200 protein-coding genes, 3 tRNA genes, 4 rRNA genes and 2 pseudogenes (1 of these 209 cut by a window edge) are annotated in these 230,686 nt (G+C 59.6%); 85 read left to right on the top strand and 124 right to left on the bottom strand.

Features of this window, described 5'->3' with window-relative positions; translation table 11 throughout:
• Positions 1-209, bottom strand: partial view of an efflux RND transporter periplasmic adaptor subunit gene (locus PF1751_RS01050; protein ID WP_010214134.1) — the beginning only. It extends 874 nt beyond the left edge of the window; 209 of the gene's 1,083 nt are visible here — the first part of the coding sequence; it begins with the start codon at positions 207-209; its stop codon lies beyond the left edge, outside the window.
• A 208-nt stretch (positions 210-417) separates the two neighbouring features.
• Between PF1751_RS01050 and PF1751_RS01045 the strand changes: the two are divergent.
• Positions 418-618: pseudogene (locus PF1751_RS01045) on the top strand (AAA family ATPase); the annotation flags it as partial.
• A gap of 99 nt (positions 619-717) precedes the next feature.
• Here PF1751_RS01045 and PF1751_RS01040 read toward each other — a convergent pair.
• The 8 genes from PF1751_RS01040 to PF1751_RS01005 all read right to left on the bottom strand — a co-directional run bounded on the left by PF1751_RS01040 (position 718) and on the right by PF1751_RS01005 (position 7,678).
• The gene (locus PF1751_RS01040; protein WP_044286463.1) at positions 718-1,572 is read right to left on the bottom strand and encodes a transporter substrate-binding domain-containing protein; all 855 of its coding nucleotides are present in this window, start codon (positions 1,570-1,572) and stop codon (positions 718-720) included.
• Positions 1,569-2,345 carry an amino acid ABC transporter ATP-binding protein gene (locus tag PF1751_RS01035; RefSeq protein ID WP_044286462.1) on the bottom strand — a complete coding sequence of 259 codons (777 nt, stop codon included), beginning with the start codon at positions 2,343-2,345 and terminating at the stop codon, positions 1,569-1,571. The genes PF1751_RS01040 and PF1751_RS01035 overlap by 4 nt, the downstream gene beginning before the upstream one ends.
• Positions 2,342-3,001 (bottom strand): amino acid ABC transporter permease, encoded by a 660-nt coding sequence (locus PF1751_RS01030; RefSeq protein WP_010214141.1) that lies wholly within the window; start codon positions 2,999-3,001, stop codon positions 2,342-2,344. Before PF1751_RS01030 ends, PF1751_RS01035 begins: the two co-directional genes overlap by 4 nt.
• The gene (locus PF1751_RS01025; protein WP_010214144.1) at positions 2,982-3,647 is read right to left on the bottom strand and encodes an amino acid ABC transporter permease; all 666 of its coding nucleotides are present in this window, start codon (positions 3,645-3,647) and stop codon (positions 2,982-2,984) included. Before PF1751_RS01025 ends, PF1751_RS01030 begins: the two co-directional genes overlap by 20 nt.
• A 485-nt stretch (positions 3,648-4,132) precedes the next feature.
• On the bottom strand, positions 4,133-4,915 hold the full coding sequence (locus tag PF1751_RS01020) for a MetQ/NlpA family ABC transporter substrate-binding protein (protein WP_010214145.1): 783 nt from the start codon (positions 4,913-4,915) through the stop codon (positions 4,133-4,135).
• A 126-nt stretch (positions 4,916-5,041) separates the two neighbouring features.
• On the bottom strand, positions 5,042-5,968 hold the full coding sequence (locus PF1751_RS01015; RefSeq protein ID WP_038452520.1) for a sigma 54-interacting transcriptional regulator: 927 nt from the start codon (positions 5,966-5,968) through the stop codon (positions 5,042-5,044).
• A 50-nt stretch (positions 5,969-6,018) separates the two neighbouring features.
• Positions 6,019-6,600, bottom strand: coding sequence for an alpha/beta hydrolase (locus PF1751_RS01010; RefSeq protein WP_010214150.1), 582 nt, complete (start codon positions 6,598-6,600; stop codon positions 6,019-6,021).
• Positions 6,601-6,826: 226 nt separating this feature from the next.
• A complete protein-coding gene (locus PF1751_RS01005; protein WP_010214153.1) occupies positions 6,827-7,678 on the bottom strand; it encodes a LysR family transcriptional regulator in 852 nt (283 codons plus the stop codon).
• Positions 7,679-7,854: 176 nt separating this feature from the next.
• On the opposite strand from PF1751_RS01005, the gene PF1751_RS01000 reads away from it, so the two are divergent.
• Complete coding sequence (locus PF1751_RS01000) at positions 7,855-9,024, top strand: CynX/NimT family MFS transporter (protein WP_044286460.1); 1,170 nt, start codon at positions 7,855-7,857, stop codon at positions 9,022-9,024.
• 149 nt (positions 9,025-9,173) lie between these two features.
• Here PF1751_RS01000 and PF1751_RS00995 read toward each other — a convergent pair whose 3' ends face one another.
• On the bottom strand, positions 9,174-10,268 hold the full coding sequence (locus tag PF1751_RS00995) for a fatty acid desaturase (RefSeq protein ID WP_010214159.1): 1,095 nt from the start codon (positions 10,266-10,268) through the stop codon (positions 9,174-9,176).
• 100 nt (positions 10,269-10,368) lie between these two features.
• Between PF1751_RS00995 and PF1751_RS00990 the strand changes: the two genes are divergently transcribed.
• A complete protein-coding gene (locus PF1751_RS00990) occupies positions 10,369-11,373 on the top strand; it encodes an AraC family transcriptional regulator (RefSeq protein ID WP_021491630.1) in 1,005 nt (334 codons plus the stop codon).
• 123 nt (positions 11,374-11,496) lie between these two features.
• Here PF1751_RS00990 and PF1751_RS00985 read toward each other — a convergent pair whose 3' ends face one another.
• Positions 11,497-11,862, bottom strand: a complete 366-nt coding sequence (locus tag PF1751_RS00985) for a response regulator (RefSeq protein WP_010214162.1) — start codon at positions 11,860-11,862, stop codon at positions 11,497-11,499.
• Between the two features lie 37 nt (positions 11,863-11,899).
• Complete coding sequence (locus PF1751_RS00980) at positions 11,900-12,586, bottom strand: Crp/Fnr family transcriptional regulator (RefSeq protein ID WP_044286458.1); 687 nt, start codon at positions 12,584-12,586, stop codon at positions 11,900-11,902.
• 83 nt (positions 12,587-12,669) lie between these two features.
• Between PF1751_RS00980 and PF1751_RS00975 the strand changes: the two genes are divergently transcribed.
• Positions 12,670-13,194: an Mpo1 family 2-hydroxy fatty acid dioxygenase gene (locus PF1751_RS00975; RefSeq protein ID WP_021491631.1), complete on the top strand. Its 525-nt coding sequence runs from the start codon at positions 12,670-12,672 to the stop codon at positions 13,192-13,194.
• 70 nt (positions 13,195-13,264) lie between these two features.
• Here PF1751_RS00975 and PF1751_RS00970 read toward each other — a convergent pair whose 3' ends face one another.
• The 6 genes from PF1751_RS00970 to dibA all read right to left on the bottom strand — a co-directional run bounded on the left by PF1751_RS00970 (position 13,265) and on the right by dibA (position 19,503).
• Positions 13,265-14,245 carry a sulfate/molybdate ABC transporter ATP-binding protein gene (locus PF1751_RS00970; RefSeq protein ID WP_034101869.1) on the bottom strand — a complete coding sequence of 327 codons (981 nt, stop codon included), beginning with the start codon at positions 14,243-14,245 and terminating at the stop codon, positions 13,265-13,267.
• 3 nt (positions 14,246-14,248) lie between these two features.
• Positions 14,249-15,121 carry a sulfate ABC transporter permease subunit CysW gene (gene cysW / locus PF1751_RS00965; RefSeq protein ID WP_010214166.1) on the bottom strand — a complete coding sequence of 291 codons (873 nt, stop codon included), beginning with the start codon at positions 15,119-15,121 and terminating at the stop codon, positions 14,249-14,251.
• Between the two features lie 13 nt (positions 15,122-15,134).
• A complete protein-coding gene (gene cysT, locus PF1751_RS00960) occupies positions 15,135-15,953 on the bottom strand; it encodes a sulfate ABC transporter permease subunit CysT (RefSeq protein ID WP_010214167.1) in 819 nt (272 codons plus the stop codon).
• Between the two features lie 158 nt (positions 15,954-16,111).
• On the bottom strand, positions 16,112-17,122 hold the full coding sequence (locus PF1751_RS00955; protein WP_021491633.1) for a sulfate ABC transporter substrate-binding protein: 1,011 nt from the start codon (positions 17,120-17,122) through the stop codon (positions 16,112-16,114).
• Positions 17,123-17,195: 73 nt separating this feature from the next.
• Positions 17,196-17,378 (bottom strand): sulfur starvation response protein OscA, encoded by a 183-nt coding sequence (oscA, locus tag PF1751_RS00950; protein ID WP_003170956.1) that lies wholly within the window; start codon positions 17,376-17,378, stop codon positions 17,196-17,198.
• 211 nt (positions 17,379-17,589) lie between these two features.
• Complete coding sequence (gene dibA / locus PF1751_RS00945) at positions 17,590-19,503, bottom strand: phosphodiesterase DibA (protein WP_010214169.1); 1,914 nt, start codon at positions 19,501-19,503, stop codon at positions 17,590-17,592.
• 166 nt (positions 19,504-19,669) lie between these two features.
• Here dibA and desA point away from each other — a divergent pair, with 166 nt between their 5' ends.
• Entirely contained in the window at positions 19,670-20,854 is a 1,185-nt protein-coding gene (gene desA / locus PF1751_RS00940; protein ID WP_010214171.1) for a delta-9 fatty acid desaturase DesA, read from the top strand.
• 188 nt (positions 20,855-21,042) lie between these two features.
• A complete protein-coding gene (locus tag PF1751_RS00935) occupies positions 21,043-22,044 on the top strand; it encodes a GGDEF domain-containing protein (RefSeq protein WP_010214174.1) in 1,002 nt (333 codons plus the stop codon).
• 2 nt (positions 22,045-22,046) lie between these two features.
• Here PF1751_RS00935 and PF1751_RS00930 read toward each other — a convergent pair whose 3' ends face one another.
• From PF1751_RS00930 to gabD, 3 genes are all read right to left on the bottom strand, one after another.
• Complete coding sequence (locus PF1751_RS00930) at positions 22,047-23,255, bottom strand: HDOD domain-containing protein (protein WP_010214176.1); 1,209 nt, start codon at positions 23,253-23,255, stop codon at positions 22,047-22,049.
• Positions 23,256-23,394: 139 nt separating this feature from the next.
• Positions 23,395-24,672: a 4-aminobutyrate--2-oxoglutarate transaminase gene (gabT, locus tag PF1751_RS00925; protein WP_021491636.1), complete on the bottom strand. Its 1,278-nt coding sequence runs from the start codon at positions 24,670-24,672 to the stop codon at positions 23,395-23,397.
• 180 nt (positions 24,673-24,852) lie between these two features.
• On the bottom strand, positions 24,853-26,295 hold the full coding sequence (gene gabD / locus PF1751_RS00920) for an NADP-dependent succinate-semialdehyde dehydrogenase (RefSeq protein ID WP_044286457.1): 1,443 nt from the start codon (positions 26,293-26,295) through the stop codon (positions 24,853-24,855).
• Between the two features lie 370 nt (positions 26,296-26,665).
• Between gabD and PF1751_RS00915 the strand changes: the two genes are divergently transcribed.
• The 10 genes from PF1751_RS00915 to PF1751_RS00870 all read left to right on the top strand — a co-directional run bounded on the left by PF1751_RS00915 (position 26,666) and on the right by PF1751_RS00870 (position 35,178).
• Positions 26,666-26,742: transfer RNA gene (locus PF1751_RS00915), tRNA-Arg, on the top strand.
• 167 nt (positions 26,743-26,909) lie between these two features.
• Complete coding sequence (locus PF1751_RS00910) at positions 26,910-28,145, top strand: tyrosine-type recombinase/integrase (protein ID WP_044286456.1); 1,236 nt, start codon at positions 26,910-26,912, stop codon at positions 28,143-28,145.
• A 246-nt stretch (positions 28,146-28,391) separates the two neighbouring features.
• Positions 28,392-29,336, top strand: coding sequence for a hypothetical protein (locus tag PF1751_RS00905; protein WP_044286455.1), 945 nt, complete (start codon positions 28,392-28,394; stop codon positions 29,334-29,336).
• 82 nt (positions 29,337-29,418) lie between these two features.
• Positions 29,419-29,673 (top strand): helix-turn-helix transcriptional regulator, encoded by a 255-nt coding sequence (locus PF1751_RS28115; RefSeq protein WP_080923172.1) that lies wholly within the window; start codon positions 29,419-29,421, stop codon positions 29,671-29,673.
• A complete protein-coding gene (locus PF1751_RS00900; RefSeq protein ID WP_044286454.1) occupies positions 29,670-30,008 on the top strand; it encodes a hypothetical protein in 339 nt (112 codons plus the stop codon). The genes PF1751_RS28115 and PF1751_RS00900 overlap by 4 nt, the downstream gene beginning before the upstream one ends.
• Before the next feature lie 527 nt (positions 30,009-30,535).
• Positions 30,536-30,820: a hypothetical protein gene (locus PF1751_RS00890; protein WP_044286452.1), complete on the top strand. Its 285-nt coding sequence runs from the start codon at positions 30,536-30,538 to the stop codon at positions 30,818-30,820.
• Positions 30,817-31,089, top strand: coding sequence for a DUF3077 domain-containing protein (locus PF1751_RS00885; RefSeq protein ID WP_044286451.1), 273 nt, complete (start codon positions 30,817-30,819; stop codon positions 31,087-31,089). Before PF1751_RS00890 ends, PF1751_RS00885 begins: the two co-directional genes overlap by 4 nt.
• On the top strand, positions 31,086-33,965 hold the full coding sequence (locus PF1751_RS00880; RefSeq protein ID WP_044286450.1) for a DUF927 domain-containing protein: 2,880 nt from the start codon (positions 31,086-31,088) through the stop codon (positions 33,963-33,965). The genes PF1751_RS00885 and PF1751_RS00880 overlap by 4 nt, the downstream gene beginning before the upstream one ends.
• Before the next feature lie 98 nt (positions 33,966-34,063).
• Positions 34,064-34,906 (top strand): hypothetical protein, encoded by an 843-nt coding sequence (locus PF1751_RS00875; RefSeq protein WP_044286448.1) that lies wholly within the window; start codon positions 34,064-34,066, stop codon positions 34,904-34,906.
• 62 nt (positions 34,907-34,968) lie between these two features.
• Positions 34,969-35,178 (top strand): hypothetical protein, encoded by a 210-nt coding sequence (locus tag PF1751_RS00870; protein ID WP_226994536.1) that lies wholly within the window; start codon positions 34,969-34,971, stop codon positions 35,176-35,178.
• A gap of 293 nt (positions 35,179-35,471) precedes the next feature.
• Here the strand turns inward: PF1751_RS00870 and PF1751_RS00865 are convergent, their stop codons facing one another.
• On the bottom strand, positions 35,472-36,407 hold the full coding sequence (locus PF1751_RS00865; protein ID WP_044286446.1) for a DUF4435 domain-containing protein: 936 nt from the start codon (positions 36,405-36,407) through the stop codon (positions 35,472-35,474).
• The gene (locus PF1751_RS00860; protein WP_158497706.1) at positions 36,404-37,750 is read right to left on the bottom strand and encodes an AAA family ATPase; all 1,347 of its coding nucleotides are present in this window, start codon (positions 37,748-37,750) and stop codon (positions 36,404-36,406) included. Before PF1751_RS00860 ends, PF1751_RS00865 begins: the two co-directional genes overlap by 4 nt.
• Positions 37,751-38,183: 433 nt before the next feature.
• Between PF1751_RS00860 and PF1751_RS28110 the strand changes: the two genes are divergently transcribed.
• On the top strand, positions 38,184-38,465 hold the full coding sequence (locus PF1751_RS28110) for a hypothetical protein (RefSeq protein ID WP_044286444.1): 282 nt from the start codon (positions 38,184-38,186) through the stop codon (positions 38,463-38,465).
• A gap of 255 nt (positions 38,466-38,720) precedes the next feature.
• Here the strand turns inward: PF1751_RS28110 and PF1751_RS00850 are convergent, their stop codons facing one another.
• The gene (locus tag PF1751_RS00850) at positions 38,721-42,503 is read right to left on the bottom strand and encodes a hypothetical protein (protein ID WP_044286443.1); all 3,783 of its coding nucleotides are present in this window, start codon (positions 42,501-42,503) and stop codon (positions 38,721-38,723) included.
• 1,011 nt (positions 42,504-43,514) lie between these two features.
• Between PF1751_RS00850 and PF1751_RS29375 the strand changes: the two genes are divergently transcribed.
• Entirely contained in the window at positions 43,515-44,309 is a 795-nt protein-coding gene (locus PF1751_RS29375) for a hypothetical protein (protein WP_226994535.1), read from the top strand.
• Positions 44,310-44,472: 163 nt separating this feature from the next.
• On the opposite strand, the gene PF1751_RS00840 is transcribed toward PF1751_RS29375, so the two are convergent.
• The 7 genes from PF1751_RS00840 to PF1751_RS00810 all read right to left on the bottom strand — a co-directional run bounded on the left by PF1751_RS00840 (position 44,473) and on the right by PF1751_RS00810 (position 49,894).
• Complete coding sequence (locus PF1751_RS00840) at positions 44,473-45,066, bottom strand: hypothetical protein (protein ID WP_044286442.1); 594 nt, start codon at positions 45,064-45,066, stop codon at positions 44,473-44,475.
• Positions 45,063-45,635 (bottom strand): RNA polymerase sigma factor, encoded by a 573-nt coding sequence (locus PF1751_RS00835; RefSeq protein ID WP_010214223.1) that lies wholly within the window; start codon positions 45,633-45,635, stop codon positions 45,063-45,065. Before PF1751_RS00835 ends, PF1751_RS00840 begins: the two co-directional genes overlap by 4 nt.
• A gap of 152 nt (positions 45,636-45,787) precedes the next feature.
• A complete protein-coding gene (locus tag PF1751_RS00830) occupies positions 45,788-47,428 on the bottom strand; it encodes a vWA domain-containing protein (RefSeq protein WP_044286441.1) in 1,641 nt (546 codons plus the stop codon).
• Between the two features lie 112 nt (positions 47,429-47,540).
• Complete coding sequence (locus PF1751_RS00825) at positions 47,541-48,191, bottom strand: DUF799 domain-containing protein (protein ID WP_044286439.1); 651 nt, start codon at positions 48,189-48,191, stop codon at positions 47,541-47,543.
• Complete coding sequence (locus tag PF1751_RS00820; RefSeq protein ID WP_010214227.1) at positions 48,188-48,550, bottom strand: DUF4810 domain-containing protein; 363 nt, start codon at positions 48,548-48,550, stop codon at positions 48,188-48,190. The genes PF1751_RS00825 and PF1751_RS00820 overlap by 4 nt, the downstream gene beginning before the upstream one ends.
• 41 nt (positions 48,551-48,591) lie before the next feature.
• On the bottom strand, positions 48,592-49,272 hold the full coding sequence (locus tag PF1751_RS00815) for a CsgG/HfaB family protein (RefSeq protein ID WP_010214228.1): 681 nt from the start codon (positions 49,270-49,272) through the stop codon (positions 48,592-48,594).
• 40 nt (positions 49,273-49,312) lie between these two features.
• The gene (locus PF1751_RS00810) at positions 49,313-49,894 is read right to left on the bottom strand and encodes a hypothetical protein (protein ID WP_042571284.1); all 582 of its coding nucleotides are present in this window, start codon (positions 49,892-49,894) and stop codon (positions 49,313-49,315) included.
• 272 nt (positions 49,895-50,166) lie between these two features.
• Between PF1751_RS00810 and PF1751_RS00805 the strand changes: the two genes are divergently transcribed.
• On the top strand, positions 50,167-50,778 hold the full coding sequence (locus PF1751_RS00805; RefSeq protein ID WP_044286438.1) for a hypothetical protein: 612 nt from the start codon (positions 50,167-50,169) through the stop codon (positions 50,776-50,778).
• A gap of 15 nt (positions 50,779-50,793) precedes the next feature.
• Positions 50,794-51,381, top strand: coding sequence for a hypothetical protein (locus PF1751_RS00800; RefSeq protein ID WP_044286437.1), 588 nt, complete (start codon positions 50,794-50,796; stop codon positions 51,379-51,381).
• A 63-nt stretch (positions 51,382-51,444) separates the two neighbouring features.
• Here the strand turns inward: PF1751_RS00800 and PF1751_RS00795 are convergent, their stop codons facing one another.
• The 16 genes from PF1751_RS00795 to PF1751_RS00720 all read right to left on the bottom strand — a co-directional run bounded on the left by PF1751_RS00795 (position 51,445) and on the right by PF1751_RS00720 (position 80,440).
• Positions 51,445-54,033 (bottom strand): autotransporter family protein, encoded by a 2,589-nt coding sequence (locus PF1751_RS00795; RefSeq protein WP_044286436.1) that lies wholly within the window; start codon positions 54,031-54,033, stop codon positions 51,445-51,447.
• 903 nt (positions 54,034-54,936) lie between these two features.
• Positions 54,937-62,205 carry a two-partner secretion domain-containing protein gene (locus PF1751_RS00790; RefSeq protein ID WP_044286435.1) on the bottom strand — a complete coding sequence of 2,423 codons (7,269 nt, stop codon included), beginning with the start codon at positions 62,203-62,205 and terminating at the stop codon, positions 54,937-54,939.
• A 31-nt stretch (positions 62,206-62,236) separates the two neighbouring features.
• On the bottom strand, positions 62,237-63,958 hold the full coding sequence (locus PF1751_RS00785) for a ShlB/FhaC/HecB family hemolysin secretion/activation protein (protein WP_044286434.1): 1,722 nt from the start codon (positions 63,956-63,958) through the stop codon (positions 62,237-62,239).
• A gap of 366 nt (positions 63,959-64,324) precedes the next feature.
• Positions 64,325-64,807, bottom strand: coding sequence for a poly-beta-1,6-N-acetyl-D-glucosamine biosynthesis protein PgaD (gene pgaD / locus PF1751_RS00780; RefSeq protein ID WP_010214236.1), 483 nt, complete (start codon positions 64,805-64,807; stop codon positions 64,325-64,327).
• A gap of 2 nt (positions 64,808-64,809) precedes the next feature.
• Positions 64,810-66,150 (bottom strand): poly-beta-1,6-N-acetyl-D-glucosamine synthase, encoded by a 1,341-nt coding sequence (gene pgaC, locus PF1751_RS00775; RefSeq protein WP_010214237.1) that lies wholly within the window; start codon positions 66,148-66,150, stop codon positions 64,810-64,812.
• Between the two features lie 2 nt (positions 66,151-66,152).
• On the bottom strand, positions 66,153-68,150 hold the full coding sequence (pgaB, locus tag PF1751_RS00770; RefSeq protein ID WP_042571281.1) for a poly-beta-1,6-N-acetyl-D-glucosamine N-deacetylase PgaB: 1,998 nt from the start codon (positions 68,148-68,150) through the stop codon (positions 66,153-66,155).
• 12 nt (positions 68,151-68,162) lie between these two features.
• Positions 68,163-70,643, bottom strand: a complete 2,481-nt coding sequence (pgaA, locus tag PF1751_RS00765) for a poly-beta-1,6 N-acetyl-D-glucosamine export porin PgaA (protein WP_044286433.1) — start codon at positions 70,641-70,643, stop codon at positions 68,163-68,165.
• Positions 70,644-70,943: 300 nt separating this feature from the next.
• Positions 70,944-72,440: a YdgA family protein gene (locus PF1751_RS00760; RefSeq protein WP_044286432.1), complete on the bottom strand. Its 1,497-nt coding sequence runs from the start codon at positions 72,438-72,440 to the stop codon at positions 70,944-70,946.
• Between the two features lie 147 nt (positions 72,441-72,587).
• Positions 72,588-73,220, bottom strand: coding sequence for a hypothetical protein (locus tag PF1751_RS00755; protein ID WP_010214242.1), 633 nt, complete (start codon positions 73,218-73,220; stop codon positions 72,588-72,590).
• An 81-nt stretch (positions 73,221-73,301) separates the two neighbouring features.
• Entirely contained in the window at positions 73,302-74,744 is a 1,443-nt protein-coding gene (locus tag PF1751_RS00750) for an efflux transporter outer membrane subunit (RefSeq protein WP_010214243.1), read from the bottom strand.
• A complete protein-coding gene (locus PF1751_RS00745) occupies positions 74,741-75,631 on the bottom strand; it encodes an efflux RND transporter periplasmic adaptor subunit (protein WP_010214245.1) in 891 nt (296 codons plus the stop codon). Before PF1751_RS00745 ends, PF1751_RS00750 begins: the two co-directional genes overlap by 4 nt.
• A complete protein-coding gene (locus tag PF1751_RS00740) occupies positions 75,628-75,837 on the bottom strand; it encodes a DUF1656 domain-containing protein (protein ID WP_010214247.1) in 210 nt (69 codons plus the stop codon). The genes PF1751_RS00745 and PF1751_RS00740 overlap by 4 nt, the downstream gene beginning before the upstream one ends.
• A complete protein-coding gene (locus PF1751_RS00735; RefSeq protein WP_010214248.1) occupies positions 75,834-77,912 on the bottom strand; it encodes an FUSC family protein in 2,079 nt (692 codons plus the stop codon). The genes PF1751_RS00740 and PF1751_RS00735 overlap by 4 nt, the downstream gene beginning before the upstream one ends.
• Entirely contained in the window at positions 77,909-78,319 is a 411-nt protein-coding gene (locus PF1751_RS00730) for a MarR family winged helix-turn-helix transcriptional regulator (protein ID WP_010214249.1), read from the bottom strand. The genes PF1751_RS00735 and PF1751_RS00730 overlap by 4 nt, the downstream gene beginning before the upstream one ends.
• A 237-nt stretch (positions 78,320-78,556) precedes the next feature.
• Positions 78,557-78,802 (bottom strand): DUF2789 domain-containing protein, encoded by a 246-nt coding sequence (locus PF1751_RS00725; protein ID WP_044286431.1) that lies wholly within the window; start codon positions 78,800-78,802, stop codon positions 78,557-78,559.
• 33 nt (positions 78,803-78,835) lie between these two features.
• Positions 78,836-80,440 carry a glycosyltransferase family 39 protein gene (locus PF1751_RS00720; protein WP_044286430.1) on the bottom strand — a complete coding sequence of 535 codons (1,605 nt, stop codon included), beginning with the start codon at positions 80,438-80,440 and terminating at the stop codon, positions 78,836-78,838.
• Between the two features lie 168 nt (positions 80,441-80,608).
• Between PF1751_RS00720 and PF1751_RS00715 the strand changes: the two genes are divergently transcribed.
• Complete coding sequence (locus PF1751_RS00715) at positions 80,609-82,777, top strand: PA5441 family protein (RefSeq protein ID WP_044286429.1); 2,169 nt, start codon at positions 80,609-80,611, stop codon at positions 82,775-82,777.
• Complete coding sequence (locus PF1751_RS00710; RefSeq protein WP_044286428.1) at positions 82,774-83,478, top strand: DUF3142 domain-containing protein; 705 nt, start codon at positions 82,774-82,776, stop codon at positions 83,476-83,478. The genes PF1751_RS00715 and PF1751_RS00710 overlap by 4 nt, the downstream gene beginning before the upstream one ends.
• A gap of 130 nt (positions 83,479-83,608) precedes the next feature.
• On the opposite strand, the gene PF1751_RS00705 is transcribed toward PF1751_RS00710, so the two are convergent.
• The 12 genes from PF1751_RS00705 to PF1751_RS00650 form a co-directional block, all read right to left on the bottom strand.
• Entirely contained in the window at positions 83,609-86,062 is a 2,454-nt protein-coding gene (locus PF1751_RS00705) for a TonB-dependent siderophore receptor (RefSeq protein ID WP_044286427.1), read from the bottom strand.
• A gap of 92 nt (positions 86,063-86,154) precedes the next feature.
• Positions 86,155-87,105, bottom strand: coding sequence for a FecR domain-containing protein (locus PF1751_RS00700; RefSeq protein WP_044286426.1), 951 nt, complete (start codon positions 87,103-87,105; stop codon positions 86,155-86,157).
• Positions 87,102-87,611 (bottom strand): sigma-70 family RNA polymerase sigma factor, encoded by a 510-nt coding sequence (locus PF1751_RS00695; RefSeq protein WP_044286425.1) that lies wholly within the window; start codon positions 87,609-87,611, stop codon positions 87,102-87,104. Before PF1751_RS00695 ends, PF1751_RS00700 begins: the two co-directional genes overlap by 4 nt.
• 74 nt (positions 87,612-87,685) lie before the next feature.
• Complete coding sequence (locus PF1751_RS00690; RefSeq protein ID WP_010214260.1) at positions 87,686-89,131, bottom strand: efflux transporter outer membrane subunit; 1,446 nt, start codon at positions 89,129-89,131, stop codon at positions 87,686-87,688.
• Positions 89,128-90,186, bottom strand: a complete 1,059-nt coding sequence (locus PF1751_RS00685) for an HlyD family secretion protein (RefSeq protein WP_010214261.1) — start codon at positions 90,184-90,186, stop codon at positions 89,128-89,130. The genes PF1751_RS00690 and PF1751_RS00685 overlap by 4 nt, the downstream gene beginning before the upstream one ends.
• A 15-nt stretch (positions 90,187-90,201) precedes the next feature.
• Positions 90,202-91,737, bottom strand: a complete 1,536-nt coding sequence (locus tag PF1751_RS00680; RefSeq protein WP_010214262.1) for an MFS transporter — start codon at positions 91,735-91,737, stop codon at positions 90,202-90,204.
• 102 nt (positions 91,738-91,839) lie between these two features.
• On the bottom strand, positions 91,840-92,760 hold the full coding sequence (locus PF1751_RS00675) for a LysR family transcriptional regulator (RefSeq protein WP_010214263.1): 921 nt from the start codon (positions 92,758-92,760) through the stop codon (positions 91,840-91,842).
• Between the two features lie 52 nt (positions 92,761-92,812).
• Positions 92,813-93,439 carry an energy transducer TonB gene (locus tag PF1751_RS00670; protein WP_010214265.1) on the bottom strand — a complete coding sequence of 209 codons (627 nt, stop codon included), beginning with the start codon at positions 93,437-93,439 and terminating at the stop codon, positions 92,813-92,815.
• A 99-nt stretch (positions 93,440-93,538) separates the two neighbouring features.
• Positions 93,539-94,387: an ABC transporter permease gene (locus PF1751_RS00665; protein WP_010214267.1), complete on the bottom strand. Its 849-nt coding sequence runs from the start codon at positions 94,385-94,387 to the stop codon at positions 93,539-93,541.
• 11 nt (positions 94,388-94,398) lie between these two features.
• Positions 94,399-95,250, bottom strand: coding sequence for an ABC transporter ATP-binding protein (locus PF1751_RS00660; RefSeq protein ID WP_044286424.1), 852 nt, complete (start codon positions 95,248-95,250; stop codon positions 94,399-94,401).
• A gap of 1 nt (position 95,251) precedes the next feature.
• Positions 95,252-96,277: an ABC transporter substrate-binding protein gene (locus PF1751_RS00655; protein ID WP_010214269.1), complete on the bottom strand. Its 1,026-nt coding sequence runs from the start codon at positions 96,275-96,277 to the stop codon at positions 95,252-95,254.
• A gap of 14 nt (positions 96,278-96,291) precedes the next feature.
• Positions 96,292-97,185 carry a TauD/TfdA dioxygenase family protein gene (locus PF1751_RS00650; protein ID WP_021491675.1) on the bottom strand — a complete coding sequence of 298 codons (894 nt, stop codon included), beginning with the start codon at positions 97,183-97,185 and terminating at the stop codon, positions 96,292-96,294.
• Positions 97,186-97,551: 366 nt separating this feature from the next.
• Between PF1751_RS00650 and PF1751_RS00645 the strand changes: the two genes are divergently transcribed.
• The 5 genes from PF1751_RS00645 (at position 97,552) to PF1751_RS00625 (ending at position 104,146) form a co-directional block, all read left to right on the top strand.
• A complete protein-coding gene (locus PF1751_RS00645) occupies positions 97,552-98,262 on the top strand; it encodes a GntR family transcriptional regulator (RefSeq protein ID WP_010214271.1) in 711 nt (236 codons plus the stop codon).
• 330 nt (positions 98,263-98,592) lie between these two features.
• On the top strand, positions 98,593-99,351 hold the full coding sequence (locus tag PF1751_RS00640; protein WP_042571274.1) for a DUF3050 domain-containing protein: 759 nt from the start codon (positions 98,593-98,595) through the stop codon (positions 99,349-99,351).
• Complete coding sequence (locus PF1751_RS00635) at positions 99,348-100,295, top strand: diiron oxygenase (RefSeq protein ID WP_042571273.1); 948 nt, start codon at positions 99,348-99,350, stop codon at positions 100,293-100,295. The genes PF1751_RS00640 and PF1751_RS00635 overlap by 4 nt, the downstream gene beginning before the upstream one ends.
• Positions 100,292-103,669 (top strand): amino acid adenylation domain-containing protein, encoded by a 3,378-nt coding sequence (locus tag PF1751_RS00630; RefSeq protein WP_042571272.1) that lies wholly within the window; start codon positions 100,292-100,294, stop codon positions 103,667-103,669. The genes PF1751_RS00635 and PF1751_RS00630 overlap by 4 nt, the downstream gene beginning before the upstream one ends.
• An 18-nt stretch (positions 103,670-103,687) precedes the next feature.
• Positions 103,688-104,146 (top strand): SRPBCC family protein, encoded by a 459-nt coding sequence (locus PF1751_RS00625; RefSeq protein ID WP_042571271.1) that lies wholly within the window; start codon positions 103,688-103,690, stop codon positions 104,144-104,146.
• A 45-nt stretch (positions 104,147-104,191) separates the two neighbouring features.
• Here the strand turns inward: PF1751_RS00625 and PF1751_RS00620 are convergent, their stop codons facing one another.
• The 9 genes from PF1751_RS00620 to PF1751_RS00580 form a co-directional block, all read right to left on the bottom strand.
• Positions 104,192-106,072, bottom strand: a complete 1,881-nt coding sequence (locus PF1751_RS00620) for a methyl-accepting chemotaxis protein (RefSeq protein ID WP_010214278.1) — start codon at positions 106,070-106,072, stop codon at positions 104,192-104,194.
• A gap of 284 nt (positions 106,073-106,356) precedes the next feature.
• Positions 106,357-106,472 (bottom strand): 5S ribosomal RNA (gene rrf, locus PF1751_RS00615).
• 109 nt (positions 106,473-106,581) lie between these two features.
• Positions 106,582-106,697 (bottom strand): 5S ribosomal RNA (gene rrf, locus PF1751_RS00610).
• A gap of 156 nt (positions 106,698-106,853) precedes the next feature.
• Positions 106,854-109,745 (bottom strand): 23S ribosomal RNA (locus tag PF1751_RS00605).
• 238 nt (positions 109,746-109,983) lie between these two features.
• A tRNA-Ala gene (locus PF1751_RS00600) sits at positions 109,984-110,059 on the bottom strand.
• A gap of 10 nt (positions 110,060-110,069) precedes the next feature.
• Positions 110,070-110,146, bottom strand: a tRNA-Ile gene (locus tag PF1751_RS00595).
• Between the two features lie 122 nt (positions 110,147-110,268).
• Positions 110,269-111,805, bottom strand: a 16S ribosomal RNA gene (locus PF1751_RS00590).
• Together the 16S, 23S and 5S rRNA genes with 2 tRNA genes alongside form the textbook arrangement of a ribosomal RNA operon.
• 572 nt (positions 111,806-112,377) lie before the next feature.
• Complete coding sequence (locus PF1751_RS00585; protein WP_044286423.1) at positions 112,378-113,598, bottom strand: CaiB/BaiF CoA transferase family protein; 1,221 nt, start codon at positions 113,596-113,598, stop codon at positions 112,378-112,380.
• A gap of 12 nt (positions 113,599-113,610) precedes the next feature.
• Entirely contained in the window at positions 113,611-114,792 is a 1,182-nt protein-coding gene (locus PF1751_RS00580; protein ID WP_010207882.1) for an acyl-CoA dehydrogenase, read from the bottom strand.
• A 157-nt stretch (positions 114,793-114,949) separates the two neighbouring features.
• Here PF1751_RS00580 and PF1751_RS00575 point away from each other — a divergent pair, with 157 nt between their 5' ends.
• The 20 genes from PF1751_RS00575 (at position 114,950) to PF1751_RS00480 (ending at position 135,485) form a co-directional block, all read left to right on the top strand.
• On the top strand, positions 114,950-115,849 hold the full coding sequence (locus PF1751_RS00575) for a LysR family transcriptional regulator (RefSeq protein WP_038452478.1): 900 nt from the start codon (positions 114,950-114,952) through the stop codon (positions 115,847-115,849).
• A 452-nt stretch (positions 115,850-116,301) separates the two neighbouring features.
• On the top strand, positions 116,302-117,423 hold the full coding sequence (locus tag PF1751_RS00570; protein WP_010207879.1) for a Re/Si-specific NAD(P)(+) transhydrogenase subunit alpha: 1,122 nt from the start codon (positions 116,302-116,304) through the stop codon (positions 117,421-117,423).
• A gap of 15 nt (positions 117,424-117,438) precedes the next feature.
• On the top strand, positions 117,439-117,759 hold the full coding sequence (locus PF1751_RS00565; RefSeq protein WP_003220416.1) for an NAD(P) transhydrogenase subunit alpha part 2: 321 nt from the start codon (positions 117,439-117,441) through the stop codon (positions 117,757-117,759).
• Positions 117,759-119,195 (top strand): NAD(P)(+) transhydrogenase (Re/Si-specific) subunit beta, encoded by a 1,437-nt coding sequence (locus tag PF1751_RS00560; RefSeq protein ID WP_021491387.1) that lies wholly within the window; start codon positions 117,759-117,761, stop codon positions 119,193-119,195. The genes PF1751_RS00565 and PF1751_RS00560 overlap by 1 nt, the downstream gene beginning before the upstream one ends.
• Positions 119,196-119,374: 179 nt before the next feature.
• Positions 119,375-120,868 (top strand): acetyl-CoA hydrolase/transferase family protein, encoded by a 1,494-nt coding sequence (locus PF1751_RS00555; protein ID WP_021491388.1) that lies wholly within the window; start codon positions 119,375-119,377, stop codon positions 120,866-120,868.
• A gap of 317 nt (positions 120,869-121,185) precedes the next feature.
• Complete coding sequence (locus PF1751_RS00550; RefSeq protein WP_010168694.1) at positions 121,186-121,401, top strand: DUF1127 domain-containing protein; 216 nt, start codon at positions 121,186-121,188, stop codon at positions 121,399-121,401.
• 262 nt (positions 121,402-121,663) lie between these two features.
• Positions 121,664-121,849 carry a DUF1127 domain-containing protein gene (locus tag PF1751_RS00545; protein WP_010207870.1) on the top strand — a complete coding sequence of 62 codons (186 nt, stop codon included), beginning with the start codon at positions 121,664-121,666 and terminating at the stop codon, positions 121,847-121,849.
• 136 nt (positions 121,850-121,985) lie between these two features.
• The gene (locus PF1751_RS00540; protein ID WP_042571129.1) at positions 121,986-122,306 is read left to right on the top strand and encodes a DUF2388 domain-containing protein; all 321 of its coding nucleotides are present in this window, start codon (positions 121,986-121,988) and stop codon (positions 122,304-122,306) included.
• 80 nt (positions 122,307-122,386) lie between these two features.
• Positions 122,387-122,695: a DUF2388 domain-containing protein gene (locus PF1751_RS00535; RefSeq protein ID WP_029529044.1), complete on the top strand. Its 309-nt coding sequence runs from the start codon at positions 122,387-122,389 to the stop codon at positions 122,693-122,695.
• A 26-nt stretch (positions 122,696-122,721) separates the two neighbouring features.
• Positions 122,722-123,042 carry a DUF2388 domain-containing protein gene (locus PF1751_RS00530; RefSeq protein WP_044286421.1) on the top strand — a complete coding sequence of 107 codons (321 nt, stop codon included), beginning with the start codon at positions 122,722-122,724 and terminating at the stop codon, positions 123,040-123,042.
• A complete protein-coding gene (locus tag PF1751_RS00525; protein WP_044286419.1) occupies positions 123,039-125,000 on the top strand; it encodes a DUF7844 domain-containing protein in 1,962 nt (653 codons plus the stop codon). Before PF1751_RS00530 ends, PF1751_RS00525 begins: the two co-directional genes overlap by 4 nt.
• A 376-nt stretch (positions 125,001-125,376) precedes the next feature.
• Positions 125,377-126,684: a CitMHS family transporter gene (locus PF1751_RS00520; protein WP_010207864.1), complete on the top strand. Its 1,308-nt coding sequence runs from the start codon at positions 125,377-125,379 to the stop codon at positions 126,682-126,684.
• A 68-nt stretch (positions 126,685-126,752) separates the two neighbouring features.
• Positions 126,753-127,520 (top strand): TerC family protein, encoded by a 768-nt coding sequence (locus PF1751_RS00515; RefSeq protein WP_010207863.1) that lies wholly within the window; start codon positions 126,753-126,755, stop codon positions 127,518-127,520.
• Positions 127,521-127,731: 211 nt separating this feature from the next.
• Positions 127,732-129,390 (top strand): Na/Pi cotransporter family protein, encoded by a 1,659-nt coding sequence (locus PF1751_RS00510; protein WP_021491392.1) that lies wholly within the window; start codon positions 127,732-127,734, stop codon positions 129,388-129,390.
• 57 nt (positions 129,391-129,447) lie between these two features.
• Positions 129,448-130,830: a M16 family metallopeptidase gene (locus PF1751_RS00505; protein ID WP_044286417.1), complete on the top strand. Its 1,383-nt coding sequence runs from the start codon at positions 129,448-129,450 to the stop codon at positions 130,828-130,830.
• A gap of 72 nt (positions 130,831-130,902) precedes the next feature.
• Positions 130,903-131,934 carry a DUF5924 family protein gene (locus PF1751_RS00500; RefSeq protein ID WP_044286415.1) on the top strand — a complete coding sequence of 344 codons (1,032 nt, stop codon included), beginning with the start codon at positions 130,903-130,905 and terminating at the stop codon, positions 131,932-131,934.
• 54 nt (positions 131,935-131,988) lie between these two features.
• A complete protein-coding gene (locus PF1751_RS00495; protein ID WP_042571124.1) occupies positions 131,989-133,137 on the top strand; it encodes an ABC transporter permease in 1,149 nt (382 codons plus the stop codon).
• Entirely contained in the window at positions 133,134-133,937 is an 804-nt protein-coding gene (locus PF1751_RS00490) for an ABC transporter ATP-binding protein (RefSeq protein WP_044286413.1), read from the top strand. The genes PF1751_RS00495 and PF1751_RS00490 overlap by 4 nt, the downstream gene beginning before the upstream one ends.
• Before the next feature lies 1 nt (position 133,938).
• Entirely contained in the window at positions 133,939-134,877 is a 939-nt protein-coding gene (locus PF1751_RS00485) for an MlaD family protein (protein WP_010207852.1), read from the top strand.
• Positions 134,874-135,485, top strand: a complete 612-nt coding sequence (locus PF1751_RS00480; protein ID WP_044286411.1) for an ABC-type transport auxiliary lipoprotein family protein — start codon at positions 134,874-134,876, stop codon at positions 135,483-135,485. The genes PF1751_RS00485 and PF1751_RS00480 overlap by 4 nt, the downstream gene beginning before the upstream one ends.
• A gap of 103 nt (positions 135,486-135,588) precedes the next feature.
• Here PF1751_RS00480 and PF1751_RS00475 read toward each other — a convergent pair whose 3' ends face one another.
• The 5 genes from PF1751_RS00475 to PF1751_RS00455 all read right to left on the bottom strand — a co-directional run bounded on the left by PF1751_RS00475 (position 135,589) and on the right by PF1751_RS00455 (position 139,975).
• Positions 135,589-136,818 (bottom strand): nucleoside recognition domain-containing protein, encoded by a 1,230-nt coding sequence (locus PF1751_RS00475; RefSeq protein ID WP_010207849.1) that lies wholly within the window; start codon positions 136,816-136,818, stop codon positions 135,589-135,591.
• Positions 136,819-136,916: 98 nt separating this feature from the next.
• On the bottom strand, positions 136,917-138,248 hold the full coding sequence (gene gltP / locus PF1751_RS00470) for a glutamate/aspartate:proton symporter GltP (protein WP_010207848.1): 1,332 nt from the start codon (positions 138,246-138,248) through the stop codon (positions 136,917-136,919).
• Between the two features lie 728 nt (positions 138,249-138,976).
• Entirely contained in the window at positions 138,977-139,444 is a 468-nt protein-coding gene (locus PF1751_RS00465; RefSeq protein ID WP_010207846.1) for an inhibitor of vertebrate lysozyme family protein, read from the bottom strand.
• Between the two features lie 2 nt (positions 139,445-139,446).
• Positions 139,447-139,611 carry a DUF1328 domain-containing protein gene (locus tag PF1751_RS28090; RefSeq protein ID WP_003170804.1) on the bottom strand — a complete coding sequence of 55 codons (165 nt, stop codon included), beginning with the start codon at positions 139,609-139,611 and terminating at the stop codon, positions 139,447-139,449.
• A 79-nt stretch (positions 139,612-139,690) separates the two neighbouring features.
• Positions 139,691-139,975, bottom strand: coding sequence for a hypothetical protein (locus PF1751_RS00455; RefSeq protein WP_029529043.1), 285 nt, complete (start codon positions 139,973-139,975; stop codon positions 139,691-139,693).
• 376 nt (positions 139,976-140,351) lie between these two features.
• Between PF1751_RS00455 and algB the strand changes: the two genes are divergently transcribed.
• Positions 140,352-141,698 carry a sigma-54-dependent response regulator transcription factor AlgB gene (algB, locus tag PF1751_RS00450; protein WP_010207843.1) on the top strand — a complete coding sequence of 449 codons (1,347 nt, stop codon included), beginning with the start codon at positions 140,352-140,354 and terminating at the stop codon, positions 141,696-141,698.
• A 10-nt stretch (positions 141,699-141,708) separates the two neighbouring features.
• Entirely contained in the window at positions 141,709-143,496 is a 1,788-nt protein-coding gene (locus PF1751_RS00445) for an ATP-binding protein (protein WP_010207841.1), read from the top strand.
• Here the strand turns inward: PF1751_RS00445 and PF1751_RS00440 are convergent.
• The 6 genes from PF1751_RS00440 to PF1751_RS00415 all read right to left on the bottom strand — a co-directional run bounded on the left by PF1751_RS00440 (position 143,493) and on the right by PF1751_RS00415 (position 149,065).
• Entirely contained in the window at positions 143,493-144,269 is a 777-nt protein-coding gene (locus PF1751_RS00440; RefSeq protein WP_010207840.1) for an N-acetylmuramoyl-L-alanine amidase, read from the bottom strand. The genes PF1751_RS00445 and PF1751_RS00440 overlap by 4 nt on opposite strands.
• A gap of 88 nt (positions 144,270-144,357) precedes the next feature.
• Positions 144,358-146,412: a GGDEF domain-containing protein gene (locus tag PF1751_RS00435; protein ID WP_021491397.1), complete on the bottom strand. Its 2,055-nt coding sequence runs from the start codon at positions 146,410-146,412 to the stop codon at positions 144,358-144,360.
• Entirely contained in the window at positions 146,409-147,287 is an 879-nt protein-coding gene (locus PF1751_RS00430) for an endonuclease/exonuclease/phosphatase family protein (RefSeq protein ID WP_010207836.1), read from the bottom strand. The genes PF1751_RS00435 and PF1751_RS00430 overlap by 4 nt, the downstream gene beginning before the upstream one ends.
• Before the next feature lie 10 nt (positions 147,288-147,297).
• Complete coding sequence (dsbA, locus tag PF1751_RS00425; RefSeq protein WP_010207835.1) at positions 147,298-147,933, bottom strand: thiol:disulfide interchange protein DsbA; 636 nt, start codon at positions 147,931-147,933, stop codon at positions 147,298-147,300.
• Between the two features lie 168 nt (positions 147,934-148,101).
• Positions 148,102-148,728 (bottom strand): c-type cytochrome, encoded by a 627-nt coding sequence (locus PF1751_RS00420; RefSeq protein WP_044286408.1) that lies wholly within the window; start codon positions 148,726-148,728, stop codon positions 148,102-148,104.
• A gap of 34 nt (positions 148,729-148,762) precedes the next feature.
• Entirely contained in the window at positions 148,763-149,065 is a 303-nt protein-coding gene (locus tag PF1751_RS00415; RefSeq protein ID WP_021491398.1) for a c-type cytochrome, read from the bottom strand.
• 192 nt (positions 149,066-149,257) lie between these two features.
• Here PF1751_RS00415 and yihA point away from each other — a divergent pair, with 192 nt between their 5' ends.
• Positions 149,258-149,899, top strand: coding sequence for a ribosome biogenesis GTP-binding protein YihA/YsxC (yihA, locus tag PF1751_RS00410; protein ID WP_010207832.1), 642 nt, complete (start codon positions 149,258-149,260; stop codon positions 149,897-149,899).
• A gap of 269 nt (positions 149,900-150,168) precedes the next feature.
• Here the strand turns inward: yihA and polA are convergent, their stop codons facing one another.
• Positions 150,169-152,946 carry a DNA polymerase I gene (gene polA, locus PF1751_RS00405; RefSeq protein ID WP_010207831.1) on the bottom strand — a complete coding sequence of 926 codons (2,778 nt, stop codon included), beginning with the start codon at positions 152,944-152,946 and terminating at the stop codon, positions 150,169-150,171.
• Positions 152,947-153,020: 74 nt separating this feature from the next.
• Between polA and PF1751_RS00400 the strand changes: the two genes are divergently transcribed.
• Together PF1751_RS00400 and PF1751_RS00395 are read left to right on the top strand one after the other, a co-directional pair.
• The gene (locus PF1751_RS00400; RefSeq protein WP_010207830.1) at positions 153,021-153,311 is read left to right on the top strand and encodes a DUF2782 domain-containing protein; all 291 of its coding nucleotides are present in this window, start codon (positions 153,021-153,023) and stop codon (positions 153,309-153,311) included.
• Between the two features lie 56 nt (positions 153,312-153,367).
• Positions 153,368-154,321, top strand: a complete 954-nt coding sequence (locus PF1751_RS00395) for a homoserine kinase (RefSeq protein ID WP_010207829.1) — start codon at positions 153,368-153,370, stop codon at positions 154,319-154,321.
• Positions 154,322-154,423: 102 nt separating this feature from the next.
• On the opposite strand, the gene PF1751_RS00390 is transcribed toward PF1751_RS00395, so the two are convergent.
• Positions 154,424-155,353 carry a zinc ABC transporter substrate-binding protein ZnuA gene (locus tag PF1751_RS00390; RefSeq protein WP_021491401.1) on the bottom strand — a complete coding sequence of 310 codons (930 nt, stop codon included), beginning with the start codon at positions 155,351-155,353 and terminating at the stop codon, positions 154,424-154,426.
• Between the two features lie 58 nt (positions 155,354-155,411).
• Here PF1751_RS00390 and PF1751_RS00385 point away from each other — a divergent pair, with 58 nt between their 5' ends.
• Genes PF1751_RS00385 through PF1751_RS00370 form a run of 4 tightly spaced genes read left to right on the top strand, consistent with a single transcriptional unit; the run spans position 155,412 to position 158,217 of the window.
• Complete coding sequence (locus tag PF1751_RS00385) at positions 155,412-155,894, top strand: Fur family transcriptional regulator (protein WP_010207825.1); 483 nt, start codon at positions 155,412-155,414, stop codon at positions 155,892-155,894.
• Entirely contained in the window at positions 155,894-156,679 is a 786-nt protein-coding gene (znuC, locus tag PF1751_RS00380; RefSeq protein WP_010207823.1) for a zinc ABC transporter ATP-binding protein ZnuC, read from the top strand. Before PF1751_RS00385 ends, znuC begins: the two co-directional genes overlap by 1 nt.
• Entirely contained in the window at positions 156,672-157,460 is a 789-nt protein-coding gene (znuB, locus tag PF1751_RS00375) for a zinc ABC transporter permease subunit ZnuB (RefSeq protein ID WP_010207821.1), read from the top strand. The genes znuC and znuB overlap by 8 nt, the downstream gene beginning before the upstream one ends.
• A 37-nt stretch (positions 157,461-157,497) precedes the next feature.
• Complete coding sequence (locus PF1751_RS00370) at positions 157,498-158,217, top strand: PA5502 family lipoprotein (RefSeq protein WP_038452470.1); 720 nt, start codon at positions 157,498-157,500, stop codon at positions 158,215-158,217.
• Between the two features lie 98 nt (positions 158,218-158,315).
• Here PF1751_RS00370 and katE read toward each other — a convergent pair whose 3' ends face one another.
• A complete protein-coding gene (gene katE / locus PF1751_RS00365; RefSeq protein ID WP_226994534.1) occupies positions 158,316-160,529 on the bottom strand; it encodes a catalase HPII in 2,214 nt (737 codons plus the stop codon).
• 193 nt (positions 160,530-160,722) lie between these two features.
• Here katE and PF1751_RS00360 point away from each other — a divergent pair, with 193 nt between their 5' ends.
• The 3 genes from PF1751_RS00360 to PF1751_RS00350 are packed head-to-tail and all read left to right on the top strand — an operon-like array spanning position 160,723 to position 163,226.
• The gene (locus PF1751_RS00360; RefSeq protein ID WP_010207815.1) at positions 160,723-161,730 is read left to right on the top strand and encodes a methionine ABC transporter ATP-binding protein; all 1,008 of its coding nucleotides are present in this window, start codon (positions 160,723-160,725) and stop codon (positions 161,728-161,730) included.
• Positions 161,730-162,404, top strand: coding sequence for a methionine ABC transporter permease (locus PF1751_RS00355; protein ID WP_010207814.1), 675 nt, complete (start codon positions 161,730-161,732; stop codon positions 162,402-162,404). Before PF1751_RS00360 ends, PF1751_RS00355 begins: the two co-directional genes overlap by 1 nt.
• A gap of 51 nt (positions 162,405-162,455) precedes the next feature.
• Positions 162,456-163,226, top strand: a complete 771-nt coding sequence (locus PF1751_RS00350) for a MetQ/NlpA family ABC transporter substrate-binding protein (protein WP_042571120.1) — start codon at positions 162,456-162,458, stop codon at positions 163,224-163,226.
• 161 nt (positions 163,227-163,387) lie between these two features.
• Here the strand turns inward: PF1751_RS00350 and PF1751_RS00345 are convergent, their stop codons facing one another.
• Genes PF1751_RS00345 through PF1751_RS00325 form a run of 5 tightly spaced genes read right to left on the bottom strand, consistent with a single transcriptional unit; the run spans position 163,388 to position 167,311 of the window.
• Positions 163,388-164,023 carry an SCO family protein gene (locus PF1751_RS00345; RefSeq protein WP_010207811.1) on the bottom strand — a complete coding sequence of 212 codons (636 nt, stop codon included), beginning with the start codon at positions 164,021-164,023 and terminating at the stop codon, positions 163,388-163,390.
• A complete protein-coding gene (gene cyoE / locus PF1751_RS00340) occupies positions 164,020-164,919 on the bottom strand; it encodes a heme o synthase (protein WP_021491404.1) in 900 nt (299 codons plus the stop codon). Before cyoE ends, PF1751_RS00345 begins: the two co-directional genes overlap by 4 nt.
• On the bottom strand, positions 164,907-165,986 hold the full coding sequence (locus PF1751_RS00335; RefSeq protein WP_010207809.1) for a COX15/CtaA family protein: 1,080 nt from the start codon (positions 165,984-165,986) through the stop codon (positions 164,907-164,909). Before PF1751_RS00335 ends, cyoE begins: the two co-directional genes overlap by 13 nt.
• A 10-nt stretch (positions 165,987-165,996) precedes the next feature.
• Positions 165,997-166,581, bottom strand: coding sequence for a hypothetical protein (locus PF1751_RS00330; RefSeq protein WP_021491405.1), 585 nt, complete (start codon positions 166,579-166,581; stop codon positions 165,997-165,999).
• Positions 166,547-167,311 (bottom strand): SURF1 family protein, encoded by a 765-nt coding sequence (locus PF1751_RS00325; protein ID WP_029529042.1) that lies wholly within the window; start codon positions 167,309-167,311, stop codon positions 166,547-166,549. Before PF1751_RS00325 ends, PF1751_RS00330 begins: the two co-directional genes overlap by 35 nt.
• Before the next feature lie 28 nt (positions 167,312-167,339).
• Between PF1751_RS00325 and PF1751_RS00320 the strand changes: the two genes are divergently transcribed.
• On the top strand, positions 167,340-167,543 hold the full coding sequence (locus PF1751_RS00320; protein ID WP_010207805.1) for a twin transmembrane helix small protein: 204 nt from the start codon (positions 167,340-167,342) through the stop codon (positions 167,541-167,543).
• Positions 167,544-167,549: 6 nt separating this feature from the next.
• Here the strand turns inward: PF1751_RS00320 and PF1751_RS00315 are convergent, their stop codons facing one another.
• From PF1751_RS00315 to coxB, 4 genes are read right to left on the bottom strand one after another with little or no spacing between them, the layout of a single operon-like run.
• Positions 167,550-168,437 carry a cytochrome c oxidase subunit 3 gene (locus PF1751_RS00315; protein ID WP_010207803.1) on the bottom strand — a complete coding sequence of 296 codons (888 nt, stop codon included), beginning with the start codon at positions 168,435-168,437 and terminating at the stop codon, positions 167,550-167,552.
• A gap of 35 nt (positions 168,438-168,472) precedes the next feature.
• Positions 168,473-169,024: a cytochrome c oxidase assembly protein gene (locus PF1751_RS00310; protein ID WP_010207802.1), complete on the bottom strand. Its 552-nt coding sequence runs from the start codon at positions 169,022-169,024 to the stop codon at positions 168,473-168,475.
• 21 nt (positions 169,025-169,045) lie between these two features.
• Entirely contained in the window at positions 169,046-170,632 is a 1,587-nt protein-coding gene (gene ctaD / locus PF1751_RS00305) for a cytochrome c oxidase subunit I (protein WP_010207801.1), read from the bottom strand.
• Positions 170,633-170,690: 58 nt separating this feature from the next.
• Positions 170,691-171,818, bottom strand: a complete 1,128-nt coding sequence (coxB, locus tag PF1751_RS00300) for a cytochrome c oxidase subunit II (RefSeq protein WP_010207796.1) — start codon at positions 171,816-171,818, stop codon at positions 170,691-170,693.
• Between the two features lie 367 nt (positions 171,819-172,185).
• Here coxB and PF1751_RS00295 point away from each other — a divergent pair, with 367 nt between their 5' ends.
• Entirely contained in the window at positions 172,186-172,833 is a 648-nt protein-coding gene (locus PF1751_RS00295) for a hypothetical protein (RefSeq protein ID WP_010207795.1), read from the top strand.
• Between the two features lie 131 nt (positions 172,834-172,964).
• On the opposite strand, the gene PF1751_RS00290 is transcribed toward PF1751_RS00295, so the two are convergent.
• The 3 genes from PF1751_RS00290 to PF1751_RS00280 all read right to left on the bottom strand — a co-directional run bounded on the left by PF1751_RS00290 (position 172,965) and on the right by PF1751_RS00280 (position 176,615).
• Positions 172,965-174,512, bottom strand: coding sequence for a SulP family inorganic anion transporter (locus PF1751_RS00290; RefSeq protein ID WP_010207793.1), 1,548 nt, complete (start codon positions 174,510-174,512; stop codon positions 172,965-172,967).
• 85 nt (positions 174,513-174,597) lie between these two features.
• Complete coding sequence (locus tag PF1751_RS00285; RefSeq protein WP_010207792.1) at positions 174,598-175,329, bottom strand: carbonic anhydrase; 732 nt, start codon at positions 175,327-175,329, stop codon at positions 174,598-174,600.
• Positions 175,330-175,556: 227 nt separating this feature from the next.
• On the bottom strand, positions 175,557-176,615 hold the full coding sequence (locus PF1751_RS00280; protein WP_010207791.1) for a PA0069 family radical SAM protein: 1,059 nt from the start codon (positions 176,613-176,615) through the stop codon (positions 175,557-175,559).
• A 223-nt stretch (positions 176,616-176,838) separates the two neighbouring features.
• Between PF1751_RS00280 and PF1751_RS00275 the strand changes: the two genes are divergently transcribed.
• Positions 176,839-177,096, top strand: coding sequence for a hypothetical protein (locus PF1751_RS00275; RefSeq protein WP_021491408.1), 258 nt, complete (start codon positions 176,839-176,841; stop codon positions 177,094-177,096).
• Between the two features lie 77 nt (positions 177,097-177,173).
• Here PF1751_RS00275 and PF1751_RS00270 read toward each other — a convergent pair whose 3' ends face one another.
• From PF1751_RS00270 to PF1751_RS00260, 3 genes are read right to left on the bottom strand one after another with little or no spacing between them, the layout of a single operon-like run.
• The gene (locus tag PF1751_RS00270; RefSeq protein ID WP_044286402.1) at positions 177,174-178,436 is read right to left on the bottom strand and encodes a cytochrome c; all 1,263 of its coding nucleotides are present in this window, start codon (positions 178,434-178,436) and stop codon (positions 177,174-177,176) included.
• 12 nt (positions 178,437-178,448) lie between these two features.
• A complete protein-coding gene (locus tag PF1751_RS00265) occupies positions 178,449-180,233 on the bottom strand; it encodes a GMC family oxidoreductase (RefSeq protein ID WP_010207781.1) in 1,785 nt (594 codons plus the stop codon).
• A 2-nt stretch (positions 180,234-180,235) separates the two neighbouring features.
• A complete protein-coding gene (locus PF1751_RS00260) occupies positions 180,236-180,988 on the bottom strand; it encodes a gluconate 2-dehydrogenase subunit 3 family protein (protein ID WP_021491411.1) in 753 nt (250 codons plus the stop codon).
• Positions 180,989-181,209: 221 nt separating this feature from the next.
• Here PF1751_RS00260 and PF1751_RS00255 point away from each other — a divergent pair.
• Positions 181,210-181,386 (top strand): annotated as a pseudogene (locus tag PF1751_RS00255) (protein tyrosine phosphatase); the annotation flags it as partial.
• A gap of 35 nt (positions 181,387-181,421) precedes the next feature.
• Here PF1751_RS00255 and PF1751_RS00250 read toward each other — a convergent pair.
• Together PF1751_RS00250 and prlC are read right to left on the bottom strand one after the other, a co-directional pair.
• Positions 181,422-181,697 (bottom strand): YheV family putative zinc ribbon protein, encoded by a 276-nt coding sequence (locus PF1751_RS00250; protein WP_010207776.1) that lies wholly within the window; start codon positions 181,695-181,697, stop codon positions 181,422-181,424.
• Entirely contained in the window at positions 181,694-183,793 is a 2,100-nt protein-coding gene (gene prlC / locus PF1751_RS00245) for an oligopeptidase A (protein WP_191629923.1), read from the bottom strand. Before prlC ends, PF1751_RS00250 begins: the two co-directional genes overlap by 4 nt.
• A gap of 54 nt (positions 183,794-183,847) precedes the next feature.
• On the opposite strand from prlC, the gene PF1751_RS00240 reads away from it, so the two are divergent.
• Together PF1751_RS00240 and PF1751_RS00235 are read left to right on the top strand one after the other, a co-directional pair.
• Positions 183,848-184,390, top strand: a complete 543-nt coding sequence (locus PF1751_RS00240) for a gamma carbonic anhydrase family protein (RefSeq protein ID WP_010207773.1) — start codon at positions 183,848-183,850, stop codon at positions 184,388-184,390.
• Positions 184,387-185,046 carry an HAD family hydrolase gene (locus PF1751_RS00235; protein WP_044286397.1) on the top strand — a complete coding sequence of 220 codons (660 nt, stop codon included), beginning with the start codon at positions 184,387-184,389 and terminating at the stop codon, positions 185,044-185,046. The genes PF1751_RS00240 and PF1751_RS00235 overlap by 4 nt, the downstream gene beginning before the upstream one ends.
• An 86-nt stretch (positions 185,047-185,132) precedes the next feature.
• On the opposite strand, the gene PF1751_RS00230 is transcribed toward PF1751_RS00235, so the two are convergent.
• On the bottom strand, positions 185,133-186,176 hold the full coding sequence (locus tag PF1751_RS00230; RefSeq protein WP_010207771.1) for an aminopeptidase: 1,044 nt from the start codon (positions 186,174-186,176) through the stop codon (positions 185,133-185,135).
• A gap of 142 nt (positions 186,177-186,318) precedes the next feature.
• Between PF1751_RS00230 and PF1751_RS00225 the strand changes: the two genes are divergently transcribed.
• Positions 186,319-186,741, top strand: a complete 423-nt coding sequence (locus PF1751_RS00225; RefSeq protein WP_010207770.1) for a PA0061/PA0062 family lipoprotein — start codon at positions 186,319-186,321, stop codon at positions 186,739-186,741.
• Here the strand turns inward: PF1751_RS00225 and PF1751_RS00220 are convergent, their stop codons facing one another.
• Both PF1751_RS00220 and PF1751_RS00215 read right to left on the bottom strand, forming a co-directional pair.
• Entirely contained in the window at positions 186,742-186,981 is a 240-nt protein-coding gene (locus PF1751_RS00220) for a DUF1161 domain-containing protein (protein WP_010207769.1), read from the bottom strand. It abuts the gene before it with no gap.
• 235 nt (positions 186,982-187,216) lie between these two features.
• Positions 187,217-187,648, bottom strand: a complete 432-nt coding sequence (locus PF1751_RS00215; protein ID WP_010207768.1) for an OsmC family protein — start codon at positions 187,646-187,648, stop codon at positions 187,217-187,219.
• 217 nt (positions 187,649-187,865) lie between these two features.
• Here PF1751_RS00215 and PF1751_RS00210 point away from each other — a divergent pair, with 217 nt between their 5' ends.
• Positions 187,866-188,867 (top strand): LLM class flavin-dependent oxidoreductase, encoded by a 1,002-nt coding sequence (locus PF1751_RS00210; RefSeq protein WP_021491416.1) that lies wholly within the window; start codon positions 187,866-187,868, stop codon positions 188,865-188,867.
• A gap of 59 nt (positions 188,868-188,926) precedes the next feature.
• Here PF1751_RS00210 and PF1751_RS00205 read toward each other — a convergent pair whose 3' ends face one another.
• Positions 188,927-189,154 (bottom strand): DUF1161 domain-containing protein, encoded by a 228-nt coding sequence (locus PF1751_RS00205; protein ID WP_010207766.1) that lies wholly within the window; start codon positions 189,152-189,154, stop codon positions 188,927-188,929.
• Between the two features lie 115 nt (positions 189,155-189,269).
• Positions 189,270-189,485 (bottom strand): dodecin, encoded by a 216-nt coding sequence (locus PF1751_RS00200; RefSeq protein WP_007953919.1) that lies wholly within the window; start codon positions 189,483-189,485, stop codon positions 189,270-189,272.
• 156 nt (positions 189,486-189,641) lie between these two features.
• On the opposite strand from PF1751_RS00200, the gene PF1751_RS00195 reads away from it, so the two are divergent.
• Positions 189,642-189,968, top strand: a complete 327-nt coding sequence (locus PF1751_RS00195; RefSeq protein ID WP_003170746.1) for an ElaB/YgaM/YqjD family protein — start codon at positions 189,642-189,644, stop codon at positions 189,966-189,968.
• On the opposite strand, the gene PF1751_RS00190 is transcribed toward PF1751_RS00195, so the two are convergent.
• Entirely contained in the window at positions 189,965-190,861 is an 897-nt protein-coding gene (locus tag PF1751_RS00190; protein ID WP_044286393.1) for a LysR family transcriptional regulator, read from the bottom strand. The genes PF1751_RS00195 and PF1751_RS00190 overlap by 4 nt on opposite strands.
• Before the next feature lie 110 nt (positions 190,862-190,971).
• Here PF1751_RS00190 and trpB point away from each other — a divergent pair, with 110 nt between their 5' ends.
• The 3 genes from trpB to PF1751_RS00175 all read left to right on the top strand — a co-directional run bounded on the left by trpB (position 190,972) and on the right by PF1751_RS00175 (position 193,599).
• Positions 190,972-192,213 (top strand): tryptophan synthase subunit beta, encoded by a 1,242-nt coding sequence (gene trpB / locus PF1751_RS00185; RefSeq protein WP_010207764.1) that lies wholly within the window; start codon positions 190,972-190,974, stop codon positions 192,211-192,213.
• A complete protein-coding gene (gene trpA, locus PF1751_RS00180) occupies positions 192,213-193,022 on the top strand; it encodes a tryptophan synthase subunit alpha (protein ID WP_010207762.1) in 810 nt (269 codons plus the stop codon). Before trpB ends, trpA begins: the two co-directional genes overlap by 1 nt.
• 136 nt (positions 193,023-193,158) lie before the next feature.
• Complete coding sequence (locus tag PF1751_RS00175) at positions 193,159-193,599, top strand: anti-virulence regulator CigR family protein (protein ID WP_010207760.1); 441 nt, start codon at positions 193,159-193,161, stop codon at positions 193,597-193,599.
• A 65-nt stretch (positions 193,600-193,664) separates the two neighbouring features.
• Here the strand turns inward: PF1751_RS00175 and PF1751_RS00170 are convergent, their stop codons facing one another.
• From PF1751_RS00170 to PF1751_RS00145, 6 genes are all read right to left on the bottom strand, one after another.
• Positions 193,665-194,972: an MFS transporter gene (locus PF1751_RS00170; protein WP_010207758.1), complete on the bottom strand. Its 1,308-nt coding sequence runs from the start codon at positions 194,970-194,972 to the stop codon at positions 193,665-193,667.
• 183 nt (positions 194,973-195,155) lie between these two features.
• Positions 195,156-196,304, bottom strand: a complete 1,149-nt coding sequence (gene dgoD, locus PF1751_RS00165) for a galactonate dehydratase (RefSeq protein WP_044286392.1) — start codon at positions 196,302-196,304, stop codon at positions 195,156-195,158.
• A 48-nt stretch (positions 196,305-196,352) separates the two neighbouring features.
• Entirely contained in the window at positions 196,353-196,973 is a 621-nt protein-coding gene (locus PF1751_RS00160) for a 2-dehydro-3-deoxy-6-phosphogalactonate aldolase (RefSeq protein WP_010207755.1), read from the bottom strand.
• 1 nt (position 196,974) lies between these two features.
• A complete protein-coding gene (locus PF1751_RS00155) occupies positions 196,975-197,934 on the bottom strand; it encodes a 2-dehydro-3-deoxygalactonokinase (RefSeq protein WP_010207753.1) in 960 nt (319 codons plus the stop codon).
• Positions 197,935-198,030: 96 nt separating this feature from the next.
• Entirely contained in the window at positions 198,031-198,360 is a 330-nt protein-coding gene (locus tag PF1751_RS00150; protein WP_010207752.1) for a DOPA 4,5-dioxygenase family protein, read from the bottom strand.
• A 31-nt stretch (positions 198,361-198,391) separates the two neighbouring features.
• The gene (locus PF1751_RS00145; protein WP_010207751.1) at positions 198,392-199,342 is read right to left on the bottom strand and encodes a choline sulfate utilization transcriptional regulator; all 951 of its coding nucleotides are present in this window, start codon (positions 199,340-199,342) and stop codon (positions 198,392-198,394) included.
• A gap of 103 nt (positions 199,343-199,445) precedes the next feature.
• Between PF1751_RS00145 and betC the strand changes: the two genes are divergently transcribed.
• The 3 genes from betC (at position 199,446) to PF1751_RS00130 (ending at position 203,616) form a co-directional block, all read left to right on the top strand.
• Complete coding sequence (gene betC, locus PF1751_RS00140) at positions 199,446-200,960, top strand: choline-sulfatase (protein WP_010207750.1); 1,515 nt, start codon at positions 199,446-199,448, stop codon at positions 200,958-200,960.
• 15 nt (positions 200,961-200,975) lie between these two features.
• Positions 200,976-201,890: a choline ABC transporter substrate-binding protein gene (gene choX / locus PF1751_RS00135; protein ID WP_010207749.1), complete on the top strand. Its 915-nt coding sequence runs from the start codon at positions 200,976-200,978 to the stop codon at positions 201,888-201,890.
• A 133-nt stretch (positions 201,891-202,023) separates the two neighbouring features.
• Positions 202,024-203,616, top strand: a complete 1,593-nt coding sequence (locus tag PF1751_RS00130) for a SulP family inorganic anion transporter (RefSeq protein ID WP_010207748.1) — start codon at positions 202,024-202,026, stop codon at positions 203,614-203,616.
• Positions 203,617-203,652: 36 nt separating this feature from the next.
• Here the strand turns inward: PF1751_RS00130 and aroE are convergent, their stop codons facing one another.
• Positions 203,653-204,471, bottom strand: a complete 819-nt coding sequence (gene aroE / locus PF1751_RS00125; RefSeq protein ID WP_010207747.1) for a shikimate dehydrogenase — start codon at positions 204,469-204,471, stop codon at positions 203,653-203,655.
• Entirely contained in the window at positions 204,471-205,403 is a 933-nt protein-coding gene (gene hemF, locus PF1751_RS00120; RefSeq protein WP_010207746.1) for an oxygen-dependent coproporphyrinogen oxidase, read from the bottom strand. Before hemF ends, aroE begins: the two co-directional genes overlap by 1 nt.
• 159 nt (positions 205,404-205,562) lie before the next feature.
• On the opposite strand from hemF, the gene PF1751_RS00115 reads away from it, so the two are divergent.
• Positions 205,563-206,540 carry a quinone oxidoreductase family protein gene (locus tag PF1751_RS00115; protein WP_044286389.1) on the top strand — a complete coding sequence of 326 codons (978 nt, stop codon included), beginning with the start codon at positions 205,563-205,565 and terminating at the stop codon, positions 206,538-206,540.
• A gap of 130 nt (positions 206,541-206,670) precedes the next feature.
• Here PF1751_RS00115 and tsaC read toward each other — a convergent pair whose 3' ends face one another.
• The 3 genes from tsaC to PF1751_RS00100 all read right to left on the bottom strand — a co-directional run bounded on the left by tsaC (position 206,671) and on the right by PF1751_RS00100 (position 209,217).
• The gene (tsaC, locus tag PF1751_RS00110; protein WP_010207742.1) at positions 206,671-207,228 is read right to left on the bottom strand and encodes an L-threonylcarbamoyladenylate synthase type 1 TsaC; all 558 of its coding nucleotides are present in this window, start codon (positions 207,226-207,228) and stop codon (positions 206,671-206,673) included.
• Positions 207,229-207,282: 54 nt separating this feature from the next.
• A complete protein-coding gene (dprA, locus tag PF1751_RS00105; protein ID WP_021491424.1) occupies positions 207,283-208,377 on the bottom strand; it encodes a DNA-processing protein DprA in 1,095 nt (364 codons plus the stop codon).
• Between the two features lie 63 nt (positions 208,378-208,440).
• Positions 208,441-209,217 (bottom strand): hypothetical protein, encoded by a 777-nt coding sequence (locus PF1751_RS00100; RefSeq protein ID WP_044286388.1) that lies wholly within the window; start codon positions 209,215-209,217, stop codon positions 208,441-208,443.
• A 135-nt stretch (positions 209,218-209,352) separates the two neighbouring features.
• On the opposite strand from PF1751_RS00100, the gene def reads away from it, so the two are divergent.
• From def to PF1751_RS00075, 5 genes are all read left to right on the top strand, one after another.
• A complete protein-coding gene (gene def / locus PF1751_RS00095; protein WP_010207739.1) occupies positions 209,353-209,859 on the top strand; it encodes a peptide deformylase in 507 nt (168 codons plus the stop codon).
• A 69-nt stretch (positions 209,860-209,928) separates the two neighbouring features.
• On the top strand, positions 209,929-210,882 hold the full coding sequence (gene fmt, locus PF1751_RS00090; RefSeq protein ID WP_010207737.1) for a methionyl-tRNA formyltransferase: 954 nt from the start codon (positions 209,929-209,931) through the stop codon (positions 210,880-210,882).
• Positions 210,879-212,189, top strand: coding sequence for a 16S rRNA (cytosine(967)-C(5))-methyltransferase RsmB (rsmB, locus tag PF1751_RS00085; RefSeq protein WP_044286387.1), 1,311 nt, complete (start codon positions 210,879-210,881; stop codon positions 212,187-212,189). Before fmt ends, rsmB begins: the two co-directional genes overlap by 4 nt.
• A gap of 21 nt (positions 212,190-212,210) precedes the next feature.
• Positions 212,211-213,584, top strand: a complete 1,374-nt coding sequence (gene trkA, locus PF1751_RS00080; protein WP_010207735.1) for a Trk system potassium transporter TrkA — start codon at positions 212,211-212,213, stop codon at positions 213,582-213,584.
• 17 nt (positions 213,585-213,601) lie between these two features.
• Entirely contained in the window at positions 213,602-213,913 is a 312-nt protein-coding gene (locus PF1751_RS00075) for a hypothetical protein (RefSeq protein ID WP_010207734.1), read from the top strand.
• A 136-nt stretch (positions 213,914-214,049) separates the two neighbouring features.
• On the opposite strand, the gene PF1751_RS00070 is transcribed toward PF1751_RS00075, so the two are convergent.
• Positions 214,050-214,937 carry a lysophospholipid acyltransferase gene (locus tag PF1751_RS00070; protein ID WP_010207733.1) on the bottom strand — a complete coding sequence of 296 codons (888 nt, stop codon included), beginning with the start codon at positions 214,935-214,937 and terminating at the stop codon, positions 214,050-214,052.
• A gap of 40 nt (positions 214,938-214,977) precedes the next feature.
• Positions 214,978-215,535: a DNA-3-methyladenine glycosylase I gene (locus PF1751_RS00065; RefSeq protein WP_010207732.1), complete on the bottom strand. Its 558-nt coding sequence runs from the start codon at positions 215,533-215,535 to the stop codon at positions 214,978-214,980.
• 81 nt (positions 215,536-215,616) lie between these two features.
• Here PF1751_RS00065 and glyQ point away from each other — a divergent pair, with 81 nt between their 5' ends.
• From glyQ to PF1751_RS00045, 4 genes are all read left to right on the top strand, one after another.
• Positions 215,617-216,570, top strand: coding sequence for a glycine--tRNA ligase subunit alpha (gene glyQ / locus PF1751_RS00060; RefSeq protein WP_003187265.1), 954 nt, complete (start codon positions 215,617-215,619; stop codon positions 216,568-216,570).
• Positions 216,567-218,621, top strand: coding sequence for a glycine--tRNA ligase subunit beta (gene glyS / locus PF1751_RS00055; RefSeq protein ID WP_044286386.1), 2,055 nt, complete (start codon positions 216,567-216,569; stop codon positions 218,619-218,621). The genes glyQ and glyS overlap by 4 nt, the downstream gene beginning before the upstream one ends.
• 2 nt (positions 218,622-218,623) lie before the next feature.
• Positions 218,624-219,160 carry a D-glycero-beta-D-manno-heptose 1,7-bisphosphate 7-phosphatase gene (gmhB, locus tag PF1751_RS00050; protein WP_021491428.1) on the top strand — a complete coding sequence of 179 codons (537 nt, stop codon included), beginning with the start codon at positions 218,624-218,626 and terminating at the stop codon, positions 219,158-219,160.
• Between the two features lie 82 nt (positions 219,161-219,242).
• Positions 219,243-220,013 carry a lysophospholipid acyltransferase family protein gene (locus PF1751_RS00045; RefSeq protein ID WP_010207729.1) on the top strand — a complete coding sequence of 257 codons (771 nt, stop codon included), beginning with the start codon at positions 219,243-219,245 and terminating at the stop codon, positions 220,011-220,013.
• 182 nt (positions 220,014-220,195) lie between these two features.
• Here PF1751_RS00045 and PF1751_RS00040 read toward each other — a convergent pair whose 3' ends face one another.
• Entirely contained in the window at positions 220,196-222,475 is a 2,280-nt protein-coding gene (locus PF1751_RS00040; protein ID WP_044286385.1) for a CHASE2 domain-containing protein, read from the bottom strand.
• Between the two features lie 3 nt (positions 222,476-222,478).
• On the bottom strand, positions 222,479-223,336 hold the full coding sequence (locus tag PF1751_RS00035) for a FecR family protein (RefSeq protein WP_226994566.1): 858 nt from the start codon (positions 223,334-223,336) through the stop codon (positions 222,479-222,481).
• 315 nt (positions 223,337-223,651) lie between these two features.
• On the opposite strand from PF1751_RS00035, the gene PF1751_RS00025 reads away from it, so the two are divergent.
• Complete coding sequence (locus PF1751_RS00025) at positions 223,652-224,374, top strand: response regulator transcription factor (RefSeq protein WP_010207724.1); 723 nt, start codon at positions 223,652-223,654, stop codon at positions 224,372-224,374.
• 106 nt (positions 224,375-224,480) lie between these two features.
• Here PF1751_RS00025 and gyrB read toward each other — a convergent pair whose 3' ends face one another.
• From gyrB to dnaA, 4 genes are read right to left on the bottom strand one after another with little or no spacing between them, the layout of a single operon-like run.
• Complete coding sequence (gene gyrB, locus PF1751_RS00020; RefSeq protein WP_010207722.1) at positions 224,481-226,898, bottom strand: DNA topoisomerase (ATP-hydrolyzing) subunit B; 2,418 nt, start codon at positions 226,896-226,898, stop codon at positions 224,481-224,483.
• 4 nt (positions 226,899-226,902) lie between these two features.
• Positions 226,903-228,006, bottom strand: a complete 1,104-nt coding sequence (gene recF / locus PF1751_RS00015) for a DNA replication/repair protein RecF (protein WP_021491432.1) — start codon at positions 228,004-228,006, stop codon at positions 226,903-226,905.
• A gap of 20 nt (positions 228,007-228,026) precedes the next feature.
• Positions 228,027-229,130 (bottom strand): DNA polymerase III subunit beta, encoded by a 1,104-nt coding sequence (dnaN, locus tag PF1751_RS00010; protein ID WP_010207719.1) that lies wholly within the window; start codon positions 229,128-229,130, stop codon positions 228,027-228,029.
• A 38-nt stretch (positions 229,131-229,168) separates the two neighbouring features.
• Positions 229,169-230,686, bottom strand: coding sequence for a chromosomal replication initiator protein DnaA (gene dnaA / locus PF1751_RS00005; protein ID WP_010207718.1), 1,518 nt, complete (start codon positions 230,684-230,686; stop codon positions 229,169-229,171).

Here is a 230,686-nt window from a genome sequence, read left to right as displayed (position 1 = left end):
ATCTTGCCACCCACGCGAAAGGACAGATCGGTTTGCACCCGGGCCTGAATATCGCCGGTGAGCGTGACCGCCGCAGCAAAGTCCGCTGACTGCACGGTTTGCACAAATACCCGCGAATGCTGTTTGGGTTCAGCCTTCTCCTCGCCACAGCCACTCAGTAGCGTCAGCAGGCCAAGTCCGAAAATACAGGTGAAAATGCGACCGCCCATGCAGGCTCCTTGTGCGTGATGCCGACGTGCCAGTGTGTATGCGACTGTGAGCTTAGTTCAGGGTTCCTTATCTGCATGGAGGCTCCCATACTCCAATGGTTCCCACGCCGACTGAATGCCCATGCTCAAGACCCTCGCGAGGGACCTGGGCTTTGCTGGCTACGCCATCTACCTGGGGCTGCCGGAAAAGACCCTGTCCTGTTTCGCCCTGGAGCCGGCATTGGCGCGCTTGATCATCCAGGCGTCCCAGCAGTGCCAGGTGTGGGTGGTGTCCCATGCCAGCCGCTTGATTGCGGCGTTGCAGCAGGATGAGGGGTGCAATTCGATTGTGCTGGAGAAGGTGTTGGGGGAAACGCGGATCGTGGGGCAAGGGATTCTGGATGGGCCGGCCTGGCATTGGCCGGAGTAGGTGGTGACTGTACCGGCCTCATCGGGGGCAAGCCCCCTCCCACATTTTGACCTGTGAATACATTCAAATGTGGGAGCTGGCTTGCCTGCGATAGCTCTATCAGCCCTGCCACTTCCCACCTTCGACAATCACACTTTCAGGCTTGGTGTCATCGCTCAGTTCTTTGCGCACATATTGGTCATAGAGCTTGAGCAGGAACTTCTCCTCGCCCAGCTTTGCCAGCTCGGCATTCACCCAGTCGCGCAGTTCGGTATTGCCCTTCTTCACCGCCGGAGCAATCGGTGCTTCATCACCCAGCTTTTCTTCCAGCACACGGTAGCCCGGGTTCTGCTTGGCCCAGCTGAACAGCACCAGGTTGTCCTGGGCATAGGCATCGCCACGGCCGGCGGACAGCGCCTGCAGCGATTCGGAGTTTTTCTCGAACTTGAGCAGCTTCCAGTCCGGGTGGTTCTTGGTCAACCAGATATCAGCGGTGGTGCCGGTGGTGACGATGGTGGTGCGGGTGGCCAGGTCATTCAGGCTTTTTACCGCGCTGTCGTTTGGCACCAGGGCTTGCACCGCGACCTTCAGGTTGGGGTTGGTAAAGTCGACTGCTTCCTTGCGCTCAGGCGTCACGGTCATGTTGGCGAGGATCAGGTCGACCTTGTCGCTTTGCAGGAATGGAATGCGGCTAGCCGGTTCGACAGCCACGAACTCGACCTTGTTTTCATCGCCCAGCAGATCTTTGGCGAATTGGCGGCCGATGTCGGTATCGAAACCGACATAGCGCCCCGCTTCGTTGACGAAACCGAACGGCGGTTTGTCGGTGAAGACGCCAACGATCAACTTGTCCCGCGCCTTGATCCTATCGATAGCGCTGACGGCGGCAGCCGCAGGTTTGGTGGGCTCTTCGGCCTTCTTATCGCAGCCGGCCAGTAACGCAACAGCAAACAGTGGCAGCAGTAACTTTTTCATATCAGCTCCAGTTCCTTGGTTTTTTTGGGCAGTGTTGAAACAAAGGAGAACTTCTCCAGGAACTGCTGCGCGCGTGCGGTTTGCGGGTTCGTAAAGAATGCCTCGGGGGTGTTCTGTTCGAGGATGCGACCGGCCTCCATAAACACCACGCGGTCGGCGACGACACGGGCGAAGGCCATTTCGTGGGTGACGATCAGCAGGGTCATGCCATCGCGGGCCAGGCCCTGGATCACTTCCAGCACTTCCTTGACCATTTCCGGGTCGAGGGCGGCGGTGACTTCATCAAACAGCATGACCTGGGGGTTCATGCACAACGAGCGGACGATGGCGATGCGTTGCTGCTGCCCACCGGAGAGCTGGCGCGGGAAGGCGTCGCGTTTCTCGGCCAGGCCTACGCGCTCCAGCAGTTTCTCCGCTTGCTCACGGGCTTCGCGCGGATCGCGTTGCTGTACTTTCAGCGGGCCGAGCAGGATGTTGTCGAGCACGCTCATGTGCGGGAACAGGTGATAACTCTGGAACACCATGCCGATGTCCTGGCGCACCTGGCGCCAGTCGGTTTGCTTGTCCAACAGCTCATTGCCGGCAAACCGCAGGCTGCCGCTGTGGGCCACTTCCAGGCCGTTGAGGCAACGCAGCAAGGTGCTTTTTCCACAGCCACTGGGGCCGAGGATCACCACCACTTCGCCGCGTTGCACGCTCAGGTCGATGCCCTTGAGCACCTGCGCTTCGCCGAAGAATTTGTTGAAACCCTGAAACTCGATCAATGCGCTCATGCTTGCGTCCAGCGCCGTTCCAGCACCTTGGAGGCGGCCGACAACGGGTAGCAGATAAAGAAGAAAAACAGGAACAGCACGCCGTAGATCAACACCGACTCATAGGTGCGCTCGATGATTTGCTGGCCGACCTTGATCACATCCACGACACCGATCAGCACCGCCAGGGAGCTGGTCTTGATGATGCGCGTGTAGACGTTGAGGGTCGGCGGGGTCATGCGTTTCAGGGCTTGAGGCAGCAGCACATAGCCGTAGAGTTGCGGGTCGGAAAGGCCAATCGACAACCCCGCTTCGCGCTGGCCACGGGGCAGCGAATGCAAGGCGCCGCGCACCACCTCGCCCACTTCGCTGGCGCCCCACAGCGACAGCACCAGCACCGCGCACCAGAAGCTCGGAAGGCTCAGACCGAAGAAAATCGGCAGGCCGAAAAACAGCAGGTACAGCCACACCAGCACCGGGATCGCACGGAACAGCTCCAGGTACACCCGCAGCACCGCGTTGATCAGCCGGTTGTTCAAGGTGCGAAGCACGCCGTACAGCACGCCGCCGACGGTGCTGAAAGCGATGCTCAAGAATGAAATAGACAGGGTTTGCGCAGCGCCCTTGCCCAGTTGCGGCAACGACACCCACAACAACTCAAGACCCGAACTGGCCATGCTGGAGCCTCCTTTCCAGGCGGCTGAGCAGCAGCGACAGCGGCAAGAACAGCAGCACGCAGATCAGTGTCAGCACGGCGAGCATTTCATAGGTCTTGTAGTAGAGGGCGATGTAGCTCTTGGTGGTGTAGAGGATCTCCGGCACCGCCACGGCGGAGACCACGGTGGTCTCCTTGAGCAGGAAGATGAAATTGGCGAACAGCGCCGGCAGGCTGAGGATGCCGGCCTGGGGCAGGATCACATGACGCAGCAGCTGCCAGTCCGACAGGCCGATGGACTTGCCCGACTCGACCTGCGCCAACGGCACCGCTTCCACCCCCGCGCGCAGCACTTCGGTGAGGTAGGCGCCGCCGAGGAAAGTCAGGGTGATGATCGCCGCCCAGAACCCGGAGATATTGAAGCCCAGGGCCGGCAGCGCGAAGTACACGAAGAACAGTTGGATCAGCAGCGGCGTGTTTCGCGCCAGCTCCACATAGAGCGCCACCAGGCGCGACAGGTAGGGCGTTCGAAACACCAGCAGCGCCGCGTTGATCAGCGCCACCAACAACGAGGTGGCAATGGCGATCAAGCCCACTTGCAGCGTCACGCCCACCGCTTTAAGAAAGGCCGGCAGGGTGCTGAGGATAAATGCGAAATCGAAGGTCATTTCCAGTCCATGAGCCGCACGGGTAATGCAGCGAGCGCAATCCGATCCGGCGTGGGTAACGCCGGGTAGCGCGAACTTTAAAGGTATAAAAAAGAAAATTTAAATACCCAAATAGCATATTGATATCACCCAAAAAGATAACCCCCGGATTCGCGGGTTTGGCGGGTGGCAGCTATGGTTGGGGGGTCTGAGATTCGAGGGATTGAACCATGAAGGAAGTGAAACCGATGGATCCGCAGGAGTTGATGAAGTGGTTGGTGGCGTTGCGCAGGGCGCTCAATAGCCGCGTTCTGTAATCCAATGGAGATCCAAATGTGGGAGCGGGCTTGCTCGCGAAGGCGGTGGATCAGTCAAACATATCCGTTACTGACAGACCGCTTTCGCGAGCAAGCCCGCTCCCACCGTTTTGATGGGGTTCCAACCATAAAAAACGCCGACGCTAAATAAGCCGTCGGCGTCAAACCTTGAAGGGGGTTTGGGTTACATCAGAACGCAGGCACTACCGCGCCGTTGTACTTCTTCTCGATGAACGCTTTGACTTCCGGGCTGGTCAGGGCCTTGGACAGTTTCTGGATAGCGTCGCTGTCCTTGTTGTCCGGGCGAGCCACCAGGAAGTTCACGTACGGCGACTTGGCATCTTCGATGATCAGCGCGTCTTTGGCGGGGTTGAGGCCCGCTTCCAGGGCGTAGTTGGTGTTGATCACGTCAAGGTCAACCTGATCCAGCACGCGTGGCAGCAGCGCCGATTCCAGCTCTTTGAATTTGAGGTTTTTCGGGTTGCTGGCAATGTCTTTCGGCGTGGACAGGGCATTGTTCGGGTCTTTGAGCGTGATCAGACCATTCTTTTGCAGCAGCAAGAGCGCACGGCCACTGTTGGAGCCTTCGTTCGGGATGGCCACGGTGGCGCCATCTTTGAGCTCGGAAATGTTCTTGATCTTTTTCGAGTAACCGCCGATGGGTTCAACGTGCACACCGACCACAGTCACCAGGTTGGTGCCCTTGCCCTTGTTGAAGTTTTCCAGGTACGGCAGGGTCTGGAAGTAGTTGGCGTCCAGGCGCTTCTCGGCAACCTGCGTGTTGGGTTGCACGTAGTCGGTGAAGACTTTGATCTGCAGGTCCACGCCTTCTTTGGCGAGGGTCGGCTTGATCAGCTCCAGAATCTCGGCGTGCGGGATCGGGGTCGCGGCAACCACCAGTTTCTCGTTGGCTTGGGCGAAGCTTGCAGTCAGGGCAGCCGCCAGTGCGGTAAACAACAGAACCTTTTTCATGCAGTGTCCTTATCGGAATTCCGGGGCGTCTCTGACGACCGTTTTTATGAGCAGTACCAGCGAAGTGCTATCGCGGCGTGAACGGGACAATACCTAGATTTTTTATTCCCGAACAATATCTTTTATTCACGTTGATATTCCATTTTGTTCATGCAGGAATTTACGCAGCGTTTCCTGCTCGGCGGGGCTGGCACTGTGGAAAATCCGCTGCACCTGTTCCAACGGCGAACCCGCGACCGGCAAGTTCAAATGCTCGGGCAAGATTTCATCGCCGCTGCTCACCAGCAACGCAAAGTGAATGACGTTTTCCAGCTCACGGGTATTACCCGGCCAACTGTGGTGTTCAAGCACCCGCTGGGCGGCGTCGCTGATCAGCGGCACCGGCAGGTCCAGGCGCTGGCTGTAGATACCCAGGAAGTACTCGGCCAGTGACAGGATATCCCCCACGCGCTCGCGCAGTGCGGGCAAGTCCAGCCGCCCTTCGCTCAAGTAATGGAACAAGCGCTCATGGAACTTGCCGGCCGCCACCGCCTGGGCAAGGTCGATGCTGGTGGCGGCGACAAGGCGCACATCCACCGGGCTGGGCTGATGGGCGCCGACGCGGGTGACTTCGTGGTTTTCCAGGGCAGCCAGCAGTTTTACCTGGATCGGCAATGGCAAGTCGCCGATCTCGTCCAGGTACAAGGTGCCGCCATTCGCCGAACCGAACCAACCGGCCCGGCTGCTGGCCGTACCACTGTGGCTACCGGCTGCGTAGCCGAACAATTCGGCATCGGCGTAGGTCGGGCTGATGGCACCGCAATTGACCGAAACAAACAAGCCGGTGCGGTCGCTGCCGCGGTGGATGTGCCGCGCCAGCAGTTCCTTGCCGCTGCCGGTCTCGCCGCGAATCAACACGGGCAAGGCGCGCGGCGCGAGGCTTTCGAGCTCTTCGCGCAGTTGCCGCGAACGGGGATCGACAAATACCAGCGCCTTGGCGCGGATGCTCAGCGGGCTTTTTTCCGCGTCGGGAAAGGTCAGCAACGGCTGGCCGTAGGTTTCATGCAGACTCATGGCAGGCTCCCGCCCCCAATCCACTTAAGGGACGGGGCGTTGAAAAATGTTCAGGCAGTGCGCCGGGCGTGATGCTCAAGGCGGCTTTGCAGACGATAGAGGTAGGCGAAACCCTGCTCCCAACGCCGGTGGCCGGACTTCACATTGATATGCCCGGCACCGGACAGAATCCCGGCTTCGGCGCCCCAATGGCGTGCCAGCTCCAGAGCCCGAGGCGCGCTGACGGCACTGTCGTTGTCGGAACTGACCACCTGGCTCGGGAACGGCAACAGGTCGGTAGGGATGGGCGCGAAATTACGCAAGGCGGGGGCACACGCCGGGCGTTCGACATCGGCCGGGGCCACCAGCAAAGCGCCGCGTACCTGGCGCAGGAAGTGCACCGGCGCGGTGGCCGCCCAATGCGCCACGGTGATGCAGCCCAGGCTATGGGCGATCAGGATCACTGGCGTGCTGTCGGCGGCGATGGCCTCGGCCAGCGCGGCGACCCAGTCTTCACGGCGTGGGGTCAGCCAGTCGGCCTGCTCCACGCGGGAGCTGTTGGGCAGGCTGTTCTGCCAATGACTTTGCCAATGATCTTCTGGCGATCCTTGCCAGCCCGGCACGATCAGATAACGAATCGACTCGCTGTGCATGGGTGTGCCCTCCTGCAGCGTTTAACGTTGCTGAACAGTATAGGGACGGGAGTTACATTCCTTAAGGAATAAGAAGCTATTTATTAATAACCAAAATCTCATTAACACCAAAGTCCGCTCCAGCGCTTCACCGTTGCCAGGGCGGAAACAACACAACCGATACGCCTGCATGGGAGGCCGTTTTTGAATGCCTTTCCGGCGTAAAAAATTCAGAAAAAGCCATCGCTCAGACAGGGCTGTTCGCACACAAATCAAGCAGCTGGCGTTGCAGGCTCTGCCCCGCCGCACCTAAGCCACTACGGCCATACAGCGCCAGCCGCACGCCTTGCACCCTGGGCAAACCGCTGTCCGGGCCCAGTACGCTATGCCCAGCCTGTACGACCCGACGGGGCAGCAAACTAATACCCAACCCCGCCGCCACCGCTGAACACACACTCGCCAGGCTCGCGCTGGAATACCCGATGCGCCAGCGCCACCCCCCCACCTCCAGGTGTTGCAGCATTTCATTGCGGTACAGCCCCCCCACGGGAAATGCCACCAACGGCAAAGGGTCACGTCCCAAGGATGGCGTGTTGCGGCTGTCCACCCAACACAAAGGCTCCGGCCACGAAGCCAGGCAGTCATCACTCTCGCCCATCTGCTTGACCAGCAACACATCGAACTCGCCGCTGCGGTATTGGCGCTGCAACTCGGGGCCAAGGCCGCTGGTGACTTCCAGGCGCACCCTTGGAAAGGCCAGCACAAAGGCCGACAGCAGCGGCATGAGCCGTTCCGACGCAAAGTCCTCAGGTACACCGAGGCGCAGCACGCCGTCGCTTTGCTGGCTGATCAACACGTCGGCGGCTTCTTCATGCAGCGCGAGGATGCGTCGCGCATAGGCCAGCAGGCGCTCGCCTTCTGCTGTCGCCACCACGCGGCGCTGGTCGCGGTTCAGTAGCTGGCACGCCACCGCCTCTTCCAGGCGGCGGATCTGCTGGCTGACCGTGGATTGGGTCAGGTGCAGGCGCTCGGCGGCGCGGGTGAAATTGCCGCAATCCACCACGGCGACAAAGCTGCGCAACAACACGGGATCGAACATGGCAGTCACCATTGCGTTTGCCACTGATTGGCATGGTTATATTTAATTTCAGAATACCTCGACCACTGCCCATACTTCACCCTCCATCCTGCCCAGAGGGGTCTCCATGAGCGACGCTCAACAGCACCTGCCCGACGCGGCCATGACCACGCTGTATCACCCGTGGAAAAACCTGCATGACCCTGAATAAATCCCTCGCCGGCTGGGGGCTGCTGGTGGTCCTGGGCCTTAATCTGCGGCCGATTCTCAGCTCCATCAGCCCGTTGCTCGGCGAGATTCGCCTGGCCACCGGTTTGAGCTTCCAGAGCAGCGCCCTGCTCACCAGCCTGCCCGTGGTGTGCATGGGCCTGGTGGCACTGGTAGGCGTGCGCGTTGAAGCGCAACTTGGAGAGCGGCGTGGCATCGCCCTGGGCCTGATGATGATCCTGCTGGCCTGCCTGGCCCGCTGGTTGATGGGCCAGGGCTCGACGTTGCTGGTGACCGCGTTGCTCGGCGGTGCCGGTGTCGCGTTGATCCAGGCGTTGGTGCCGGCGATGATCAAGCGCGAGTTTCATCACCGCGTGCCGGTGGCGATGGGCGTTTATTCGGCGTCGCTGATGGCCGGTGGCGGGCTGGCGGCGCTGCTCAGTCCGGTGGTGGCCACGCATTTCCAGCAATGGCAGGCCGGGCTCGGTGTGTGGCTGTTGCCGGCACTGGCCGCGCTGCTGTTGTGGGCCTGGTTGCCGCTGGGCGCGACAAAAAGCGCAAAGGTCATCCCCGCCTTCAAGGGCCTGCGCAACCGCCGTGCCTGGCTGCTGGCGCTGTATTTCGGCTTGGTGAACTGCGGTTACATGAGCATGGTGGCGTGGCTGCCGGCCTACTATCAGCAACTGGGCTGGGACGTGCTGCCCAGTGGCTCGCTGCTGGCCTTCATGACCATCTTCCAGGTGATCGCCGCGCTGTTGATGCCGGTGCTGGCGCAACGCGGGATCGATCGTCGGCCACTGCTGTGGATCAGCCTGCTGGCCCAGACCCTCGGCTATCTCGGCCTGTTAATGGCGCCGCTGCAGTTTCCTCATCTGTGGGTGGCGCTGTGTGGCTTCGGCCTGGGCGCGTGTTTTGCCCTGAGCCTGTTGCTGACCCTCGATCACCACCGCGACCCGCGCCAGGCCGGGCAACTGGCGGCGTTCGTGCAAGGCGTGGGCTTTTTGATCAATGCAATTTCGCCATGGTTGACCGGTTGGCTGCGCGAACTCACCGGCAGCTTTGTCAGTGCCTGGGTGGTGCTGACCGTAACGGCGGTGGCGATGCTGGTGGTGACGCGGGTGTTCAGTCCCGCGACCTACCGCACGGCCCCCGCTCTATAACCCCGCTCTATAAATAGGCATTCAAGATCGGCAGTCCGGCGCCATCGACCTGGCTGCCGAAAATGCCTTCGCCAATGGCCAATTGCAGGGGTTGCACGGGCGCAATCTGCCTCATTCAGTGGAGCGCCTCAGCAACCGTTGCGGGGTGATCAGCCGCGCTGGGGTGCGTTTGTCGCCTGCGGCGAAGGTGCTGATCGAAACCCTGCTGACGGTGGAAAGCCAAGCCGATTAGCCCGCGCAAACGTCCCGAAATCATTGAAGCGCACCCCCATCTCAGCCATCACCTTGTGGGCCACCTTGGCGGTCATCTGACGGATGTAAAACGGTTCCTTCACCACAAAATGATGGATGCCGTGGGTGCTGCCGAAGTTGAAGCAGAACGCCTGCAACGGCCACATCCACCAGGGGTTCAACACCTGGGTCTGCTGGATCACATTGCCCAGCTCCACATCGCCGTAGTAGTGCATGTTGGAGCTGACAAAGTGCAGGCAAAAGGTGCGCAACACGTTAGGGCCGATGATCACCACGGCAGCGATATCGATCACCTGCATCACCTGCAAAGTGTCGGCGGACCACGCGATGGGGGCGCCGAGCAGACTGGCAATGCCATTGGCGGCATGAAAGCCGAGGAACACGTACCACGCGCCCCAATGCAGCAGCGCCAGCGGTGCATAGACCAGCAGCGAGCGCTTGAGGATGGCCAGTTTGTGCGTCCAGGTCTTGGCCCGCAGGATGCGGATGAAGGCCGACATGACGTTATCACCGACCATCAGCAACCGCGCAAACCCCCAGGGTTCTCCGTTGGTGATGGCGCGCTCTTCCATATCGGTTTCGGTGCCGGAGACCTTGTGATGGTTGAGGTGCAGGTGCCGGCGCACCCACGGGTTGATGGTGCTCGGCCGCGCCAGCCACACCAGGCCCATCATCAGGTTATGGGGCAGGCGCTGCTTGCGAAAGTACATGCTGTGGATCAGGTCGTGTTCCAGCTCGTGGGTCAGCGAGGCCAGGAACGCGTTCAGCAGCAAGCACACCCACCACGCCATGTGACCTGTGATGTAGAGCGCCGCCGAGCCCACCATGCCGAGCAGCGCAAACGCCAGAATGCTCGCGCCCAGCGCGTCCTGATGCAGCAGCCAGGGGTGCTGCCGGCGCAGGCGCACGCCTTCGGCCAGCACCACTTCACGGATATGCGCCGAGCGCTGTTGTGCGTTCATCTGCTGGGGACTTGCAGAAGTACCGTCCATGCTTCCATCCTCTGGTGATTGATAGCTGCATCCTGGCTTAAGCGGTCCGCCAGGGCATCAGCTCCACACGCCAACCTGTTGACCGCAAGCGCCAATCGCCATGACCGAACCCACTTCCCTCGCCAGCTGGACCCGCGCCCTGCGCAAGCAGCTCGACGCCCTGGGCCTCGACAGCGGCGCCTTGTGCCTGCAAGCCGGGCTCGACCCGCAGAAGATGGACGATCCCAATGCGCGCTACCCGCTGTCGGCCACCACGCGTCTGTGGGAATTGGCGGTACAGGCCAGTGGTGATCCGGCGATTGGCTTGCGGGTGTCGCGGTTTGTCAGCGCCACCACTTTTCATGCATTGGGGTATGCGCTGGTGGCCAGTGGGAGCTTGCGCGAAGTGTTCGAGCGCATCGTGCGATATCACCAGGTGGTCAGCGATGCCTTGAGCCTGGAGCTGAGCGGCGATGGCGAACGTTATCGGTTCCGCCTGCTGCAACTACCGGGCAGCCCGGCGCCGGCGTTCGAGGCCATCGATGCATTTGCGGCGATCTATGTGCGTACCTGTCGCAACCGTCTGGGCCGCGAGTACGCGCCGCTGGCGGTGTACCTGCGAAGGCCGGAACCTGTTGACCCGAAGCCTTGGCACACGGTGTTTCGCGCGCCGGTATTTTTCGATGCCGAGGAGGACCGTCTGGAGTTCGCCGCCGCGGATTTCGACAGCCACCTGGACGACGCCAATCCCGAACTGGCCGAGCACAACGAAACCGTGCTCAAGCGCACCCTCGCCCAACTGCAACCGCTGACCTGGGAGCGCAAGGTGCGCGCGGCCATCGAGGCGCAATTGCCGGATGGCGAGCCGAGTGCCGAGCGCATCGCCCAGGCCCTGCACCTGAGCCTGCGCAGTTTGCAGCGGCACTTGGCGGATGAGGGCTGTCGGTTCGATGCGTTGCTCAGCGAGTGCCGGGAAAACCTGGCGTTGCTGCACTTGCGCGATCCGCACTGTTCATTGGCCGAGATCAGCCATTTGCTCGGCTTTGCCGATACCAGCAGCTTCAACCGTGCGTTCAAGCGTTGGACGGGGATGACACCGGGGCAGTTTCGGGATGGATTGCGGTAGGCAGATTGATGCTGGATAGGGAGGCCTCTTCGCGAGCAAGCCCGCTCCCACAGGGGAACGCATTCCACGTGTGGGAACGGGCGTGCGCGCGAAAGCGCAGGTTCACCGGGCATTTCAGCTCAATCAACGCCCGCGATCGCGCCGCAACACCTTCTTCACCCGCGCCACCAGCGTCTTGGCCTCAAACGGCTTGAGCAAATAGTCATCCTCATGCAACTCCAACCCGCGCAGGCGATCTTCAATCCCGCCCGGTGTGGTCAGGAACAGCAGCGGCGTCTCGCCCTTCTGCCGGATCGCCTGCTGCAGTTTCCAGGCATTGAGCCCCGGCAGCATCACATCCAGGATCACCAGGTCGTACTCGACGCCCTCGACAAACCGCTGCGCCGCCATGCCATTGGCCGCGACTTCCACGCTGTAGCCGGCCTCGTTCAGGCCCTGGGCCATCCGCTGTGCTTCTTCGGATTCATGTTCCACTAACAGCACACGCATAACACACCTCGTTTGATAGGCCTGCAGGCTAACACCCTCAGGTGTGCGCCGCCTGCCGTAGCCGCGGTACGTCGAGGATTTCAATCTCGCCATAGCCCAGACGCACAAGGCCCTGGGCTTGCAGATCCTTGAGCAGCGCGTTGGTGGTCTGGCGCGACAGGCTCAACATCGCTGCCAGGTCTTCCTGGGGTAGATGCAGTACACGCTTTGAATGCTCGGTATCGCCATAACCTTCAACAATCATCAACAAACGATGAGCCAACCGAACCGAGGCCGGCATCAGGCTGAGCTGTTCAAGGCCGATAAAACTCAGGCGCAGCTTCTGGCTCATCAGCAGCGCCAGGTCGCGCCAGTACCTGGGGCTGTCATCGAGTATGTTCAGCAGCGCCTGTTGTGGGACCTGCAGCAACGTGCAAGGCCCGACAGCGCAGGCATCGTGGGTACGTGGCAAGCCATCGAACAGGCAGATCTCGCCGAACCAAAAGGGTGACTCCACCAGGCTGAGAATCGCTTCCTTGCCCTGCTCGTTCACCGCACTGACCCGCAGGGTGCCGTCGAGTACCGCATACAAGCCACAGGGTGGGTCGCCGCGCTTGAACAAGTACTGTCCCGCCGTGAGCGGCCTCAATCGGGCGTGAGCCAGCAAGCTATGCTGAAAAGGCAAGGGCAGGTGACTGAACCAGTGACCGGTGGCCAACCGGGAGCGCCATTGGTCTGCATCCATGTGAACTCCGAAGATTGTCGCCCAGTTGACAGTACGCCACAGGCTGACAGGGCATGATCAAGCATCCTACAGGAGGAATAACAATGAAAAGCCTCGTCGACCATCTCAGTCAATACGCCGCCTACCACCGAGACCCGCGCAACATCGCCAGCCACTTTATCGGCATCCCGCTGATTGTCGTCGCGGTCGCCGTGCTGTTGTCACGTCCGGAATGGGATGTCGGTGGGTTGTGGATCTCACCGGCCGTTCTGCTCGCGCTGTTTTGCGCGTGGTTTTACTTGCGCCTGGAGCTGGCGCTGGGTGTGCTGATGACGGTGCTGATCGGCTTGTCGGTGTGGGCCGGGCATGTGCTGGCGGCGCAGAGCACAATGGTGTGGCTCAGCAGCGGCGTGGGGATGTTTGTGGTGGGTTGGGTGATTCAGTTTGTCGGCCACTATTACGAAGGCAGGAAGCCGGCGTTTGTGGATGACGTGTCGGGGCTGATTGTAGGGCCGTTGTTTGTGGTGGCGGAGCTGGCGTTTCTGCTGGGGTTGCGGCAGGGGCTCAAGCAGCAGATCGAACAGCGGTCGGGGCCTGTGGCGGTGCGCGCGAAAAACGCCACGGTCTGACAGCCCCTAGAGATCAAATGTGGGAGCCGGGCCTGCCCGGCTCCCACAGGGTTTTGCGCTGTCTGGAGGCTTAGGCTTTTTGCCAGACCTTGGGCTTGAAGAACAGGGTCTCGCCGCGCGCCAAACCGGTCAGGCTATCGTGGTCTTTCACCACTTCGGCTTCGATCAGTTCGCTCTGGCCTTCAACTTTCAACGTCACACGCGTGGTCGCGCCCAGCGGGCGAATATCCCGCACTTCGGCGGCGTGATGGTCTTCCAGCTCATGGCGCGACAGCGACACTTCATGGGGACGGAACAGCACGTGTTTGTCTTCACCCAAGTGCAGGCGGTTCGAATCACCCAGGAAGTGGTAGACGAAGTCGCTGGCCGGGTTTTCGTAGACGTCACCCGGTGAGCCGATCTGCTCGATCACCCCCTTGTTCATCACCACGATGCGGTCGGCGACTTCCATGGCCTCTTCCTGGTCGTGGGTCACGAACACCGAGGTCAGGTTGATGTCTTCGTGCAGGCGCGCCAGCCAGCGGCGCAATTCTTTTCGCACCTTGGCGTCGAGGGCGCCGAAGGGCTCGTCGAGCAGCAGCACCTTGGGTTCCACCGCCAGGGCGCGGGCCAGGGCGATACGTTGGCGCTGGCCACCGGACAGCTGCTCCGGGTAGCGATCCGACAACCAATCCAGCTGCACCATGTTCAGCAGCTCATGCACCTTGACCGCGATCTGGCTCTCGCTCGGACGCTGGTTTTTCGGCTTCATGCGCAGGCCGAAGGCGACGTTGTCGAACACGGTCATGTGGCGGAACAACGCATAGTGCTGGAATACGAAGCCCACGTTGCGATCACGCACGTCATGGCCGGACACGTCTTCACCGTGGAACACGATGCTGCCGTCATCCGGGGTTTCCAGGCCGGCGATGATGCGCAGCAAGGTGGTCTTGCCGCAACCGGACGGGCCAAGCAACGCCACCAGCTCGCCACTCTGGATGTCCAGGTTGATGCTGTTCAGGGCCTTGAAGGCGTTGAAGTTCTTGCTGACATTACGGACTTCGATCGACATGACTTATTCCTCAGCCGCACCGGCGCGCAGGCGGTTAATACGGTTCTCGCTCCACTGCTTGAGCAGCAGGATAAAGAGCGCCAGGATCAGCAACAGACTCGCCACCGCAAACGCGGCAACGTGGTTGTATTCGTTGTAGAGAATCTCGACGTGCAGCGGCAGGGTGTTGGTCACGCCGCGAATGTGGCCAGACACCACCGACACCGCGCCGAACTCACCCATGGCCCGTGCGGTACACAGCACCACGCCGTAGATCAGACCCCATTTGATATTCGGCACGGTCACATGCCAGAACATCTGCCAGCCATTGGCGCCGAGCAGACGCGCAGCCTCTTCTTCCTGGGTGCCCTGCTCCTGCATCAGCGGGATCAGTTCACGGGCCACAAAGGGCACGGTGACGAAGATGGTCGCAAGCACGATGCCGGGCAAGGCGAACACAATCTGGATGTCATGGTCCTGCAACCACGGGCCAAAGAAACCCTGGGCCCCGAACATCAGCACATAGACCAGGCCGGCGATGACCGGCGACACCGAGAACGGCAAATCGATGAGCGTCACCAGGATGCTTTTGCCACGGAACGAATACTTGCTCACGCACCACGCGGCGCTGACGCCGAACACCAGGTTGAGCGGCACCGAAATCACCACGGCGATCACCGTGAGTTTCAGCGCCGACAACGCATCGGGTTCGAGGATCGCGGTGAAGAACGCACCGAGGCCGTTCTTCAGGCCTTGGGTGACCACGATAAACAGCGGCAACAGCAGGAACAGCGCGAACACCAGCCAGCCGAGGCCGATCAGGATACGTCGGGACGCAGCGCTGCCACGGCGGGCGGCGTTGGCCGAGGACGCGGCGGAAATAGACGATTGGGACATGTTCCGCGCCTCCTTATGGACGTTCGATGCGCCGCTGCAACAAGTTGATCAGCAGCAGCAGGACAAAGGAAACCACCAGCATCAGCACGCCGATGGACGTGGCGCCGCGGTAGTCGTATTGGTCGAGCTTGACCATGATCAGCAAGGGCAGGATCTCGGTTTTCATCGGCATGTTGCCGGCGATGAAAATCACCGAGCCGTATTCACCGACGCCACGGGCAAACGCCAGGGCGAAACCGGTCAACCACGCTGGCAGCAACGCGGGTACGAGGATGTGCCGGAACACCTGCAACGGCTTGGCACCCAGGCAGGCGGCGGCTTCTTCGACTTCCCGAGGGATATCGGCGAGTACCGGCTGCACCGTGCGCACCACGAACGGCAGGGTGACGAAGGTCAGCGCCAGGGTGATGCCCAAGGGGGTATAGGCGATCTTGAAGCCCAGGTCGGCGGCGAACTGGCCGACCAGGCCGTTAGGCGTGTACAGCGCGGTCAGCGCGATACCGGCGACGGCGGTGGGCAAAGCGAACGGCAGGTCGATCATCGCATCGATGATCTTGCGGCCGGGGAAGGTGTAACGCACCAGCACCCAGGCGAGCAGCGTACCGATCACGCCGTTGATCAGCGCGGCGTACAGCGCGGTGCTGAAGCTCAGTTGCAACGCCGCCAACACGCGCGGTGCGGAGATGATGTTCCAGAACTGATCCCAGGTGAGTTGAGCGGCGTGTACAAACATCGCCGCGAGGGGGATGAGTACGATCAGGCTGAGGTACACCACGGTGTAGCCCAGCGTCAGCCCGAAGCCGGGTATGACGGGGGAGATACGACGCGACATAAGAGTCCTTGGTTAAGGGAAAACCACTGAAGGCACACACGTCCTGTGGGAGCAGGCTTGCCTGCGATGCAAGCGCCTCGGTATGTCAGTCACACCGCGGTGATGCTATCGCAGGCAAGCCAGCTCCCACAGGGCAAAGCGTGCGCCGCCAGATTGCGTTATTGCGCGGTGTAAATCTGGTCGAACACGCCACCGTCATTAAAGAATTTCGGTTGGGCAGTTTTCCAGCCGCCGAAGTCTTTGTCGATAGTCACCAGGTCCAGTTTCGGGAACTGCTGGGCGTATTTGGCGGCCACTTTTGCATCGCGTGGGCGGTAGAAGTTCTTGGCCGCAATCTCCTGGCCAGCCGGGCTGTACAGGTGCTTCAGGTATTCAGTGGCGATTTCGGTGTTGCCCTTTTTCTCGGCGTTCTTGTCGACCACGGCCACCGGCGGCTCCGCGAGGATCGACAGGGAAGGCACGACGATATCGAACTTATCAGCACCGCCATCTTCTTTCAGGGCCAGGAAGGCTTCGTTTTCCCAAGCCAGCAACACATCACCCTGACCGTTGTTGACGAAGGTGATGGTCGAACCGCGAGCGCCGGTGTCCAGTACGGGGACGTGTTTGAACAGCTCTTTCACGTATTCCTGGGCCTTGGCTTCGCTGCCGCCGGTTTTCAGGCCATAGGCCCAGGCGGCGAGGAAGTTCCAGCGGGCGCCGCCAGAGGTTTTCGGGTTCGGGGTGATCACGGACACGTCTTTCTTGATCAGGTCGCCCCAATCCTTGATGCCTTTAGGGTTGCCCTTGCGCACCAGGAACACGATGGTCGAGGTGTACGGGGTGCTGGCGTCCGGCAGGCGGGTCTGCCAGTTCTCCGGCAGGGTCTTGCCCAGCTTGGCGATTTCGTCGATGTCACCGGCCAGGGCCAAGGTGACCACGTCGGCGCGCAGGCCGTCGATCACGGCACGGCCTTGCTTGCCCGAACCACCGTGGGATTGCTGGATCTTGACGTTGTCACCTGGGTGGGACTGTTTCCAGAACTGGGTGAACTCCGCGTTGTAGTCCTGGTACAGCTCACGAGTCGGGTCGTACGAGACGTTGAGCAACTCGTAGTCCTTGGCAACGGCGGAACCTGCAAACACGGCGCTGGCCAGTGCGGCCAGGGCATAACGGCGAATCGACGACATAGAAGCTCCTGAAATTCTGGGTGTTGGCTTTTTCTTATAGTTGCGGGTCTAGCATGCGAATCGCCGTTCTTGCCTAGCTCGGCTTGTTGCCCGGGTTCTGCAGTCGGAATTTTTCCTTGCGTTCAATCTGTACCACTTGCGCGTTATGCACGGTGATTTCCACCGCACCAAACCGCAGATCGCGCAACGCGCTCTGGATCTCACGCAAAATGGCTGCTTCGTCCTGGCCGTCGACGCTACGTAGAGAGGCGCTCATGGTCTCGCTCCTTAAATGAATAGTGCCTTGCAGTGGCGGCACTGCTTGCGGCGTGAGAGCGATAGTAGATAAGCGCAGATATTCTTAAAAATACTATTTAAGAATGTTTATATAACCAGAAAGAATTTTCTGGTGTGACGTGGGGTTGCGCGCGGGTTCGGTGCCCGAGCACCGAAAATAAAGCCTTGAGAGGATCCATTTTGGCCGCCTTTCACTCTCGAATGGCGGGTGCTTTCGACCAATCGATCTCGCCCGCTGGCACTGGTCGACCAAACCAATACCCCTGCCCCAGGTCGCACTGCTGGTCGAGCAGGAAACGCGCCTGCTCCCGTTGCTCGATCCCTTCGGCGTGCACCTGCATGCCCATGCTTTTTGCCAGGGCGATCACCACGCGCACGATCGCCGCGTCGTCTTCATCCCACGGCAACCCGGCGACGAAGCCTTGGTCGATCTTGAGCTTCTGCACCGGCAGGCGCTTGAGGCGCAACAGCGACGAGTAACCGGTACCAAAATCATCGATGGCCAGGCGCAGGCCCAGCTCGCGCAGGCGGTGCAGTTGCTCCAGCGCCACCTCCGGGTCCTCCATCACGGCGCTTTCGGTGACTTCCAACTCCAGGAAAGCCGGATCCAGGCCGGTGTCGTGCAGCACCTGGGCCACCTGCTCGTACAACTCGCGCCGGGCAAACAGGCGGCTGGAGACGTTGATGGCGATAAAACTCAGCGGCGTACCCTGCGCCAGCCAATCACACATCTGTCGGCAGGCCTGGTTCATCACCCAGGCGTCGATATCGGCAATCAACCCGGTGCGTTCGGCAATCGGGATAAATTCCCCAGGCGGCACCAGGCCACGCTCCGGGTGTTGCCAGCGCACCAGCGCTTCGACGCCGATCAGGCGGCTGTCGTTGAGGTCATGCACCGGTTGGTAGTAGACGCACAGCTCTTGCTGCTCAAGGGCACGGCGCAGCTCACTGGCGATTTCCACGCGGTTCTGCGCATGGGCGGTCAGCTCTTCGGTGTACAGGGCGTAGCCTTCACGGCCAGCGCTCTTGGCCTTGAACAGCGCTGAGTCGGCATTACGCAGCAATTGCTCCGCGCTCAGGGCGTCGCTGGGGAACAGGCTGATACCAATACTGGCGCTGATAAACAGCTGGTGGCCGTCAAAGATGAAGGGCTGCTTCATCGCGTCCAGCATGCGCTGCGCCAGGCCCGCGGCCTGAGCCACCTGTGGACAACTTTCCGCCAGCACCGCGAACTCATCCCCCCCCAGGCGCGCCAAGGTCACGCCAGGGCCGAACAGCGCCTTGAGCCGTTCGCCGACGAGCTTGAGCAACTGATCGCCGACGTTATGGCCGAGGCTGTCGTTGATGATCTTGAAGTGGTCCAGGTCCAGCAACAACAAGGCGCAGCCACGCTTGTGGGTTTGCGCCGAGGCCAGCGCCTGTTCGGCGCGGTCGGTGAACAACAGGCGGTTGGGCAGGTCGGTCAGCGGGTCATGATGGGCCAGGTGAGCCAGTTCGTGCTCGGAGTCCTTGATGGCGCTGATATCGGAAAACACTGCAACGTAATGGCTGACCTGACCCTGATCATCGTGAATCACGCGAATGGTCTGCCACTGGGGATAAATCTCACCGCTTTTGCGTCGGTTCCAGATCTCACCGCTCCATTCGCCGGTGCGCTCCAGGCTCTGGAACATCTGCTGATAGAAATTCGACGAATGGCGACCGGACTTGAACAGGCTGGGCTGTCGGCCCATGACGTCTTCGCGGCTGTAGCCGGTGATTTCCATGAAGGCCCGGTTGACGTGCACGATCAGCCCCTTTGTGTCAGTGACCAACACCCCTTCACGGGTGCAATCGAACACAGCGGCAGCCTGGCGCAAGCGTTCGCGGTTTTCTTTCAAAGGCTGTTGCAGCTGGTTGGCCCGGGCAAACCGGGCGCAGATCAGGTAGATCGCCAAGGCGCTCAGCGTCACCCACACGTAGCCGCGCACCTGCAGCCAGTGGTTCAACTCACTCTGGTTATCGAGAAACTCGATCAATACGCGCTGAGTGACGCCAATCCACAGAACGGAAATCAACAGGTATACCAGCCCCGCACGTAGGGCACCCCGGTATGAAAACGGCATATGGTCAGTAATCCTTACCAAAAAGACAGAGTCGCCCTACAAAGACTGCGGATTATAGAATAAGAAACATCCAGTCACTCCTATCTGAAAGCGCGGCTGGTTTTCTCTGTAGGCTGAGTGATAATGCGTGAGCTGTTCTTTTCTTTATCTGAGGGCCATACAGCCTATGTGGTACAACGGTTTTCTTGACCTGTCAGCCTGGCAACTGGTGGCGGTCACTCTGTTGATGACCCACGTGACCATCGTTGCGGTCACAGTCTATCTGCATCGCTATTCCGCCCATCGCTCCCTGGAGCTCAATGCCGGTCTTAAACACTTCTTCCGCTTCTGGCTGTGGCTGACCACGGCGCAGAACACCCGCGAGTGGACCGCCATCCACCGCAAGCACCACGCCAAGTGCGAAACGGTCGACGACCCGCACAGCCCCGTCATCAAAGGCTTGTCCACCGTGATGCGCAAAGGCGCCGAGCTGTACCGCGCCGAGGCCGAAAACCCCGAGACCCTGCGCATCTACGGCAAGAACTGCCCGGATGACTGGATCGAACGCAAAATCTACACCCCCTATCCGCTGCTGGGCGTGGCGATCATGGGTGTGATCGACCTGCTGCTGTTCGGTACCATCGGCATTACCATCTGGGCCATCCAGATGATGTGGATTCCGTTCTGGGCCGCTGGCGTGATCAATGGCCTGGGGCATGCCGTGGGCTATCGCAACTTCGAATGCCGTGACGCGGCGACCAACCTGGTGCCGTGGGGCATCATCGTTGGCGGCGAAGAGCTGCATAACAACCACCACACCTACCCCAACTCGGCCAAGCTGTCGGTGAAGAAGTGGGAGTTCGACCTGGGCTGGGCCTGGATCAAGGTGTTCAGCTTCCTGCGCCTGGCCAAGGTGCAGCGTGTCGCGCCCATCGCCCACCGCGTGGAAGGCAAGGGCCACCTGGACATGGACACCGCCATGGCGATCCTCAACAACCGCTTCCAGATCATGGCCCAGTACCGCAAGCTGGTGATTGGCCCGTTGGTCAAGCAGGAGCTGGAAAAGGTCGATCACTCGGTGCGTCACCAGTTCCATCGTGCCAAGCGCTTGCTGTCGCGGGAAACCAGCTTGCTCGATGACCGCCATCACCTGCGCATCCAGAACATGCTGGAACACAGCCACGCGCTGAAAGTGATCTACGAAAAGCGCCTGGCGCTGCAGCAGATCTGGCTCAAGACCAGTTCCAATGGCCACGATATGCTGGCGGCCATCAAGGAATGGGTGCATGAAGCCGAGGCCAGCGGCATCCAGTCCCTGCGGGATTTCGCTCACCAATTGAAGACTTATTCGCTGCGTCCTGCGGCAGTCTGATGGTGCGGTGGGAGGGCTTGCTCTCCCACCTACCAGCTTTTTGGCGTCATTTACCGGGCACCGGCAATCGGCACTATTGACGGAACTTCACCGCAATTACCCTCTCTCAATGAACACTTCGCCATCATGGTGGCCCCTTGTAGCGACCGCTGCTCCAGCCTGCGGCGCGCCCAGAGAGAGTTGTGCCGATGGTTCACGAAAATCCTTATTTGCCCGATCCTCCCACCGCTGAACATCCGCGTCCGGCTGCGGCTGCGACCCTGTTGGCGCTGGTGCATGCCCAGGGTGAAGTCGAGCGGTTGAGCGAGCGGGAACAACTGCTGAGTTCGATGTTGGTGAGTGTCAACGCCGTGCTCTGGGCCATGGATTGGGAAACGCGCCGGGTGCTCTACGTAAGCCCGGCCTACGAGCGCGTGTTCGGACGCTCTGCCGGCCTGCTGCTGGCCGATCATCGGGAATGGCGCAACAGCATTCACCCCGAAGACCTCGACTATGCCGAACACAGCCTGGCCCGCGTGCTGGAACGGGGCGCCGTGGAGGACCGTGAGTACCGCATCATCACCGCTGACGGGCAGATCCGCTGGTTGAGCGACAAATGCTACATCAACCAGCGGGTCGAGCCCGGAGAACCGTTGATCGTGGTGGGCATGGCCGAAGACATCACCGAAAAGAAACAGATGGAGCTGGAGCTGCATCGCCTGGCCACCACCGATGTGCTGACCCAGAGCAGTAACCGCCGGCACTTCTTCGAGTGCGCCAACCTGGCCTTCGACACGGCCTGTGCCAAAGGAGAACCGCTGGCCTTCCTGCTGCTGGACATCGATGACTTCAAAGACGTCAACGACAGCTACGGCCACCTGGAGGGTGATCAAGTGTTGCGGCGTATCGCCGAGAGCGGTCGCGGGGTATTGCGCCGTGGTGATCTGTTCGGACGCATTGGCGGCGAAGAGTTCGCCGCCGTCCTGCCCGGCTGCGCCCCGGAGATGGCCTTGCAAGTGGCTGAGCGGTTGGGCCGGGAGATTCAGGAACTGAGCTTCAGCTATGAGGGCCAGGCGTTCAGCGTGACCATCAGTCAGGGCCTGGCCAGCCTCACCGAGGCAGATTCGACCCTGGACAGCCTGTTCGCCCGCGCCGATGCCGCCATGTACGAGGCCAAACGCTTGGGCAAGAACCGCGTGGTGGCCGGCTGACGCTAAGCCTTGCGGATCCGCGTCAATTCCGCCAACCCGACCCTGAGCAATCGCGCAGTCTTGCTTCTGGCCAGCTCTTCCAAGCCTTCATGCTCAGTCAAACGCGCCATCTGCGCCGCCAGGTTCACTACCAGCGCTTCCCGGGCATACACGCCGCCCTCCAACGCATAAATCGCCGCGATCAACTGGCGCAGTTCCAGTGGCAAACGCCAACGTGTGCGCAGCGCTGAACCATAGGCCGCGCCAAAGGTGTAGAGAGACTCGCCAATCGCTTCGTCATCCAGCGCACCACCGCCCTGGCGCCAGTTTTCCAGGCAGCGCAATAGCGCCAGGTCGCCGAGCCGATGGAGGATGCCGGCGCTGTAACAGCGTTCGTGGTCCAGCTCCAGCATGCGCGCCAGCCGCCGAGCGTAGTCGGCGGTGTCCAGGGACAATTGCCAGTGGCGCTCGGCATAGGCCACCAAAGCCGGGTCCCCCAGCACCACGTTGTGTTTGAGCGCCAGGCCGAGGATCAGGTTCATACTTTGCCCCGGCACCAGCTTATGCAGGGCAGCGGGCAAGGTTTGCACGGGTGTGCCGTGATGGCCGGCGCTGTTGGCGGCGGCGATCAGCACGGCGGTGATTTGCGGGTCCATGCGCACCTGGTCTTCCAGGCGCTTGAGATCCAGGCCATCGGGGCCGAGGCTGTGTTGCACGGCGGCCTTCACATCGACTCGCAAGGGTGCGCCATCGGACGCTTCGCGGCGGCGCTCCAGGAACACAGGCAAGGTCATGCCGGGCGCCAGCGGCGGAACCTCGCAGTACACCGTTTCGCCTTCGTTGAGCAGCAGGTCTTGCAGGCGCTGGGTCAGGCCTTCCATGTTCAGCGGTTTGGTCAGGTACGCCGTGGGCGCCAGGGGCAAGGCTTCGCGCACGCTGGCGCTGTCATTGCGGCTGCTCAGCAGAATGAACGGCAACGCCGGCGAGCGGCGCTGCTGGCGCACGTTGCGCAGCAGGCTCAGACCATCGACGCCCGGAAGCTCCCAATCGGCCAGGATCAGATCGTAGTTTTTTTCTCGCAGCAACGTCACCGCGTGCTGCCCATCGGCACACACATCCAGCCGCGCATCGCAGCGCACATTCAACAACACCTGCTTGAGCAGGTCCCGCGACCAGGGGTCCGCCTCGGCAATCAACACGCGGGGTACAGCGGGTAAATCAACAGCAGTCATCCAGCACGCTCCATCGGCAATGCTGCAACCTTAGACAATGCAGACGCCCAGGTACAATGAACACGGCCTGAATGTGCGGCAATGGGCATAAAAAAACCCGCCGAAGCGGGTTTTTTCTGTCGATCAGGTCAATTTCCGCTTACAGCTCGGAGAAGCACTCTTCGATGATCGCCAAGCCTTTGTCCAACTGCTCGTCCGGCGAGGTCAGCGGGACCAGTACGCGCAACACGTTGCCGTAGGTGCCGCAGCTCAACAGGATCAGGCCCTTTTCACGCGCCTTGGCCACCACGGAGGCAACGGCAGCGGCGTTTGGCTTATGGGTGTCGCCGTCGTCAAACAGCTCAACCGCGATCATTGCGCCCAGAGCCCGCACTTCGCCGATCACCGGGTACTTGGCCTGGATCGCTTTCAGACCGGTCACCAGACGCTCGCCGACAGCCTTGCAGCGGTCCAGCAGGTGCTCTTCTTCGAACACTTCCATCACGGCCAGGGCCGCAGCGCAGGCGATCGGGCTACCCGCGTAGGTGCCGCCCAGGCCGCCTGGCGCGATAGCGTCCATGTACTCGGCCTTGCCGCACACACCGGCCAGCGGGAAACCGCCAGCGATGGATTTGGCGAAGGTGGTCAGGTCGGCAGCAACGCCCATCTGCTCCATGGCGAAGAAGGTGCCGGTACGGCCGGCACCGGTTTGCACTTCGTCGGCGATCAGCAGGATGCCGTGCTTGTCGCACAGTTCGCGCAGGCGCTTCATGAAGGATTTGGGCGCGACGTAGAAACCGCCTTCACCCTGCACCGGTTCGATAATGATGGCGGCGATGTCACGCGGCTCGGCATCGTTCTTGAAGATGCGTTCGATGCTGGCGATGGCGTCGTCGTCGCTTACACCGTGCAGTTCGTTCGGGAACAGCGCGCGGAACACGCCACCTGGCATCAGGCCCATGCCTGCCGAGTAAGGCACGACTTTACCGGTGAGGCCCAGGGTCATCATGGTGCGGCCGTGGTAGGCCCCGGTGAAGGCGATCACGCCAGCACGGCCGGTGGCAGCACGGGCGATTTTCACGGCGTTTTCGACAGCTTCGGAACCGGTGGTGACCAGCAGGGTTTTCTTGGCGAAATCACCTGGGACCTTGGCGTTGATTTTCTCGCACAGCTCCACGTAAGGCTCGTAGGCCAGGACCTGGAAGCAGGTGTGAGTCAGCTTGTTCAGTTGCTCGGTCACGGCCGCGATGATTTTCGGGTGCACGTGGCCGGTGTTCAGCACGGCGATACCGCCGGCGAAGTCGATGAACTCGCGACCTTCAACGTCGGTCACGGTGGCGTTCTTCGCGGATTCGGCGAAGATCGGGTGAATCTGGCCAACACCGCGTGGTACAGCGGCTTCGCGGCGCTTCATCAGGGATGCGTTGGTCTTGCTCATAAAGTCCTCATTCGCCACTCATCGGGTGGCGTGGTCCAAGGAATACGTGGCGGGGAGGCAACTACGGCAGCATGCGATGATCGACTGCCACAGCTTTCCCGGCCACTACGAATTACGCGGTGAAACACGCAAAGGGACAGCGCTCTCGTGCCCTCTGCGTTTGCGGCAAACTCGTGCTGGTCAGATGCCCAGGCAGAGGTATTTGATTTCCAGGTAATCCTCGATCCCGTATTTGGAGCCTTCACGGCCCAGGCCCGAAGCCTTGATACCGCCGAACGGCGCCACTTCGTTGGAGATCAACCCGGTGTTGACGCCGACCATGCCGTATTCCAGGGCTTCAGCCACACGGAACACACGGCCCAGGTCGCGGGCATAGAAATAAGAGGCCAGGCCGAACTCGGTGTCGTTGGACATCGCGATCACTTCGGCTTCGTCCTTGAAGCGGAACAGCGGTGCCAGCGGACCAAAGGTTTCTTCCTTGGCGACGGCAGCGTCTTTCGGCACGTTGGTGAGGATGGTCGGCTCAAAGAAGTTGCCTTCCATCACCTTGCCACCGGCCAGCAACGTGGCGCCTTTTTTCAGGGCGTCGGCGATGTGTTCCTGCACCTTGGCCACGGCTTTTTCGTCGATCAGCGGGCCGGTGGTGGTGCCTTCTTCCAGACCGTTGCCGATCTTCAACTTGGCCACGGCCACTTTGAGTTTTTCGGCAAAGGTGTCGTACACCGAATCCTGGATGTACAGGCGGTTGGCACAGACGCACGTCTGGCCGTTGTTGCGGTACTTGGAGATGATCGCGCCTTCGACGGCCTTATCCAGGTCCGCGTCGTCGAACACGATGAACGGCGCGTTGCCGCCCAGTTCCAGGGAGACTTTCTTGATGTCCTTGGCGCATTCGGCCATCAGCTGGCGACCGATTTCGGTCGATCCGGTGAAGGACAATTTGCGCACGATCGGGTTGCTGGTCAGCTCGCCGCCGATGTCGCCGGCACTGCCAGTGACCACACTCAGCACGCCTTTCGGGATACCGGCACGGTGCGCCAATTCAACCAGGGCCAGTGCCGAGAACGGCGTTTGCGAAGCAGGCTTGATCACCATGGTGCAACCGGCGGCCAGGGCCGGGCCGGCTTTACGGGTGATCATCGCCGCCGGGAAGTTCCACGGGGTGATGGCGGCGGTCACGCCGATCGGCTGCTTGATCACGATCAGGCGCTTGTCAGGCTGGTGGCCGGGAATCACGTCGCCATAGATGCGCTTGGCTTCCTCGGCGAACCATTCGATAAAGGAAGCGGCGTAAACGATCTCGCCCTTGGCTTCGGCCAGCGGCTTGCCTTGTTCCAGGGTCATCAGGCGGCCGAGGTCGTCCTGGTTCTCGATCAGCAGTTCGAACCAGCGGCGCAGCTTGTTCGCGCGCTCCTTGGCGGTCAGTGCACGCCAGGCCGGTAGCGCCTTGTCAGCGGCTTCGATAGCGCGGCGGGTTTCAGCGGCGCCCATCTTTGGCACAGTACCGAGAATCTCGCCCGTGGCAGGGTTATTGACCTTGAGGGTCTGACCGTTGTCCGCATCGACCCAAGCGCCATCGATAAAGGCTTGCTGGCGGAACAACTGGGCATCTTTAAGCTGCATGTCGGCTTTCCTTAACAGCACCGCGCGCACGCGGAGCGAATTAGAGTTGTTGAAAGGCGCCTTGTGGGCTGCCGTCAGGGAAATCAGCCCCAGCGCGCAAGAAAAGTGAAGGAGCGCACGGGAGACAGAGCGTTTGAAATCTCAAACGAATCCTAGGATCAATGGGGGTACAGGGCAATAGTCTGTTCGAAAAAAAGAACGAAACGGCGCATTTAGCAGATTTATCTGATCAGCGTCGCCGAGCCGGGTTCCCCCGCCCTGATCGGTAGCGCCCGGCTTAGGGCCTCTGTACGGCAAATGCCTACACATGAACGCCCAAAGACCAGCATGGACGCCCAAGGTCGACATGGGTATGATGTCGCCCGCACAAGCATCCGTAGCTCAGCTGGATAGAGTACTGCCCTCCGAAGGCAGGGGTCGTGGGTTCGAATCCCGCCGGGTGCACCATATAGCAGTCTCGGGCTGTCTCAGACAGTCTACGAAATACTCCAAGAAGCCCGCCCCGTGCGGGCTTTCTTGTTTCTGGCTATCCATCCCTGTCTACCCCTATAACTTCCCGCCGTGTATGCCCACGTGTATGCTTTGAGATTCCTATAACTAGAGGCATACAGGAAGTGAAGCGCACTGAAATCAAACGCCGCCCCTTAGCAGACACCACGCTTGCAGGCCTGGAGCCTGAGCACACAACGTATCGGGAGCAGGACGGGAATGGCCTGTACTTCCGGGTGAAACCTAACGGGCAGAAATCATGGGAGCTGCGCTACAAAAAGCCAGACGGAAAATGGTCTTGGCTGGGTCTCGGCGGCTACCCGGAAATCAGTGGCTCATTGGCGAGACAGAAAGCAGCTCAACTACGTGAAGACGCATCGACCGGCAAAAATCCATTGGTGAGCAAGCAGGCTCGGAAGGTTGCAGACCAGGTTGCTGCCAACAACACCTTTGAAGCGTTAGGGCGCGAGTGGTTTGAGGCCAGACGCACAAGCTGGGAATCAGGTACGTCTCGACGAGTACTTGGCGCACTTGAGCTTCACGTGTTCCCCGTATTCGGCAAACGCGTGTACACAGAAATATTGCCGCTGGAATGGATGGAGTTTCTACGCGGCATGGAGCAGAAGGGGATCATTGAACAAATGGGCCGAGTTCGGGCCTTTTGCAAAGAGATCTATGACCTGGCCCGAGTGACAGGACGAGCCGTCCACAACCCCCTTGAAGGACTCAGCAAGTTCCTGCAATCACGTAGCGCTGAAAACTATGCACACGTTTCGATTGAAGAACTGCCTGCGCTACTTCGAGCGATCAACTCCTACCCTCACGCAAAGGACGTTCGTATAGGGCTTCGCTTGCTTTCCTTATTAGCATCGCGCCCGAGCGAGATCCGAGAAGCACGCTGGGCCGAAATCGACCTCTCCAAAAAGCTATGGACGATCCCAGCCGAGCGAATGAAACGTCGTCGCGAACATGTGGTGCCTCTCTCTCGACAGGCAATCGAAGCGCTCACTGAGTTACGAACACTGACAGGTGCGTACCCTCTCCTATTCCCAGGCAGGAAAGACAGGACAATCCCCCGCAGCAACACCGTCTTTCTAATGGCGCTCCGCAGACTGGGATATGCCGGTCGGCAAACAGGCCACGGCTTTCGTCACATCGCGAGCACCATACTCAATGAGCAGGGTTTCGATGAGAATCACATTGAGGCCCAGCTCTCTCATGCAAAAGAGGGAATTGCAGGGGTGTACAACAAAGCGGTGTACCTGCCTCAGCGCAGAGTGATGATGCAGTGGTACGCCGATTACCTTGATGCCCTAGTGGCCGGAAATGTAGTGCAAGGTCAATTTGGGAAGGCTGTGTGAAGTCGTTAACCCTATACCCCCTCAAAAATGGTGTTACGGGTGTTACGCGCGTTACACAAACCTGTAAGACATTGTTTTTATTTAATATATTTAGCGTTACACGCACTCAAAAACTTCTGAGCACCACGTGTTACATCGGGCAGTCGTGTTACAGGAAGGCCACGCCCGCCACCCTGCTGGCGTTGGCGTTTCCAGCCGCAGATCACTGTAACAGCACACCGGCATCGGGGCGGCGGGGAGACCTAAATGGACTTTGAGCGGGGTATCGAGGCAGAAAAGCTTGAACTCGAAATCGCAGGCTTCGACGTAACGTGCCTGGTGTGGGATCAGGACGACGTAGAGACAGCCGTTGGTAGTCTTGTGCTGTTTCCGCAGTTCGAAATGCACTTCCAGAACGCATTTGACCTAATCAGCACGGCCACTTCTTTTTGGCTTGAGGATGGCTCCTACTCCCCATGTGCAGAGTCGATCACACGAACCCTTTATTACCTACGTGATGCCATTTACGACCATACCGATTCTGCGGAAGCAGGCTCATTGCCTAGCGTGATTCGAGGGCTCCTTCGGGCCAGTCATTCCGCAGCAGACTCACAGCTCGTGGCGACCTTCGCCCTGGTACTTGGAACCCAAGCTGTGGAGACGCTCGCAAATTGGCTGTTCGACCTTGAGCTCACCACCTACGGTATTGATGCAGACCTGATAGAGCATCTGAGACATGACTCACCACGCCAGTACCTTGCCCTGATTGAAAAAGAGCGGGACCGCAGTAGCGGAAACGAAATCCGAGCACGAGAAGACTTCGCGACGTTGCTAGGCGAGGCGAATCAGGCGCTGCTGATGGCGAGTCTTTATCGCCAAGTGGAGCAGATGGATGTGTTTAAAAAAGGCTTCAACACATCAAGCCTGATGCATCGAATTCTCGACGAGGCCTTGTCGACAAAGGCGACAAGACGAGGCCAGGAAGCTGGTAAGGGGAACCGAGATCCCAGCTCAAAAATACAGACCGACACAATGGTTAGACGAGCAAGAATCAAGGCAGCCGCTGAGCAAACCATTAACGGTCGGAAAATTGAAATGCGAAGTCTGTCCGACGCAGAACTGACCACTATTCTTTCCAAACGGGAAGGCCTCGGCACAAAAAAAACCATTCGAGAGCATTTGACCGCCCTGGGCCTTAGACCTCTGAAATAAAAAAGGGAGCGGACACAGTCCACTCTCCCTCCCCTGCGTAGCGTATGACCCGTTGTCTCAATTAACAAAGGGTTAGCTCGCTATGACTACCGTATTAAAAGCCATTCCCTCGCACGATCCCGCCACGACCCTCATCCGAATTTCGGATGTCATTTCAATCGTAGGGCTTGCACGACCGACTATCTACAAGCTGATGCGTCAACCTGAAAGCGGATTCCCGTTGCCGGTAAAGCTGAGTAACAGCAATGCCCGAAGTGCTCCAGTTGCATGGGTATTGGGGGAAGTTCAAGCATGGACACGCGCACGCATCGCTGCCCGCGACAGGGTGGCTGCATGACTCCTATTTTCCTGCCACAAACGACTTTAGATACCGGCGACTTACTCGGCATCGGGCTCCTACCCAACGTTACTGCCAAAGGCCAAGACCGCCTCCGCACATTGCGCGACGACGCCATTTCAAAAGGGGCTCACGTAATGCTTCTCGTCTGGCCATCTCGCGAGTGGGTGATGCTCTCAATAGAGCCCCCAGAAGGGGGCTTGGTTGAGGATACCGAGCAGCTCATTCCGAGTGTCAGGGCCAATGTGACTGGGCTGGAGCTGATGCTTGCAAACTCCCGGCATGGCAATCACCTGTTCTGGATGAACTTGAGTCGTATCGCCTCCCAGCACTAACGAAAACGCCCCCGGAGGCAACCGGAGGCGTTGAGGTAAATCTACATGCCTGATCAATTTATGCCGCATCGAAAAAATCCGCAAGCTATCAGCACAGTTGCACTTTCAAAAAACGGACGTTACTCTTCGGTCGTCGCTGCAAATTCAGCGACCGGGCGTAGGAACCCGAGAACTAGTAGGCGCATCAGCGCCCAGATCACAACTGCCGGCGTTTTTTTTCGTCCGCAGTTACGTGTTATGGCGGCTGTGTGCGGGCAGGCTTCGGCCTGGCCGGGTGCCTACTATCCCGGTATTCCTACCCCGTGCACAGCTGCCACCCAATCCCGTAGGAAGGACGGTGGCGGCTCCAGTCTGAAAGTAGGAGCTCACCACATGCACGCCCTCAATCCGTCCAAAATTCGCGCCGCTGCTCATCGAGCAATGGCTCTCGCCGCTTTACACGCCAACTCCAGCCTTGCTACACGCCTCTCCCGTTACAACGCCCATATATCCAAGGCCCGCGCCCTGGAAGCCGCAGGGGGTGCCCAATGAGCATGCTCCCAGGCTTTGCACTACCCGAGGACTTACTCTGCGTCAGCCAGGACGCCGAAGCTGGCCTGCCTATCGACGCCATCACCTGTGCCCTCGACCGTGCCAATTCAGTTCTCATGCTGCTGGAAGATCACTTAGACAGCGATAAACCCCAGCTCTCGAACCGCGTGCTGTCATCCGTAATTTGGGACGTGCGCGGCACCTTGGGCTTGATCAAAACACTCGCTATGTACGGTGACGCCTCCTCTGTGCCGATGGGCCAGAAAGGCGGTGCGCTGTGACCCACTCCAGCACGCGTGGACGCTCCGAGTTCTCCCCTGCCAACGGTAACGGCCAATACCTGTTTCGGGTGAATGCCGGTATCCCGCTGGAAGACGCACTTGAAGCCGTCTCCCAAATTCTGCACCACGCCAATCAACTGATCCTCGACGCCGCTATCAGCGATGCGGGCGAGCGTTTTAGTTGGCCTGCGTTCTACCTCGGCGAGATGGCCAAAGCGCTGATCGATGACGTGAACGAGGCGTTGCTTGAGTCGAGGACCGCCCCATGACTCAACGCACCGGCAACACCTCAAAACGGCCCAGCTTTGCCGACGTAAAAAGCGCCGCTCTCAAGAACATCGACCGTGTACTTGCTCACTGGCTGGCGAACGGCAAACGCGTCGACGGCGGCAAGGAATACACAGCACCGGATCCCACGCGTACCGACAAGCGCACAGGCTCACTCAAGGTCAATTTGAGCAAAGGCACCTGGGCGGATTTTGCCACCGGCGATAAGGGCGGCGACCTGATCGACCTAGTGCGTTATATCGATGGCGGCACCGACGTTGAGGCCTGCAAAAAGCTGGCGGATCTGCTCAGCGTTTCCGCGGGTTCAGCGACAACCAAAAGCGCACCGACCAAGAACGCAACGCCGGAGTGGATCGCAATTCAGCCGATCCCGGTCGAGGCCATGAACACGTGCCCTGCTAAGCACCGGCAACACGGTGTGCCGTCCAAGGTGTGGATCTATCGCGATGCTCAGGGCCAGCCAGTCATGGTGCTGTATCGCTTCGACCTGGACCCCGATGAGGACGGCAAACCGAGGAAGGTCTTTGCACCGCTGACCTGGTGCAAGCGCTCCGATGGGCAAACCACACAATGGCGCTGGCAAGGTTTGCCTGAGCCTCGGCCCTTGCTGCGTCTGGATAAGCTGGTACAGCGTGCAGATGCGCCTGTGGTGCTGTGTGAAGGCGAGAAAGCTGCTGACGCCGCCGCCGAACTCCTGCCCGACCACGTAGCCACCTGCTGGCCGAACGGCTCCAACTCTTGGCACAAGGCTGACCTGACGCCACTCAAAGAGCGCGCTGTCGTCCTGTGGCCGGATAACGATGCCAGCGGAACGGCGTGCATGGACGCCATTGAGCTCAAGCTGATTGAGCTGGGCGCCGCGTCAGTCCAACGAATTGCGCTCGACGTGTTCAAGCTCAAGCCCAGCAGCAAAGGTGGCAAGCCGACATTGATCAAGGGTGGCAAATGGGCGGATGGCGATGATGCAGCGGACGCGTTAGCCAAAGGCTGGACCGCTGGCCACGTGACCGAGCTGGTGCGTAACGGCGAGTTTTTCGGCACTGTCACTGAGCCCCAAGAACCGAAGGTTAAGGCACCTGCAAAACGTCCTACGAAATCGAAAAATGATCTGTTGCCGGGCGGCTTTCGCCTGACCCCTGATGGGGTGTTTTATTCCGGTGATGATGGCGAGGCGCGCCCTGTCTGTTCGCCTCTCGAAATCATCGCCCGCACTCGCGACGACAAGGGCCACAACTGGGGCTTGCTGGTTGAATTCGACGACCCAGACGGCGCCAAAAAACGCTGGAACATTCCGGCCAGGACCATGACCGGCGACTTCGGAAAAGACGTACTCGGCCCGCTGGTGGACATGGGCCTGCGCCTTGCCGGAAGCCGATCAGGGCGCAACGCACGCAATGACCTGCAGAGTTACCTTGGCGGCTTCGATAGCGCCCAGCGCGCACGTTTGGTGACGCGCTTGGGCTGGCACGACAACGCTTTCCTTTTGCCCGAACAGCAAATCGGCTCGCACGCCGAACACCTGCATTTTTATGAAGCCGGTGCGCAGTTGCCACCGATCAGCGAGGCGGGCTCTCTAGAGCAATGGCAGCAGCAAATCGGCGCGCTATGCATCGGTAACCACCGCTTGGCGTTTGTCGTCTCTGTGGCGTTTGCAGGGCCTCTGCTGAACCTGCTGGGGCATGAGTCGGGCGGCTTCCACCTCTACGGCGACAGCTCTGGCGGCAAGACCACACACTTGCAAGTTGCCGCCTCGGTCTATGGCGGGCCACGTCTGGTGCGCTCATGGCGATCGACTGATAACGCCCTGGAGTCCATCGCCGCAGCCCACTCAGACGGTCTCCTGGTGCTGGATGAAATAGGCATGTGCGATCCACGCATTATCGGCGAGACGGTGTACATGCTCGGCAATGGCACCGGCAAGGCCCGTGCGAACGACCGAGGACAAGCGGGCCGACAGGTGCAGGAGTGGCGCTTGCTGTTTCTCTCGACCGGCGAGAAGACGTTGGCGCAGCACATGGCAGACGCCAACAAGGAGCTGAAAGCGGGTATGGAGGTGCGCATGCTCGCCGTCCCAGCGGATGCCAGCAAGGGCCTCGGCATGTTTGATGTGCTGAATGGTTTCGAGGACGCTGCCGCCCTCTCCGATGCGCTCAAGGCCCGCGTAGCCAAATACTACGGCACGCCCCTCATTGCTTTCCTACACGCACTATGCGCGCCTGGAGAAATGCTCAGGTGGTCGGTGATCGTTCGCCGTACGGTGGAGCAGTTCACCACCCAAAACCTGCCCGTCTCGGCCAGTGGTCAGGCCCAGCGTGCAGCCCTTCGCTTTGGCCTCGCAGCAGCGGCCGGAGAGTTGGCCACCGCTTTCGGCGTCACCGGCTGGCCCGATGGCACGGCTACGACCGCCGCACGGGTGTGTCTGCATGCGTGGCTGGCCGAACGTGGCGGCGCCGGTAACTTTGAGGGTGATGCGATCCTGGCACGGCTGCGCCAAGTGATCGAGCGCTTTGGAGAAAGCCGCTTTACCCGTTGGGAGTCTGCCGCCGCCAAGATCGATGAACATGGCCCACGCACGATTGATCGGTTGGGCTTTCGCAAGACGATGGAACACGGCATGGGCGATGCACTGCACACCACCAACACCTACTACGTGCTGCCGGAAGCCTGGAGGGCCGAGATCTTCAAGGGCATGAATATCAGTGCGGTGAACAAGGAGCTGCTGCAACGGGGCGTGCTCGAGCCGGGAAGTGACGGCAAAGCGTACAGCTTGATCCGTCTGCCCGGGTTAGGGCCCCAGCGCTGCTATGTGGTGAAGACCGTTCCAGGAACGGACGAAGGCGAGGCCAAGGCCGCCTGACGGCGAGCCTGCTGATCGAGGTAGCGCCGGCTCATTATCGGCCTTGCCAGCCATTCGACAACCATCCCTATCAACCGCAGTACCCAGAGACAATACAGATGAACACCATCCAAGAACTGAAAGCCCGCCGCGACACACTGACCCTCGAAATGGAGAGCATTCAGCGCGATTTAATACCCTTTGAAGAGGCGCTGGAAAGTCCTGAGGTTATCCAACAGGGCCGTCAACGGGCCGTGCAGGATGAAATCAACGATCACAAAAGACGCATCGACTCGCGAGATCTTGAGATCCGCACCCTGAACCAAAAGATTGATCGCCTTGAGGCACTAGCGAACCGTGAGAGCTTGGCTGCGGGCTACATCAGCGCCATGGCGACCTGGAAAGCCGACGTGATGGAACTCAACGAGAAGCGCAGCAGCATCGAGACCCGGTTGCAGCAGGTACGCCAAAGCGATCAGGAAGACATGGCAAAGGCTCGACAAGCTGAAACGGGCGCAGCCACCGCTTATGCACAGGCTGTCGCCTGGGGCGATGTAGAGGGCGAGAAAGCCGCTAACGCGGAAGCTCAAAAAGCCGCAAAAAACCTCACGGCTGCGGTTGAGCATCATCGCCGTCAACAACTGCTCATCAACGCCCTGGAGCAGGAGCTGGTGACGATTGACCTGCACATAACGGAGGCACAAAAAGAACACGCCAAGATCGAGAACAAAGCGGCTCATCTGGCGAACACAGTGTTAGAAGAAAAGTGGAACGAGGCCGCCAAAGCGCTGCTGGAGACGGGCGGTCAGCTGTGGGCCGCACGCAATCTGATTAATCGAGACCCGGTTGCATTGATGAAGCTAAATATCCCTGAACAGGGCGAGCGCTATGGAAGCTGGAACTGGGAAGAACTTGCAGATCGCTCACGCCAACACAGTTTGATTGACCTATTGGCAGCCTAACCCAAACCTCCCCGAAGCAACCGGCGAGGGCCGGTTGCTTCGGGCCTACCATCGGTCCAATCATGAACAAACCACCACAGAACAGCGCAAAGATGCCTGATTACCTAAAGGCCCGAAAGATTCATTTGAACGGGATCATTCTCACCATGGCCAATACGAAAAAGCTCAATTCAAGAGCAAACAAAGCCAGTGAAGTCGAGACGCTCACGATTGATGCAATCAAGGCAGAGCTTGATTTCATTGACCTTCAGCTTAAAAGAAAGAGGGGGTAATGAAAATGAGGAAGCCTTGCAAGCTTCCGCTACATAAATTCTAATGCTAACGCGAGAACTTAAACTCATAACCTTTACATGTCACCCGCAGATGCCAAGTATAGCAGATTTTTCAGAACAACGTCATTGATTCACTACGTGCCACATCGCCCCATTCGTTCGGAAAAATCTAATCTGAAAATGCGAAAAAACAAACTGAACCGCGCCAAGGTGCAACACTCATTCATCTATACTTTAAGTGCTCTGGACAGCGAAACTTAAGCCATTCTCCCCAAATTAAAATTATAAAACTATTAAGCTGCTCGACAGGAAACCGATAAATCTATTATTTTTGCCTTAATGTACCCTAGATACTGCGCTTCAGTATTATGAAAAGCTTGATGCATTAAGATATCTGAACTGAAGAAAGAGGTTTTCCGATACAGACACTTCTGTGGTTCTCCAGCGCTACATGCTTGGCACTGAGGGACTTTCTCCAGCATGCAATTCCCTGGCAGGCCAAGCATTGCGCTGTACAGATGATCAGAATAGATTTCGCCGACCCATTTCCCCTTACATATTTTTAGCATGGTTTCCAGTGAGAAACTTAAGTTCAACCCCTTAGCAAATGCATCAAGCTCAGCTTTTTTATCCATTACCTTTATATGCAGCCCTCTATTTATTATAGACTTTATAGAATCAGAATAGCCAAACTCAGCCGTATACCCTTGATCACAAGCCTTTTTAAGTGCTTCAAGCGAAACATAATACAGGTAAGAAATCTCACTAAAAATAGAATCAAAAATAGTTTTAGCCATTTCCGGACTAATGAGTTTTTTTGTGGCACTAGTAAATCTTGGAATCAAAAATTCGACGGAGCATGCACTAACATAGTGGCTTTCAATTGAATAATAATTTAACGAAAAAATAGCAGGATCCAAATCCAATTCATTTCGGTAAAATCGAGCATCACGATCAATTATACCCAGCACGAACTTCTCTACCGGGAGCCCCTCAGCAGCATTTCTGATTTCAGAAATATTATCAAGAACGCCTCGACAACCTTCCCTACCTTTAGAAAGCGTGGCTGCAGCGTATACGTCACAGTCCACGTTTACCGAAAGCGACAGCCGCTCATAAATTGGAATATCATCAATGCCCTCGACAATAAGAACAGGCATTTTTGTCATAATCGCAAGATTTAAAAGCTCATCTGCGGCAAAAGTCATCTCTGGAGTGGCTTCACTCATCCGAGTATCTCCGATGGTTTCAACTCAACAAGAGTAGATGGCCTACCTTTAGCCAAAATAGGGCTGTGAGAAGCTAAAATTATTTGTGTATCAGGAGCCAAGTCCTCGAGCAGACCTACCAAGTTCCTCTGCCAGCTAGCATTTAGTGAAATTTCCGGCTCATCGATGATAAGAAAATCACGATCTCTAGCATCAATAACGACCAAGGCGAGAAAAGTAAATAAATGCCTCTCTCCGCTTGATAACGCATCGACACCTAATCGCTCGCCACGAACAACGAGACTTATACCTTCGTTATTTATTTCAAGCTCTTTACGCTCGCCCAAAAAGCTTGAAAAGGTCTCAACAAAAATATTGATTGAATTTAAAAGTTGCTTTTCAAACTTTAGCTCTTTAAGCATATTCCAAATTAGCTGCCCCAATATTGGGTTCGTGGGAGCTGTAAAAATTGCTCCCGTCTCACTCATATCCTCAAGAATCCCAATAATTCTATTCTTAAAGTTATTTTCAGGACCATCATTAAGCGCCTCAATAATACGTTCTTTACCGGCCGCAATCAACTCACCCAAATTTTCAGGAATACCCATAACCGCGGACTTATCTGAATCAGTTCCAGAGTCGATGGCTATTGCTAACGTATCAAACAACGCATTCTGAATTTGTTCAGACGCATAAGATCGGGCGACTCGATATCTATCTAAAAGCAGGGATTCAATATTGGAGGTATTGATGCTTTTTAGAAAAGCGTGCTCCCTGTCAAGCTGAAGTTCATTAGACTTCACCCTACGTATTTTACGCGACCTTACCGTCCCTTGCCGAGTCAGGAAGTCTGCAAGCTGCTCCGAAATAGCCAGCGCAGATGTACGAGTAAAATTGAATTCGCCCTGACTAATTAAAAACCTATAGATATCCGAACTTTCGACTGCCGCTGCCTGGATTGTTGTACCTCGATCCACGCCAAGTGATAATGATCGAGAACTCGATAATGGGCACTCATCAAAAGCCTGCCAGTCATAGGACTGTATACCGCCTACACCTTGCCCTCCCAACAACGAACTCCCTACACCTTGCCCACCAAGCAAGTCGGAACGTGGAGCAATCCGAATGGTGTGCTTTTCGTCCATCTTATCGACATAGGTAATTTCAACACTTGCTACTTTTTCTTTTATTAAAGCAGCTTCATCCTTGGAGAAAACCGCGTGTATAAGTTTAAGAAACGTTGTTTTACCACTACCATTAGTTCCATAAATAATAGATGTCTGTGAACCAGAGAATACGACGTGAGCTTCTGTACCCGATGCTTGAAAGCCTCGAAAACGTATAGATTCTAAAATAAGTCTCATGGGAACATCCTTTTTTCCGGTACAGAAAATGAAAATATCCATGAGTTTTATCAAATTATTGCGATGGATTCCATAAAATCTATAGGAATATCCATCCAGCTTGCCCCACCGGGATCACGCGTTCGCGCCTTCGCACGCTGCAGGCGACAGCAGAGTGAGCGCGCTTAATTTTGTTGGGGTCTCGCTCTGATAGACCGTCTCCCCCTTCAGATTTACTATCTGCTAGACGTGTAAGTGGCAGCGGCTACAGGCACAACCACGGGATTGACTTTCGTCGGAAAATCATGCGATATTTCAAGGTAGCCACGAGCGCCTTGCATACTTCCGAATTTAAGCTAATAACGGACTTTAAAGTGAGGAGTAAATCTCCGGCGAGCAATTCATGCTACAGATAGAAAACTATCAAAAAGTTATACTTATGGAGCTATAGGCGTTGGCAAACAATCTATTTATATCATACGACCTAAACTCTCCTGGTCAAAACTACGAGAAACTCATTGCGGCAATTAAGACGCTTGGCCCTTGGGCTAAATTGCAGCAATCATTTTGGTATGTAAATTCAGCTCTTGATGCAGCAGCAGCCGCAAACAAACTAAGAGAATTCACCGACAACAACGACTACTTAGTTGTAGTAGACGCCACAAATAACAATGCCTATTGGTTTAACTGTATAGAGTCGGTTTCAAACCAATTAAAAGAGCAGTGGTGGATCTAGTCTCAATCCAGCCCACACAACATTTCTAATTTACCTTTTGATGTGATCATTTATCACATCTATCACTGGTAATGCACACAAGAGCATTTGCCTATATCCCCCCCCAACAATTTTGCTTTCACGCATAACAAAAGCAAACCCACCACTGACATAAATCCATTACCAAGCTATCGCCCAAGCATCTAATAATAAAAAGTCAATCCACTATCGGCAGCAACCGCTTAAATTAAGCCTCAAGCATCTCTTACTGCGCCGCTAAAACTCTTCCTTTCTTAAGCTTGCTTGTATGTCTTCACGCCTCCCATCTCGCTCATAAGTTTTAGCAACTGACTCTAGCATCGCAGCCACATTAGGATGAGTGTGCTGTACGCGCTCGCCCATATCCTTGTAATGCGTGGCCAATGTTCGCTCCTGACCCCCGCCGTCACATGGGGATCGAATAGTTGAGCCCCGTTTATTCAAAGTTCCAATATAGAACCCATGCCTAATCTCCTCTGAATCAGAGTCATCTAGCAGAACTCTTGCAGGAGTGAATGGCCACGTTCCATCGTCGTCGGCAGGTGCATGAGCAAGAATCTGCCCCAACGTTTGGTCGCCCATGATTGCCCGGTCCGCATTACAACAAAGCTGCCGCGAATTACTGATAAATTCGTTGAATATACCCACATCAATGCTGCCGTCGGCCTTAGTTCCTGGCATGCGCTTACACGAGTGCAAAATACTCCAAGCACGTCTTGCCGCCGCACTAGCATTCTCATTCAGCTCCTCACGCTCCCTATGTTCAGGCTTACACATCAAACAAATCAGATCCTTAAAGAGTTCTGGCTCTGACATGACCCCCTCGTATAACGCTTCTGCCTTAACTTCGCGCCCATACTGAAGAAGTGGAAACAACCCGAACTCAAGCTTAACCAATTCCACCTTTTCAATTTTTTCGGATTTCTCAAGCCGCTCTAGCATCTTTTCAAGATGCCAAGACTCCAGCCTTAATCCGATCTCTCCTCCACTCTGTATTAACTGCTGGAGTGCTGAAAAAATCTGCCCTACATCAGTTTTCTCAAGGGAGTACTGACAGTAATGAAGAGCGCTCAACGGTCGCTGAGCATTTAATAAGCGCTCTAATACAAACCCTAACTTCTCATCATCACGATAGTGATTAAGTTGAATAACTTTCCAATAGGCGGCTGAAACTTCTGGCCCACATGCGTCTACTAACTGCCAGGTTTCCCACGATGGGGCGGCATAGCTCAAAGCACGAGCTATTTTATCCGGAGCCCACTTGCACTGTTTACCCAGAATAATTACCTCCTCAAGCAATGCCCCAGAGGCGACTGGGGAGAGTGACCGAAGAAATCCAGTAATACATTCTGTAATGTTCGTCCCAGCAGTAAAGTCCTCGTCACTCGCCGTGATCCACTTACGCCACAGACTATTGCTCCAGCTAACGTCAACTAACACAGCACCGACAACACGAGGCTCGGCGCACACCTCAATCAGATTCTCAATCCCAGCTGTGCCCGCGAATTGAAAAATTTCGGTTAGTGCTGAAATTCTTTGATGGGTTATGGCATTACTGAGCTCCTGGCTATTGTCACTAGACCCCCGGCTAGGTAACTCCGGCCAATAGTTATCAAATAACCAGCGATAGCGGATAATCAAATTTCGCGGGACCAGAATCTCATAGCAGCTCTCCACCGATTCAAGCCACTTATCAAGTTCGCTAGTTTTCAAGTCGTCATAATTACGATGCCAGTGGATTATTTGCCGTAATGCGATACGGATACTTTCCCTATCTTGGTCGCTCGTCGACGCTTGTGTGAAGGGTTTGATCAACCCCGATACCTTGAACCACTCCTCCTTTTCCCTGAATGATGTTTTTTGCAGCAATGAAACAATTCGGATGGCGCTACCTTCGCTTAGCTGCAGCAGCTTATCCTTGACTACGTCAAGCATTTCATCCATCTCAGTGTAGCTCACGCCATGACCAGTTCCAGCGTCATCTTCACGCCATTTTGGCCGCTGAGCAGGAAATGCTATCTGTTGCCCACGTTCCGCTAGTTCTAAAAGAAGCTGGAAAGCCGTATCTGAGTCCTTTTCGCACAATAGCTCAAGAACTTTAATGCGTTCAGGCAAGTTGGCCGCGGTCTGCGGGATCCATGTCCGGAAGATACTGAGAAGACATCCAATAGGTTTGTTACCCCAATTCCCCTTCATAGGTACTCGACCCAACTTAGCAAGGACTAATGTCACGGCAGCTAAGCGTCTTGGAGACCATGCAAGGACCTCCAGAGCCCAAAGCAAGCCAGAGTGCCAGCAGCGCCCGCCTAAACCAGACTCACTAGATTCGGTGATAAGAGCGGTCACCGGAGCATCCGCCATTCGCAGGCTGTTTTGCACGACACGTAGAAACTCGTCTGGTGCCGCTTCTGCTAGGGTTGGTAGGTATGACGCCAGTGAAAGCCAGCGCCGCCCATCTCCCCGATTAAGCAGTTCGTGGACCAGGTTAGACACCCGATCTTCTATGTTCAGCGATTGGAGCCCAGCTTGCTCGGGTCCCCGTACTGCTAGCTTCATAAGCGAATCGCATACAGATTCAAACAGCAGATCTGATTGTGGATGGACCTTGCCGTGCAGTTGTGCCATCCACCGGTCTTCGACCGGCAAATCTAATTGGGGGTCATTTGTCGAAAGCATTTCCTTAGCAATTGCAAAAAAACGATCCAATTGGCTGCTGGCAATTCGTCCGCCGCATTGACCAAGTAACTCCAGCGGCGATTTGGCTTTCCATACATCTCCGATATTTAATAGCGGGGCATCATCAAGTAAAACTAGTTGGCGCAGATCTAATTCGATTTCCTCATATGAACAAGCCGCGAGGCGTTCTACTATTTTTCGATCAGTTAAATTGTTCGCGTGCCAAGCGCCCAATAGGCAGAGTATGGGCAGCCTAGATGCTGATTGAGCATCTAACCAAGCTGGGCGATGAACTGCTGGGTTTGAAGCTCTGTGTCGCCGGAGTACGGTCCACGAGCGTCCTGTGCTCATGGCATAACGTTTGGCATCGGATTCTTCCATCCCAATCAGAATCAAAGCTTTCTCGAACTCGTATATGTTCGGGCGCTCCAAGATCAGCTCAGTCCCCGTTGGCCTATAAGCCAGATCGCCAGTTGCATGGGGCACAATTACCTGCAAGTCGTCGCGCAAGGTAGGATTGACAGCGGTTTCGGTCCTTGCCGAGATGGCTATCCTTAGCTGAGGGTTCGCCTCCACGTAGTGCCATCCTTGAGGCTCAGTCACAACGAGGGCACAATTTTGTAGGTGACCTAAGCTCATTACCACCGCCACCGTAAATGCTACGGCCTCCTCCACACTCTCCGCCCTTATCACCAACGGATGAGTCGAGTCAGACTCTATTGTGGCCTCTTGGATTTTTTTACCCAATTCGCCGATCACTGCGCTTCGGTCCATAAATAGAGCGTCGGGAGTAATGGTCGGCCTGCATTGCCGTGCCCACGAGTCCCAGTATCGAGAAAGGCTGACGACCCCCCAACCACTTAATCCCAACTCTTCAGCAAGCTGCAAAGCTACTGCCGGGCGTTGCTCAAGCCACTGCTCCAAATCGTCCGCATCATAGGCACGAACATCGGCCCACTCGCCTTTGCTGCACTGTTCCGCAACCCAACAAGTCTTTTTTATCCAACGCCGAGGAGTGACAAATACGAAGGTACATACCAAACGTTCCTCGTCGCTCATTTGCTCTACCCGCTTTAGGTAGTCGCTGTTCGCTTTACCGATCACGTTCTGGTCACAACCGATTTCCCACCGAGATGCTCCGACCGGTACCCAGGCATCGCCTTTTTCACTGAATAGTGCACCGTCCCAGCCTGGCACATAGGTGGAGTCACCCGAGGGGAAGGAAATTTGACGGGTAGATTCCGGTTGAAAACAGAGTCGCCTAATCCAGCGCGGTAGATCGCCTTGGGCCTCTTTGGCTCGCGTATTTGCCCAAGTGGCAATGTGGGAGGCAGTTACACGCATAAATCACTCCAAAAAAGTGGACGCACTTCAAAGCAGTCGACGGTTTATTCGCTTATGTAGCGCCCCCCATCAAAGCTCGGTCCATCTTAGTACAAGCAACCGAATAAGACGGCACTCAAGAGTTGCTCGTCATCGAGTTTTTCGCCCGTAAGCACTTGAGCGAGCTTGGCGACCCTAAGCCGATTAGCCAAGTCGCGAGCATTCCGAGGCTCCGGGGTAGCTGTAATAGGCTAGAACTCCAATACCGGTTGCAAAATCCCGAGCACACCCACTCGGACCGGACCGATTCACTTCACAGACTCTATGGGAATAATGTAGCAGTGGTATATCCAGCTTATGGCAGCAGTCAGCATTTGGCTCCGGTGCACATACGGACATTGTTTTCGTCACTACTTAGATAGAGCACTCAGCCCAATCAGATAGCTATTCATGTAACATCTGTTGATCATGTAACACGTTAGCCCGAAAGCAACACATAGCGGTGTAACACACGAAATATACTTTAATTTCAACAAGTTACAATCGAATGTAACACACGTAACACCCGTAACATGTTTTTTTGGTAGGTATCCCCTAGCCCCTTGAAAACGTTTCCTTCAGCGAAGGACCCTGGTCGCTTTGCTTACTTGAAACATGGCGGGGCCCCTGAGACATTCTTGGAAATACGGGGCATAGAACCCGCGCGTTCGTGTTAGCGGCTGGATTTTTTAAGTTGGTTGACAGGTTGACGTGGTTGACACCCATCACCGTGGTTGACGCTATGCAGGTGTTCACTATCAGCAACAGATACAGCCACCTTTACCGAAGCTGTAACGATGGCCCTTTTTCTTCAAGATTCTTTCAATTTCAACGATTGAAATTTCAGTAACTTCCAATGCCTCCCACTAACTCGATCCCGCGGGTTTCATGCCCCGTACCTCGCCTAAAGCCTCAGGGTCCCCAGCGATTTCTAGCATCCCATCAACGCTTTCGTTATCGTCTCGACCTTCCAGAGGTTCAAGGATGAGAGACATGTTTTGGAAACGCGATAGAACGGTGCGAGTAGAGCTCACCACACCGATCAACATAGAGCAGTCACCACCTGGGCAACCTCCCGTCGACCGGGTTAGCACCCTGGCTGCCAATCAAGCAAAAAGGATCGATGCCGACTTGGTGTTCAAGTTCGGAACGTTCTTTATCGTGCTGTCGCAGGCGTTTCTCATCGTCTGGGGTTATCTGGAGCTTGCGGCATACTACGAGCAATTTGGTATAGGAACGACCGAGCTTGAGCTTGGCACGCATACGCTGCTGGTGTACGGATATAGCTACACGTTCTCCGAGCTAATGGGCACTGTAGATGCGGTGCCCGTACTCGGTGCGTACATCCCGCAGATCGTGTTTATAGGTATTGGTGCGGCGGTCACATTTCTCTTCTTTGCGATGCACGAAGCCAGGCCGGTATGGAGTACTTTCAAAAAAGGTATGTTGGTAGGCATCATGCTTTTGCTGGTATTTCTCGCTCCCACGCGAGCCGTTCGGAACGGCATCGAAAGAGCAGAAGGAGTTTACGAAGCTGAAACCGGAGTGCACGCAAGCTACGGACTATCAAGAGAACACACCATTGTCACTGATCAGAAAGAAATACTTACCGGGCGGCTGATCGTGGCAGACACCAAATCGACCTATATCCAAATCAAAGACGCTGTCTACAAAATCGACAATGCCTCAAACCGCGTGATGAGAAAGACGCTGCTCAAGCCAGATGTCAAAACGCAGTCTAAAAAGACTACGGGGGATGCTGGCCCGAGCACTCCTAAATCCCCCTAGGAAACCGCCTCCTGTATGCCTACGTGTATGCCTAACCGAAACCGACCCGACAAGGACCAGCAAATACGGCACTTCTCACGCCCAGTTCAAACGACGCCGGGCCACCAGATATAACAAGAAAGCCCCAGCTCAAAACACCTGGGTCTTTCTTTCAGTCGACGGCTTAACGTTTCCGCAACGCCTCCAACAACGCCGGCAAGTCTTCCTCAGGAAAACGCTGATGCAACGCCAGCAGCTTCTCATCCGCTGCCTTGCTTTGCCCTGCCGCACGCAGGTTCACAATCTCCTGCAACCCCTCCTCCAACGAAGGTAGCGCCACCGGCGCGCGCTTGCTGAGTCGGGTGCTCGACTCGTCCGCCATTGAGCCCATGACTTGCGCACTCTCGGCTTTGGGCGCGATGGCCAGTCGGGCCACGGGGGCAGGGGCGGACATTGGTGGCGGGGCTGGACGTGCGGCTTGCTCTTGAGGGGCTGAGAAGGTCGCGGTGGAGATTTCGGGTTGCGGCACAGGCGAGCGCATCACTACGCCGATCATCAATGCCACGCCTGCGACGGTGGCGAATGCCATTTGCCAGCGTGGCCGTTGGCAGGCTTGCAGCCAGCGTTGCCACAGGTTCGGCTGCGGGGCTGGGGCTTCGCGGCGGGCGGCGTTGAGGATGAAGGCGTCGAGGGACGCGGGCGGTTCGCCGGTGCTGTGTTGACGGAAATGCTGGAGCAGCACGTCGTCGGGGTCCGGGGTGTGTCGGGAGTCGGTCATGCGGGTATCTCCTCGGCCAGCAGGCGGCGCAGTTTCTGCTGGGCGTAACGCAGGCGGCTTTTGACGGTTTCCAGCGGGGTGCCGGTGAGGGCGGCGATTTGCGGCACTTCGAGGTCGCCGTGCAGGCGCAGCAGGAAGACTTCGCGCTGGTCTTCGGGCAGGCCTTGCAGCGCTGCATCGAGGCGGGCCTGGTCGCGGCTCAGGCTCAGTTGCTGTTCGGGGCCGGCGCTGTCGTCAGCCTGGGCGTGCAATTGCTCGTCGTAGCTGTCGTGCAGCGGGTTGTGGATGCCGTGCTTGCGCCAATGGTCGATCAGGCGGTTGCGGGCGATCTGGAACAGCCATGTGCGAAAACTCGCCCGGCCTTGTGGCTGGGTGGCGCTGCGGATCAGGCTGAGCCAGGTTTCCTGGTAGATTTCCTCGGCCAGTTCGGCCTTGTTGCTCAGGGATACGAGGAATCGGTACAGGCCCTGGCGGTGCCGCGCGTACAGGGCTTCGAACGCGGCACTGTCGCCGGTTCGGTAGCGGGCCAGTAGCGCTTCGTCGCTGGGTGAATCATCGGGTACGGCCATGTAGGTGGCGAACTCCTTTCGATGGATCAATGCAGATGACCTGTGGGAGCCGGGCTTGCCCGCGATGCAGACGCTTCGGTGTTTCAGTCACACCGCAATGATGCTATCGCAGGCAAGCCAGCTCCCACATTGGATCGTCGTTGCATGGGCAATCAGTGTTTGAGGCTTTGGGCCAGTTCCACCAGTTGCACGAACTCATTGCGCAGGCCGAACGGGTCATTGCCTCGGGCCGAGCGGGCCAGTGCAGCGGTGTCCTGCAGGCTCATGCTACCAGTGTAGCGGCCATCGCCCTTGAGCTGTTGGGCGAACGCAGCGACGGCGGCGGCGAAACGCAGGTCGTCACTGGCCTTGCCCGAAACAGTGCTGATGGGCCGCTCGATCAACTGGCTGTCACCTCCCGCAGCAGGCTTGTAGCGCACACGCAGCATCGCAAGCTCAGCGGATTTATCCTCAGCCGCCGGCACCGCCGCGTAACGCAAAGGCTCCAACCACCCCTTCTCGCCCTTCGGCACAATTTCGTACAACGCCGTTACCGTATGCCCTGCACCGATCTCACCCGCGTCGACCTTGTCGTTGTTGAAATCCTCACGCTTCAAGGCGCGGTTTTCATAGCCGAGCAGGCGATATTCGCTGACGCGTGCGGGGTTGAATTCCACCTGCAGTTTCACATCCCGAGCCACGACCGCCAGGGTCGAACTGAGTTGGTCCACCAACACTTTGCGCGCTTCACGCAGGGTGTCGATGTAGGCGTAGTTACCGTCGCCCGCGTCGGCCAGTTGTTCCATCAGGTGTTCGTTGTAGTTATCCACACCGAAGCCCAGGGTGGTGAGAGACACGCCACTTTTACGCTGCTCTGCGGCCATCTGCTTGAGGCTGTCGAAGTCGCTGATGCCCACGTTGAAGTCACCGTCGGTGGCCAGCAGGATGCGATTGATGCCCTTGTCGATAAAGCCTTCGCGGGCCATCTGGTAGGCGAGTTCGATGCCGGACGCGCCCGCCGTGGAGCCGCCGGCAGTGAGTTGGTCGATGGCGTTGCGGATCTTCTGCTTGTCACGACCCGAGGTAGGCTTGAGCACCACCCGGGATTCACCGGCATACACCACCAACGAAACACGGTCCTGTTCACGCAACTGGTCCACCAGCAATTTCAGCGTGCTTTTGACCAGCGGCAAGCCTTCGCGGCGGTCCATGGAGCCGGACACGTCCACCAGGAACACTAGGTTGGCCGGCGCCAACTCTGCCACGGCGCGGTCGGAGGCCTTGATGCCGATGCGCAGCAACTGGGTGCGAGGGTTCCACGGTGTGGCGGCCACTTCGGTGGTCACGCCGAAGGGCGAGCCGTCGGTGGGCAGTGCGTAGCTGTAGGGAAAATAGTTGACCATTTCCTCCAGACGCACAGCGCCTTCGGGCGGCAGGCTGCCTTGGTTGAGGAAACGTCTTACGTTGGCGTAGCTGCCGGTGTCGACGTCCACGCTGAAGGTTGAAACCGGCGTTTCAGCCACGCGATGCACCGGGTTTTCCGGCAGGTTTTCGTATTGTTCGCGGGGTTCGCTGCGGTATTCCATCGCGATGGAATCCTGCATCATCCTTTGTGCGCTCATGGGCGCAGGCATGGGCATGCGTTTAACCAATGCGCCTTGTACGGGGACACTTTGCAGCTCGGAGACCGGCGCAGCTTCGGCAGGCTCGGCCGCATCATGGGAAGAGGACAGGCCACAACCGGCCAGCGTCACCAGCAAGGTAACGGCAAAGCCCTGGGCAGCAGGACGCAGGAAGAGCAGAGGGCGGGACATGGGCTGAACCTCGTGAATGAATGATCCGTTCACAAGGTCAGACGCGAGGGGCTGGCTGTTCGGGTTAAACCGTTCGGCGGGACAGGAAAACCTGCCCCGCCGAACCGCTCAATCAGTCAGTACCGTATTTCGGGTTATGTGGACCGTACAGGATCCCCGCACGCTGACCCGGCGACAGCAGGCGCGCACTGGTGATACCGGCAATCGGATGCGCCGCGTCGGTGGAGCTGTTGATCACTTGCTTGACCGCCGCAGTGATCAGCATGCCGATGAGGCCGCCGCCGTTGTTGTTGCCTTCCTCGCTGGACGCATGCGCCGAGCCGGTCCACAGGGTGGTGCCGGTGCGCAGGTCGACCAGTTTGGCCGAGGCCGTCACGGAGGTGTCGCTGGAGATCAGCATGTACTTGGTGCCGTAATTGGTAACGGTGATGTACAACGCCGAATCCGCGCCGAAGATGTCATGCAGCTTGGCCAGTGGCACCGCCTGGATATCGTTGGCGGTGGTCAGGCCGTTCTGGCGGAAGGTTTCGTCCACCAGGGCGATCGGCAACACGTAGTAGCCAGCCTCGGCCAGCGGGTAGGTCACTTGCGAGACCATGCTGTAGGACGCCTGCACTTCCGGCGACTCATTGATCGGCGGCAGGACCAGGATCGACTTTGGTCGTGCCTGTTTGTATGCCGTGTAATCAATGGTCTTGGGGGCTGCGCAACCGCCGAGCAGGGCCAGGGCCAGCAAGGCGCCCGTGAGTTTCAACAGGCTCATTTAGTGGCGACTCCGGTCTTGGCGTTCTTCAGCAAAAAGTCCATGTACGAGGCAGACTCAGGGAACAGCGCCTTCTCGGTGCGGAATTCCTGCACCATCTGGTCATCCTTGCCCAGGCTCAGGTACAGCATGCCCAGGTGGGCGTGGTAACCCGGCGGGGCCTTGCGGCCACTGGCGTTGATCTTCTGCAGGTCCCGCTCCAGCGCCTCGACCTGCGCTTCCTTGGGCTCGCCCTTGAAGTATTCGTAAACCTGCGGCTGATAACTTTCCCATTGATACAGCGGCTGGGGCGCCGTCTGGCACCCGGCGACCGTCGCCACTGCTGTCAGCATCAGCGCCAACTTGACTGCCTTGCTCATCCTTGTACTGCTCCTTGAAGTGCTGCTTGAGGTGCTGCTGATCAGTTGCGTGGGTTCCAGGCGCCAGCGTTGATGCCGTCGACAAGGCGGTTGATGGCTTCACGCATGGCCAGGTCGAGGACCTTGCCATTGAGGGTGGAGTCGTAGCTGGCGGTGCCGCCGAAACCGATCACTTCACGGTTGGACAGCGCGTATTCACCGGCGCCCTGGGTGGAATACACCACTTCGGAGGTGCTGATGTTGACGATGTTCAACGCGACTTTGGCGTAAGCCACTTGGGTCTTGCCACGCCCGAGGATGCCGAACAGCTGGCGGTCGCCGGTTTCTTTGCGGCCAAACTCGGTCACGTCGCCGGTCACGACGTAGTCAGCGCCCTTGAGCTTCTGCACAGTGCCTTTGATCGCGGCTTCCTGGGAGATCTCGCCCATGTTGTCGCGGTCCAGCACGCTGAAGCGGTTGGTCTGCTGCAGGTGGGTGATCAGGATGGTCTTGGCCTGGCCACCGAGGCGATCAACGCCGTCGGAGAAGATGCCGCGCATGTAGCTGGAGCGGTTGTCGAACTTACCGACTGCAATCGGTACCCGCACACCGGAATAGGCGACGTTGGCGCTGGCGACTTGTTCCACCGGCATGGCGCGATTGCTCTCCGTGGCGCAACCGGCCACGGTCAGCAGCGCTGCGGCGGTGAGGCCGGACAGCAGGATTTTGGACAGTGTTTTCACAGGGTGCTCCTAAGTGGGAAATCGGGTGCGGCCGCTGACGCTAGCGGGACGGAATGTCGCGCAAATCGTCAACGATAAATCGGCTCAATAAACCGGTGTAGAAGGTCTCGACGCTGGAGTTGCCAGAGTTGGTCAGCACCCCGGCCATCGTTTTCATGTTCTGCCAGTCGCCCTTGTAGCCGCCTGGCATCAGCCCTTGGCGAGCCTGAGAGAAATGCAGCACTTCGGCGCCGGCTTTCTTGACCTTGACCTGGTAGTTGAAGTCGACACTGGCGAGGATGGTCTTGTCATCGACGATGGCCGTCATGAAACCGCCTTGGGTGTCTTGTATCCGCCGGGTATAGATGACGTTCACATCCAGCAGGTAATCGGCCTTGTCCTTGCTGCTGGCGTAGCGCTTGGCCTTGAGCAGGCGGTCGATCAAATCGACACCGAGCTGCTGGCGCACTTTGTCATCCGACAGGAAGCGTTCGTTCTTGCCCACCACCTCAACATCGAAGGTGTCGAGCCAGTAGGTAGCGGTCTTGGGGATGGCTACCGGCGCCGGGGAGATGTAGTAATCCGGCTTGGAGGCACAGCCCGCCATAAGGCAGGCCGCGAGAAATACGGCAAACACGCGCATGTCTGAATTCGTCCCTGAAAAGTATCGTGCTTTAAACAGTCGCGGCATTTTACGGAGTTGAAAGCCGTTCTCAAGTTGTTTTGAAGCCCGTGTGGCGTCGCTTTACTGACGCTTACGTGCAAACATCCGGTCGCCATGCGCTAAGGCGCTGTCAGTCAACCAAAAAGAGTGATGGCTAATAGCCTTCACCCGGCAGATAAAAAACCTCCGCTCAAGTTATGCCCCTGAAAGACGAGACAGTGGCTTGGTTCATTCATTTATAGGGATATTGCGTGTTGAGAACCCTCCTCCGGGCGGCAACGCTCGTCGCCGCGTTATCGATGACCGGCTGTGTGTCATACACCGTCACCGGCCCCATCGGTGCCCCGCTCCATCCGGCTTCCACCAGCAGCTCGCGCAGTGCGCAAGTCGCCGATGTGACGGTGAATGCCACCGACGTCAATGAAGCCAACAAAACGGCGATCAGCAGTTCCCTAACGGCCCAGATCACCCAGTACGTGCGCACGGCGGGCTATTTCAAGCAGGTGACCGAGTATCCGGTACGCCTGGGCGAGCACGACGTCACCCTCAAATTCAATATGACTTCCCTCAAGGGTCATCGCGCCCCGCACCCGGCGTACGTGCCGGGGGCGCTGCTGACGTTGACCATTTGGATCTGGGTCAACGGACCGATCTACGTGGACAGCTTTGACGTCGCCGGCGACCTGGTCATCGTCGATCGCGATGGCAAGGAGCTGGCGTCGGCGAAGGAGTCGATCAAGTTCGAACATAACGTCGGGTTGTACAGCGGCCAATATTGGGCGCCTTCGATGGGCGGCCAGCAACTGACCAAACTGGTCACGCAACTGCTCGACACCGCTACCGCCAACCTGGCGAAACCCTAGTTTCAGGAGCAACACATGAAAGGATTGATCAAACACTGCCTGGTACTCGCGGCAGTCTTGCTGACCGGCTGCGTGTCCTACTCACAACACGAACTGCCAGCGGTGCAGACCTGGCCTCCGACGGCTAACGTGCCGGCGCAAAAACCGACGGCGTATGTGCATACCACCGCGCAAAACCACGTCAACGGCGGTCCGGGCAATGCTGCCGTCGGTGCCCCGGTGGTGGTGTGGGAAAAAGCCGTGGCTGACTCGTTGCGCCAGTCCAATCGTTTTTCACGGGTGAGCACTGACAAAGTCGACTCGGACATCTACGTGGATGCCACGCTGCACAACAACGAAGAGTACAGCCCGGTGTCGGCGTTCATCACCGGCTTTACGCTGTTCCTCATTCCGAGCACGGCAAAAAACACCTTCACCCTGGAAACGGTATTCAAGGACAAGGAGGGCAAGGAGTTGGCCCGTGTGAAGAAGAGCGAATCGGTACGCACCTGGATGCACCTGGTGCTGATCGTGGGCATCCCGTTCCAGGCGGACACGCGGGAAGTGGTGGAGGCGCTGACGCGCAGTACCCTGGATGAAGCGGTGCAGCGCAAGTTGCTCTGATGAAACCTGTGGCGACGGAGCGGGCTCCCTCGCCACAGGCAAAGCGTATGACCTTAACTGTGCTTAAAACGCATAGCGCGCCTTGAGCATCACGCCATCGGCGTCAAACCCACTGCGCGCCTGACGGGTGTAACTGGCGCCCACGGTGAAGTCTGCAACCTGGTAGTTCACACCCACACTGGCTTCATAGCTATCCCGTGCCACTGACGCGTCGGTCACAGTGAATGCCGAACCGCCGAGCATGTAGCTGGAAGTTTGCGCCACGCGATCGCCCATCAGGTCGTGATACGCCATCAACGTCGCTTCCGGCTGCAGGCTGCCTGCGCCCATTGGCAGGTTGCCAGCCAGACGCACGCCGGCGCCCAACTCGCCCACTTCATAACGCTGCGAACCTGTGCTCAGGGCGGCCGACGACCCTTTCTCGTCGTAGCCCTCCATGCGCACGTTGGAGTAACGCGCAGCCACACGAGGCTCGATCACGACGGCCTGGGACGGCTTGAAGCTGTAGCCGCCGATCACGCTGGCCGACAACACGTTGCTGTCGTAACTGCCCTTGGCCGTAGTGCCTGCGATATGGCGCTTGCTGTCGTTGTCGTTATGGCCGTAGCTGAGACTGCCGTCGACAAACCAGTTCTGCAGCGACCAATTGCCGTACAGCGACAGCGCATGGCCCTCGACATCGGTCTTGTTGCCGAGGTCGGAATGGATGTTGGAATTGAGGTAGCTGTACGCCACGCCCAAGGTGGTGGTGTCGTTCACACGACTGTCCACACCCACCGCCATGCCGCTGCTGTTGGCCGAGTAACCGTTGTCACCGCCACGGCCGTCCTGGTCCATGTTGCTGCTCAGACCCTGCACCCACACGCCACCGGCCTGGCGGCTTTCGCGTTGGTCAGTGAGGCGATTGAAGATCGCGCCGTTGATCACGGTTTGCCCGGACAACGCCACATCCAGGGCGCCACGGTTGACGTCCGGCTTGAGCTGGTCACTGATCTGGGCCAGTTGCTGCGCCGTACCGGCGTTGGCCAGGGCCTGGAACACCTGATCGTTTTGGCTGAGCTGGCTCAGTACGCCATTCTTGAAGGTGTTGACCGCTGTGGCTGAAGCCGCGCTGGCGCCCACTCCGGCCAGCGCTTGCTGGACTTGCTGATTATCTTTGACCGCCACCACGGCCTTGACTGTCTGCGCGTCGGCCGAGTAGCTGAGCACGTTCAGCAGCGCCGAAGAACTGGCCACCGACAGGCCGTTATCTTGCACGCTGGTGGCTTGCAGCAGGGTGTATTGAGTGCCGCTGTTGGTGCTGGCGAAATCACCTGGGTTGGCGCTTACCGTCAGCTTCGAGGCTTGGGCAAAGTTGGCGGCACCGTTGACGGTCAGGTACGGCGTGGTCGGCACCACGCTGTCGGAAAGGTGCATATCAATGCCGGCGCCGCTGGCCACGTTGAGGTTGCCGGTAATGGCAGTGCCTGGCGCGGAGAGGTTCAGTGAACCTGAGTTGATCGACACCGGCGCGATGATGCGGCGGCCCGTGAAGCCCGCCTGGCCGTCGATGTTCACCGCGTTCAGGTTCAGCACATCACCGATGATGTTGCCACCCGTCCAATTCAACGTCGCGAGGTTGGCTGCATCAATCGCGGTACCGGAATTGCTGCGAATCTCGCCGGCCTGCTGGTTGATTTCAAACGTCGAGACCTGGTCGGCCGGGTTGACACTGATGGCTGTGCCGTCAGCGCGGATGATCCCGCGGTTGACGATACCGCGTGAGCCCGTCGCGCTGTTTTGCACAAAGTCGGCACCGGAGAATTCGAAAGCCCCCGCATCGGTGCCCACGCCTTCGATGGTGCCGGTATTGAGGATGTAATCGAAGGTGCCCTGGTACACCAACATGCCACGAGCGCCCAGACCATTGGCCGAGACCAGGCCACTGTTTTCGATACGCAGCGGGCTGGTCTCGGTTTCAACTTCGATGCCCCAGGCGCCTTCGCCCGTCGCCTTGACGGTGCCGGAGTTGAGGATCTTGCCGCCGATGGTGGTCGGGGTATTGTTGTCACGGTCCAGAATGATGCCGATCGCGCCTTCACCCGCCATGTCGATCAGGCCAGTGTTGGAAACATCCCCGGCGATGGTGGTGCCATGCAGGTAAATACCCTCGCCCCCACCGATGAAGGAGGGAAACGGTGCCGGTGTCGAAGGGGGTGTCGAACGGATCGTGCCGGAGTTGATCACACTGCCGCCAATGACCGTCTTGCCGATCTCCATACCTTCGTCGCCGCCATTGTTCATCGAAATGATACCGGCCTGCTCGACGTTACCCGTGACAGAACCGGGGCTCAGGTTCTGAGGACCGGTCCAGTACATCGGGTCCAGCGCAATGCCACGGATGGTACGGCCATCGGCATTCAGCGTAATGTCCGCGCGGTTGATCAACGAGCCCTGGATGTGGGTATTGGCGACCCCCAGCCCCGCAGCGGCCGTGCTGTTCTGATCGACCACCTGGGTGGTCTGCCCGGTGAGCACCAACGACTCATTGTAGGTTTCGCTGATGAACATCGTTTTGCCTGCGCCAAGGTCGACATCCACCGCCAGCACCTGGGTGCTGATTGCGCCGACCATGACTGCCAACAGGCTTTTCTGGAACTGCTTGCGCTTCATTTCTAACTCCATGAACTACAGATCAAAGCCGCCAATAGGCCCGGCGGCCGCAGGTGTACTGAGCGAAGGATCAAAGGATCCGAGTGCATACCCTTGTCGCGCGTGCCGGATGCGCAGGTGCAACCCTTCGCACCGCGAAAGGCAGTGACGAGGCAGGGAATAGGGGGGAAGGCTCACATTAATCCTTAATGCTGTTGAAAACGTTGCAGTCCATGCAGCCCAACCGGATGGGGTTGGGCGGGGTAAAGACATTGGGATCTACGAAAAGGTTCGGGGCTGTATCGGCAAGATCCGTAGTCGAGCACAGAAATCAATATCTACGCGCGTCGCCATCACACCACACCTGTGTGTCCGACTTTTTTCTAAAACAGGTAGCAACTGGAGTTGGCTTTATTGGCTGGAGCACCCAGTGGTTATAACGCCGCTAATAACTTCAGAACCGTAGGCGCAGACTGCTTCCAAGAATTTCTGACGAACCGCCTATATAGAAAATGGGGACGGATTTATTTAGGCTTGGCGCTGACCGGCCATTAATCACTCAATAAACCTGTATGCTTTCTCTCCGCTTAAGACAGCCGTTAAAAAACATAACATCCTTTTACGTTAGACGTTTCGTATCTCCATGACTTTATTATCCGATCCGCAGCGACAAAAACCGAATATCGACAATCTCTAATCCAAGTTATGTAATAGCGTTTGCCTCCGCTTTCATCAACAACCTTATCAAACGTCTTGTTCTCATTTACAGGCGACCAATATGAGTCGCCACAGCCTCGCGTGCAGTCCTTGTAAAGATGGGAATCAAAATGAGTACCTACCCAGAGATTCATTCCATTTTCCCAATTGGAATGGGAAGGTGCGCACCCCGCCAAGGCCGACAATAATACGATTAAAAGCCATTTATTAATTTTCACGCTTTTTCTCCGATTCAATGGCTGGGCGGTACTTATCGTACAGGGCTCCATAATTCACAATCAGAGCAGGCGGCATGCTGCCCAAATTTTCAAAAAGCGACATATCCGCTTTTTTGTAGGCTTCCAAATTAATCATCCAGCCATCGTGCAATGTAGCAAACCCATTAAACCCTGGAACTTGATTTAATATATTGCTGACTGGAGTACCGTGACAAACAGAATAAAAGCTACCACAGTCTGTTGTACGGTTAAGACCAATATTTTTCCCCTCTCTTATCACGCCACCCTCATCAACTTGTGGGACATAGCCGCCGCTGAGCGGGTCATATTTTGCCCCTCCGTCTCTGTCCACGCCTGGTCTTACATCCGGCCCACGGCCAGCAGAGTATTCATACACTTCGGTCAGCGCCCCCGTGCCCGCGATGGTCAGCCAAGACTTTTTATCTTTGCCACTCAACACGCCTTTCAGTGCGGTATTCGCGGTATAAGCCTTGACCCGCTCGGCATAACTCACCGTCTTGTAGTTACCGTCCGATGTTAATTCACGCCCCCAACCGTTGGTGAAGGCCGCACCAAAACCGGCAATCGCCGCGCCCGTGGCGTAGCCTTTCAGCGCATCTGCGCTGGTCACATCGTCAAACACCTTTCCAAGATTACCCTTGTTATTGATCGTGCTTGCAGCCGCCGTGCCTGCCATTGAAGAGAGTGCCGTTGTAATCATCACGTTGCCCCAGCCTGCCGCCGCCACACCTGACGCTGTGCCCGCCGTCACCATCGCAGAACTGCCCGCCGCCGCCATTGCCGTACCCGACCCGGCACTGGCTCCGGCCGCAGCACCCAGTGGGCCGCTTGCAGCTCCCGCGGTCAGCGCCGTCACGACAATAATGATGGCCAGCATCGCGCCCTGGCCCAGACTCGAATGGCTGTACTTAAAGGAGTCATGCACCTCTTGAACCTGGCGCCAGTCGACATCGCCGCGTTTCTCGGCATCCTTCAACCACGCCAACTGCGGGTCCGCCTTGACCATCACATCAATGGTCTGGGCAACCGTTTTCTGGTCGATATGGTTGATATCAACCTTCAAGCCATCGACGGCCTGGATCGCGAACTTGCCCTGTGCAACGATTTGAGTCTGGCGAAGGGTTTCATCGGTGTTGCCGCGCCCTGATGAGCTCGTCCAGGCCAAATCGCTTTTGCTCTTGGTATGGCTTTCTTGATGCAGGTCTTTGACCGCCTCGAACGTCACCGATCCACCACTGAGGATGTTGACGTCTTTGCCACTCGTCAATTTGGCGCGCTGGTAGAGTTGGTCACTGCCACTGATCAAGCCGATATCGCCACCTGCATTGATTTCACTGCCGACGTGCGTCACGCGGGTCACTTCATCGCGACGGGTTTGTTTACTCCCCCAGCCACTATTTTTCTTCATGTCATAGAGTGTGTAGGCGCTGTTTTGCCCCGCCAGCAGGCCCAAGCGCCGATCGCTGTACAGGTACGCCTCATTCCCCGCACTGATCTTGCTGGCGACGAGCGTCGTGTCACGCCCGGCCTGGCTGGTAAAGTCCCTGCCAGCTGTCAACACACTCGCGACTTGCGTGGTTTGCTCGTCCGAGGTCTTGATGCGTTTCTTGCCATCCTTTTCCCGGCCCTCCACGTTGTGCGTATCACCAACGGAGACAACGTTGAAATCGCGTACAGCCTGCACGTTCATGTCTTTGCCAGCGGTAGCGTTGCTGCCGATGATATTGACGTCCTGCCCAGCCTTCATGTTCAGGTTGCCCCCCGCCGTGACGGTGGCGGCAAGGTTTTTGACGTCGGTGGTGATGCTGGATTTGTGGCCGCCGTCGCTGAATTCATGCTTGACGCTGGTATCGCTGGCGGCAACAAGGTTGAGGTCGCGGCCGGCGACGAGGCTGGCGTCGTTACCGGCGACCAGGGCGCCGCGGTTGGTGAGGTCGCGGTGGGCGTCCATGGCCAGGTTTTCGCGGGCGACGATGGTGCCGGCGCTGCTGTCCCTGAGGGTGCGCATGCCGGCGCCGTCACGCACCTGGATGGCGGTGGTGTCGTTGGTGATGTCGCCTTTGAGCGTGGCGAGGCTGACTTGCTTGCCGCGAATTTCGCCGGCCATGGCGTTGCGGATGCTGTCGTCGGCCAGCAGGCTCAGGTTGTTGCCGGCTTCGATCAGGCCGCCGGTGTAAATGCTACCGCCCGTGCTGGCGGCAGAGAGATTGTTGCTGGCGCGCAGGGTGCCGACGTTGACCAGGTCGCCGCCGGTGACCAAGTTCAGGTCGCGCCCCTGAATCAGGCTGTTGCCGCGTACGTTGCGCGATTCGGCCTGGGCCAGGTACAGCACCGGGACGAGGACTGTCTGGCCGTCGACTACGCGGTTTTCCATCCACACAATGTCGTGGGTCAGGGCGCCGACCTGCTGGCTGGTCAGCGTGACACCGACACTCAGACGCAGGGCGTCTTTGCTCGCGAGGGCGTTGTCCATCAGGTAGCGGAATTGGTCGGCGTCGCTGTACAGGCCGCCAGCGAGGAAGCGTTGGCCGGTCTGGGCGAGCACCGCGTCGCGGATCAGGCGGGTTTCGTACTGGCCGTCACCGAGGCGACGCCAGGCGTTGTCGGCGCTGTAGCCGAGTTTGCCGAGCATGTAGTCGGAGCTGAAGAAGCCCTCTAACGAGGTGAACTCGGGGTTGGTTTCGATCAAGTAATGGCTGGTAGGGTCGACGTTTTTAACGAACAGACCGTATTCGCCCTTGGGCAACTGGAAGTTGGGCGCGGTGGTGGGGTCGACCGGCGCGAACGGCGTGCCCGTGTAATCCACAGGCACGAATCCGCCGCCGGGTGCGACACCGGCCACTGGCAGCACGGTGCCGGGCGACTGGGCGCTGACGTCGTTGGCGTGCTTGCTCAGGTTGATGTTGATGCCACCGACAGGGATGCCGGTCTGGTCATCGCCCAAGGTGCCGGTCAATTGCGCCAGGGTGTTTTCGTGCAACGTGCCGTTTTGCAGGGTGCGGGCGACGTTGAGGTTGACGGTGCCGCCGGCTTGCAGGGTGGCGCCATAGCCTGGGCCGGTGTTGTCGGTCCAGGTGGTGACGTTACTGACCTCAGCGAAACGGGCATCCGAAGAACGCGCCTTGAGTGCTTCGAAACGCGCCAGGTCAAAGTTACCGGCCGCGACCGCGGCGTTGAACGCCGGGATATCGACGTACTCCATCTGGTCCCAATAGCCAAGGTCGATCCTGTACGGCGTACCGATGACGATGGTGTTTTGACCGGTGCGCGTACCCGCGCCCTGGTTGAGCAGGTCATTGGCGACGATGCCCAGGTTGCCATTGGCGGCCATCAGGCTGTAGCGGTTCTGCACCATATTCGCCTGGATCAGCAGATCCTTGCCTGCCACAAGACGAGCGGGTGCCGAGTCCTTGACCGCTGATTCGAGGTAGGTCTGGTAGATGTTGATTTGGCCACGCTTGAACGAATCATGCCCGTCGCAATGCTGGCCACATAACCACTCCACACGCCCACCCTGCAGGGTTTGCCCGAGTTCGAATTCGGCCTTGGCGTTTTCCACAAACGCCGCATTGATGCTGATATTGCCGGTGCTTTCGACGGTGCCGGAAAGGTTGCTGAAACCGGCGGCAGGCCCGCCATCAATGGCGGCAAAGCTGAGGTTGCCCTGGCTGTACACGTCACCGTAGGTATTGCTGAAGTTGTTGCCACGCAAAATCATATTGCCGCCACTGAACAGCAGCGAATCGGCAGCATTGGTGAAACCGTTCGACGCCAGCAGGTTCACGGCACCCTGGGCGCCCAGGGTTCCTCGGTTATTGATCTGGGTCGCCGCAATGTCCAGTTGCTGACGTGCGGTAAGAAAACCAAGGTTATCCAGCGTACCGCCCAGGTTCAGTTGAGTGTGGCTGCCCGCCAGGCGTCCGCCGTTCTGGCTGAGGTTATTCGCCGTCACGCTGAGTTTTTGCAAGGCCGACACACGACCACTGTTGGTGATGTCGCCGGTGGTGGTGATGCTCAAATCACCATCGCTGAGCAATTCGCCGCCGTTGTCGAGGCTGGCTACGTCGAGGATCAACCCCTTGCCACTGGCCATGCGGTCGCCGGCCTTGAGGGTCAGGCCCTGGGCGCTTTTGTAGGTAAGGACTTCGTTGAGTTGTACACGGCCGAGGCTGACGACTTTACCGAATGCCCAGTCAGCGGTGCCCATGCCCTGGATATTGCCTTGGCTGCCAGTAAGGCCGGCAGTGTTGATATGGAACAGGCCACTGCCGGCGTGCTGCAACATACCGCCCTGGTTGTTGAGGTTCGCGGTGTCGAGGCGCAAGGCCTGGCTGGCGAACTCCAGCGTACCGTTCTGGTTGTTTAGCTGGTCGCTGAAGTCGAGGCTGCTGTTGGCGCCGCCCAATGCACGCACTTGGCCGCCGGCACTGTTGTCGAGGTTGCCGCCGACGAGGGTCAGGCCTTGGTTGGCTTCGATCAGGCCCCCCTGGTTGGTGAGGGTAGCGCGTGAGGTCAGGTTGAGCACATTGCCGCTGATCTGGCCGCTGGCGCTGTTGTCGAGGGTCGCGCCGCTGACGGTGACCTGTTCTTTACCGAACAGTTTGCCGCCACGGTTGGTCAGGGCTTCGACCGTCAGTTGCAGGTCGCCCAGCAAGCTCGCCATCAGGCCACCGCTGCCGTTGTCGGCCTTGTCGGCGGTGACGGTCAAGGTATCGCCTTGCACGGTGCCGCCCTGGTTATCCAGGCTTGCGGTGTCCAGTTCGGTGTGCGCCCCGCCGCTGAGGATCAGGCCTTTGCGGTTGGTCACACTCTGGCCGCTGTAGCCCAGGCCCAGGTTGCCGGCCAGCAGTTGGCCGTTGTCGTTGTTCAAATACTGGGCGGCGATGTCCAGACGCTTGCCGCGCAGGGTGCCGCCGTCGTTGTTGAGGGTGGTGAGGGCCTTGACCAGCAGGTTGCGCTCGCCGGCGTCGATCACGCCATCGACGTTGGTCAGCAGGTCACTGACGTTGAAGGTGATGTCGCCGCCATCGCTGACCAGCGCGCCCTTGTTGCTGTTGGTGAAGCGCTGGGCGGTCACGTCGACCGTTTGGCCGAGCAGGATGCCGGCACTGTTGTCCAGGCGCTCGCCTTGCAGTTGCAAGAGGCCTTCGCTCTGGATGCGGCCTTGGGCATTGAGCAACTGGCCCGGGCCTTTGAGCAGCAGGCTGACGCCTTCGGCACCACCGGCCAGCAGGCCGGCGTTGCGGTTATCGAGGCCGGAGGCGCGTACGTCGAGCTTGTCGCCGAGCACACGGCCGGCGCGGTTGTCGATGTCCCCTGCGTTGACGTCGAGCAGCAGCTGCTTGCCGACGATCACGCCGCTCTGGTTATCCAGGTTTGCAGCGTGCAGCTCGACATTGCCCTGCCCGGCCTGCAAGCGGCCTTGAGCGTTGTTGAGCTGTTGGGCAGTCACGAGAGTGAGCTTGCCGGTGTTGGCGCTCAGCACACCATTGGCGTTGCTGCTAAGGGTGCCGGCGTTGAGGCTGAGGTCGGTGCTGGCCTGGGCGAAACCCTGGTTGTTGTTGAAGGCGTTGGCGACGGTGAGATTCAACGCGCCATTGTCGGCCTGGATCAAGCCTTTAAGGCTGTTATCGAGGTTGGTGGCGTTGACTGTCGTCACGCCAGCCAGCAGCACGCCGTTCTGGTTGTTCAGGTTGCCCGCGTTGACCGTCAGTTGGTTGGCGACGACCTGCCCGCCGTTGTTGTTCAGCTCGCGGCTGTCGAGCACCAGGCTGCCGCCGGCCATTTCGATGCGGCCTTGGCGGTTGTCCAGGGAGGCACTGGTCAGCGTGGCGGCCTGGCCGTCACCAAAGCGGATCAAACCGCCGAGGTTGACAATGGCCGGTGCGTCGACGGTCAGGGCCTGCTCGCCGAAAAGACGTGCAGTGGCGCCCTGGTTGGTCAGTTTGGCGCTGCTGACGCTGACGCTCTTGGCCTGGATGATTGCGCCCTGGTTGGTCAGCGCTTGCGCGGCGGTGATCGCCAGGGCTCGACTGGCCAGCAAGTTGCCGGTGGTGTTGACGGTTTGCGCATCGACGACCAGGTCGCCGGTGGTGTTTCGACTGTTATCGGGCGCGACACCCGCTTCGATGATGCCTGGGTTGGTGACCGTGGTCGCCTTGATTTCGATGCGTTGGCCGGCGGCCACACTCTTCTGGTTGACCAGTGCCTGGGCGCTGGTCACTTGTACGTTGCCGGCGGCGTAGACCTTGTCGGTAAGGTCGACGTTCTGCGCCGTGACCTTGACGTTACCGGTGGCCTGCGTTTGCGCCATGCTCAGGCGTCCATTGGCATCGATCTGGATATCGCCGCCGCTGGCCGCGAGCGTGCCGTCGAGTTTCACGCCCACACCGGCTTCGGTACCCACCAGCTTGATCGCGCCGGCATACATACCGCCCAAGGCCGACGAATCAATGGCCAGCTCAGGCTTGGTGCTGCCGTCATCGGCGCGTGGGGTGGCGTTCAGCGTTCGCGCGTCCACGTCATTGCGACCGGCGATCACCGTCAGTTCGCGCGCGTTGATCTGCGCGTTGATCTTGGCCGAGCGGGTGATGATTTCGAAGCGGTCGACGTTGCTCGCGTTCAAGCCCTGGCCATCGATGGTCACGGCGCCGCCATCGACCTGGTAGCGCTGCAACTGGCCGTTCGCGTCGAGCACCGGTTTACCGGTGGTCAGGGTGACGTTTGGCGTGTTGATGAAACCACAGCCGCTGCAAGTGACGCCGTAGGGGTTGGCCACGATGACCTTGGCCGATTGCCCCGCCACTTCGGTGTAGCCGCGCAGCTGGCTGGGGCTGCCGCCGTTGACTTCGTTGAGGATGACGCTGGCTGCGCCGCCCTTGAGGTTGGGGTTGCCGACGATATAGCCGCCCAACTGGGTGTTGGTCACCGCACCGTTGGCATTGTTGAGGATCACACCGTTGGGACCCACGTTGTAGTCCTTGAACTGGTTGTGGGACAGGCCACTGCCGTTAGGCGTCGCGATGTTCACCACGGGCACGCCATTACCCGCCGCGCCAACGGTGGTCCCCGGCGCACTGACCACGATGCCGTCGGCCCGGGCCAGCAGCGGCTGCCAGAACAACGCGTTGGCCAGTATCAGCACCAGCCCGCGCTTGGGCAGGCCGAGGAACGAGTTACGCGGCATCAATGCCGCGGAAGGTTGGCGGGCCAGAAAGGCAAATTGGCGAACATCCATTTTCAGATTCTCGTTGCTGCGGGGCGTTTAATTACAGGAAGAAATCCATACGGAAGTAGATCGGCGCTTCGCGCTCGCTCATCACTGCCGGGCGTTCCAAAGAATGCGCAAAGGTCACACTGGTGCTCAGGTTCTTGCCGCGGGCGAACAGCTCCAGGGAGTTGCTCGAAACCCGGCCGTGCACACGGTCGTTATAGCGATCATTGCTGATCACGCCTTGGTCATAGCCGACGCTGGCGCCGTATTCAGCAAAAGCCGGGCGCAGCCAGTCGACGGTCACCGCACGGGCCCAGCGCACTTCGTTGCGCCAGTAGCCGCCGCTATCGCCGATCAACTGCTGATCCTTGAAACCACGCACCGAGGCAGAACCACCCAGGCTCATGCGCTGCGGGCTGAACAGAATGTCTTCACTGCGTTGGCCGGTGGCGAGGCTGGAGAAACTGAACGACTCGCCCCACAGGGCGAACGGCTGCAGGTAGCTGACGGTGGCGGTGTATTTGCGGTAGCGTGAATTGGGTTGGCGATTACCGAACGGGTCGCGCTCCTCTTGAGATTGTGCGTCGAACATGCCGATGCCGTTCTGCATGCCCAGGTCGACGTTGACGAATGCGTTGCCGATACGGCGCCCGTGGTTGATGCCCAGTTGCAGTTCGCTGAGGCGGTTGCTGCTTGTGCTTGTACGGGTGTCGAGGATGTAGTTATTAGTGCGCAGGTGCGCAAGGCCCACGTTCACCGATGTCTTGCTCACGTCGTCACGGTGGACCACCCGCTCAGCGCGCAGTTGGTGGTTCTGGTTGTCGCCGTTCTGTTTGAATTTGAAGTCGTTGAGCATGCCATAGGTGCGGTAGTCGCTTTCGCTGTAGGTGTAGCTGAAGTTCCACCAGCCCCACGGCACGTTGTAGTAGAGCATGCTGTTTTTCGACGTTTTCTGGTGGTCACTCACGGCGTCGTGGCCGCCGCGCAGTACCAGGTGATCGGCCAGGCCCAGGGGGCTGTCCCACTCAAGGCCTGCCCCCCACTGCTGTTCGCCGGTACTTTTCTGCCCATCGTTATTGCGCGACAGGCTGGCGCGCCAGGGTTTTTGCGGGGTGTTCTTGACCACCACTTCACTGCCGCCGATCTGCGTACCGGGGGTCAGTTCCATCTGCGCCTGCTTGGAGGGCAAACGGTTGAGCTGGTCCACCAGTTGCTCGACTTCACGCAGGTTGAGTGCCTCGCCCACCTTGCCGGGAAAGGCCATCGACAACTCACGGTCGGTGACGGTACTGCCTGGGGCGCTTTTCAAGGCTTCGAGCTTGCCTTCCACCACCAACACTTGCAGGTGGCCGCTGGAAAGGTCTTGCTGCGGCAGATAGGCACGGCTGGTGACGCGGCCTTTGGAGAGGTAGAAGTCCGTGATGACCTTGAGCAGTTCATTGAGCTGTGAAACGCCCAGGCACTGGCCTGTGTAGGGTTTGAGCAAGCCAGCGCGGTCGTCGGCAGACAGACTGTCAGCGCCCTTGAGTTCGATGTCTTTGATCGGGAAGCAACGTGTGTCGGCAGGCGTCGCCGGGGCCGTGGGCCTGGCTTCTTTACCGGGCAGGTCCTTGAGTTCTTCGAGGCGCCGGCGCTGCTCTTCAAGCAGGCGGTTCTGCCGATCGCGGATCAGGTCCTGATCCCCGGGCGTAGGGGCGGCGGTGGCACTGTTCAGGCCCAAATAAGCGAGCATGAAAGTGCACAGCAATAACCGAGTCCGTGGCAATAACAAAGACATATTCGATCCATCGAAAATCAAGTGGCGCAAACTAACACCTAACTTCCTACAACTCAAAAAGCCGAGCTAGTTGGAACTTAGTACTAATTTTTCACGCAACGCATTGATTTATAACAACTAAAAATCATCATAGGTAGAAGCCTTCTGCTCATGGAATTTTTATTCCGACCAGCGGCAGCACCCTTGATGGCGATTCATCGGAGAACTTACAGATAGCCATTAATTGGCCATCAATTTCTTACCGAGATAACTTAGTATCGGAAATAGCAGAAAAGTTCGCGGCTTTTTTGTGAATTGGATCCCATTTGTCGGGATTAAGCCCGATCGTCCCCACGTTGCATGGGAACGATCTTGCAAAGCGCTTCCTTAGCTCGCGTCTTTGTTCTGATCCTTGCCGGGCACCAGCGTCAGCCCTGGCTTCTCCACATCGCGGGAGACATGGGATTTGACTTCCGCCACGCCACCCTCCTCGTCGTTATGGATCACCAGCACCCCAGGCCGACGCAGCTGCTCCAGATCCCCTTCGCCCAGGCTGAAGCTCTCGCTCAGGTTCTGGTCGCTCAAGGCCTTGGCCTCGGCGCGACGCTGGGCGAACTTGCGGCCCCGGCGCTGCTGGTAGCGCGCCCAGCTGATCAGGATCAGGGCGTTGAACAGGGCGATCCACAGGTAGATCTGCAGGGTGTTGAGCGCTGCAAAGATCGGCGCCTCAATCCGAGGCCCACCGTGGGTCTCCAGCATCGAGTTGATCCCACGTGCCAGCAGCCAGATCAAGCCGGCCCAGGCCATCAGGGTAAGCAGCACGTCAATGATCCACATCACCATACGTTGGCGGGTTCTGACCAGTTTCATGATCACGCCTCCTCTTCAGTAGGTTTGATGCCGCGATCCGGGCTGACCCAGCGCGCCCGCTTCCGGTGCTGGTTGAACAGCACCTTGGGAAAACTGACCAGGGTGGTGAACAGGCTGACCAGCCAGAACACCATCGGGTACCACACGGTCCAGAACAGGGTCTTCCACAGGTCCTTCTCGTAGCGGCGGTCGATCATGATGCTCACTGCAAACTGCACCAGACACACCATGGCCAACACCAGGCCGGTAAACGCGGGCGGAACCAGGGAGTCCACCGTGATCGCCGGTGGCAACACCATGAACTTGCCAAGCACGTAGAAAATCACCGACAGCAGGAAGGTAAACGCCCAACCGGTGGACAGGCAGTATTCGAACAACAGCGGCCACAGGTAGCGATGACGCCATTGCCAGATGCCCCGGATATTCTTGAACAGCACCTCAGCGCCACCCTGAGCCCAGCGCAGGCGCTGCTTCCACAGGCCACCGACCGTCTCGGGCATCAAGATCCAGCACAGGGCACGGGGCTCGTAGAAGATGCTCCAGTGATCGAGTTGCAGCTTCCAACTGACATCGATGTCCTCGGTGATCATGTCGGTGCTCCAGTAGTCGATACGGTCCAGCGCCTTTTTACGGAACGCGACCACCACCCCCGACACCGTGAAGATCCGGCCAAATACCCGTTGCGTGCGCTTGATCAAGCCGATGATCGAAGAGAACTCGCCGACCTGCACGCGGCCGATCAGGGTCGAACGCGTGCGGATGCGCGGGTTGCCGGTCACCGCCCCCAGGCGCGGGTTATCCAGCATCGGCGCAACCATGTAGGCCGCCGCGTTTTTATCCAGCAACGCGTCGCCGTCGATGCACACCAGGTACTCACTGCGCGCTGCCACGGCGCCCATGCGCAAGGCCACCGCCTTGCCCTGGTTCTGCGCCAGGTGCAGCACGCGCAGACGCGGGTGCTCCAGTGCTAACGCATCGAGCACTGCGGCGGTGTTGTCTGTGGAGCCGTCGTTTACCGCGATCACCTCAATGTTCGGATACAACTGACCCAGCGCCGCCTGCATGGTATCGGCGGCGTTATCCCCTTCGTTGTAGCAAGGGATGATGATCGAGATCAGCGGGTTGCCGGCCAAGGTGGGCGCCGGAGTGTCCTCTTCCCACGGCCAGTGGCGTTCCCAGTGCAGCCAGAAATACAGGCCGCCTGCGATCCACAGCGCCGACATGAACAGCGGGTAGAAAAACACAAAGTCCATCAGGAACTGCCCGGTGACCAGGAAGATCAGGCCCAGGGGCACACCCAATACCAATGCCAGTACGAATAAAGCCAGGAGTCTGTCGAACATGGTCAAGGGTTCCATTGGTTGGAAAGGGCCGGACGCACCGTTTTCAGGTCCGGGGAGTTTTCCAGGAAGTTGTCCGGGTAGTAGCCAAAACTCGTGACACCCTGGCGCTTGAGCACACCCATCCATTCAGCCATCTGCGCGCTGTCGATATCCGGCGCGGCCTGGGTGCGCCAGTCTTTGGCTTGCAGTTCGAATACCGTGCGCTCCATGGCGCCGGGACGCGCCTTGACCGTGGCGACCAGCTTCTCCAGCCAGGCATTGGAGTTGCTGTACTCCTGGCCTTCCATCAACGGCATGGCCATGGGCGCGGTCCAGTCGTAGGTCTGGAGGAAATCGTCGAGATTCTGCGCGAACCAGGCTTCGCTGCCTGGGTTGAGCATGGGCTCGGCGAAGATATTGCGCGCCGTCTGCACCTGCGGCCCACCGATGGCGCGGACCTTGGCGGTCAACTCTTTGGTGAAGTCGATCAGGTAGCGGCTCTTGAAACGGGTCCAGCGCTGCATCACGGCGGGGTCGGCACGCAGGGCCTCGATCGTAGCCGGCAGGCCGGCGGCGGCGTAAGCCTTGAGCGCGGCGGGGCTAGCATCTTCAAAATCGTTGAACACCGCATCGTCGTGGTACAGCACGCCGTCGATGGCATTGTTGCGCGCCAGGTCCTCGTAGATCTCACCGATGATCTTGCGCACTTGCGGGTCAAACGGCGACAGGCGTTTGTACTGGTCAGGGTCGAGGCCGACCTTGCCGGTTTCCGGGTCCCACCGTGTGACGCGCGGCAGCTTGGGGTCGAGGGCGAAACTGAGTACCGGCATCCACGCATACACGCTGGCATGGGCACGGGTGTGCAGTTGCCAGGAGACGCGGTTGAACAGGTCGGCGCGCACCGGCAAGTGACGGTTGGGGAAGTACAGTTCATGCACCAGGCCGTCACCCTTGGGGTCGGCGAAGGCTTGCAGGAATACCGTGCCTGCGCCCATGTCCACCACCCGCTGCACGAGTTGGTCGAGGTTGCGGGCCTGTTGGGCCGGGTCGGGGTCGTAGACGTTATCCAGGTCCACGTGCAGTACGCGCATCGGCGCCTTGGCTTGCACCGCGACCATGCTGTTGGCGAAATGCTCGCCGTCCGGATCGGAGGCCACCAGGAAGCGTGGGCTGTTCATCAGGTCACTGGAACTGTCGAGGCCATCTTCCAGGGTCAGGGCCATCTGGTAGCCCTGCTCGCCAATGATCGCCAGCGAGGTGCCTTTGGCTGCACCGTAAGGCCATACCCACACGCGTGGTTTCTTGCCGGTGACCGTTTGGATCTTGTTGGAAATCGCTGCAACGTCAGCACGCATGCGCGCCTCGAACTGCGCCTGGGTTTCATAGCGTCCGGTGGCCGGATCAAAACGCAGCGAGGTCGCCGCCGGCTCCAGGTTGCCCTGGGGGTTGGCCAGGATGCCTTTGTGGCTGTTATCGGTGTGCGCGGCGATTTCCACCAGGCCCGACTGGGACACTTCGCGGATCTGCTGCCAGGTCAGGAATTCGCCGCGCGGCCGTGGCTGGCCGGCAAAGTCCACCGGCTGGTTCATGGGCGTATCGATCCAATAGCCCACCGGCGCCAGCAAGGCCGGCCAGTGATAGGCACGCAGGATCGGCATCACCCGCGTGTAGAAGCTGGAATAGCCATCATCGAAGCTGAGCATGATCGCTTTGGGCGGCAACTCAGGCCCACCGTTGCGAGCCGCCAGGATCTGGTCAACGCTGACCGCCTTGTAGCCGTTCTCGCGCAGCCAGGCCAACTGCTCGATCAAACGCTCGGTACGCACCGCCACCACCGCCTGATCGGGGTCGCGATCCTCGACGTCGTGATAGGCAATGCCAAGGAAATGGTTTTTCGGCCACGGCGCTTCGTTGGCCGGGGTCGGCCGCTCGGCGGGTGGAGTGAAGGGCGCGGGTTGCTGGGCACAGGCACTGGCCAGCATTACGCCCAGGATCAACAAGCAACGGCTGAGGACGGTCATGGTCAGGCTCTTCTAGAAACGGTAAGTGAGGTCGACGAGCAGACGCAGATCGCGTTCGCGATCGCCGTCGTAAGGTCGGCTGATCAGGCTCAGGTTGGCGCCGGCTTCCAGGACATCGTTCCAGCGATAGCGTTGGCCGTAGCCGACCAGACCAATGCCACCGGTGGAATAATCCTGCTGGCTATACGTACCCGCACCGACCTGGAACTGCTGACTCCACTGGGTCTCGTAGCGGTGATAGAGCACATGGTTGATGTTGAGGACAGGCAACACGGTGAAGTCCGACTTCGGGTTGAAGTAGACCGTATCTTCCTTGCTGTTACGGCTGGCGCCGACTTCCAGGCCCAGGTCCACTTGCACTTTCGGCGAGCTGTAGAGGCCTTCGCGACCGCTGAGCAAGGCTTCGAATCGGTCGTTGCCGTCGCTGAAATGGGAGGGGCTGAGGGTCAGTTTCCACTCGCGGCTTTCATTGGCGCGCCAGCGGATGAAACCGCTGCCGCCGTTGGCGGTGATCCCGTCATTCAACGCGCGCAATGGCGTGGTGGACAGGAGGTAGCCGAGGCTACCGCCGTACTGCCAGTTGTCGTTGATGTCGCGGGCAATCGACACGGCGGCACCTTGTTTTGAGCCATCTCCGTAGGAATGGTTGGAGACCTCGGCTTCAATGGTCATGTCACGGGTACGCCGCTCCACGCCGACCACTTGCCAACGGTGATGGCCGGTGCCTTCTTCAAAGTCGGCCGTGGCATAACCGGCACCGGCGAACAGACGCCAGTCTTCGTCGATCGGCGGCGTGTAGAGGCGGCTTTCAATGCCCCAATCCCGGCTACCCGAGACGGCACCGGCATCGCCGTTGTTACCACCGCCAAAGCTTTTACCGGTGTAGGCCTCGACGCGCAGCTCGGCCATATCATGCACATCACGCAGGCGTTTGAGACGCTGCACCTGGCGGTTGTCTGGGTTACGGGCGACTACGTCGTCGGTGAGGATGTCGAGTTGACGCCATTCCTGCAGGTCCAGGGCCGTGAAGCCTTGGGACATCTCCAGGCCGATGTCACGCGGGCTTTGCGTTTCGGTTTCCTTGAGTGAGCGCTCGGCGCGCCGTGGCCAGTCGCGGGCTCGGTACATCTCGGCTTGCGCCAGGCGCAGGCCGATGCTGCCAGGCGCCTTGCCGACCAGTTCTTCCAGGGCTTTTTCGCTGGACGGCAGGTCGGAACCATAGGTGCCGGCCTGGGCGGCCAATTGTTGGGCGTCCATCCACTCGTCGTTTGGGTTGCCGATCGGTAGCCCCTTCAGTTCAACACGCGGTTTCTGGCTGTCGGCCAAGTTCTTGGCGACCGCCCGCGCTTCGTCCACCTGATCGTTTTCGAGCAAGGCGTAGAACAAGGCGGTGCTGTCTTCAACACGATCGCCCACATCCGCATCGGGGGCGCTCAGCGCTTGGCGATACAAGGGCGCAGCCTTTTCCGGCAGGCGCTGGTCGAGGTAGGACGCGGCTACCCAACGCACCGCATAGGTGGGCAACTGCACACCTTCGGCTTGGAGGGTTTCGTACTCGCGGATCACCTCGGCGGTACGCGCCCGCGCCTTGAGCGCACCCAGGCGGTCGATGCGCCAACGCACCACATCGTCTTTGGCCGTGGGGTCCGGGGTCCAGCGGGCGAGGAGTTGATCGTAGCCCTGCAAGGCGCGATCAGCGATGACATAACGCTCTTTCTCGGTACGCGTGGCGAACTCGGCCATGCGCACGCGCTCGGCGGCCAGGTCGCCTTCGAGACGACGCTGGGTCACGGGGTCGACAAGACCGGGACGCTGGGCGGACAGGCGCAGTGCAGGCTCGGGCAGACGCGCCTTTTGCAAGGCAACGATGTATTCGCGGGCCACTTCCGGTTTGTCGCCGGCGCGGATAAACGCCTGGTCGAATTCGTGCAGTGCGTCGTACTGCAAACCCGCACGGGTCAGCGCATAACCCAGGGCCATGCGTCGATTGGGGTCATCCGGTTTGCCGGCCACCAGCGCACGAGCGCGTTGCACCGCTTCGTTGGTTTTGCCGCCGTCAGCCTGGGTCAGTGCCAGGCCCAGTTGCAGGTCAACATTGTTCGGCTCACGCAGCAGCGCTTTGCGATAGACCGCCTCGGCCTGCGCCCACTGCTTCTGGTTGCGATAGGTGCGCGCGACCGTCGCCAGCGCCTGGGCGGTCAAGTTGCGATTCTGACCCTGTGCCTCGTACACCTTCAGCACTTCGGCATCCTGGCCGGCCCAACCGGCGATCACCAGGTGATCGCTGATCTGCCCCGGCGTCTGGCGCTCGGCGGGCATTTGGCGAAGTTGAGTCAGGGCGGGTGTGAAGTTGCCGTTGCGCGCCTGGATGATCAGGGCGTCATAGGCCGGGTCGGCCATGGCGAAGGTGGGCATCAGCAACTGGCTGCACAAGGTTACCCCGATGAGCAGCCGTAACCGGCCTGAGGCACTGAGTGGAATGTGTCGCAGCATATCGTGAGCTTCCTTACACACGGAAAGCTGTAACGATAGGTGGTCCTGAGCAATCTGCATCAGGGTGTCGGCGTCTCGTGACCCGACCTAGCTTTCCTGTATGAACTATCCCCGACGCGCCGATGAAAAAGGGCAATCAATAACAATTGTTCAGAATTGCCCATCAAATCTGAAATACCAATGGGGGAGCGGGCTTGCCGGCGATAAGGGGGTACCGGCCAACACACGCGCCGACCGTTTGACCCCTATCGCGGGCAACCCCGCTCCCCCATTATTTATTTCTGGGCGATGGCGAAATATTTACTGCGCGCCGCCCACCGCCCCCATTTTGGACATCACGAAGCCAATGAATTGCTCGACGGTCATCTCCTGGCCGTTGAAGGTCACTTCATTGTTGGCGTAATGCAGCTTGGACACTACGTCGCTGCCGACCAGGGTTGCCAGCTGCGTGCCTACGGCCATGCCACTGACCATTTCGCTCGCCATCTGGGATTGCTGCTCGATGGCTTTAGGGTCGGTCACACCACCGACCTGCGCCTGCAGGGCGGCAACGTCGGCAATCATCGGCTTGGACAGGGTCAGGTTGGCGTCCAGCAGCGAGACCATTTGCTTGCCCAATTCAACCGGAGGCAGCTCCATGGAGGTCGGCTTGGCCAGGTCCACTACCAGATTGAACTTGCTTTCGCCGTGGGTGGTTTTCAGGGACAGGTTTTCCAGCGCCAGGTGCGGCTTGGCAGCCAGCAATTGGTTGACGTTGGCTTCAGCAAGGGTTTGCTCGGCTTCGGTCAGTTGCAGCTCAGGCACTGGTTGGCCGGCAGCGGCAGCGGCTTGTACCGGCTGCATCTTGTCCTGATACAGCTTGGTCAGCACCAGACCGGACGGCACATCGATGTTCTTCAAGCTCAGGGCCATGGCAGCAGAGCCGACCGGCTTGCCCTGGTAGCCAATCTCGTCGATCTTGTAGTCGACGCGGCCGGACATGTTGTTGTCCTTGATTTCGCTGGTGTCTTTCTGCTCGAAGCCCTTGAGGGTCATCACGGCTTTCTGCGGGCCGAAGGTGAGCTTGGTGTCGCTCAGCTCTACGGTGTTCTGCCCGGTGTAGAAGCCGAAGGTGGATTTCTCCAGGTTGCTGGCCACGGTCAGACCGGCGAGTTCGACGTTGAACGGCGCGCCATTGGCGTCGACTACGTCCAGCTTGAGGCTGTTCATATAGCCTTCAACCTTGACCTTCTTGCCCTCCGCGGTGCTGTCGAAATCCAGGTTCACACCGGAGAAGCTCACCGAGGATGTCTCGTCCTTGAATTCCAGCGGCAGCAATTCGAGGTTGCCGGTGACCGAACGGCTGTAGCCGATATTGGCCACGCCTTTGAGCGGCGGCACGTCTTTGGCGGCGGCGAACCATTTTTCGGTGGTGGGGTTTTTTTCCAGCGCATAGTGACTGGTGGCCATGACCGGCAGCCACTTCAACGACACCAGGCGCGAGAACGGCAGCGGGCCGTGTTCGATATGGTCGACAAACAGCAGCTCAGGGTTCGGGTTCTGCTCGCCGAAGAACGAGCCTTGCCCCTTGAGGCGATAGTGCGCGGTGCTGCTGAACAGGCCACGTTCCAGGGACACCAGTTCCAGGTTAACGGTGCCGTCGACGCCGGCCATGGAACGTTGCAGTTCCTTGTTGGCATCCTGCACGGCCGTTTGCAGCACCGGCTCCAACTGCTTGCCGGTGTACCAGGCACCGCCTGCACTGACGACGCCCACGGCGACAACGAAACCCAAGAGAACTACGGCTGGCTTATTCATGAAGTGACCTGATCAAATCCTGTGAGAAGTGGGCTGTCTTCCTTGAACCCCAAGGGGGATTGGCTCAAGCCCGCCGAAAACGGGGGAAGATTAGCACTGGCGGCCGCGAACGGCCCAGCTTTTCAGAGGCCTCAGTTCAGGACTGGTTCAGGAATACTCCAGCTCTATTTCATCCAACTGGTGGTCGAAACTCTTCAGGCGCGCCGTCCAGGTGTACACCAGCACCTCAAACTCGCGGTGTATCACGGCATTGCCGGGGGTGTCGGCCTTGGGGTCGCAGAAGTCCAGTTGGTAGCGTTCGCGGGCCATTTGCGTGGCCACGTCGGACAATTCCCGCGCGTTGTTCAGCCAGTGCCTTCCGTCGGCCACTTGCCGGTCGAGGGCCACGCACTGTTTCTTCAGGACTTCGAGGCTTTTTTCCAGGGGTGTGCCAGTGAGGTCACCCATGACCTCCTGGAAGGTCCGCCCCGGCTGCCAATAGCTGCCCCAGAAATAGCGGTCGAACACGGTCTCGACCCGACGCAGCGCGACCTTGGTGTCCCAGATCGCCACGCGGGTCTTGCCTTGTTCGAGGAGTTTTTTCTTCACCCGTTGATTCTGGTAAGAGGCCCAAGCCACTACGCCGATGGACAGGGTGCCGATCACCAGGCAGGCGCTGTCGAGAAACACCATCGCCTTGTCGAGTTGGTGAGCCAGCATGACGCCGTAGAAGTAGGTAGCCGACAACAATACCAGTGCGAAACACACGCACCAGAAAGCGGGAGCATAAGGGTTTTTCATTATTGGAATCCCCATGAGCAAACGCGAACAGTGACAGGCAGAGCGTCACGGCTCTCCACCTGTCAAAGCATAGTCATTCGCTCAGGGTTTGCTGGGCTGAGACGCTTGCGTTCGTCCGCTTTCCCAACCACCGCCCAGGGCCAGGAACAGATCGATCTGGCTCATGGCAACCTGAGTGTTGGCCGCGGCCAGTTGCGCGCGCACATCGGTGTACGTGCGGGTGGCTTGCAGGTCGGCCAGGAATGAGGCGCGTCCCGCCTGGAAGAAACGGTGAGTCTGCCCTGCTGCTTCCTTGGCCGACTCGCCGGCTTCGGCCAAGGCATCGCGGCGTTGCAGTTGCGCGGTGTATTGCGCAAGGCCGGTCTGGGTTTCGCGGATGGCATTGAGCACCACCCCGTCAAAGTGCGCCAGGGCGCCCTGGGTTGCGGCTTCGGCCTCGTGGACGCGCGCGCGGGCGCCGTTGGTCGGTACAGTCCAACTGATCATCGGGCCAAAGCCCCAACGGTTGGTTGCAGGCTGACCAAGGTTGTCGAGCAGGCCAACGGTGCCCACGGTGGCGCCGATGCTGATATCCGGGTAAAGCGCGCCAGTGGCCACACCGATACGTGCGGTGGCTGCGGCCAGTTGACGTTCGGCCTGGCGCACATCGGGACGGCGTTTGAGCAGTGTCGCACCATCGCCGACCGGCAACAGTTGGGCGATATGGGGTAATTCAGCGCAGGTGCCGGTGCCCGCCGGCAGTTGGTCAACCGGCTTGGCCAGCAGCATCGACAAGCGGAACAAACCAGCTTGGCGCAGCGCTTCGTAGCGCGGCATGTCGGCGCGCAAGGATTTGTATTGGGTTTGCGAACGGGTCACCTGGGTTTCATCACCACGCCCGGCGTCACGCAGGCGTTGGGTCAGTTGGGTGCTCTGGGCTTGCAAGTCGAGGGACTCGTTGGCAATCGCCAGTTCTTCGTTTGCCGCACACACTTGGGTGTAGGAGCGCACGACATCGGCCACCAGCGTGATGCGGGCGATATCGGCAGCGGCCTGGGCCGCATCGGCGCTGGCCTGGGCGCTCTCGATGCCGCGCTGCAAGGTGCCGAACAGATCGAATTGATACGAGGTGGTGATCCCCACACTGCCGATGTTGCCCACCGGGACTTTGTCGGCCAGCAAAAACGCTTCGCCGGACTCTTGCAGGCGCTGGGCCTCCGCCTTCGCGCCGAGGCTCCAGCCGCCTGCGGATTCAGCTTGCTGGGTCTGATAGCGCGCACGCTGCAAGTTCGCGGCGGCCACGCGCAAGTCAGTGTTCGAGGCCATGGCCTGGCGCACCAGCTCATCCAGGCGCGGGTCTTTGTACAACTTCCACCAATCGGCCGGCACCGGCGCCGACACTACGTTATTGCCCTCGCCCGCAATGTGCCCTTGCAGGTCGCCACGGTTGATGGCGGCTTTATCTGGCAGCGAGTAATCCGGCCCCACCACTTGGCAGGCCGACAGCAACAACCCCAACGCAGCGGTGGCCAACAGCTGCTTCATGGTTTGTCTCCGTCTTTAACCTTATCGCCGATGATCGAGACGGTGGCTGTACGGCCGGCGATCATGCGGAAGTCGGCCGGCACATCATCAAAAGCGATGCGCACCGGAATCCGCTGGGCCAGGCGCACCCAGCTGAATGCCGGGTTGACGTTGGGCAACAGGTTGGAGCCGCTGCTGCGGTCGCGGTCTTCGATACCGGCGACGATGCTCTGCACATGGCCGTGCAGACGGGCGTTGTCACCAATCACACGGATGTCCACACCCATGCCGACGTGGATGCCGTCGAGTTTGGTCTCTTCGAAATAACCATCGATATGGAAAGAGTTGCTGTCCACCACCGACAACACCGGGCGCCCGGCGGTGACAAACTCCTGGGTACGCGGCGCACGGTCGTTGACGTAACCGTCCACGGGGCTGCGGATTACCGAGCGATCGAGGTTGAGCTGGGCAGAATCCACCGTCACCTGAGCCTCGGCCAGGGCCGACTGGGCACGGGCCACGCGGGACTGACTTTCTTCCAGTTGTTCGCTGGGCACCAGGTTGCCAAGGCCGCGGTTACGCTTGTACTCGCGCTGGGCCTGGGCCAGGGTTTCCTGGCGGTCGGCCACGGCGGCCTGGGCTTGGCGCAACGCCAGTTTGAAGCGGTCCTGGTCGACGGCGAAGAGCACCTGGCCCTTGGTCACCAACTGGTTATCGCGCACGTCCACGCGCTGGATCAGCCCGGACACGTCCGGGGCGATCTGCACGATGTCGGCACGGATGTGGCCGTCACGGGTCCAGGGGGCAAACATGTAGTACATGACCATGCGCCACACCACGACGACCGCAAACGTCACGATCAACAGGGTCAGGACGACACGGCCGATGGTCAAAAAAGGTTTTTTCATGTCATCAGGTATCGACTGAGTGAGTCCACCGCGCCCAGCAACAGCGCGTAGAGCCCCACATTGAACAATGCCCGGTGCCAGACCAGGCGATAGAAGTGGAGCCGGGTCAACAACCCGTGCACCACCAGGAACAACACGTACGTAATGCCCATCAGCACCAGCAGCGTGGGCAGGAACACCCCGCTGATATCCAGATCACCGATCATAAAGGCGCTCCATCAGGCAGCGGCGCTTCCATCTCGGTGCCGCCAATAAATTCCACGCCCGGTAGCAGTGACAGGCGCAAGCCAGCCAGCGCGTGCAAAAGGTGCAGGCGAGTGTCGTCTTCGTCTTGCAGGCCCTGGCCGTTGAGGGCGCGGCGAGTGCGGTCCAGGGTCATCAGCAGACCGCTCGGCGCAGGCAAGCGTTCACCGGCCTTGAGGCACGCCTTGAAGTAACCGCCTACGCCTTCGACGACTTGGTTGAGCAACACCCGTGGCACACCGAGGATGCGCGGCGAGTAGGCCAGCAGATCGAGCAGATTCAGCGCCACGCGCAAATCGCGCAGGGCGGTGCCGGTGTCTTGGTTGATCAGGGCCAGGCGCGGCAGGTGCTGCATCAGGCGGTCGAGCATCTGCGCGGCCATGTGCCGGTGTTCGGCCAGGGTCGCGGGCTCGGTGAGGCTGACGATGTCGCGCCAACTGAAACGGGTCAGGCGCTTGGCCGCCAGTTCAGCACCGAAGGGCCGCGCGATCAGTGTCCACACAAAGGCAAACAGCAAGCCCACCGGCCCCGCCAGGTTGACGTTGGCGAAATTGAGGAAGTCGGCGTCATAGGCGCCCTGGATGCTGATAAACGACGAGGTGTTGACCAGCGTCAGCAGCATGCCCAGGTAAAAACGCGGCTGCACCGTGAGCGTGCCGATGCAGATAAACGGCACGGCGAACGCCAGCACCAGCATCGGAAAGTCATGCAGGTTGGGCAGCACCAAAAACAGGTAAAGACTGGCGAACAGCACCGACATGGCGGTCCAGAAAAAGAACCGGTAGATCTGTGGCGCCGGGTCGTCCATCGAGGCAAAAAAGCTGCAGGCGACGGCGGCCAGGATCACCGCGCTGCCGCCGTCGGTCCAACCGAGCAGGATCCACAGCACCGAGGCAACGATGATCGCGGTGACGGTGGAAAACGCCGAGTAGAACATCAGGCCACGGTCGAGGAACGGCGTGAGCCGGCCCAGGCGCCAATGGCGGTACACGGCGCGCCAGGTGTCCTGGCTTTCACACTGGATGGCGGCTTGCAGGCTGCGGCAGTCTTGCCACAGGTCGATCCATTCGCCCAGGCGGTACAGCGCGTTGGAGAACAGCAATGTGTGACGATCGTCCAGCGCTTCACCTTGAGGTTGCAAGGCATCGACCTGATCGCGCAAGGCGCGCCAGCTTTCCATCGGCGCAGCGTCTTGGGTGCCTTCCAACCATTGGCGGGTCGCCTGCAGCAGCGGCGTGATCTTATCGAGGAATTCCGGCGCGCGATGCTCGATGGCATACAACGCATCATCGAGCGCATCCACCACCGGCAACAGGTGAATCATACGCCCGCGCAGTTCCTTGGTATTACGTACCGTCTGGGGGCGCGCGCCTTCGTGGGGCAGTTGGCCGATCATCAGTTCAAGGGTATTGAAGGTGGCGACCATGCCACCGCGCAGCGTGCTGATTTCGTCAGGCTCAACGTTGCGCGTCAGAAAGCGCTGGCTGTAGACCTGGGCATCGGCAAACCACTTGGCCACCGAGCCATCAAACACCGGCATCAGCCGGCGCGGCCAGAACATCGCGCCCACCACGGCTGCCACCGCGATGCCAAGGAAGATTTCCTCGGTACGCGCCTCGGCCACGTCCCACACTGCCAACGGGTTATCCACCACCGGCAGCGCGATCAGCGGCAAGGTATAGCCGGCCAGCATCAGCGCGTAGTTGTTGGCGGTGCGCAGGTGCATGGACAGAAACAACAACGTGCCCGTCCACAAGGCAATCACCACCACCAGCATGTAGGGCGATTGCACGAACATCGGCACAAAAATCACCGCCGCCGCCGCGCCCATGAAGGTGCCGATGGCGCGGTACAACGCCTTGGAACTGGTGGGGCCGACAAACGGGCTGGAAACGATATACACCGTGGCCATCGCCCAGTACGGACGCGGCATTTGCATGAGCATGGCGATGTACAAGGCAATCATCGAGGCCGCAAAGGTGCGCACCCCATAGAACCAATCACGGGCGGGCGGGAAACCGGTAAAAAATCCGTTCAAAGCGAAGCCGCCTCGAAGGCGCGCAGCACACGCAGCGCGGCTTCCATGTCGCTCCGGGGAATGTCTGCCAGCACTTCCTTGCGCAGGCGCACCAACTGCCCTTCCACCGCTTGCACCAGTTCGCGGCCGCGCTCGGTCAGGCTCAGGGCCTTGGCGCGACGGTCATGGATGTCTTCGGTGCGGCACACGTAACCATCGGTGCACAGGCGGTCGAGCAAGCGCACCAGCGACGGGCTTTCCATCCCTGAAGCCTGGGCAACTTTGACCTGGTGCACACCATCGCCCAAGCGGCCGATCATCAACAACGGCACGGCGCAGGCTTCGGAGATGCCATAGCTCACCAGCGTGGTCTGGCAGATTTTGCGCCAGTTACGGGCGCCCACCACCATGCTGCTGCTGAGGTTCATCTGGAGTTGTTCGGGAGAATGAGGCACTGGATAGTTCGCATACAGTTAGTTTGCTAACTATCAATATGGTGGATGGATCGAAATGCGTCAAGTTTTGAAACAATTTAGCGGATGGGTGGGAGGCGGTATGGCTGAGTAAAAGTGGGTCTAGGAACGGCTGCAGAATTCCAACACCCCCACAGGTCGATCATGGACCGATCCGTCCAAGCGGTGCTTTTGCCCTTTCTGCCAAATTTTTTACGCCCCTCGCCCACCCCGCAACATCAAATTCAGCTCATCCACCACCTCAGCCCAATCTGCATCCTCCAAAATCTCCTCGCGCAAAAACGCCTTCTGGCTGTCCGTCCAGAAAAACGCATCCGCCAGTTTCAACTCCGGCTTGAGCGGCGAATGAACCGCCACAAATTGCTCGATGCTCACCGGGTCATCCGGCAGGCCCAGCTGTTTGAACAGTGACGGCAAACTATGCACAGGCGATTCCATGGCGGGCTCCTGAAAGAAATGAATTAACCCAGTCTAGCGGCAGCCCTCGGGTTGCGCCGACGGTGCGTTGCACACCACAAACAATCGCGCCCTCGCGCCGCCGCCATCCTGGCGACTGAGTTCGCGCCAGCCTTCAGGCAGCGGGGCGAAATCGTCCGGTGCTTCGTTGCTGCTGATCAGCCAAACGCGGCGGGTGTCGGCGGGCAGTGCAGACAGATGGTCCAGGTAAATACGCCCGCCGTCCTGGTCCACCAGGGTGCCGAAGCCATAGGCATTCGGCCGGGTGGGCGTGCCATCAGGTTTGGGCGGGGTGTAGAGCTGCAGTTGGGCGTCGGTCTGGTCGTAATACACGTAGCTGAGGTACCACATCATGTCGCTGAGGACGATGCGGTCGTCTTCCTGGTAATTGCGGTTGACGAACTCCACCGGCACGTTGAACTGGTCGTGTTCGTCCACGGTGAAGTTGTTCTTCAAGCCCACCAGTTCCACGCCGACAAACAGCACGAACAACGCCGCCCCCAACAGCGAAAACCGCGACGGCAAGCGGTCGATGGCCATCGCCAGCAGGATCGGCAAGCTCAAGGCGTATACGGTCAGGTAACGTTCGATAAACACCGGGGAAATAAACGACACGCCGTAGACCAGCAGCAGTGGCAACAGGAAAAGCAGCGCCAACAGGCTGGCGGGTCGATGGCGCTCGCGGTCACGCCAGGCCGTGATGACCACGACCGCTACCAGCAGCAACGGGAACAACCAGAACAGCGGCGCCCAGAAGCCGACGCCTTCATCCTGCAGCACGAACTGCCAGATCATCGACGGCAAGGAGAACAGGTTGACCGGTTCTTCCCAACCAATGTCGCCGCCCACCTTGAGCTGGTCGACGTGCTGCACCAGGTCCAGCAGATTCGGCAACCACGGCAGGTACATCAACACAATCGCAGCGTTGGCCACCCACCAGGCCGGGCGCGTGATCAGCCGTTGGTCTCGCGGCATCGCGCCACTCAGCACGCCCAGGTAGGCCCAATGCACCAGCACGCACAGCGCGGTGAAGTAATGGGTGTAGAAGCCGGCACTCATCAACACCCCGTACGCCGCGAGATACCGCGAGCGCTCGGGGTGACGCACCCAGTACACCAGCGCCAGCGTGGCGCCCAGCAACCACACGCCCAGCAGCGAATACATGCGCACTTCCTGGCTGTAGCGCACCGCCGTCGGCAACAATGCCAGCAGGATCCCCGCCAGCAATGCCGCACGACGAGTGGACAATTGCCGCGTGAGCCAGATGCCCAGGCCCACGACGATCACGCCGGGAATGGCGCTCATGGCGCGAATCGACCAGATGCTGTCGCCGAACAATTCGATCCAACCGCGCAACAGGAAAAAATACAGCGGGGGGTGCACGTCGTGCGCGGCGTGGAACCACAGGTCGCCCAGAGCATATTCGCTGAGCAACAGGCTTGAGCCCTCGTCGCCCCAAATCGCCGCCGACGTCAGGTGGTGAAAGCGCAGGGCCATGGCCAGCGCCAGGATCGGCACCCACCAGAGACGGTTGATCCAACCGGCACCTTCCCAACTGAGGCGGTTAAGTGCGGGTAACGTCCCGACCTTTTCGTTTTGCTCTACCACAGACCGACGCACCTCGATTCCCCTGATTGCCCAAGCGCAAACACCGCCACTCTAGGACAAAAGATCCAGGCTGGCTGCTGGAATCGGACAAATCAGCAATTTGTGCAGGGCCTCTCCGAAGTAAATGCAGGAACACGCTATTATTGCCCTCCTCCAAGGACTCAGGATCAAGGACACGTCATGCGCATCGGTTTTTTGTCACCCCTCGCACTAACATTGCTGGCGGCTATGACCCAGCACGCTCAGGCAAGCTCTGACGACTCGTGTTATCCCGATTGGCGCGTCTCGCATGACAGCCTCGATTCATGCAGCAACCTGCCCTTCCTGAGCCCCGGTAACGACAGTCGCGTGAACCTGCGCCTGCTGCTGGCGGACAAAAAGGCCGCACCGCTTACGCCCAATGCCTTGAGTGAAGACGATTTGGCCCAAGGCTTCGGCCCAGTGCCCTTCCCGGTCTATCGCCTGGTGCCTGTCCCCGCCACCAGCGACGAGCCCGACACCAAACCGGACGACTCGCGCACCGCCGAACTCGACACGCTGCTACAGCCGCTGGGCATCAAACGTGACGAGTACAAGACCGCAGGCGAAGCGTTTCTGAATGGCGAGGGCAGCCGTTGCCGCAGCAACGATGATGACAGCGCCACTGCGTTCATCAGCCAGGTGATCAAGGCCGACATGCCAGCGACCGAGCGTGAGCTGCTGATAAAGGCGCGCTTGCAACTGCTCACGGCCTGTTCGTGGGACGGCCAGGTGGTGGACGCCCAGCAGATCCAGTCCAGCGACGGCCAACTGTTCCGTACATACCTGCAAGCCGCCGCCGACTTCTACAGCGGTCGCTTCGGTGACGCTGAGCGCGGTTTTGCCGCTGCCAGCTCCAGCCAGGTGCCTTGGCTGAAGGAAACCGCGCTGTACATGACCGCGCGTACATCCTTGAACCAGGCCCAGGCTGAAGCCTTTGACGAATACGGCATGCCGCAACTCAAGCATGTGGATAAGTCCGCCCTGGGGGATGCCGAAGAAGGCTTTCTCGGCTACCTGAAAACTTATCCACAAGGCGAATACCTGGCCTCCGCCCGTGGCCTGTTGCGCCGTGTTTATTGGTTGGCAGGAGATAACACCAAACTCGCCGAGGCCTACGCCTGGTCGATGACCGAAGCGACAGACGCGCAGCGCAATGTGTCGGTGGATGAACTGGTGGAGGAAGCCGACCTCAAGCTGTTGATGGTCAATAGCGAGACCGTCACCACGCCGATGATCCAGCTCGTCAGCGACCTGATGGTGATGCGCGGCGGCAACCAACCCGCCCTTTCCCGCGCGGACCTGGAGAAGCAAAAAGCAGCGTTCGCCAGCGCGCCGGAACTGTACGACTACCTGCTGGCGGTGTGCGCGCTGTACATCGAGCAGCAACCGGACGCCGCGTTGAAGCAATTGCCCCAGAGTGTGCCGTCGAGCCTCAATTACTTCGCCTTCAGCCAACAGACCCTGCGCGCCCTGGCCCTGGAAGCCAAGCAGGACTGGAAAGGCGCCGAAGCGCTCTGGCTGCAATTGCTGCCGCTGGCGAAGTTACCGCTGCAACGCGATCAGTTGGAATTGGCCCTGGCCATGAACTACGAGCGCAGCGGCCAATTGGCCAAGGTGTTTGCCGCCGATTCGCCGATCAGCGCCAAGCAGGTGCGCTACATCCTGCTGCGCAACGTCGCCGGTCCCGAGTTGCTGCGCCAGCAGATCGCCCAGGCCAGCGACCCGCTGGAGCGCCAGACTGCGCAATTCGTGCTGCTCTACAAAGACCTGCTGCGCGGCCAGTACGCAACGTTCGCCGACGACCTCAAGCAACTGCCGACCACCGCCCCGGACGACAAACTGGGCACCAGCCTGGGCTACGTCTACAGCGCCAGCCAGACCTTGAAGCTGTTCCAGTGGAACGGCGACAAAGCCGAGTCCGGCTACGCCTGCCCGAGCATCGCGCAAACCGCCGCGACCTTGCAGGCCGATGCGAAAAACCCGCAGGGCCTGAACTGCCTGGGTGAGTTCATCCTGCGCAACGGCCTGGACGGCATGCCGTTGGAGCAGGCCCGCGCCGCCGGCAGCCTGGGCAGCACCGCATCGGACTTCAAGGGGGAAACCTTCTCGCGGCTGGATGGCTACAAACAGGTGATCGGCAACGCCAAGGCGCCGAAAAATGACAAGGCCTACGCACTGTTCCGTGCGGTCAACTGTTACGCACCGTCGGGCTACAACAGCTGCGGCGGGCAAGACGTTGAACCTGCCGTGCGCAAAGCCTGGTTCCGCCAGCTGAAAAGCAGCTTCGCCGACACCCAATGGGGCAAATCGCTGCAGTACTACTGGTGAAGCATCTGTGGTTAGGCTTGCTGTTGTTGGCAAGCCCGGCCTTCGGCGCCGTCGACGCCCGCGACTATGACGCCTTCTGGCTGTGGAGCGGCGTCACGCCACAGCCGGTGCTCAAGCAGGCGAAAACCCTGTACGTCCTCCAGGGCCAGATCAACTCCACGCGCCGCGCGCCCCAGCGCGGCGTGCAGATGATCGCCCAAGGCGTCAGTGTGCCGCGCCTTACCCAGGGCGACATCTGGATCGTCTACCGCGCCCACACCCTGCACTGGCCCGAGCAGGTCTACCGCCAACTGTTCGGTCAGGTGCAACGCTGGCGCGACGCGGGCAACCCGGTGGTCGGCATCCAGATCGACTTCGACGCCCGCACCCAGTACCTGCATGAATACGCCAGCTTCCTGCGCGACCTGCGTCAACGGCTGCCCGCCGACCTGCGCCTGAGCATCACCGGCCTGATGGACTGGAGCAGCAACGCCGACCCAGCCGCCATCGCCCAACTCAAGGGCGTGGTGGATGAAGTCGTGGTGCAGACCTATCAGGGACGGCACAGCATCCCGGATTACGCGGCGTACTTGCCGCGGATGAACCGGCTGGGGCTGCCGTTCAAGATTGGCTTGATCCAGGGTGGGACGTGGGAGGAACCGGGGTATTTACACGGGAGTGATTGGTTTCGGGGTTATGTGGTGTTCTTGCAGAACCCTTAAGACTTCAACCACGACCTGCAGGAGCGAGCTTGCTCGCGAAAGACGTCAACGATAACGCAGCGCTATCAGGTAGCGGCGCGTGCTCCATGCGTTTTTCGCGAGCACGCTCGCTCCTACCGTATGCGGGCAGTTACCAATCGTAGGTCAGGCTCGACACCACCGTGCGTCCTTCACCGTAATAGCAATCCAGGTTACTGGTGCACTGCGAGACGTAGGTCTTGTTGGTGAGGTTCTGCACGTTCATCGCCAGTTTCACGCCCTTGAGTTTGAGTGGCGAACGGCTCAGGTCGTAGCTCAGGCTGGCGTCGTAGACACTGTAGGACGGCACACTGAAGGCGCCCTCATAGTAGTCGCCCAGGCTTTGGCGCGCATAGCGCACGCCCAGGCCTGCGCCAAGGCCGGCCAGCGGGGTGTCGCCGAGCACGCTGTAGTTGACCCACATTGACGCGGTGAGCGGTGAGATGCCGGCAGGGTGGCGGCCTTCGCGGCCATCGTTGTCCTTGGTGTATTTGATGTCATTGCGCGAGGCCGAAGCGACGATGTCCCAGGCATCGCTGAGAACGGCCTTGGCTTCCAGCTCCACACCGCGTGAGCGCATGGCGCCGCTTTGAGTACTGAAGGTGGTGTCCACCGGGTTGGTGGTGAGCACATTTTCCTGGTCCAGCTGGTAGACCGAGACCTGCACGAAACTCTTCTGGCCAGGCGGCTGGTACTTCACGCCGACTTCATATTGATTGCCCGTCGACGGCTTGAATGGCTTTTGGTTGGCGTCAGTGCCAGCCAGCGGCAGGAAGGATTCGGTGTAGCTGACGAAGGGGGCCACGCCATTGTCGAACAGATACACCAGGCCCGCACGACCCGTGAATGCCTGGTCTTTGCTGGCGAAGCGGGTGTCGGTCAAGGGCTCTTTGTTCACCACATTGGCCCAGTCATAGCGGCCGCCCAGTACCAACGCCCATTTATCCAGCTTGATCTGGTCCTGCACGTACAGGCCGGTCTGGGTGATGGTGCGGTCCCAGCGGTACGGCTGGCCAAAGTTCAGGCGCTGGCCGTAGACCGGCTTGAACAGGTCGATGATCGGTGGGTTGCGGTCATACAGGCCATGGAACAGCGAGTTGGAATGGTAGTAATCCAGGCCGAAGATCATCGTGTGAGACAGCGCGCCCGTGTCGAATTCAGCCTGGGCGATGCTGTCCACGCCAAACACTTTGTTGTTCTGCGCCCAGTCCACGCCGAAGCGTTGCAGGTAGCGTTGGTCCTGCACGCCGGAGACCGGGTTGGCGACAAAACGGTAGCCGTGCAGCGGCGCGGTGTAGCGGTCGTCGACCTCGGCGTAACGCGCGTTTTGCTTGAGGGTCCAGGTGTCGTTCAGGCGATGGGAAATCTCGTAGCCCAGTGCGTATTGCTCGCGGTTGTACTGGTTGACGCCCGGTTCGCCGATAAACACGTCACGCTTGATCTTGCCGTTCGGGTTGTCCCACAGCGTGCCGGACGCCGGCAGGCCTTGGGCTTCGGGTACACCTTTGTCTTTCTGGTATTGGGCAAACACCGTCACGCTGGTTTCATCGCTAGGCCGCCAGGTCAGGCTGGGGGCGATGAACTGGCGTTTGTTTTCGACGTAATTGATCTCGTCCTGGCCGTCATTGGCCAGGCCGGTGAGGCGATACAGAAATTGCCCTTGCTCATCCAGCGGGCCGCTCAGGTCGATGGCCGCGCTTTTGTGCTCGTAGGTGCCCGCTTCCAGTACCACTTGGTGGATCGCTGTTTCGCTGGGGCGCTTGCTGACCATGTTGACGATGCCGCCGGGTTGATTCTGCCCGTACAGCACCGAGGCCGGGCCTTTGAGCACTTCGATACGCTCCAGGGAGTAGGGCTCGATCTGCAACGCACCGCCAGTGCTGCCGCCGCCGTAAGGCAAGTGCAGACCGTCGAGGTACAGGGGCGTAGGCGAGAAGCCCCGGGACGTCGGCTCATCGAACAACTTGACCCGGTCGGCGAAACCACCCGCCGTCATGCCGGGGGTGTAAAGCAACGCCTGGGTGACGCTTTGCGCGCCGCGCGCCTTGATCTCGGCGGCGGTGATCACGTTGATGGTCTGGGGAATTTCCACCAGCGATGAGTCCGTCTTGCTGCCGGAGGCACTGCGCGTCGCCACGATGCCGTCCACCGGGCCCCAGGCACTTTCCTGGGTTTGCTGGCCGCTGATCTGGGTGGCGCCCAGTTGCAAAGGCCCACCATTGGACACCGCCTGCAACGACCACCCGCCCTGGGATTGCATCGCCATCAGGCCGCTGCCCATCAGCAGCCGCTCCAGGCCCGACTCGACCCCATAGCGCCCCTGCAAGCCCGCGCTACGCTTGCCTTCGGTGAGCGAGGCATCGACCGACAGCAAAATGCCAGAGGCGCTGGCAAAGCGGTTCAGTGCCTGGTCAAGGTTGCCGGCCGGGATGTTGTAGCTGCGCTGCGCCTCGGCACTTTCTTCGGCATAGCCCAGCGTCGGCACCATCGGCACCGTTGCCAACAGGCTGACAAACAAGCCACGGCGCAGGGCGCGGGCCAAAGGTTGAATTGGGTGGTGCGGCATTGCAGGACTCCCCGTGAGAACGCTTCTTGATTGGCTTTCAAGAGGTATCCCGAGCGGGAAGCAAAAACCGACAAGCACGGATGAAAAAATGTTCAGACCCGCGCCTTGATCGTCACCCAGTAGCGCGTGACCGCGTGTACGTGCACCGGTAGCGAGCGCTCCAGTGCCGCTAGGATTGCATCGGTATCGTTCAGCGGAAACACGCCAGTGAGCAGCAAACCCGCCACCGCCTGGTCACACCGCAACAGCCCCGGACGATAGCGACTCAGTTGCGCAACAAACTCGCCCAGCGGCTGGCGCTCGGCGATCAGGCGGTGTTCGGTCCAACTGCTGGCGTTGGCGCTCACCGCCGCCAGCGACGCGCTGTGACGCGCGTCGAACCACAGGCTGTCACCGGCCTTCATCTGCACGGCTGCGCCATGGGTCGGCGTTACGCGGAGGCGGCCTTCGTACAGGTCGACACGGCTGCCATCGGCCAGTTCGCGCACGGCAAAACGGGTGCCCAGGGCCTGCACGACGCCGGCTGGGGTCTCGACGATCAACGGGCGGATGGGGTCGTGGCCGCTGGTCAGCAGGATCTCGCCGCGGATCAAGCGGATAAGCCGCTCGCGGGGGCTGAAACGCAGGTCGACTGCGCTGTCGCTGTTGAGGTCAAGCCGCGTGCCGTCACTGAGGGTGACGTGGCGAATCTCGCCGGTGCGGGTGCGGTATTCGGCGAAGGCGGCTTGCCAGGGCTCGCTGCGTTGCACCAGGTAGCCACTACCCCCGGCCATCAACAGCAGGCCGAGCAGCTTGAGTGCAGCGCGGCGTTGGGTGTCGGGTGTGTCGCGCAACACGGCGCGGGCGCTGTCGGCGGGCACGCTGCCGAGGGTTTGCTGCAGCTGCTGCAAACGCTGCCAGGCACGGCGATGCTCAGGGTCGGCGGCCTGCCAGCGGGCAAAGGCCTGGCGTTGTTCGCCTTGCAGGGCGCCGCCCCATTGCAGCATCAGCCATTCGCTGGCCTGCTCGACAACCGCCGGGGCGATGGGGGCGTCGTGTCTCATTCTTCGTAGGCCACCTGATAGCAGGCAACAATCGCGCGGGTCATGTACTTCTGTACCGAGCTGACAGTCACCCCCAAGCGTTCGGCGGTCTGTGCATAACTCAGGCCTTCGAACTGCGACAGCAAAAACGCCTGGCGCACGTTGTCGGGCATGCGGTCGAGCATGGCGTCGATCTGCATCAGGGTTTCGAGGATCAGCGCGCGGGTTTCCAGGGACGGCGATTCCGGCTCGGGCAGGTGCGCGATGCTTTCCAGATAGGCACGCTCGATGCGTAGACGCCGCCACTGGTCGATCACCAGGTTGCGTGCGATCTGCGCCAGGTAGCTGCGGCTTTCCTTGTCACCCGGGAATCGTCCGGACACCAGTAGACGCAGGAAGGTGTCCTGCGCCACGTCAGCCGCGTGCTCGCGGTCGCCCAGGCGCCTGCGCAGCCAGCCTTGCAGCCAGCCGTGATGGTCGCGGTACAGGAGATGAAGCTGTTGCTGGCCGTCAGTCGCGGTGTCCATGAAAAGCTCAGGCGTACTATTGAGAGCAATTATCATTACACCTTATTTCTCGACTGACAAAAACTCTTTGTCGATCAGCGCCCAACGGTTTGCAGCGGGTAGACCGATTCCCAGCCCCCGCCCAACGCTTTGTACAGGCCAACCATCGCCAGCGACACCCCGGTCGAACTGTCCACCCACTGCTCCTGCGTGGCCAGCAGCGCGCTTTGCACGGTGAGCACGTTGACGAAATCCACCACGCCTTCCACGTATTGCTGCTGCGCGGTGCGCAGGGCAATCTGGTTCTGACGCACGGCTTCGGCGAGGCTGTCGCGGCGCAGTTGGCTGGCGTTGTAGCGGGTCAATTGGTCGTCGATCTCATGCCAGGCACGCAGCACGGTTTGCTGGTACGCGAGCGCCGCTTCCTGTTGCTGGGCTTCGCGCAGGTTCAACATGCCTTGCAAACGCCCGCCATTGAACAGCGGCAGGCTGAACTGCGGGCCGAAGGCAAAGGCACGGGAGCCCCAGGAACCGAAATCCGAGAGTTGCATGGCCTGGGAACCGAGGCTGCCGGATAAGGTGATGCGCGGGTAGAAATCGCCCTTGGCCACGCCGATGCTCGCGGTGGCGGCATGCAAACGCGCCTCGGCCTGGCGGATATCCGGGCGGCGCTCAGCCAGCTCCGACGGCAGGCCAATCGCGACCTGGCGCTGGGTTTGGGGCACGGCGGCGTCCTTGGACAGTTGCGCATGCAGCGCCTGCGGCGGTTCGCCCATCAACAGGCTGAGGGCGTTGATGAGTTGGTCCTGACGCTGTTGCAGATCCGGCAGTCGCGCTTCAATGGCGGCGACCTGGGCGGCGGCTTCGGCGACGTCCAGATCGGTCGCCACACCGTCAGCCAGGCGCAACTGCGAGAGCTTGAGGCTGTGACGGGCGACGTCGAGGTTCTGCTCGGTGACCGCGCGGGTGTTTTGTACACCGCGCAGTTGGATGTAGTTCTGAGCGGTCTCGGCCAACACTGACAACAGCACGGCACGGCGGTCGTTTTCGGCGACTTGCAAGGTGGCGTCGGCGGCTTCGGTTTCGCGTTTGACGCGGCCCCAGAAGTCCAGCTCCCAGGACGCGGAGAAACCCATGTCCCACTGGTTGAATGCCGAACGGCCGTTGTTGCCGGACGGGTCGCTCAAGCCTTTGCCACTGTTGCGTTTGCGCTGGTAATCACCGTTGGCGTTGACGTTGGGATAACGCTCGGCCGTGGTCACCTGGCGTACGGCCCGGCTTTGTTGCAGGCGACTGCTGGCCAACTTCAGGTCGAGGTTATCGGTGAGCGCACGGCGTGTAAGGGCCGAGAGTTGCTCGTCGTGGAACACATCCCACCAACGTTCCTGCAACGGATCGTTGACCGCACGGCTGGCCGCCTGGCGGCCCTGGGGCTCGCTCCATTGCGTCACTTGCGGGCCCTGCGGCCTCTGGAAGTCTGGACCGACCGTGCAGGCACTCAGGCTGATAAGGCTCAACGTGAGCCAGGCCACTCGCTTCATTGCTGGGCTACCTCACGCGTCTGCGCGACCGACTGGGTGTCGACGCTGGCTTCCACCGACATGCCGACCCGCAGGCGCTCGGTGTGTGCCTGGTTGGGTTCGAGGACGATTTTCACCGGAATGCGCTGCACCACCTTGGTGAAGTTGCCGGTGGCGTTATCCGGTTTGACCGAGGCAAACGTCACGCCCGTCGCGGGTGCAAGGCTCTCCAGATGACCGTTGAGCAATTCGCCGTCGAGGCTGTCAACACGCACCTGCACGGCTTGGCCGGCACGCATATGGGAGAGTTGGGTTTCCTGGAAGTTGGCCACCACGTACGCCTCTTCCAGCGGCACGACCGCGAGGATCTTGCTGCCCGGCGTGACATACGCGCCCACGCGCACCGCACGCTCGCCGACCATGCCATCCACCGGCGCGACGATGCGCGTGTACGACAGTTGAAAGCTGGCCAGTTCCAGCGCGGCTTGGGCGCGTTTGAGCCCGCCCTCGGCGGCATCGCGCTGGGCGGTGAGGATTTCCACTTGCTTGCGTTCGGCCGCCAGCACCGCCGTGGCATTCGCCAGCCGCGCGGTGGCCTGGTCGATACGGGTCTTGGCTTGCTGGGCGTTCTGCACAGTGCCCGCGCCGACACCGGCAAGGTGGTTGTAGCGATTGAGTTCGTGTTCGGCGAAGGCCATTTCGGCGCGATCCGCCGCGACGGTGGCCTGGGCCTGGGCGATGACCGAGCTTTGGCGTTCCAAGGTGGCGGTGGCATTTTTCAGCTGGGCCTGCGCCACCAACGTATCGGCATCAGCCGCCTGGGCGGCAGCGCGGAAGTCGCGGTCGTCGATCAATGCCAGCAGTTGCCCGGCTTTGACACGCTGGTTGTCTTCCACCAGCACTTCCTTGATAAAGCCGGCCACGCGCGGCGCCACCAGGGTGAAGTCAGCGGCGACGAACGCGTCGTTGGTGGTCTGGCGCTTGCTGCCCAGCACACCCGGCGCGACCAGGTACACCAGCACGCCGACGGCAAACACGGCGATGACGGAGACGGCAATTTTGTCTTTGCGTTTCATGAACAGTCCTTTCTATCAAGTCGGTGCGCGAGGCGGAAAGATCCGCGTGGGCATCCAGAAAATCAGCAGGATCAACGCCACCGCGACCGCGGCCATGACGTAATAGAGATCCGAAGAGGTCAGCACCACGGCCTGCTCGTGCAGGCGGTGCGCCAGGCCCGGCGCATCGCCGTCGGCCAGGGGGGAATTGCCCAGGCGGTCGACCAACATGGTCGAGTGAAAATGCAGGCGCTGGGTGGTCAAGGTATCGAGCACGCCAGTGGCGATCACGGCGGCCAGCCCCTTGATGGTGTTGAACCAGGCTGAGGCGAACGGACCATCCATTGGCTGGATACTGCCGGTGGAAAGCATCAGCAACGGCAACACAGCCATCGGTTGCCCGAAGATCTGCAGCAGGTAGAGGCCGTAGAAATCGTCGCGAATCCATTCCGAAGTCAGGTGCGCGCTGCCCACGCAGCACAGCACCAGCATGCCCAGGCCGATCCCCAGCACCCATCGGCAATCGACCCAACGCAGGTTGCACAGCGCCGCCACCAGCGGCAGCGCAATCAACTGCGGTATCGCCATCAGCAGCATCACGGGCGCGGTTTGCAGCGGACGGTAGCCCTGGACCTGAGCGAGAAAACTCGACGGGATGATGATCACCGAGGTCAGCACCATCAGTACGCCCGCCAGCACAATCAGGGCGAACGACAGGTTGCGCAGACCGAGCATCTGCAGCTTGAAGAAGGGGATGGGCTGCGACCATTCATTCACCATGAACAGCACCAGCAACACGCCACCGCCCCCTAACAGGAAGGTGATCAGGCCCGACTCGAACCAGTCCAGGCGGTTGCCTTGCAGAATGCCGATGACCAGCATGCAGATCGCCGGGAAACCCAGCAGCAAGCCGCGCCAGTTGAACTGCTTGAAACGCTCCAACCGAATCGGATCCTGCGGCAATCCGTAGGCCACGGCGATCATGGCCAGCAGGCACGGCGCGACGATCTGCCAGAACGCCCACTGCCAGCCAACATACTCGGTCCATAGCGCCGCCAGCGGCGTGCCCAGGCTCGGGCCGAAGGTGGCGGTGAGTGCGTAGCCGGCCAAGCCGTACAGCTTGACGTTGGCCGGCAAGAACCGCAGAGCCACGGTCATCAGCATCGGCGGCAACGCACCACCGGCCAGGCCTTGCACAGTGCGCAGCACCAACAGGCTTTCGTAGTTCGGCGCGAACGGACACAGGATGCCCAGCGCAGTGAACAGGCCGATGGCGCACAAGGTGAAACGGCGCAGGGAAAAGGTCACCGAACACCAGGGCGCAAACGCCATGGCCGCCACGGAAGTCGCGGTGTACGCCGCGACCAGCCAGGTGCCTTCGTCAAAGCCTATGTACAGCGCACCGCGAATGTCCGCGAGGGCCACTTTGGTGACCATCTCGTTGAGGCCAGAGACCAGCACCGCCAGCAACACGCCGACCAGCCCGATGATGATGCGCGGGCCGAATACAGGTGGGGTCATCGCGGTGGGTTTGGCTGCGGCCGCAAGGGTGGGGGCAGCGAGGGAGGTCATGAACAGGTAACTCGGGATGTTGAATACCTGAGCAGTTTAATCAGGCACAAACATGACAAAAAGTTACTTGTTGGAAGGGTATAAGTGCACCAAACGCAACGATCAAACAGGCTGTGCTTCAAGCCAAGTGGCGTGACAACTCTCGCGCATGGTTTCACGCAGCCATTTGTGAGCAGGGTCTTTATCGAATCGCGGGTGCCAGGATTGGGCAAGCACCAGCGTCGGCAACGAGATCGGCAGGGCGAACGAGCGCAGGGGCAGTTTCAGGCGATTGGCGCTCAACAGCGCTTCCTTGGGCACCGGCAGCAGCAAGTCGGAATCGGGCAGCATGAACATCGCGCCGTGAAAGCCTGGGGCGATCATTGCCACACGACGTTCCAAGCCCTGAGCACTCAGCGCGGTGTCGATCGGCCCACGGGCAATGCCGCGCCGCGAGATGCTGATATGGGAGTAACTGGCAAAGCGTGCGGCGGTGATGTCTTCGTCGAACAACGGATGGTCTTCCCGTGCCAGGCCGACGAAGGTGGTGGAGAACAGGTTCTGCACCTTCACTTCGGGAGTGACCGGCATGGTGTTGCTCACGCGCAAATCCAGGCGACCTTCACGCAGGGCCTCGTCGTCGGTATCGCCTTCGGGCACGAAGCACAGCTCGCACAGCGGCGCCATGCGTTCCATGGTGTCGAACAGGCGACCGCCGTACACGCCGATGAAAAAGTCGTTGGCGCGCACGCTGAAACGACGGCGCAACGTGCTCAAATCCACTTGGTCCGCGGAACGGAACAACAGCGCCGCTTGTTCCACCACGTTGCGCACCTGGCCTTGCAACTGCAGAGCCTTGGGCGTTGGCACCAGGCCGCGACCGGCGCGCACCAGGATCGGGTCGCCGACGGCTTCGCGGATACGCGTGAGGGTGCGGCTCATGGCCGCCGGGCTGAGGTTCATGCGGCGCGCGGCGCCAACCACACTGCCCTCGTCGAGCAAGGCGTCGAGGGCGACCAGCAGGTTCATGTCCGGTAATTGCATGCCAAGCACTCGTGACCAATGGGGAGTGAACTGGGCGCAATCGTAGCAGGCTTTACAGGTAGCGCTTCAGGTTACGGGGCAGGTAGTCCGCGTAGGTGGCTTTGGGATGAGCCTGGCACTTACGCACGATTTCCGGCAGGGCGTTTTCCAGTTCGTCGGCACGGGTCAGGCCTTCGTTGTAATCGCTTTTACCGCTTAGCGCCGGGAACATCACCGCTACCCGGGTAATGGCAAAGCTCTTCATCGCGATCAACGGGCGGGTGGGATGGTCGCGACGGAACTGGCTGACTTCTTCGGTCAGTGCGCTGCAGGATTGGTAAGTGGTTTGCGTGAAGGTCAGTTGAGTCGTTTCCTTCCTTGGCGCTTCGGGCGTGAAAATCATATCGTTCTGCGCGTCGAGTACCGCAGGCCGATCGGCAGTTACCGTCCAAGGCTTGAAGCGCCAGAGTGTGGCCGCAGCGACGGCGGCTGCACCAAACGCCGGCTTGGTGGCGCTGAGCGCTTTGACATCGCTGACCGTACCGTCGTTGTGAATATTCAGGCCGATACGCGCATGCCCTTGGGTGAAGGTCAGGTTGCTGGGGTAAAGCGGCTTGGGCATGCTGACCGGCTCGGGCACGAACTCCGCGAAAACCGAGGTCGACAATAGCAAGGCCGCTGCCAAGACAAAAAACCGCATCGTTGTAAATCCTTTTACGAGGCACACCTGACGCCAGGGCGGCGCCAGATTCCGCCGGCATTATCGGCTTCACGGCGGACAAAGAGCAATCATTCGTGTTTAGCGCTGCATACCCCAACGCTTCACGGTCAGGCGCTCAAAGGTGTCAAACACCAGGTTTTCCACGAGCAGGCCGATCAGGATCACGACTGCCAGACCGGCAAACACCTTGTCGGTGTACAGCTCGTTACGATTCTGGAAGATGTACCACCCCAGGCCACCCTTGCCGCTGGTGGCACCGAACACCAACTCGGCGGCGATCAGGGTGCGCCAGGCAAATGCCCAGCCGATCTTGAGGCCCGCGAGGATCGACGGCAGCGCCGCCGGGATCAGGATGAACAGCACAAAACGCATGCCCTTGAGGCCATAGTTGCGCCCAGCCATACGCAGGGTTTCGGACACGCCGAGGAACCCGGAATACGTGTTGAGCGCCAGCGCCCACAGCACCGAATGCACCAGCACGAAGATCAGGCTGTTCTGCCCCAAGCCAAACCACAGCAGCGCCAGCGGCAGCAATGCAATGGCCGGCAGCGGGTTGAACATCGAGGTCAGGGTGCTCAGCAGATCGCGGCCCAGTTGGGTCGATACCGCCAAGGTGGTCAGGGCAAACGCCAGTACGATGCCGATCAAGTAACCCTTGATCAGCACCACGAGCGAGATGCTGACCTTGCTGAGCAACTCGCCGCTGAGCAAGCCGTCGTACAGCGCATGAAAGGTCTGCAAGAAGCTCGGCAACAACAGGTCATTATTCTGGTAGCGCGCAACGACTTCCCAAAGGATCGCGAGTACCACCAGGATCAGGCCCTTGCGCAGCCAACCTTGTTGCCACAGGCGTTGGCGCAGGGGCAGTTCGCGCTCCACGGGGACGCTGATCAGCGGTTCTAGGGTGATTTCATATTCCTGGCGCATGGATGCTCCCCTTAATACGCGATGCGGATATCAGCGAAACCCAATTCACGTTCGGCCTCGGGCGCTTCATCGAACAGCAAGCGATGGATACGCCGCGCCGATGCCTGGAACTCCACGCCACCGAGACTGTGCAGGTCATATTGATGGCTGTGGATTTCCGCGCGCACGCGCCCCGGATGAGGCGACAGCAACAGGATGCGATTGCCCACCACCAGCGCTTCTTCGATGGAGTGGGTGACGAACAACAGGGTGAAACGCACCTCTTCCCAGAGCAGCAGCAATTCTTCCTGCATCTTGCGCCGGGTCAGGGCATCGAGGGCAGCGAAGGGCTCGTCCATCAGCAGGATTTTCGGCTGCATGGCCAAGGCGCGGGCGATGGCGACACGGGCTTTCATACCGCCGGAAAGCGTGTGGGGATAGGCATCGGCAAACGCCGTGAGGCCGACTTTGTCGAGGTAGTGCAGCGCGCGTTCTTCGGCTTCGGCGCGCTTCAAGGTTTTAGAGGCCAGCAATGGGAACATCACGTTCTGTTTTACGGTTTTCCACGGTGGCAGTTGGTCGAATTCCTGGAACACCACGATGCGGTCCGGGCCCGGTTGGTCGACCTTTTTCCCCAACAGACGGATCTCGCCTTCGCACGGTTTGATAAACCCGGCGATAGACTTGAGCAACGTTGATTTGCCGCAACCGGAGGGGCCGAGCAACACGTAGCGGTCGGCAGGATCGATCTCGAAACTGACTTGATGGGTTGCCCGCACTACGCGCTCCGGGGTGCGGTATTCCAGGCTGACGTGATCCACCGCCAGCAACGGCGCGGTGGTGTGCAGGTTGCTGGCCGTGTGGCCTTGCAAGGGCGCGTTCATCTCAACTTCCTTGCAGGGGCTTGGCGTCCTGGAAGAAGTAGTCCTTCCACGATTCAGGCTTGTTCTTGATGGCGCCGACGCGGTAGAGGAATTCCGCCAGCGGGTAGGTGTTTTTTGGCGTAACGCTGAATTCGAATTGCGGGTTGTCGATGATTTTCAGCAGCTCGGCACGGTCGATCTTGGCTTTGGTCACGCGGATGTAGGTGTCAGCCGCAGCGCCTTTATCGTGCTGGGCGAACTGCGCGGCTTCGGTCAACGCTTCCACGAACGCCGTGTAGGTTTTTGGATTGTCGTTGCGGAATTTTTCGGTGGCAAACAGCACGGTCGGCGAGTTCGGGCCAAGCAGGTCGTAGGTGTTCAGCACCACATGCACGTTCGGATTGGCCAGGGCCTGGTCCTGGAACGGCGGGTTGGAAAAATGCCCGGTCAGCTCGGTACCGCCAGCGATCAGCGCTGCAGTGGCATCCGGGTGCGGGACGGCGACGGTGTACTTGTCGAGGCGATTGAATTCCTTGTCGCCCCATTGCTTGGCCGCGGCGTATTGCAGGAAGCGCGACTGCACCGACACGCCCACCGCCGGCACGGCAATGCGGTCCTGCTCGGTGAAATCGGCGATGGTCTTGACCTTGGGATTGTTGCTCACCAGGTAGTAAGGGAAGTTACCTAGGGACGCGACGGCCTTGACGTTCTGCTTGCCGCGGGTGCGGTCCCAGATGGTCAGCAGCGGGCCGACACCGGCGCCGGCGATGTCGATGGAACCGGAGAGCAGCGCGTCGTTGACGGCGGCGCCGCCGGACAATTGTGTCCAGTCGACCTTGATGTCGATGCCTTGCTGCTTGCCGTATTTTTCAATCAGGTTCTGCTCGCGCACCACGTTGAGCAACAGGTACACGATGCCGAACTGTTCGGCGATGCGGATCTCGCCTTCGGCCTGCGCGGCTGTCGGCGCAACAAGGCTGCCAGCCAGCAGGCTGACACCCAGGCCGACAGTCGCGGCCAACCGTGCGAATGGAGTTTTGCTGGACATGCTTGTGCTCCGAATCAGAAAGGCGCGTCGCCCTGAATGGTGGTACGAAACAGCTTGCGGCGTAGATGGCTTGGGCAACCGGCAGCGAGGTGAATCAGCGAGCGGTTATCCCAGAACACCAAGTCGTGGGGCTGCCATTGATGGCGGTAGATGTTTTGCGGCAACACGCTGTGGGCGTAGAGTTGGGCCAGCACGTCGCGGCTTTCGTCTTCGGGCAGCCCGACGATTCGAGTGGTGAAGCCTTCGCTCACGAACAGCGCTTTGCGGCCGTTTTCCGGATGGGTACGCACGATGGGGTGCACGACTTCCGCAACCTGGGCAAGCTGCTCTGGGGTCAGTGTGGGGCGCCAGTTGCCTTCGAATTTGGTCTCGCTGTAGCGCGCGGTGTAGGAATGCGCGGCACTGCGGCCTTCAACGGCCGTGCGCAGGTGTTCGGGCAATTGGTCCCAGGCTTTGTGCATGTCGGCGAACAAGGTGTCGCCACCTTCGGAGGGCAGTTCCTGGGCGTGCAGCATCGAACCCAGGCTCGGCAGTTCCTTATAGGACAGGTCCGAATGCCAGAATTTGCCCGCGTCTCCCAGACCGATGGACTGACCGTTTTCAATGATGTTGGAGACGATCAGAATTTCCGGGTGGTTGGCCAGCAGGAACTGTTTGAGCACATGGATCTGCAGCACGCCGAAACGACGGCTGAAGGCGATCTGCTGCTCGGGGGTGATGCGCTGGTCACGGAACACCACGACATGATGGTCCAAGTGCGCGCGGTGAATGCGCGAAAAATCCTCGTCGTTGACCGGTCGCGACAAGTCCAGGCCAATGATCTCGGCGCCGACGCTGCCGGGCAGTGGACGAATCTCGAAGGATTGGACGGTAGCGGTCGCTGTTGGAACAGTAGAGGTGGCGGACATGAGGTCACTCCCGGTCAGACAGGAGATTGACTTTATAGATATAAGAACGGCTATTTAAATACCGTTAATGAATAACGATATGCGGGAATGTGTCGGCTCAACCCCAAGCCACTTGGCCCAGGGCAATAAACCACAGCGGTAAAGTGTTCAGTCCATAACACCTGATGCTGCATTGTCGGCGCTTGAAGCAGGTTTGATGAACCTGCCTGTGTAAGGCGCCATAAATGCTGGCTGTGGGCGCTGGGAGCCCTATGTTGAAACGCTTACAAGCCGAAACTGTGCCCGTTTGACAAGCTTACGGGCAGTCTCTAGTGTGCATTGGATCCAATTAGCCACGCCCATTCTAATAAGGAGGATAGCGTAACCGTGACGCAGAAGCCGACCCCTTTGAACAGCATCAAGATCAGCGGACCTATTCCCGCCCATCTCGCTCGCTCCGTGATTGAAGAAACCTTGCGCAACGCCATCCTGGATGGTCGGTTGCCCTGCGGTACTGCCATGCGCCAACAGGAGTTGGCCAGCCTGTTCGGGGTCAGTCGCATGCCGGTGCGTGAAGCCTTGCGCCAACTGGAGGCCCAGTCACTGCTGCATGTGGTGACCCACAAGGGCGCCGTGGTTGCACCGTTGATCGAAGACAATTCAGCCGAGACCTATGAACTGCGGATGTTGCTGGAGTCTGAAGCGCTGCGCCTGTCGATTCCCTTGCTCACCGAAGCCGATATCGAGGAAGCCGAGGCGTTTATTTGTGCCCTCGAACAGGAAAAAGACTACACCGAGATTGGACGCCTCAATCGCCTGTTCCACATGGCGCTTTATGGCAAGGCCCCCAACCAGCGGCTGCTTAAACTGGTGGAGCACGGTTTGAACGAGGAAGAGCGATTCCTGCGTTACAACCTTGAGGCCATGGGGCTGGGCGAAACGTCCCAGGAGGACCACCGCGAACTGTTGAACTTGGTAGCGCAGAAGAAAACCCAGGAAAGCATCTTGACGCTGCGCAATCACTTGATGCGAGGCATGGAGGTGATCACGGCGTACCTGAATGGCTTGGACGCCCACGGCAAGAAAGTTACGCCATAAAGTATTGCGTTCTCCTGTCCCGTCCTTCCAATATTACGGGGGCCACTCACTCAGTGTAGTGCCTCCCGCTAAAGAAACTTCCCACTACGCCCCAAGCAACCAACTTACAACATATATTATTTAGAAAAACTTCTATTATATTTGTATGCGCGCCAACCTATTTAATACGCTTATCATCTTTTATTACTAAACCACTCCGCTCGGCGTTGCAGCGCCTATCGTCGAGCATTTCTGCGCGCCGGTAGTCGGCTTATGCCTGCGCGCGCCCTGACCATTACAAACTCATCGCTGTTTCCCAACAGCAGCCGCAACAACTTATAGGCATCAACCATGCATCAACCTTTACTTGAAACAGCAAAACTGCAGTTATGCAGCCATTCGTTATTTTTAGAAATAACTTCCCTGCGCAAGTTACAACTTTTTATGGAAAGTCATGTGTTTGCAGTCTGGGACTTCATGACCCTCGCCAAGCGCCTGCAACAGGACCTGACCTGCACTCGCTTGCCCTGGCTACCCGCTGCAGACCCGCAGGCAGCGCGGCTGATCAATGAGATCATTCTGGGTGAGGAGTCAGACGAACACCCCGTGCAAGGCTATTGCAGCCATTTCGAACTGTATTTGGAAGCCATGGCGGAAGTGGGCGCCAGCACCTCGGCAATCAGCCACTTTGTTGCGCTGCTACGCCAAGGCCTGGGAGCCACGGCAGCCTTGCACCAGGTCGAGGCTCCTCCCGGCGTGAGCCGCTTCGTCAACGCCACCTTGCACCTTGCATTGAATGCGCCTACCCATTGTGTGGCGGCCACATTCCTGTACGGTCGCGAGCATGTCATCCCGGGGATGTTCGAACGCATCCTGCAATCTGATGAGTTCATTCATCGCCAAGCGCCTACCTTGTGCGCTTACCTCAAGCGCCACATCGAATTGGACGCCAAGGAACACGGGCCAGCGGCGGAGCAGTTACTCAATCGCCTGGTCAGCGCAGACCCTACGTATCCGCAACAGGCCCACGACGCCGCACTCGCTGCGATGCAAAGCCGTGTCGCGTTCTGGGATGAGCTTCGGGCCTCGCTGCAAGAGGTGCACCCATGAACGCCGGCGACTACCAAGCCATCGCCGATGACTGGGAGCGCCGCGCAACCATCCGCACACGGCCTCGGCGCTTGCTGGAGAGCGATGACAAACTGATCTACCCGCTGTGCCGTCAGCCCCTGGTGCTCTGCGCGGCATTTCTTGAGCACTGCCCTCAGTGGCGCGACTTTGTACTGGTGCAGAGCTTTTACAAGTTCATCAACGACGTGGTGATATTCGAGACCGAGATCGTCGACAAGACTGCACGCAGCATCGCCAAAAATCGCTTCGCTGTGCCCTTCCCGCTGACCTGCCGCGTGGATGCGATGACCGTCGTCGTGGACGAGGATTACCACGCACTGGTTGCGCTGGATTTCCTGCAGCAAACCGTGGCCATGACCGGCATACAACCGCTGGAACTGCCCACAGAAATAGAGCTGAGCCGTGCGCTGCCCACGGCACAGGCGTTGGCGCCCGCTCATCTACGCGATGCTGTCGCACTGATTGGCGTGGCAATCGCTGAAAACACCGTGACCCAGGATGTGGCGGCATTCTCCAAGGACACCAGCGTGAAAGCTTCCATCCGTGGCTTGATGGCCGACCACCTGTTTGATGAGGGCCGCCACGCCCAGTTCTGGATACGGCTCGTACGCCTGTATTGGCAAACCGCGAGCGAGGGGGACCGCAATGAAATCGCCAAGGTGCTGCCGGTTTTCCTGGCTCAGTACCTGACGAACGACCTGCAAAAAAACTTCGACTTGAACTTGATCGAACACCTCGACATCAGCGCCAGCCTACGCGGTGCGTTACGCGCTGAAGTGGCGGCACAGGCCTTCCCTATCACCCGCCAACATCCATTGATGGGCAATATCCTTGGCTTTCTGCAACACAGCGGTTTGCTGCAAACGCCGAGCGTGGCGCATGCGTTGAACGATTACCTGCCAGTGTCCGGGAGGGTGACATGAGGCGGCTGAGCATTGGGTTTTCCAGCGCCAGCAGCGCCTTGGAGGCGGTCAGGCAAGAACTGGAACAGTATGGGCATATCTCGGGCAACGAGGGCGTCGACCTGTGCATCGATGACGGCGATCAGTCGGTGCAGGGCAACGCACGCCCGATTCCAACATTGAGCCTGCGCCTGGGCGTCGGCCCCATCACCGACTACGGGTTGCCCGCGCTGCAACTGCGCGCCTATAGGCCAGACCGAAAGCTGTTGGCCGTACTGGACATCGCCGACGAGCTCAGCGGTAACGGTCAACGACTGCGCCGGCGAGTCATCCGCGAATTGGTGGAATGGACCGCGCTGCACATCAGCGGCTTCTCGCGAGACCCTGGATACTTCGAATTGAATGCGGTCGCCAATGGCTGGCCCGAACACTGCCTGGATGCGCTTGAGGCGCTGGCATTCACCCACCGATTCAACCGCTCCGCCGACCCTGACGTGATAGAGGCAGCCCGAGTGCCACTGATCAATCGGTTGCAGGCAAGCTTTCATACATTTGCCGACCGGCCCGCATTGCATATCGGTGCCAGCGAAGTGACCTATCGTCAGCTGCATGCTCAAGCATTGGCAATCCAGCAGCGCTTGCACCCCTTGTTGGTAACGGGGCAAACGCCCGCAGTCGTCGGGATCTGCCTGGAAAAAACAATCGGCTTGTACGCCAGTATCCTTGCCGTGCTGGGCAGTGGAGCGGTGTACCTACCGTTGGATCCGGACCACCCGCCTCACTGCCATCGGGCCATGCTCGAAAGCGCAGGAGCCCAGGTATTGCTGGATGCCGGTCAGCATCCATTAAGAGCGTGTTTCAGCTCACTGGATGTCAGCGGCCACGCTCTACACGACGTCGACCTCACACAGCCGTTGGCGCGCCTCCACCGTCATGCCGATGCGCCCTGCCTGATGCTCTTTACCTCGGGCACCACCGGGCAACCCAAAGGCGTGTTGCTCAGCCAAGCCAACCTGGCGCATTTCACGGCCTGGTTCAGGTCCTGTGTAAACCTGGATGAACAGAGCCGCGTCTTGCAGTTCTCGCCATTGAGCTTCGACTCATCGCTGATCGATATTTTCCCCGCCTTGGTAGCGGGTGCTCAGTTGATCGTCCCCAGCACAGAGCAACGACAAGACCCTCAACAGCTGCTGGACCTGCTTCACCGGCAACGCATCACCCATGCCTTTCTTCCGCCTGCGCTGCTGAGTATCCTGCCGCTCGATCAACCGCTGGGCCTCACGCATCTGCTGACCGGTGGAGATGTGTGCGAACCCCATGTGATCGAACGCCTTTCAACGCAGTGCCAGTTCCATAACCTCTATGGACCGACGGAGGCCACGGTGTTGGGCACCCATCGGATGCTGCGCCCCAATGACAGCAATCGCAACGTCGGCCGTCCCATCGCCAACAGCCAGGTGCTAATCCTCGATGAACACCTGCAACCGGTGGATGAAGAGGTGATGGGTGAGGTGTATATCGTCGGCCCAGGAGTGAGCCTGGGGTACGTGAACGCACTATCACAGGCTTCCAGTTCTTTCGTGGAGCTGGCAGTGCCAGGCGACTTGCCGCTGCGGGCCTATCGCACTGGCGACCTGGCGCAGTGGACTGCCGACGGGATCGTGTTGGGAGGACGGCGAGATGATCAGGTGAAGATCCGTGGTTTTCGGGTAGAGCCCCTGGAGATTGAGCAGTGCCTGCGCAGCAGTCGGCTGTATCGACAGGTGGCAGTGGTGATCGACCGTGATCGCAGGATCCGTGGCTTTGTCGCGCAACCCGAACCGGGAGCAAGCATGACGGCGCTGCAACACCATGCGCGGCAGTGGCTACCGGACTACATGCAGCCCGGCGTCTGGGATGAGCTGCCACGCATACCGTGTTCCAGCAACGGCAAAATCGACCGTGCGGCGTTGCTGGCAGTGCCGATCCAGCCCACGTTGCCGACAGCCTGCAGCGCGGCACAAACCCCGCTTCAGACTCAATTGACCCACTTGTGGATCGAACTGCTGGCGTTGCCCACGGGTGAGTTGTCTATCGATGAAAGCTTCTTCGACCTCGGCGGCCATTCGATTTTGCTGTCGACCCTCTTGCTGCGTTTTCGCGAACAATTCGGCCGTAGTTTTTCGCTGAACCACTTCATCGAGGCGCCGACGATTCGTACGCTCGCAACATTGGTGGAACAAGGAGAACGACCCGATACATCCGCCAGCCAAGCGGTTCGTGATGCGCATCGGGAGCGGATATACAACACACTCCCCGAAAACTGCGTGGGCGATCCGCACAAAGTGATCGTTACAGGGGCCAACAGCTTTGTAGGGGTCCATATTGTCGAGGCACTGCTGGCCAAGGGTGCTACAGCAGTAGCATGCCTGGTGCGCGAGAAGCCGGGGCAGTCGGCGATGGCGCGATTTACCCAAGCGCTGCGCGAGTATCGCCTGGAGCATCTGGACCTGAGCCGGGTGCAGGTATTCGCCGCAGATGTCAGCCTGCCTCGCCTGGGTTTGACCAGCAATGCCTATGAGACCCTCGCCAAAGAGTTCGGTGTGCTGGTACATAACGCCGCCAGGGTCAACCATGTATTGGACTATGCGTCGCTGACCAGGGACAACGTTGACCCCGTACTCGAATGCCTACGCCTGTGTGAGACGCACTGCAAGAAGGTCCTCAATTTTGTCTCGACGCTCTCCGCGTCGAGCAGTGTCGATACTCAAGGCTATGTCCTAGAAGCGCCCGCCGCGGCCACGCTGCCGCTGTACATCAAGAATGGCTACAACTTGTCCAAGTGGGTCGCCGAACGGCAACTGGCGCGTGCGGTGGAACGTGGGGCCTGGGTGAATATCCATCGACCCGGCAACATCAGTTTCAACAGCCTCACGGGCGTTTGCCAGCCGCAAAAGAATCGTCTGATGCTGATGCTCAAGGGGTCACTGCAAATGGGCCTGCTCCCGAAGTTGGCGTTGAACTTCGACCTGATGCCGGTGGACTTCCTGGCGCGCTTCATCGCGTTCCACTGCACCCGCTTTCAAGCCGGTAGCAGTGTGTTCAACCTGCACAATCCGCAGCCGTTGAGCTGGGCCCACTACTTGGATGGCTTCAGCCAGGCGGGTCACCTTTTCAAGCGGGTCAGCGTTGAGCAGTGGCAACAGTCGCTACACACGATCAGCCATGACAATGCACTGTTTGGCGTACTGGGTTTTTATCTCGGCCGTCTCGACGAAGACATCGGCGACACCTCGATGATTCGCTACGACAACGCGCGACAGGCTGTCCAGCAAATGGGCGCACAGTACCCCGAAAAGGACCCGGCGCTGTTGAGTAAAGGCTGCGACTACCTCAAGGCCACCGGCTTTCTTTGAATGCCTCAGGATAACCTTATGAAACCGCTGCAACCCGATACATTGATTTGCAACCCGAATGGCCGGCCGATAGTTGCGTCTGTTTTGGTCGACTGCCATGCCACTCGCCTGTGGGACATAGTGGGGCAATTCGCAGGCTTCGATGCGTTCATTCCTGACCTGACACATATCGAAATGACGGGCACAGGCGTGGGCGCCTTGCGAACAAAATTCTTCCGCGATGGTAATTGTGTGGTGGAGCAACTCAATAGCCGCGACGAACAGGCCATGCACATGACCTGGACCACAATCTACAACACCCTCGGTGTAGCCAGGCTGTGGGCGGCGATCCGTGTGGAGGCCCTTGGCGCAGACTGTTCCAAAGCAACATGGACGATCATTGCCGAGCCCATCGACCGTGCAAACACAGGATTTGAACAATTTGTGCAGAGCTTCGCCGATAGCGCCTTGGAAAATGTTCGTCGGATAGTCGGCTAAGCGGCAGGGGCGAGAGGGCTCGCTCCTGCCCGATCAATCAGCGGGTCAGATCTTGAAACTATCGACCAGTTGTTTCAATCGATTGGCCTGCTGCGACAGCGCGTCGCAATCCTTCAGGGTTTCGTTGAGATTGGCCACGCCTTGCTGGTTCAGCAGGTTGATCTGATTGATGTCGACGTTGAGCGTTTCCACCACCGCCGTCTGTTCTTCCGTGGCTGCGGCGACGGACTGGTTCATGCCGTCGATTTCGACAATCCGCTGCGTTACGCTGACCAAGCGCTCACCAGCCTGGTTCGCGACCTCAACACTTTCTTCGCTGGAGGTTTGGCTGGCGTTCATGGTGGTCACCGCTTCACGCGAGCCCACTTGCAGAGACGTGATCATTTTGTGGATCTCTTCGGCCGACTCCTGAGTGCGGTGAGCCAGGTTACGCACCTCATCGGCGACCACTGCAAAGCCTCGACCGGCCTCACCAGCACGTGCCGCTTCGATGGCGGCGTTGAGTGCCAGCAGATTGGTTTGCTGGGAGATGCCTTTGATCACATCGAGAATGTGGCCGATGTTGTCGGTGCTGGCGTTGAGGGTCTCGATCTGAGTGCAGGACAGGCTGATCTTCTGCGACAGTTCCGACATTGCAAGGATGGTTTGCTCCACCACCTTGCGCCCATCGTCGGCTTGTTCACTGGCGCCGCTGGCGTGCTGTGAAGCATCGGCGGCGTTACGTGCGATTTCCTGGGTAGCAGCGCCCAGTTCGTTGATCGCTGCTGCCACGCTGTTGGTACGCGCGCTTTGCTCATCGGAACCGATGATAGAGGCATTGGACGAGGCCATTACACGCTGGGAGAGATCGTGCACCTGTCGGGTTGCCGAAGACACCTCCGAAATCGAGGCGTGGATACGTTCTACAAACTGATTGAACGCGCTACCGACTTCGCCGAACTCGTCCTTGCTGGTCACAACGAGGCGGCGGGTTAGGTCACCTTCGCCTTGGGCAATGTCCTGCATCGCCACGCCCATGGTGGTGAGGGGTCGCAGCAAGACCTGAATCAACAGGCTCAGGAGCACCGCAATCGCGACTACGGCGATCAACATGGCAATCAAGGCGGAAGTACGGAACTTGCCCAGCGGTGCGTAGGCTTTGTCTTTATCAATCGACAGACCGATATACCAATCTGCGCCGGGTAAGCCACTGATAGGGGTAAAGGACAGGATGCGGTCCTGACCGTTGAGGACGACATCCTGGCTGACCTTCTCGATACGCACCTGGGTGCCAGGGTAGATGTCCTTGAGGTTCTTCATCACCTGGTCCTGTTCAGGACTGACGATGACTTGCCCGTCGCTACTGACCAGGAACGCATGGCCGATACCGCCGAAGTCCACCGAATTGATAATCTTCACCAGGGTCTGCAGGCTCAGGTCGCCACCGACTACACCGAGCAATTCACCATTCTTCTTCACCGGCATGGCGATGGTCACGATCTGCCCGCCTACTGCGGCCATGTAGGGCGGGGTAAGCATGGGTTTGTCCGCGGCTACTGCCTGCTTGTACCAGGGACGCTGACGAGGGTCATAACCATCGGGCATTTTTGCGTCCGGACGCTGAGTGAAAACGCCGTTGGTTTGGCCAACGTAGGTGAACTGGAAGTTCGAGGTGAATGCCGGTTGATCGACCAGACCTGGAAGGTCAGCACCACTGCCCTGGTGGGCTACGTTTTGCGTGAGGCTTTCGAGTACCAGTATTCGCCCACTGAGCCAGTTCTGCACACTGCTGGCGGTGAGCTCACCGGATTGCTGGATGGACGATTCCAGGTTCTGCTTGATGGTGCTGCGTTGCAGGTAGTCGTTATAGAGGGTGAACAACGCGAAGGCCAAAACCACGACGCCTGACGCGGCCAACAGAATTTTATGACTGAACTTAAGATTCATTTCATCGACTTCTTTTGCCAAAGGGGGGTGAGCGTGCCGAGTGGAACATTCCATGTAGCGGTATAGGCAGCTTCTCCGGCCGCTCTATTTCGGTGCACGCATGGCTCGTCAGGCTTTCGGCCAACGCTTGGCAAATCTTAGGAATTTGTGAGGTATTTCCTGTTTTTATGTGGGAAACAGACCAGCGGTACACCTAGGCGATGGGGGTTACGAAACGTGGTGATTTAAGGCCCTAAACGACAAAACCCCTGTCTGCGTTAGCAGACAGGGGTTTCGGAATTCAATCTTGACGATGACCTACTCTCACATGGGGAAACCCCACACTACCATCGGCGATGCATCGTTTCACTGCTGAGTTCGGGATGGGATCAGGTGGTTCCAATGCTCTATGGTCGTCAAGAAATTCTGTGTATCGGACCGTTGCGCTAGCAACGTGCCGATGAAATTCATGGACTTCTACATAAACAAAACCCCTGTCTGCGTTAGCAAACAGGGGTTCTGGAATTTAATCTTGACGATGACCTACTCTCACATGGGGAAACCCCACACTACCATCGGCGATGCATCGTTTCACTGCTGAGTTCGGGATGGGATCAGGTGGTTCCAATGCTCTATGGTCGTCAAGAAATTCGGGTACTGAGTCGTGACCTGGTGGCCTCGCTTCAGCAAATTGGGTATGTGACAGATCGGTGTTTTGTGAGATATCGAACTTTCGGTTCGTATCATCTTCACACACCGCAATCTGATGCTCGTTAGAGTAGTCAAATTGCTTGGGTGTTATATGGTCAAGCCTCACGGGCAATTAGTATTGGTTAGCTCAACGCCTCACAGCGCTTACACACCCAACCTATCAACGTCGTAGTCTTCGACGGCCCTTCAGGGAACTCAAGGTTCCAGTGAGATCTCATCTTGAGGCTAGTTTCCCGCTTAGATGCTTTCAGCGGTTATCTATTCCGAACATAGCTACCCGGCAATGCCACTGGCGTGACAACCGGAACACCAGAGGTTCGTCCACTCCGGTCCTCTCGTACTAGGAGCAGCCCCTCTCAAATCTCAAACGTCCACGGCAGATAGGGACCGAACTGTCTCACGACGTTCTAAACCCAGCTCGCGTACCACTTTAAATGGCGAACAGCCATACCCTTGGGACCGGCTTCAGCCCCAGGATGTGATGAGCCGACATCGAGGTGCCAAACACCGCCGTCGATATGAACTCTTGGGCGGTATCAGCCTGTTATCCCCGGAGTACCTTTTATCCGTTGAGCGATGGCCCTTCCATACAGAACCACCGGATCACTAAGACCTACTTTCGTACCTGCTCGACGTGTCTGTCTCGCAGTCAAGCGCGCTTTTGCCTTTATACTCTACGACCGATTTCCGACCGGTCTGAGCGCACCTTCGTACTCCTCCGTTACTCTTTAGGAGGAGACCGCCCCAGTCAAACTACCCACCATACACTGTCCTCGATCCGGATAACGGACCTGAGTTAGAACCTCAAAGTTGCCAGGGTGGTATTTCAAGGATGGCTCCACGCGAACTGGCGTCCACGCTTCAAAGCCTCCCACCTATCCTACACAAGCAAATTCAAAGTCCAGTGCAAAGCTATAGTAAAGGTTCACGGGGTCTTTCCGTCTAGCCGCGGATACACTGCATCTTCACAGCGATTTCAATTTCACTGAGTCTCGGGTGGAGACAGCGCCGCCATCGTTACGCCATTCGTGCAGGTCGGAACTTACCCGACAAGGAATTTCGCTACCTTAGGACCGTTATAGTTACGGCCGCCGTTTACCGGGGCTTCGATCAAGAGCTTCGCGTTAGCTAACCCCATCAATTAACCTTCCGGCACCGGGCAGGCGTCACACCCTATACGTCCACTTTCGTGTTTGCAGAGTGCTGTGTTTTTAATAAACAGTCGCAGCGGCCTGGTATCTTCGACCGGCATGAGCTTACGGAGCAAGTCCTTCACCCTCACCGGCGCACCTTCTCCCGAAGTTACGGTGCCATTTTGCCTAGTTCCTTCACCCGAGTTCTCTCAAGCGCCTTGGTATTCTCTACCCAACCACCTGTGTCGGTTTGGGGTACGGTTCCTGGTTACCTGAAGCTTAGAAGCTTTTCTTGGAAGCATGGCATCAACCACTTCGCTAACTAAAAGTTAGCTCGTCATCAGCTCTCGGCCTTAAGATCCCGGATTTACCTAAGATCTCAGCCTACCACCTTAAACTTGGACAACCAACGCCAAGCTGGCCTAGCCTTCTCCGTCCCTCCATCGCAATAACCAGAAGTACAGGAATATTAACCTGTTTTCCATCGACTACGCTTTTCAGCCTCGCCTTAGGGACCGACTAACCCTGCGTCGATTAACGTTGCGCAGGAAACCTTGGTCTTTCGGCGTGGGTGTTTTTCACACCCATTGTCGTTACTCATGTCAGCATTCGCACTTCTGATACCTCCAGCAAGCTTCTCAACTCACCTTCACAGGCTTACAGAACGCTCCTCTACCGCATCACTTACGTGATACCCGTAGCTTCGGTGTATGGTTTGAGCCCCGTTACATCTTCCGCGCAGGCCGACTCGACTAGTGAGCTATTACGCTTTCTTTAAAGGGTGGCTGCTTCTAAGCCAACCTCCTAGCTGTCTAAGCCTTCCCACATCGTTTCCCACTTAACCATAACTTTGGGACCTTAGCTGACGGTCTGGGTTGTTTCCCTTTTCACGACGGACGTTAGCACCCGCCGTGTGTCTCCCATGCTCGGCACTTGTAGGTATTCGGAGTTTGCATCGGTTTGGTAAGTCGGGATGACCCCCTAGCCGAAACAGTGCTCTACCCCCTACAGTGATACATGAGGCGCTACCTAAATAGCTTTCGAGGAGAACCAGCTATCTCCGAGCTTGATTAGCCTTTCACTCCGATCCACAGGTCATCCGCTAACTTTTCAACGGTAGTCGGTTCGGTCCTCCAGTTAGTGTTACCCAACCTTCAACCTGCCCATGGATAGATCGCCCGGTTTCGGGTCTATTCCCAGCGACTAGACGCCCTATTAAGACTCGCTTTCGCTACGCCTCCCCTATTCGGTTAAGCTCGCCACTGAAAATAAGTCGCTGACCCATTATACAAAAGGTACGCAGTCACCTAACAAAGTAGGCTCCCACTGCTTGTACGCATACGGTTTCAGGATCTATTTCACTCCCCTCTCCGGGGTTCTTTTCGCCTTTCCCTCACGGTACTAGTTCACTATCGGTCAGTCAGTAGTATTTAGCCTTGGAGGATGGTCCCCCCATATTCAGACAAAGTTTCTCGTGCTCCGTCCTACTCGATTTCATGACTAAGAGATTTTCGCGTACAGGGCTATCACCCACTATGGCCGTACTTTCCAGAACGTTCCGCTAATCTCAAAGCCACTTAAGGGCTAGTCCCCGTTCGCTCGCCACTACTAAGGGAATCTCGGTTGATTTCTTTTCCTCAGGGTACTTAGATGTTTCAGTTCCCCTGGTTCGCCTCTTGCACCTATGTATTCAGTACAAGATAACCATCTTATGATGGCTGGGTTCCCCCATTCAGACATCTCCGGATCAAAGTCTGTTTGCCGACTCCCCGAAGCTTTTCGCAGGCTACCACGTCTTTCATCGCCTCTGACTGCCAAGGCATCCACCGTATGCGCTTCTTCACTTGACCATATAACCCCAAGCAATCTGGTTATACTGTGAAGACAACATTCGCCGAAAATTCGAATTTCTCAATTAAGAGAACTCACAAATTTTACCTTAGCCTGATCCGTTACCAGTGAAAGTAACGTTCAGTCTATCTTTCTATCACATACCCAAATTTTTAAAGAACGATCTAATCAAAGACTAGAAATCAATATTCACACTGGAATATTCATTTCTAAACTCTAACAGCAGAAGCAGTTATATGGTGGAGCCAAACGGGATCGAACCGTTGACCTCCTGCGTGCAAGGCAGGCGCTCTCCCAGCTGAGCTATGGCCCCATAACAAAATTGGTGGGTCTGGGCAGATTCGAACTGCCGACCTCACCCTTATCAGGGGTGCGCTCTAACCAACTGAGCTACAGACCCAATTTCGAGCGCAACTGATTAGCTATGAGCTATCAGCTTGGAGCTTAAAGCTGCTTCTATCGTCTTCTTCAATGAATCAAGCAATTCGTGTGGGAACTTATGGAGCAGCTGATGTCGTCGATTAAGGAGGTGATCCAGCCGCAGGTTCCCCTACGGCTACCTTGTTACGACTTCACCCCAGTCATGAATCACACCGTGGTAACCGTCCCCCCGAAGGTTAGACTAGCTACTTCTGGTGCAACCCACTCCCATGGTGTGACGGGCGGTGTGTACAAGGCCCGGGAACGTATTCACCGCGACATTCTGATTCGCGATTACTAGCGATTCCGACTTCACGCAGTCGAGTTGCAGACTGCGATCCGGACTACGATCGGTTTTATGGGATTAGCTCCACCTCGCGGCTTGGCAACCCTCTGTACCGACCATTGTAGCACGTGTGTAGCCCAGGCCGTAAGGGCCATGATGACTTGACGTCATCCCCACCTTCCTCCGGTTTGTCACCGGCAGTCTCCTTAGAGTGCCCACCATTACGTGCTGGTAACTAAGGACAAGGGTTGCGCTCGTTACGGGACTTAACCCAACATCTCACGACACGAGCTGACGACAGCCATGCAGCACCTGTCTCAATGTTCCCGAAGGCACCAATCTATCTCTAGAAAGTTCATTGGATGTCAAGGCCTGGTAAGGTTCTTCGCGTTGCTTCGAATTAAACCACATGCTCCACCGCTTGTGCGGGCCCCCGTCAATTCATTTGAGTTTTAACCTTGCGGCCGTACTCCCCAGGCGGTCAACTTAATGCGTTAGCTGCGCCACTAAAAGCTCAAGGCTTCCAACGGCTAGTTGACATCGTTTACGGCGTGGACTACCAGGGTATCTAATCCTGTTTGCTCCCCACGCTTTCGCACCTCAGTGTCAGTATTAGTCCAGGTGGTCGCCTTCGCCACTGGTGTTCCTTCCTATATCTACGCATTTCACCGCTACACAGGAAATTCCACCACCCTCTACCATACTCTAGTCAGTCAGTTTTGAATGCAGTTCCCAGGTTGAGCCCGGGGATTTCACATCCAACTTAACAAACCACCTACGCGCGCTTTACGCCCAGTAATTCCGATTAACGCTTGCACCCTCTGTATTACCGCGGCTGCTGGCACAGAGTTAGCCGGTGCTTATTCTGTCGGTAACGTCAAAACAATCACGTATTAGGTAACTGCCCTTCCTCCCAACTTAAAGTGCTTTACAATCCGAAGACCTTCTTCACACACGCGGCATGGCTGGATCAGGCTTTCGCCCATTGTCCAATATTCCCCACTGCTGCCTCCCGTAGGAGTCTGGACCGTGTCTCAGTTCCAGTGTGACTGATCATCCTCTCAGACCAGTTACGGATCGTCGCCTTGGTGAGCCATTACCTCACCAACTAGCTAATCCGACCTAGGCTCATCTGATAGCGCAAGGCCCGAAGGTCCCCTGCTTTCTCCCGTAGGACGTATGCGGTATTAGCGTTCGTTTCCGAACGTTATCCCCCACTACCAGGCAGATTCCTAGGCATTACTCACCCGTCCGCCGCTCTCAAGAGAAGCAAGCTTCTCTCTACCGCTCGACTTGCATGTGTTAGGCCTGCCGCCAGCGTTCAATCTGAGCCATGATCAAACTCTTCAGTTCAAACATCTTTGGGTTTTTAAGAAACCCTAAACTTGGCTCAGCAATCGTTGGTTACATCTTTGATTTCTCGCGGAGTAACTTGTGATGCTGATAATCTTGTTGACTATCAGTCTGACTCCACAAGCACCCACACGAATTGCTTGATTCAGTTGTTAAAGAGCGGTTGGTTAAGATCTTTCGTCTCAACCGAGGCGCGCATTCTACAGCAGCCTCATTTGCTGTCAAGTGATTATTTTCAGAAGCTTTCGAAGAATTCTTCAACAACTTCAACCACTTGCGCCTTCGATCTCTCGTTAGCGGGAGGCGAATTCTACAGCGTTACACGCTGCTGTCAACACCTCTTTTTCAACTTCCTTTTGGCTTCGATGAACTGAAGCAACCTGCTGCCGAAACCTACATAACCCATTGTTTACCAAGGAGTTTTCCGTTTCGACTGCGCCGGAAGTGGGGCGAATTATAGACGTCTGGAATCTGCCGTCAACCCTTGATTTTGCTTTTCTATCAATTACTTAGAATTGATTAAAAAACCACCAATACAGGGCCACCAGCATCTTCTATATAGAGGAAGGGATTCAGATAACACCTGCCGCCTTCAGAGCAGCCACATTCACGCCCGCCAACCCCAATACATCTTGAAGCACCTGAGCCGTATGCTCTCCCAGCAGAGGAGGCGCATTGCGGTACTCCACGGGCGTCTTGGACAAGCGTATCGGACTGGCGACCTGAGGCACCATCCCCGCCAATGCGTGAGGCAATGCCATCGCCAACCCACGCGCCTTGACCTGGGGGTCGGCAAATACCTGAGCCAAATCATTAATCGGCCCGCACGGCACACCCACACGCTCCAACTGCGACACCCACTCGGCCGTCGTCTTGAACACCGTTGCCTGACGAATCAGCGGAATCAGCTCCGCCCGATTTGCCACCCGCACCTTGTTAGTAGAGAAGCGCGGATCATCCGCCCACTGTGGCTGACCAGCCACTTCGGCAAACTTACGAAATTGCCCGTCATTGCCTACCGTCAGGATGAAATCACCATCGGCGGTGGGAAAGTCCTGATAAGGCACGATATTCGGATGTGCATTGCCCAGCCGCTTTGGCGATGCCCCTGTCGTCAGATAATTCATCGCCTGGTTTGCCAGGCATGCCACCTGCACATCCAGTAGCGCCATATCGATGTGTTGCCCACCACCATCGTGATCCCGATGAGCCAGTGCCGCCAGAATCGCCACCGTCGAGTACAGCCCCGTAAGAATGTCAGTCAGCGCCACACCCACCTTAACCGGCCCAGCCCCATCATCACCTTCGGGACGGCCGGTCAGGCTCATGAGCCCGCCCAACCCCTGAATCATGAAGTCATAGCCCGCTCGCGTCGCATAGGGCCCGGTCTGACCAAAACCCGTGATCGAGCAGTAAATTAACTCGGGGTTGATCTCTTTGAGCGACTCATAATCCAACCCATACGCAGCAAGCCCGCCCACCTTGAAGTTTTCAATGAGGATGTCCGACTTGGCCGCGAGCTCACGCACCAGCGCCTGCCCCTCCGGCCGCGTAAAGTCGATGGTCACCGACTGCTTATTGCGATTGGCAGACAGATAGTACGCAGCCTCACTGGTGTTCTCGCCATAAGCATCCTTAAGGAAGGGTGGCCCCCAGGCGCGCGTATCGTCGCCGCTGCCCGGCCGCTCAACCTTGATCACTTCAGCACCAAGGTCCGCAAGGATCTGCCCGGACCAGGGGCCCGCCAGTACTCGCGATAAGTCCAGTACCCGCAGATGCGAAAGCGCGCCCATGCCGTGCTCCTATTAATAGAACGCCTGAAGACCGGTTTGCGCACGCCCCAGAATCAAGGCATGCACGTCATGAGTACCTTCATAGGTGTTGACCACCTCGAGGTTGACCAGGTGACGCGCCACCCCGAACTCATCGGAAATGCCATTGCCGCCGAGCATGTCGCGCGCCATACGCGCGATATCCAGGGATTTACCGCAGGAGTTGCGTTTCATGATCGAAGTGATCTCAACCGCCGCCGTGCCTTCATCCTTCATACGCCCCAGGCGCAGGCAGCCCTGCAGGGCCAGGGTGATCTCGGTCTGCATATCAGCCAGCTTTTTCTGGATCAACTGGGTCGCCGCCAGGGGACGTCCGAATTGCTGACGATCAAGGGTGTATTGGCGAGCGGTATGCCAGCAGAATTCGGCGGCACCCAATGCGCCCCAGGAGATGCCGTAGCGTGCAGAATTAAGGCAGGTGAAAGGCCCCTTCAAACCACGCACGTCCGGGAAGATGTTCTCTTCCGGGACAAACACGTTATCCATCACGATTTCACCGGTGATGGAAGCACGCAGCCCGACCTTGCCGTGAATCGCCGGTGCGCTCAACCCCTTCCAGCCTTTCTCCAGGACAAAGCCACGGATATCGCCGGCATCGTCCTTGCCCCACACCACAAACACATCCGCGATCGGGCTATTGGTGATCCACATCTTTGCGCCCGTGAGGCTGTAGCCACCCTCCACTTTGCGGGCACGGGTAATCATCGCGCCTGGGTCGGAACCATGGTTAGGCTCTGTCAGACCAAAGCAGCCGATCCATTCGCCAGAAGCCAGCTTCGGCAGGTACTTCTGTTTCTGTGCTTCAGTACCGAATTCGTTGATTGGCACCATGACCAGGGACGATTGAACACTCATCATCGAGCGATAGCCGGAGTCGACACGCTCCACTTCGCGGGCAATCAACCCGTAACTGACGTAATTCAAGCCGCTGCCGCCGTACTGCTCAGGAATCATCGCACCGAGCAAACCGGTCTCGCCCATCTCGCGAAAAATAGCGGGGTCGGTCTTTTCATGGCGGAAGGCTTCAAGCACACGCGGGGCCAGCTTGTCCTGGGCGAACTGCTCAGCACTGTCGCGCACCATGCGCTCTTCTTCGGTGAGCTGTTGATCCAGCAGTAGCGGATCAATCCAGTTGAAGCTTGCCTTGCCAGCCATGAATAAGTCCTCGCGGAAAGAAACGGAAGTCGTGCAACCAGCCTAGGCCCGACCGACGTGTAGGGCAAACGAGGTTTCCGCATAGGGTTGTGCTAATTTCTCACTTCGAAATAGCCGAGAAGCGCGCATATGCGCTTTACATGTGAGGACACGGTATATGCGCAGAAAAATTCCCAGTACCACCGCGCTGGTCAGTTTTGAAGCGGCGGCCCGCCACGAGAGCTTTACCAAGGCCGCACACGAGCTTTCGATCACTCAAGGCGCCATCTGTCGACAGATCGCCAGCCTTGAGGAGTTTTTGAGTGTCGAGCTGTTTCGGCGCTCACGGCGCGGGGTAAAACTGACGGAAGCCGGGCTTTCGTACAGCCGCCGCGTTGCCACGCAACTGGACGCAGTGGAACGCGACACGCTTTCCGTCATGGGTCAGCAAGGCGCCAACACCATCGAACTGGCCGTGGTCCCGACATTTGGCACTCAATGGCTGATCCCTCGCCTCAAGGATTTCCAACGCAAGCACCCTGAAGTCACAGTAAACCTGACGAACCGAACACGGCCCTTCCTGTTTGCCGACACCGAATTCGACGCCGCTATCTACTTCGGCGATGCCGACTGGTCGGGTACGGAATCGCACCGCCTGATGGGAGAAAACCCTGTCCCCGTGTGCAGCCCAAGACTGCTGGCTAACACCACACAATTCAGCCCCCAGGAAATCGCAGAGCTGCCCCTCTTGCAGCAGACGACGAGACCCTACGCCTGGCGCCAATGGTTCAACGCACAGCAACTGAACATACCCCGCGACATGACAGGACCGCGTTACGAGCTATTCTCGATGTTGTCTCAGGCCGCCATGCATGACATGGGAATCGCGCTGATCCCGCCGTTCCTCATCCAACGCGAACTGGAGGAAGGTCAACTGGTGATTGCAAGCCCCGAGGCGTTGAGCAGCTCAAAGGCTTATTACTTGATGATTCCTGACAGAAAGGTCGAATCAGCCTCATTGCATGCATTCAGGGACTGGCTAATCGACCAGTCACAGCGCTACAACCATAGTATTTAAAGGCCCGCACTGAATTATTGACTCTGTAGTCAGCAAATCTACAGCCCTACAGATATACAAATATGTCGCATTTAAACAGACTGTATCTGTCGAGCAAAAATAAGGCTAGAAGCCATGATCCATATGGCTTGCAGCGACTAATACAAGCCAATAACCGACTATTCACACCAACGATGTCAAAAGGTTAAAAAAACGCCTGCAGCTCTTTAAATCCCTGTATTTGAAGAGGTTATTTCAGAGCGTTGCGACAATCAGTCACAGGGTGACTTGTAGTTAATTTTTCGTCACCCGTCATAATCCCTTGAAGGCCGTAAAGTTCGCCTGCAAAATGCCGCGCCCCGCTGTCATTTCAGCGGGATCGTGCTGATCGGCCGCCCCAGTTGCGCCACTCGCGGTGCACTGGCCTTTTTACAAAAAGATCAAAAGCAAAAAGATCATGCAGGAGATTTGACGTGCACATTGGTGTTCCTCTCGAAACCCAGACCGGTGAAACGCGGGTGGCTGCCACCCCGGAAACCATCAAGAAGCTGATCGGCCAGGGCCATAAGGTCACTGTACAAAGCGGAGCCGGCATTAAAGCCAGTGTCGTCGACAGTGCCTATGAAACGGCAGGCGCAACCATTGGCAGTGCCAACGATGCGTTCGGCGCCGAGCTGATCCTCAAGGTGGTTGCCCCTAGCGACAGCGAACTGGCGCTGATCAAAAGCGGCACCGTGTTGGTGGGCATGCTCAATCCGTTCAGCAACGAAACCATTGCCAAGCTCGCAGAGCGTGGCATCACGGCCTTCGCACTTGAAGCAGCACCACGCACCTCGCGGGCCCAAAGCCTCGACGTGCTGTCCTCCCAGGCCAACATCGCCGGCTATAAAGCCGTGTTGCTGGCGGCTCATCACTATCCGCGCTTTATGCCGATGCTGATGACAGCCGCAGGCACTGTGAAGGCTGCACGCGTACTCATTCTCGGCGCCGGCGTGGCAGGCCTGCAGGCCATCGCCACGGCGAAACGCCTGGGTGCGGTCATCGAAGCGTCTGACGTGCGCCCGGCCGTTAAAGAGCAGATCGAATCCCTCGGCGCCAAGTTTGTCGACGTGCCTTACGAGACCGATGAAGAACGCGAGTGCGCCGTCGGCGTCGGTGGTTATGCCCGTCCCATGCCGACCAGCTGGATGCAGCGCCAGGCCCTGGCCGTGCACGAACGCGCAAAGCAAGCAGACATTGTCATCACCACCGCTCTGATCCCAGGCCGCAAGGCACCGACCTTGCTCAGTGCTGAAACCGTCGCACAGATGAAGCCCGGCTCAGTGGTGATCGACCTTGCCGCCGCCCAAGGTGGCAACTGCCCGCTGACAGTTGCCGACCAGGTGGTCGTCGAGAACGGCGTGATCATCTGCGGCCCGACCAACCTGGCCGGCGCTGTCGCCGCCGACGCCTCGGCCCTGTACGCGCGCAACCTGCTGGACTTCCTGAAGCTGGTCTTCACCAAGGAAGGGCAGTTCGAAATCAACCTTGAAGACGACATCGTCGCCGCGTGCCTGATGTGCCGCGACGGCCAAGTCATCCGCAAAAACGCCTAAGCAGGGATTCAGACGATGGAAGAGCTTATCTCCCCCGGTATCTACAATCTGATCATCTTTGTGCTGGCCATTTATGTCGGCTACCACGTGGTCTGGAACGTTACCCCCGCGCTGCACACGCCCTTGATGGCGGTGACCAACGCGATTTCCGCGATCGTGATCGTCGGCGCCATGCTGGCCGCAGCCCTCACCGTCACGCCACTGGGCAAGACCATGGGCACCCTGGCCGTGGCACTTGCAGCGGTCAACGTGTTCGGTGGTTTCCTGGTAACCCGCAGGATGCTTGAGATGTTCAAGAAGAAAGCCCCGAAAGCAAAAGAAGAGGCGCCTAAGTAATGAGCATGAATCTCGTCACGACGCTCTACTTGATCGCGTCGATCTGCTTCATCCAGGCGCTCAAGGGCCTGTCGCACCCAACCACTTCGCGGCGCGGCAACCTGTTCGGCATGCTCGGCATGGCGCTGGCCGTCCTTACCACCGTCGGCCTCATCTATAAGTTGGGGGCCGAGCTGGCAACGGCTGGCATTGGCTATGTGATTGTCGGCCTGCTGGTCGGCGGTACCGCTGGCTCCATCATGGCCAAGCGCGTAGAAATGACCAAGATGCCGGAGTTGGTAGCGTTCATGCACAGCATGATCGGCCTGGCCGCGGTGTTCATTGCGATCGCCGCCGTGGTCGAGCCGCAATCCCTGGGCATCGTCAAACACCTGGGTGACTCGATCCCTGCCGGCAACCGCCTGGAGCTGTTCCTCGGCGCAGCCATCGGCGCCATCACCTTCTCCGGTTCGGTGATCGCGTTCGGTAAACTGTCGGGCAAGTACAAGTTCCGCCTGTTCCAGGGCGCGCCGGTACAGTTCGGCGGCCAGCACAAGCTGAACCTAGTGCTTGGTCTAGCAACACTGGGCCTGGGCCTTGCGTTCATGTTCACCGGCAACCTCACCGCCTTCGCGCTGATGCTGGCCCTGGCCTTCGTGCTCGGCGTGCTGATCATCATCCCGATCGGCGGTGCGGACATGCCCGTGGTCGTCTCGATGCTCAACAGCTACTCCGGCTGGGCGGCGGCGGGCATCGGCTTCTCGCTGAACAACTCGATGCTGATCATTGCCGGCTCACTGGTAGGCTCCAGCGGCGCGATCCTGTCGTACATCATGTGCAAGGCGATGAACCGTTCCTTCTTTAATGTACTGCTGGGCGGTTTCGGCAATGCGCCGGATGCCGGTGCAGCGGCAGGCTCCAAAGAAGCACGCCCGGTCAAATCCGGCTCGGCTGACGACGCTACCTTCCTGCTGACGAACGCCGATACCGTGATCATCGTCCCGGGCTACGGCCTGGCGGTGGCGCGGGCACAACACGCGCTCAAGGAACTGACCGAGAAGCTGACTCACCACGGCGTCACGGTGAAATACGCGATCCACCCGGTCGCGGGCCGTATGCCTGGCCACATGAACGTCCTGCTCGCCGAGGCCGAAGTGCCTTACGACCAAGTGTTCGAGATGGAAGACATCAACTCCGAGTTCGGCCAAGCCGACGTGGTGCTGGTGCTGGGCGCGAACGACGTGGTCAACCCGGCCGCCAAGAACGACCCGAACTCACCGATAGCCGGCATGCCGATTCTCGAAGCCTTCAAGGCCAAGACGATCATCGTCAACAAGCGTTCGATGGCCAGCGGCTACGCCGGTCTGGATAACGAATTGTTCTACCTGGACAAGACCATGATGGTCTTCGGTGATGCCAAGAAGGTTATCGAAGACATGGTCAAAGCCGTCGAGTAACACTGCTTCAGCGCAATACTCGAAACCCCGGCCTGCGATAGGCTGGGGTTTTTTATCACCGCATGAAACCCGACCAAAGGCTCTAAATCGCTGCCTGGCATTCGACCATGGTAGCGGGCCGAATTTTTCTGAAATCACTAAACTGCGCACCTTGCTTCCGTAGCCTGAGATAACAATCCATGTACCGTGATCGTATCCGCTTGCCTTCGTTGTTGAACAAGGTCATGAGCGCGGCAGACGCCGCCGCACTGATCGAGGACGGCATGACCGTCGGCATGAGCGGCTTCACCCGTGCCGGTGAAGCCAAGGCCGTCCCGCACGCCCTGGCCGAACGGGCCAAGACCTCTCCGCTGAAAATCACCCTGATGACCGGCGCCAGCCTGGGCAATGACCTAGACAAGCAACTGACCGAAGCGGGCGTACTGTCCCGGCGCATGCCGTTCCAGGTCGACAGCACCTTACGCAAGGCAATCAACGCCGGCGAAGTGATGTTTATCGACCAGCACCTGTCGGAAACCGTCGAGCAACTGCGCAACAACCAGCTCAAGCTCCCGGATATCGCCGTGATTGAAGCGGTCGCGATCACTGAGCAAGGCCACATCGTACCGACAACGTCTGTAGGCAACTCGGCCAGCTTTGCGATTTTCGCCAAGCAGGTGATTGTCGAGATCAACCTGGCCCACAACCCGAACCTGGAAGGGCTGCACGACATTTATATTCCGACGTACCGGCCAACCCGTACGCCGATCCCGTTGGTGAAGGTCGATGACCGGATTGGCAGTACCGCAATCCCGATCCCGCCGGAAAAGATCGTCGCTATCGTCATCACCAACCAGGCCGACTCCGCCTCCACCGTGACGCCGCCTGACAGCGATACGCAAGGCATTGCCAATCACCTGATCAACTTCCTCAAGCAGGAAGTCGATGCAGGCCGCATGACCAACAAACTCGGTCCGTTGCAGGCCGGTATCGGCAATATCGCCAACGCCGTGATGTGTGGCTTGATCGAATCGCCGTTCGAAGACCTGACCATGTATTCGGAAGTGTTGCAGGATTCGACCTTCGACCTGATCGACGCGGGCAAACTGAGTTTCGCTTCGGGCAGCTCGATCACCTTGTCGGAACGCCGCAATGCCGACGTGTTCGGTAACCTGGAGAAGTACAAGGACAAACTGGTACTGCGCCCGCAAGAGATCTCCAACCACCCTGAAGTGGTGCGTCGCCTAGGTATCATCGGCATCAACACCGCGCTGGAGTTCGACATCTACGGCAACGTCAACTCCACCCACGTCTGCGGTACGCGGATGATGAACGGCATCGGCGGATCCGGGGATTTTGCGCGCAACGCACACCTGGCAATCTTTGTTACCAAATCCATTGCCAAGGGCGGGGCGATTTCCAGCGTGGTACCGATGGTCAGCCATGTGGACCACACCGAGCATGACGTCGATATCCTGGTCACCGAGGTTGGGCTTGCCGACCTGCGTGGCTTGGCGCCACGGGAGCGGGCCCGGGTGATCATCGATAACTGTGTTCACCCCGCCTACCGGGATGCCTTGAACAGTTACTTTAACGCTGCCTGCGCCATCGGCGGGCACACGCCGCATATCCTGCGCGAAGCACTGAGCTGGCACATCAACCTGGAAGAAACCGGGCACATGCTCAAGGCGTGATTGATACAGAGTCGTGCTGATGCAAACACAGTTTCATCAGCTCGACGCTTTCCCTGCCACTTCTTGAAAAACTGTACTGCTGTACCGGTCATTTCCTACCGAAATCTCCCACATACCTCCTCTAAAAAGCCAATTTCGCACTATTTCAGTGCGGACAGGTACAGTTGCCCCATTTCCGTACAGTACAGCGCCTATAAACAGTTAACTGGCCCCTCACAATACAGGTGAACTGTATCTAGAGAGTCTTGCGCCGGAAGAGGATCATTGGCATCAGTTAAACCACTACCTAATCCCGCCACAAGCGGAAGGATGTCATCATGGAACGTACACTCAGTTCCGATCTGTTCTTTGAAGAAAAAGCTGTAAACACCCAGGCTTCCCTGCCTCTGCGCGTTATCGCCAACCTGATGTTGTGGCAGCGCCGCATCTCCAGCCGCCACCAACTGGCTCGCCTGGATTCGCGTCTGCTGGCTGACGCAGGCATCAGCGAAGCTCAACGCTACGAAGAGCTGAGCAAGCCGTTCTGGCGCTGATTTAGCGCCCGCTGGCCCTGACCTAACGGTCCACCGCCAGCACCCAGATTTGTCAAAGCAAAGCCCGCCCCGGGATACTGGAGGCGGGCTTTGTTGTTTCCGAGGTGAAGGTTTTCAACGGGAAAACAGTGGCTTCAATCGGCGACAAGTACAGTTTAAAAAATACAACAGTTAAGCAGTACAATTTAACCCGAGTGTATCTGTATCGGTCACGTCCCCTCGCTCAACATGGTGTTCCAAGACCTCATGAAAGGTGCACGCCATGGATACGCCACCCCTCCGTTATAAACGGTTGTTACGCCATACGGCCTCCACGCTCGCCAAGTGGCTGCGCCTGGCCTATGAACGCCGCCAACTGTCGCAGCTTGATAGCCGGGAACTGTCCGATTTGGGCATCAGCCACGGCGACCGGATGGCAGAGCTGTCCAAACCGTTCTGGCGTGACTAGGCAGTCAAGACGCTTCCCGAACGGATAAGCGGCGGCTTAATATCCAGTCACCACGTGGCGAACCACGTAGTACAGGCGTCTGATCCCCAATGGCTGCCCTGCGCCGCCTTATTCGTTCATCTACAGGAGTCATCCCATGTCCCGTCTTCGCCTGCTGAGTGCCGCTGCCCTGTTGGCCATGGCTGCCAACGCCAACGCGACCAGCTTCATCGTGACCACCGACTCCATCGTCGGCGCGTTGAAGGCCACCTCCGACGCCAGTTCCGATGCCACGTCGTCCCTGCGGGACAACAAAGTCGTGCGTGCCGCCCGCGACGACGCTGCCAGCTTTGTTGCCAGCGAAGGCGCCATCCGTGGCGTGAAACTGGAAAGCGCACTGGCACAGATCCGCCAACAAGCACCACAACTGAACAGCGCGACAGACGCACAGCTGGCGCAGGCGATCCTGGCTATCTGAATGCAGGGTTGATGCCTGGGCGCTGGCTCTAGCCCGGGCATTAAGCTAGCCTTGGCGCTCGTTTTCAGTTGTCGAGTCCCATGGCTTTTTCATACCGCCTTTTACGAGTTCCCGTATTGCTTTGCACGGCTTGGTCGCCAGTGGCGTTCGCCTTCGACCTGAGCACCCAAAGCACCGTCGTCAGCGCGTATGCCACCAGCAAGGTGACTTCCGCGCCTTTCGACAGAAAAGTGATAATGGCTGCTCAGGATGACGCTGCCGCGTTTATCGCCACTGACGGCCAACGGCGAGGGGCACGGCTGGAGTCGGCGCTGGATTATCTGCGCCGCAGCCAACCAAAACTTAACGCCAGCGACCTTGAACTGGCGCAAGCAATTCTCGTCCAATAATCATCTTTGTATTCCGGAGTCATCTCATGCGTAGCCCGCTGATTGCCGCCACCCTTGGCCTGCTGTTGTTGGCCGACGTTGCCCAGGCACAGACCCTGGTGGCCACCAGTAACATCATCGTTCGCGCCTCTGGCCGCACGATTGATTTCACCTCGGACACCACCACCTCCATCCGCGACTCCAAAGTCGTGCGCGATGCCCACGACGACGCTGCCGGCTTCGTGGCTACCAACGGCGAGATCCGTGGCGCGCAGCTGGAAGCCGCCTTCGACACCCTGCGCACCCGTTTGCCGGAAGCCCGCGACGCCAGTGACCAGACCCTCGCCGAAGCTATCCTCGCACTGTGAGGCGAATTGCCGCCTGGCTCCTGGCCGGGGTTGTGCTGCTGTGTGCCAGTGCAGCCCAGGCCGACCTGCAACTGCGGCTCAAGACCGATGGCTTGAGCCCGGCTGAACAACAGGCCAGCCAGGCGTTGCTCGACGAAGCGCTGCGCGCTTTGCCGCCGCGCTTCATCGAGCAGTTGGACCGGCGCATCGATGTCGGCTGGACCGACAAGATGCCCGAGAACGCCTACGGGCAAGCCTCCCTGGTATCCGAGCTGGACCTCAACCGCAACCTGCTCGCCAGCCTGACCGACGGCAGCGCCGCCACCCAGAAAACCAATCGCCCCCACGGCACTGTGCGCCGGGAAATGCTCGCCACCGTGCTGCATGAATTGACCCACATTTATGACCGTGCACGCTTGTGGTCCAAAGCAGACCGCGCACTGATCAACCGCTGCAGCCGCCAGAACAGCATCACTGGCTTGATCGGCCTGCCTGATCAATGCCGCGGCCAGAATGACCGACGCTTTACCCTCAGCGATGACCCACGCCTGCTGGACCTTGCCGGCTGGCCGCAATACGTCGGCCGCCGCGGTGAGCGTGAACAAAACAACCATCAGGTTGCCCGCAGCCCGGACATCTACGAAACCACCAGCCCGTTGGAGTTCGTGGCGGTCAATATGGAGTATTTCCTGCTTGACCCGAGCTACGCCTGCCGCCGTCCCTCGCTGTTCCGTTACTACAAAGAACACTTTGGCTGGGCGCCGCCGAATCAAGGCGCCTGCGCCAACACCTACGCATTCCTGAACGCCGGCAACGACTTCGCCAAGACGCCACTGGGCCATGTGGACCCGGAGCGCGTCTACGAAATCGACTACCTGCTGGCCGAAGCCAACCAGAACCTGGTGAGCCGCTGGGGCCACAGCATGTTGCGCCTGGTGATCTGCGCGCCAGGTCGTCCGCGTGGGCCGGATTGTCGGCTGGATCTGGACCAGCATCTGGTGTTGTCCTACCGCGCGTTCGTCGGCGACGTACAGCTGTCGAGCTGGGACGGACTGGTCGGCAAATACCCGTCTCGCCTGTTTGTGCTACCGCTGGCGCAAGTGATCGACGAGTACACCAAGACCGAGTTGCGCGGCCTGGCCTCCGTGCCGCTGAAACTGACCCGCCAGGAAATCAACGACACCGTCGAACATGCCGCCGAGATGCACTGGAGCTACGACGGCAACTACTTCTTTATTTCCAACAACTGTGCAGTAGAGAGCCTGAAACTGTTGCGCAGCGGCAGCGCCAACCCGCAACTGACCGGCCTGGACAACATCACCCCCAACGGCTTGCTTGAGGTATTGAGTGCCCGTGGCCTGGCCGACACCAGTGTGCTGGACGACAAACGCAGGGCATTGCGCCTGGGCTATCACTTCGATTCCTTCCGCGAGCGTTATCAGGCGATGTTCGATGTGCTGCGCAAACACTTGCCGATCAAACAGACCCAAGTCGAAGACTGGCTGTCCCTCAGTGCCGAGGAGCGTCGCCAGTGGTTCGGCCAGGCTGATCTGCGCACCAGCGCCGCATTGTTGCTGCTTGAGCAGGCGAGCTTTCGCAAACAGTTGATGCTGGCCCAGGACGAAGTCAAACAACGCTACCTCGGCGCCCGTGAGCTGAAAAACGGCGGCATGGAGAAGGCCAACGCCACGCTGCAACAAATCCTCGCCAACAGTGGCTTCCTCAGCCGCCCGGCAGAACTGCTGGGCAGTGGCGGCTATGGCCTGCCGCAACCGTCGGAGGCCGAGCGCCTGGAATCGGAAAGCGCCGAGCGTCAGAAGCAGCTGCAATCCCTTACGGGCGAACTCGATAAAGAGGTGAGGGCGTTGCTGGATCCCTCCCGTTCCGCCGAGATTGCCGCTTGCGAAGCCAACCTCAAGCAGGTGGGCGAGCACTTGCGGGCATTGCATAAAGCGGCGGGCGGCCTGGAGCTCCCGTAAGAGTCTCACGCCAAACACCATTCGAATGTGGGAACTGGCTTGCCTGCGATCGCATCACCTCTATTCAACTGAACGACCGAGGTGTCTGCATCGCAGGCAAGCCAGCTCCCACAGTTGAACTGTGTAAACCTGAAGACCGTATGTCTGGCCTTCATCACCTGTTTTTCCAGCGAAAGCTGGCTGAAAGCTTACCCGTCTAGGATCGCCCCCACTGCCGGCAACAGACCGGCTGTTAACAACAACAATGGTGATTCCCGATGTCCGCCCGTACCCGCCTGTTTGCCCCAACTCCACCCGTACGCCTCGTGCCTTTCGTTCTGCGCTGACCTCCACCCGGTCCGCCTTTCCCTAGCCGCGCTACGCCTGGAGTATTCCTATGCTGACTTTCCTTGGCTTTGCCATGGTCATCACGTTCATGTTCCTGATCATGACCAAGCGCCTGTCCGCGCTGATCGCCTTGATCATCGTGCCGATCCTGTTCGCGCTGTTCGGTGGTTTCGCACCGAAGATCGGCCCGATGATGCTCGAAGGCATCACCAAGCTCGCGCCGACCGGCGTGATGCTGATGTTTGCCATCCTCTACTTTGCCCTGATGATCGACTCTGGCCTGTTCGACCCGGCCGTGCGCAAGATCCTCAAGATGGTCAAAGGTGATCCGCTCAAAGTCTCCGTCGGCACCGCAGTGCTGGCCCTGGTCGTGTCCCTCGACGGTGACGGCGCGACCACCTACATGATCTGCGTGGCCGCCATGTTGCCGCTGTACCAGCGCATCGGCATGAGCCCGCGGATCATGGCCGGCTTGATCATTCTCGCCGGTGGCGTGATGAACATGACCCCTTGGGGCGGCCCGACCGCCCGAGCCGCCAGTGCGCTGCATGTGGACCCATCGGATATTTTCGTTCCGATGATCCCGGCCATGGCCGCCGGCGTGGTCGCGATCCTGGTGATCGCCTACTGGTACGGCAAGCGTGAGCGTGCGCGCTTGGGTGAACTGCACCTGCAAGGTGATGAGATCGACCACAGTGAAATCAGCGTGTCGCAATTCCCGGATGCCCGCCGTCCGAAGCTGATCTGGTTCAACGGCGCGCTCACCCTGGCACTGATGTGCACACTGATCGCCGGCCTGTTGCCGCTGCCGGTGCTGTTCATGGTGGCGTTCAGCATCGCGATGATCGTCAACTACCCGTGCCTGCAACAGCAGAAAGACCGCGTCGCCGCCCACGCCGGCAGCGTACTGGCGGTAGTCGGGCTGATCTTCGCCGCAGGTATCTTCACCGGCATCCTGTCCGGTACCGGCATGGTCGATGCCATGTCCAAGAGCCTGCTGGCGGTCATCCCGGAAGCCATGGGCCCGTACCTGGCCGTGATCACTGCGCTGGTGAGCATGCCGTTCACCTTCTTCATGTCCAACGACGCGTTCTACTACGGCGTGCTGCCTGTACTGGCCGAAGCTGCCAGCCACTACGGCATCACTGCCGTGGAAATGGCTCGCGCCTCCATCGTTGGCCAGCCGGTACACTTGCTCAGCCCTCTGGTCCCTTCGACTTACCTGCTGGTGGCCCTGGCCGGTATCGAATTTGGCGATCACCAGCGCTTCACCCTGAAGTGGGCAGTGCTCGTGTGCCTGTGCATAATGTTCGCCGCATTGCTGATGGGGATTTTTCCGCTGTTCAGCACTCTATAATCGTACCGACTCACCCACCGCGCGGCGCTGCAGCTTGCGCGGTTTAACACTTGCTCAAAGGAATAAACATGGAATGGCTGACCAATCCGGAAATCTGGATTGCCTTCTTCACCCTGACGGCCCTCGAGATCGTCCTGGGTATCGATAACATCATCATGATTTCGATCCTGGTCAGCCGCATGCCCAAGCATATGCAGGCGCGTACTCGGATCTTCGGCCTGGCGCTGGCGATGGTCACGCGCATCCTGTTGCTGCTGTCGATCACCTGGGTGATGCAACTGACCAACGACCTGTTCGTGGTGTTCGGCCAGGGCATCTCCGGTCGCGACCTGATCCTGTTCTTCGGTGGCCTGTTCCTGCTGTGGAAAAGCTCCCAGGAGATGTACCACGCGCTGGAAGGTGAAGACGAAACCCACGACGAGCCGAAGGGCGCCGGTGGCAAGTTCATCTACACCATCATTCAGATCGCGATCATCGACATCGTGTTCTCCCTGGACTCGGTGATCACCGCGGTGGGCATGGTCTCGCACGTACCGGTGATGGTCGCAGCGATCGTCGTGGCGGTACTGGTGATGATGCTGGCTGCCGGCACCATCAGCGAGTTCATCGACAAGCACCCTTCGCTGAAGATGCTGGCGCTGTCGTTCCTGCTGGTCGTCGGTACCGTGCTGATCGCCGAATCCTTCGATGTGCACGTGCCAAAAGGCTACGTCTACTTCGCCATGGCGTTCTCGCTGGCGGTGGAAGCGGTGAACATCAAGATGCGCACTGCCATCGCGAAAAAGAAGAAACAGCAGGATCCTGTGAAACTGCGCAAAGATATCCCGGGTCAATAACACTGACTCGCTGCTGAAAAAGGGGCTTTCGAGCCCCTTTTTCTCGTCTGCAAAAAGCTGATTTCATGACAGTTTTGTTTCAATCCCCAGTTTAGCTATGCGATGCTGGCGCAGAACCCATTCGCCAACTACAGCTTAATCACTAGACGTAGAACGGCAGCGGCAATTCTCATTTGCGTCGATTGGCGCACACCCACACGGGGGGCCGAGCATGCTGACCTTGCTCAATCTGCTTTCCGCCGTGACCCTGCTTATCTGGGGCACGCACATCGTCCGTACCGGCATCCTGCGGGTCTACGGTTCCAACTTGCGCCAAGTCATCGGGCAGAACATGTCCAAGCGCTGGCTGGCGTTTATCGCCGGTATCCTGGTGACTGCCATGGTGCAGAGCAGCAACGCCACGGCGATGCTGGTGACGTCCTTTGTCGGCCAGGGCTTGATGGGGCTGATGCCCGCCCTGGCGACGATGCTCGGCGCCGACGTCGGTACGGCGCTGATGGCGCGGGTGCTGACGTTTGACTTGTCCTGGCTATCGCCACTGCTGATCTTTCTCGGGGTGATTTTCTTCCTGTCGCGCAAACAGACGCGGGCAGGGCAGTTGGGACGCGTGGGGATCGGCCTCGGGCTGATCATTCTCGCGCTGCAACTCATCGTCGAAGCCGCTGGGCCTATCACCCATGCCCAGGGCGTCAAGGTGCTGTTCGCTTCCTTGACCGGCGACATCCTGCTCGACGCCTTGGTCGGCGCCTTATTCGCGATGATCTCCTACTCCAGCCTGGCCGCCGTCCTACTGACCGCCACCCTGGCCGGCGCCGGTGTGATCGGCTTGCACGTAGCCATCGGCCTGGTGATCGGCGCCAATATCGGCAGCGGCGTGCTGGCCTTCCTCAGCACCAGCATGCAGAACGCCGCCGGTCGCCAAGTCGCGCTGGGCAGCCTGTTGTACAAATTGATCGGCCTGTTGCTGATCATTCCAGTACTCGACCCGCTGGTGCTGTGGATGGACGGCCTGGACTACAGCGCCCAAGGTATGGTCATCACCTTCCACCTGCTCTACAACGTCACGCGTTGCCTCATTCTGCTGCCCACCATCGGGCCGATGGCACGGCTGTGTGCCTGGCTGCTGCCCGAGCGCGAAGAAACCAATGGCAAGGCCAAACCCCGTCATCTGGACCTGGCCGCGCTCGCCACGCCGAGCCTGGCATTGGCCAACGCTGCTCGGGAAACACTGCGCCTGGGCGACCTGATCGACAACATGCTCACCGCCATGCAGGAAGTACTGCGCGGCAAACAGACGGCCATCACCCAGGAAATGCGCAGCCTCAGCGACGACGTCGAATCGCTGTACAGCGCGATCAAACTCTACCTGGCGCAAATGCCCCGCGAAGACCTCAGCGAGCAAGACAGCCGGCGCTGGGCTGAAATCATCGAGCTGTCGATCAACCTGAAACTGGCCGGCGACCTGATCGAACGCATGCTGCGCAAAGTCCAGCAGCAGAAAACCTCCCAGCGTCGCCAGTTTTCCGAAGTCGGCCTGGAAGAACTCACCGGCCTGCACAGCCAATTGATCGCCAACCTGCGCCTGGGCCTGTCGGTGTTCCTCAGCGCCGACCCGGAAAGCGCTCGCCAATTGCTGCGCGAAAAACGCCGCTTCCGCGCCCAGGAGCGCCGCCTGGCCCATGCCCACGTGAGCCGCTTGCAGCGAAAAATCGTACAGAGTCTGGAGACCAGTTCCCTGCACCTGGAGCTGATTGCGGACATGAAACGCCTCAACTCGTTGTTTTGCAGCAGTGCTTATGTAGTGTTGGAAACGTCCGACACCGGCGCGCTCTCCGCCGAAGATATTGCCGACATCACACATTCGCCCTGAACGGATGATGGCCCGTGAAGTCAGTTAACATTGACCTCACACGCCAGGAAGCTTGTTATGCGTCGCCTGTTGTTCGCTTGCCTACTCATGGGTTCTGCCCACGCCTTTGCCTTTGACCGTCTGCAAGTCGAGGGCTACACCTTGCCCAATGGCCTGCAATTGTTGCTCAAACCGGGCACCGAGCGCGGGCATGTGGCGATCCGCCTGGTGGTGGGCGTGGGCCTGGATGACTTCGGCTGCGAAGACAAGGAATTGCCACACCTGCTGGAACACTTGCTGTTCAGCGGCATCGACGGTGGCGGCGAAGGCGAGCTGGAAGACCGCATGCAGGCCCTGGGTGGCGAGTGGAACGCCTACACCAGCAACGCCGATACCACCTTCGTGATCGAGGCGCCCGCGCAGAACCAGCGCAAGGTGCTGGACCTGCTGCTGGCGATCATCACTCGCACCGAACTGACCGACGCCAATATCAACGCCGCCAAGCGCGTGGTCGAACGCGAAGACGGCGGCCACTATTCACACCTGCAACGCCTGCTGGACCGTCAGGACCTGGGCCACACGGCCAGCAACCAGCTGGCCGTTGAACTGGGGCTCAAGTGCGCCGAACGCGCCCAGGTCGACCAACTGACCCGCGACCAGTTGGAGAACCTGCGCAAACACTGGTACGCGCCCAACAACATGACCCTGATCATCGTCGGCGACCTCGACAAACTGCTGCCGGCCTATCTGGAACGCACCTACGGCCAACTCGAACCGGTCGAGCCCAGCGAACATTTGGCGCTGCCTGAGATCCAGCACGCCGCCGCCAGCCATCGTGAACTCATCCACGGCTGGGTCGGCGACGGTGCCAAGCTGCACTGGCTGTTCCCTGAACCTGTGCTGGACGACGGGCATGACGAAACCTACGACCTGCTCAAGGACTACCTCGACTGGGCGTTGTACCGCCAACTGCGCCTCAAGCATGGTTTGTCCTACGGTCCGTGGAGCGAGCGCGAAGTACTCGGCGGCGTTGGTTTCCTCAGCCTGAATGCCGACCTTGAGCGGGAAAATCTCCCCGAAGCCGAACAGGTACTCCAGGACCTCAAAGCACACCTGCTCAAGGACGGTCTCGACCCGGCGGTATTCGCCCGCCTGCAACAAGCCGCCATCGCCCGCCAGGCCTGGTCGGTGCAGGGCAACAGCGCGTTGGCCGATTACTACTGGAGCGCATCCGGCGATTACAACAACGGCCACTTCAGCGACCCGGTCAAACGCATCAAAGCCGTGAGCCTGGACCAGACCAACCAGGCCATGCGCGACGTGTTCAAGCAGCCGGGCTACTGGCGCATCGAAAAACCGTTGCTGAGCTACGATGCTCTGAGCTGGATCGGCGCCGGGCTGCTCGGCTTCATCGCTATTGTATTGATCGGGCTACGGAGTTATCGCAAACGGATCGCGTAATGAGGCACCGAACGCCAGGCTAAGACGCTATTCTGTCTGGGATTTTTTCCTACAAAGACTGCGAACTGTCGAATGCAAACCCTGACCCGCTTGATCACCCGCATCCTCGAACTGATGAAGCGTTACCCAGGGGTGATTGCACTCGGCGGCTTCATCTCGGGCGTGGGCAGCTTCATCCTGGTGGATCGCCAGCAGGGCATGGCCAGTTGGATCGCGGTGATCATGCTGGTGAGCTGGCTGTGGCTGATGTTGGAAAACAGCTTCACCCAGCTGTTCGCCCAGGTCTTCAAGCGCGAAATCCCCGAACCGCTACTGCGCTACGCGACCCAGATGATCCACCAGGAAAGTCTGTTTTTTGTGTTGCCGTTCTTTTTCATCACCACAGCGTGGAACAGCGGCCAATCGATTTTCACCGGCCTTCTCGGCGCGGCGGCGCTGGTGTCGATCGTCGACCCGCTGTACTACAAATGGCTGGCGCCCAAACGCTCACTGTTTCTCGCGCTGCACACCTTCACCCTGTTCGCCGCGCTGCTCACCGCGTTGCCGATCATTTTGCACCTGACCACTGCCGAGAGTTACAAACTCGCCTTGGGCGTGGCCATGGCATTGTCGATTCCAAGCCTGGCGGTGAGCTTGCCGCTGCGCAGTATCAAAGGCTGGGCGATGTTGCTCGGGGTCACGGCTGCGATTGGTTGCGCCGGGTGGTTCCTGCGCAGTTGGGTGCCACCGGCCACCTTGTGGATGACCGAAGTGGCCATCAGCACTGAGTTGCAAGACCGCACGCCAGGCGACGATCTCAAGGAAGTCACCGCCGGCCAACTGCGCAGCGGCGGGCTGTACGCCTATACCGCGATCAACGCGCCGCGCGGGTTGGACGAGCGGATCTATCACGTGTGGCAATTCAACGGTAAAGAGGTCGACCGTATCGCCCTGGATATTCACGGCGGGCGCAAAGAGGGATATCGCGCCTGGACCCACAAGCAGAACTTCCCCGGCGACGCCGTGGGCCGCTGGCAGGTACGGGTGCTGACCGAAGACGGGCAGGTGATCGGCGTGCTGCGCTTCAAAGTGACGGACTCAGCACAAACGGACAACCCAAAGTAGGCAGGTTCATGCTATTACGTAAGAATTGCGGATAGCCAAACAAGCTCGGAGCTTATGACCCCCCCTACGACGGCCGGTGCAGCCCACCTCGATACGTCCACCACCCCGCCACAGCTGAGGATTACGGGGGACTGGACGCTTGCCCACTATGCCAATCTGAAGAAGCTGTCAGACAAGCTCGACGGCCAATACGACGCTGGCGCGCGCATCGACCTTAACGGCCTCGGTGCCCTGGATACCGCCGGCGCCTCGCTGCTGGTGGAGTTGCTGGGGCCGACCCGCATCGAGCAATCTGCGGAGCAGACCGATTGCAGTTTGTCTGCCGCCGACCGCGCACTGCTCAAGACCGTCTACCGTTCCCTGAATGATTTTTGCGTGCCGGACAAGGCACCGGAAGAAGCTGCCGGCATTCAGGTGCTGGCCCGCATCGGTCGAGCCGTGGACACCGTCTGGCAGGACAGCAAGAAACTGCTGGGCTTTATCGGCCTGATTCTCGAAACCTTCGCCCGTGGCATTTTCCGACCCAAGCGCTGGCGCATCACGCCGATGGTCGCGCATATCGAACAGACCGGCCTCGATGCTGCGCCTATCGTGGCCTTGCTGACCTTTCTGGTGGGCGCGGTGGTGGCGTTCCTCGGGGCCACGGTGCTCAAGAGCTTCGGCGCGACGATTTTTACCGTGGACCTGGTGGCGTTCTCTTTTCTGCGCGAGTTTGGCGTACTGCTCACCGCGATCCTGATCGCCGGTCGTACGGCCAGTGCGTTTACCGCGCAGATCGGCTCGATGAAGGCCAACGAAGAAATCGACGCTATCCGCACGCTGGGCTTGGACCCAATGGAACTGTTGGTATTGCCGCGCGTGCTGGCGTTGCTGGTGTCCTTGCCGATGCTGACCTTCCTGGCAATGCTCTCAGGGATAGTCGGCGGTGGTGTGGTGTGCGCTGTAGCGCTGGATATTTCGCCAGCGATGTTTCTCTCGCTGCTGCAATCTGACATTGGTGTGCAGCATTTTCTGGTGGGCATGGTGAAAGCGCCGATCTTCGCTTTCCTGATCGCGGCCATCGGCTGCCTGGAAGGCTTCAAGGTCAGCGGCAGTGCTGAGTCCGTCGGCGCCCACACCACCTCCAGCGTGGTGCAATCGATCTTCGTGGTGATCGTGCTGGATGCGGTGGCCGCGCTGTTCTTCATGGAGATGGACTGGTGAGTCGCCTACACCGAGCGCCCGCCGAGGCGGTGATTGAAGTGCGCGGCCTGTGCAATCGCTTTGGCAGCCAGAGCGTGCACGAGAACCTCGACCTGGACTTGTACAAAGGCGAGATCCTCGCAGTGGTCGGCGGCTCCGGCAGCGGCAAGTCGGTGCTGCTGCGTAGCATCGTCGGCCTGCGTCGCCCCACTGAAGGTGAGGTGCGGGTGTTCGGCAAGAACCTGCCGAGCCTGCCGGAACATGAGCGCTCACTGGTGGAACGGCGCTTCGGCGTGTTGTTCCAGAAGGGCGCGCTGTTTTCCTCGCTGACTGTCACCGAGAACGTTGCACTGCCGTTAATCGAACACGCGGGCCTCAGCCGCCGTGACGCCGAGCATCTGGCCGCGGTGAAACTGGCCCTGGCCGGGCTGCCGCTGTCGGCAGCCGACAAGTACCCATCGTCGCTGTCCGGCGGCATGATCAAGCGCGCCGCCCTGGCCCGCGCGCTGGCGCTGGACCCGGATATCTTGTTTCTCGACGAACCCACCGCCGGCCTCGACCCGATTGGTGCGGCGCAATTCGACCAACTGATCCTGACCCTGCGCGATGCGTTGGGCTTGAGTGTGTTCCTGGTCACCCACGACCTGGACACGCTGTACACCATCACCGACCGCGTGGCGGTGCTGGCACAGAAGAAAGTGCTGGTGGCCGATGCCATCGATATCGTTTCGGAAACCGACGACGCGTGGATTCACGAATATTTCCACGGCCCCCGTGGCCGCGCGGCATTGGATGCCGCTCAATCGCTAGACGAGGTATGACATGGAAACCCGAGCCCATCATGTGATGATCGGTCTGTTCAGCGTGATCGTGGTGGTCGGCGCGATGCTGTTCGGCCTGTGGCTGGCCAAGTCCAGCGTCGACAGCGCCTTCCAGGACTACGAAGTGATCTTCAACGAGGCGGTCAGCGGCCTGTCCCAGGGCAGCGCGGTGCAGTACAGCGGGATCAAGGTGGGCGACGTCACCAGCCTGCGCCTGGACCCTAAAGACCCGCGCCGCGTTTTGGCACGCATCCGCCTAGCCGGACAGACACCGATCAAGGAAGACACCCAGGCCAAACTGGCGCTGACCGGCATCACCGGCACCTCGATCATCCAGCTCAGCGGCGGTACTCCGCAAAGTGCCGAGCTCAAGGGCAAGAACGGTGAGCTGCCGCAGATCATTGCGTCACCATCGCCCATCGCGCGCTTGCTGAACAACAGCAACGACCTGATGACCAGCATCAACCTGTTGCTGCACAACGCCAACCACATGTTCTCCCGCGAGAACGTCGAACGCCTGAGCAACACCCTGGACAATCTGCAGCAAACCACCGGTGCCATCGCCGACCAACGCGGCGATATCAAGGTGGTGATGCAACAACTGATGCAGGTGAGCAAACAAGCCAGCGCCGCCCTGGAACAGACCACCGTGCTGATGCGCAACGCCAACGGCTTGCTCAATGAACAAGGCAAGCAGGCCTTCGGCAGTGCCGAGCAGGCCATGAAATCCCTTGAACAAAGCACCGCGACCCTCAACACCTTGCTGACCAACAACAAGGACTCGGTGAACAGCGGCATGCAAGGCCTCAACGAACTGGCGCCGGCCGTGCGCGAACTGCGCGAAACCCTCGGTTCGCTGCGCGCCATCTCCCGCCGCCTGGAAGCCAACCCCAGCGGTTACCTGCTGGGCAGCGACAAGAACAAGGAGTTCACGCCATGAAGCGTGCTTACCAAATAATCGCCCCTGTAGCCTTGGCGCTGGTGAGCGCGTGCTCGATCCTGCCCAAGGCCGACCCTTCGGATGTGTATCGCCTGGCCACCGCGCAGACCACCAGCCAGGCCGCGCCGGTCAGTTGGTCACTGCGTGTGAACAAGCCGCAGACCAGCGAGTTTCTCGACAGCCCGCGCATTGCCGTGGTGCCCAATGGCGACCTGATCAGCAGTTATGCCAACTCGCGCTGGAGTGACCCGTCGCCGGTGTTGCTGCGCAACCGCTTTATGGATGGCTTCCAGCGCGATGGCCGGGTGACGCTGCTGAGCACCGACGATACCAATCTGCAGGCCGACTATGAGCTGGGCGGGCAATTGCAGGCGTTCCAGAGTGAGTACCACGGCAGTACGGTGGAGGTGGTGATTCGCCTGGATGCGAGGTTGGTGCGTGGGCGTGATCAGCGGATTATCGCCAGCCGACGCTTTGAGGTGAGGCAGCCGGTGAACGACACCCAGGTGCCGGCGGTGGTGGCCGGGTTTGGGTTGGCGGGGGATCAATTGAACAAGCAGGTGGTGGATTGGGTGGTTACGCAGGGCAATGCATCAGCGAAACACTGAGAGCCTCTTCGCGAGCAAGCCCGCTCCCACAATCGACCGCGTTTCGTCAGGATGAACACGGGCTAATGTGGGAGCGGGCTTGCTCGCGAAAGCGGTACAAGCCTCAGCCAAAGAACCAGTAGCACACCGCAATCGCCGCCACGACGCCGGCAAACTCTGCCAGCAACGCACATCCCACCGCATGCCTGGCCCGCTGAATCCCCACCGAACCAAAGTACACCGCCAACACATAAAAGGTGGTTTCCGTACTGCCCTGAATCGTCGCCGCCACCAGCGCCGGGAAGCTGTCCACGCCCTGGGTCTGCATGGTCTCGATCAGCATCGCCCGCGCGGCACTGCCGGAGAACGGCTTGACCATCGCAGTCGGCAAGGCATCGACAAAGCGCGTGTCCATGCCGGTCCAGGCGACCACATGGCGAATGCCTTCCAGGCCGAAATCCAGCGCGCCGGAAGCGCGCAACACACCGACGGCGCACAGCATCGCCACCAGGTACGGCAGCAGGTTCTTCGCAACGTCGAAGCCTTCTTTAGCCCCTTCGACGAAGGCCTCGTAGACCTTCACCTTGCGCAATGCGCCGATCACCAGGAACAGCATGATCAAACCGAACAGCGTGAGGTTGCCGAGGATCGACGACAAGCCCGCGAGCGCAGTCGCGGAAAGTGTCGCCAGCAACGCCATGAAGCCGCCCAAGACCAGTGCGCCCGGAATCAGATAGGCCAGCACCACCGGGTCCCATAGCCGCAGGCGCTGCATGATCGCCACCGAGAGCAGGCCGACGAGGGTTGAGGCGCTGGTCGCCAGCAGGATCGGCAGGAACACCAGCGTCGGATCCGCCGCGCCTTGCTGGGCGCGGTACATGAAGATGGTCACCGGCAACAGCGTCAGCGACGACGCGTTGAGCACCAGAAACAGGATCTGTGCGTTGCTCGCGGTGTTGGGGATTGGGTTGAGCTCCTGCAGCGCCTTCATCGCTTTCAAACCGATGGGCGTTGCCGCGTTATCCAGGCCCAGGCCGTTGGCGGCGAAGTTGAGGGTGATCAAGCCGATGGCGGGGTGGCCGGCTGGCACTTCCGGCATCAGGCGGCGGAACAGCGGGCCGAGGGCCTTGGCCAGCCAATCGACGATCCCGGCCTTCTCGGCGATGCGCAGGAAACCCAGCCACAAGGTCAGGGTGCCGAACAGCAGCACCATCACTTCCACGGACAGCTTGGCCATGGCGAAAATGCTTTCGACCATTGCCGCGAAAATCCCGGCGTTACCGCCGACCAGCCATTGCGCCAGTGCCGACACCATTGCCACGACAAAGAAGCCAAGCCACAGGCCATTGAGCATCAGTTGAATCCCCCGAAGAATGGAGCGAATGATAGCGGGGCTGGCAGAAACGACAAACCCCGGAATTGTCCGGGGTTTGTCTTAGCGCTGTCGGCCTATCAGCTGCGGGTTGCTTGAGCAACCGGCGCGGCGTCCTTGCTGCGCCAGTGCGGCAGCGAGTTCCAGTAGCGCTCGCCCTTGGCGTCGTCGTACATGCCTTCCCAACGGGAGATGACCAACACGGCCAGGGCGTTGCCGATCACGTTCAAGGCGGTACGCGCCATGTCCATGATGCGGTCGACACCGGCGATAAACGCCAGGCCTTCCAGCGGAATGCCCACGCTGCCCAGGGTGGCCAGCAGCACCACGAACGACACGCCCGGGACACCGGCGATACCTTTGGAAGTGACCATCAGGGTCAGAACCAGCATCAATTGCTGGCCGACCGACAGGTCGATGCCATACAACTGGGCAATGAAGATGGCCGCGATGCTCTGGTACAGGGTCGAACCGTCGAGGTTGAACGAGTAACCGGTCGGCACCACGAAGCTGCAAATGGCTTTCGGCGCGCCGTAGGCTTCCATCTTCTCAATTACGCGCGGCAGCACGGTTTCGGAGCTGGCGGTGGAGTAGGCCAGGACCAGTTCATCCTTGAAGATGCGCATCAGCTTGACCACCGAAAAGCCGAACAGGCGGGCAATCAGGCCGAGGATCACGAAGGCGAAGAACAGGATAGCGACGTAAACCAGGATCACCAGCTTGGCCAGCGGCAGCAAGGAGGCGAAGCCGAAGTTGGCGACGGTCACGGCGATCAGTGCGAATACGCCGATCGGGGCGTACTTCATGATCATGTGGGTGACTTTAAACATGCTCTCGGACACGCCCTGGAACATTGTCACCAGCGGCTCGCGCAGCTCAGGCTTGAGGCTCGACAAGCCGAGGCCGAACAGCACGGAGAAGAAGATGATCGGCAACATCTCGCCACGGGCAACAGCAGCGAAGATATTCGACGGGATCAGGTTGAGGATGGTCTCGATGAACGCATGCTCATGCTGCACTTCGGCGGCAGTGGCGGTGTACTTGGAGATGTCGACGGTACCCAGGGTACTCATGTCGATGCCTGCACCCGGGTGGAACAGGTTGGCCAGCAACAGTCCGACCACGATGGCGATGGTGGTGACGATTTCGAAGTAAAGGATGGTTTTGACACCGATACGCCCGAGCTTCTTCGCATCACCGACACCGGCAATGCCGACGATCAGCGAGGAAATCACAATCGGGATCACGATCATCTTGATCAGGCGGATAAAGATATCGCCCGCTGGCTGCAACACATTGCTGATCCACCAGGCCTTTTCAGCACTGAAATGGTTGAGCACTGCACCGATTGCGATCCCCAGCACCAAACCGATGAGGATCTGCCAGGCGAGGCTTAGCTTTGCCTTCTTCATGTCATTACCCTTACTTCAAGTGAACTTAAGGCAAATGCGCCAGCTGCAACGCTCGAGAGCGAAAAAGTGTGTGCATCTGCCTCCATGGAAGGTCACCGCAGCGTGGCCGAAATGGCTTACTGGCAGGCGAAAAAAGGCGCAACTATTCCCATGCAAGGGGGCGACGTCTAATGCCGTAAACGCCTACCCTATGCCGAATCGGCATGGCTTTTTTTAATAATAACTGTCCGAACGGTCAGTTCAAATGTGACATTTTGTCCAGCAAACATGCCGTGAACCTGCCAAACCCGGCTCGCGCAGAGAATCAGGACGTCTCTGGAGCGTTGGCAGAAATGCCTGGGATTACCGCTGCTTAGCGTCGGAAATGTCCGATGGGCCTGGCCAAATTTTATCGATAGATGGTCGACCCGACACACTAAGTAATGGTTGGGAAAGTGCAGAAAGGAATTTTGCGGCTATGAGGGACATAAGAAGCGGCAATGAGCCTGATAAGCCCGTCGCAGGTTCAGCAAGCCATGAGCTTGTGAACCTGCGCCGCAGCTTTTCGCCTGACCCGGCCCTTGCGCAGGCACTCCCTGTACCCGTAGGTCACGCCGATCGCAATTGATCAGAGCAACCCGGCCCCCTGGTCATGCACCCCCTCTTTTCAGGCGGTGCAGACAGAAAGAAGCGTGGGGCTTCTTTCTATGGACGCTGGCCCCGTAGACGACACTCGCGTCAGACGGAACCTAGTACCAATTAGGATCTTTCTTCAGCTGCTCCATGAGCAACTTCTGCATGCCTTCATCCGGCTTACCGATAAACCGGTAATCGGCATGCCGCGTCGGGGATTTATCCGCCGGCAGGCCGGCAGGGACTTCCACCAACATGGCGTAGGCATCTTCCTTGTCTAGGCTGAAGGCAACGATCAGGCGCTTGTTCAGGCAGGTGTCCGCGGTTTCGCAGAGCGGCCCGACCAAGTACTTGTCGCCGTCTTCTTCCACGGCATTCATCTGCTCGGCGGTGCCTGACAGGTTCATGACCCATTCCGGCAGACGCTCTTCTTTCTTCACCACGCCTTGCCAGGTCTCACGGTATTGCGGATCCGCGCTGAGCAATTCGTTGGCTCGGGACTGACCGTCGTTGGCGGCCATTGCCAAGCCGCTACCGCCCAGAAGCAGGGCGGCAGTAATGGCTTTGAAGGACAAAGTGGTCATTTTCAGCCTCGGCCGCGACGACCAAAGAAGAAGGAAGCGATGAACATCACCAGGAAGACCACAAACAGAATTTTTGCGATACCCGTGGCGGTGCCCGCGATACCACCGAAGCCCAGGACTGCAGCCACAATGGCGATGATCAGAAATGTGATTGCCCAACTCAACATGGTGATTCTCCTTATGCTTCTTTAAGAGGTAACAGCGGTAGTGCCGTGCGGCCACTCAACACGAGTGGCCATTTGGTGCCTAGAACACCCAACGGTCTTGGGATGGCAGCTCACTCAGGGAAGAGCCCTGGTCAACCATCCGCAATTGCGGGGCTGTTGCATCGGCAGCTACGCTGCCAACGGAACGGAAATGGGTCTGGGTCATGACTGGACGTTCAAACTGGGGAATCTGCTGCTGACTCTGCTGCCAATGTTGCAGCTGCTGGCCGCCAATCAACGTGACCATCAGGGCCAGGCTGGCAAACAGACCTTGCTGCAAGCGCAGTGGCGATACACGCAGTTGGTTGAGGCTTTGGCGAGTCATGCTGCTGTTCTCCCGCATTTGATTATTCGTTGGGAGAGCTATTGCAGAGCGCATGCCAGCTTTTTTACAAAATAAAACTCAATAAAATCAATAAGTTAAATATTCTCAATCCAACCACAGCACAGCATCCTGCACGATGCCCTCTCGGAGGCCGTGCGAAATGCACGATGTCCAGCGGTCGGATCGAGGGATAGAACCGGCAAAGCGAGTTGCCGAAGTAGCAAGACGGTATGAAACGCCATCAGGCGGGGCTTTGTAGGAAGGGATGCAGATATCTGCGCGACGCGGCCTTTTATCGATCAGAATAAACCATGCAACTTGCCCGATTATTACGGGACTAACCACCATCATTCATAGTTTAAGGAGCGCGGGACAGATGGAATCAGCCAAGGAACTTCAAGGCCGCATTCTTTTAGTGGATGACGAGTCCGCGATCCTCCGCACCTTCCGCTATTGCCTGGAAGATGAAGGCTACACCGTTGCCACTGCGAACAGCGCGGCCCAGGCCGATGCCCTGATGCAGCGCCAGGTCTTCGACCTTTGTTTCCTCGACCTGCGACTGGGCGAAGACAACGGCCTGGATGTGCTGGCGCAGATGCGAATCCAGGCGCCATGGATGCGCGTAGTGATTGTCACCGCCCATTCGGCAGTCGATACCGCCGTTGATGCCATCCAGGCCGGTGCTGCCGACTATCTGGTCAAGCCTTGCAGCCCCGATCAGTTGCGCCTGGCCACCGCCAAGCAGTTGGAAGTGCGTCAGCTCTCCGCGCGCCTCGAAGCCCTTGAGGGCGAAGTACGCCAGCCGAAAGACGGCCTCGACTCCCACAGCCCGTCGATGATGGTGGTGCTGGAAACCGCGCGCCAAGTGGCCGGCACAGATGCCAACATTCTGATCCTGGGCGAATCCGGCACCGGTAAAGGCGAGTTGGCCCGCGCTATTCACGGCTGGAGCAAGCGTTCGAAAAAATCCTGCGTCACCATCAACTGCCCGTCGCTGACGGCAGAGTTGATGGAAAGTGAATTGTTTGGTCATAGCCGCGGTGCATTTACCGGCGCGAGTGAAAGCACCTTGGGCCGCGTCAACCAGGCTGACGGCGGCACGCTGTTTCTCGACGAAATCGGCGACTTTCCCCTCACATTGCAACCCAAATTACTGCGATTTATTCAGGACAAGGAATACGAACGCGTCGGCGACCCGGTCACCCGCCGCGCCGATGTGCGCATCCTTGCAGCCACCAACCTGAACCTGGAAGACATGGTCCGCGACGGCCGCTTCCGTGAAGACTTGCTGTACCGCCTCAACGTGATCACCTTGCACCTGCCGCCGCTGCGCGAGCGCAGTGAAGACATCCTGACCCTGGCCGACCGCTTCCTGGCACGCTTCGTCAAGGAATACGCTCGCCCCGCGCGCGGTTTCAGTGATGAAGCGCGTGAAGCACTGCTCAACTACCGCTGGCCGGGCAATATCCGCGAGCTGCGTAACGTGGTGGAGCGCGCCAGCATCATTTGCCCGCAAGAGAAGGTGGAAATCACCCACCTGGGGATGGCCGAGCAACCGGGCAACAACGCCCCACGCATTGGCGCGGCGCTGAGCCTGGACCAGCTGGAAAAAGCCCATATCGGCGCCGTACTTGCCACCAGCGACACCCTGGACCAGGCCGCCCGCACCTTGGGCATCGACGCGTCGACCCTGTACCGCAAACGCAAACAGTACAACCTGTGAGCTGTACCTTATGAAGTTAGCGATGAAGCTGCGCACTCGGCTGTTCCTGAGTATCTCAGCGTTGATCACGGTCGCCCTGTTGGGTTTGATCCTGGGCCTGGTCAGCGTCATGCAAATGGCCAAGACCCAGGAATCCCTGATTCGCAGCAACTTCATTACGCTGGACCTGGGGCTGAAGCTGCGCCAGAGCCTGGGCGATCAATTGATCATGATGCTGGAGGACCGGCCCGACCCCGAGGCACTGAAAGCCTCCAAGCAACATTACTTCGACCTGCTGGACCAGGGCATTGCCCATGAACAGCGCGACAATCGTGGGAGTGGATTCAGCCTGGCCCGAAGCCAGTATCAGGACCTGTTGGATGCGTTTGACGAATCCCAGCAACCGACGCCCCCTCCAGGCGCCAAGGAAAAGCTCACTGAAACCTTCAATGCCTTGCGCAATGGCCTGATCAACGAGCACAAGCAGGCACTGGAAAACATCAGCAACAGCGAACACAAGTCGCGCGAGCGCGCTTTGCTGATCGCCGGTTTGCTGGGGTTGGTGGGGCTTGCGGTGTTAATCATTGGATTTGTCACAGCCCACGGTATTGCTCGGCGTTTCGGCGGCCCGATCGAAGCGTTGGCCAAAGCTGCCGACAAGATCGGCCAGGGCGATTTCGAAGTGACGCTGCCGATTTCGTCCGCAGCAGAAATGAACCAACTGACCCGCCGGTTCGGCATCATGGCCGAAGCGTTGCGCCAGCATCAGGCGACCAATGTCGATGAACTGCTGGCCGGCCAACAGCGCCTGCAAGCTGTACTCGACAGCATCGACGATGGCCTGCTGATGATCGACCGTCAGGGCCGTCTGGAACACCTCAACCCCGTAGCCCAGCGCCAATTGGGCTGGGATGAGGAACGCCTCGGTCAAGGCCTTGGCGAAGCACTGGTACGCCCCGAGTTGGATGAGCAGCTGCAACTGGTACTGCGTGGCGGCAGCCTGGAGCGAGCGCCGGAGGATTTGGAGGTGGAGGTCGAAGGTGAATTGCGCCTGCTGACCTACAGCCTGACCCCCGTCAGTCATACCCAGGGGCATATTCTCGGTGCGGTGATGGTGCTGCATGACGTCACCGAACAACGCGCCTTCGAACGGGTACGCAGCGAGTTTGTACTACGCGCTTCCCATGAGCTGCGTACGCCGGTGACCGGAATGCACATGGCCTTCGGGCTGTTCCGCGAGCGTGCGAAGTTTCCGGCGGAGTCCCGTGAAGCGGATTTGCTGGATACGGTCAATGAAGAAATGCAACGCCTGATGCAGTTGATCAATGACCTGCTCAACTTCTCGCGCTACCAGAACGGCCTGCAGAAACTCACCTTGGGGCCATGCGATGTGACTGACCTGCTGGAACACGCCCGTGCGCGCTTCGTCGAGCCGGCCAATGCGCAAAACATCGAACTGCTGGTAGAAGCCCAATCCGACCTGCCCCGCTTGTATGCGGACCAGGCACAACTGGAACGGGTACTCGACAACCTGCTGGGCAACGCCCTGCGCCACACGGCGGCCGGTGGGCAGATTCGCCTGCAGGCGCGCCGTCATGGCGAGCGAGTGATTGTCAGCGTCGAGGACAACGGCGAAGGCATCGCTTATGGGCAACAGGGACGAATCTTCGAGCCGTTCGTCCAGGTGGGCCGCAAGAAAGGTGGCGCCGGCCTGGGCCTGGCGCTGTGCAAGGAAATCGTGCAACTGCACGGCGGCCGCATGGGCGTGTATTCGCGGCCGGGGCAGGGCACTCAATTCTATATGGCGTTGCCGCTTTAATTTCGGTTCAACGCACGCAGGATTGCGGCGCTTTCCGCATCCGGTGTGCCGTCGAAGAGTGACGGCCGGAAACGCATCTGAAACGCCGCAATGACATGACGCGTGGCGACATCCAGTTCGCCGGTCTGGGGCGTCTGGTAGCCCAGGCGTGCCAATTCTTCCTGGAACCAGGTGATGCTCGGCAGCTCAGCGGCATATTGCACTTGGAACCGCGCAACAGCCTGGGCATTCGGCCACACCCCCAACCCTTCATCGGCCAGGCGCTTCCAGGGAAACAAAGGGCCCGGGTCCAGTTTGCGCAACGGTGCGATGTCACTGTGGCCAATGATGTTCTTGGGGTCGATGCCGTTGCGCTTGCTGATGTCCTTGAGCAGCACCACCAGGGATTTAACCTGCGCCTCCGAGTACGGGTACCACACGCGACCGGTCGGGGTGTCTTTGTAGCCAGGATTGACGATCTCGATGCCGATGGAGCTGGAGTTGAGCCAGGTGCGACCCATCCATTCGCTTTCGCCGGCATGCCAGGCGCGCTGACTCTCATCAACGAGCTTGTAGATGGTGCCGGAGGCGTCGTCGCCGATCAGGTAATGGCTGCTGACTTGGCCGTGGGTGAGCAATGCCAGGGAGCGTTCAAGGTTGGTGGAGGTGTAGTGGACAATCACGAACTGCACGCGATTGTCGTGATTCACCGAAGGATGGCTGGTGTCCATGCGCGGGCCGCTGGCACAACCTGCAAGCAGAAGAAACACAAAGGCGAAGTACAAGGATTTCATGGCGGAAGACAGTACACTGAAGACGATAATGCAACAGTGTAACGTACCCTTTGTGACCCGACCGTCAAATTACAAAATGGAACATCTTTTAGGCAGGCTGCACCCGGTTCCTTCCCGCCGCCTTGGCCCGATACAACGCCTCATCAGCACGTTTGAGCGCCAGGTCACTGCGCTCTCCCGGCTGGAACTGCGCCACACCCATTGAAACGGTGATCGTCACCGGCTCGCCCTTGAAGTGAAACGGGCACGCTTCAATCGCTGCGCGCAACACTTCGCCCGCCGCCAGCGCATCCGTCAGGGATGAGTCCGGCATCAGTAATACAAACTCCTCCCCACCAAAGCGCGCGATAAAGTCGGTCGAACGCAGACGCTTGCGCAGTACGTTGGCGATGATTTTCAGCACTTTGTCACCCGCCAAGTGACCATAGCCATCGTTGATGCGCTTGAAGTGATCCAGGTCCAGCATCGCCAGCGAGAGGCTGTTGCCACGCTGGTGCCAAGTGTTGACCTCCTGATCGAGGCGCTCGCTCCAGGCTGCGCGGTTGGGCAGCCCAGTGAGCGGATCGATCAAGGCTTTCTGGCGTTGGACCTCCAGATGCTCGCGATAGCCCTGAGCCTCCTGCTCCATATTGGCAACGCGCTCGGCCAAGCCTTTCAAACGCGCTGCCGTTTCCTGCTCGCGCTGGTCACGCTGCTGTTGGTGCTCGTCCATGGTGCCGAGCAGGCCTTCGAGATGGCTCTCCAGTACGTGCTTGAGGCTGTCCAGGTCGGCCGCGCCCTGCACGCTGCTTTGCAGGCCATCGACCTGTTCGCGGATCTGCGTGTCCAGCTCGCGGGCCGCGGAGCGACTATCGGCGTGGCCATCGCTGGCAACCTGCAGGTGCCCCTGGAATGCTTCTAGGCGCTCGTTAAGCTGCTTGAGGTAAGCCTCGAACTCATGCTGGCCGCTGTCGGTGATCGCCAGCATCAACACCGCCAAGTCATCAAGGATAGGCAGCAGCTCGTACCAGTTCAGGCCATGGGCCAGGCGTTCGCGCATCGCTTCGGCCTGCGGCCGGTGGCGTTCGGGCAGCGAGAGCTCTTCCAGCAGGCCGAGCAGGGTGTCCTCGATGTGTTTGGCCACGGAGCTGTAGGACGGCTCCGGCGAGTCGGGCAAGGCATAGGTGCCGTCCGCTTGCAGCTCGTCGGGATCAGGCTCCTCGACCTCCAGCACCGGAGGGAGCGACAGACTGCCAATGGCAGTCTCATCCGGGGTTTCGACCTGAATTTCAGGTGTTTCGATGAAGGCGGCGAGGGCGCTTTCCGTTGCAGGCGCTTCGACTTGAGGCTCGGGCTCGGGCTCGACACGCGCTACGGGTGTTTCAATGGGTGCGGAGCGAGGCGGGGCTTCGTAGACGAACGTTTCGCTGGAGTCTTCAGCCACCTTGATGGGCGCAACGTACTCAGTGACAGGGGCGACCGTTTCTTGAGGCTGCGGCGTAAAAGCGCGCAACGCTTGCTTCAGTTCCTCGGATTGCTCGGGCGGCTGTGCCTCGGCAGCGGCTGGTTTGGTCGGCGCAGGCTGCGGGGCCGGGCGAGGTGTCGGTTCGTTTGCCACCACCTCATTCGCGACGTCCTTGGAACCAAACAGGCGCTGTAAAAGCCCCGGCCCCGAACGCGCGGTATCGCCATCCGGCTCCAGGTTGTTGAGCGCCTGGCCTTGCAGGCCGCTCAACTCGCTGAGCAGCAAAGGGATCTCACGTGCCTGGCTGACCCGACCGTCCAACTGCTTGGCGAACGTTTTCAGTGGCCGGGCCACTTCACGCGGTAATGGCAGTTTTTGCAGCTGGGTGACCAAGGCCGTCAGCGCGGTACTGATCTGGTCGACTCGGGTTTCGCGGCGCTGCTCTGAATCCAGCACCGCCTTTTCCAGGCGCGGCAGCAAGGCGGCGAGGGCGGCGTCCATATCATCAGTGCGGACAACGTCACGCATTTCCTTCATGCATTGGTCAACCGCGCGGTCGGTGCCTTCAGCGGCCAGGGTGCTGCGCACCAGCCCACGGCGCAGCAGGTCGAGGCGGGCGGCCCAACGGCGTTCGAGCTTTTCTTGTTGCTCGATGCTTTTAAGGTATTTTTCTTTCCAGCGCTGGGCGTCGTCGCTCATGCAAGGGGTCCGCGAGGGCCGGGGCTCAACGCGGGCAATGCATCAGCCGTGAGCGAACCCGGCAGACGAATCTCTACCGCGACCGGCAGGTGATCGGAGATGGGCTGCGCCAGCACCTGCACACTCTCAAGTGTGAGGGTAGGACTGAGCAGGATATGATCAAGACAGCGTTGCGGACGCCAGCTGGGGAACGTGGCTTCGGCTTGCGGCGCCAGCAGCCCGAGGTCGCGCAACGGAGAATTCTGCAGCAGGTCGCTGGCGTGGGTGTTCATGTCCCCCATCAGCACCTGGTGTTTGTAATTGCCAATCAGCTCTCGGATGTAGGCCAGTTGCATGGTGCGGGTGCGAGCCCCCAGCGCCAGATGCATCATCACCACCACCAAGGCTTCCGGGCCTTCGCCAAACCGTACGAGGATCGCACCCCGGCCCTTGGGGCCTGGCAGCGGGTGATCTTCGATAGCCGAGGGCTTCAAGCGACTCAGCACGCCATTGCTGTGCTGCGCCAGACGCCCGAGGTTGCGATTGAGTTGCTGGTACCAGTAAGGGAAGGCACCGAGCTGGGCCAAGTGCTCCACCTGGTTGATGTAACCGGAGCGCATGCTGCCGCCGTCGGCTTCCTGCAAGGCAACCAGGTCAAAATCGTTCAACAGCTTGCCGATCTTTTGCAGGTTGCCGGCACGCCCGTTGTGGGGCAGCAGGTGCTGCCAGCCACGGGTGAGGTAATGCCGGTACTTTTCGGTACTGATGCCTACCTGGATATTGAAGCTCAGCAGGCGCAGGCGGCTGTCTGCCGGCAGGCCCGTGGATTCCAGGTGATGTTCGTTGACCTGCGGATCATGCAGGCCAACCACACGTTCGGTACCCCAGCGGCGCATGACGGGCCCCTTACTTGGCTGCGCGCTCTTTGGCGATCAGTTGGTCGGCAACATTGAGGGTCTGCTCAGGGCCACCCGAGGTGCCCAGGTCAAACCGGTATTTGCCATTGACGATCATGGTCGGTACGCCCTGCACGCCGTACTTCTGCGCCAGCTCTTTAGCCTGTTTGATCTGGCCCTGGATGGCGAAGGAGTTGAAGGTGGCCAGGAACTTGTCCTTGTCTACACCTTGGGTGGCGACAAAGTCAGCCATTTCGTCCGGCTTGGTCAGGCGCTTGCCCTGCTTCTGGATCGCATCGAATACCGCGTTGTGGACCTTGTGTTCCACACCCATGGCTTCCAGGGTCAGGAACAACTGGCCGTGGGCATCCCATGGGCCGCCAAACATAGCCGGGATACGCCGGAAGTTCACGTCCTTGGGCAGTTTCTCAACCCATGGGTTGATGGTCGGCTCAAAGGCGTAGCAATGCGGGCAGCCGTACCAGAACAGCTCCACCACTTCGATCTTGCCGGGTTCCGAAACCGGAACCGGGTTAGCCAATTCAACATAGGTTTTACCGGCTTCAAGCGGCACGTCGGCAGCTTGTGCGGTCATGCCGAAGAGGCTGGCAGTGACGAGAGCGGCGCTGAGGATCAGATTACGCATGCTTTACTCCTGGACAAATAAAGTCGCCTCACGCGACCTTTGTTGTGACAGGTCTACGCGGGCATGAGTTCGTTAGTGTAACGGCACCGGCCACAAAAAAGGGCGGCCTGGGCCACCCTTTTTATGCTTGCATCGCGGGATTAATCGAGTGTTAACGTTACATGCACCTTAGTGCAGGCCCTGGATGTAGCTGGAGACCGCCGCAATGTCTTCATCACTCAGTTTGCGAGCGATGGTGCGCATGATTGCCGTGTCGCCATCATTGGCTCGCCCTGCCTCTTCCTTGCGGAAATCGGTCAGCTGCTTGGCGATGTAGGTAGCGTGCTGGCCGCTCAGGTGCGGGAAGCCGGCGGCCGCTATGCCCGCGCCATTGGGCGAGTGGCAACCGGTGCAGGCAGGCAGGCCTTTCTCCAGGTCACCGCCGCGGAACAGTTTCTCACCACGGGCCACCAGTTTCGGATCAGCAGCTCCCACACTGCCTTTATGGCTGGCAAAATAAGCCGCGAGGTCTGCCAGGTCCTGATCGCTGAGGTTGGTCAGCAAGCCGGTCATTTCCAGGACCGTACGCTTGCCATCCTTGATGTCGTGCAGTTGCTTGGTCAGGTAACGCTCACCCTGGCCGGCCAGTTTGGGGAAGTTCGGCGCCGGGCTGTTACCATCCGGTCCATGGCAAGCACCACATACGGCGGCTTTCGCTTGACCGGCAGTGGCATCACCTTTGAGGGGGCCCTCTGCAGCGACGGCAGCGCCTGTGATGCCCAAGGTCAACAGCAGACTCACGATCAGTTTGTTCATCAGCTAATCCAACTACGGCTAAGGGGTTTAAGAGTTATCTACCGGGTTTACTCACCATCAATTCAATGATGGCCTGGTAATCCTCAGTACTGCAGTCCATGCACAAACCACGCGGCGGCATTGCCTTGAAACCCTGGGTCACGTGTTGCACCAGCGTGTCCATGCCCTGCGCCAGTCTTGGCGCCCAGGCTGCCTGGTCACCCCGTCTGGGGGCGCTGGGCAACTGGCCGGCATGGCAAGCCACGCAAACTCGGTTGTACACCGCTTCCGGATCCTGTGTAGCCTGAGCGCTGTAAAGCGGGACCAGGACACCGATAGCGAGCAACCACTTGGTCATACGTCGACCATTTCAGGGTTTGAGAGCGTTTTGCGTTCTAATGCGCAATAAAGGTCTATCGCTCCCGTGAACTTCATCCTTCGCTGGGACAAAGCACACACAAAATCTGCGGCATTATATACTGGCGCTACTGAAACGGAAACGACACCGCTTGCCGCACCCTTTTTCGGCACCGCCCACATCGGAAATCTCATGCAACTCAAGAATCCCATCCTCGGTCTGTGCCAACAGTCCACGTTCATGCTCAGCGCCGCCAAAGTTGACCAATGCCCCGATGACGAAGGCTTTGAAGTCGCCTTTGCCGGTCGTTCCAACGCTGGCAAATCCAGCGCGCTGAACACCCTGACCCACGCCAGCCTGGCACGCACCTCAAAAACCCCAGGCCGCACGCAGCTCCTCAATTTCTTCAAGCTAGACGATGATCGGCGTCTGGTCGACCTGCCGGGCTACGGATACGCAAAAGTACCTATCCCGCTGAAGCTGCACTGGCAGCGTCACCTGGAAGCTTATCTGGGCGGCCGCGAGAGTTTGAAGGGTTTGATTCTGATGATGGACATCCGCCATCCGATGACCGACTTCGACCTGTTGATGCTCGATTGGGCCGTCGCCAGCGGCATGCCGATGCACATCCTGCTGACCAAGGCCGACAAGCTGACCTACGGCGCGGCCAAGAACACCCTGCTCAAAGTGCAGTCCGAAATCCGTAAAGGTTGGGGTGATGCGATCACTATCCAGCTGTTCTCGGCGCCAAAACGCATGGGCCTGGAAGAGGCCTACACCGTGTTGGCAGGCTGGATGGAATTGGCCGACAAGGGCGCGGAATTGGCCGAGTAACTTTTCTGCAGGCAAAAAAAACCCCGGACTTCGTATGGGGAGGGGAAGTTCGGGGTTCAAGTTCCGGACCGCTAGGGCGGGGTCCAGATATCTGCCAACACTTAACACAACATAGGAGCATTGAAGGGCTTCACCACCCATTCAGTAACTCTGAGTAGCAATTCACGGGTTAAGTTCCGGCAGGTTCGAAAATCTATTTGAAATAACCGACGGCGACTTTCGGACTAAAGCACTCTGCCACCACGCAAGGTGATGGCAGAGCCCGGCAATCAGTGCGCTTCGTCCCAGTTGTTGCCCACGCCCACTTCCACCAGCAGCGGCACGTCCAACTGCGCAGCAGCACTCATGTGCTCGCGGATTTTCTCGCTGACTTGCGCCACCAGGTCCTCACGCACCTCAACCACCAGTTCATCGTGCACCTGCAGGATCACTTTGGCATCCAGCCCGGACTCGGTCAGCCAGTTGTCCACTCGCACCATGGCCTTCTTGATGATATCCGCCGCCGTACCCTGCATCGGCGCGTTGATCGCAGTACGCTCTGCCGCTGCGCGCTCCTGGGGCTTGTTTGAGTTGATATCCGGCAAGTACAGGCGACGGCCGAAGAACGTCTCGACATAACCTTGATCAGCCGCCTGGGCACGCGTGCGCTCCATGTATTCGCGAACGCCAGGATAACGGGCGAAATACACATCGATATACGCCTTGGCGGTCTTGGTATCGACGCCAATGTCCTTGCCCAGCTTCTGCGCCCCCATGCCGTAGATCAGGCCAAAGTTGATCGCCTTGGCACTGCGACGCTGATCCGAAGTGACGTCGCCCAATTCAACCTTGAACACCTCGGCCGCCGTAGCGGTGTGCACGTCCAGGTTGTCGCGGAAGGCATTCATCAAGCCTTCGTCCTTGGACAGGTGCGCCATGATCCGCAGCTCGATCTGCGAGTAGTCCGCCGCCAGTAGCTTGTAGCCCTTGGGCGCGACGAACGCCTGACGGATCCGCCGCCCTTCGGCGGTACGCACCGGAATGTTCTGCAGGTTCGGATCACTGGAGGACAACCGCCCGGTCGCCGCCACCGCCTGGTGATAAGAGGTGTGGATGCGCCCGGTGCGCGGGTTGATCTGCTCCGGCAGCCGGTCGGTGTAGGTGCTTTTGAGCTTGCTCATGCTGCGGTACTGCATCAGCACCTTTGGCAGCGGGTAATCATCCTCGGCCAGCTTGGCTAGCACCTCTTCAGCCGTAGAGGCTTGGCCCTTGCCGGTTTTTTTCAGTACCGGCAGGCCGAGCTTTTCGTAAAGGATCGCGCCAAGTTGCTTGGGCGAGCCCAGGTTGAACTCCTCGCCAGCGATCTCGAACGCCTGTCGCTCCAGTTCGACCATCTTGTTGCCCAGCTCGATGCTCTGGATGCCCAGCAGATCCTTGTCGACCAGTGCGCCCTGACGCTCGATACGGGCCAGCACCGGCACCAACGGGATTTCGATATCCGTGAGCACACTCGCCAGGCTCGGGATCGCGCTAAGTTGTGCAAACAGCTCCTGGTGCAGGCGCAAGGTGATATCGGCGTCTTCCGCCGCATACGGGCCAGCCTGCTCCAACGCGATCTGGTCGAACGTCAGCTGCTTGGCGCCCTTGCCGGCGATGTCCTGGAAAGCGACGGTGTCGTAGTCCAGGTACTTCTTGGCCAGACTGTCCATGTCATGCCGTGTTGCGGTGGAGTTCAATACATAGGATTCGAGCATGGTGTCAAAGGCGATGCCGCGCACGGTAATGCCGTGTGCCGGGTCGCCGCCGATGGCGCAGTTGGCCAGGATATTCATGTCGAACTTGGCATGCTGGCCGACCTTGAGCTTGGTCGGGTCTTCCAACAGTGGCTTGAGGGCCAGGAGCACGGTGTCGCGATCCAACTGCTGCGGCGCGCCTATGTAGGAATGGGTCAGCGGAATGTAGGCCGCCTCATGGGGCTGGACGGCGAAGGAAACACCCACCAACTGCGCCTGTTGGGCGTCGATACCGGTGGTTTCGGTATCGAAAGCAAACAACGTCGCTTCGTTGAGCTTTTTCAGCCAGATATCGAAGGTCGCCTGGTCGAGGATGGTGGTGTAGCTCGCCTCTGTTGGCGCCACTGTTTCAACAACGGCTTCAACTGCAGGGGCCGCCTTGAGTTCTACGCGCTTGGCGTCGCGCTGGATTTCATCAAACCAGCTCTTGAACTCCAGCAGCGTGTACAGCTCCAGCAGCTTCTCGCGATCCGGCTCGATCAGGTGCAGGTCATCCAGGCCGACATCCAATGGCACATCACACTTGATCGTCGCCAACTGGTAGGAAAGAAACGCCATCTCCCGATGTTCTTCCAGCTTGGCGGGCAGTGTTTTGGCGCCACGAATAGGCAGGGACGGTACGATGTCCAACTGCTCATAAAGCTCTTTGATGCCGCCATTCACGCCGACAAGTAAGCCGGAAGCGGTTTTCGGACCAATGCCCGGAACGCCTGGAATGTTGTCGGATGAATCGCCCATCAACGCCAGATAGTCGATGATCTGCTCGGGAGCGACACCGAATTTCTCCTTCACGCCCTCGATGTCCATCGCGCTACCGGTCATGGTGTTGACCAAGGTAATGTGCCCGTCGACCAGCTGTGCCATGTCCTTGTCCCCGGTGGAAATCACCACCGGGCGGTCAGCGGCCGCACTGCTGCGGGCCAGGGTGCCGATCACGTCATCGGCTTCGACCCCCTCGACGCACAGCAACGGGAAGCCCAGGGCGATCACGCTCTGGTGCAGTGGCTCGATCTGCAGGCGCATGTCATCAGGCATGCTTGGGCGGTTGGCCTTGTATTCGGCGTACATTTCATCGCGAAAGGTCCCACCCTTGGCGTCGAACACCACCGCGAACGGACTGTTCGGGTACTGCTTGCGCAGGCTTTTGAGCATGTTCAACACGCCCTTGACCGCGCCGGTGGGCAGGCCTTTGGAGGTGGTCAGCGGTGGCAACGCGTGGAACGCGCGGTACAGATAGGAAGAACCGTCCACCAGGACGAGGGGTGCTTGGCTCATGAGCAGAATCAACCTTTTCGGCGGGTCAGGCGCTAGAATAGCCGGACCAATGACGACAAAGGGACAAGGTTATCATGCGTACATTCAAACGCCTGCTGTTGACCGGCTTGATCGCACTCGCCCCGATGGCTGCCATGGCGGCAGACGATGCGCCTGGGGGTGATCCGGAAGTGACCATTCGCACGGAAGGTGACAAGACTATCCAGGAGTACCGCCAGAACGGCTTCTTGTACGCAATCAAGGTCACCCCGAAGGGCGCGCCTCCGTATTTCTTGGTGCGCGCGGACGGAACCGACGCGAACTTCATCCGCTCTGACCAGCCGGATATGCTGATCCCGTCATGGAAGATCTTCGAATGGAAATGATTTCTTAACTTCAATTGGCGCCGCACACCGCGGCGCCCGTACTGGCAGTTTTAACCATGTCTGTGTTCACCCCCCTGGCTCGGCCCGAGCTGGAAACCTTTCTCGCCCCTTACGGGCTCGGCCGCCTGATCGACTTCCAGGGGATTGCCGCCGGTAGCGAAAACACCAATTTCTTTATCAGCCTGGAGCAGGGCGAGTTCGTCCTGACCCTGGTAGAACGCGGTCCGGTCGCGGAAATGCCGTTCTTCATCGAACTGCTCGACGTGCTCCACGACGCCGACCTGCCAGTGCCCTACGCGCTGCGCACTACCGATGGCGTGGCCCTGCGCGAGCTGAAAGGCAAGCCGGCGCTGTTACAACCGCGCCTGGCCGGCAAGCACATCAAGGAGGCCAACGCCCAACACTGCGCCCAGGTCGGTGAGCTGCTAGGCCATCTGCACCTGGCAACACAGGGCGAAAAGGTGCTGGAACGCAAGACCGATCGCGGCCTGGACTGGATGCTCAGCGAAGGCGCGCAGCTGATTTCGCATCTGAACGATGCACAGCAGCGCCTGCTGCAGGACGCACTGAGCGAGATCGAAGCCCACAAGGCTGGGATCCTTGCCCTGCCACGCGCCAATGTGCACGCCGACCTGTTCCGCGATAACGCGATGTTCGAAGGCACGCACCTCACCGGCCTGATCGACTTTTATAACGCCTGCTCCGGCCCGATGCTGTACGACGTGGCGATTGCCTTGAATGACTGGTGTTCGGACGCGGATGGCGTGATCGATGGGCAACGCGCCCGGGCATTGCTGGGGGCTTATGCGAGCCTGCGGCCGTTTACCGCCAAGGAAGCCGAGTTATGGCCGACGATGCTGCGCGTGGCGTGCGTGCGATTCTGGTTGTCACGCCTGATCGCGGCTGAGTCGTTCGCCGGGCAGGACGTGTTGATCCATGACCCGGCGGAGTTCGAGCATCGGCTGGTGCAGCGTCAGCAAGTGACTATCCAACTGCCGTTCGCCCTATAAAACTCGATCAATGTGGGAGCTGGCTTGCCTGCGAAAGCGGCGGGTCTGCAACGGAGATGCTGGCTGACCTAACGCTATCGCAGGCAAGCCAGCTCCCACAGGTCAGAGCGACTCCAGGCAACCCGCCAAATCATTGCCTAACTTCTCCAGCACCTGCTCATAGCCCTGAGCGGTAGCCGGGGTATAACCGCCCAACGCATCCAACTCCGCCAGCTTCACCGGCAGACCGGAGACCAGCGTTTCCGCCAGGCGCGGACGCAACGGCGGCTCGCTGAACACGCATGTCTTGCCGACTTCCTGCAAACGCGTACGCATCGCCGCCACATGCTGGGCGCCGGGTTGTACCTCAGCAGCCACGCTGAACACGCCGGCATGCTTAAGCCCGTAAGCCTCTTCGAAGTAATCGAAGGCTTCGTGGAACACGAAATAAGGCTTGCCATCGATCGGCGCCAAGCGGGCTTTCAGGCGAGCATCCAGAGCATCCAGGCGCTCGTCGAAGGCTTTAGCGTTGCTCTGGTAACGCGCGGCATTGGCCGGATCGGCGGCAGCCAGGTCAGCAGCCATGCGCGCAGCGATCACCCGAGCGTTGACGGTCGACAGCCACAAGTGCGCATCCAGGCTGCCTGGGCGGTGATCATGGTCGTGTTCGTCGGCATCATCGGCGTGGGAGTGGTTATCTTCAGCGAAACGACGCAACTTCATGCCTGGCAGATCCTGCACTGCCACTGTCGTAGCCGTACGACCTTTCAGCACGCGCGGCAGGAAACTCTCCATATCCGGGCCGATCCAGTACAGCAGGTCCACCGACTGCACACGCCGTACGTCGGATGGACGCAGCGCATAGTTATGCGGCGATGCACCCGGCGGCAATAACACCTCGGGAACGGCCACGCCATCCTGCACAGCCGCGGCAATCAGCTGCAACGGTTTGATGCTGGTCAGTACCTTGACCTCGGCCTGAGCGGCGCCAGTGATGAACAAACTGGTGACAAATACGACAAAAACGGGAAAAAGTCGGGACACGATGACCACTCAATGGCGTAGGAACGGGTAACATAATAACGTCTCTATCAAATATCTGTCGCCGCTCATGCCTAAAACACCGCTTGCCAGCCGTCCCCACGACCACTCTCACTGCGTGCATACCGCGCTGTCGGAGGCCGAGACCCTGTGCACACAGAAGGGTCTGCGCCTGACCGCCCTGCGTCGCCGCGTGCTGGAACTGGTGTGGCAGAGCCACAAGCCGCTGGGCGCCTACGACATTCTCGGCGTGCTCAGCGAGCAAGATGGCCGCCGCGCCGCACCGCCGACCGTGTACCGTGCCCTGGATTTCCTGCTGGAAAACGGCTTGGTGCACCGCATCTCCTCATTGAACGCCTTTGTCGGCTGCAGCCACCCGGAACACGCACACCAGGGCCAGTTCCTGATTTGCCGCGAGTGCCACGCCGCCATCGAGCTTGAACAAAAAAGCATCAGCGATGCCATCATCAAGAGCTCTGCCGACGTCGGCTTTCAGGTCGAAGGGCAAACGGTCGAAGTGGTCGGCCTGTGCTCGGGTTGCCAGGGGGTTTGATGAGCAACGCGTTAATCCGCCTGGAACAGGTCGGGGTCACGTTCGCCGGGCAACACGTGCTGGATAACATCGCACTGAGCGTGGAACCTGGGCAGATCGTCACCCTGATCGGTCCCAACGGCGCCGGCAAGACCACCCTGGTACGCGCCGTGCTCGGCCTGCTCAAGCCCGACACCGGCAGCGTGTGGCGCAAACCCAAGCTGCGCGTCGGCTACATGCCGCAGAAGCTGCACGTCGACCCGACCCTGCCACTGTCCGTACTGCGCTTTCTGCGCCTGGTGCCGGGCGTGGACCGCGCCCGCGCCCAGGCTGCGCTAAAGGAAGTCGGCGCCGAACAGGTGATCGACAGCCCGGTGCAAAGCATCTCCGGCGGCGAAATGCAGCGCGTACTGCTGGCCCGAGCCTTGTTGCGCGAGCCGGAACTGCTGGTGCTGGATGAGCCGGTGCAAGGTGTCGACGTCGCCGGCCAGGCCGAGCTGTATAGCCTGATCACCCGCCTGCGCGACCGTCATGGTTGCGGCGTACTGATGGTCTCCCACGATTTGCACCTGGTGATGAGCACCACCGACCAAGTGGTATGCCTCAACCGTCACGTGTGCTGCTCCGGACACCCGGAGCAGGTCAGCGGCGACCCGGCGTTCGTCGAGCTGTTCGGTAAGAACGCCCAGAGCTTGGCGATTTACCACCACCATCACGACCACGCCCACGATTTGCACGGCGCCGTGGTCGACGATCCCGCCGCCCCTCACACCCACGTTCATGGAGATAGCTGCAAGCATGGCTGATTTTCTGCTCTACGCCCTGCTGGCAGGCTTGGCTTTGGCACTGGTGGCGGGCCCACTGGGCTCGTTCGTGGTCTGGCGGCGCATGGCTTATTTCGGCGACACCCTGTCCCACGCGGCGCTGCTGGGCGTGGCCATGGGCTTCTTGCTGGATGTGAGCCCGACCATCGCCGTGACCGTGGGCTGCCTGTTGCTGGCGGTGCTGCTGGTGACCCTGCAACAGCGCCAGCCGCTGGCCTCCGACACCTTGCTGGGCATCCTGGCACCGAGCACCCTGTCCCTGGGCCTGGTGGTGCTGAGCTTCATGCACGAAGTGCGCATCGACCTGATGGCCTACCTGTTCGGCGACCTGCTGGCCATTAGCACCACCGACCTGGCCTGGATCCTCGGCGGCAGCGCCGCCGTGCTGGTGTTGCTGGTCGCGCTATGGCGCCCATTGCTGGCGATTACCGTGCACGAAGAGCTGGCCACGGTCGAAGGCCTGCCTGTGCCGAGTCTGCGCATGGCCCTGATGTTGTTGATCGCCGTGGTGATTGCTGTCGCGATGAAGATTGTCGGCGTATTGTTGATCACGTCGCTGTTGATCATTCCCGCAGCCGCCGCCCAGCGCCATGCCCGTTCGCCGGAGCAGATGGCGATCGGCGCGAGCCTGCTGGGGATGCTTGCAGTGTGCGGGGGCTTGGCGCTGTCCTGGTTCAAGGACACGCCGGCCGGGCCATCGATTGTGGTCACGGCCGCCGCCCTGTTTTTGCTGAGTTTTGTCCTGCCCCGTCGAGGGGTGTAGACTTGCTCGCTTTTTGCGCAAATAGAGAGTCGCAGGAATGAAGCCGTTCACCTCCCGTTATCTGCTCCTTGCCGCATTTTCCCTGCTGCTGGGCGCCTGTCAAAGCACACCGCCCGCCGCCCCCGAGGCCCCGGACGCTCGCGCTGCGGCCATCGCGCAGCTGGAACAAAACCTGGCCAGCAGCGAGTTGGCCACCGCTGAAGATCAACTGGCAGCACTGCAGACCCAGTCGCCGAACGACCCGGCGCTGGAGGCCTACCAGCGTCAATTGGCCGAAGCCTATCTGCAGCGCAGCCAGATCGTGCTGCAAAAAGGTGACGTAAACGCCGCCGCCACCGCACTGAGCCGTGCCCGCGCCCTGATGCCCAAGGCCCCGGCGCTGACCGGTGGCGTAAACAGCGCCATCACTCACGCCCGCAAAGCCGAGCTGGACCAAGCCGAGGCCGCCCTGAAAGCCGCCGAAGCCAAACCCGCGGCCAAAGTCATCGACCCGGCAGCCCCCAGCACCACCGTGGCGCTGAACCTGACCCATATCGAAGAACTGCGACACCAGCTGGATGCAATTGCCACCGACGTGGTGAATTACCAGTGCGACGTGAGCATCCAGGCGCCGCGCACAGAGGATTACCCGTGGCTGGCCACGTTGCTGACCAAACGGGTGAAGCGTATCGATTCGGACTATGACCTGAAGATTCACCGTCAGATTCTGAAGAATATTCCTGCGCAAGTTGTGCTGATTCCGCGCAAGGCGGAATAAAAGCATCGCAGGCAAGCCAGTTCCCATTTGAAGTGTGAACACATTCAAGTGTGGGAGCTGGCTTGCCTGCGATGACGATCTAACAAACAGCCAATGATTTAAGCCGGAATCGCCTTAGCCTTAGGCTCACGATCCCAAACCCGATGCTGGCCGATGGCGGCAAAAAACGCCTTGAACGCCTTGGCATCCGACCCCACGATCAGCCCCGCATCCACCTCAAGCTTCAGCAGGTCCAACAATGGCTTGGCGTCACTGGCAACGGTAATCGCCTTCAGGTGCTTGTACGCCTCCAACAGGAAGTGCAACGCCACCCCATCACCGCTCAAGGCTTTCACCGAGTCCTTTCCGCCAGGGACAAACACCGCATCAAACGCAATGGACGGCATACCTTCCATCGACGCATCCACTGGCAGGCTCTTGCCATCGGCCGTTTTCACCGGCGCCGAGGTGGGCCCCAGCAACTTGGCGTGCGCACCCTCTGCTTCCAGTGCCTTTTTCAGCGCGGCAATCGCTACGCCGTCCACGCCATTGGCTGCCAGGATCGCGACCTTGCGGGTCTTGATATCGCCCGGCAGCAGGTTCGCCTGGCTCAATGCCGGCGAACGTTCCGGCTTGGTTTGACGCTCCGGCACGGTGCCTTTAGTCGGCGCTGGCAGCCCGAGGTTCTGTGCCACGCGCTTGGCCAGTTCCAGGTCGATATTGGCCAGGATCTCGTTGACCTGACGCGCGCGAATGAACTCACGCTCCACCTTGCCCAACTCAAAGCTATAAGCCGCGATGATGTGCTCTTGCTCGTGCTTGCTCATGCTGCGGAAGAACAGGCGCGCCTGAGAGAAGTGATCGCCGAACGACTCGCTGCGCTCACGGATCTTGTGGGCATCGATACGCTCCGGATAAGTCTCGAAGCCACCATCCTGTGCCGCCGGCGGGGTTTCCTTAGGCCAGCCGCCATCAATCGAATTCGGCTCGTAGGACGCACGGCCTTTGTCGATGGTGCTGCGGTGCATGGCATCACGCTGATTGTTATGCAACGGCGTCACGGGCTGGTTGATCGGCAACTGGTGAAAGTTCGGGCCGCCCAGTCGGCTGATCTGTGTATCGGTGTAGGAAAACAGACGGCCTTGCAGCAGGGGGTCATTGGAGAAGTCGATACCCGGCACGATATGGCCAGGGCAAAACGCGACCTGCTCGACTTCTGCGAAGAAGTTATCCGGGTTACGATTCAGCACCATCTTGCCCAACGGCGTGATCGGCACCAGCTCTTCCGGAATCAGCTTGGTCGGGTCGAGAATATCGAAGTCGAATGCATGTTCCTTATCCTCGGGAATAACCTGCACGCCCAATTCCCACTCGGGGTAGTCGCCCATCTCAATGGCTTCCCAGAGATCACGACGGTGGTAGTCGGTATCTTTACCGGCCAGCTTTTGCGCCTCGTCCCACACCAGCGAGCAGGTGCCTGCGGTAGGGCGCCAATGGAATTTGACGAAGTTGGATTGACCCTCGGCATTCACCAGGCGGAAGGTATGCACGCCAAAGCCTTGCATGCTGCGTAGGCTCTTTGGAATGGCGCGGTCAGACATCGCCCAGATCACCATGTGAGCGGATTCGGGCTGCAGCGAAACGAAATCCCAGAAGGTATCGTGCGCCGATCCGCCGGTAGGAATTTCATTGTGTGGTTCAGGCTTTACGGCGTGCACGAAGTCAGGAAACTTGATCGCGTCCTGAATGAAAAATACCGGCATGTTGTTGCCCACCAGGTCGAAGTTGCCTTCTTCGGTGAAGAACTTAACCGCAAAACCGCGCACGTCACGCACCGTATCACCCGAGCCACGTGGACCCTGCACGGTGGAAAAGCGCGTGAACACCGGGGTTTTATGCCCAGGATCACGCAGGAACCCAGCCTTGGTCAGCGCCGAATGGTTCTCATACGTCTGGAAATAACCATGGGCGCCGGTGCCACGGGCATGCACGATGCGCTCCGGGATGCGTTCATGGTCAAAGTGAGTGATTTTTTCACGCATGATGAAGTCTTCCAGCAGCGATGGGCCACGGGAACCGACTTTCAAGGTGTTCTGGTTGTCGGAGATCTTCACGCCTTGGTTGGTGCGCAGGGCCTGGCCGGTCGCATCGGAGCGGAATTCTTCCAGGGCCTGCAGCTTGGCGTTGGTGTTGCCACGGTCCAGGGTATCGGTACCCGCGAGTTCACTCTTCAGCGGGGTGGCTGGCTTCTTGGTACTCATCAGACAAAACTCCTTATTCAAAGTGGCCAGAGCGGTCCCCGGCTCGTTTGAGCAAAACCCCAGGCACGGCACCTGGGAAATCGAGTTGCTTAAGTAGTGACTGATGGGGTTTTGGGCCGTTCCTTTTTTATGACCTTTGATCGCGTTATTGCCAAATCGCTGGTTGAATGCGAAATAAATGCTAAGAAACACTATACGGACAGGCTAAAATGCGCGCCCGGCTAACCGCTGATCCCTTTTCCATGCGCCCCACAAGGTTCGCTACGTGATCGAGTTTCAAAACGTCCATAAAACTTACCGCGTCGCCGGTAAGGATATTCCCGCGCTGCACTCCACCAGCTTGAGTGTCGAAAACGGCCAGGTGTTCGGCCTGATCGGCCACTCTGGTGCGGGTAAAAGCACCCTGCTGCGTCTGATCAACCGCCTCGAAGAACCGAGTGGCGGGAAGATCACGGTCGACGGCGAAGAAGTCACCGCGCTGGACGCCAACGGCTTGCGCCGTTTCCGCCAGCAGGTCGGGATGATCTTCCAGCACTTCAACCTCCTGGCGTCCAAGACCGTCGCCGACAACGTGGCGCTGCCGCTGACCCTGGCCGGCGAGTTGTCGCGCAAGGAGATCGACCAGCGCGTTGCAGAGTTGCTCGCTCGTGTCGGCCTGTCGGACCACGCCAAGAAGTACCCGGCGCAGTTGTCCGGTGGCCAGAAGCAGCGCGTCGGCATCGCCCGCGCCCTGGCGACCAAGCCAAAGATTTTGCTGTGCGACGAAGCCACCAGCGCCCTCGACCCACAGACCACCGCCTCGGTGCTGCAGCTGCTGGCCGAGATCAACCGCGAGTTGAAGCTGACCATCGTGCTGATCACCCATGAAATGGACGTGATCCGCCGCGTGTGCGACCAGGTGGCCGTGATGGACGCCGGCGTGATCGTCGAGCAAGGCTCGGTGGCCGACGTGTTCCTGCACCCCAAGCACCCGACCACCAAACGCTTCGTGCAAGAGTCCGAGCAGGTCGACGAAAACGAGCAACGCGACGACTTCGCCCACGTACCCGGCCGCATCGTGCGCCTGACGTTTCAGGGTGAAGCGACTTACGCGCCACTGCTGGGCACCGTCGCCCGCGAAACGGGTGTGGACTACAGCATCCTCGCCGGCCGTATCGACCGCATCAAAGACATCCCTTACGGGCAATTGACCCTCGCCGTCACCGGTGGCGACATGGAAGCCGCGTTTGCGCGCTTCACCGCCGCTGACGTCCACATGGAGATCCTGCGCTAATGGACGTCCTGTTGAGTTTCTTCGCCAATATCGACTGGTCCGAAATCTGGCTCGCCACCGGCGACACCATGACCATGCTGTTCGGCTCACTGTTCTTCACCGTAGTGCTCGGTCTGCCGCTGGGCGTGCTGTTGTTCCTGACCAGCCCGCGCCAACTGTTCGAACAGAAAGGCCTGTACGCGCTGCTGTCGCTGATCGTGAATATCCTGCGTTCGCTGCCGTTCATTATTCTGTTAATCGTGATGATCCCGTTCACCGTACTGATCACCGGCACTTCGCTGGGTGTGGCGGGGGCGATTCCACCGCTGGTCGTGGGCGCAACGCCGTTCTTCGCGCGGCTGGTGGAAACCGCCCTGCGTGAAGTGGACCGCGGCATCATCGAAGCCACCCAATCCATGGGCGCCAGCACGCGCCAGATCATCACCAACGCCTTGCTGCCCGAAGCCCGTCCCGGCATTTTCGCAGCGATTACGGTGACGGCGATTACACTGGTGTCCTACACGGCGATGGCCGGTGTCGTCGGTGCCGGTGGCTTGGGTGACCTGGCGATCCGTTTCGGGTACCAGCGTTTCCAGACCGATGTGATGGTGGTCACCGTGGTGATGCTGTTGATCCTGGTGCAAATTCTGCAAACCGTCGGCGACAAGCTGGTGGTGCACTTTTCTCGAAAATAACGGCCATTGCCGGCCGCAAGCCGGTACATGCCCGAACAAGGAGCTTGTTGGATGAAAAAACTACTGGTTGCTTTCGCCGCCGTTGCCGCGTTTTCCGCCCACGCCGAGACCATTACGGTCGCTGCTTCGCCGGTGCCTCATGCGGAAATCCTGGAATTCGTGAAACCTGCGCTCGCCAAAGAAGGCGTAGACCTGCAGGTCAAAGTCTTCACCGACTACGTGCAGCCGAACGTACAAGTCGCTGAAAAGCGCCTGGACGCCAACTTCTTCCAGCACCAGCCGTACCTGGATGAGTTCAACAAGGCCAAGGGCACTCACCTGGTGAGCGTCGGCGCCGTGCACCTGGAACCCCTGGGCGCCTACTCCAGCAAGTACAAGAAGCTGGACGAGCTGCCTAGCGGCGCAAACGTCGTGATCCCGAACGACGCCACCAACGGCGGCCGCGCGCTGTTGCTGCTGGCCAAGAATGGCCTGATCACCCTGAAGGACCCGACCAACATCCTGTCGACCATCAAGGACATCACCAAGAACGAAAAGAACCTGAAGTTCCGCGAACTGGAAGCCGCCACCCTGCCGCGCGTGCTGACCCAGGTCGACCTGGCGCTGATCAACACCAACTACGCGCTGGAAGCCAAGCTGGATCCGTCCAAGGACGCATTGGTCATCGAAGGCAGCGACTCGCCTTACGTGAACATCCTGGTGACGCGCGAAGACAACAAAGACTCGGACTCTGTGAAGAAGCTGGTTGCTGCCCTGCACACGCCTGAAGTGAAGAAATTCATCGAAGAGAAGTACAAAGGCGCGATCAAGCCGGCGTTCTGATCTGACTCGATCTCCCAAACACTGGAGATCAAAAAATGTGGGAGCGGGCTTGCTCGCGAATGCGGAGTGTCAGTCGACGAAGATGTTGGCTGGCCCCCCGCAATCGCAGGCAAGCCAGCTCCCACATCTGTTTTGTGTTGTTGGCAGGGTTGGCGTCCGACTTATTTACGCAGTAGCAAGCCGGGCAATTGCGCTACCAGCTTCTGATTGTTCAACGGCGCCCGGATAAACCCACGCTGGGTCCCATCCGGTCCGATCAGCGCCAGGTTGCCACTGTGGTCGACGGTGTAGTTGGGCTTGCTGGTATCGGCCGGAATGAACGGAATGCTCACCGCATTCGACACCTTCTGCACCTCCTCCACGTTTGCGCCGGTCAGGCCCTGGAACTGCGGGTCGAAGTAGCCCAGGTACTGCTTGAGCTGAGTCGGCGTGTCGCGGTTCGGGTCGACGCTGACCAGGATCACCTGCAACTTATCCACAACGTCCTTGGGCAGTTCGCTCTTGATCTGGCGCAGCTGGGCGAGGGTGGTCGGGCAGATATCCGGGCAGAAGGTGTAGCCGAAGAACAGCAGGCTCCACTTGCCTTTCAATTCGTTGACCACCACTGGCTGGCCGTCCTGGTTGGTCATGGTCACCGGCGGCAACTGACGGCTTTGCGGCAACAGGATGATGCCAGCGTCAATCAAGGCGGTAGGGTCACCCTGGCCTTTGCCCGAGAGCACTTTGTTAACGGTCAGGCCCATGATCAATGCCACCAGGGCCACCAGGATGAAGACAGTTTTTTGAGTTCGAGTCATAGGTTCAACAGTAGGTAGTGGTCAAGGAGCAGCGCGATAAACAGCAGCAGCAAGTACCAGATAGAGTACTTGAAGGTGTTGATCGCCGCGTGCGGCCGACCGCCACGGTACAACACCCAGGCCCATTGCAGAAAGCGCCCGCCCAACAGCAGTGCACACGCAAGGTACAACGGGCCGCTCATGTGGATCACATAGGGCATCAGGCTCACCGCCAGCAAGGCGCAGGTGTAGAGCAGGATATGCACCTTGGTGTAGTGCTCGCCGTGGGTCACCGGCAGCATCGGGATATCCGCCTTGGCGTATTCCTCCTTGCGGTGAATGGCCAGGGCCCAGAAGTGCGGCGGCGTCCAGGCGAAGATGATCAGCATCAACAGCAGGGGCTCGGCGCTGACATGCCCGGTGACCGCGACCCAGCCCAGCAGTGGCGGCGCAGCACCGGCCAGGCCACCGATGACGATATTCTGCGGCGTCGCACGCTTGAGAAAGCCGGTGTAGATCACCGCATAACCGAGCAGCGAGGCCAGCGTCAGCCAAGCCGCCAGCGGGTTGGTGAACGCCAGCAACAGCGCCAATCCTGCCACAGCCAGAAACAATGCAAACGCCAACGCCGCCAGCGGCGATACCCGTCCCTCTGCCAGCGGCCGCTTGTGAGTGCGCGCCATCACCGCATCGATACGCCGATCCACCACATGATTGACCGCCGCCGCACCGCCCGCGCACAGGGCAATCCCCAGGTTGCCAAATACCAGTACCGTCCACGGCACGCCTGCACGGGTCGCCAGGAACATCCCCACCAGCGAGGTAATGAGCATCAGCACCACCACCTTCGGCTTGGTCAGCTCCAGGTAATCACGCCAGATCGCCTGACCCTGACGCGCGCCGATCAAGGTCGCCATGGCATTTCTCCTTTAAGGGTGATGAGGCCCGATACGTGTTTACGCGGAATGAAACGCCAACCGAACGGCAACTGGTTGCGCACCCGGACCAGGCTGGTGCGGGCGTGGTAGTTGACCAGAACCAGCGTCAGCAACAAGGCCGCACCACCCGCGTTATGCCCGACCGCAACCGGCAGCGGCAGGTGGAAATACACATTGCTCAGGCCCAGGCAGATTTGCGCCACCAGGGCGATCAGTAGCAAGCCCGCCAAGCGAGTCATACCTACTGCACGCAGTTGCCAGGCCAGGCCGAGCAGCACCAGGCTGACGATGACGGCGCCAATGCGATGGGTCAGGTGGATGGCGGTGCGTGCCTCACTGTCCAGCTGCCCGCCCAGGTAGTTGGGCCCGATGTGCTGTGTAAGATGAAAGCCGTTGGCGAAATCCGCTGCCGGCCACCATTCGCCATGGCACGTCGGCAAATCGATACAGGCCACCGCCGCGTAGTTGGAACTGACCCACCCCCCCAGCGCGATCTGGCCGATCACCAGCACCAGGCCCGCCGTCGCCCAATATTGCAGGCGCCTGGGCACAATCAAGGCGGGCAATACGCCGGACAAGCGCAGGGTCAGCAGAAACAGCAGGCTCAAGGTCGCAAAACCGCCTAACAAATGCCCGGTGACCACCTGCGGCCACAGCTTCAGCGTCACCGTCCACATGCCAAACGCGGCCTGCGCGAATACCACCGCCAGCACAAAGAGCGGCAACTTCACCGGCTGGCCTGGATCGCGCCGATGGCTCCACGAACGCGCGGCCAGCAGCACGATCAGCAAGCCCAGGGTGCCGGCGAAGTAGCGATGGGTCATCTCGGCCCAGCCCTTGTCCGCCTCGACCGGCGTATCAGGGAAATGCAGCTCGGCATGGGCCAACTGGGCTTCGGTCTTCGGCACGCTGATGAAGCCATAGCAGCCCGGCCAATCCGGGCAACCCAGACCGGCGTGGGTCAGGCGCGTATAGGCGCCGAGCAGCACGACGATCAACGCCAGCAGGGTGGCAAACAACGCGAGGCGAAATCCAGGCTTGGCCATGACGATGCCCTTATCCGATGTTCGACAGTTTCAGCAGAAGGCGCAGGTCGTTGAGCAAGTCCTTGCCCTTGACCTTGGCGTCATAGCGCAGCACCAGGTTGCCGTGGGGATCGACAATCCACAGCTGCGCGTCACCCGGCGCGGCGGCGTGCTTGGTGAAGGTCGACAAGTCCAGCGAGTAGCGTTGCAACTGCGGATATTCCACTTTCAGCTTGGCCTCGTACTCCGCGCTCACCGGTTGCGCACTGGCCAGGGCATGGCTGGCACGGGAGGCATCACGGCCCAGGCTGATTTGCAGTTGGCGTGCGAGGTACACCAACTGCTGGCAATCGGCTGCACAGGCGGTGGGCGCGGTCACCAGCAGTTGCCAGCGCTGCTCATCGGCCTGTACGCCTATATCAGCGCGGGTCTGGCCATTACCGATCATCTCTCCGTGGTAGCTGCGGCTCTGCGGTACCCAAAACTGCAGCTTGTACATGAAGGTGGCCAGCGCCATCGGGCCGATCACCATCATCAGAATCAGGATCAACTGCCAACGGCCTTTGCGCCGATCGGGCGTTTCAGACATGTTGAGTGGATTGGTGGCCGCTCCCATGGGGCTTCTCCTTTTTGTTGTGCAATCCGAGGTAGAGATAAAGCGCCAGCAACGCCAGCGACATGGCGAACCACTGCACGGCATACGCCACGTGTTTTTCCGGGCCCATGGCGACGATTGGCCAGGTGGTTTCGTAGGTGCCGGGGCCGGCTTCGGCCCGCAGTTCGTAGGCGAATCCGTTGCGGCCCAGCTCGGACCAGAGCGCGGCAGGGTGCAAGGCCGTCAGCAGACGCGGCCATTGCGCGGTCGTGGGGTCCGCGCGCAACTGGAAGGTTTCGCCAGGCGCGATGTACACCCAGGCGTCAAGATTCACAGGCTGATCCGGCGTGGTGAAGATGGGCGGCGTGCGCCGATCCGGCCAGGGCAGCCAACCGCGATTGAGCAACAGCCACAGGCCGCTGGCCTGGTCGTGGAAGGGTTGCAACAGCTCTACGCCGGCTTTGCCGTCGCGCAGGCGATTGTCGAGAAACACGCTGTGCTCAGCGTCGAATTGACCGCGCAACCGCACGCGGCGAAAGGCGGGGTCAGCCTTGTCGTTGAGCTGCGCGCTGCTGATCGGGTCAGCCGCGCGCCGGTCGGCATAACTGTCCACCAGCAACTGCTTTTCATGGCCGCGAGACAGCTGCCAAAACCCCAGACCCACCATCAACGGCAGCAGCACCAACACCACCACAGTGGGTGCGACGCCTGGACGAAAGCATTTTATGGCGCTGGCTATACTTGTTTTCATTGCCCGCCCATCCCATTGGAGCCAGACCATGCTCAAAGCCGCTATTGCCCTGATGCTGATCGCGACCGTTGTGAGCCTGTTCAGTGGCTTGTTCTTCCTGGCCAAGGACGAGGGCAACTCCAACCGCCTCGTCACTGCCTTGACCGTGCGTGTCGTGCTGGCCGTGATCACCGTGGCGCTGATCGCCTGGGGCTTTTTCAGCGGCCAACTGGTTTCTCATGCGCCGTGGTAGGGCGCCTCACAGCACATAGACGAAGAAAAACAGCCCGATCCACACCACATCCACAAAGTGCCAATACCAACTGGCCGCCTCGAAACCGAACTGGTGCTCGGCATTGAAATGCCCCTTGAGGATGCGCATCAGCATCACGAACAAAATAACGGTGCCAATGGTGACGTGGGCGCCGTGGAAGCCGGTGAGCATGAAGAACGTCGCACCGTACACGCCGGAGCCCAGGGTCAGGCCCAGCTCTTTGTAGGCGTGGATGTATTCCTCAGCCTGGAACCCGAGGAATGCCAGGCCCAACAGCACGGTGATCGCCAACCAAATTTTCAGCGCGCCGCGATGACCTTTGCGCAGCGCATGGTGGGCAATGGTGATGGTCACGCTGGAGCTCACCAGCAGGATGGTGTTCACCAGCGGCAGGCCCCAGGGGCTGATGGTGCCTTCCGGTGCCGGGTACATCTTCGGATCGGGGTTGTTCAGCAACGGCCAGGCAAATTCGAAGTTCGGCCACAGCATGTGCGCAATGCCCTTGTGGCCCTCGCCACCCAGCCACGGACCGGACATGTGCCGTACATAAAAAAGCGCACCGAAGAATGCGATAAAGAACATCACCTCGGAAAAGATGAACCAGGTCATGCCCCAGCGGAACGAGCGGTCCATCTGCGAACTGTACAAACCGGCACGGCTTTCCTTGATCACCGCGCCGAACCAGCCGAACAGCATGTAAGCCAGCAACAGCCCGCCGACGAAAAAGATCCACGGGCCGTGGGATTCCGCGCGCGCGGCCTTGAGGTCGTTGAACCACAGACCCAACCCGTACACCGTGATCAACAGGCCAAACGTGGCAATTATTGGCCATTTGCTTTGTGCTGGTACGTAGTACGTATCATGAGACGACATGTATTCGCTCTCCTGATTGAGGGGGCAAACAGTAGCTAGCCGCCGCTGTGGACAGCCACCGGCGGTTGGCGCGCAGTGATGTCGAACAGCGTGTACGCCAGGGTCAGATGCTTCACATCCTTGGGCATGTCGCGGTCGACGATAAAACGCACCGGCATCTCGATGCGTTGGCCCGGTTGCAGCACTTGCTGGGTGAAGCAAAAGCACTCGGTCTTGTGGAAGTACATCGCCGCTTCGGCCGGGGAAATACTGGGGACGGCCTGGGCAGTCATTGGCTTATCGGTAGGGTTGTGCGCCACGAACAGCATCTCGGTCACCGCGCCCGGGTTAACGACTACCTCGTCAGCCTTGGCATAAAAATCCCAGACCATGTCGATGGCGTTGGTGGACAAAAACTGCACTCGCACCTGGCGCGAGGAATCGACGATCTGCTCGCCCTCGTACTGCCCGGCCGTCTTGCCGTTGATGCCGAATGCCTTGCACATCACGTCGTAGATCGGCACCAGTGCAAAGCCGAAGGCGAACATCGCCACCACCAGGATCAGCAGCCGCGTGACCAGGCGCTTGGTGGGCAAGGACTCAGCCATGGCAGCCTCCCATCGTCCTGTTCATTTGACCTCCGGTGGCGTGGTGAACGTGTGGTACGGCGCAGGCGAAGGGATGCTCCACTCCAGGCCTTCAGCGCCATCCCAAGGCTTGGCCGGCGCGGGCGTACCGCCACGGATGCACTTGATCACAATGAACAGGAAGAAGATCTGCGTGGCGCCGAACATGAACGCGCCGACCGACGAGACCATGTTGAAGTCGGCGAACTGCAGGTTGTAGTCCGGCACCCGCCGCGGCATACCCGCCAGCCCGACGAAGTGCATCGGGAAAAACGCCATGTTCATGCCCACGAAAGACAGCCAGAAGTGCAGCTTGCCCAGGGTTTCGTCGTACATGTGGCCAGTCCATTTCGGCAGCCAGTAGTAGGCCGAAGCGAAGATGCCGAAGATCGCACCGGGCACCAGTACGTAATGGAAATGCGCCACCACGAAATAGGTGTCGTGGTACTGGAAGTCCGCCGGAGCAATCGCCAGCATCAGCCCGGAGAACCCACCGATGGTGAACAGGATCACAAAGGCCACGGCAAACAGCATCGGCGTCTCGAAGGTCAGCGAGCCTTGCCACATGGTGCTGACCCAGTTGAACACCTTCACCCCCGTGGGCACGGCGATCAGCAACGTGGCGTACATGAAGAACAGCTCGCCCACCAGCGGGATGCCCACCACAAACATGTGGTGCGCCCACACGATGAACGAGAGGAACGCGATACTCGCCGTGGCGTAGACCATCGAGGTGTAGCCGAACAGCGGCTTGCGCGAGAAGGTCGGGATGATCGAGCTGACGGCGCCAAAGGCCGGCAGGATCATGATGTACACCTCGGGATGGCCGAAGAACCAGAACACGTGCTGGAACAGCACCGGGTCACCGCCGCCAGCGGCACTGAAGAAGCTGGTGCCGAAGTGGATATCCATCAGCATCATGGTCACGCAACCGGCCAGCACCGGCATGACCGCAATCAGCAGGAATGCGGTGATCAGCCAGGTCCAGACAAACAGCGGCATTTTCATCAACGTCATGCCGGGGGCGCGCAGGTTGAGAATGGTGGCGACCACATTGATCGCGCCCATGATCGAGCTGATGCCCATCAGGTGGATCGCGAAGATGAAGAACGTCACGCTTTCCGGCGCATAGGTGGTCGAGAGCGGGGCGTAGAAGGTCCAGCCGAAGTTCGGCCCACCGCCCGGCGTGAACAGCGTTGAGACCAACAGCAGGAACGCCGCCGGTAACAGCCAGAAGCTGAAGTTGTTCATGCGCGGCAGGGCCATGTCGGGCGCGCCGATCATCAACGGGATCATCCAATTGGCCAGGCCTACAAACGCTGGCATCACCGCGCCGAACACCATGATCAGCCCGTGCATGGTGGTCATCTGGTTGAAGAACGCCGGCTGCACAATCTGCAGGCCTGGCTGGAACAACTCGGCCCGGATCACCATGGCAAATGAGCCGCCGAGCAGGAACATGGCAAAAGCGAACCACAGGTACAGGGTGCCGATGTCTTTGTGGTTGGTGGTCAGCACCCAGCGCATCAACCCCTTGGCGGGGCCGTGGGCATGGTCGGCGTGACCATGGTCATCGATCACAGCGCTCATGGCCGTTCTCCTGCAAGCGAGTGGGCGGGGCGGGTCGAGGTAGACGCCTTGAGGTAAGTCATTTGCTTTCCGCCTGCTTGATGGCCAGCACGTCTTTAGGCGTGACCATGTCGCCTTTGTTGTTGCCCCAGGCATTGCGCTCGTAGGTCACTACGGCAGCGATATCCACTTCCGAGAGCTGTTTGCCAAAGGCCGCCATCGCGGTGCCGGGCTTGCCGTGGTAGACAATGCTCAGGTGATCAGCTGCGGGGCCGGTGGCGATCTTCGAGCCCTTGAGCGCCGGGAACATCGGCGGCAGGCCCTGGCCTTCGGCCTGGTGACAGGCCACGCAGGTGGTGTGGTAGACCTTGTCGCCACGGGCCACCAACTCTTCCAACGTCCACTCTTTAGAGGTCAGCTCCTTGAGCTTGGCGGCCTCTGCCTTGCGCTCGCCAAGCCAGGTCTCGTAATCGGCCTTGGACTTGACCTCGACCACAATGGGCATGAAACCGTGGTCCTTGCCGCACAGTTCGGCGCACTGGCCACGGTAGATGCCGGGTTTCTCAACGCGGGTCCAGGCCTCATTGACGAAACCGGGAATGGCGTCGCGCTTGACCGCAAAGGCCGGCACCCACCAGGAGTGGATCACGTCGGCGGCCGTCACCAGAAAGCGCACCTTGGCGCCCACTGGCAATACCAGGGGCTGGTCGACTTCCAGCAGGTAGTGTTCACCTTTGGTCGCCTGGTTGTGGATCTGCTCGGCGGGCGTGGCCAGGTTGCTGAAGAACTCCACGTCCTGGCCCAGGTATTTGTAATGCCACTTCCACTGGTAGCCGGTGACCTGGATATCGATATCCGACTCACTGCTGTCGTAGATATTGATCAAGGTCTTGGTCGCAGGAATGGCCATCGCGATCAGGATCAACAAGGGCACGACGGTCCAGAGGATTTCCACGGTGGTGCTCTCGTGGAACTTGGCCGCGACCTGGCCCGTGGACCGGCGATGAAGGATCATCGACCAGAACATCGCGCCAAACACGATGATGCCGATCACCACACAGATCCAGAAAATGGTCATGTGCAGGTCGAACACAGCGTGACTGACTTCTGTCGCCCCTGGCGCCATATTCGTTGTCCAGGCGGCATGTGCCTGGCCGAATACCGACCACAACAGGAGGCCCATCCAAACGTGTGGATGTCGCATCATTGCGGGTTCCCCTTATCGTTCTTGTTATCCCGCCGGTTTGCACCTGCGTCGAAGGGAGCGGCTTCCATACTGCTTACAACCGCCTGGCCTTGCCTGCTTATGCAGTCTGGCGTCATCAGCTAATCGCGTACAAACCCGAGTATAGACACGCTCTGCAACCCTGCAATGCGTAGGGGCAAATGAGTAGAAATGACCGGAAATAGCCAATAAAACCGGGAGCGGAATCGTTTATCCGACGAACGATGGCAATTCGATATAACGGGGGCGCATAACCATGAAATAATTATGACAAATGCGTCTTAGACGCTCGTATAAACGAGCTACCTTATCCTCTCCCTTTTCCTACACCTGCATCACTGGAGCTTTCATGAACACCGCCGCATTGCGCGAGCAGATTTCCCGTGCCCATCAACACGAAGCCAGCACAGGCCAGCTTGCCCAGCAACTGGAAAAACAATTGCCGCACCTGCATTCGGCCATCTCCCTGGCTGACGGTGATCGCCACATTGTCATGACCCGCTTTGTCACCGCCTACATCGATCTCGTCCCCGATTTACTCGACGCCGCCAACGACGTGGCCCGCGAAGCGGGTATCGAAAGCCAGATCAAGCCGGTGCTGAAGATCGCCGAGCATTTCTTCCTGCAACCGCCCGCCATCCTCGCCGGCCACGAAGGGCTCGACGGCCTGCTGGACGAGGCCTACCTGGCGCATCGATTGGTGGAAGAGGTGAACGATCTCTATATCAAGCATTTTGGCCAGCCATTGATTCCGGCCGACACGACTGTCGCTAATGTCATCGCCCACCAACTGATCGGCGAAGCCTTCGCCAACCAGTTGGATAAAGCGGTACACCACGCCGTGGATGAAATGCTCAACGAAGACAGCTTTGCGCTGGAGTCGGTCGAAGCCTATCGCGAACAGCTGAAGAGCCCGGACACAGAAGCCGCGTGGAAACGCTGGCCGTGCCTGTCGCGGCAGTTGGGGGTTGAGTTGGCGTTGGATCAGCCCGCCTAGATCTTCGATCTAATACAAAACCCACGTGGGAGCGGGCTTGCTCGCGAATGCGGTGACTCAGTCAACATTTCCGGTGACTGACACCCTGCATTCGCGAGCAAGCCCGCTCCCACATTTTTGATCCGGTTTCGTCAGCTCACAGACGGCGCCGAACCTATCCCCGTCGTCGTCCGCACCCGACCTTCCAACCGGCGCTTCAACCCGCGCGCTTCGATCACCAGCGTCGAGCCCTTGGCCGCATTGGCCCGCCCCCATTCTTCCAGTAGCTCCAGGCAGGAATGGTCGATGTAACTCAAGTTGCTCAACGGCACGTGCACGGTGCTGCCCGCAGGTACCGTCGAGAGCACCTGGGTCAACGCCGGCACCTTCAGGAAGGTCGCCGCCCCCGTCAGACGCAGCTCCATCTCTCCTTCCTGGGGCAAGTCGATCAAGCTGACCTTGAGCCGCGAAGCCTTGAACGCCAGCTTGACCAACGTCAACCCAAAGCCCACCAGTACGCCGGTCAGCAGGTCGGTAAAGATGATCGCCAACGCCGTGGCTGCGTAGGTAAACATCGGCATCCGCCCATAGCGCCCCAGTGCCTTGAACGCCTTGATGTCCACCAGCTTGATCCCGGTGTACACCAACACACCCGCCAGGCTCGCCACCGGGATGCTTTGCAGCACACTCGACAGCAACAGCACGAACGCCAGCAGCCACAGCCCGTGGAACATCGCCGACAAACGCGTGGTCGCACCGGCCTGCACGTTGGCCGAGCTGCGCACGATCACTCCAGTCATCGGCAAGGCACCAAGCAGACCACAGAGCATGTTACCGACACCCTGGGCGGACAACTCCTTATCGAAATCAGAACGCTGACCACTGTGCATGCGGTCGACCGCCGCGGCGGAGAGCAGGGTTTCGGCGCTCGCGATAAACGCCACGGCGAAGGCGGCAATCAGCAACTGGGGGTCAGCGAGGTTGAGCAGGTCGCTGGGACGCAGCCAGTCGATAGCGTCGGCGAGGTTTTCCGGGACTTCCACGCGTTTGACCTGCAACGCCAGCACCAGGCTGACCACCGTGGTCAGGCCTACACCCAACAAGGCACCCGGCACAAAGCGCAGGCGTTGCGGGCGTAATTTGTCCCAGGCGTACATCACCAGCATCGTCGACAAACCGAGCAATCCCGCCTGCCAACCCAGGCCGCCGCCCAGGATAGGAATCGCCTCGGCCAACGCCGCTGGGAACCCCGTCAGGTTATCCAGCCCAGAAGGCTTGGGCGCGCCGTCGAGCATCACGTGAATCTGGGATAACACAATCAACACGCCAATCCCCGCCAGCATACCGTACACCACCGCCGGCGCCGTGACGCGGAACCAGCAGCCCAGGCGCAAACGCCCGGCCACCAGTTGCAGGAAACCCGCCAACAACAGGATCGGCCCGAGCATCAGCATGCCGTGCTGGCGCACCAGCTCGAACACCAACACCGCCAGGCCCGCCGCCGGGCCACTGACCTGCAGCGGCGAGCCTGCCAACCAACCCACCACCAGGCCACCGATGATTCCGGTGATCAAGCCCTTGGCCGGGGGCATGCCTGAGGCAATCGCGATCCCCATGCACAGCGGCAGGGCGACCAGAAACACAACCACAGAGGCGAGCAGCTCCCGTGGCAGTACAGCTTTCAATTGAGCAGCACGCATGATGACTCTCCCGAGGCATTTACCGGGCGCGGCAAAGCCTGGCTGCGTCCATGGCAGCCACCGCTTTACCCGGCAGGGAAGTGTTTTAGAAGCGCGCTTTAGGCGTCGCGGAAGGAATCGGCCCGTCGCCGCTCAATGGGCGGAACGCAGACTGGTCCGCATCGTAGGCCCGGATTTCACTGGTCTCGATGTTGTAGATCCAACCATGAATAAATAAATGACCGTTGGCCATGCGCGAAGCCACGGAGGGGTGGGTGCGCAAATGTTGCAGCTGGGCGATGACGTTTTCTTCGGTCAGCACCTTCATGCTCTCGCCTTCGTTGGCGCAGTCGCAATTGTCATGGACCATGGTCTTGGCGACCTCGGCATGCCGCAACCAGGCTTTGACCGTCGGCATCTTCTCCAGGCTGTCGGGGTTGAGTACCGCGCGCATGGCGCCGCAATCGGAGTGCCCGCAGACGATGATGTGCTGCACGCCCAAAGCCAGTACCGCGTACTCGATGGCCGTGGACACACCGCCGTTCATCTGGCCGTAAGGCGGCACCACGTTGCCGACGTTACGCGTCACGAACAGGTCGCCAGGCGAACTTTGGGTGATCAGCTCGGGCACGATGCGCGAGTCGGCACAGGTAATGAACATCGCCCGTGGGCTCTGAGCCGTGGCAAGTTTTTTGAAGAGCTCTTCCTGCTGGGGGAAGACGTCGTGATGGAAATGCAAAAAGCCGTCAACGATATGCTTTAGCGCTGCATCGGCGGTTTCAGCCACCGAAGAGGCAGAAGCCGACGCAGCCAACGGCTGTTTATCCTTGTCACTCATGATTCATCCTCTTGATTAATGCAGGGGAGTTTTCAGGTCAGTTCGACGCTTAGCCAATGGAAAAGTTGTAATACGCCAGAGGCCAGAGCGCCGACTCATCAGTCACTCGCTGAACAAGGTAACCGTCGAAACTTAACTCAAACTGAATGAACCGCTCTAGATCGCGGGTTTCAGTGATATCAAAACGCGACCATTCCTACAGGAGTTTCGCGTTTCACCTCTTCAGTTTACAACAAAGCCATCTGTCTGCCCGGAGGGCAAAAGGCCGTGCAATCCAGATTAAAACCTTCCCGCCGATCAAGACCAAGACGCTTGATCGCTTTACTGAAGCGTTGAGCCAGCAAATCGGCAAACGGCCCTTCACCCCGCATGCGCACGCCGAAGCGGCTGTCATACACTTCACCACCACGCACCTGGCGCACCAGGCTCATCACATGGGTCGCGCGCTGCGGGTAATGCGCCGCCAGCCACTCCTCGAACAGCGGTGCCACCTCCAGCGGCAGGCGCAGCATCATGTACGCGGCACTTTGCGCGCCAGCGGCATGGGCCTCGGTCAGCAGACTCTCCAATTCACTGTCGTTGATCATCGGGATCATGGGCGAACACAACACGCCCACCGGAACCCCCGCCTCACGCATCACCCGAATCGCCCGCAACCGTGCCTTGGGCGCCGCCGTGCGTGGCTCCAGGATGCGCTTGAGTTCGTCGTCCAGGCTGGTGAGGCTGATCATCACGGCCACCAGCCGCTGGCGCGCCAACTCAGTGAGCAGGTCCAGATCGCGCAAAATCAGCGATCCCTTGGTGATAATGGTCACCGGGTGGCGATAGCGCAGCAGCACTTCCAGGATTTGCCGGGTGATCTTGTACTCGCGCTCGATCGGCTGGTACGGGTCGGTATTGGACCCCAGATTGATCGGCGCGCACACATAACCCGGCTTCGACAGTTGCTGCTCCAACACATCGGCGGCGTTGGTCTTGGCGATCAGTTTGGTTTCGAAATCCAACCCCGGTGACATGTCCCAATAAGCATGGCTGGGCCGCGCATAGCAGTAGATGCAGCCATGCTCGCAGCCACGGTAGGGGTTGATCGAACGATCAAACGGCAGGTCCGGCGAGTTGTTGCGGGTGATGATGCTCTTGGCCGTCTCGATACGCACTTCAGTGCCCTGGGTCGGTGGCACTTCCTGAAACCAACCATCGTCCTCGGCCACGCTCACCGTAGGCGCAAAGCGGTTATGCAGGTTGGTGGCCGTGCCTCGGCCACGGGGCGGCAGGAGAGAACTCATGGGCATACCTCTATACTGTATCCACATACAGTATTTGAACCTGGCATTTCGCGCCAGCACCGTCGAGCGGGAAGTTTCGAGGCCATCTCCTGACAGCTGAAAACGCACCGTATTACATACGAACTTTCACGACATAAATCGCCACACTTGAGTCGTGGATTAAACTTTTGTTCTGCAACTATGATCCAGTCTCAACTTAGTAACCAACCAGAAGGACCTCTATATGTCTCAGGACGAACTGCGCTTAACGTGTGAAGATTTTGAAAAAGATAACAGCCCTGAAGTGTTGCTCGAACGTTTTAACAATGGGGTTCTTTCGTACGCCATGTACGCCTCTTCATCCAGGAAAGACGGCCACTACGACACCACATCATCGCCAACGGACCTGGACAATGACGGCGACTTTGACGACGAGGACAAGGCAATTTTTCTGACCATGGCCAACGCGTTTGCAATGACCTGCCAGAAAACTCGGAATTAAACTAATTACACCGACTAACTACAGCCGCCCAACTTATATCAATAACCTATAAGTTGGGCTTCCCACTCTAACTTTAGTTAATTCTTATCGCCCGATTTTTTACGTATGTCTGCAACTTGAGCAGCACTGATTGCGCCACCTGTATTACCCCAGCTGCCCCGGACAAAACTGACAACATCAGCCACTTCCTGATCCGACAGGCGCCAAGCGAATGCCGGCATGGTGAACGTGGACGGTGCCGTGTGAGTGGCCGGCAAGGTACCACCGTTCAACACGATATTGATCAATGATGTGGCATCCGCCGTCTGCAACACCGGGTTGCCCGCCAGCGCTGGGAACACCCGTGTGTAGCCATGGCCGTCGGTACGGTGGCAGGCCGCGCAGTTGTCGATATACACCGAGGCGCCCCGCTGGCTGTCGTCGCCTTTCCACAAGGCCTCGGCCACTTGCTTGTCATACGTGTGCGGTGAGTCCTTGGGGTCCACCGCCGGTAAACTTTTGAGGTAACGGGCGATAGCCGTCAGGTCATTTTCCGACATGTACTGCATGCTGTGGACGACAACGTCGCTCATGCCACCAAACACTGCGCTGCGGTCACTGCGGCCGGTCTTGAGGAACTGCACCAGTTGCTCCTCGCTCCAGCTACCGAGGCCGTCCTTGTGATCGCCACGCAGGCTTTTCGCGATCCAGCCTTCGAGCGGCGCGCTGCCGGCCAGGAAGGCGTTGCCGTCAGTGGCACTCAGGGCTTTTTCCTGCATGGTCAACGCCCGTGGCGTATGGCACGCACCGCAATGGCCAAGGCCCTCCACCAGGTAGGCACCCCGGCTGATCACCGGGTCGACGACGGCTTGCGCCTGATGCTCCTCGACGGCAGGCGCAAACATCCAGCGCCATGCCGCCAACGGCCAGCGCATGCTCAAGGGCCACGGAATGTCACTGTCCTTGTTCTCTTGAGCGACGGGTTCCACCCCCTTCATGAAGTACGCGTACAACGCCTGCATATCGCTGTCGCTGACACGTGCGTAAGACGGGTAGGGCATCGCCGGGTAGAGCGTACTACCGCTCTTGGCGACGCCATGGCGCACAGCCTTGTCGAAGTCTTCGAAGCTGTAGTCGCCCAGGCCGCTCTTGTCCGGGGTGATGTTGGTGGAATAGATCACGCCAATGGGGGTTTCCATTGGCAGGCCACCGGCAAACGGTTTTCCGCCCTTGGCGGTGTGGCAGGCCACGCAGTCACCCGCGCGGGCCAGGTATTCACCTTGCTTGATCAAGTCAGTTTCAGCGGCGCTGACAGAGCAACTGCTGAAAAACGCGAAGGTCGCGATAACAAGTGCTTTCATGGTCATCGCTCCTTATGCCTGAACCAGTGGGCCGGGGTTTTTCAGGTACTGCTCGCGGATCGCCCGCGCCGACCAGTAGGTCAACGCCGCCACCAGGCCTGTAGGGTTGTAGCCCAAGCCTTGTGGGAAAGCGGATGCACCTGGGACAAACACGTTGTGCACATCCCAGCACTGCAGGTAGCGATTCAATGCACTGGTTTTCGGGTCGGTGCCCATGATTGCGCCACCGTTGAGGTGGGTGGTCTGGTACGACGCCGTGTTGAAGTGTTCGCCGACTTTTTTGCCGAGCACGGCAATTGCCTTGGGGTTCATCGCTTCAGCGACCTTGCCCATTTTCTCGACCATGAAGCGGTTCATCTTGATGTCGTTTTCCTGCCAATCGAACGTCATCCGCAGCAACGGCTGGCCGTAGGCATCGCGGTACACCGGGTCCAGATCCAGGTAGTTACCCCGGTAGGATTGATGGGCACCGTGGGCATCCATCGACACCTGGTGGGTGTAGTAATCGGCGGTGGCGCGCTTCCAGGCGCTGCCCCACGCCGGGGTGCCCGGCGGGTTGGACGTACCGGCAATCGGTCGACTGCCGGCCTGGTTGACCCACATCGGCGAACCGCCCACAAAGCCATGAGGCCCGTGGTCGAAGTTGTCGGCGTTGAAATCATCGATGGCCACGCCATTGCCGCCGGCGCCGATGAAGTTGTTGGTGTGGGTGTCCTTGTCGAAGAACGCCTTGATGGTGGCCATGTTCTGGTAGGCGAAGTTTCTGCCCACCACGCCCTCGTTGGTGATCGGGTCGTAGGGCTTGCCGATACCGGAGAGCAGCATCAAGCGCACATTGTGGAACTGGAATGCGCCGAGGATCACCAACTCCGCTGGTTGCTCGCATTCCCGGCCCTGGGCGTCGATGTAAGTCACGCCAGTGGCCTTGCTCTTGGTGCTGTCGAGGTTGACCTTGAGCACGTGGGAATTGGGCCGCAGTTCAAAGTTCGGCACCTGGCGCAACGCCGGCAGGATGTTCACGTTCGGCGATGCCTTGGAATACATGTAGCAGACGTAGCCGCTGCAAAAACCACAAAAATTGCACGGCCCCATCTGGGCGCCATAGGGATTGGTGTAAGGCCCCGAAGTGTTGGCTGAGGGCAGGTTGTAGGGTTTGTAACCCACCTCGGCAGCCGCTTTCTGAAACAGTTGTGCGGAGACGGTGTTTTTCTGCGACTCCAGCGGGAAAGGGTTGGAGCGATCCGGCGCATACGGGTTACCGCCACGGCCTTCGCCTACCAATTGCCCTTTTACGGTCCAAGCCTGTCCAGAGGTGCCGAAGACTTTTTCCGCGTAGTCGAAAAACGGCTCCAGCTCTTCGTAGCTCACGCCGAAGTCCTGGATGGTCATGTCCTTGGGAATGAAGTGTTTGCCGTAGCGTTCTTCATAGTGGCTGCGCATGCGCAACTCGATCGGGTCGACACGGAAATGCACGCCGGACCAGTGCAGGCCCGCTCCGCCCACACCATTGCCCGGCAGAAATGCGCCCAGCTGACGGTTGGGCAGGGCAACGTCATTCACGCTATGGCGAATGGTCACTGTCTCCTTGGAGATGTCCTGGAAGAGTTTTTTACGCACGCTGTAGGTCAATTCGTCGATGACCTGGGGATAGTTGCCGTCGGGGTAAGTGTCCTGCATAGGACCGCGCTCCAGCGCTACCACGTTGAGGCCTGCTTCTGTCAGCTCCTTGGCCATGATCGCGCCGGTCCAGCCGAAGCCTACGATCACTGCATCCACTTTCTTCATAATGGTCGCCACGTTTATGCCCTCTCGCCGCGGATGGAAACTGCCGGGAAGGGGTATTGCTCGTTGCGTTCAACCCAGTCCATGAAATCGGCGCGGGCGCCGGGAAAACCGATCATGGTCCAGCCGACCATGCCTTTGTTGCCGCCGTGGATCGGGTCGCAGAAGAAGCCTTCCTTGGTGTTTTGCAGCAACAGGTTGAAGAACAGCTTTGGTGGCACCGCCTCGAAATGCGCCGTCACCTCACTGCCGCCCGCCTCCAGACGACGCAACATGTCGTCTCGGGTAGCGCTGTCTTGCGCAGCAAAAACTTTGCCGTTGAACGCTTTCGACCATGCATCCGTCGCGGCAATGCCCAGGCGATAGATCTCCTTGGGCACCAATTTGCTCTGCCAACCCATCTCCGGCGGCGCATCGGCATTGAATGGGCCTTGCATGAACCACAGGGCTCCGCTGGCGTAAGGCGTGTTCATCTGGCGGTCGATGTATTCCGGCGCACCCGCTTCCAGAGCGCCTGGGCCTTGGGCATCGGCGGGGATCAATTGCGCGACGGCGGCATTGATAAACGCCCACTCCTCAGCGGTGAAATAAGTTGGCTCGTAGGCCTTTTCGCTGGCTGCAGGCTGGACGGGCGCGGCCTGGGCCGGCTCAGGCGTCGCCATCAGCATCGAGCCGCCAAGGCCGGTGCTGGCAACCGTGACCACCGGGATCAAGGTCAAGGATTTGCGCAGAAAGTCACGCCGGGGGTTGTCTTGATCTTGATCAGACATGGTGGCACCTCATCATGTGGTCACGGGTTTATCAGCCGGCTTCTAGTGAGCGATTTGGCTTTTTAAGAAATCAATAGTTACAAATGATAGCAGGCTATGTATCAGGAAAAGCGTTTCAGCGACTAAAGACTGAGTATTCACAGTCCTTTGACGGGCCCCAACCTGAGTGCCATTCACCGACCTCCTGCTCGGTCATGTCAACAATGCTCAAGAATCAATGGCTGCCGGTCTTCGGCCCCAGCAATGGCTTCAAGGACGGTGTTCGCTACATGATGGGAGCCGATGTCGACAAATTGCGCACGACTTTGGGGAATGGCGATTGCAGCATCAGCGCGTTTGCGTTGAGCGCGATGAGGGACTGGATCACGACAACGGGAAAAGAAGAGAAACAACAGTAGGAGCCGGCTTGCCGGCTCCTGCAGTGGGCCATCCGTTAGTCTTTTTTCAGCTTCGGGTTAGGAAAGAACTGCACCGCCTGCACCTTGGGGTCCGCAGGCGCTTTCAACGCCGACGTGTTCACCCGTGTGCCCAATTCCTTGGGGACCGACAACCCTTGGTCATTCAGCGTGTCGGTGTAACCGCAGGCCACGCACTCGCGATGCGGCACGTTGTCCTCGGTCCACATCTTCAACTTGTCCGGCTCGCTGCACGCCGGGCAGACCGCCCCGGCGATAAATTGCTTTTTAGTAATCACAGGCCCTTCACTCATGCTGCCGCGTCCTCACTCAGGCCGCTGTGGCGCAAGAGTGCGTCAATCGACGGCGCACGTCCGCGGAAGTCGACGAACAGCACCATCGGCTCCTGAGAACCGCCACGCGCCAGGATTGCCTCGCGGAAGGCGCGGCCAGTCTCAGCGTTGAGCACGCCCTCTTCTTCAAACTTGGAGAAGGCATCCGCCGACAGCACTTCGGCCCACTTATAGCTGTAGTAACCCGCGGCGTAACCACCGGCGAAGATGTGCGCGAAGCTGTTCGGAAAACGGTTGTAGGCCGGTGGACGCATCACCGACACCTCATCGCGCACGCCTTCCAGCACTTGCGCCACACTGCGGCCATCACCGTGGGTGGCGTGCAGTTCAAAGTCGAACAGCGAGAACTCCAGCTGACGCACCATCATCAAACCAGACTGGAAGTTTTTCGCCGCGAGCATTTTTTCCAACAAGTCCTGGGGCAGTGGCTCGCCGGTTTCGTAGTGACCGGAGATCAGCGCCAGGCCTTCCGGCTCCCAGCACCAGTTCTCCATGAACTGGCTCGGCAATTCCACCGCATCCCAGGCCACGCCGTTGATGCCGGACACGCCAGCATGTTCAACACGGGTCAACAGGTGGTGCAGGCCGTGGCCGAACTCGTGGAACAGCGTGGTGACTTCATCGTGGGTCAGCAGGGCAGGCTTGCCACTGTCGGCCGGGGTGAAGTTGCACACCAGGTTGGCCACCGGGCTTTGCAGCACGCCATCGATCGTGCGACGACGATCGCGGGCGCCGTCCATCCAGGCACCGCCACGCTTGTTGGCGCGGGCATAGAGGTCGAAGAAGAAGCGGCCGACGTGCTGGCCGTTTTCCTTGATTTCAAACAGGCGGACATCCGGGTGCCAGGTGTCGAAGCCTTTCTGCTCGGCGATTTCGATGCCGTACAGGCGCTGCACGATGGCAAACAGGCCGCCCAATACTTTGTCGATGGGGAAGTAGGCGCGCAGGGCCTCCTGGGAAACGCTGTAGCGTTGCTCACGAAGTTTTTCGCCGTAGAAACCGCTGTCCCAGCTTTGCAGGTCGGCGCAGCCTTGTTCGGCGGCATAGGCCTTGAGCTGTTGCAGGTCCTGGGCGGCAAACGGCTTGCTGCGCTTGGCCAGGTCGCGCAGGAAGTTCAGCACCTGATCGCTGGACTCGGCCATTTTGGTGGCCAGGCTCAGTTCGGAGAACGACGCATACCCCAGCAGCTTGGCCAGTTCCTGACGCAGGTCGAGGATCTGTTCCATGACCGGACCATTATCATTCTGACCGGCATTCGGGCCTTGGTCCGACGCACGGGTACAGTAGGCCGCGTAGACTTCTTCACGCAGGGCGCGATCCTGGGCGTAGGTCATCACCGCGTAGTAGCTGGGGAATTCCAGGGTGATCAGCCAGCCGTCGAGGCCTCTGGCCTGTGCGGCGGCCGCCATTTGCGCCTTGGCCGAATCGGTCAGGCCGGCAAGGGTGGCTTCGTCGGTGACGTGTTTGGTCCAGGCCTGGGTGGCATCCAGCAACTGGTTGGAAAATTTGCTGCCCAACTCGGACAGTTTGCTCTGCACTTCGGCGTAACGCTTTTGCTGCTCCGGCGGCAAATCGATACCCGACAGGCGGAAATCACGCAGGGCGTGTTCCAGGATGGTTTTTTGCGCCACGTCGAAACCGGCGGCTTCCGGGCTGTTGGCCAAGGCTTCGAAAGCCTGGAACAATTCGCGGTTCTGGCCCATCTCGGTGGAGTAAGCACTCAACGCCGGCAGGCAGCCTTCGTAGGCTTCGCGCAGTTCGGCGCTGTTGCACACGGCATTGAGGTGGCTGACCGGGCTCCAGGCGGCACCCAGGCGGTCATTCAGTTCATCCATCGCCAGGACCAGCCCGGCCCACGTCGGATGTTTACCCTGGCTTTGCAGGATGCCTTCGATGGCGACACGGTTGTCGGCGAGGATCTGTTCGATGGCCGGCTGGACGTGCTCGGCACGGATCGCCGAGAACGGCGGCAGGTCGTAGGACTGCAGAAGCGGGTTGTTCGCGCTCACGGTTGGCACCTTGGCTGAAGAAATAGGTAAGAACAAAGATGGGGCCATCTTAATTACAATCAACGCCCACCGCAGCTATCAGCAGAAGAGAGAGAGGCTATCGTGACCCTTCGCACCTACCAAAACCATACGCCAACCCTGGGCGCCGGGGCTTTTGTCGATATTTCGGCGGTGGTGATCGGCGATGTCGAAATCGGCGCCGACAGCTCGGTCTGGCCGCTGACCGTGATTCGCGGCGACATGCACCGCATCCGCATCGGTGCACGCACCAGCGTGCAGGATGGCTGCGTGCTGCACATCACCCACGCGGGTCCCTTCAATCCGGATGGCTTCCCACTGCTGATCGGCGACGATGTGACCATCGCCCACAAGGTCATGCTGCATGGCTGCACTGTGGGCAATCGCATCCTGATCGGCATGGGCAGCACCGTGATGGACGGGGCGGTGGTGGAAGACGACGTGATCATCGGCGCCGGCAGCCTGGTGCCGCCCGGCAAGAAACTCGAAAGCGGCTTCTTGTATGTAGGCAGCCCGGTTAAACAAATCCGCCCGCTGACTGACAAGGAACGCGCCTTTTTCACCTACAGCGCCGCGAACTACGTGAAGCTCAAAGACCTGCACCTGGCTGAAGGATTCGACCGATGACTCTGCATTACCAAACCGTGCTGTTCGACCTGGACGGTACCCTCACTGACCCGCGCGAGGGCATTACCCGTTCGATCCAATATGCCCTCGGCAAACTGGGGATCGACGAGCCGGACTTGACCCAGCTGGAACATTTCATCGGCCCGCCGTTGCTGCAAGCGTTCATGCAGTTCTACGGTTTTGATGAAGCCAAGGCGTGGGAGGCGGTGAATTTCTACCGCGAGCGTTTCAAAGTGACCGGCCTGTATGAGAACCGCGTGTTCGAGGGCGTGATGCCGTTGCTGGAGGACTTGAGCGGCCAGGGACGCCAGCTCTACGTCGCGACGTCCAAGCCTTGGGTGTTCGCTCGCGAGATCGCCCGGCACTTCGATTTCGCCAAGCACTTCAAGGTCATCTACGGCAGCGAACTGGACGGCACGCGCACCAACAAAGTCGAACTGATCGCCCACCTGATGAGCGAGGAAGGCCTGGACCCGACCACCACCCTGATGATTGGTGACCGCAAGCATGACCTAATCGGTGCGCACAGCAATGGGCTGGATTCGGCAGCGGTGGGGTATGGTTTTGGCAGTTTTGAAGAGTTGAATGCCGAGGCGCCAACCTGGCATTTTGAGACATTGGCCGAAATGCACCAGGCGTTTATGCAGCGTTCTTGAGATAGCTTTCGCAGGCACGCCAGCCCCTACATTTTGACCGGTGTACCCAGGACCAATGTGGGAGCTGGCTTGCCTGCGATGAGGCCCTAAAGCCCGGCACCTTCCAACTGTTTCAACGCCGCCTTGCGCTGCTCCACCGGCAACCCGCCCAGCTTCTCCACCGCCGCATAAAACCGCACCCAATCCCCACCTTCCTGCGCAAACAACGCCGCAAACGCCGGTACCCACTGGTCATACAACCCAAACGGTAACAACCGCGCATTGTTCATGGGCTGGTTTATCCAGGCGTCATAACGCTTATCCCCGCCCCATTGGTTATCACGCAGGTGTCGATAATCGGCGCGCAAACGCTCGAACTGAGCCGCCTTGGCCTGACGCATCGCATCCTTAGCCAACGGCTGGGCGTAGAGCGTTTCCAAGCGTCGACGGGTATCGAGGACCAGTTGGATAAACTGATCACGTTGCTTGGACGTCGACAGGCTATCTGGCGCCAGCCCCCGCGCAGCGCGCCATTGGCGTGTACCTTCCTGCTCAACGAAATTGGCAAACGACTCGTTGAATTCGGTGTCGTCCTTCACATAGAAACGCTGGTGCGCCAGCTCATGGAAGATCAGCGTGGCCAGGCGCTCATCGCCCCAGTTCATCATCGAATTCATGATCGGGTCATTGAACCAGCCCAAGGTGGAGTAAGCCTCGACGCCACCTATCGACACGTCCATACCCCGCTGCTTCAACAACGCTGCCTCGCCACGCGCCGCGCCCTGGTTGTAGTAGCCGCGATAGGCCACACAACCGGCAATGGGGAAGCAATGGGTTTCGGGGGACAGGGAAAACTCCTGCGTGGCGAAGACATTCCAGACCACATAGGGCCGGCCGATATCGGCGTACAACTTGTAACTCTGGTTGTCGGGCAGGTGCAGATGTTCACTGGCGAACGTGCGCGCCCGCTGAGATTGCACCAGGTGCTCGCGCAATAACGCAGGGCGTGTGGGGTCGGCAATCACCTGCGCCACCGGCTCACGAGCCCGCAGCAATTGCCACTGACCGCTGGCCAACTGACCGTAATAACTGACACTGGAGCAGCCGCTGAGCAGCACAACCAACAACCCTGGAAGAAAACGCCTGACCATGCCCCGACCGCTCCTGGGTAATTTGCTCGCCAGACTATCGCGCCTGTGTGGAATTTTTCCATGGCATGACGTGTTTATACTCATAGGGAGTCTGTTGCCGTCGGCGCCAGGCTCAATACTTCCTTCCCATTGAGTGCCTGCCATGCGCCAGCTCTTGCTTCCCGTCGCCGCCCTGTTTCTCGGTGCCTGCACCACAACGCCCGTACCACCGGTGGACCCGCAGCAAGCCTGGGTCGATTTCACCACGCCGACACCGGGCTCCAAGCTGGTCATGGCGCAGCGTCTGGACGGCAAGAACCTGGCTGACGGACGTTTCTTCCAATTCCCGCCCGGCCATCACGAACTGATGGTGCGTTTCGACTTTGAAGTCCCGGCAGGCGGCGGGCTGGGTGGGCTGAGCCAGATGATGTACCGCACTTGCTTCATGACCCTGGAATACGATCACTTCCAGGCCGGCCAGCGCTATGTGCTGGAAGGCCGCTCGCTGGCCTTCACGCCGAATATCCGGCTGTACGACTCGGCGCGTCAGTTGCTCGCGGAAGAACGCAGCGTCAACTGCATCTGATCAGTCGTTGTTCTTCTGGTAGACGATGGCCTTGGTGCCGTTCTCACAGCTGCCGACGACCATGGCGCTGTCGTGTTTGTCGGCTTCTTCCTTGCTGACGATTTCCAGGGTGTACGAAGGAACCGCATTCGCCTGGATCTTGACCTCGATCTCTTTCCTGAGCTCTTCACAATCTTTTGGAGCGGCCACGGCCGAAGTGGCCAATACACCGCAGATGATCGCCAAGGCAAAACGTTTCATGTGTGAAGCTCCCTGAATGCACTGCGCACGGATGTGCGCCTAGACTGCATAGGCTATAGGACCACATCGGTGAAATACGAGCTCTGATTTAACGCATAACTAAATGTCTGAACACACCTCTGTGGGAGCAGGACTTGCCCGCGGTGCGTCGCCTCGGTTTCGCAATGACGTCGAGGTGATGCGTTCGCAGGCAAGCCAGCTCCGACAAAAGCCGGCGCCTATCGCTACAGGGGCGTCAGTTTACGAGCGTGGCATCCAGGCTGATTTTCGCATTCAGTACCTTGGACACCGGGCACCCTTCCTTGGCTTTCTTGCTCAACTCGTCGAACTGCGCCTGGCTCGCGCCAGGGATCTTGGCCTTGAGGATCAGGTGCACGGCGGTGATCGCGAAGCCACCGTCGACCTGGTCGAGGGTTACTTCGGCCTGGGTGTCGATGCTGTCAGCCTTGAGCCCGGCATCGCCGAGAATCATGGAAAAGGCCATGGAGAAACAGCCCGCGTGGGCTGCACCGATCAGTTCTTCCGGGTTGGTGCCCTTGCCACCCTCGAAACGTGCCTTGAAGCCGTAAGGCGCTTCACGTAGCACACCGGTTTCCGTGGAAATAGAACCCAGGCCCGTCTTCAGGTCACCTTCCCAATGCGCGGATGCTTTTTTAACGATACTCATAGCGGTCTCCTCGAACGGTGGTTTTGCGTCAGTAAGGGTTCTGAGGATAGACGGCGTGGCAAAGTTCATCTTGTCGGAGAAACCGAGTGATTCAGTAGGAAATTTCCGGTCCCACTATTGAATCTCGGGTATATGCCCTCATTGCATGGGTATGCACATGAAGCGGCAGGTTTTGGTTCGTCTAAAAAGCCTGCGGCCCCCTTGGAGAAGCAGGCTTATGAAATCGCTGTCCGACGTAAAGTTCTCGACCCTCGACCTGGTGCCCGTGCGGGCCAACGGCAGTCCGGCGCAGTCGCTGCGCAATTCCCTGGACCTGGCCCAGCATGTGGAAAAGTTTGGCTACAACCGTTTCTGGGTGGCTGAACACCACAATATGGATGGCATCGCCAGTTCAGCCACCTCGGTGTTGCTCGGTTACCTGGCCGGCGGCACCTCGACGATTCGTGTCGGTTCCGGCGGTGTGATGCTGCCCAACCACGCGCCTCTGGTGATCGCCGAACAGTTCGGCACCCTGGAAAGCCTCTACCCCGGCCGCATCGACCTGGGCCTGGGCCGCGCGCCCGGCTCCGATCAGATGACCGCCCGCGCCCTGCGCCGTGAGCGCTCCGGCAGTGCCGACGATTTCCCGGAAGACGTGGCGGAGCTGATGGCCTACCTGGGCCCGCGCACGCCCGACCAACGGGTGATCGCCGTTCCCGGCACCGGCACCAACGTGCCGGTGTGGCTACTGGGTTCCAGTCTATTCAGCGCACAGTTGGCGGGCGAACGCGGTTTGCCCTACGCCTTTGCCTCGCATTTCGCACCGCGCCTGATGCATGAAGCGATTCGCGTGTACCGCAATCACTTCAAGCCTTCTGCCGTGCTGGACAAACCCTACGTGATGCTCGGTATTCCGTTGGTGGCGGCGGACACCGATGAACAGGCCGACTACCTGGCAACCTCGGTCTACCAGCGCATCCTCGCCCTCATGCGTGGACAAAGCCTGGTGCAGCGCCCGCCCGTGAAAACCATGGACGGCCTGTGGCTGCCCCACGAAAAAGACGCCGTCGGCAGCTTCCTCGGCCTGGCAATGGTGGGCAGCCCTGCGAAGATCCGCGCCAAACTGGAGGTGCTGATCGAGCAAACCGGTGCTGATGAGCTGATTTTTACCTGCGACCTGTACGAGCACGCCGACCGGATTCATTCCTACGAGTTGCTGGCGCAGTTAATGAAGGGCTAAAACCCTCAGGCAAAAAAAACCGACGCATCGCGTCGGTTTTTTATGTCCGCAACACAGGGTTAACCGCGCTTGTAGGCGATTTCCTTGGTGCCAGCTTCGCAGGTGCCGACCACTGTGTGGTCGCTCGGCGCAGCACCTTTATCCACCACTTCCAACGAATAACCCGAAGCGCCCTTGGCGTCGATTTTCGCCGCAATCTCGCTTTTGAGCTCTTCACAAGGCTTGCCCGCCGCCAGGGCCGTGCCTGCAATGCTCAACAAACCTACCGCTAACAGGAACTTCTTCATCCGTTACTTTCCTTGCGCTGATCTAAAAGAGCGTGCCGACGCTTGTGGCATCGGCACCCATTGGTTGTAGCGCAGGTTATGGCAATCGGCCAGTCAGCAAGTTCAACCGGTGCGATCAACTACTGGCAATTCGGAACCCCACCTTGAGGGTGACCTGAAAGTGCGCGGCCTTGCCGTCTTTGATGTGCCCGCGGGTTTCGGTCACCTCGAACCATTCCAAATGCTTGATGCTCTTGTTGGCCTCGGCCAGCGCATTATTGATGGCGTCTTCGATGCTGGAGGTGGACGAGCCCACCAGTTCGACTTTCTTGTAGGTGTGATGATCACTCATGGCAACTCTCCTAGGGGTCGTAAAGCAAGCGTAGCAGTCAATGTGCGTACTGCTTCTGGCGGCCGTTTCTACCTGAAAGTTCATATTTACTGCACTTTCTGAAACGGCCGCAGTCGGTATCTACACACGCCACTCAATCACTTCAGGAGAGTCCACATGGCCAACACTTCTTTACGCAAAGCGTCGCTGGAAAGCATGGAAGCCGAGATTTCGAGCCTGCTCAAGTCTCTGGAAAGTCTCAAGGACGATGCATCCGACGAGTCGCGCAAAACCTTGAAGGCGCTGAAGAGCAATGCGGAGAATGCCCTCAAGCACTCCCGCCACCTGATCAGCGACGCCTACGAAGAAAGCAAAGTCAAAATCCGCGAAACCGGTGTTGCAACCCGGGACTACGCACAAGAGCACCCATGGACAACGGCCGGCGTTGCCGTCGGTGCACTGGGTCTGCTCGCGGCTTATCTGCTGTGCAAGCGCGGCGATTAAATAGGTTCGCGCTGTAGCTCAGCCTTGAGCCACTGCGCCAGTTGCCCGGCGCGCCCATCTGCGGCGCGTTTGGGCAGCCACAGCGCCAGGTGCGCCGGGGTTTCGCTGAAACCCCACGGCGCCACAAGGCGACCCGCCCGCACGTCCTCGGCCACCAGCGGCTGCGGGGCAATCGCCACGCCCAGCCCTGCCACGGCCGCCTCCAGCAAATAATACAAATGCTCAAACCCCTGGCCGTGCTTCAGCGCGCCGGGCTCAATGCCGTGCTGCGCTGCCCAACTGGGCCAGGCTTGCGGCCGTGACGTGGTGTGCAACAGCTTTTCACCACACAAAGCCTCAGCAGGTGCATCGCGCAAGTGTGCATAGCCGGCAAAGCGCGGGCTCATCACCGGGCCGATGCGTTCACTCGCCAGCTCATACACCTGCATGTCCGCCGGCCAAGGCGGTTCAGCGAATACCAGCAGCGCGTCCAGGCCCGGGCGGCGAGGGTCCAGATCACCATCCCCCGCCGACAAATGCAGGCGCAGATCCGGCAGGTCAGCGTTCAAGCGGCCCAGGCGCGGGATCAACCAGCGCGCCAGCAGGCTGCCCGAACACCCGAGCACGAAAGGCGCATCGGCGCTGGCCTGGGTCAACTCGGCGCACACATCGCGCAGCCGCTCAAAGGCTTCGGCGCTGGCATCCCGCAGGCGAACGCCCGCATCTGTGAGTTTAAGGCCGCGCCCATCCTTGACGAACAAGCTGATCCCCAGATGCTCTTCCAGCACCTTCAACTGCCGACTGACAGCGCCGTGGGTAACATGCAATTGCTCGGCGGCCTGGCTGACGCTGTTCAAGCGCGCAGTCGCCTCAAAGGCACGCAAGGCATTGAGGGGCGGAAGGTCTCGGCTCATCTGTGAGTTTTCCTGACAGGTTACGGCGATCTTATCGGTTTTCAGCGCAGAGCGTCAGGGGTAGAGTGGCCCTCATTGCTTCCTACATCCTTTCTTTCCTGGAGCCTCCTATGACTCAGTCCCAGACCGATCTACGCCACGGCCCAGACGCCAACGGCCTCTTTGGCGCGTTCGGCGGCCGTTACGTCGCTGAAACCCTGATGCCGTTGATCCTCGACCTGGCCCGCGAATACGAAGCGGCCAAGGAAGATCCTGCATTCAAGGAAGAATTGGCCTACTTTCAGCGCGACTACGTCGGCCGCCCAAGCCCGCTGTATTTCGCCGAACGCCTGACCGAATTCTGCGGCGGCGCCAAGATCTACCTCAAGCGTGAAGAGCTGAACCATACCGGCGCGCACAAGATTAACAACTGCATCGGCCAGATCCTGCTGGCACGGCGCATGGGCAAGAAACGCATCATCGCCGAAACCGGCGCCGGCATGCACGGCGTGGCCACTGCCACCGTGGCGGCGCGCTTCGGCCTGCAATGCGTGATCTACATGGGCACCACTGACATTGAGCGTCAACAGGCCAACGTGTTCCGCATGAAGCTGCTGGGCGCTGAAGTGATCCCGGTGGTCGCCGGCACCGGCACGCTCAAAGATGCCATGAACGAAGCCCTGCGTGACTGGGTGACCAATGTCGACAGCACCTTCTATCTGATCGGCACTGTGGCCGGTCCGCACCCATACCCGGCGATGGTGCGCGACTTCCAGGCCGTGATCGGCAAGGAAACCCGCGACCAGCTGCAAGCTCAGGAAGGCCGCCTGCCAGACAGCCTGGTAGCGTGCATCGGCGGCGGTTCCAACGCCATGGGCCTGTTCCACCCGTTCCTCGATGACCAGAGCGTGGAAATCATCGGTGTTGAAGCCGCCGGCCACGGTATCGAAACCGGCAAGCACGCCGCCAGCCTCAACGGCGGCGTACCCGGCGTACTGCACGGCAATCGCACCTTCCTGTTGCAGGACGACGACGGCCAGATCATCGACGCCCACTCGATCTCCGCAGGCCTGGATTATCCCGGCATCGGCCCGGAACATGCGTGGTTGCATGATATCGGCCGCGTTCAGTACACCTCGGTGACGGACGACGAAGCCCTCGACGCCTTCCACAAATGCTGCCGCCTGGAAGGGATCATTCCTGCCCTGGAAAGCGCCCACGCCCTGGCCGAAGTGTTCAAACGCGCCCCCACCCTGCCGAAGGATCATCTGATGGTGGTCAACCTGTCGGGCCGTGGCGATAAAGACATGCAAACCGTGATGCACCACATGGAACTCTCTCTACAAGAGAAAACGCAGCAGGAGAAACACTGATGAGCCGCCTGCAAACCCGCTTCGCACAGCTTAAAGAACAAAACCGCGCCGCCCTGGTGACCTTCGTCACCGCTGGCGACCCTGGCTATGACACCTCGCTGGCCATCCTCAAGGGCTTGCCAGCCGCCGGCGCCGATGTGATCGAGTTGGGCATGCCCTTCACCGACCCAATGGCGGACGGCCCGGCGATCCAGCTGGCCAACATCCGCGCGCTGGAAGCCAAGCAGAACCTGGCAAAAACCCTGCAGATGGTCCGCGAGTTCCGCAAAGACAACAACGACACGCCGCTGGTGTTGATGGGCTACTTCAACCCGATCCACAAATACGGCGTGCCGCAGTTCATCGCCGACGCCAAGGAAGCCGGCGTGGACGGCCTGATCGTGGTCGACATGCCGCCCGAACATAACGGCGAACTGTGCGACCCGGCCCAGGCCGCTGGCATTGATTTCATCCGCCTGACCACGCCGACCACCGACGATGTGCGTCTGCCGACCGTGCTCAACGGCAGCTCCGGCTTTGTGTACTACGTGTCGGTGGCCGGCGTGACCGGTGCCGGCGCCGCGACCCTGGAGCACGTCGAAGAAGCCGTGACCCGCCTGCGTCGCCATACCGACCTGCCGATCAGCATCGGTTTTGGTATCCGCACCCCGGAACAAGCGGCGGCCATCGCGCGCTTGGCTGACGGTGTGGTGGTAGGTTCGGCACTGATTGATCACATCGCCAATGCCAAGAATGACCAGCAAGCCATCGATGGCGTGTTGACCCTGTGCGCGGCGCTGTCGGAAGGCGTGCGTAACGCTCGTAAGTAAAGGCCCCGTAAGCAGTGGGTAAAGTTCCTGATACAGAGGAATCAACCCGCCAAGGCACGGCCTAAACAGCAAGACCAAGGGATTTCGAACCTCGTTCGAGATCCCTTTTTTGTTTGCGTGCCCTGAGGAATACCCAATGAAAATGCCCTACTCCGTGATTGCCGGCCTTGGCGTGCTGGTGCTTGGCGCCAGCGCCCTGGTGCAGGCCGCGCCTTTTGACCAAGGCGGTCCTGACCGTGGCGGCCCACAGGGCCAGCACGAACAACATCGCGACGACCCACGCGGCCCGCAGGACAACCGTCGCGGCGGCCCGCCCCAGGACTTCGGCCCGGTACGGCAGATCATCCACGACAACCACGGCCAGTTCGCCCGTGGCGCACCGCCACCACCGAATGTGCGCCTGGTGCGTGGCCAGCCGCTGCCCCGTGGCTACTACGGCGAACGCCTCGACAATCGCGCCCTGGCGCGCCTGCCGGTGTATCCCGGTTATGAATGGCGCCGTTCGGGGCCGGATGTGGTGTTGATCGCCGTGGGTACGGGCATCGTCTACGAGATCCTCGACGGCGTCCTCAACTGAAACCCACCCACTGTAGGAGCCGGCTTGCCGGCGATGGCGGTAAGCCGGCTCCTAAAGGGCTGTGGTTATTTGAGTTCGATGCGTTCGACTTTGCCTACGAGCAATACGTAGGACAGCGCTCCGAGCAACGCCAGCACCGCGATATAGGTAATCGCCGGCGCAAACGAGTCGCCACTGGCCAGAAAGCCAATCACGATTGGCGTGGCAATCGCCGACAGGTTGCCGATGAAGTTGAAGACCCCACCGGTCAGCCCCAAGAGGCGCGCCGGTGCCAGGGTCGACACCAGCGACCAGGTAATCGACGCCAACCCATTACCAAAGAACGCCACCGCCAGGAACGCAATCACCCACGCCGTCGAGTCCACATAGTTGGCGCCAATGATCGCCGTGGAGATCAGCAGCCCGCCAATGATCGGCAACTTGCGCGCAAAGCCCACCGACGCGCCGCGACGAATCAGCCAGTCGGAAAAGATCCCTGAGCACAGCACGCCGACAAACGCTGCAAGGAACGGCAGTGACGCCAGCAGGCCGGACTTGATGAAGTCCATGCCGCGGTATTTCACCAGGTAAGTCGGGAACCACGTCAGGAAGAACCACAGCGTGGAGTTCAGGCAGAACTGCCCCAGGTAGATGCCCCAGAGCTTGCGCTTGCTCAGCACGATGCCCAAATCGACCCAACTGAAGGGTGCCTTGGCGGCTTTTTCCTGCATGTCCACCAACCCGCCACCTTCACGGATCAGGTCGATTTCAGCGGTGTTCGCGCCTTTGAATTCCTTCGGTTCGCGGTACACCGCGTACCAGATCACCGCCCACACAATCCCCACGCCACCGGTCGCGACAAACACCATGTGCCAGCCGAATGCATGCTGCAGCCAGGCCAGTACCGGTGTGAGGAATGCCAGGCCGACAAACTGGCCGGAGGTGTAGACGCCAATCGCTGTGGCGCGCTCGCGTTCGGGAAACCAGGTGGTGACCACGCGGCTGTTGATCGGATACGCCGGGGCTTCAAGCGCACCCACCGCCATGCGCAAAACAAACAGCGCGATAAAGCTGGCGGCAAAGCCGAGCATGACGGTGGCGATGGACCACAGCAGCAACGCAGCGGTGTACAGAATGCGTGGGGGCACACGGTCCACCAGCCAGCCACCAGGGATTTGCATGGCGGCGTAGGTCCAACCGAACGCGGAGAAAATCAGCCCGACGTGCACCGGATCGATGCCCAGTTCGCTGGTCAACGCCGGGGCGGCAATCGACAGGTTGCTGCGGTCGAGGTAGTTGATCACCACGGTGATGAACAGCAGCACCATGATGAAAAAACGCTTTCTGGTAGGCGTGACTAAAGAAGCCTGCCCGGTGAAGGATTCAGGGTGCATGGGGGTGCCTCTTCTTATGCTTATTGAGGTCTGAAATGGATCTGACTGAAGCAACCGGATCAATCATGTGGGAGCGGGCTTGCTCGCGAATGCGCTAGTTCAGCCCCAGATGTGTTGATTGACACACTGCATTCGCGAGCAAGCCCGCTCCCACATTTCTGATCGCCCTCCGTCAGTCAGGAATCACCACTCGGCGAAGCTGCCGTCGGCATGCCGCCAGATCGGGTTGCGCCAGCGATGGCCGATGGCCGCGCGTTCGATCACGTATTCCTCATTGATCTCGATGCCCAGGCCCGGCCCGTTGGGGATCTTCACGAAGCCTTGGTCATAGTCGAACACGCCCGGATCGCGCACATAATCGAGCAGGTCATTGCTCTCGTTATAGTGAATGCCCAGGCTTTGCTCCTGGATAAACGCGTTGTAGCAGACCGCGTCCAGTTGCAGGCACGCCGCCAGGGCAATCGGGCCCAGCGGGCAGTGCAGGGCCAGGGCCACGTCGTAGGCTTCGGCCATGTTGGCGATCTTGCGGGTCTCGGTGATGCCGCCGGCGTGGGAGGCGTCCGGCTGGATGATGTCGACGTAGCCTTCGCTGAGCACGCGCTTGAAGTCCCAGCGCGAGAACAGACGCTCGCCCAGGGCAATCGGGGTGCTGGTCAGCGGCGCCAGTTCCTTGAGCGCTTCGTAGTTTTCGCTGAGGACCGGCTCTTCGATAAACATCAGCTTGTACGGGTCCAGCTCTTTCATCAGCACTTTGGCCATGGGCTTGTGCACCCGGCCATGGAAGTCGACGCCGATGCCGACGTTCGGGCCTACCGCATCACGTACGGTGGCGACGTTGGCCAGGGCCAGGTCGACTTTTTCAAAGCTGTCGACGAACTGCAGTTCTTCGGTGCCGTTCATTTTTACGGCGGTAAAACCTCGGGCCACGGCTTCTTTGGCGGCGCGGGCAGTGTCGGCCGGGCGGTCGCCGCCGATCCACGAATACACGCGGATCTTGTCACGCACCTGACCGCCGAGCAGGTCGCTGACCGACACACCCAGGGCCTTGCCCTTGATGTCCCACAGCGCCTGGTCGATACCGGCGAGTGCGCTCATGTGCACGGCGCCGCCCCGGTAGAAGCCACCGCGATAGAGCACGGTCCAGATGTCTTCGATATTGCGTGGGTCTTTGCCGATCAGGTAGTCGGACAATTCTTCGACGGCAGCCGCCACGGTGTGGGCGCGGCCCTCGACCACGGGCTCACCCCAGCCGGTCACGCCCTGGTCGGTCTCGACCTTGAGGAAGCACCAGCGCGGCGGAACGATAAAGGTCGTCAGTTTGGTGATTTTCATCTGTTATCTCTCTTATAGATGCGGCGCCTGGGGGCGCAAGACTTGAAGTCAGTTCAGGGCTTTCCAGGCGGCGACATAAGCCTGGGCGCGGCTCGCTACCTGATCCACTGTCATACCCGGTTTGAACAACCCGGAACCCAGCCCGAAGCCTTTGGCGCCGGCGTCGATGAACACCTGCATATTGTCCGGGGTGATGCCGCCCACCGGCAGCAACAAGGTGCCGGCCGGCAACACCGCCAACCACGCCTTGATCACCGAAGGGCCCATTTGCTCGGCGGGGAACAGCTTCAGCACGTCGGCGCCTTCAGCCAGGGCGGCGAACGCTTCGGTAGGCGTGGCCACACCCGGCGACAGGAACAGGCCTGCGGCTTTCGCGGCACGCAACACCTTGGCATCGCTGTGGGGCATCACGACCACCTGACCACCAGCCGCCTTCACCTGCTCGACCTGCTCAGGCAGCAACACCGTGCCGGCACCGATCAAGCAGTCGGCGGGCAGGCTGTCGCGCAGGGTGCGGATGCTGGTGTAAGGGTCGGGGGAATTCAGCGGGACTTCGATCACACGAAACCCGGCCTGGTACAGCACCTGGCCGACAGCCTCGGCTTCGTCCGGGCGAATGCCTCGCAGGATGGCGATCAAACCGTTTTGCGCGAGTGCTTGCTTGAGCATGTCAGGCCTCCAATACAGGTTGAGTGAGCCCTGCCGCCACGGCCAGTTGCCACAGGCCGCGCTCGGCAGCTTCCTGCGCCAGGCTGACGTGGGCAAAGCCGCAGAGGGCGAGGGCGCGTTGATAACGGGCGCAGAGAGGAGCGGCGCCGACCAGGATGATCGGCTTGTGTTTGGCGCTGTCGGGCAGGCCGGCGAGCTCATGTCCGATGAGCAAGCCGGACAGGTAGTCGGGCTGCTGGTCTGGGGCGAGTTCGCCGGTGAGCCCAAGGGTGCGGGCGCTGAACAAGGTGGACAACACGCCGCGCTGACCGTCATTGGAGCGCGCCACGTGTACGCCGCGGTCGAAGGCTTCGGCCTGGAATCGCTCGCTGGGTTGCTGGGTACGCCCGAGGATGCTGTGCTTGCTCAACACCGCAAACACCTCGCCGGTCATGAAGGTATCGAAGTGCGTGATACGGCCCTCGACCACCTCGACCCACTTGGAATGGCTGCCGGGCAGGCCGATCAACATGTCGGCGCCCAGCCCTTGCAGCACACCCAGCACTTGGGTTTCTTCGCCGCGCATCACGTTGGGCAAGCCGACCTGCTCGATCACGCCCGGCACGATGTGCACGTCCACACCACGCAGGCTGCGCACCTTATGCAGCGCTTGGCCGAGGCTGGCGACATCGACGGGGGTAGGGCGGTAGGCCGCTTCGCTCCAGCCCTGGGCGCTGCCGACCATGCCACAGGCGATCACCGGCAAACCCGGCTCGGCGTCGAGCCAATCTCCGCACGCCGCATCGAACGCCAACTCGAAGCCGTTGCCGCAACGCACACCGGCGATGTCCCGGGGCTCGCTGGGCAAATGCATGATGCCCCACGCCAGCGCGCGCTGTTCCAGCACCACGCCTGCGAGGCCGAGTTTATAAGCACGAAGGGAGCTGGTCCCCCAATCGAGCGCGATCAATTGCGCCTGCATCGCTTCACCTGAGTTCTGAGCGGATGCAGCGAATATAAACCTACGCGAGCGGAAGTCTCAATATATAAATATCAATCCCATATTTAGGGACAATATTTAAGAAAAGGCTGACAGGTTCAGCTCCCGCATCGCCCCCATCCAGACGGCATAGTCAGTGTGGTCCTTTAGGTCATCACCGGTTTCGGGGTGCAAAAAAACCACCAGCCCGTTGCGATGAATCACCAACCACGGCAACACCACACCGATGTATTCAGGATCGAACGCCAGCTGGCAGCTCCAATCCGGGTGCGGTCCCACCGGCCGTTCGTGCACACGGCCCATGCGCAGCGGGAAGAGTTTGGCGGCGTCTTCACACAGGCTGCGCGCTTGGTCGATAGTGCTCGCGTCGAAGTAGATATGGGCGTGATAGCCCTTGATACGTTGCATGACGGACTCCGGATCCCCTATGCGCCAGATGCTAGACCGCAATGGACGGCAGGGCCAGCCCGGTCAGCGACTGTGCGCTGCTGGCTTGTTCCGCCACCAACCATTCGACGAAGCGCTCGACCAACTGCCCCCTGCGTTTGCGCTGGGGTTGCACCACGTAATAGCCGAAGCGCGAGATCACGGTGTCGCTCAGCGGTCGGCACAACCAACCCTGCTCCAGCAGGTTATCCACCAAGTGGCGCCAGCCGATGGCCACGCCCTGGCCGGCAATCGCGGCTTGGATCAGCAGGGTGTAGTTGTCAAAACGCAGTTGGCCCGGCGTCGGCGCACTGGCGATGCCCAGTTCGCGAAACACGCCGCTCCAGTCGAACCACTGGCTGTTGTTTTCCTGGCGCAGGTGCAACAGTGGGAAATCGTGCAAATTTTGCACAGTCAGCGGCGTGGTCTGGTCCTTGAGCCATTGTGGACTGCACACCGGGAACACCTCCTCGTTGAACAGCCACAGGCTGTCGCCCTGCTTGAAACGGCCGTCACCAAACAACACCGCCACGTCAATATCGCTACGCAGGGTGGCGTGGTTGCGCTCGCTGGTCACCAGGCTTACATCGACCTGCGGGTTGGCCTTATGAAAGCGATGCAGGCGCGGCATCAGCCAATAGGCGGCGAAGGCGAAGTCGGTGGCGACTTGCAGCACTTCATGCTGGTCCTGCTGGGTGATGAGGCTCAGGCCCTGGTTGATCCCCTGCAACCCGCCTTGCACGTGCTCGAATAGCAGGGCGCCGGCGTCGGTCAATTCGATGCCTCGGTAGATGCGGTCAAACAGGCGGATCGCCAACTGTTCTTCCAGGCGCTTGATCTGCTGGCTGATGGCCGGTTGGGTGGTGCCCAATTCCATCGCGGCGGCGGTAAAGCTGCGATGACGTGCGGCGGCTTCGAAGGCACGCAGCAAATCGAGGGACAGGTCACCGAGGGCTTCATACATAAGCTGTGCTTATCCTAGACATTGCTTCTCATGGGCTTTACCCCACTTTTCATGGGCTGCATGCTCATTCGCATAAACACCGCCTATGGAATGCCGATAGATCATGAAGCGCAAGAACATTCTTTTCATCATGGCCGATCAAATGGCCGCACCGTTGCTTCCGTTCTACGGTTCTTCGCCTATCAAATTGCCCAACCTGAGTCGCCTCGCCGAGCAAGGCGTGGTGTTCGATGCCGCCTATTGCAACAGCCCGTTGTGTGCGCCGTCGCGCTTCACCCTGGTCAGTGGCCAACTGCCGAGCAAGATCGGCGCCTACGACAATGCCGCCGATTTCCCCGCCGATGTGCCGACCTATGCCCACTACCTGCGCCGCCTGGGCTATCGCACAGCGCTGTCGGGCAAGATGCATTTCTGCGGCCCCGATCAGTTGCATGGCTATGAAGAGCGCCTGACCAGCGACATCTACCCCGCCGACTATGGCTGGGCGGTGAACTGGGATGAGCCGGACGTCCGCCCCACTTGGTATCACAACATGTCGTCGGTGCTGCAAGCCGGGCCGTGCGTGCGCACCAACCAGCTGGATTTCGACGAAGAGGTGGTGTTCAAGGCCCAGCAATACCTGTTCGACCATATCCGTGAGGACGGCGACCAGCCGTTCTGCCTGACGGTGTCGATGACTCATCCCCACGACCCGTACACCATTCCCAAACCGTTCTGGGACCTGTACGACAACGCCGATATACCTTTGCCTACAACACCTGCGCAAGGCGATCTCGATCCGCATTCCCAGCGCCTGCTCAAGGTCTACGGCCTGTGGGACAAGCCGCTGCCTGTGGACAAAATCCGCGATGCACGCCGTGCCTACTTCGGCGCCTGCAGTTACATCGACAGCAACGTCGGCAAGCTGCTGCAAACCCTGGAAGACACCGGCCTGGCCGACGACACCATCATCGTGTTCTCAGGCGACCACGGCGATATGCTCGGCGAGCGCGGCCTCTGGTACAAAATGCACTGGTTTGAAATGGCCGCCCGCGTACCGCTGCTGGTCAGCGCGCCGGGGCAATTCGCAGCAGGCCGCGTGAGCAAAGCCGTGTCCACCGCCGACCTGCTGCCAACGCTGGTGGAACTGGCCGGCGGCGAGTTGGATCCGCGCCTGCCGCTGGACGGCCGTTCACTGGTCCCGCACTTGCAGGGGCAGGGCGGCCATGACGAAGTATTTGGCGAGTACATGGCCGAAGGCACCATCAGCCCGCTGATGATGATTCGCCGGGGCGCCTACAAATTCATCTACAGCGAAGACGACCCTTGCCTACTGTTCGATGTACACAACGACCCACGGGAGCAGGAAGACCTCAGCCAGTCGCCACACCATCAGGCGCTGTTTGCAGCCTTCCTGGACGAGGCGCGGGCCAAATGGGACATCCCGGCGATCCACCAACAGGTGCTCGCCAGCCAACGCCGCCGCCGTCTGGTGTTTGAAGCACTGACCCAGGGCAAGCTGAAGAGCTGGGATCACCAGCCACTGGTGGACGCCAGTCAGCAATACATGCGCAACCATATCGACCTCGACGACCTGGAGCGCAAGGCACGTTATCCACAACCCTGCCAAAACCAATAACACTGAGGGAAGGCCATGCAAAAGTTAACTGTGATGCTGGGGCTCTTGGCGCTGGGAAGCGCCAATGTTTACGCCGACGCCAGTTGTGAAACGGTAAAGATGGCCGATCCGGGCTGGAGCGATATCGCGGCCACCAATGCCATCACCGGTTTTCTGCTGACGGGCATGGGCTACAAACCCAAAGTCGACACCCTGGCGGTGCCGATCACCTTTGGCGGGCTCAAGGACGGCCAGGTGGATGTGTTCCTGGGCAACTGGATGCCGGCGCAGCAGGGCTTCTATGACAAGTTCGTGGCCAATGGCGACGTGGTTCAACTGGCGAAAAACCTCGACGGCACCGAGTTCACCCTCGCCGTGCCCGACTACGTATGGGATGCCGGGGTGCATGACTTTGCCGACTTGAACCACTATGCCGACAAGTTCGACAAGAAGATCTACGGCATCGGCTCCGGCGCGCCGGCGAATATCTCCCTGCAGGAAATCATCAAGAAGAACGACTTCGAGCTGGGCCAGTGGAAACTGGTGGAGTCCAGTGAACAGGCGATGCTCGCCGAAGTATCGCGGGCCGTTAAGAAGCAGAAATTCGTGACCTTCCTCGGCTGGACGCCGCATCCGATGAACGTGCAGTTGAAAATGCGCTACCTCAAAGGCGGCGAGAAATATTTTGGTGACACCGGCAGCGTGTATACCTTGACCCGCAAGGGCTACGCACAGGCCTGCCCGAATGTTGGAAAACTGCTGACCAACCTGAGTTTTACCCAGGAAATGGAAAACAGCATCATGGCCGAGGTGGCCAACAACAAGGTCAGCAATGCCGATGCGGCGAAAGCTTGGATCAAAGCTAATCCGGCGGTGTTGGATAAATGGCTGGAGGGCGTGAAGACCGTGGATGGCAAGGACGCGCTGGCCGCTGTAAAAGCCAAACTCTGAACGATACACAACCCCTTGTAGGAGCCGGCTCGCTGGCGAAGCCCTCGAAAACGCCGCGTTTTTTCACACAACCCGCGTTATCGTTACCCACCTTCGCTGGCAAGCCAGCTCCTACAGTATTTAGAGCAGTCCGATGCCCTGGCCCAACCGCCATACACTTTTCCCCTTCCTCGCCTGGCTCCCGCGCCAGACCCGCGCCAGCGTCGGCCGAGATGCGATGGTGGGCCTCAGCGGCGCAGTGCTCGCCTTGCCACAGTCTATTGCCTACGCGCTGATCGCCGGCCTCCCACCCGAATACGGCCTGTACGCCGCGATCATCCCGGTGCTGATCGCCTGCCTCTGGGGTTCCTCCTGGCATTTGATCTGCGGCCCCACAGCGGCGATTTCCATTGTGCTCTATGCCAGCGTCAGCCCGCTGGCCGTGCCGGGGTCGCAGGACTACATCACCCTGATCCTGTTGCTCACCTTTCTCGCCGGTGTTTTCCAGTGGCTGCTGGGCATGCTGCGCTTTGGTGCGCTGGTGAATTTTGTCTCCCATTCAGTGGTGCTCGGGTTCACCCTGGGAGCCGCTGTGGTGATTGCGCTCGGGCAACTGCCCAATCTGCTGGGGCTGGATTTGCCGAGCCAGGCCACGGCGATCAACAACCTGCTGACACTGATCCATCACAGCGGCGAATGGGACCCTGCGTCCGTCATTCTCGGGCTCGGTACCTTGCTGGTGGGTGCGTTGCTCAAATACCTCGTACCGCGCTGGCCGACCCTGTTGATCGCCCTGACGCTGGGCAGCCTGGTCACCTGGTTGTGGCCGGCAATGTTCGGGCATGTGGCGTTGGTCAGTTCCTTTATCGGCAAGCTGCCGCCGCTCAGCCCGTTGCCAATGGACCTGGACGTGATCCTGCGTCTGCTGCCGAGCGCCGTGGCGGTGGGCATGCTGGGGCTGGTGACCAGCCTGTCGATTGCCCGTTCACTGTCAGTGCGCTCGCAGCAATTGCTCGATGCCAACCAGGAAATCCGTGCGCAGGGTTTTTCCAACATCGTGGGCGGATTTTTCTCCGGGTATCTGTCAGCCGGCTCCTTTACCCGCTCCGGCCTCAGTTATGAGGCGGGCGCCTGTTCGCCGTTGGCTGGCGTGTTTTCTGCCTTATGGGTGGCGCTGTTTGCACTGTTTGGCGCGGCGCTGATCGCCCATATTCCGATCCCGAGCATGGCGGCGAGCATCTTGCTTATCAGTTGGGGGCTGGTGGACCGTCGCGGTATTCGGGCGTTATTCCGCGTCAGTCGCGCCGAGTTTGTGGTGATGAGCCTGACCTGCGTCGCCACCTTGCTGCTGGAGCTGCAAACAGCGATTTACGCCGGGGTGCTGGCGTCACTGTTTTTCTACCTCAAGCGCACTTCGCAGCCACGTGTCCAGCAATGGCGCGATGGCGATGAGGACGTGCTGCGCGTGGGCGGTTCGATCTTTTTCGGCGCCAGCCACTACCTGCAAGTGCGCCTGCAAAGCCTGCAGGGCAAACGGGTGGTGATCGAGGCGCAGCAGATCAACTTTATCGACTATTCCGGGGTGGAGATGCTGCACCAGGAGGCGCGGCGCTTGCGTGGGTTGGGACGCAGTCTGACGCTGCGCCGGGCCAGGCCGCAGGTGGTGGAGGAGTTGAGGAAGCTGGAAGGGGCCGACAATTGCCCCATCCATTTCCAAGCATCCATTGCCAAGACTGAACACCCTTAACGCTGTGGGAGCTGGACGTGCCCACCTCAAATAGCGTCAAGCCAACTGCCGGCGCAGCTCAGCCAGCACCGGCGCAGAATCCGGACGCACACCGCGCCACAAGTAGAAGGCTTCCGCCGCCTGCTCCACCAGCATGCCCAGGCCATCCATCGCCACGGATGCGCCATGCTCAGTGGCCCAGCGGCAGAACGCGGTCGGTTCCTTGGCGTACATCATGTCGTAGCAAAACGTCTTGCCCGGTTCGATCAGGCTGCTGGCAATCGGCGGTACATCGCCTGACAGGCTGGCGGACGTGGCGTTGATGATCACATCCACCGGCTCACGCAGCCAGTCGAAACCACTGGCGGACACCGGGCCCAGATCGTCGAACAACTCGGCGAGCATTTCGGCCTTTTCCACGGTGCGGTTGGCGATGATCAGCGAAGCAGGCTGTTCGGCCAGCAACGGTTCCAATGCGCCGCGCACCGCGCCGCCGGCGCCCAGCAACAGGATGCGCTTGCCTTGCAGGTTCAGGCCGGCATTGACCGTGAGGTCGCGCACCAGGCCGGCGCCGTCAGTGTTATCGCCCAGCAGGCTGCCGTCGGCCAGCTTGCTCAGGGTGTTCACCGCACCCGCACGTTGAGCGCGTTCGGTGAGGCTGTTGGCCAGGCGGTAAGCGTCTTCCTTGAACGGCACAGTGACGTTGGCGCCACGACCCTGTTGAAAAAACTCACGAGCACAGCCGGAGAAATCCTCCAATGGCGCCAGCAGGGTGCTGTAGTCCAGTTGCTCGCCCGTCTGCTCGGCGAACATCCGGTGGATCAGCGGCGACTTGCTGTGGCCGATGGGGTTGCCGAACACGACATAGCGGTCCATCAGACAGCCGCCTTGGGCGCGGCAAGGCCCAGCCAGTCACGGTCTTGCAGGAAGTAGTCGGTGAGACGCGCTTCTTCGCTGCCGGCTTCGGCCTTCCAGTCGTAGCTCCAGCGCACTTGCGGCGGCAGCGACATCAGGATCGACTCGGTGCGCCCGCCCGATTGCAGGCCGAACAAGGTGCCACGGTCGTAGACCAGGTTGAATTCAACGTAGCGGCCGCGGCGGAATTCCTGGAATTCGCGCTGCTGCTCGGTGTACGCGGTGGACTTGCGGCGCTGCACGATCGGCAGGTAGGCGTCGATGTAGGCGTCACCGATGGCGCGGATGAAGGCGAAGCAGGTGTCAAAGTCCCACTCGTTCAGGTCATCAAAGAACAGGCCGCCAATACCGCGCGGTTCGTTGCGGTGCTTGATGTGGAAGTAGGTGTCGCACCAGGCTTTGTAGCGCGAATACACGTCCGGCCCGAACGGCGCACAGGCCTGTTCGGCCACGCGGTGCCAGTGGATGCAATCGTCTTCGTTGCCGTAGTAAGGCGTCAGGTCGAAGCCGCCGCCGAACCACCACACCGGTTCTTCGCCTTCTTTTTCAGCGATGAAAAAGCGCACGTTGGCGTGGGACGTCGGTACGTGGGGGTTGTGCGGGTGGATCACCAGCGACACACCCAGGGCCTCAAAGCCACGACCGGCCAGCTCAGGCCGATGCGCGCTGGCGGACGGTGGCAGACCGCTGCCAAACACGTGGGAAAAGTTGACGCCGCCTTTTTCGATCACCGAACCGTTTTCGATCACACGGGTGCGACCGCCGCCGCCGGCAGGCCGGGTCCAGGCGTCTTCGATAAAGCGAGTGTCCGTCTCGAAGGTTTCCAGGGCGCTGCAAATGCGGTCTTGCAGGTCAAGCAGGTAGGCCTTTACAGCCTCGGTGCGGGTAGTCATGGCATCACCTTGAATCGGGCAAAGCTACGCGAGGCCATTGGGCGTCGGCGGCAAATGGGCGCACAGGATACCACTGCACCCGGTTGCGCCGCAGTTGACGAAGATCAAGCTTAGGAGTTCGATAGGCGGCTACGCGAGTTCGACCCAAGGAGAAGGCAGATGGCAAAACGTATCCAGTTCAGCGCCCATGGCGGTCCCGAAGTGCTTGAGTATGTGGACTACACCCCAGCGGAGCCTGGCCCGCAGCAAGTGCGCGTGCGTAACGAGGCGATCGGCCTGAACTTCATCGACACCTATTTCCGCAGCGGTCTGTACGCGCCGCCAGCCCTGCCATCGGGCTTGGGCGCAGAAGGCGCCGGCGTGGTCGATGCGGTCGGCAGCGAAGTCACCCAATTCAAGGTTGGCGACCGTGTGGCCTACGGCAGTGGTCCATTGGGTGCCTACAGCCAACTGCACGTGCTGCCCGCCGCCAATCTGGTGCATCTGCCGGACGAGATCAGCTTCGAACAAGCCGCCGGCGCCATGCTCAAGGGCCTGACCGTGCAGTACCTGCTGCGCCAAACCTATGAAGTGAAGGCCGGTGAAACCATCCTGTTCCACGCCGCTGCCGGTGGTGTGGGCTCGCTGGCCTGCCAATGGGCCAAGGCCCTGGGTGTGAAGTTGATCGGTACCGTGAGCTCGCCGGAAAAAGCCGCCCTGGCCAAATCCCTCGGCGCCTGGGAAACCATCGACTACAGCAAGGAAAACGTCGCACAGCGCGTGCTGGAATTGACCGACGGTAAAAAGGTACCGGTGGTGTATGACGGCGTCGGCAAGGACACCTGGTTGACCTCGTTGGACAGCGTGGCGCCGCGTGGGCTGGTGGTAAGTTTCGGTAATGCGTCGGGCGCGGTGGATGGGGTGAACCTGGGGATTCTGTCAGCCAAGGGCTCGCTCTACGTCACTCGGCCGACCCTGGCGACCTACGCCAACAACCCACAGAACCTGCAGGCGATGGCGGATGACTTGTTCTCGATGATCAAGAGCGGCAAGGTGCGCATTGATATCAACCAGCGGTATGCGCTGGCGGATGCGGCCAAAGCGCAGACCGAGTTGTCGGGGCGGCGGACTACCGGTTCGACCATTCTCCTGCCATAAGGCTATAGCTCTCCGGGGTCAGTGAGGCCTCTTCGCGAGCAAGCCCGCTCCCAGATGTTGATCGGATTCCAACTGGAGGAACTCGATCGAACGGGGGAGCGGGCTTGCTCGCGAAGGCCACGACTCGGTCTCAGGAGGGCCGCACCACCTCACCCGTCACCAGATCACGAATCAGGCTCGGGTTCTTGCGCCCACCCAGGGCGCCACCCAACACCAGGTCCACCTGGCCACGGAAGTATTGCTCCACGCGAATCCGCGAGCGCGCCGCCGGACGGCCCTGCGGGTTGGCCGATGTGGAAATCAGCGGCCCTACCAGCGAACACAGGTCCCGCACCAGCGGATGGTCAGTCACCCGCAGCGCCACGGTGTCGTGCACACCCGTGACCCATTCCGGCAACAAGTCCTGATGGGGCACCAACCAGGTATTCGGCCCTGGCCAGGTACTGGCCATGCGATCGATCCAGTCCTGTGGGAAATCTTCGAACAGAAAGTCGAACTGACGGATGTTGTCCGCCACCAGGATCAGGCCCTTGTCCACCGAACGGTTCTTGATGGCGAGCAAACGGTCCACTGCTTCTTCGTTCCACGGGTCGCAGCCCAAGCCCCAAACCGCTTCGGTTGGATAGGCAATCACCGCGCCTGCGCGAATTTCTCGTGCGGTTTCCAGCACACGCCACCGGTTGACCATTGTTCACTCTCCAGACTAAAGCTCTGCGCAGTTTACCGATCTTCTTTACAAAACCTAGCGGCGCGCAAGCCAGCGCCCGCTTTCGCAGATGACCTGGCCTTCCAGCTCAAGCTCCGTCAGGGTCGCCAGCACTTGGGACAACGGCCTTGCGCTGGCAATCGCCAGGGCTTCACTGGTGTGGGGCGCCGCGTGCAGCAGCGCCACCAGCGGGTGGACCACCGGCATCGGCGCCGGACGAGACAATGCCTGCCAGCCACGCAACCCTTCCAGGATGTGCTCGATAGTTTCCACTAGCACCGCGCCATCGCGGATCAACTGGTGACAGCCCTTGGCGCCGGGATGATGGATTGAGCCTGGAATCGCATACACCTCGCGCCCCTGCTCGGCCGCCAGTTTCGCGGTAATCAGCGAACCGCTGGCCATGCTGGCTTCCACCACCAACACCCCCAGGGACAGCCCGCTGATGATCCGATTGCGTCGGGGGAAGTTACCCGCTTGGGGCGGCGCGTCCAGGGGGAACTCGGAAACCACGGCGCTGCCTTGGTCAATCATCGCCGCCGCCAGCCGCCGGTGGCGCTGTGGATAAAAATTTTCAAGCCCCGTGCCGAGCACGCCGATTGTCTGGCCGCCCACATCCAATGCCGCCTGATGGGCTGCACCGTCAATGCCCAGCGCAAGGCCGCTGGTGATGACAAAACCGGCGCTCGCCAGACTGCGTGAAAACGCTGCCGCCGTGTCCATGCCGGGGCGCGATGCACGACGACTGCCGACTATCGCCAGTTGCGGTTTTTCCAGGATCGAAGGGTCACCGGCGACGAATAACAGTGGCGGCGCATCATCGATCTGGGCAAGCAGTGCGGGGTAGTCCGGCTGGTCCCACATCAGCAATTGCTGGGCCGGACGCGCCAGCCAGGCCAATGCGTCGCTCGCACCGTCGCGGATTTCATGACTGCGTCGGGCATCGGCGCTGATGGAAGGCAACCCGAGCGAACGCCAGGCACTGGCAGGCGCACTGATGGCTTTTGAGGCAGAGCCGAACGCTTCGATCAACAAGCGAAAACGCTTCGGACCCAGTTCCGGCAGCCTGTGCAAGCGTAGACGCGCTTCCAGTTCTGAGGGGGATATTTCGTGGTTTTTTGTCGGATACATCTGATCATCCTTGACCGGAACAAGCTGTGGATAACTCTGTTGGTAACTTATTTAGCAGGCTATTTATTGCGTTTGATGGGCAGTCTCGAAACGGTCCATTACGGCCAGGGGCCGTGAGGCATTGAGGACCAGGCCGTAACTGAGTTTTTCGTAGGTGCGAAACACCAACAGTGTGCCGGCGCGTTCATCAGGGAGTTGGGTCGGCGTGCCCGTCAGACTGTCGCGTACCGTGGCGCCAGCCTTGATTACGCTGAGCAGTTGGCCTTCGACCAGGCCGTCACGACGGCCTTTATTCAGGGTTACGGCATCCAGCACGCCGATCTGGGTCACGCCCTTGGGGATATCGATGATCTGCCCTTTGATAAAGCGCGTTGCTGGCGTGACGGCAAAGGCTGCCGGGTCGACGGGTGTTTGCGCACGCAGCAAGCGGTCACCGGGACGCACCTCCTGGGTGACACGCTGCACAGCGAGGGTGGTGAGGTCGCCCGCCGTGACGAAACGGGCGGTGCCAATGTCGTCGGCGTTGATCCCCAGTAGCTCTCGGGTCTGCGGGTCGGTGTAGACCTTGCCACGTCGGAATATGCCGTAATTCGGCTGGGAAGGCGCCAGGTCGCCCCTGGCGTGGACCCGCTCGCCATTGGCGCCAAGCACGCGGCCAGCATCGGCAGCGACGATGTAGGGCGCGTTGTCCAGGTCCTGGGGTGTATCGAGAATGCGGTTATGCAGCAGGAAGCGCTGGATAGCGTGTTGTGTCGGTGGGTCCAGACGCTGGATGGGCTGGGGTAGCAGGGCCATGGAAAACGGGGCCCACAGCAGCAAGACGAGTAGCGATTTCCTCATAGGGTGAATCTCCTTTATTATGTGCGTTCGCGTGAAATGCCTGGGCCTTAGCGGCTTTTAAGGGTTTCACACCGGTCGTGTGGGTCCATCCCAACGCCGATTTGCCTCTACCTCACATGTGCAGCAATTACGCTTATGGCTATTTTGAACATCCTCGAATTCCCCGACTCGCGCCTGCGCACGATCGCCAAACCGGTGGCCGTAGTGGACGACAAGGTTCGTCAGTTGGTCGATGACATGTTTGAAACAATGTATGAAGCCCCGGGTATCGGCCTCGCCGCGACCCAGGTCAACGTGCACCTGCGCGTCGTGGTCATGGACCTGTCGGAAGATCGCAGCGAACCGAAGGTGTACATCAACCCGGAGTTCGAACCGCTGACCGACGAGATGGGCGAATACCAGGAAGGCTGCCTTTCTGTGCCGGAGTTCTACGAGAACGTCGAGCGCCCGCTGCGCGTCAAGATCAAGGCCCTGGACCGCGACGGCAAGCCGTTCGAGCTGATTGCCGAAGGCCTGCTGGCGGTGTGCATCCAGCACGAATGCGACCACCTCAATGGCAAGCTGTTTGTCGATTACCTGTCCACGCTCAAGCGCGACCGGATCAAGAAGAAGCTGGAAAAAAAGCATCGCCAGCAAGCTTGATGCCCTCCTTCCAAAGGCTTGCTGCGGCAAGCCTTTTTCTTTTGTGACTGCTTTTAACCGAGACCTCCCATGACCGAGCCACTGCGCATAGTTTTTGCCGGCACTCCTGAATTTGCCGCCGAACACCTCAAGGCCCTGCTTGCCAGCCCTTATGACATCGTCGCGGTATACACCCAGCCGGATCGCCCGGCCGGTCGTGGGCAAAAACTGATGCCGAGCCCGGTCAAACAGCTGGCGCTGGAACACGACATCCCTGTGCTGCAACCGCCGACCCTACGCAACGCCGAAGCCCAGGCAGAACTGGCGGCGCTGAAGCCGGACCTGTTGGTGGTAGTGGCCTATGGCCTGATCCTGCCGCAAGTCGTGCTGGATATCCCCCGTCTGGGCTGCATCAACAGCCACGCCTCGCTGCTGCCTCGCTGGCGCGGTGCGGCGCCGATCCAGCGCGCCGTGGAAGCCGGCGACAGCGAAAGCGGCGTGACCGTGATGCGCATGGAAGCAGGCCTGGACACCGGCCCGATGCTGCTGAAAGTCACCACCCCGATTACCGCCCAAGACACCGGCGGCAGCCTGCACGACCGCCTTGCCGAGCTGGGCCCACCGGCTGTAATCCAGGCCATCGCCGGTCTGGCTGCTGGCACCCTGCAAGGCGACGTGCAGGACGACAGCCTGGCCACCTACGCCCACAAACTGAACAAAGACGAAGCGCGCATCGACTGGCGCCGCCCGGCCGTGGAGCTTGAACGCCTGGTGCGCGCCTTCAACCCATGGCCGATCTGCCACAGCACGCTTAACGGCGAAGCCTTGAAAGTGCTGGCCGCGACCCTGGCCGAAGGCAAAGGCGCGCCCGGTGAAATCATCGGCGCCAGCAAGGACGGCCTAGTGGTCGCCTGCGGTGAACAGGCGTTGTGTCTGACCCGTCTGCAATTACCCGGTGGCAAGGCGCTCAATTTCAGCGATTTGTTCAACAGCCGCCGTGAGAAATTTGCCTTGGGCACGGTCCTTGGGGTGGTAGCCCAATGAACCCACGTCTGGCCGCCGCCAAGGCTCTCGCCGCCGTCCTCAGCGGCAAGGCGTCGTTGAACAGTTCGTTGCCCACCCAACTGGACAAGGTCGAAGACCGCGATCGCGGTTTTACCCAGGACCTGGCCTTTGGCACAGCGCGCTGGCAACCACGCTTGTCGGCGCTGGCAGCCACGTTGCTGCAGAAGCCGTTCAAGGCGGCCGACGCGGATGTCGAGGCGCTGCTGCTGGTCGGCCTCTATCAACTGCTCTACACCCGCGTGCCCGCCCACGCCGCTATCGGCGAAACGGTCGGTTGCGCCGACAAGCTGAAAAAACCCTGGGCCAAGGCCCTGCTCAACGCCGTGCTGCGCCGCGCCCAGCGCGAAAGCGAAGCACTGCTGGCTGAACTGGAGCACGACCCGGTGGTGCGCACCGCCCACCCGCGCTGGCTGCAAAAGTCCCTGAAGGCGTTCTGGCCGGAGCAATGGGAAGCCATTTGCGCAGCGAACAATGCGCACCCGCCGATGATCCTGCGGGTCAACCGTCGTCATCACAGCCGTGACGCCTACCTGCAATTGCTCACCGACGCAGGTATCGGCGCCACGCCGTGCGTGTACAGCGTCGACGGCATCGTGCTCGAAGCCGCCACTGATGTGCGCGGCCTGCCGGGATTTGCCGAGGGCTGGATCAGCGTGCAGGACGAAGCCGCGCAACTGGCTGCCGACCTGCTCGACCTTGCACCGGGCCAACGCGTACTCGACGCCTGTTGCGCGCCGGGCGGTAAGACGTGTCACATCCTGGAAGTCGAAAAAGACCTGGTCGGTGTAGTTGCCGTCGACCTGGAAGCCAAGCGCCTGGTGCGCGTGCGCGAGAACCTGGCTCGCCTGGGCCTCAGCGCCGAGCTGATCGCGGCCGACGGTCGTGACACCGCCACGTGGTGGGACGGCAAACCGTTCCAGCGCATCCTGCTCGATGCGCCGTGCTCCGCCACAGGCGTGATCCGCCGCCACCCGGACATCAAGCTCACCCGCCAACCCGACGACATCGCCGCCTTGGCCGTGCTGCAGGGCGAGTTGCTCGACGCCCTGTGGCCCACCCTGGAAGTCGGCGGCATCCTGCTCTACGCCACCTGTTCGACCTTGCCGACAGAGAACACCGAGGTGATCGAAGCCTTCCTCGCCCGCACCAGCGGCGCGCGGGAGCTGGACCTCGCCACCACGGCCGGCATCAGGCAGCCCCACGGCCGCCAATTGCTTGCGCAAGAAGGCGGACACGATGGCTTCTACTACGCCAAACTGATCAAGATCGCCGCCGCGCGCGGCTGAATGATTTAAGGGAGTGACCGGATGAAAATCATCATCCTTGGGGCAGGGCAGGTCGGCGGCACGCTGGCTGAACATTTGGCCAGCGAAGCCAACGACATCACCGTGGTCGACACTGACAGCGAGCGTCTGCGCAACCTTGGCGACCGCCTCGACATCCGCACCGTACAAGGCCGCGCATCGTTCCCGACAGTGCTGCGCCAGGCCGGTGCCGACGACGCAGACATGCTGGTGGCCGTGACCAACAGCGACGAAACCAACATGGTCGCCTGCCAGGTTGCCCATACTCTGTTCCACACCCCGACCAAAATCGCCCGTGTGCGCGAAGCGGCCTACCTGACCCGCGCCGGGCTGTTCGACAACGACGCGATTCCCGTCGACGTGCTGATCAGCCCGGAACAAGTGGTCACCCACTACATCAAGCGCTTGATCGAAATTCCGGGCGCCCTGCAGGTGATCGACTTCGCCGGCGGCAAGGCGCAGCTGGTCGCGGTGAAGGCCTATTACGGCGGCCCGCTGGTGGGCCAGCAGCTGCGCCAGTTGCGTGAGCACATGCCGAATGTGGAAACCCGCGTAGCGGCGATTTTCCGGCGTGACCGTCCGATCCTGCCCCAGGGCGATACGGTGATCGAGGCCGACGACGAAGTGTTTTTCATCGCTGCCAAAGCGAATATTCGTGCAGTCATGAGCGAAATGCGCCGCCTCGACGAGACCTACAAACGCATCGTCATCGCCGGCGGCGGGCAAATCGGCGAGCGTTTGGCCGAAGCCATCGAAAGCCGCTACCAGGTGAAGATCATCGAGATGAGCCCGGCACGCTGCCGGCATTTGTCCGACACCCTCGACAGCACGGTCGTACTCCAGGGCAGTGCCTCGGACCGCGACCTGCTGATGGAAGAGAATATCGCCGACGCCGATATTTTCCTGGCCCTCACCAATGATGACGAAGCCAACATTATGTCTTCCCTGCTGGCCAAGCGGCTGGGGGCGAAGAAGGTGATGACCATCATCAACAACCCGGCTTATGTGGACCTGATCCAGGGCGGCGATATCGACATCGCCATCAGCCCCCAGTTGGCCACCATCGGCACCTTGCTGGCCCACGTGCGCCGTGGCGATATCGTCAGCGTGCACTCCCTGCGCCGGGGTGCGGCGGAAGCCATCGAGGCGATTGCCCATGGTGACTCAAAGTCGAGCAAAGTGATCGGCAAGGCCATCCGCGATATCGGCTTGCCGCCGGGCACCACCATTGGCGCGATCATTCGTGACGAAGAAGTGATCATTGCCCACGACGATACAGTGATCGAAACCGGGGACCATGTGATCCTGTTCCTGGTGGACAAGAAACATATCCGCGATGTGGAGAAACTGTTCCACGTGGGCCTGAGCTTTTTCTGATCGAACGGAGAGAACCGATGCTGGAGTCCCTGGAAAAAATGCTCGCCAAAGGTGCGGATAATTCCCTGCTGCGCTTTGGTTTGGGCAAGGGTTATCTGGACCTGAAAGACAACGCCAAGGCAGCGGAGCATCTGCACAAGTGCGTCGAGTTCGACCCGAAGTATTCAGCGGCGTGGAAGCTGCTGGGCAAGGCGCATCAGGGACTGGGGGATAGTGCTGCGGCGCGGCTGGCGTGGCAGAAGGGCATAGAAGCCGCCCAGGCCCATGGCGACAAACAGGCCGAAAAAGAGATGACCGTGTTCCTGAAAAAACTCGACCGCCAGGGGTGAATGGCGATCAACAATGGGGGAGCGGGCTTGCTCGCGAAAGCGGTGTATCAGCGTCACATTCAGTGACTGACATACCGCTTTCGCGAGCAAGCCCGCTCCCACATGGGTTTCGCGGCGAACCGGAGTCAGTATGGAATCAATACCACCGCGCCTCACCCGGCGGGCGTTTCTTGAAGCGCTTCATGCTCCACATGTACTGGCTCGGATAAGCGCCGACATAACGCTCCACCACCTTGCTCATCGCGGCGCAGGACGTGGCGGTGTCGGTGCTGTACATGTCTTCCGGCGCCGCTTCCAAAATCACTTTGTAACCCGAACCGTCCGGCAGCCGCAGCGCATGCAGGAACACGCCCACCGCCTTGTGGCCGGCGAGCATGTTCGGCACGAACTTGCTGGTCAGCGCCTGGGTGGCGAAGAACGGCACGAAGATCCCCGCGGATTCCGCCGGCTCGGGATCGGCCGGGATTCCCACCTGGCCGCCTTTGCGCACTTCCTTGATCACACTGAGGATGCCTTCCTTGGTCGACGCGGCCACGCGGTTGCCCAACTGCACGCGCTGTTTTCGCAGTAACTCATCCACCGCCTTGAGCTTGGGTGGGCGGTAGAAAATGATCGGTTTGCACTGGCTGCAATAGAAGTGGTTCAGCACTTCCCAGTTACCCAGGTGGCTGGTGATGCCAACCACGCCTTTGCCTGAGGCGAGGGCTTCGTGCAGCACTTCCAGGCCTTCGACTTCACGCACCAGGTCGATGGAACGCTGGGCCGGCCAGATCCAGGCGCAGGCGCTTTCGGTCAGGGACTTGCCGATGTCCATCAGGCTGCGGCCGACCAGCGCTTCGCGCTCCGCGGGGTCCATGTCCGGGAAGCACTTGGACAGGTTGATCCGCACCGTGTCACGGGAACGGTTGGGGGTTTTCCACATGATCCAGCCAATCGCGGTGCCGACGGCCTGAACGGCGCGCCAGGGCAGCAGGGCAAATAACCGGAGAGCGCCTACCAGCAAGGCGCCTTTCAACTTTTCCACAGGTCACTCCTGATCGTGTGTGGTGCGCAAAGCCGGCATTCTAACCGGCGTTGGCCAGGTCCGCGTAACGGTCGCAGTCCTGAGTGTGGTCCATGACCATGCCCGAGGCCTGCATGAACGCGTAGCAAATGGTCGGGCCGACGAAGGTGAAACCGGCTTTTTTCAGGGCTTTGCTCATGGCTTCAGCTTCCTGTGTAATCGCCGGTACTTCGCTGCGGTCCTTGAAGTGATTGACCTTGGGTTTGCCGCCGACGAAGGACCAGAGCAACCCCACCGGGTCCTCCAGCGCCAGCCAGGCGGCGGCATTGCGGCGGGTGGCATTGAGTTTAAGGCGGTTACGCACGATACCCGGATCGAGCATCAGCGCTTCGATCTCGGCGTCGCTCAGTTGGGCCAGACGCTGCGCATCAAAACCGAACAAGACCTTTCGATAATGCTCGCGTTTGCGTAAAACGGTGATCCAGGAAAGGCCCGCCTGGAACCCTTCGAGCAAAAGCAACTCGAACAAACCCTGCGCATCGCGCAGCGGCGTTCCCCACTCCTGATCGTGATAAGCCATGTACAGCGGATCTTCAGAACACCAAAAGCAGCGTGGCATAAGGCTCCAGGGAGTGGTGGCAGGGCCGAATCGGGTATACTCCCGCTCTTTAAATCGCAGCCCAAGTAACAGGTGAATTTTGTGAGCCAGCCTACGCCAGCCGTGCGTACCTTCCAAGACTTGATCCTCGCCCTCCAGCAATACTGGGCCGAGCAAGGTTGTGTGGTACTTCAGCCCTACGATATGGAAGTAGGCGCCGGCACTTTCCACACCGCAACATTCCTGCGGGCCATTGGCCCGGAAACCTGGAACGCCGCTTATGTGCAGCCCAGTCGTCGCCCGACTGACGGCCGCTACGGCGAAAACCCGAACCGTCTGCAGCACTACTACCAGTTCCAGGTGGTACTGAAGCCGAACCCGGACAATTTCCAGGAACTGTACCTGGGCTCGCTCAAGCACGTGGGCCTGGACCCACTGGTCCACGACATCCGTTTCGTCGAAGACAACTGGGAGTCGCCGACCCTGGGCGCCTGGGGCTTGGGCTGGGAAGTCTGGCTCAATGGCATGGAAGTGACGCAGTTCACGTACTTCCAGCAAGCGGGCGGCATCGAGTGCTACCCGGTGACCGGCGAAATCACTTACGGTCTTGAGCGCCTGGCCATGTACCTGCAAGGCGTGGACTCGGTCTACGACCTGGTGTGGGCTGACGGCCCGTTCGGCAAAGTCACCTACGGCGACGTGTTCCACCAGAACGAGGTGGAGCAGTCCACCTATAACTTCGAACACGCCAACGTCGACAAGCTGTTCGAACTGTTCGACTTCTATGAAAGCGAAGCCAAGCGCCTGATCGAACTCGACCAGCCGCTGCCATTGCCGAGCTATGAAATGGTGTTGAAGGCCTCCCATACCTTCAACCTGCTGGACGCCCGCCGTGCCATCTCGGTAACCGCGCGCCAGCAATACATCCTGCGTGTACGCACCCTGGCGCGTTCCGTCGCCCAAGCCTATCTGCTGGCTCGCGCCAAGCTGGGCTTCCCGATGGCAACCCCGGACCTGCGTGATGAAGTGTTGGCTAAGCTGGAGGCTGCACAATGAGTGCTCAAGATTTCCTGGTTGAACTGGGCACCGAAGAGCTGCCACCCAAGGCACTGAACACCTTGGCCGACGCCTTCCTGGCCGGTATCGAAAAAGGCCTGCAGACCGCTGGCCTGAAGTTCGAAACGAAGAAAGTCTACGCCGCACCGCGTCGCCTCGCGGTGTTGCTGACCGCGCTGGAAACCCAGCAGCCGGACCGCAGCATCAACCTCGACGGCCCGCCGCGCCAGGCGGCTTTCGATGCCGAAGGCAACCCGACCCAGGCCGCCCTTGGTTTTGCCAAGAAGTGTGGCGTCGAGCTGAGCGAGATCGACCAGAGCGGACCGAAACTGCGTTTCAGCCAGGTCATCACCGGCAAGCCGACCGCCAGCCTGTTGCCGACCATCGTTGAAGACTCGTTGAACGACCTGCCGATCCCGAAGCGCATGCGCTGGGGTGCTCGCAAGGAAGAATTCGTACGTCCGACCCAGTGGCTGGTGATGCTGCTCGGTGACCAAGTCATCGACTGCACCCTCCTCGCCCAGAAAGCCGGTCGTGATTCCCGTGGCCACCGCTTCCATCACCCTGAAGCCGTACGCATCACCTCGCCGGCCAACTACGCCGCCGACCTGCGTGCTGCCTACGTGCTGGCTGACGCCAACGAGCGTCGCGAGTTGATCAGCAAGCGTACCGAAGAGCTGGCCCGTCTGCAGGAAGGCACCGCCATCGTGCCGCCAAACCTGCTCGACGAAGTGACGGCGTTGGTTGAATGGCCGGTGCCGCTGGTGTGTTCGTTCGAGGAACGTTTCCTCGACGTACCGCAGGAAGCGTTGATCACCACCATGCAGGACAACCAGAAGTACTTCTGCCTGCTGGACGTGGACGGTAAGTTGCTGCCGCGTTTCATCACCGTGGCCAACATCGAAAGCAAGGATCCGCAGCAGATCATCGCCGGTAACGAGAAAGTCGTTCGCCCGCGCCTGACCGACGCCGAGTTCTTCTTCAAGCAAGACAAGAAGCAGAAGCTGGAAGACTTCAACCAGCGCCTGCAAAACGTGGTGTTCCAGGAAAAACTCGGTAGCGTCTACGACAAGGCCGTACGGGTTTCCAAGCTGGCCGCCTACATTGCGCCACGCATTGGCGGTGATTCCGCCTGGGCTGCGCGCGCAGGCCTGCTGTCCAAATGCGACCTGGCCACTGAGATGGTCGGCGAGTTCCCGGAGATGCAAGGCGTTGCCGGCTACTACTACGCCCTCAACGACGGCGAGCCGGACGATGTGGCCCTGGCGCTGAACGAGCAGTACATGCCGCGCGGTGCCGGCGCTGAACTGCCGACCACCCTGACCGGTGCAGCCGTGGCGATCGCCGACAAGCTGGACACCCTCGTGGGTATCTTCGGTATCGGCATGTTGCCAACCGGCAGCAAAGACCCCTATGCCTTGCGTCGTGCGGCCCTGGGCGTACTCCGCATCCTGATCGACAAGAAGCTGGACCTCGACCTGACCCAGGCCGTGGTGTTTGCCGTCGGCCAGTTCGGCGCCAAGGTCAAGCAGGCCGACCTGGCCGAGCAAGTGCTGGAGTTCGTGTTCGACCGCCTGCGTGCGCGTTATGAAGACGAAGGCGTGGACGTGTCGGTGTACCTGTCGGTGCGTGCCCTGCAGCCGGGTTCGGCGCTGGACTTCGACCAGCGCGTACAGGCCGTGCAGGCCTTCCGCAAACTGCCGGAAGCCGATGCCCTGGCCGCCGTGAACAAGCGTGTGTCGAACCTGCTGAGCAAGGCCGAAGGCCTGGGCAATGCCGACGTCGACCCTGGCCTGTTCGCGGATGCCAAGGAGTTCTCGCTGAACTCGGCCATCGCCAAGGCTGAAAACGCCGTGAAGCCGCTGATCGCTGAACGCAACTACGCCGAAGCATTGGCTCGCCTGGCGACCTTGCGTGAGCCAGTGGATGCGTTCTTTGAGGCGGTGATGATCAATGCCGAAGATGCCGGCGTGCGGAAAAACCGCTACGCCATGCTGGCGCGTCTGCGTGGCTTGTTCGTCAACATCGCTGACATTTCGACGCTGAGCTGACCATGTTGAAACTGCTGATTCTCGATCGGGACGGGGTGATCAACTACGACTCCGACGCTTACATCAAGTCGGTGGCGGAGTGGATTCCTTTGCCTGGCTCGATCGAGGCCATTGCGCAGTTGAGCAAAGCCGGCTGGACGGTGGCGATCGCCACCAACCAGTCCGGCATCGCCCGTGGCTACTACGACATCGCCACCCTGGACGCCATGCACACGCGCTTGCGCACGTTGGTGGCGGAGCAGGGCGGTGAGGTGGGGCTGGTGGTGTACTGCCCCCACGGGCCGGATGAGGGCTGCGATTGCCGCAAACCCAAGCCTGGCATGTTGAAAACCATTGCAGAACATTACAACGTGCCGTTAGCTGGGATATGGTTCGTCGGGGACAGCCTCGGTGACCTGGAGGCGGCCAAAGCCGTCGACTCTCAGCCAGTTTTGGTTAAGACCGGGAAAGGCGACAAGACCCAGGCGAAAAACCTGCCGGTAGGCACCTTGATTTTTGACGATCTGGCGGCCGTTGCCGCAGAACTTATCAACAACTAGCCGCCCTCGACTTCCTGACCAAGGAGTGTTCGGGAGTGCGCTTTTAGCAGGCGGGCCGTGTCCCGCAACGGTAAATGCCGCCATGTCGATTTTGCAGGCCATCAGAACCTTTTTCTTTTACCTGCTGCTGGGCACCAGTTCGTTTCTCTGGTGCACCCTGAGCTTTTTTATTGCGCCCTTTTTGCCGTTCAAGGCGCGCTATCGCTTTATCAACGTTTATTGGTGCCGCTGCGCGTTGTGGCTGACCAAGGTGTTCCTGAACATTCGTTTTGAGGTCAAGGGTGCGGAAAACGTTCCGGACCAGCCCTGTGTGATTCTGTCGAACCACCAGAGCACCTGGGAGACGTTCTTTCTCTCGGCGTACTTCTCGCCGTTGAGCCAAGTGCTCAAGCGTGAATTGCTGTATGTGCCGTTCTTCGGCTGGGCCATGGCCATGTTGCGTCCGATCGCCATCGACCGTGACAACCCCAAGGCTGCGCTCAAGCATGTGGCCAAGAAGGGCGACGAGTTGCTCAAGGATGGTGTTTGGGTGCTGATATTCCCGGAAGGCACGCGTGTGCCCTTCGGCACGGTAGGCAAGTTCTCACGCGGTGGTACGGCATTGGCGGTCAATGCGCATCTGCCAGTGCTACCGATTGCGCATAACGCCGGTAAGTTCTGGCCGAAGATGGGCTGGGCCAAGCGCGAAGGCACCATCACGGTGGTCATCGGTAAACCGATGTACGCCGAAGGTGAAGGACCCCGCGCCATTGCAGCGCTGAATGACCGTGCCCAGGCCTGGAATGAAGCACAGCAGAGGGCCATGGGTTCGCTGCCGCCGGAGCCGGTTGTAGTCGACACGCCCATTATCTAAGTATCTGTGGATAACCTGTGCACGGTTTGTTGGCGAATCGCCTTTTTTGTCTTGTAAGAATCTGATTTTATTACATATTTCCCAACATAATAAAATCACGAAAAAGGTGCATAAGTTTTTTCCGCATAAAAAAACCGGTCCTTGCGACCGGTTTTTTATGCACAACTGAAAAGTACGTTTTTTCAGTCGTCCAGCAGCGGCAGTCGAAGGCTGAATGTGGTGCCTTTCCCCACCTCACTTTCGCAGCTGATGCGTCCACCGTGGCGCTCTACCACGGCCTTGACCATCGTCAGCCCCAAGCCCAGTCCTTCACTGCCTTGGGACGAATCGAAACGACGGTATTGGTTGAACAACTCCGGCAGGTCCTCTGCAGCAATCCCCGGGCCCTGGTCGCTGATACGGCATTCCAACCAACCCTGCTCGCTACTGTGCCTCAACCTCACGGTCGTCCCGGAAGGCGAATACTTGATGGCATTCTCCAGCACGTTGAACAACGCCCGTGTGAGCAGTGACTGGTCGGCAGAGACCATGCCTTCATCGGCCTCATCCAAATCGTGGACCAGGTGAATACCTTTAAGTTGGGCGATCAGCGCTACTTGATCAAAGGCATCCATGACCAACATAGCGAACAACGTCGGTTGGAACTGATAACCGTCAGCCTCGGCCTTCGCCAGTTGCACGAAGGATTCGGTGAGGCCCAAGGCGCGGCGAACCTGCTGTTCGATCTGGGCAAAGACCGGGGATTCACCGTTATGCACATCCAGCAACGCGAGGATCGCTGAATGGGGCGCACGCAGGTCGTGAGAGAGGAACCGCAACATGGTCTCGCGGTGTTGCTGGGCGTCGCGCTCCTTACTCAAATCCGTCAGGCTCAGCAGCCAACCGAGGGCGACATCGCCTTCAGCCGGCAGCAAGGGCGCAAGCTCCATGCGCAGGCTGCGTTGGTGGATGTCCCGGAACTCTACAAGCTCCAGCGCTGATAGGGCAGGGCGCACGCCATTGTGCAGCGGCGGGTAGCCCAAGTCGGCCAACTGCTCCAGCAGGTTCTGCGTGACCAGCTCATTACCGAACACCTCGCGGGCAATGCGGTTGGCCAGCAGGATATTGCCCATGGGATCGGTAATCAGCGTCGCCACCGGCAGGCATTCCAGGCCATCGGCCATAAAGCGTCGTGTGTCACGCGTACGGCTGACGGCTTGCTCCAGGGCGAAGATACGCGCCTGCAGTACATCGCCTTTGCTGGCGGGTGCACGGCGCCGTTCGGGCAGGACTTTGGGTTCATTGTCCAGGCGTGCCAGCTCCCAACCGAAATAGGCGAGGATCACGCTGAGGCGGCGCCAGTTCCAGATCAGATAACTGAGCAGCAAACCAATCAGGCAGGCCGCAGGCGACCACCAGTGGCCCAGGCGCAACAAGGCCAAGGACACGAGCAAAGCGACAGCCATGCAGCCCAGGGTCATCCACAGCGCATAGCGCGGCCGGTAGAGCAGCAACCCCAGCAGTAACGCCACCCATGCGGTAGCGATCAATGCGGCGAGCCAGCCCGGTAGATCAACGATGCTGCGGCCTTGGAGCAAACCATTGAGCACGTTGGCCTGTATCTCCAAACCCGCTGTGGTGCCCACCGTGGAGGAAAGAGGCGTGACGAAACGATCGCCCATGCCGGAAGCCGTCGAGCCGACGAGGATCAGGCGGTTACGTAGTCGCTCAGGCGCGACTTCACCGTGTAGGACGCTGACGTAGGACACACTGGGAAAGCGCGTATGAGGTGCGATGAAGGGGATACGGATGGCATGTTCGCGATGCCATTGCTGGGTGACCGATTGCTGAGGCTCGCCCGGCATCTCAGACAGCTCGCCACTCATCTCATAGGCCAACCAGGCCAATTGCGGCGCCTTGGCATCAGGCGGGCCTTCACGCAGATAGAGGCTGCGGACCACGCCATCGCTGTCTGCTTCAACATTGATGTGGCCCACGCCTTTGGCACATTTGAGCAGCGGCATCATCTGTGCGTCCGGTTGGCTGTAGTTCGCAGCACCTTCACGCACCAGAGGCAGCAAGACATTGCCAGCGTTGCAGACCGACTCGGCCAGGCGTTTGTCATTGGCCGGGTCACCGGGCTCACTGAAGATCACATCGAACAAAATGCCCGCCGGTTGCGCGGCGCTCAAGCGATCGATCAGGTCGGCGTGCAAGCCGCGTGGCCAAGGCCATCGGCCAAGCTTTTTCAAACTGGCGTCATCGATCGTCACCAGCAGGATGCGTGGGTCGACCGGCAGCGGGCTGAGGCGACGCAAACTGTCGTATAACGGATTGTTCAAGGCCAAGCCGGGGTTCAACGACAGGTAGGCGGTGATAGGCAACAGCAATAAACCAATCCACAACCACTCACGCACCAGGCCGTGGAACAGCCGCTGAGCATGGGTAGGTTGACGTTTTTCGGCCTTGCCCCAGAGCATCATCGGTCAACGCACCTGAACAGTGGGTGGGTAATAGAAGATGTCATAGACCCCGGTTTCTCCCTCAAGGCCGTGTTCGTCGTAAGCCGACAAGCGCACGTGATAGAACGAGGCTTTGAGCCCAGTGAAGCTCATTTTCGGCATGCTGGAGAAGTTTTCCTGCTTGATATTCATAAAGGCTTTGTCGGTGGCGACCTGGGCACGGTATCGCTGGGCGCCGGGCAACGGGCGAAGGTACAAACTCCAGACTGGCGCGTCACCTTTCTGGCCGTCTTGGCCGATAAGCTTCGGCGCCGCAAGCAGCTCCACAGGATTGAGGTCGCCCAGTTTCCTGAAGAGCAGACCTTGGCGAGCGGCCACTTTGATCTCGCTTGTGCGATCGCGATTGACGGCGACCTGGCCGTCCAACACTTCCACAAGCGATCGCTCAGCGTCATTGCGCACCCGAAAATGCGTGCCCCGCACGCCCAGCACACCGACCGGCGTCACGATCTGGAAGCGATCATGATCGCTGGCGCGCTTGATCACGTACGCCTCGGCCTGGCCTTGTTCGAGCACCACCTGGGGAATCGACAGTTTCTTCTCCAAGCGCAACCGCACCTGGGAGTCAGAAGGCAACACCACGCGGGATCCATCACCGAGCAACAGACTGACAAACGCCGAGGCCGAAGTCTTCACACCTTCCTGTTCATCAACAGTCATGCCTTCCAGCAAAGGCGTCGCCTTGCCCTTGGTATCGAGTTTCCAGGCCTCTCCAGTGAGATGCTGGACCACCGCAGGCAGAGGCTGGACCCGGCACAGAAACTCATCGTCGATGTAAGGCGCTCGAACCTTTGTGGCAGCGCCCGCCGAACCCACCACCATGATCAACAGAGAGGGAAGGGCGCGGCGCAAGTAACTGAGAAGAACAAACATGGCGCTCATCAAGGTCGGGGGTTCCAGAAGGCATCTGACATCAGACACAGGAGTTTACGGCAGCGCATGCGTCGGCTGATCCTTTTCCTTATGGTCAGGAGCCGGTATCTTTCCCACATTGGTATCGAGGACTTTCAATGGGTTAACCGCCCATTGTTCCCAGCGTATAGAGAGATCCGAGGGCTCGATGAATCTGCGCACAATTCTTCAGATTCAAAGACCGGCCGGACGGCTGCCGCACTCTTCAAATGAAAGGACCCACCCATGCGTGTCGCAATACTGGATGACGAACCCGCGGAACTGCGCCGGGTGGAACAGACACTGCGACAAATCCCCAGCACCGCCGAACAGCCCTGGACGCTGCATTGCTTCGAACGTGGTGAAGACCTGCTTCGTCAATTGCGCCGGGAAACCTTCGACCTGTTGATACTCGACTGGCAACTGCCGGATATCACCGGCATCGCATTGCTCCGCTGGACCCGCGAACACATGGAATCCCCGCCTGCCGTCATCATGCTCACCAGCCGTGATGCCGAGAGCGACATCGTCACCGCGCTCAACAGTGGCGCGGATGATTACGTCAGCAAACCGTTTCGCCCCAATGAACTGAAAGCACGGGTTACGGCGGTGCTGCGTCGGCATGGCCTGCAGAAGTCTGCTAGCCATGAAGTGCAAAGCTTCAACGACTTGACCTTTGACGATGCCGAATTGACGGTGACCCGAGCGGGAAAACCCATCAACCTCACAGAACGGGAGTATCGCTTGGCTAGCTGTCTGTTTGCCAACCTGGCGCGACCGCTGTCTCGCGAGTACCTCTACGAGCGATTCTGGACCCATGAAGAAATGGTGTCTTCACGGCCGCTGGATACACATATCTACCGGCTAAGAAACAAACTGGGGCTGACGGCGGATCGGGGTTGGCAGTTGCTGACCATCTATGGATATGGCTATCGGTTGGAGAGTGTGGCGGCCGCTTCTCAAAGTTAGTGTGCTGATGTTCCACGTGGAGCATTTTAAAAATCAACGTGTTTTACCCAATAAAAAAGGCCAACGTTTAAGCGTTGGCCTTTTTAGTTTGACGGGCTTACGGGGATCAGAAGTCCAGGTTGGAAACCGCCAGGGCATTGCTCTCGATGAAGTCACGACGAGGCTCGACCGCATCACCCATGAGGGTGTTGAAGATCTGGTCTGCGCCAATGGCGTCTTCGATGGTCACACGCAACATGCGACGCTGAGCAGGGTCCATGGTGGTTTCCCACAGCTGATCCGGGTTCATTTCACCCAGACCTTTGTATCGCTGGATGGTGTGACGTTTGGTGCTTTCCGCCATCAGCCAGTCGAGGGCTTCCTTGAATTCCTTGACCTGCTTCTTGCGTTCGCCACGCTGAATATAAGCGCCGTCGTCCAACAGGGTGCTCAGTTGAGCGCCCAGCGTTACCACGGTCTTATAGTCATTGCTGCCGAAGAAGTCACGGTTGAACGTGACGTAGTTCGACAGACCGTGGGAGATCAGTTCGACCTCAGGCAGCCACACGTTACGTTCACGGTCTTCTCGCAGGCTGGCCTTGTACACCAGACCAGACTTCTCGACGGTACGCAGGCGCACCTCGTACTGAGCCAGCCAATCTTGCATCGCTGCGTGATCGCCCAATTGCTCAAGGCTGACAGCCGGCAGGTAGATGAAGTGCTCGGTCAATTCCTGAGGGTACAGACGCGACAGGCGCTTGAGGGTCTTCATCACCATGCGGAAGTCGTTTACCAGACGTTCCAGCGACTCACCGGAAATGCCCGGCGCTTCGTCGTTCAAGTGCAGGCTGGCATCTTCCAGAGCCGACTGCGTCATGTACTCTTCCATGGCGTCGTCGTCTTTGATGTATTGCTCTTGCTTGCCTTTTTTCACTTTGTACAACGGCGGCTGAGCGATGTAGATGTAGCCACGCTCGATCAACTCCGGCAACTGACGGAAGAAGAACGTCAGCAGCAGCGTACGAATGTGCGAACCGTCGACGTCAGCATCGGTCATGATGATGATGTTGTGATAGCGCAACTTGTCGATGTTGTACTCGTCGCGGCCGATACCGCAGCCCAACGCCGTGATCAAGGTGCCGACTTCCTGGGAGGAAATCATCTTGTCGAAGCGAGCCTTCTCGACGTTGAGGATCTTGCCTTTCAACGGCAGGATGGCTTGGGTGCGACGGTTACGACCCTGCTTGGCGGAACCGCCAGCAGAGTCACCTTCCACCAGGTACAGTTCGGAGAGGGCAGGGTCCTTCTCTTGGCAGTCAGCCAGTTTGCCTGGCAAGCCTGCGATATCCAGCGCGCCTTTGCGACGAGTCATCTCACGGGCTTTACGCGCCGCTTCACGAGCACGCGCGGCGTCGATCATCTTGCCGACAACCAGCTTGGCTTCGTTCGGGTTCTCCAGCAGGAAGTCGGAGAAGTACTTGCCCATCTCCTGTTCCACCGCAGTCTTCACTTCGGAAGACACCAGCTTGTCTTTGGTCTGAGAGCTGAACTTCGGATCAGGTACTTTTACCGAGATAATCGCGGTCAGGCCTTCACGGGCATCGTCACCGGTGGTGGCGACTTTGTGCTTTTTGGCCAGGCCTTCGGCTTCAATGTAGGTGTTCAGGTTACGCGTCAGTGCGGAACGGAAACCCACCAGGTGAGTACCACCGTCGCGCTGAGGAATGTTGTTGGTGAAGCACAACAGGTTCTCGTTGAAGCTGTCGTTCCACTGCAGAGCGATTTCCACGCCGATGCCGTCTTCACGCTGAATGTTGAAGTGGAACACCTGGTTGACCGCGGTCTTGTTGGTGTTCAGGTATTCAACGAATGCGCGCAGGCCACCTTCATACTTGAACAGCTCTTCCTTACCGCTGCGCTCATCCTTGAGGACGATACCCACACCGGAGTTCAGGAAGGACAGTTCACGAATACGCTTGGCCAGGATGTCCCAGCTAAAGTGGATATTCTTGAAGGTCTCAGCCGATGGCTTGAAGTGGATCTGCGTACCGGTGGTTTCACTGTCACCGACGATTTTCATCGGTTCTTTTGGAACACCGTGAACGTAGGTCTGTTCCCAGATCTTGCCACTGCGGCGAACAGTCAGGATCAACTCTTCAGAAAGAGCGTTCACTACCGAAACGCCCACACCGTGCAGACCGCCGGAAACTTTATAGGAGTTGTCGTCGAACTTACCGCCGGCGTGGAGCACGGTCATGATGACCTCTGCTGCCGAAACGCCTTCTTCTTTGTGTACGTCTACCGGAATGCCGCGACCATTGTCGCGCACGGTAATAGACTCATCCGGGTGGATGATGATGCTGATGTCGTCGCAGTGACCGGCCAGAGCTTCGTCGATGGAGTTGTCGACCACCTCGAACACCATGTGGTGCAGACCGCTACCGTCATCAGTGTCGCCAATGTACATACCGGGACGTTTGCGTACGGCATCCAAACCTTTCAGCACTTTAATGCTGGTCGAGTCGTACGTGTTTTCTTCGCTCATGCCTTCACTCCCGATGGTCGTGGGTCTGGGTGATACGGCCTTGTTCCACGTGGAACAAAGCGACTGGCGTTTCCGTCTGCCAGCCTTCCCTCAATAATTCGTGGTCTACACAGGTGATAAACACCTGGCAGCGTAATTCTTCCAACAAGCGGCATAACGCGCGGCGGTGTTGCTCATCGAGCTCCGACGGCAAGTCATCCACCAGATAAATACACTGACCGCGCCGGGCCTGGCTAACCAGATGGCCCTGGGCGATGCGCAATGCACACACCACCAACTTCTGCTGACCACGGGACAAAATATCCGCGGCATTGTGAGCGCCTAGTCTAAGACGCAAATCAGCCCGTTGGGGTCCGGCCTGGGTATGGCCAATTTGCTGATCCCGCTGCAAGGACGTCGCGAGCACTGCACTCAGCTCACGTTCTTTGTCCCAGCCACGGTAGTAACTCAGCGTCAGCCCTTCGAGTTCCAGCAACTCACTCAAGGTCTGCTCAAAGACTGGTTTCAAGGCTTTGATATAAGCACGGCGGTATTCATCTATTTCGTCGCTGGCCAGGCACAGTTCCCGGTCCCAGGCCGCTTGCGAAGCGGCGTCAAGTGTACCATGCCGCAGCCATGAGTTCCGCTGCCGCAGGGCCTTCTGCAGGCGCTGCCAAGTGGCCATGAAACGCGGTTCCACGTGGAACACTCCCCAATCGAGGAACTGCCTGCGGATTTTTGGCGCGCCTTCCAATAGGCGGAAACTGTCGGGGTTGATCAATTGCAGCGGCAGGATCTCTGCCAGCTGCGCAGCACTGCGCGCGTTTTGCCCGTCAATGCGAATCTGGAACTCTCCGCCGCGATCACGGGATATCCCCAGGCTGCTATGCCCACCTTCAGCGAGTTCGACTTGGCCAAACACTGTGCACGCCAACTGCTCGTACTGGATAACCGGTAACAAGCGAGCGCTGCGGAAGGAACGAGCAAGCCCCAGCAGGTGAATGGCTTCCAGCACGCTGGTTTTGCCACTGCCGTTGGCGCCGTGGAGGATATTGATGCGGGGAGAGGGGGAGAAGGTCACCGGGTGCAGATTGCGCACCGCGGTGACCGAGACGCGACTGAGGGACATCTAGCTTCTGCTGAGCATGATTACAGGCGCATCGGCATGACAACATACGCCGAGTCGTCATTGTCGGATTCCTGTACCAGCGCGCTGCTGTTGGAGTCCGACAGAATCAGGCGAACCTGTTCGGTGGTCATCACACCCAGTACGTCCAGCAGGTAGCTCACGTTGAAGCCGATTTCCAGGGAACCGCCGTTGTAGTCGACGCCCACTTCTTCTTCCGCTTCTTCCTGCTCCGGGTTGTTCGCCTGGATTTTCAGCTGACCGTTGGCCAGTTGCAGACGGATACCCCGGTACTTCTCGTTGGACAGAATCGCGGTACGGCTGAACGCTTCACGCAGCGCTTGACGATCCCCCAGCACCAACTTGTCGCCACCTTTGGGCAGCACACGCTCGTAATCCGGGAACTTGCCATCAACCAGCTTGGAGGTGAAGGTGAACTCGCCGGTGGTCGCACGAATGTGGTGTTGACCCAACACAATGCTGACGTTGCCTTCCGGCTCGGTAAGCAGGCGCGCCAGCTCAAGAATACCTTTGCGCGGCACGATCACCTGGTGACGGTCCGGCTGACCGATATCGGCGCGCATAGAGCACATAGCCAGACGGTGACCGTCGGTTGCCACGGCGCGAATGATGCCTTCCGAGACTTCCAGCAGCATGCCGTTGAGGTAGTAACGCACGTCTTGCTGAGCCATGGCGAAGCTTGTGCGCTCGATCAAACGACGCAGCTTGCTCTGCTCCAGGCTGCAGGTCAGCGAGCCTGGGCCTTCTTCCACTGTCGGGAAATCATTGGCCGGCAGGGTGGACAGGGTGAAGCGGCTGCGACCCGCCTTGACCACCAACTTCGCCTCATCAACCTTGATGTCGATCAGCGCGTCGTTAGGCAGGCTTTTGCAGATGTCCATCAGCTTGCGCGCGGGTACGGTGATCTCGCCCGGTTCGGCGGGCTCTTCCAGCTGCACACGACCCACCAGCTCGACTTCCAGGTCAGTACCGGTCAAGGACAATTGCTGGCCTTCGACTACCAGCAATACGTTGGAAAGCACCGGCAAGGTCTGTCGGCGCTCGACGACGCCTGCGACCAGTTGCAGGGGTTTCAACAGGGCTTCGCGTTGAATGGTGAAATGCATGGTCTAGTCCCTTGCCTTAATAAGCTGCGCTGGTGTCATCACGTTGTCAGTGTACGCAGCAGGTTCTTGTAGTCCTCGCGAATATCCGCGTCGGATTCCTTAAGTTCATTGATCTTGCGGCACGCGTGCAAGACCGTGGTGTGGTCGCGTCCGCCAAACACATCACCGATTTCCGGCAGGCTGTGGTTGGTCAACTCCTTGGAGAGGGCCATGGCCACCTGACGGGGGCGTGCCACCGAGCGCGAGCGGCGCTTGGACAGCAGGTCGGAAATCTTGATCTTGTAGTACTCGGCCACGGTGCGCTGGATGTTATCCACACTCACCAGTTTGTCCTGCAGTGCCAGCAAGTCCTTCAGGGATTCGCGAATCAGCTCGATGGTGATATCGCGGCCCATGAAGTGAGAGTGAGCGATGACCCGCTTGAGTGCACCTTCCAGCTCACGCACGTTGGAGCGAATGCGTTGAGCGATGAAGAACGCCGCATCGTGGGGCAGGTCGACCTTGGCCTGGTCGGCTTTTTTCATCAGGATCGCGACGCGGGTTTCCAGCTCCGGCGGCTCTACCGCAACGGTCAAGCCCCAGCCGAAGCGCGATTTCAAGCGTTCTTCCAGGCCTTCGATTTCTTTTGGATAACGGTCACTGGTCAAGATGACCTGCTGGCCACCTTCGAGCAGGGCGTTGAAGGTGTGGAAGAACTCTTCCTGGGAGCGCTCTTTGCGGGCAAAAAATTGAATGTCGTCGATCAGCAACGCATCAACCGAGCGGTAGAACCGCTTGAACTCGTTGATTGCGTTGAGCTGCAACGCCTTGACCATGTCAGCCACGAAGCGCTCCGAATGCAGGTACACGACCTTGGCATTCGGATTCTTCTTTAATAGGTGGTTACCCACAGCGTGCATCAAGTGGGTCTTACCCAAGCCAACGCCACCATAAAGGAAGAGTGGGTTGTAACCATGCTTGGGGTTATCGGCTACCTGCCAGGCGGCAGCACGGGCCAGCTGGTTGGATTTACCTTCGACGAAGTTCTCAAAGGTAAAGGTGCGGTTCAGGTAGCTGGTGTGCTTGAGCGCGCCTTCGACCTGCACGGTGCGCTGTTCGGCGCGTACCGGAGCTTGCTGGGAGGCCGCGCCTGCCATCGGATCAAAGCTGTCGCGGGACGGCTCTTCATTCTCTGGTGCATTTTTTTGCGCAGACGACTTGGAGGGCGCAGGAGCAGGAGACGGCGCACTGACAGCCGGTGCCGCTGCCGCCTGGGCTTGCGACGCAGCCGCCGCCAGAGGCGCATTCGGCGCAGCACGAGGCGCCGAGCTACGTTTGCTGCCTATTAATAAGGAGAGCACGGGCGCGAGGCCGTTGCCATGTTCATCGAGCAATTCGAGAACGCGGCTCAGGTACTTCTCGTTGACCCAGTCAAGAACAAACCGATTGGGCGCGTAGACACGCAACTCGTCGCCTTCGGCTTCGACCTGTAGCGGACGGATCCAGGTGTTGAATTGCTGGGCAGGCAGCTCTTCGCGCAAAAGCTCCACGCACTGCTGCCAAAGTTCCACTGACAC

Source organism: Pseudomonas simiae, assembly GCF_000934565.1.
GTDB classification, from domain to species: Bacteria; Pseudomonadota; Gammaproteobacteria; order Pseudomonadales; family Pseudomonadaceae; genus Aquipseudomonas; species Aquipseudomonas simiae.
The sequence above is the reverse complement of the archived record's forward strand: the minus strand, read 5'-3'. Positions and strand labels throughout refer to the sequence as shown.

Coding starts and splice junctions, on each gene's coding strand:
- PF1751_RS01040 (WP_044286463.1), bottom strand. CDS start 1,572: ATGAAAAAGTTACTGCTGCCACTGTTTGCTGTTGCGTTACTGGCCGGC.
- PF1751_RS01035 (WP_044286462.1), bottom strand. CDS start 2,345: ATGAGCGCATTGATCGAGTTTCAGGGTTTCAACAAATTCTTCGGCGAA.
- PF1751_RS01030 (WP_010214141.1), bottom strand. CDS start 3,001: ATGGCCAGTTCGGGTCTTGAGTTGTTGTGGGTGTCGTTGCCGCAACTG.
- PF1751_RS01025 (WP_010214144.1), bottom strand. CDS start 3,647: ATGACCTTCGATTTCGCATTTATCCTCAGCACCCTGCCGGCCTTTCTT.
- PF1751_RS01020 (WP_010214145.1), bottom strand. CDS start 4,915: ATGAAAAAGGTTCTGTTGTTTACCGCACTGGCGGCTGCCCTGACTGCA.
- PF1751_RS01015 (WP_038452520.1), bottom strand. CDS start 5,968: ATGAGTCTGCATGAAACCTACGGCCAGCCGTTGCTGACCTTTCCCGAC.
- PF1751_RS01010 (WP_010214150.1), bottom strand. CDS start 6,600: ATGCACAGCGAGTCGATTCGTTATCTGATCGTGCCGGGCTGGCAAGGA.
- PF1751_RS01005 (WP_010214153.1), bottom strand. CDS start 7,678: ATGTTCGATCCCGTGTTGTTGCGCAGCTTTGTCGCCGTGGTGGATTGC.
- PF1751_RS01000 (WP_044286460.1), top strand. CDS start 7,855: ATGACCCTGAATAAATCCCTCGCCGGCTGGGGGCTGCTGGTGGTCCTG.
- PF1751_RS00995 (WP_010214159.1), bottom strand. CDS start 10,268: ATGGACGGTACTTCTGCAAGTCCCCAGCAGATGAACGCACAACAGCGC.
- PF1751_RS00990 (WP_021491630.1), top strand. CDS start 10,369: ATGACCGAACCCACTTCCCTCGCCAGCTGGACCCGCGCCCTGCGCAAG.
- PF1751_RS00985 (WP_010214162.1), bottom strand. CDS start 11,862: ATGCGTGTGCTGTTAGTGGAACATGAATCCGAAGAAGCACAGCGGATG.
- PF1751_RS00980 (WP_044286458.1), bottom strand. CDS start 12,586: ATGGATGCAGACCAATGGCGCTCCCGGTTGGCCACCGGTCACTGGTTC.
- PF1751_RS00975 (WP_021491631.1), top strand. CDS start 12,670: ATGAAAAGCCTCGTCGACCATCTCAGTCAATACGCCGCCTACCACCGA.
- PF1751_RS00970 (WP_034101869.1), bottom strand. CDS start 14,245: ATGTCGATCGAAGTCCGTAATGTCAGCAAGAACTTCAACGCCTTCAAG.
- cysW (WP_010214166.1), bottom strand. CDS start 15,121: ATGTCCCAATCGTCTATTTCCGCCGCGTCCTCGGCCAACGCCGCCCGC.
- cysT (WP_010214167.1), bottom strand. CDS start 15,953: ATGTCGCGTCGTATCTCCCCCGTCATACCCGGCTTCGGGCTGACGCTG.
- PF1751_RS00955 (WP_021491633.1), bottom strand. CDS start 17,122: ATGTCGTCGATTCGCCGTTATGCCCTGGCCGCACTGGCCAGCGCCGTG.
- oscA (WP_003170956.1), bottom strand. CDS start 17,378: ATGAGCGCCTCTCTACGTAGCGTCGACGGCCAGGACGAAGCAGCCATT.
- dibA (WP_010214169.1), bottom strand. CDS start 19,503: ATGCCGTTTTCATACCGGGGTGCCCTACGTGCGGGGCTGGTATACCTG.
- desA (WP_010214171.1), top strand. CDS start 19,670: ATGTGGTACAACGGTTTTCTTGACCTGTCAGCCTGGCAACTGGTGGCG.
- PF1751_RS00935 (WP_010214174.1), top strand. CDS start 21,043: ATGGTTCACGAAAATCCTTATTTGCCCGATCCTCCCACCGCTGAACAT.
- PF1751_RS00930 (WP_010214176.1), bottom strand. CDS start 23,255: ATGACTGCTGTTGATTTACCCGCTGTACCCCGCGTGTTGATTGCCGAG.
- gabT (WP_021491636.1), bottom strand. CDS start 24,672: ATGAGCAAGACCAACGCATCCCTGATGAAGCGCCGCGAAGCCGCTGTA.
- gabD (WP_044286457.1), bottom strand. CDS start 26,295: ATGCAGCTTAAAGATGCCCAGTTGTTCCGCCAGCAAGCCTTTATCGAT.
- PF1751_RS00905 (WP_044286455.1), top strand. CDS start 28,392: ATGGACTTTGAGCGGGGTATCGAGGCAGAAAAGCTTGAACTCGAAATC.
- PF1751_RS28115 (WP_080923172.1), top strand. CDS start 29,419: ATGACTACCGTATTAAAAGCCATTCCCTCGCACGATCCCGCCACGACC.
- PF1751_RS00900 (WP_044286454.1), top strand. CDS start 29,670: ATGACTCCTATTTTCCTGCCACAAACGACTTTAGATACCGGCGACTTA.
- PF1751_RS00890 (WP_044286452.1), top strand. CDS start 30,536: ATGAGCATGCTCCCAGGCTTTGCACTACCCGAGGACTTACTCTGCGTC.
- PF1751_RS00880 (WP_044286450.1), top strand. CDS start 31,086: ATGACTCAACGCACCGGCAACACCTCAAAACGGCCCAGCTTTGCCGAC.
- PF1751_RS00875 (WP_044286448.1), top strand. CDS start 34,064: ATGAACACCATCCAAGAACTGAAAGCCCGCCGCGACACACTGACCCTC.
- PF1751_RS00870 (WP_226994536.1), top strand. CDS start 34,969: ATGAACAAACCACCACAGAACAGCGCAAAGATGCCTGATTACCTAAAG.
- PF1751_RS00865 (WP_044286446.1), bottom strand. CDS start 36,407: ATGAGTGAAGCCACTCCAGAGATGACTTTTGCCGCAGATGAGCTTTTA.
- PF1751_RS00860 (WP_158497706.1), bottom strand. CDS start 37,750: ATGAGACTTATTTTAGAATCTATACGTTTTCGAGGCTTTCAAGCATCG.
- PF1751_RS00850 (WP_044286443.1), bottom strand. CDS start 42,503: ATGCGTGTAACTGCCTCCCACATTGCCACTTGGGCAAATACGCGAGCC.
- PF1751_RS29375 (WP_226994535.1), top strand. CDS start 43,515: ATGTTTTGGAAACGCGATAGAACGGTGCGAGTAGAGCTCACCACACCG.
- PF1751_RS00840 (WP_044286442.1), bottom strand. CDS start 45,066: ATGACCGACTCCCGACACACCCCGGACCCCGACGACGTGCTGCTCCAG.
- PF1751_RS00835 (WP_010214223.1), bottom strand. CDS start 45,635: ATGGCCGTACCCGATGATTCACCCAGCGACGAAGCGCTACTGGCCCGC.
- PF1751_RS00830 (WP_044286441.1), bottom strand. CDS start 47,428: ATGTCCCGCCCTCTGCTCTTCCTGCGTCCTGCTGCCCAGGGCTTTGCC.
- PF1751_RS00825 (WP_044286439.1), bottom strand. CDS start 48,191: ATGAGCCTGTTGAAACTCACGGGCGCCTTGCTGGCCCTGGCCCTGCTC.
- PF1751_RS00820 (WP_010214227.1), bottom strand. CDS start 48,550: ATGAGCAAGGCAGTCAAGTTGGCGCTGATGCTGACAGCAGTGGCGACG.
- PF1751_RS00810 (WP_042571284.1), bottom strand. CDS start 49,894: ATGCGCGTGTTTGCCGTATTTCTCGCGGCCTGCCTTATGGCGGGCTGT.
- PF1751_RS00800 (WP_044286437.1), top strand. CDS start 50,794: ATGAAAGGATTGATCAAACACTGCCTGGTACTCGCGGCAGTCTTGCTG.
- PF1751_RS00795 (WP_044286436.1), bottom strand. CDS start 54,033: ATGAAGCGCAAGCAGTTCCAGAAAAGCCTGTTGGCAGTCATGGTCGGC.
- PF1751_RS00790 (WP_044286435.1), bottom strand. CDS start 62,205: ATGGATGTTCGCCAATTTGCCTTTCTGGCCCGCCAACCTTCCGCGGCA.
- PF1751_RS00785 (WP_044286434.1), bottom strand. CDS start 63,958: ATGTCTTTGTTATTGCCACGGACTCGGTTATTGCTGTGCACTTTCATG.
- pgaD (WP_010214236.1), bottom strand. CDS start 64,807: ATGAAACTGGTCAGAACCCGCCAACGTATGGTGATGTGGATCATTGAC.
- pgaC (WP_010214237.1), bottom strand. CDS start 66,150: ATGTTCGACAGACTCCTGGCTTTATTCGTACTGGCATTGGTATTGGGT.
- pgaB (WP_042571281.1), bottom strand. CDS start 68,150: ATGACCGTCCTCAGCCGTTGCTTGTTGATCCTGGGCGTAATGCTGGCC.
- pgaA (WP_044286433.1), bottom strand. CDS start 70,643: ATGCTGCGACACATTCCACTCAGTGCCTCAGGCCGGTTACGGCTGCTC.
- PF1751_RS00760 (WP_044286432.1), bottom strand. CDS start 72,440: ATGAATAAGCCAGCCGTAGTTCTCTTGGGTTTCGTTGTCGCCGTGGGC.
- PF1751_RS00755 (WP_010214242.1), bottom strand. CDS start 73,220: ATGAAAAACCCTTATGCTCCCGCTTTCTGGTGCGTGTGTTTCGCACTG.
- PF1751_RS00750 (WP_010214243.1), bottom strand. CDS start 74,744: ATGAAGCAGCTGTTGGCCACCGCTGCGTTGGGGTTGTTGCTGTCGGCC.
- PF1751_RS00745 (WP_010214245.1), bottom strand. CDS start 75,631: ATGAAAAAACCTTTTTTGACCATCGGCCGTGTCGTCCTGACCCTGTTG.
- PF1751_RS00740 (WP_010214247.1), bottom strand. CDS start 75,837: ATGATCGGTGATCTGGATATCAGCGGGGTGTTCCTGCCCACGCTGCTG.
- PF1751_RS00730 (WP_010214249.1), bottom strand. CDS start 78,319: ATGAACCTCAGCAGCAGCATGGTGGTGGGCGCCCGTAACTGGCGCAAA.
- PF1751_RS00725 (WP_044286431.1), bottom strand. CDS start 78,802: ATGGAATCGCCTGTGCATAGTTTGCCGTCACTGTTCAAACAGCTGGGC.
- PF1751_RS00715 (WP_044286429.1), top strand. CDS start 80,609: ATGCGCATCGGTTTTTTGTCACCCCTCGCACTAACATTGCTGGCGGCT.
- PF1751_RS00705 (WP_044286427.1), bottom strand. CDS start 86,062: ATGCCGCACCACCCAATTCAACCTTTGGCCCGCGCCCTGCGCCGTGGC.
- PF1751_RS00700 (WP_044286426.1), bottom strand. CDS start 87,105: ATGAGACACGACGCCCCCATCGCCCCGGCGGTTGTCGAGCAGGCCAGC.
- PF1751_RS00695 (WP_044286425.1), bottom strand. CDS start 87,611: ATGGACACCGCGACTGACGGCCAGCAACAGCTTCATCTCCTGTACCGC.
- PF1751_RS00690 (WP_010214260.1), bottom strand. CDS start 89,131: ATGAAGCGAGTGGCCTGGCTCACGTTGAGCCTTATCAGCCTGAGTGCC.
- PF1751_RS00685 (WP_010214261.1), bottom strand. CDS start 90,186: ATGAAACGCAAAGACAAAATTGCCGTCTCCGTCATCGCCGTGTTTGCC.
- PF1751_RS00680 (WP_010214262.1), bottom strand. CDS start 91,737: ATGACCTCCCTCGCTGCCCCCACCCTTGCGGCCGCAGCCAAACCCACC.
- PF1751_RS00675 (WP_010214263.1), bottom strand. CDS start 92,760: ATGCAATTACCGGACATGAACCTGCTGGTCGCCCTCGACGCCTTGCTC.
- PF1751_RS00670 (WP_010214265.1), bottom strand. CDS start 93,439: ATGCGGTTTTTTGTCTTGGCAGCGGCCTTGCTATTGTCGACCTCGGTT.
- PF1751_RS00665 (WP_010214267.1), bottom strand. CDS start 94,387: ATGCGCCAGGAATATGAAATCACCCTAGAACCGCTGATCAGCGTCCCC.
- PF1751_RS00660 (WP_044286424.1), bottom strand. CDS start 95,250: ATGAACGCGCCCTTGCAAGGCCACACGGCCAGCAACCTGCACACCACC.
- PF1751_RS00655 (WP_010214269.1), bottom strand. CDS start 96,277: ATGTCCAGCAAAACTCCATTCGCACGGTTGGCCGCGACTGTCGGCCTG.
- PF1751_RS00650 (WP_021491675.1), bottom strand. CDS start 97,185: ATGTCCGCCACCTCTACTGTTCCAACAGCGACCGCTACCGTCCAATCC.
- PF1751_RS00640 (WP_042571274.1), top strand. CDS start 98,593: ATGCATCAACCTTTACTTGAAACAGCAAAACTGCAGTTATGCAGCCAT.
- PF1751_RS00635 (WP_042571273.1), top strand. CDS start 99,348: ATGAACGCCGGCGACTACCAAGCCATCGCCGATGACTGGGAGCGCCGC.
- PF1751_RS00630 (WP_042571272.1), top strand. CDS start 100,292: ATGAGGCGGCTGAGCATTGGGTTTTCCAGCGCCAGCAGCGCCTTGGAG.
- PF1751_RS00625 (WP_042571271.1), top strand. CDS start 103,688: ATGAAACCGCTGCAACCCGATACATTGATTTGCAACCCGAATGGCCGG.
- PF1751_RS00620 (WP_010214278.1), bottom strand. CDS start 106,072: ATGAATCTTAAGTTCAGTCATAAAATTCTGTTGGCCGCGTCAGGCGTC.
- PF1751_RS00585 (WP_044286423.1), bottom strand. CDS start 113,598: ATGGGCGCGCTTTCGCATCTGCGGGTACTGGACTTATCGCGAGTACTG.
- PF1751_RS00580 (WP_010207882.1), bottom strand. CDS start 114,792: ATGGCTGGCAAGGCAAGCTTCAACTGGATTGATCCGCTACTGCTGGAT.
- PF1751_RS00575 (WP_038452478.1), top strand. CDS start 114,950: ATGCGCAGAAAAATTCCCAGTACCACCGCGCTGGTCAGTTTTGAAGCG.
- PF1751_RS00565 (WP_003220416.1), top strand. CDS start 117,439: ATGGAAGAGCTTATCTCCCCCGGTATCTACAATCTGATCATCTTTGTG.
- PF1751_RS00560 (WP_021491387.1), top strand. CDS start 117,759: ATGAGCATGAATCTCGTCACGACGCTCTACTTGATCGCGTCGATCTGC.
- PF1751_RS00555 (WP_021491388.1), top strand. CDS start 119,375: ATGTACCGTGATCGTATCCGCTTGCCTTCGTTGTTGAACAAGGTCATG.
- PF1751_RS00550 (WP_010168694.1), top strand. CDS start 121,186: ATGGAACGTACACTCAGTTCCGATCTGTTCTTTGAAGAAAAAGCTGTA.
- PF1751_RS00545 (WP_010207870.1), top strand. CDS start 121,664: ATGGATACGCCACCCCTCCGTTATAAACGGTTGTTACGCCATACGGCC.
- PF1751_RS00540 (WP_042571129.1), top strand. CDS start 121,986: ATGTCCCGTCTTCGCCTGCTGAGTGCCGCTGCCCTGTTGGCCATGGCT.
- PF1751_RS00535 (WP_029529044.1), top strand. CDS start 122,387: ATGGCTTTTTCATACCGCCTTTTACGAGTTCCCGTATTGCTTTGCACG.
- PF1751_RS00530 (WP_044286421.1), top strand. CDS start 122,722: ATGCGTAGCCCGCTGATTGCCGCCACCCTTGGCCTGCTGTTGTTGGCC.
- PF1751_RS00520 (WP_010207864.1), top strand. CDS start 125,377: ATGCTGACTTTCCTTGGCTTTGCCATGGTCATCACGTTCATGTTCCTG.
- PF1751_RS00515 (WP_010207863.1), top strand. CDS start 126,753: ATGGAATGGCTGACCAATCCGGAAATCTGGATTGCCTTCTTCACCCTG.
- PF1751_RS00510 (WP_021491392.1), top strand. CDS start 127,732: ATGCTGACCTTGCTCAATCTGCTTTCCGCCGTGACCCTGCTTATCTGG.
- PF1751_RS00505 (WP_044286417.1), top strand. CDS start 129,448: ATGCGTCGCCTGTTGTTCGCTTGCCTACTCATGGGTTCTGCCCACGCC.
- PF1751_RS00500 (WP_044286415.1), top strand. CDS start 130,903: ATGCAAACCCTGACCCGCTTGATCACCCGCATCCTCGAACTGATGAAG.
- PF1751_RS00495 (WP_042571124.1), top strand. CDS start 131,989: ATGACCCCCCCTACGACGGCCGGTGCAGCCCACCTCGATACGTCCACC.
- PF1751_RS00485 (WP_010207852.1), top strand. CDS start 133,939: ATGGAAACCCGAGCCCATCATGTGATGATCGGTCTGTTCAGCGTGATC.
- PF1751_RS00480 (WP_044286411.1), top strand. CDS start 134,874: ATGAAGCGTGCTTACCAAATAATCGCCCCTGTAGCCTTGGCGCTGGTG.
- PF1751_RS00475 (WP_010207849.1), bottom strand. CDS start 136,818: ATGCTCAATGGCCTGTGGCTTGGCTTCTTTGTCGTGGCAATGGTGTCG.
- gltP (WP_010207848.1), bottom strand. CDS start 138,248: ATGAAGAAGGCAAAGCTAAGCCTCGCCTGGCAGATCCTCATCGGTTTG.
- PF1751_RS00465 (WP_010207846.1), bottom strand. CDS start 139,444: ATGACCACTTTGTCCTTCAAAGCCATTACTGCCGCCCTGCTTCTGGGC.
- PF1751_RS28090 (WP_003170804.1), bottom strand. CDS start 139,611: ATGTTGAGTTGGGCAATCACATTTCTGATCATCGCCATTGTGGCTGCA.
- PF1751_RS00455 (WP_029529043.1), bottom strand. CDS start 139,975: ATGACTCGCCAAAGCCTCAACCAACTGCGTGTATCGCCACTGCGCTTG.
- algB (WP_010207843.1), top strand. CDS start 140,352: ATGGAATCAGCCAAGGAACTTCAAGGCCGCATTCTTTTAGTGGATGAC.
- PF1751_RS00445 (WP_010207841.1), top strand. CDS start 141,709: ATGAAGTTAGCGATGAAGCTGCGCACTCGGCTGTTCCTGAGTATCTCA.
- PF1751_RS00440 (WP_010207840.1), bottom strand. CDS start 144,269: ATGAAATCCTTGTACTTCGCCTTTGTGTTTCTTCTGCTTGCAGGTTGT.
- PF1751_RS00435 (WP_021491397.1), bottom strand. CDS start 146,412: ATGAGCGACGACGCCCAGCGCTGGAAAGAAAAATACCTTAAAAGCATC.
- PF1751_RS00430 (WP_010207836.1), bottom strand. CDS start 147,287: ATGCGCCGCTGGGGTACCGAACGTGTGGTTGGCCTGCATGATCCGCAG.
- dsbA (WP_010207835.1), bottom strand. CDS start 147,933: ATGCGTAATCTGATCCTCAGCGCCGCTCTCGTCACTGCCAGCCTCTTC.
- PF1751_RS00420 (WP_044286408.1), bottom strand. CDS start 148,728: ATGAACAAACTGATCGTGAGTCTGCTGTTGACCTTGGGCATCACAGGC.
- PF1751_RS00415 (WP_021491398.1), bottom strand. CDS start 149,065: ATGACCAAGTGGTTGCTCGCTATCGGTGTCCTGGTCCCGCTTTACAGC.
- yihA (WP_010207832.1), top strand. CDS start 149,258: ATGCAACTCAAGAATCCCATCCTCGGTCTGTGCCAACAGTCCACGTTC.
- polA (WP_010207831.1), bottom strand. CDS start 152,946: ATGAGCCAAGCACCCCTCGTCCTGGTGGACGGTTCTTCCTATCTGTAC.
- PF1751_RS00400 (WP_010207830.1), top strand. CDS start 153,021: ATGCGTACATTCAAACGCCTGCTGTTGACCGGCTTGATCGCACTCGCC.
- PF1751_RS00395 (WP_010207829.1), top strand. CDS start 153,368: ATGTCTGTGTTCACCCCCCTGGCTCGGCCCGAGCTGGAAACCTTTCTC.
- PF1751_RS00385 (WP_010207825.1), top strand. CDS start 155,412: ATGCCTAAAACACCGCTTGCCAGCCGTCCCCACGACCACTCTCACTGC.
- znuC (WP_010207823.1), top strand. CDS start 155,894: ATGAGCAACGCGTTAATCCGCCTGGAACAGGTCGGGGTCACGTTCGCC.
- znuB (WP_010207821.1), top strand. CDS start 156,672: ATGGCTGATTTTCTGCTCTACGCCCTGCTGGCAGGCTTGGCTTTGGCA.
- PF1751_RS00370 (WP_038452470.1), top strand. CDS start 157,498: ATGAAGCCGTTCACCTCCCGTTATCTGCTCCTTGCCGCATTTTCCCTG.
- PF1751_RS00355 (WP_010207814.1), top strand. CDS start 161,730: ATGGACGTCCTGTTGAGTTTCTTCGCCAATATCGACTGGTCCGAAATC.
- PF1751_RS00350 (WP_042571120.1), top strand. CDS start 162,456: ATGAAAAAACTACTGGTTGCTTTCGCCGCCGTTGCCGCGTTTTCCGCC.
- PF1751_RS00345 (WP_010207811.1), bottom strand. CDS start 164,023: ATGACTCGAACTCAAAAAACTGTCTTCATCCTGGTGGCCCTGGTGGCA.
- cyoE (WP_021491404.1), bottom strand. CDS start 164,919: ATGGCGACCTTGATCGGCGCGCGTCAGGGTCAGGCGATCTGGCGTGAT.
- PF1751_RS00335 (WP_010207809.1), bottom strand. CDS start 165,986: ATGGCCAAGCCTGGATTTCGCCTCGCGTTGTTTGCCACCCTGCTGGCG.
- PF1751_RS00330 (WP_021491405.1), bottom strand. CDS start 166,581: ATGGGAGCGGCCACCAATCCACTCAACATGTCTGAAACGCCCGATCGG.
- PF1751_RS00325 (WP_029529042.1), bottom strand. CDS start 167,311: ATGAAAACAAGTATAGCCAGCGCCATAAAATGCTTTCGTCCAGGCGTC.
- PF1751_RS00320 (WP_010207805.1), top strand. CDS start 167,340: ATGCTCAAAGCCGCTATTGCCCTGATGCTGATCGCGACCGTTGTGAGC.
- PF1751_RS00315 (WP_010207803.1), bottom strand. CDS start 168,437: ATGTCGTCTCATGATACGTACTACGTACCAGCACAAAGCAAATGGCCA.
- PF1751_RS00310 (WP_010207802.1), bottom strand. CDS start 169,024: ATGGCTGAGTCCTTGCCCACCAAGCGCCTGGTCACGCGGCTGCTGATC.
- ctaD (WP_010207801.1), bottom strand. CDS start 170,632: ATGAGCGCTGTGATCGATGACCATGGTCACGCCGACCATGCCCACGGC.
- coxB (WP_010207796.1), bottom strand. CDS start 171,818: ATGATGCGACATCCACACGTTTGGATGGGCCTCCTGTTGTGGTCGGTA.
- PF1751_RS00295 (WP_010207795.1), top strand. CDS start 172,186: ATGAACACCGCCGCATTGCGCGAGCAGATTTCCCGTGCCCATCAACAC.
- PF1751_RS00290 (WP_010207793.1), bottom strand. CDS start 174,512: ATGCGTGCTGCTCAATTGAAAGCTGTACTGCCACGGGAGCTGCTCGCC.
- PF1751_RS00285 (WP_010207792.1), bottom strand. CDS start 175,329: ATGAGTGACAAGGATAAACAGCCGTTGGCTGCGTCGGCTTCTGCCTCT.
- PF1751_RS00280 (WP_010207791.1), bottom strand. CDS start 176,615: ATGAGTTCTCTCCTGCCGCCCCGTGGCCGAGGCACGGCCACCAACCTG.
- PF1751_RS00275 (WP_021491408.1), top strand. CDS start 176,839: ATGTCTCAGGACGAACTGCGCTTAACGTGTGAAGATTTTGAAAAAGAT.
- PF1751_RS00270 (WP_044286402.1), bottom strand. CDS start 178,436: ATGAAAGCACTTGTTATCGCGACCTTCGCGTTTTTCAGCAGTTGCTCT.
- PF1751_RS00260 (WP_021491411.1), bottom strand. CDS start 180,988: ATGTCTGATCAAGATCAAGACAACCCCCGGCGTGACTTTCTGCGCAAA.
- PF1751_RS00250 (WP_010207776.1), bottom strand. CDS start 181,697: ATGAGTGAAGGGCCTGTGATTACTAAAAAGCAATTTATCGCCGGGGCG.
- prlC (WP_191629923.1), bottom strand. CDS start 183,793: ATGGCCCCATCTTTGTTCTTACCTATTTCTTCAGCCAAGGTGCCAACC.
- PF1751_RS00235 (WP_044286397.1), top strand. CDS start 184,387: ATGACTCTGCATTACCAAACCGTGCTGTTCGACCTGGACGGTACCCTC.
- PF1751_RS00230 (WP_010207771.1), bottom strand. CDS start 186,176: ATGGTCAGGCGTTTTCTTCCAGGGTTGTTGGTTGTGCTGCTCAGCGGC.
- PF1751_RS00225 (WP_010207770.1), top strand. CDS start 186,319: ATGCGCCAGCTCTTGCTTCCCGTCGCCGCCCTGTTTCTCGGTGCCTGC.
- PF1751_RS00220 (WP_010207769.1), bottom strand. CDS start 186,981: ATGAAACGTTTTGCCTTGGCGATCATCTGCGGTGTATTGGCCACTTCG.
- PF1751_RS00215 (WP_010207768.1), bottom strand. CDS start 187,648: ATGAGTATCGTTAAAAAAGCATCCGCGCATTGGGAAGGTGACCTGAAG.
- PF1751_RS00210 (WP_021491416.1), top strand. CDS start 187,866: ATGAAATCGCTGTCCGACGTAAAGTTCTCGACCCTCGACCTGGTGCCC.
- PF1751_RS00205 (WP_010207766.1), bottom strand. CDS start 189,154: ATGAAGAAGTTCCTGTTAGCGGTAGGTTTGTTGAGCATTGCAGGCACG.
- PF1751_RS00200 (WP_007953919.1), bottom strand. CDS start 189,485: ATGAGTGATCATCACACCTACAAGAAAGTCGAACTGGTGGGCTCGTCC.
- PF1751_RS00195 (WP_003170746.1), top strand. CDS start 189,642: ATGGCCAACACTTCTTTACGCAAAGCGTCGCTGGAAAGCATGGAAGCC.
- PF1751_RS00190 (WP_044286393.1), bottom strand. CDS start 190,861: ATGAGCCGAGACCTTCCGCCCCTCAATGCCTTGCGTGCCTTTGAGGCG.
- trpB (WP_010207764.1), top strand. CDS start 190,972: ATGACTCAGTCCCAGACCGATCTACGCCACGGCCCAGACGCCAACGGC.
- trpA (WP_010207762.1), top strand. CDS start 192,213: ATGAGCCGCCTGCAAACCCGCTTCGCACAGCTTAAAGAACAAAACCGC.
- PF1751_RS00175 (WP_010207760.1), top strand. CDS start 193,159: ATGAAAATGCCCTACTCCGTGATTGCCGGCCTTGGCGTGCTGGTGCTT.
- PF1751_RS00170 (WP_010207758.1), bottom strand. CDS start 194,972: ATGCACCCTGAATCCTTCACCGGGCAGGCTTCTTTAGTCACGCCTACC.
- dgoD (WP_044286392.1), bottom strand. CDS start 196,304: ATGAAAATCACCAAACTGACGACCTTTATCGTTCCGCCGCGCTGGTGC.
- PF1751_RS00160 (WP_010207755.1), bottom strand. CDS start 196,973: ATGCTCAAGCAAGCACTCGCGCAAAACGGTTTGATCGCCATCCTGCGA.
- PF1751_RS00155 (WP_010207753.1), bottom strand. CDS start 197,934: ATGCAGGCGCAATTGATCGCGCTCGATTGGGGGACCAGCTCCCTTCGT.
- PF1751_RS00150 (WP_010207752.1), bottom strand. CDS start 198,360: ATGCAACGTATCAAGGGCTATCACGCCCATATCTACTTCGACGCGAGC.
- PF1751_RS00145 (WP_010207751.1), bottom strand. CDS start 199,342: ATGTATGAAGCCCTCGGTGACCTGTCCCTCGATTTGCTGCGTGCCTTC.
- betC (WP_010207750.1), top strand. CDS start 199,446: ATGAAGCGCAAGAACATTCTTTTCATCATGGCCGATCAAATGGCCGCA.
- choX (WP_010207749.1), top strand. CDS start 200,976: ATGCAAAAGTTAACTGTGATGCTGGGGCTCTTGGCGCTGGGAAGCGCC.
- PF1751_RS00130 (WP_010207748.1), top strand. CDS start 202,024: ATGCCCTGGCCCAACCGCCATACACTTTTCCCCTTCCTCGCCTGGCTC.
- aroE (WP_010207747.1), bottom strand. CDS start 204,471: ATGGACCGCTATGTCGTGTTCGGCAACCCCATCGGCCACAGCAAGTCG.
- hemF (WP_010207746.1), bottom strand. CDS start 205,403: ATGACTACCCGCACCGAGGCTGTAAAGGCCTACCTGCTTGACCTGCAA.
- PF1751_RS00115 (WP_044286389.1), top strand. CDS start 205,563: ATGGCAAAACGTATCCAGTTCAGCGCCCATGGCGGTCCCGAAGTGCTT.
- tsaC (WP_010207742.1), bottom strand. CDS start 207,228: ATGGTCAACCGGTGGCGTGTGCTGGAAACCGCACGAGAAATTCGCGCA.
- dprA (WP_021491424.1), bottom strand. CDS start 208,377: ATGTATCCGACAAAAAACCACGAAATATCCCCCTCAGAACTGGAAGCG.
- PF1751_RS00100 (WP_044286388.1), bottom strand. CDS start 209,217: ATGAGGAAATCGCTACTCGTCTTGCTGCTGTGGGCCCCGTTTTCCATG.
- def (WP_010207739.1), top strand. CDS start 209,353: ATGGCTATTTTGAACATCCTCGAATTCCCCGACTCGCGCCTGCGCACG.
- fmt (WP_010207737.1), top strand. CDS start 209,929: ATGACCGAGCCACTGCGCATAGTTTTTGCCGGCACTCCTGAATTTGCC.
- rsmB (WP_044286387.1), top strand. CDS start 210,879: ATGAACCCACGTCTGGCCGCCGCCAAGGCTCTCGCCGCCGTCCTCAGC.
- trkA (WP_010207735.1), top strand. CDS start 212,211: ATGAAAATCATCATCCTTGGGGCAGGGCAGGTCGGCGGCACGCTGGCT.
- PF1751_RS00075 (WP_010207734.1), top strand. CDS start 213,602: ATGCTGGAGTCCCTGGAAAAAATGCTCGCCAAAGGTGCGGATAATTCC.
- PF1751_RS00065 (WP_010207732.1), bottom strand. CDS start 215,535: ATGCCACGCTGCTTTTGGTGTTCTGAAGATCCGCTGTACATGGCTTAT.
- glyS (WP_044286386.1), top strand. CDS start 216,567: ATGAGTGCTCAAGATTTCCTGGTTGAACTGGGCACCGAAGAGCTGCCA.
- gmhB (WP_021491428.1), top strand. CDS start 218,624: ATGTTGAAACTGCTGATTCTCGATCGGGACGGGGTGATCAACTACGAC.
- PF1751_RS00045 (WP_010207729.1), top strand. CDS start 219,243: ATGTCGATTTTGCAGGCCATCAGAACCTTTTTCTTTTACCTGCTGCTG.
- PF1751_RS00040 (WP_044286385.1), bottom strand. CDS start 222,475: ATGATGCTCTGGGGCAAGGCCGAAAAACGTCAACCTACCCATGCTCAG.
- PF1751_RS00035 (WP_226994566.1), bottom strand. CDS start 223,336: ATGGTGGTGGGTTCGGCGGGCGCTGCCACAAAGGTTCGAGCGCCTTAC.
- PF1751_RS00025 (WP_010207724.1), top strand. CDS start 223,652: ATGCGTGTCGCAATACTGGATGACGAACCCGCGGAACTGCGCCGGGTG.
- gyrB (WP_010207722.1), bottom strand. CDS start 226,898: ATGAGCGAAGAAAACACGTACGACTCGACCAGCATTAAAGTGCTGAAA.
- recF (WP_021491432.1), bottom strand. CDS start 228,006: ATGTCCCTCAGTCGCGTCTCGGTCACCGCGGTGCGCAATCTGCACCCG.
- dnaN (WP_010207719.1), bottom strand. CDS start 229,130: ATGCATTTCACCATTCAACGCGAAGCCCTGTTGAAACCCCTGCAACTG.